The 224,263-nt window shown below is 67.7% G+C and carries 206 protein-coding genes and 1 pseudogene (1 of these 207 running past the window's edge); 126 read left to right on the top strand and 81 right to left on the bottom strand.

The window, feature by feature from the left end; all coding sequences use genetic code 11:
- Positions 1-114 precede the first annotated feature (114 nt).
- On the top strand, positions 115-2,220 hold the full coding sequence (locus tag EJI01_RS13660; protein WP_126837683.1) for a hypothetical protein: 2,106 nt from the start codon (positions 115-117) through the stop codon (positions 2,218-2,220).
- Here EJI01_RS13660 and EJI01_RS13655 read toward each other — a convergent pair.
- Positions 2,198-3,130 (bottom strand): LysR family transcriptional regulator, encoded by a 933-nt coding sequence (locus EJI01_RS13655; protein WP_126837682.1) that lies wholly within the window; start codon positions 3,128-3,130, stop codon positions 2,198-2,200. The two genes, EJI01_RS13660 and EJI01_RS13655, sit on opposite strands and share 23 nt — an antisense overlap.
- A gap of 87 nt (positions 3,131-3,217) precedes the next feature.
- Between EJI01_RS13655 and EJI01_RS13650 the strand changes: the two genes are divergently transcribed.
- The gene (locus EJI01_RS13650; RefSeq protein WP_126837681.1) at positions 3,218-3,604 is read left to right on the top strand and encodes a DoxX family protein; all 387 of its coding nucleotides are present in this window, start codon (positions 3,218-3,220) and stop codon (positions 3,602-3,604) included.
- A complete protein-coding gene (locus EJI01_RS13645) occupies positions 3,601-4,440 on the top strand; it encodes a pirin family protein (protein WP_126837680.1) in 840 nt (279 codons plus the stop codon). Before EJI01_RS13650 ends, EJI01_RS13645 begins: the two co-directional genes overlap by 4 nt.
- A 13-nt stretch (positions 4,441-4,453) precedes the next feature.
- Here the strand turns inward: EJI01_RS13645 and EJI01_RS13640 are convergent, their stop codons facing one another.
- Positions 4,454-5,281, bottom strand: a complete 828-nt coding sequence (locus EJI01_RS13640; RefSeq protein ID WP_126837679.1) for an SDR family NAD(P)-dependent oxidoreductase — start codon at positions 5,279-5,281, stop codon at positions 4,454-4,456.
- Between the two features lie 102 nt (positions 5,282-5,383).
- On the opposite strand from EJI01_RS13640, the gene EJI01_RS13635 reads away from it, so the two are divergent.
- The gene (locus EJI01_RS13635) at positions 5,384-6,328 is read left to right on the top strand and encodes a GlxA family transcriptional regulator (RefSeq protein ID WP_126837678.1); all 945 of its coding nucleotides are present in this window, start codon (positions 5,384-5,386) and stop codon (positions 6,326-6,328) included.
- Between the two features lie 3 nt (positions 6,329-6,331).
- Here EJI01_RS13635 and EJI01_RS13630 read toward each other — a convergent pair whose 3' ends face one another.
- On the bottom strand, positions 6,332-8,026 hold the full coding sequence (locus tag EJI01_RS13630; RefSeq protein ID WP_126837677.1) for a methyl-accepting chemotaxis protein: 1,695 nt from the start codon (positions 8,024-8,026) through the stop codon (positions 6,332-6,334).
- Between the two features lie 222 nt (positions 8,027-8,248).
- On the opposite strand from EJI01_RS13630, the gene EJI01_RS13625 reads away from it, so the two are divergent.
- On the top strand, positions 8,249-10,516 hold the full coding sequence (locus EJI01_RS13625; RefSeq protein ID WP_126837676.1) for a PhoX family protein: 2,268 nt from the start codon (positions 8,249-8,251) through the stop codon (positions 10,514-10,516).
- A 110-nt stretch (positions 10,517-10,626) separates the two neighbouring features.
- Here the strand turns inward: EJI01_RS13625 and arsH are convergent, their stop codons facing one another.
- Positions 10,627-11,364, bottom strand: a complete 738-nt coding sequence (gene arsH, locus EJI01_RS13620) for an arsenical resistance protein ArsH (RefSeq protein ID WP_148112364.1) — start codon at positions 11,362-11,364, stop codon at positions 10,627-10,629.
- The gene (arsC, locus tag EJI01_RS13615; RefSeq protein WP_126837674.1) at positions 11,330-11,776 is read right to left on the bottom strand and encodes an arsenate reductase (glutaredoxin); all 447 of its coding nucleotides are present in this window, start codon (positions 11,774-11,776) and stop codon (positions 11,330-11,332) included. Before arsC ends, arsH begins: the two co-directional genes overlap by 35 nt.
- Positions 11,777-11,805: 29 nt before the next feature.
- On the opposite strand from arsC, the gene EJI01_RS13610 reads away from it, so the two are divergent.
- From EJI01_RS13610 to EJI01_RS13585, 6 genes are read left to right on the top strand one after another with little or no spacing between them, the layout of a single operon-like run.
- Positions 11,806-12,129, top strand: coding sequence for an ArsR/SmtB family transcription factor (locus EJI01_RS13610; protein ID WP_126837673.1), 324 nt, complete (start codon positions 11,806-11,808; stop codon positions 12,127-12,129).
- 10 nt (positions 12,130-12,139) lie between these two features.
- Entirely contained in the window at positions 12,140-12,622 is a 483-nt protein-coding gene (locus EJI01_RS13605; protein WP_126837672.1) for an ArsI/CadI family heavy metal resistance metalloenzyme, read from the top strand.
- Between the two features lie 8 nt (positions 12,623-12,630).
- Positions 12,631-13,143, top strand: a complete 513-nt coding sequence (locus EJI01_RS13600; RefSeq protein ID WP_126837671.1) for an arsenate reductase ArsC — start codon at positions 12,631-12,633, stop codon at positions 13,141-13,143.
- Positions 13,140-13,634 carry an arsenate reductase ArsC gene (locus EJI01_RS13595; RefSeq protein ID WP_126837670.1) on the top strand — a complete coding sequence of 165 codons (495 nt, stop codon included), beginning with the start codon at positions 13,140-13,142 and terminating at the stop codon, positions 13,632-13,634. Before EJI01_RS13600 ends, EJI01_RS13595 begins: the two co-directional genes overlap by 4 nt.
- Before the next feature lie 4 nt (positions 13,635-13,638).
- Positions 13,639-14,340 carry an aquaporin gene (locus tag EJI01_RS13590; RefSeq protein WP_126837669.1) on the top strand — a complete coding sequence of 234 codons (702 nt, stop codon included), beginning with the start codon at positions 13,639-13,641 and terminating at the stop codon, positions 14,338-14,340.
- Between the two features lie 35 nt (positions 14,341-14,375).
- Entirely contained in the window at positions 14,376-15,581 is a 1,206-nt protein-coding gene (locus tag EJI01_RS13585) for an MFS transporter (protein ID WP_126837668.1), read from the top strand.
- On the opposite strand, the gene EJI01_RS13580 is transcribed toward EJI01_RS13585, so the two are convergent.
- The 7 genes from EJI01_RS13580 to glgB all read right to left on the bottom strand — a co-directional run bounded on the left by EJI01_RS13580 (position 15,578) and on the right by glgB (position 32,902).
- On the bottom strand, positions 15,578-20,728 hold the full coding sequence (locus EJI01_RS13580) for a malto-oligosyltrehalose synthase (RefSeq protein WP_260602442.1): 5,151 nt from the start codon (positions 20,726-20,728) through the stop codon (positions 15,578-15,580). The two genes, EJI01_RS13585 and EJI01_RS13580, sit on opposite strands and share 4 nt — an antisense overlap.
- Positions 20,721-22,565 (bottom strand): malto-oligosyltrehalose trehalohydrolase, encoded by a 1,845-nt coding sequence (gene treZ / locus EJI01_RS13575; RefSeq protein WP_126837666.1) that lies wholly within the window; start codon positions 22,563-22,565, stop codon positions 20,721-20,723. The genes EJI01_RS13580 and treZ overlap by 8 nt, the downstream gene beginning before the upstream one ends.
- The gene (glgX, locus tag EJI01_RS13570; protein ID WP_126837665.1) at positions 22,562-24,733 is read right to left on the bottom strand and encodes a glycogen debranching protein GlgX; all 2,172 of its coding nucleotides are present in this window, start codon (positions 24,731-24,733) and stop codon (positions 22,562-22,564) included. Before glgX ends, treZ begins: the two co-directional genes overlap by 4 nt.
- The gene (locus EJI01_RS13565; RefSeq protein WP_126837664.1) at positions 24,730-25,437 is read right to left on the bottom strand and encodes a mechanosensitive ion channel family protein; all 708 of its coding nucleotides are present in this window, start codon (positions 25,435-25,437) and stop codon (positions 24,730-24,732) included. The genes glgX and EJI01_RS13565 overlap by 4 nt, the downstream gene beginning before the upstream one ends.
- A gap of 23 nt (positions 25,438-25,460) precedes the next feature.
- Entirely contained in the window at positions 25,461-28,802 is a 3,342-nt protein-coding gene (gene treS / locus EJI01_RS13560) for a maltose alpha-D-glucosyltransferase (RefSeq protein WP_126837663.1), read from the bottom strand.
- A 12-nt stretch (positions 28,803-28,814) separates the two neighbouring features.
- Positions 28,815-30,845 carry an alpha-1,4-glucan--maltose-1-phosphate maltosyltransferase gene (locus EJI01_RS13555; protein WP_409513948.1) on the bottom strand — a complete coding sequence of 677 codons (2,031 nt, stop codon included), beginning with the start codon at positions 30,843-30,845 and terminating at the stop codon, positions 28,815-28,817.
- Positions 30,846-31,000: 155 nt separating this feature from the next.
- Positions 31,001-32,902 (bottom strand): 1,4-alpha-glucan branching protein GlgB, encoded by a 1,902-nt coding sequence (gene glgB / locus EJI01_RS13550; RefSeq protein WP_126837661.1) that lies wholly within the window; start codon positions 32,900-32,902, stop codon positions 31,001-31,003.
- A gap of 181 nt (positions 32,903-33,083) precedes the next feature.
- Here glgB and EJI01_RS13545 point away from each other — a divergent pair, with 181 nt between their 5' ends.
- Complete coding sequence (locus EJI01_RS13545) at positions 33,084-33,344, top strand: hypothetical protein (protein WP_126837660.1); 261 nt, start codon at positions 33,084-33,086, stop codon at positions 33,342-33,344.
- 19 nt (positions 33,345-33,363) lie between these two features.
- Here the strand turns inward: EJI01_RS13545 and EJI01_RS13540 are convergent, their stop codons facing one another.
- Positions 33,364-34,269 (bottom strand): NmrA family NAD(P)-binding protein, encoded by a 906-nt coding sequence (locus EJI01_RS13540; protein WP_126837659.1) that lies wholly within the window; start codon positions 34,267-34,269, stop codon positions 33,364-33,366.
- 143 nt (positions 34,270-34,412) lie between these two features.
- Here EJI01_RS13540 and EJI01_RS13535 point away from each other — a divergent pair, with 143 nt between their 5' ends.
- Positions 34,413-35,381: an AraC family transcriptional regulator gene (locus EJI01_RS13535; RefSeq protein WP_126837658.1), complete on the top strand. Its 969-nt coding sequence runs from the start codon at positions 34,413-34,415 to the stop codon at positions 35,379-35,381.
- Between the two features lie 9 nt (positions 35,382-35,390).
- On the opposite strand, the gene EJI01_RS13530 is transcribed toward EJI01_RS13535, so the two are convergent.
- Positions 35,391-36,302 carry an SMP-30/gluconolactonase/LRE family protein gene (locus tag EJI01_RS13530; protein ID WP_126837657.1) on the bottom strand — a complete coding sequence of 304 codons (912 nt, stop codon included), beginning with the start codon at positions 36,300-36,302 and terminating at the stop codon, positions 35,391-35,393.
- Between the two features lie 119 nt (positions 36,303-36,421).
- Here EJI01_RS13530 and EJI01_RS13525 point away from each other — a divergent pair, with 119 nt between their 5' ends.
- Positions 36,422-37,198 carry an SDR family NAD(P)-dependent oxidoreductase gene (locus EJI01_RS13525; protein WP_126837656.1) on the top strand — a complete coding sequence of 259 codons (777 nt, stop codon included), beginning with the start codon at positions 36,422-36,424 and terminating at the stop codon, positions 37,196-37,198.
- A gap of 315 nt (positions 37,199-37,513) precedes the next feature.
- Here the strand turns inward: EJI01_RS13525 and EJI01_RS13520 are convergent, their stop codons facing one another.
- A complete protein-coding gene (locus tag EJI01_RS13520) occupies positions 37,514-38,473 on the bottom strand; it encodes a LysR family transcriptional regulator (RefSeq protein WP_126837655.1) in 960 nt (319 codons plus the stop codon).
- A 90-nt stretch (positions 38,474-38,563) separates the two neighbouring features.
- On the opposite strand from EJI01_RS13520, the gene EJI01_RS13515 reads away from it, so the two are divergent.
- The 10 genes from EJI01_RS13515 to EJI01_RS13470 all read left to right on the top strand — a co-directional run bounded on the left by EJI01_RS13515 (position 38,564) and on the right by EJI01_RS13470 (position 51,396).
- Complete coding sequence (locus EJI01_RS13515; RefSeq protein WP_126837654.1) at positions 38,564-40,015, top strand: aldehyde dehydrogenase family protein; 1,452 nt, start codon at positions 38,564-38,566, stop codon at positions 40,013-40,015.
- Positions 40,016-40,073: 58 nt separating this feature from the next.
- Complete coding sequence (locus EJI01_RS13510; RefSeq protein ID WP_126837653.1) at positions 40,074-41,042, top strand: ABC transporter substrate-binding protein; 969 nt, start codon at positions 40,074-40,076, stop codon at positions 41,040-41,042.
- Between the two features lie 132 nt (positions 41,043-41,174).
- Positions 41,175-42,245, top strand: a complete 1,071-nt coding sequence (gene chvE, locus EJI01_RS13505; protein WP_126837652.1) for a multiple monosaccharide ABC transporter substrate-binding protein — start codon at positions 41,175-41,177, stop codon at positions 42,243-42,245.
- Positions 42,246-42,300: 55 nt separating this feature from the next.
- Positions 42,301-43,821, top strand: coding sequence for a multiple monosaccharide ABC transporter ATP-binding protein (mmsA, locus tag EJI01_RS13500; protein ID WP_126837703.1), 1,521 nt, complete (start codon positions 42,301-42,303; stop codon positions 43,819-43,821).
- On the top strand, positions 43,814-45,082 hold the full coding sequence (mmsB, locus tag EJI01_RS13495) for a multiple monosaccharide ABC transporter permease (protein ID WP_126837651.1): 1,269 nt from the start codon (positions 43,814-43,816) through the stop codon (positions 45,080-45,082). The genes mmsA and mmsB (EJI01_RS13495) overlap by 8 nt, the downstream gene beginning before the upstream one ends.
- Positions 45,083-46,609, top strand: a complete 1,527-nt coding sequence (locus tag EJI01_RS13490) for a sugar ABC transporter ATP-binding protein (protein WP_126837650.1) — start codon at positions 45,083-45,085, stop codon at positions 46,607-46,609. It begins immediately after the preceding gene.
- Positions 46,606-47,673, top strand: a complete 1,068-nt coding sequence (locus EJI01_RS13485; RefSeq protein ID WP_126837649.1) for an ABC transporter permease — start codon at positions 46,606-46,608, stop codon at positions 47,671-47,673. Before EJI01_RS13490 ends, EJI01_RS13485 begins: the two co-directional genes overlap by 4 nt.
- Positions 47,670-48,701 carry a galactofuranose ABC transporter, permease protein YjfF gene (yjfF, locus tag EJI01_RS13480; RefSeq protein WP_126837648.1) on the top strand — a complete coding sequence of 344 codons (1,032 nt, stop codon included), beginning with the start codon at positions 47,670-47,672 and terminating at the stop codon, positions 48,699-48,701. Before EJI01_RS13485 ends, yjfF begins: the two co-directional genes overlap by 4 nt.
- Before the next feature lie 13 nt (positions 48,702-48,714).
- Positions 48,715-50,451, top strand: a complete 1,737-nt coding sequence (locus EJI01_RS13475) for an IlvD/Edd family dehydratase (RefSeq protein ID WP_126837647.1) — start codon at positions 48,715-48,717, stop codon at positions 50,449-50,451.
- Positions 50,452-50,466: 15 nt separating this feature from the next.
- Positions 50,467-51,396, top strand: coding sequence for a dihydrodipicolinate synthase family protein (locus EJI01_RS13470; RefSeq protein ID WP_126837646.1), 930 nt, complete (start codon positions 50,467-50,469; stop codon positions 51,394-51,396).
- Positions 51,397-51,406: 10 nt separating this feature from the next.
- Here the strand turns inward: EJI01_RS13470 and EJI01_RS13465 are convergent, their stop codons facing one another.
- The 5 genes from EJI01_RS13465 to cphA (EJI01_RS13445) form a co-directional block, all read right to left on the bottom strand.
- Complete coding sequence (locus tag EJI01_RS13465) at positions 51,407-52,912, bottom strand: CYTH and CHAD domain-containing protein (protein ID WP_260602440.1); 1,506 nt, start codon at positions 52,910-52,912, stop codon at positions 51,407-51,409.
- A gap of 10 nt (positions 52,913-52,922) precedes the next feature.
- On the bottom strand, positions 52,923-53,174 hold the full coding sequence (locus tag EJI01_RS13460; protein WP_126837645.1) for a hypothetical protein: 252 nt from the start codon (positions 53,172-53,174) through the stop codon (positions 52,923-52,925).
- Positions 53,175-53,273: 99 nt separating this feature from the next.
- The gene (locus EJI01_RS13455) at positions 53,274-53,762 is read right to left on the bottom strand and encodes a hypothetical protein (RefSeq protein ID WP_126837644.1); all 489 of its coding nucleotides are present in this window, start codon (positions 53,760-53,762) and stop codon (positions 53,274-53,276) included.
- A gap of 169 nt (positions 53,763-53,931) precedes the next feature.
- The gene (gene cphA / locus EJI01_RS13450) at positions 53,932-56,499 is read right to left on the bottom strand and encodes a cyanophycin synthetase (RefSeq protein WP_126837643.1); all 2,568 of its coding nucleotides are present in this window, start codon (positions 56,497-56,499) and stop codon (positions 53,932-53,934) included.
- Between the two features lie 44 nt (positions 56,500-56,543).
- Positions 56,544-58,784 (bottom strand): cyanophycin synthetase, encoded by a 2,241-nt coding sequence (gene cphA / locus EJI01_RS13445; RefSeq protein ID WP_409513947.1) that lies wholly within the window; start codon positions 58,782-58,784, stop codon positions 56,544-56,546.
- A gap of 127 nt (positions 58,785-58,911) precedes the next feature.
- Here cphA (EJI01_RS13445) and EJI01_RS13440 point away from each other — a divergent pair, with 127 nt between their 5' ends.
- The 4 genes from EJI01_RS13440 (at position 58,912) to queC (ending at position 62,675) form a co-directional block, all read left to right on the top strand.
- Positions 58,912-61,188 (top strand): ABC transporter ATP-binding protein, encoded by a 2,277-nt coding sequence (locus tag EJI01_RS13440; RefSeq protein ID WP_126837641.1) that lies wholly within the window; start codon positions 58,912-58,914, stop codon positions 61,186-61,188.
- A gap of 68 nt (positions 61,189-61,256) precedes the next feature.
- Positions 61,257-61,733 (top strand): DUF1854 domain-containing protein, encoded by a 477-nt coding sequence (locus EJI01_RS13435; protein ID WP_260602439.1) that lies wholly within the window; start codon positions 61,257-61,259, stop codon positions 61,731-61,733.
- Entirely contained in the window at positions 61,730-61,936 is a 207-nt protein-coding gene (locus EJI01_RS13430) for a hypothetical protein (RefSeq protein WP_126837639.1), read from the top strand. The genes EJI01_RS13435 and EJI01_RS13430 overlap by 4 nt, the downstream gene beginning before the upstream one ends.
- A gap of 37 nt (positions 61,937-61,973) precedes the next feature.
- Positions 61,974-62,675, top strand: coding sequence for a 7-cyano-7-deazaguanine synthase QueC (gene queC, locus EJI01_RS13425; RefSeq protein ID WP_126837638.1), 702 nt, complete (start codon positions 61,974-61,976; stop codon positions 62,673-62,675).
- On the opposite strand, the gene EJI01_RS13420 is transcribed toward queC, so the two are convergent.
- The 3 genes from EJI01_RS13420 to gspF all read right to left on the bottom strand — a co-directional run bounded on the left by EJI01_RS13420 (position 62,654) and on the right by gspF (position 66,657).
- A complete protein-coding gene (locus EJI01_RS13420; protein WP_126837637.1) occupies positions 62,654-64,420 on the bottom strand; it encodes an ABC transporter ATP-binding protein/permease in 1,767 nt (588 codons plus the stop codon). The two genes, queC and EJI01_RS13420, sit on opposite strands and share 22 nt — an antisense overlap.
- A 97-nt stretch (positions 64,421-64,517) precedes the next feature.
- Positions 64,518-65,417 (bottom strand): 5'-nucleotidase, encoded by a 900-nt coding sequence (locus EJI01_RS13415; RefSeq protein ID WP_126837636.1) that lies wholly within the window; start codon positions 65,415-65,417, stop codon positions 64,518-64,520.
- A 7-nt stretch (positions 65,418-65,424) separates the two neighbouring features.
- Complete coding sequence (gene gspF / locus EJI01_RS13410) at positions 65,425-66,657, bottom strand: type II secretion system inner membrane protein GspF (protein WP_126837635.1); 1,233 nt, start codon at positions 66,655-66,657, stop codon at positions 65,425-65,427.
- Between the two features lie 95 nt (positions 66,658-66,752).
- On the opposite strand from gspF, the gene EJI01_RS13405 reads away from it, so the two are divergent.
- The gene (locus EJI01_RS13405) at positions 66,753-67,325 is read left to right on the top strand and encodes a hypothetical protein (protein WP_126837634.1); all 573 of its coding nucleotides are present in this window, start codon (positions 66,753-66,755) and stop codon (positions 67,323-67,325) included.
- Between the two features lie 87 nt (positions 67,326-67,412).
- Here EJI01_RS13405 and gspE read toward each other — a convergent pair whose 3' ends face one another.
- From gspE to gspG, 10 genes are all read right to left on the bottom strand, one after another.
- Positions 67,413-68,834: a type II secretion system ATPase GspE gene (gene gspE, locus EJI01_RS13400; protein WP_126837633.1), complete on the bottom strand. Its 1,422-nt coding sequence runs from the start codon at positions 68,832-68,834 to the stop codon at positions 67,413-67,415.
- 10 nt (positions 68,835-68,844) lie between these two features.
- A complete protein-coding gene (gspD, locus tag EJI01_RS13395) occupies positions 68,845-71,163 on the bottom strand; it encodes a type II secretion system secretin GspD (RefSeq protein WP_126837632.1) in 2,319 nt (772 codons plus the stop codon).
- A 2-nt stretch (positions 71,164-71,165) separates the two neighbouring features.
- Positions 71,166-71,963, bottom strand: a complete 798-nt coding sequence (gene gspN, locus EJI01_RS13390) for a type II secretion system protein N (protein ID WP_126837631.1) — start codon at positions 71,961-71,963, stop codon at positions 71,166-71,168.
- Positions 71,964-71,977: 14 nt separating this feature from the next.
- Positions 71,978-72,541 carry a type II secretion system protein GspM gene (gene gspM, locus EJI01_RS13385; protein ID WP_126837630.1) on the bottom strand — a complete coding sequence of 188 codons (564 nt, stop codon included), beginning with the start codon at positions 72,539-72,541 and terminating at the stop codon, positions 71,978-71,980.
- The gene (gspL, locus tag EJI01_RS13380; protein WP_126837629.1) at positions 72,538-73,746 is read right to left on the bottom strand and encodes a type II secretion system protein GspL; all 1,209 of its coding nucleotides are present in this window, start codon (positions 73,744-73,746) and stop codon (positions 72,538-72,540) included. The genes gspM and gspL overlap by 4 nt, the downstream gene beginning before the upstream one ends.
- Before the next feature lie 133 nt (positions 73,747-73,879).
- Entirely contained in the window at positions 73,880-74,962 is a 1,083-nt protein-coding gene (gspK, locus tag EJI01_RS13375; RefSeq protein WP_126837628.1) for a type II secretion system minor pseudopilin GspK, read from the bottom strand.
- On the bottom strand, positions 74,959-75,624 hold the full coding sequence (locus EJI01_RS13370; protein ID WP_126837627.1) for a type II secretion system protein J: 666 nt from the start codon (positions 75,622-75,624) through the stop codon (positions 74,959-74,961). The genes gspK and EJI01_RS13370 overlap by 4 nt, the downstream gene beginning before the upstream one ends.
- Positions 75,624-75,989, bottom strand: coding sequence for a type II secretion system minor pseudopilin GspI (gene gspI, locus EJI01_RS13365; RefSeq protein WP_126837626.1), 366 nt, complete (start codon positions 75,987-75,989; stop codon positions 75,624-75,626). Before gspI ends, EJI01_RS13370 begins: the two co-directional genes overlap by 1 nt.
- On the bottom strand, positions 75,986-76,489 hold the full coding sequence (locus EJI01_RS13360; protein ID WP_126837625.1) for a prepilin-type N-terminal cleavage/methylation domain-containing protein: 504 nt from the start codon (positions 76,487-76,489) through the stop codon (positions 75,986-75,988). The genes gspI and EJI01_RS13360 overlap by 4 nt, the downstream gene beginning before the upstream one ends.
- Entirely contained in the window at positions 76,464-76,904 is a 441-nt protein-coding gene (gspG, locus tag EJI01_RS13355; RefSeq protein WP_126837624.1) for a type II secretion system major pseudopilin GspG, read from the bottom strand. The genes EJI01_RS13360 and gspG overlap by 26 nt, the downstream gene beginning before the upstream one ends.
- An 82-nt stretch (positions 76,905-76,986) precedes the next feature.
- On the opposite strand from gspG, the gene EJI01_RS13350 reads away from it, so the two are divergent.
- Positions 76,987-77,505: a type II secretion system protein N gene (locus EJI01_RS13350; protein ID WP_126837623.1), complete on the top strand. Its 519-nt coding sequence runs from the start codon at positions 76,987-76,989 to the stop codon at positions 77,503-77,505.
- 15 nt (positions 77,506-77,520) lie between these two features.
- Here EJI01_RS13350 and ilvA read toward each other — a convergent pair whose 3' ends face one another.
- A complete protein-coding gene (ilvA, locus tag EJI01_RS13345; protein ID WP_126837622.1) occupies positions 77,521-79,074 on the bottom strand; it encodes a threonine ammonia-lyase, biosynthetic in 1,554 nt (517 codons plus the stop codon).
- A gap of 251 nt (positions 79,075-79,325) precedes the next feature.
- Here ilvA and EJI01_RS13340 point away from each other — a divergent pair, with 251 nt between their 5' ends.
- Positions 79,326-79,775, top strand: coding sequence for an OsmC family protein (locus EJI01_RS13340; protein WP_126837621.1), 450 nt, complete (start codon positions 79,326-79,328; stop codon positions 79,773-79,775).
- A gap of 20 nt (positions 79,776-79,795) precedes the next feature.
- On the opposite strand, the gene coq7 is transcribed toward EJI01_RS13340, so the two are convergent.
- Positions 79,796-80,425 carry a 2-polyprenyl-3-methyl-6-methoxy-1,4-benzoquinone monooxygenase gene (gene coq7, locus EJI01_RS13335; protein WP_126837620.1) on the bottom strand — a complete coding sequence of 210 codons (630 nt, stop codon included), beginning with the start codon at positions 80,423-80,425 and terminating at the stop codon, positions 79,796-79,798.
- A gap of 283 nt (positions 80,426-80,708) precedes the next feature.
- Here coq7 and EJI01_RS13330 point away from each other — a divergent pair, with 283 nt between their 5' ends.
- The 8 genes from EJI01_RS13330 to EJI01_RS13295 all read left to right on the top strand — a co-directional run bounded on the left by EJI01_RS13330 (position 80,709) and on the right by EJI01_RS13295 (position 90,808).
- Entirely contained in the window at positions 80,709-81,953 is a 1,245-nt protein-coding gene (locus EJI01_RS13330; protein WP_126837619.1) for a porin, read from the top strand.
- Between the two features lie 184 nt (positions 81,954-82,137).
- On the top strand, positions 82,138-83,718 hold the full coding sequence (locus EJI01_RS13325; protein WP_126837618.1) for an ABC transporter substrate-binding protein: 1,581 nt from the start codon (positions 82,138-82,140) through the stop codon (positions 83,716-83,718).
- A gap of 136 nt (positions 83,719-83,854) precedes the next feature.
- On the top strand, positions 83,855-84,835 hold the full coding sequence (locus tag EJI01_RS13320; protein WP_126837617.1) for an ABC transporter permease: 981 nt from the start codon (positions 83,855-83,857) through the stop codon (positions 84,833-84,835).
- Positions 84,835-86,088: a M20 aminoacylase family protein gene (locus EJI01_RS13315; protein WP_126837616.1), complete on the top strand. Its 1,254-nt coding sequence runs from the start codon at positions 84,835-84,837 to the stop codon at positions 86,086-86,088. Before EJI01_RS13320 ends, EJI01_RS13315 begins: the two co-directional genes overlap by 1 nt.
- A 26-nt stretch (positions 86,089-86,114) precedes the next feature.
- A complete protein-coding gene (locus tag EJI01_RS13310) occupies positions 86,115-87,698 on the top strand; it encodes an ABC transporter substrate-binding protein (protein ID WP_126837615.1) in 1,584 nt (527 codons plus the stop codon).
- Positions 87,699-87,824: 126 nt separating this feature from the next.
- Positions 87,825-88,736: an ABC transporter permease gene (locus EJI01_RS13305; RefSeq protein ID WP_126837614.1), complete on the top strand. Its 912-nt coding sequence runs from the start codon at positions 87,825-87,827 to the stop codon at positions 88,734-88,736.
- A gap of 19 nt (positions 88,737-88,755) precedes the next feature.
- A complete protein-coding gene (locus tag EJI01_RS13300) occupies positions 88,756-89,748 on the top strand; it encodes an ABC transporter ATP-binding protein (protein WP_126837613.1) in 993 nt (330 codons plus the stop codon).
- A gap of 55 nt (positions 89,749-89,803) precedes the next feature.
- A complete protein-coding gene (locus EJI01_RS13295) occupies positions 89,804-90,808 on the top strand; it encodes an ABC transporter ATP-binding protein (protein ID WP_126837612.1) in 1,005 nt (334 codons plus the stop codon).
- A gap of 109 nt (positions 90,809-90,917) precedes the next feature.
- Here the strand turns inward: EJI01_RS13295 and zwf are convergent, their stop codons facing one another.
- Complete coding sequence (gene zwf / locus EJI01_RS13290; RefSeq protein ID WP_126837611.1) at positions 90,918-92,387, bottom strand: glucose-6-phosphate dehydrogenase; 1,470 nt, start codon at positions 92,385-92,387, stop codon at positions 90,918-90,920.
- 134 nt (positions 92,388-92,521) lie between these two features.
- On the opposite strand from zwf, the gene EJI01_RS13285 reads away from it, so the two are divergent.
- On the top strand, positions 92,522-93,187 hold the full coding sequence (locus EJI01_RS13285; RefSeq protein WP_126837610.1) for an HAD-IA family hydrolase: 666 nt from the start codon (positions 92,522-92,524) through the stop codon (positions 93,185-93,187).
- On the opposite strand, the gene EJI01_RS13280 is transcribed toward EJI01_RS13285, so the two are convergent.
- Complete coding sequence (locus tag EJI01_RS13280) at positions 93,133-93,804, bottom strand: lipocalin family protein (RefSeq protein ID WP_126837609.1); 672 nt, start codon at positions 93,802-93,804, stop codon at positions 93,133-93,135. The genes EJI01_RS13285 and EJI01_RS13280 overlap by 55 nt on opposite strands.
- A gap of 106 nt (positions 93,805-93,910) precedes the next feature.
- On the opposite strand from EJI01_RS13280, the gene tal reads away from it, so the two are divergent.
- From tal to EJI01_RS13265, 3 genes are all read left to right on the top strand, one after another.
- Positions 93,911-94,864, top strand: a complete 954-nt coding sequence (tal, locus tag EJI01_RS13275; RefSeq protein ID WP_126837608.1) for a transaldolase — start codon at positions 93,911-93,913, stop codon at positions 94,862-94,864.
- On the top strand, positions 94,861-96,411 hold the full coding sequence (gene pgi / locus EJI01_RS13270) for a glucose-6-phosphate isomerase (RefSeq protein ID WP_126837607.1): 1,551 nt from the start codon (positions 94,861-94,863) through the stop codon (positions 96,409-96,411). The genes tal and pgi overlap by 4 nt, the downstream gene beginning before the upstream one ends.
- Before the next feature lie 85 nt (positions 96,412-96,496).
- Complete coding sequence (locus tag EJI01_RS13265; RefSeq protein WP_126837606.1) at positions 96,497-96,835, top strand: DUF805 domain-containing protein; 339 nt, start codon at positions 96,497-96,499, stop codon at positions 96,833-96,835.
- 78 nt (positions 96,836-96,913) lie between these two features.
- On the opposite strand, the gene groL is transcribed toward EJI01_RS13265, so the two are convergent.
- From groL to EJI01_RS29290, 4 genes and pseudogenes are all read right to left on the bottom strand, one after another.
- Positions 96,914-98,569, bottom strand: coding sequence for a chaperonin GroEL (gene groL / locus EJI01_RS13260; protein WP_126837605.1), 1,656 nt, complete (start codon positions 98,567-98,569; stop codon positions 96,914-96,916).
- Between the two features lie 25 nt (positions 98,570-98,594).
- A complete protein-coding gene (locus EJI01_RS13255; RefSeq protein ID WP_126837604.1) occupies positions 98,595-98,885 on the bottom strand; it encodes a co-chaperone GroES in 291 nt (96 codons plus the stop codon).
- A gap of 436 nt (positions 98,886-99,321) precedes the next feature.
- A complete protein-coding gene (locus tag EJI01_RS29065) occupies positions 99,322-99,660 on the bottom strand; it encodes a rhodanese-like domain-containing protein (RefSeq protein ID WP_260602438.1) in 339 nt (112 codons plus the stop codon).
- Positions 99,661-99,773: 113 nt separating this feature from the next.
- A pseudogene (locus EJI01_RS29290) lies at positions 99,774-99,821 on the bottom strand (hypothetical protein); the annotation flags it as partial.
- 59 nt (positions 99,822-99,880) lie between these two features.
- On the opposite strand from EJI01_RS29290, the gene EJI01_RS29285 reads away from it, so the two are divergent.
- Complete coding sequence (locus EJI01_RS29285; RefSeq protein ID WP_260602437.1) at positions 99,881-100,036, top strand: hypothetical protein; 156 nt, start codon at positions 99,881-99,883, stop codon at positions 100,034-100,036.
- Between the two features lie 22 nt (positions 100,037-100,058).
- Here the strand turns inward: EJI01_RS29285 and EJI01_RS13245 are convergent, their stop codons facing one another.
- Positions 100,059-101,138, bottom strand: a complete 1,080-nt coding sequence (locus EJI01_RS13245) for an AraC family transcriptional regulator (RefSeq protein WP_126837603.1) — start codon at positions 101,136-101,138, stop codon at positions 100,059-100,061.
- A 155-nt stretch (positions 101,139-101,293) separates the two neighbouring features.
- Here EJI01_RS13245 and EJI01_RS13240 point away from each other — a divergent pair, with 155 nt between their 5' ends.
- The 4 genes from EJI01_RS13240 (at position 101,294) to EJI01_RS13225 (ending at position 103,402) form a co-directional block, all read left to right on the top strand.
- A complete protein-coding gene (locus tag EJI01_RS13240) occupies positions 101,294-102,130 on the top strand; it encodes a sterol desaturase family protein (RefSeq protein ID WP_126837602.1) in 837 nt (278 codons plus the stop codon).
- Positions 102,131-102,240: 110 nt separating this feature from the next.
- Complete coding sequence (locus EJI01_RS29665; RefSeq protein WP_126837701.1) at positions 102,241-102,477, top strand: dihydrofolate reductase family protein; 237 nt, start codon at positions 102,241-102,243, stop codon at positions 102,475-102,477.
- A 142-nt stretch (positions 102,478-102,619) separates the two neighbouring features.
- Complete coding sequence (locus EJI01_RS13230; RefSeq protein ID WP_126837601.1) at positions 102,620-102,952, top strand: hypothetical protein; 333 nt, start codon at positions 102,620-102,622, stop codon at positions 102,950-102,952.
- A gap of 168 nt (positions 102,953-103,120) precedes the next feature.
- The gene (locus EJI01_RS13225) at positions 103,121-103,402 is read left to right on the top strand and encodes a DUF3606 domain-containing protein (protein ID WP_126837600.1); all 282 of its coding nucleotides are present in this window, start codon (positions 103,121-103,123) and stop codon (positions 103,400-103,402) included.
- 70 nt (positions 103,403-103,472) lie between these two features.
- Here EJI01_RS13225 and EJI01_RS13220 read toward each other — a convergent pair whose 3' ends face one another.
- From EJI01_RS13220 to EJI01_RS13210, 3 genes are read right to left on the bottom strand one after another with little or no spacing between them, the layout of a single operon-like run.
- Positions 103,473-105,644 carry a xanthine dehydrogenase family protein molybdopterin-binding subunit gene (locus tag EJI01_RS13220; protein WP_126837599.1) on the bottom strand — a complete coding sequence of 724 codons (2,172 nt, stop codon included), beginning with the start codon at positions 105,642-105,644 and terminating at the stop codon, positions 103,473-103,475.
- Entirely contained in the window at positions 105,641-106,105 is a 465-nt protein-coding gene (locus EJI01_RS13215; RefSeq protein WP_126837598.1) for a (2Fe-2S)-binding protein, read from the bottom strand. The genes EJI01_RS13220 and EJI01_RS13215 overlap by 4 nt, the downstream gene beginning before the upstream one ends.
- A gap of 1 nt (position 106,106) precedes the next feature.
- Positions 106,107-106,487 carry a RidA family protein gene (locus EJI01_RS13210; protein WP_126837597.1) on the bottom strand — a complete coding sequence of 127 codons (381 nt, stop codon included), beginning with the start codon at positions 106,485-106,487 and terminating at the stop codon, positions 106,107-106,109.
- Positions 106,488-106,589: 102 nt separating this feature from the next.
- On the opposite strand from EJI01_RS13210, the gene EJI01_RS13205 reads away from it, so the two are divergent.
- The 25 genes from EJI01_RS13205 to EJI01_RS13085 all read left to right on the top strand — a co-directional run bounded on the left by EJI01_RS13205 (position 106,590) and on the right by EJI01_RS13085 (position 129,349).
- Entirely contained in the window at positions 106,590-107,513 is a 924-nt protein-coding gene (locus EJI01_RS13205; protein ID WP_126837596.1) for a LysR substrate-binding domain-containing protein, read from the top strand.
- A gap of 106 nt (positions 107,514-107,619) precedes the next feature.
- Complete coding sequence (locus tag EJI01_RS13200; RefSeq protein WP_126837595.1) at positions 107,620-107,934, top strand: ArsR/SmtB family transcription factor; 315 nt, start codon at positions 107,620-107,622, stop codon at positions 107,932-107,934.
- Positions 107,935-107,936: 2 nt separating this feature from the next.
- Positions 107,937-108,401: an SRPBCC family protein gene (locus EJI01_RS13195; protein ID WP_126837594.1), complete on the top strand. Its 465-nt coding sequence runs from the start codon at positions 107,937-107,939 to the stop codon at positions 108,399-108,401.
- Positions 108,402-108,428: 27 nt separating this feature from the next.
- On the top strand, positions 108,429-108,860 hold the full coding sequence (locus EJI01_RS13190) for a GFA family protein (protein ID WP_126837593.1): 432 nt from the start codon (positions 108,429-108,431) through the stop codon (positions 108,858-108,860).
- A gap of 146 nt (positions 108,861-109,006) precedes the next feature.
- Positions 109,007-109,486, top strand: coding sequence for a VOC family protein (locus EJI01_RS13185; RefSeq protein WP_126837592.1), 480 nt, complete (start codon positions 109,007-109,009; stop codon positions 109,484-109,486).
- 132 nt (positions 109,487-109,618) lie between these two features.
- Positions 109,619-110,803, top strand: coding sequence for a CaiB/BaiF CoA transferase family protein (locus tag EJI01_RS13180; protein WP_126837591.1), 1,185 nt, complete (start codon positions 109,619-109,621; stop codon positions 110,801-110,803).
- A 46-nt stretch (positions 110,804-110,849) separates the two neighbouring features.
- Positions 110,850-111,863 (top strand): AraC family transcriptional regulator, encoded by a 1,014-nt coding sequence (locus EJI01_RS13175; RefSeq protein WP_126837590.1) that lies wholly within the window; start codon positions 110,850-110,852, stop codon positions 111,861-111,863.
- A 414-nt stretch (positions 111,864-112,277) separates the two neighbouring features.
- The gene (locus tag EJI01_RS13170; RefSeq protein WP_126837589.1) at positions 112,278-113,780 is read left to right on the top strand and encodes a class I adenylate-forming enzyme family protein; all 1,503 of its coding nucleotides are present in this window, start codon (positions 112,278-112,280) and stop codon (positions 113,778-113,780) included.
- Complete coding sequence (locus EJI01_RS13165; protein ID WP_126837588.1) at positions 113,777-114,196, top strand: PaaI family thioesterase; 420 nt, start codon at positions 113,777-113,779, stop codon at positions 114,194-114,196. The genes EJI01_RS13170 and EJI01_RS13165 overlap by 4 nt, the downstream gene beginning before the upstream one ends.
- Positions 114,197-114,223: 27 nt before the next feature.
- Positions 114,224-115,210, top strand: a complete 987-nt coding sequence (locus EJI01_RS13160; protein ID WP_126837587.1) for a tripartite tricarboxylate transporter substrate binding protein — start codon at positions 114,224-114,226, stop codon at positions 115,208-115,210.
- Between the two features lie 5 nt (positions 115,211-115,215).
- Positions 115,216-116,031, top strand: a complete 816-nt coding sequence (locus EJI01_RS13155) for an SDR family oxidoreductase (protein WP_126837586.1) — start codon at positions 115,216-115,218, stop codon at positions 116,029-116,031.
- A complete protein-coding gene (locus EJI01_RS13150) occupies positions 116,028-116,465 on the top strand; it encodes a PaaI family thioesterase (RefSeq protein WP_126837585.1) in 438 nt (145 codons plus the stop codon). Before EJI01_RS13155 ends, EJI01_RS13150 begins: the two co-directional genes overlap by 4 nt.
- Before the next feature lie 96 nt (positions 116,466-116,561).
- Positions 116,562-117,746 (top strand): lipid-transfer protein, encoded by a 1,185-nt coding sequence (locus EJI01_RS13145; RefSeq protein ID WP_185878910.1) that lies wholly within the window; start codon positions 116,562-116,564, stop codon positions 117,744-117,746.
- Between the two features lie 5 nt (positions 117,747-117,751).
- Entirely contained in the window at positions 117,752-118,195 is a 444-nt protein-coding gene (locus EJI01_RS13140) for a MaoC family dehydratase N-terminal domain-containing protein (protein ID WP_126837583.1), read from the top strand.
- A gap of 312 nt (positions 118,196-118,507) precedes the next feature.
- Complete coding sequence (locus EJI01_RS13135; protein ID WP_126837582.1) at positions 118,508-118,936, top strand: MaoC family dehydratase; 429 nt, start codon at positions 118,508-118,510, stop codon at positions 118,934-118,936.
- 24 nt (positions 118,937-118,960) lie between these two features.
- Positions 118,961-119,788 (top strand): SDR family NAD(P)-dependent oxidoreductase, encoded by an 828-nt coding sequence (locus EJI01_RS13130; RefSeq protein WP_126837581.1) that lies wholly within the window; start codon positions 118,961-118,963, stop codon positions 119,786-119,788.
- The gene (locus tag EJI01_RS13125) at positions 119,788-120,945 is read left to right on the top strand and encodes an acyl-CoA dehydrogenase family protein (protein ID WP_126837700.1); all 1,158 of its coding nucleotides are present in this window, start codon (positions 119,788-119,790) and stop codon (positions 120,943-120,945) included. Before EJI01_RS13130 ends, EJI01_RS13125 begins: the two co-directional genes overlap by 1 nt.
- Positions 120,942-122,696: a long-chain-fatty-acid--CoA ligase gene (locus EJI01_RS13120; RefSeq protein ID WP_260602436.1), complete on the top strand. Its 1,755-nt coding sequence runs from the start codon at positions 120,942-120,944 to the stop codon at positions 122,694-122,696. Before EJI01_RS13125 ends, EJI01_RS13120 begins: the two co-directional genes overlap by 4 nt.
- A 256-nt stretch (positions 122,697-122,952) precedes the next feature.
- Positions 122,953-123,753 (top strand): enoyl-CoA hydratase/isomerase family protein, encoded by an 801-nt coding sequence (locus EJI01_RS13115; RefSeq protein WP_126837580.1) that lies wholly within the window; start codon positions 122,953-122,955, stop codon positions 123,751-123,753.
- A 14-nt stretch (positions 123,754-123,767) separates the two neighbouring features.
- Positions 123,768-124,673 carry an SDR family NAD(P)-dependent oxidoreductase gene (locus EJI01_RS13110; protein ID WP_126837698.1) on the top strand — a complete coding sequence of 302 codons (906 nt, stop codon included), beginning with the start codon at positions 123,768-123,770 and terminating at the stop codon, positions 124,671-124,673.
- Positions 124,674-124,681: 8 nt separating this feature from the next.
- The gene (locus EJI01_RS13105; RefSeq protein ID WP_126837579.1) at positions 124,682-125,077 is read left to right on the top strand and encodes a Zn-ribbon domain-containing OB-fold protein; all 396 of its coding nucleotides are present in this window, start codon (positions 124,682-124,684) and stop codon (positions 125,075-125,077) included.
- Positions 125,074-126,252: a thiolase gene (locus tag EJI01_RS13100; RefSeq protein ID WP_126837578.1), complete on the top strand. Its 1,179-nt coding sequence runs from the start codon at positions 125,074-125,076 to the stop codon at positions 126,250-126,252. Before EJI01_RS13105 ends, EJI01_RS13100 begins: the two co-directional genes overlap by 4 nt.
- Positions 126,253-126,262: 10 nt before the next feature.
- On the top strand, positions 126,263-127,417 hold the full coding sequence (locus EJI01_RS13095; RefSeq protein ID WP_126837577.1) for an acyl-CoA dehydrogenase family protein: 1,155 nt from the start codon (positions 126,263-126,265) through the stop codon (positions 127,415-127,417).
- Between the two features lie 31 nt (positions 127,418-127,448).
- Positions 127,449-128,423 (top strand): Bug family tripartite tricarboxylate transporter substrate binding protein, encoded by a 975-nt coding sequence (locus EJI01_RS13090; protein WP_126837576.1) that lies wholly within the window; start codon positions 127,449-127,451, stop codon positions 128,421-128,423.
- 170 nt (positions 128,424-128,593) lie between these two features.
- Positions 128,594-129,349, top strand: coding sequence for an SDR family oxidoreductase (locus tag EJI01_RS13085; RefSeq protein ID WP_126837575.1), 756 nt, complete (start codon positions 128,594-128,596; stop codon positions 129,347-129,349).
- A gap of 39 nt (positions 129,350-129,388) precedes the next feature.
- On the opposite strand, the gene EJI01_RS13080 is transcribed toward EJI01_RS13085, so the two are convergent.
- A complete protein-coding gene (locus EJI01_RS13080) occupies positions 129,389-130,999 on the bottom strand; it encodes a bifunctional 3-(3-hydroxy-phenyl)propionate/3-hydroxycinnamic acid hydroxylase (protein ID WP_185878908.1) in 1,611 nt (536 codons plus the stop codon).
- A 141-nt stretch (positions 131,000-131,140) separates the two neighbouring features.
- Here EJI01_RS13080 and EJI01_RS13075 point away from each other — a divergent pair, with 141 nt between their 5' ends.
- From EJI01_RS13075 to EJI01_RS13005, 15 genes are all read left to right on the top strand, one after another.
- On the top strand, positions 131,141-132,250 hold the full coding sequence (locus EJI01_RS13075; RefSeq protein ID WP_126837573.1) for an alcohol dehydrogenase catalytic domain-containing protein: 1,110 nt from the start codon (positions 131,141-131,143) through the stop codon (positions 132,248-132,250).
- A 13-nt stretch (positions 132,251-132,263) separates the two neighbouring features.
- A complete protein-coding gene (locus EJI01_RS13070; protein ID WP_126837572.1) occupies positions 132,264-133,133 on the top strand; it encodes a fumarylacetoacetate hydrolase family protein in 870 nt (289 codons plus the stop codon).
- A gap of 14 nt (positions 133,134-133,147) precedes the next feature.
- A complete protein-coding gene (locus EJI01_RS13065) occupies positions 133,148-133,693 on the top strand; it encodes a cupin domain-containing protein (protein WP_126837571.1) in 546 nt (181 codons plus the stop codon).
- A gap of 115 nt (positions 133,694-133,808) precedes the next feature.
- Positions 133,809-134,210 (top strand): nuclear transport factor 2 family protein, encoded by a 402-nt coding sequence (locus tag EJI01_RS13060; protein ID WP_126837570.1) that lies wholly within the window; start codon positions 133,809-133,811, stop codon positions 134,208-134,210.
- Positions 134,211-134,278: 68 nt separating this feature from the next.
- Positions 134,279-135,502 carry an amino acid ABC transporter substrate-binding protein gene (locus EJI01_RS13055; RefSeq protein ID WP_126837569.1) on the top strand — a complete coding sequence of 408 codons (1,224 nt, stop codon included), beginning with the start codon at positions 134,279-134,281 and terminating at the stop codon, positions 135,500-135,502.
- An 8-nt stretch (positions 135,503-135,510) separates the two neighbouring features.
- A complete protein-coding gene (locus EJI01_RS13050) occupies positions 135,511-136,386 on the top strand; it encodes a branched-chain amino acid ABC transporter permease (protein WP_126837568.1) in 876 nt (291 codons plus the stop codon).
- Positions 136,383-137,297: a branched-chain amino acid ABC transporter permease gene (locus EJI01_RS13045; RefSeq protein ID WP_126837567.1), complete on the top strand. Its 915-nt coding sequence runs from the start codon at positions 136,383-136,385 to the stop codon at positions 137,295-137,297. Before EJI01_RS13050 ends, EJI01_RS13045 begins: the two co-directional genes overlap by 4 nt.
- Entirely contained in the window at positions 137,294-138,025 is a 732-nt protein-coding gene (locus tag EJI01_RS13040; protein ID WP_126837566.1) for an ABC transporter ATP-binding protein, read from the top strand. The genes EJI01_RS13045 and EJI01_RS13040 overlap by 4 nt, the downstream gene beginning before the upstream one ends.
- Positions 138,018-138,722 (top strand): ABC transporter ATP-binding protein, encoded by a 705-nt coding sequence (locus EJI01_RS13035; RefSeq protein WP_126837565.1) that lies wholly within the window; start codon positions 138,018-138,020, stop codon positions 138,720-138,722. The genes EJI01_RS13040 and EJI01_RS13035 overlap by 8 nt, the downstream gene beginning before the upstream one ends.
- Before the next feature lie 105 nt (positions 138,723-138,827).
- Entirely contained in the window at positions 138,828-139,544 is a 717-nt protein-coding gene (locus tag EJI01_RS13030) for a GntR family transcriptional regulator (RefSeq protein WP_126837564.1), read from the top strand.
- Between the two features lie 49 nt (positions 139,545-139,593).
- Positions 139,594-140,148, top strand: a complete 555-nt coding sequence (locus EJI01_RS13025; protein ID WP_126837563.1) for a VOC family protein — start codon at positions 139,594-139,596, stop codon at positions 140,146-140,148.
- Positions 140,149-140,180: 32 nt separating this feature from the next.
- The gene (locus tag EJI01_RS13020; protein ID WP_126837562.1) at positions 140,181-141,044 is read left to right on the top strand and encodes a fumarylacetoacetate hydrolase family protein; all 864 of its coding nucleotides are present in this window, start codon (positions 140,181-140,183) and stop codon (positions 141,042-141,044) included.
- 59 nt (positions 141,045-141,103) lie between these two features.
- The gene (locus EJI01_RS13015) at positions 141,104-142,072 is read left to right on the top strand and encodes a Bug family tripartite tricarboxylate transporter substrate binding protein (protein WP_126837561.1); all 969 of its coding nucleotides are present in this window, start codon (positions 141,104-141,106) and stop codon (positions 142,070-142,072) included.
- A gap of 7 nt (positions 142,073-142,079) precedes the next feature.
- The gene (locus tag EJI01_RS13010; RefSeq protein WP_126837560.1) at positions 142,080-142,658 is read left to right on the top strand and encodes an amino acid synthesis family protein; all 579 of its coding nucleotides are present in this window, start codon (positions 142,080-142,082) and stop codon (positions 142,656-142,658) included.
- 13 nt (positions 142,659-142,671) lie between these two features.
- Positions 142,672-143,667 carry a zinc-dependent alcohol dehydrogenase family protein gene (locus tag EJI01_RS13005; protein WP_260602434.1) on the top strand — a complete coding sequence of 332 codons (996 nt, stop codon included), beginning with the start codon at positions 142,672-142,674 and terminating at the stop codon, positions 143,665-143,667.
- A gap of 8 nt (positions 143,668-143,675) precedes the next feature.
- Here EJI01_RS13005 and EJI01_RS13000 read toward each other — a convergent pair whose 3' ends face one another.
- Entirely contained in the window at positions 143,676-144,677 is a 1,002-nt protein-coding gene (locus EJI01_RS13000) for a cysteine synthase A (RefSeq protein WP_126837558.1), read from the bottom strand.
- A gap of 228 nt (positions 144,678-144,905) precedes the next feature.
- Here EJI01_RS13000 and EJI01_RS12995 point away from each other — a divergent pair, with 228 nt between their 5' ends.
- Positions 144,906-145,973: an IS630 family transposase gene (locus EJI01_RS12995; protein WP_260602433.1), complete on the top strand. Its 1,068-nt coding sequence runs from the start codon at positions 144,906-144,908 to the stop codon at positions 145,971-145,973.
- 263 nt (positions 145,974-146,236) lie between these two features.
- Here the strand turns inward: EJI01_RS12995 and EJI01_RS12990 are convergent, their stop codons facing one another.
- The 9 genes from EJI01_RS12990 to EJI01_RS12950 form a co-directional block, all read right to left on the bottom strand.
- Positions 146,237-147,715: an NAD-dependent succinate-semialdehyde dehydrogenase gene (locus EJI01_RS12990; RefSeq protein WP_126837557.1), complete on the bottom strand. Its 1,479-nt coding sequence runs from the start codon at positions 147,713-147,715 to the stop codon at positions 146,237-146,239.
- An 8-nt stretch (positions 147,716-147,723) separates the two neighbouring features.
- Positions 147,724-148,812, bottom strand: a complete 1,089-nt coding sequence (locus EJI01_RS12985) for a tartrate dehydrogenase (protein ID WP_126837556.1) — start codon at positions 148,810-148,812, stop codon at positions 147,724-147,726.
- Between the two features lie 11 nt (positions 148,813-148,823).
- Positions 148,824-150,452, bottom strand: coding sequence for an ABC transporter ATP-binding protein (locus EJI01_RS12980; protein ID WP_126837555.1), 1,629 nt, complete (start codon positions 150,450-150,452; stop codon positions 148,824-148,826).
- A gap of 120 nt (positions 150,453-150,572) precedes the next feature.
- Entirely contained in the window at positions 150,573-151,478 is a 906-nt protein-coding gene (locus EJI01_RS12975) for an ABC transporter permease (protein ID WP_126837554.1), read from the bottom strand.
- A gap of 10 nt (positions 151,479-151,488) precedes the next feature.
- Entirely contained in the window at positions 151,489-152,445 is a 957-nt protein-coding gene (locus tag EJI01_RS12970) for an ABC transporter permease (protein WP_126837553.1), read from the bottom strand.
- A 161-nt stretch (positions 152,446-152,606) separates the two neighbouring features.
- The gene (locus EJI01_RS12965) at positions 152,607-154,229 is read right to left on the bottom strand and encodes an ABC transporter substrate-binding protein (protein ID WP_126837552.1); all 1,623 of its coding nucleotides are present in this window, start codon (positions 154,227-154,229) and stop codon (positions 152,607-152,609) included.
- Between the two features lie 68 nt (positions 154,230-154,297).
- Positions 154,298-155,590 carry an NAD(P)/FAD-dependent oxidoreductase gene (locus EJI01_RS12960; protein WP_126837551.1) on the bottom strand — a complete coding sequence of 431 codons (1,293 nt, stop codon included), beginning with the start codon at positions 155,588-155,590 and terminating at the stop codon, positions 154,298-154,300.
- Positions 155,591-155,623: 33 nt separating this feature from the next.
- Complete coding sequence (locus EJI01_RS12955) at positions 155,624-156,289, bottom strand: haloacid dehalogenase type II (RefSeq protein WP_126837550.1); 666 nt, start codon at positions 156,287-156,289, stop codon at positions 155,624-155,626.
- A 303-nt stretch (positions 156,290-156,592) separates the two neighbouring features.
- The gene (locus EJI01_RS12950) at positions 156,593-158,068 is read right to left on the bottom strand and encodes an aldehyde dehydrogenase family protein (RefSeq protein ID WP_126837549.1); all 1,476 of its coding nucleotides are present in this window, start codon (positions 158,066-158,068) and stop codon (positions 156,593-156,595) included.
- Between the two features lie 238 nt (positions 158,069-158,306).
- Here EJI01_RS12950 and EJI01_RS12945 point away from each other — a divergent pair, with 238 nt between their 5' ends.
- From EJI01_RS12945 to EJI01_RS12890, 12 genes are all read left to right on the top strand, one after another.
- Positions 158,307-159,185, top strand: a complete 879-nt coding sequence (locus EJI01_RS12945) for a GNAT family N-acetyltransferase (RefSeq protein ID WP_126837548.1) — start codon at positions 158,307-158,309, stop codon at positions 159,183-159,185.
- Positions 159,186-159,189: 4 nt separating this feature from the next.
- Positions 159,190-160,125 carry a 2-hydroxyacid dehydrogenase gene (locus EJI01_RS12940; RefSeq protein WP_126837547.1) on the top strand — a complete coding sequence of 312 codons (936 nt, stop codon included), beginning with the start codon at positions 159,190-159,192 and terminating at the stop codon, positions 160,123-160,125.
- Between the two features lie 63 nt (positions 160,126-160,188).
- Positions 160,189-160,548 (top strand): DUF2946 family protein, encoded by a 360-nt coding sequence (locus EJI01_RS12935; protein WP_126837546.1) that lies wholly within the window; start codon positions 160,189-160,191, stop codon positions 160,546-160,548.
- A gap of 139 nt (positions 160,549-160,687) precedes the next feature.
- Positions 160,688-162,844 carry a TonB-dependent siderophore receptor gene (locus EJI01_RS12930; RefSeq protein WP_126837545.1) on the top strand — a complete coding sequence of 719 codons (2,157 nt, stop codon included), beginning with the start codon at positions 160,688-160,690 and terminating at the stop codon, positions 162,842-162,844.
- Positions 162,845-162,864: 20 nt separating this feature from the next.
- On the top strand, positions 162,865-163,629 hold the full coding sequence (locus tag EJI01_RS12925; protein ID WP_126837544.1) for an ABC transporter ATP-binding protein: 765 nt from the start codon (positions 162,865-162,867) through the stop codon (positions 163,627-163,629).
- Positions 163,626-165,053, top strand: coding sequence for an ABC transporter permease (locus EJI01_RS12920; RefSeq protein WP_126837543.1), 1,428 nt, complete (start codon positions 163,626-163,628; stop codon positions 165,051-165,053). The genes EJI01_RS12925 and EJI01_RS12920 overlap by 4 nt, the downstream gene beginning before the upstream one ends.
- Positions 165,050-166,408, top strand: a complete 1,359-nt coding sequence (locus tag EJI01_RS12915; RefSeq protein WP_126837542.1) for an ABC transporter permease — start codon at positions 165,050-165,052, stop codon at positions 166,406-166,408. Before EJI01_RS12920 ends, EJI01_RS12915 begins: the two co-directional genes overlap by 4 nt.
- Before the next feature lie 151 nt (positions 166,409-166,559).
- Positions 166,560-167,963, top strand: coding sequence for an aspartate aminotransferase family protein (locus tag EJI01_RS12910; RefSeq protein ID WP_126837541.1), 1,404 nt, complete (start codon positions 166,560-166,562; stop codon positions 167,961-167,963).
- Between the two features lie 78 nt (positions 167,964-168,041).
- Entirely contained in the window at positions 168,042-168,536 is a 495-nt protein-coding gene (locus EJI01_RS12905) for an Lrp/AsnC family transcriptional regulator (RefSeq protein ID WP_126837540.1), read from the top strand.
- A gap of 20 nt (positions 168,537-168,556) precedes the next feature.
- Complete coding sequence (locus EJI01_RS12900) at positions 168,557-168,937, top strand: (2Fe-2S)-binding protein (RefSeq protein ID WP_126837539.1); 381 nt, start codon at positions 168,557-168,559, stop codon at positions 168,935-168,937.
- A complete protein-coding gene (locus EJI01_RS12895; protein WP_126837538.1) occupies positions 168,934-170,337 on the top strand; it encodes an NAD(P)/FAD-dependent oxidoreductase in 1,404 nt (467 codons plus the stop codon). Before EJI01_RS12900 ends, EJI01_RS12895 begins: the two co-directional genes overlap by 4 nt.
- Positions 170,334-171,488, top strand: a complete 1,155-nt coding sequence (locus EJI01_RS12890) for an NAD(P)/FAD-dependent oxidoreductase (protein ID WP_126837537.1) — start codon at positions 170,334-170,336, stop codon at positions 171,486-171,488. Before EJI01_RS12895 ends, EJI01_RS12890 begins: the two co-directional genes overlap by 4 nt.
- A 184-nt stretch (positions 171,489-171,672) precedes the next feature.
- On the opposite strand, the gene EJI01_RS12885 is transcribed toward EJI01_RS12890, so the two are convergent.
- The 7 genes from EJI01_RS12885 to EJI01_RS12855 form a co-directional block, all read right to left on the bottom strand.
- A complete protein-coding gene (locus EJI01_RS12885; RefSeq protein ID WP_221885668.1) occupies positions 171,673-172,338 on the bottom strand; it encodes a haloacid dehalogenase type II in 666 nt (221 codons plus the stop codon).
- 172 nt (positions 172,339-172,510) lie between these two features.
- Complete coding sequence (locus EJI01_RS12880) at positions 172,511-173,437, bottom strand: 2-hydroxyacid dehydrogenase (RefSeq protein ID WP_126837535.1); 927 nt, start codon at positions 173,435-173,437, stop codon at positions 172,511-172,513.
- Between the two features lie 19 nt (positions 173,438-173,456).
- A complete protein-coding gene (locus tag EJI01_RS12875; protein WP_126837534.1) occupies positions 173,457-175,214 on the bottom strand; it encodes a dihydroxy-acid dehydratase in 1,758 nt (585 codons plus the stop codon).
- Positions 175,215-175,288: 74 nt separating this feature from the next.
- Complete coding sequence (locus tag EJI01_RS12870) at positions 175,289-175,642, bottom strand: cupin domain-containing protein (protein WP_126837533.1); 354 nt, start codon at positions 175,640-175,642, stop codon at positions 175,289-175,291.
- Positions 175,639-176,871 (bottom strand): amidohydrolase, encoded by a 1,233-nt coding sequence (locus EJI01_RS12865; protein ID WP_126837532.1) that lies wholly within the window; start codon positions 176,869-176,871, stop codon positions 175,639-175,641. The genes EJI01_RS12870 and EJI01_RS12865 overlap by 4 nt, the downstream gene beginning before the upstream one ends.
- Positions 176,868-177,566, bottom strand: a complete 699-nt coding sequence (locus EJI01_RS12860; RefSeq protein WP_126837531.1) for an HAD-IA family hydrolase — start codon at positions 177,564-177,566, stop codon at positions 176,868-176,870. Before EJI01_RS12860 ends, EJI01_RS12865 begins: the two co-directional genes overlap by 4 nt.
- 169 nt (positions 177,567-177,735) lie before the next feature.
- Complete coding sequence (locus EJI01_RS12855; protein WP_126837530.1) at positions 177,736-178,617, bottom strand: LysR family transcriptional regulator; 882 nt, start codon at positions 178,615-178,617, stop codon at positions 177,736-177,738.
- 118 nt (positions 178,618-178,735) lie between these two features.
- Here EJI01_RS12855 and EJI01_RS12850 point away from each other — a divergent pair, with 118 nt between their 5' ends.
- The 4 genes from EJI01_RS12850 to EJI01_RS12835 are packed head-to-tail and all read left to right on the top strand — an operon-like array spanning position 178,736 to position 183,039.
- Positions 178,736-180,172 (top strand): amidase, encoded by a 1,437-nt coding sequence (locus EJI01_RS12850; protein ID WP_126837529.1) that lies wholly within the window; start codon positions 178,736-178,738, stop codon positions 180,170-180,172.
- A complete protein-coding gene (locus tag EJI01_RS12845) occupies positions 180,172-181,176 on the top strand; it encodes a tripartite tricarboxylate transporter substrate-binding protein (RefSeq protein ID WP_126837528.1) in 1,005 nt (334 codons plus the stop codon). The genes EJI01_RS12850 and EJI01_RS12845 overlap by 1 nt, the downstream gene beginning before the upstream one ends.
- 37 nt (positions 181,177-181,213) lie before the next feature.
- Positions 181,214-182,245, top strand: a complete 1,032-nt coding sequence (locus EJI01_RS12840; protein ID WP_185878907.1) for a tripartite tricarboxylate transporter substrate binding protein — start codon at positions 181,214-181,216, stop codon at positions 182,243-182,245.
- Positions 182,242-183,039 carry a class II aldolase/adducin family protein gene (locus tag EJI01_RS12835; RefSeq protein ID WP_126837526.1) on the top strand — a complete coding sequence of 266 codons (798 nt, stop codon included), beginning with the start codon at positions 182,242-182,244 and terminating at the stop codon, positions 183,037-183,039. Before EJI01_RS12840 ends, EJI01_RS12835 begins: the two co-directional genes overlap by 4 nt.
- Positions 183,040-183,080: 41 nt before the next feature.
- On the opposite strand, the gene EJI01_RS12830 is transcribed toward EJI01_RS12835, so the two are convergent.
- Genes EJI01_RS12830 through betC form a run of 6 tightly spaced genes read right to left on the bottom strand, consistent with a single transcriptional unit; the run spans position 183,081 to position 189,501 of the window.
- Positions 183,081-183,767, bottom strand: a complete 687-nt coding sequence (locus EJI01_RS12830) for a GntR family transcriptional regulator (RefSeq protein ID WP_126837525.1) — start codon at positions 183,765-183,767, stop codon at positions 183,081-183,083.
- Between the two features lie 30 nt (positions 183,768-183,797).
- Complete coding sequence (locus EJI01_RS12825) at positions 183,798-184,544, bottom strand: hypothetical protein (protein WP_126837524.1); 747 nt, start codon at positions 184,542-184,544, stop codon at positions 183,798-183,800.
- Between the two features lie 4 nt (positions 184,545-184,548).
- On the bottom strand, positions 184,549-185,514 hold the full coding sequence (locus EJI01_RS12820; RefSeq protein ID WP_126837523.1) for a Bug family tripartite tricarboxylate transporter substrate binding protein: 966 nt from the start codon (positions 185,512-185,514) through the stop codon (positions 184,549-184,551).
- 24 nt (positions 185,515-185,538) lie between these two features.
- Entirely contained in the window at positions 185,539-186,453 is a 915-nt protein-coding gene (gene mmsB, locus EJI01_RS12815) for a 3-hydroxyisobutyrate dehydrogenase (RefSeq protein WP_260602445.1), read from the bottom strand.
- 11 nt (positions 186,454-186,464) lie between these two features.
- Positions 186,465-187,949, bottom strand: a complete 1,485-nt coding sequence (locus tag EJI01_RS12810) for an aldehyde dehydrogenase family protein (protein WP_260602432.1) — start codon at positions 187,947-187,949, stop codon at positions 186,465-186,467.
- A gap of 28 nt (positions 187,950-187,977) precedes the next feature.
- Positions 187,978-189,501 (bottom strand): choline-sulfatase, encoded by a 1,524-nt coding sequence (gene betC, locus EJI01_RS12805; protein WP_126837520.1) that lies wholly within the window; start codon positions 189,499-189,501, stop codon positions 187,978-187,980.
- A gap of 100 nt (positions 189,502-189,601) precedes the next feature.
- Between betC and EJI01_RS12800 the strand changes: the two genes are divergently transcribed.
- A complete protein-coding gene (locus EJI01_RS12800; RefSeq protein WP_260602431.1) occupies positions 189,602-190,807 on the top strand; it encodes a CaiB/BaiF CoA transferase family protein in 1,206 nt (401 codons plus the stop codon).
- Positions 190,804-191,538 carry an enoyl-CoA hydratase/isomerase family protein gene (locus tag EJI01_RS12795; RefSeq protein WP_126837518.1) on the top strand — a complete coding sequence of 245 codons (735 nt, stop codon included), beginning with the start codon at positions 190,804-190,806 and terminating at the stop codon, positions 191,536-191,538. The genes EJI01_RS12800 and EJI01_RS12795 overlap by 4 nt, the downstream gene beginning before the upstream one ends.
- A gap of 145 nt (positions 191,539-191,683) precedes the next feature.
- On the opposite strand, the gene EJI01_RS12790 is transcribed toward EJI01_RS12795, so the two are convergent.
- Both EJI01_RS12790 and EJI01_RS12785 read right to left on the bottom strand, forming a co-directional pair.
- Positions 191,684-192,007: a hypothetical protein gene (locus EJI01_RS12790; protein ID WP_126837517.1), complete on the bottom strand. Its 324-nt coding sequence runs from the start codon at positions 192,005-192,007 to the stop codon at positions 191,684-191,686.
- 185 nt (positions 192,008-192,192) lie between these two features.
- A complete protein-coding gene (locus EJI01_RS12785; RefSeq protein WP_126837516.1) occupies positions 192,193-193,209 on the bottom strand; it encodes a 1-aminocyclopropane-1-carboxylate deaminase in 1,017 nt (338 codons plus the stop codon).
- Positions 193,210-193,338: 129 nt separating this feature from the next.
- On the opposite strand from EJI01_RS12785, the gene EJI01_RS12780 reads away from it, so the two are divergent.
- Positions 193,339-193,848, top strand: a complete 510-nt coding sequence (locus tag EJI01_RS12780) for an Lrp/AsnC family transcriptional regulator (RefSeq protein WP_126837515.1) — start codon at positions 193,339-193,341, stop codon at positions 193,846-193,848.
- Positions 193,849-193,881: 33 nt separating this feature from the next.
- On the opposite strand, the gene EJI01_RS12775 is transcribed toward EJI01_RS12780, so the two are convergent.
- Positions 193,882-195,465 (bottom strand): phospholipase D-like domain-containing protein, encoded by a 1,584-nt coding sequence (locus tag EJI01_RS12775; RefSeq protein WP_126837514.1) that lies wholly within the window; start codon positions 195,463-195,465, stop codon positions 193,882-193,884.
- A gap of 124 nt (positions 195,466-195,589) precedes the next feature.
- Between EJI01_RS12775 and EJI01_RS12770 the strand changes: the two genes are divergently transcribed.
- From EJI01_RS12770 to EJI01_RS12750, 5 genes are all read left to right on the top strand, one after another.
- Entirely contained in the window at positions 195,590-197,692 is a 2,103-nt protein-coding gene (locus tag EJI01_RS12770) for a TonB-dependent siderophore receptor (protein WP_126837513.1), read from the top strand.
- Between the two features lie 20 nt (positions 197,693-197,712).
- Positions 197,713-198,894 (top strand): PepSY-associated TM helix domain-containing protein, encoded by a 1,182-nt coding sequence (locus EJI01_RS12765; protein WP_126837512.1) that lies wholly within the window; start codon positions 197,713-197,715, stop codon positions 198,892-198,894.
- Positions 198,891-199,091, top strand: a complete 201-nt coding sequence (locus EJI01_RS12760; protein WP_126837511.1) for a hypothetical protein — start codon at positions 198,891-198,893, stop codon at positions 199,089-199,091. The genes EJI01_RS12765 and EJI01_RS12760 overlap by 4 nt, the downstream gene beginning before the upstream one ends.
- A gap of 74 nt (positions 199,092-199,165) precedes the next feature.
- Positions 199,166-201,286, top strand: coding sequence for a TonB-dependent receptor family protein (locus EJI01_RS12755; protein ID WP_126837510.1), 2,121 nt, complete (start codon positions 199,166-199,168; stop codon positions 201,284-201,286).
- Positions 201,287-201,910 (top strand): phosphoribosyltransferase, encoded by a 624-nt coding sequence (locus EJI01_RS12750; RefSeq protein WP_126837509.1) that lies wholly within the window; start codon positions 201,287-201,289, stop codon positions 201,908-201,910. It begins immediately after the preceding gene.
- 86 nt (positions 201,911-201,996) lie between these two features.
- Here EJI01_RS12750 and EJI01_RS12745 read toward each other — a convergent pair whose 3' ends face one another.
- Genes EJI01_RS12745 through EJI01_RS12735 form a run of 3 tightly spaced genes read right to left on the bottom strand, consistent with a single transcriptional unit; the run spans position 201,997 to position 205,108 of the window.
- A complete protein-coding gene (locus EJI01_RS12745; protein ID WP_126837508.1) occupies positions 201,997-202,320 on the bottom strand; it encodes a 2Fe-2S iron-sulfur cluster-binding protein in 324 nt (107 codons plus the stop codon).
- A 12-nt stretch (positions 202,321-202,332) separates the two neighbouring features.
- Complete coding sequence (locus EJI01_RS12740) at positions 202,333-203,772, bottom strand: glutamine synthetase family protein (protein WP_126837507.1); 1,440 nt, start codon at positions 203,770-203,772, stop codon at positions 202,333-202,335.
- A gap of 13 nt (positions 203,773-203,785) precedes the next feature.
- Positions 203,786-205,108, bottom strand: coding sequence for an aromatic ring-hydroxylating dioxygenase subunit alpha (locus EJI01_RS12735; protein ID WP_126837506.1), 1,323 nt, complete (start codon positions 205,106-205,108; stop codon positions 203,786-203,788).
- Between the two features lie 241 nt (positions 205,109-205,349).
- Between EJI01_RS12735 and EJI01_RS12730 the strand changes: the two genes are divergently transcribed.
- A complete protein-coding gene (locus EJI01_RS12730) occupies positions 205,350-206,084 on the top strand; it encodes a GntR family transcriptional regulator (RefSeq protein WP_126837505.1) in 735 nt (244 codons plus the stop codon).
- A gap of 67 nt (positions 206,085-206,151) precedes the next feature.
- On the opposite strand, the gene metK is transcribed toward EJI01_RS12730, so the two are convergent.
- A complete protein-coding gene (metK, locus tag EJI01_RS12725; RefSeq protein WP_126837504.1) occupies positions 206,152-207,333 on the bottom strand; it encodes a methionine adenosyltransferase in 1,182 nt (393 codons plus the stop codon).
- Between the two features lie 183 nt (positions 207,334-207,516).
- Between metK and EJI01_RS12720 the strand changes: the two genes are divergently transcribed.
- On the top strand, positions 207,517-208,407 hold the full coding sequence (locus EJI01_RS12720) for a lysophospholipid acyltransferase family protein (RefSeq protein ID WP_126837503.1): 891 nt from the start codon (positions 207,517-207,519) through the stop codon (positions 208,405-208,407).
- Positions 208,404-209,288, top strand: coding sequence for a lysophospholipid acyltransferase family protein (locus EJI01_RS12715; RefSeq protein ID WP_126837502.1), 885 nt, complete (start codon positions 208,404-208,406; stop codon positions 209,286-209,288). The genes EJI01_RS12720 and EJI01_RS12715 overlap by 4 nt, the downstream gene beginning before the upstream one ends.
- Here EJI01_RS12715 and EJI01_RS12710 read toward each other — a convergent pair.
- Positions 209,282-210,193: an alpha/beta fold hydrolase gene (locus EJI01_RS12710; protein ID WP_126837501.1), complete on the bottom strand. Its 912-nt coding sequence runs from the start codon at positions 210,191-210,193 to the stop codon at positions 209,282-209,284. The genes EJI01_RS12715 and EJI01_RS12710 overlap by 7 nt on opposite strands.
- On the bottom strand, positions 210,190-210,930 hold the full coding sequence (gene yihA / locus EJI01_RS12705; RefSeq protein ID WP_126837500.1) for a ribosome biogenesis GTP-binding protein YihA/YsxC: 741 nt from the start codon (positions 210,928-210,930) through the stop codon (positions 210,190-210,192). Before yihA ends, EJI01_RS12710 begins: the two co-directional genes overlap by 4 nt.
- A gap of 70 nt (positions 210,931-211,000) precedes the next feature.
- On the opposite strand from yihA, the gene EJI01_RS12700 reads away from it, so the two are divergent.
- From EJI01_RS12700 to EJI01_RS12680, 5 genes are all read left to right on the top strand, one after another.
- Positions 211,001-211,675, top strand: a complete 675-nt coding sequence (locus EJI01_RS12700) for a c-type cytochrome (protein ID WP_126837499.1) — start codon at positions 211,001-211,003, stop codon at positions 211,673-211,675.
- 105 nt (positions 211,676-211,780) lie between these two features.
- Complete coding sequence (locus tag EJI01_RS12695; protein WP_126837498.1) at positions 211,781-213,919, top strand: cytochrome c biogenesis protein ResB; 2,139 nt, start codon at positions 211,781-211,783, stop codon at positions 213,917-213,919.
- Positions 213,916-215,232, top strand: a complete 1,317-nt coding sequence (gene ccsB / locus EJI01_RS12690) for a c-type cytochrome biogenesis protein CcsB (RefSeq protein WP_126837497.1) — start codon at positions 213,916-213,918, stop codon at positions 215,230-215,232. Before EJI01_RS12695 ends, ccsB begins: the two co-directional genes overlap by 4 nt.
- Before the next feature lie 89 nt (positions 215,233-215,321).
- On the top strand, positions 215,322-216,320 hold the full coding sequence (gene msrP / locus EJI01_RS12685; RefSeq protein WP_126837496.1) for a protein-methionine-sulfoxide reductase catalytic subunit MsrP: 999 nt from the start codon (positions 215,322-215,324) through the stop codon (positions 216,318-216,320).
- Between the two features lie 11 nt (positions 216,321-216,331).
- Positions 216,332-216,982, top strand: coding sequence for a sulfite oxidase heme-binding subunit YedZ (locus tag EJI01_RS12680; RefSeq protein ID WP_126837495.1), 651 nt, complete (start codon positions 216,332-216,334; stop codon positions 216,980-216,982).
- Here the strand turns inward: EJI01_RS12680 and lysA are convergent, their stop codons facing one another.
- Complete coding sequence (gene lysA / locus EJI01_RS12675; protein ID WP_126837494.1) at positions 216,983-218,263, bottom strand: diaminopimelate decarboxylase; 1,281 nt, start codon at positions 218,261-218,263, stop codon at positions 216,983-216,985. It lies immediately after the preceding gene.
- Entirely contained in the window at positions 218,260-218,478 is a 219-nt protein-coding gene (lptM, locus tag EJI01_RS12670; protein WP_126837493.1) for an LPS translocon maturation chaperone LptM, read from the bottom strand. Before lptM ends, lysA begins: the two co-directional genes overlap by 4 nt.
- Before the next feature lie 12 nt (positions 218,479-218,490).
- Between lptM and cyaY the strand changes: the two genes are divergently transcribed.
- A complete protein-coding gene (gene cyaY, locus EJI01_RS12665) occupies positions 218,491-218,823 on the top strand; it encodes an iron donor protein CyaY (RefSeq protein ID WP_126837492.1) in 333 nt (110 codons plus the stop codon).
- Between the two features lie 3 nt (positions 218,824-218,826).
- On the opposite strand, the gene EJI01_RS12660 is transcribed toward cyaY, so the two are convergent.
- The gene (locus tag EJI01_RS12660; protein ID WP_126837491.1) at positions 218,827-221,235 is read right to left on the bottom strand and encodes a penicillin-binding protein 1A; all 2,409 of its coding nucleotides are present in this window, start codon (positions 221,233-221,235) and stop codon (positions 218,827-218,829) included.
- A gap of 240 nt (positions 221,236-221,475) precedes the next feature.
- On the opposite strand from EJI01_RS12660, the gene EJI01_RS12655 reads away from it, so the two are divergent.
- The 4 genes in view from EJI01_RS12655 to EJI01_RS12640 are tightly spaced (at most 8 nt apart) and all read left to right on the top strand, a layout consistent with a single transcriptional unit that may run on beyond the window.
- Complete coding sequence (locus EJI01_RS12655) at positions 221,476-222,555, top strand: pilus assembly protein PilM (protein ID WP_126837697.1); 1,080 nt, start codon at positions 221,476-221,478, stop codon at positions 222,553-222,555.
- Positions 222,552-223,172, top strand: a complete 621-nt coding sequence (locus EJI01_RS12650; protein WP_126837490.1) for a PilN domain-containing protein — start codon at positions 222,552-222,554, stop codon at positions 223,170-223,172. The genes EJI01_RS12655 and EJI01_RS12650 overlap by 4 nt, the downstream gene beginning before the upstream one ends.
- An 8-nt stretch (positions 223,173-223,180) precedes the next feature.
- On the top strand, positions 223,181-223,855 hold the full coding sequence (locus tag EJI01_RS12645) for a type 4a pilus biogenesis protein PilO (RefSeq protein WP_126837489.1): 675 nt from the start codon (positions 223,181-223,183) through the stop codon (positions 223,853-223,855).
- Positions 223,852-224,263 carry the 5' portion of a pilus assembly protein PilP gene (locus EJI01_RS12640; RefSeq protein WP_126837488.1) on the top strand. The gene runs 128 nt beyond the window's last position, so the window shows 412 of its 540 coding nt (coding positions 1-412); it begins with the start codon at positions 223,852-223,854; the stop codon falls past the right edge of the window. Before EJI01_RS12645 ends, EJI01_RS12640 begins: the two co-directional genes overlap by 4 nt.

The raw sequence follows: 224,263 nt of genomic DNA, 5'->3' as shown, positions 1-224,263 counted from the left end.
GGAGAAATGCCACTGCTCATTTCCTGACCTTGGCAATCTCCGACTGCAGCTCTCTCTGACCGGATTTCAAGCGCAGAGCTTGATCGGTTGGCGAGCTTCTGGACAATGGGCGGTATGAAATTCGCACTTGCCCTGATCGCTTTCCTGGTGCTTCTCGCTGGCAAGAGCGCTGCCGCCGCAACGGTCCAGGCGCAGGAAGGCGAGAACTTCGTCGTCGCCGCTTCGGCGCGGGTTCGCTACGGCGCCGGCGACCGCTGGGTCGAGAAGATCGTTCGCGGTCCGGCAAGCTGCACCAACGAGTTCTTCGGCACCGACCCGGCACCGTACGAGCGCAAGTCGTGCACCGTCATCGGTCCCGTCCCGGCAAGGGCGTCCAGGGCGATGGAGGCTTCGTCGAAGCCTGCGGCGAGCGGCGTCGCCGACGTGGTGGATCGCGCAGGCAAGATCGTTCCCGCGGCCTACCGCGCCATGGCTGCGGCCATGAGCGAGGCGGAGGGCATCGCGTACCGCTACGGCCCGGACGCCGCGCACTACGGCGCCGTCAACGCGAAGCTTCCCACCCTGTACGAGCGGCAGGACCATCTCGCGCGCTGCAACGAAAAGGGCGCTTGCCTCACCTCCTGGCAGGTCGGCGGTCCGCGCAAGGAGGTTGATTTTTCCTACTCGACCAACCAGTCCAGCGTCGTGTTCCTGGCCGACGATCCGGTCCAGCGCGCCGGTGTCGGCGATCTGCAGACATCGGCCTTCGAGACCAACACCTACGCACAGAAGCCGCAACTGCCGTGGCAGCACGGGGGCGGGGGCCTCGACAGCGTGAATGTCGTGAAATACCGCGCCGCAGGCCTGCTGCCGAACGACGGCAGCGCCCGCCCCGTCGCGGCCGGCCGCTGCAGCGGCCCGGCGGGCAATTGCCCGACCTCCGTCATCGCTTTCCAGAACGGCCTGCTCGCCACCACCGGCAGCAACACCGCCCACAACCTCGCCACCGCGCAGCTGGCACCGAACAAGGTGCCGACTGCCGTCGCCATGACGAGCAACAGCGAGTTCGCCTTCGTGACCGTCTGGGACGCGGCCGAACTGAAGGGCCAGGTCGCGGTGGTCGCGCTGGCGGGCTTGTGCGACGGCTGCAAGCTCGAGGGCCCGTACTATGAGTGGTGGAACGAATGGCAGGGCGTCTATCCGGGCTTGCCCAACATGGGCAACATCGCCTTCATGAAGGTGCTGGGCTACGTCGACCTGCCGGCCGACATGAAGGCGCCGACCGAGATCGCCGTCACCACCGGCATGCATCCGTTCAACACGGTGCTGGGCGGCGGCCTCTTCATGGGGCAGGCGCACTCGCCCCTGAGCAGGCACTGGCGATCGTTCACGCGCTCGGGCGACAACTACCAGCGCTACGCCAAGGGCGGCGTGGCGGTGGTGGTGTCCAAGTCCGAGCAGAAGGCGGCCTTCATCGATCTGAAGCCGCTCTTCGGCTACTTCAACGGCGTCTACTTCAGCGAAGCCGTCGGCAGCATCGGCCCGGTCGGCCAGGACGAGCGCCAGTGGCCGCACGGCTTCGGCTTCAAGCCGCAGGCGCGGCCGGTGGTGGTCAAGACCATCGCGCTCGACGCACCGCCCACGGCCGTCAAGACGACCATCGCGCGGACCAAGGATGCCCGCGCCTGGATCGCCACGCAGGAGGGCAGCCTGCGCATCTTCAGCCTGGGCGGCTATGCGCCGGGCGCCGAGCCGCGCTCGGGTTCGCCGCAGGCGATCGCGGCAGAGGGCAAGGTGGCCGTCGGCCGCAATCCGACCTCGCTCGCCAATTCGAAGGGCGAACCCGATGCCGACATGCGGGACGACCCGCTCAATCGCCAGGTGATCGTGACCTCGCGCGGCGACCGCAAGATCCAGTGGGTCCGGTTCTCGGAAGACGGGAAGAGCGGCCGCGTGGTGCGAACGCTGCAGGACAGCCGCATCGTCGACCCGATCGCGAGCGAGGACATCGACAACTTCGCCAATGTCGGCCTGACGCTCAGCGTGGCGGACTATGGCGGGCGTTCGGTGCTCAACTACCGCTACGGGCCGGTGGTGTTCGCCGACCGGGGCGCCCAATGGGCCTGCCAGCCGCCGGGCGGTTGCCCGGTGAAGTCCACGGGCGGCGTTGCCATTGAATTCGGCGGCGGCTTCAAGATGCAGGGCCGGCCCTACCAGATCAATACTTCGAACGTGCCCTAAGCACCTCTGGCAACGCATCGGCCGCGCTCAGCTTTTCCGTCACCAAGCCGATGAACGCCGACACCGCCAGCGGCAGGTGCCGCCGGCTCGGGTACAGCACGCTCAGGCCCTGGCCCGTGCGCTGGTATTGCGGCAGCACCCGCTGGAGCCGGCCGGCCTGCAAATCGGGCGTGGCCATGGCGGGCGGCAGCAGCGCGATGCCGAGCCCGGCGACGGTGGCCTTGCGCAGCGCCTGGGCCGTGTTGCCGCTGAAGCGGCCGGCGACCTGCACCTCTTCCTCCCCGCCATCGGGGCCTGTCAGCCGCCAGGTGCTGCGGCCGCTGGGATGGGCGGTGGTCACGCAGTCGTGGTCGGCCAGGTCTTGCAGCGTTGCGGGCGTGCCGCGCGCGGCGATATAGGCGGGGCTGGCCACCATGCCATCGCTGCGGGCGCCGAGGAGCTGGCGGCCGACATAGCCGGAGTCGGATAGCGGGCCGCCGCGAAACGCGACGTCGATCTGCTCGGCGATCAGATCGGCCTTGGCGTCGCTGAGCGCGAAGTCGAGCCGCACCAGCGGATGCGCAGCCAGAAATTCGGCCACCCACTCCATCGGGAAGAAGTCGAGGAAATCGGCCGGCGCCGCCACGCGCACCAGGCCGCTGGGCTCCTGGCTGCCCGTCATCAATGCCTGTCCGGCCTCGACCAGCCCGTCGACCGCGCCCGCGCAGCGCTCGTGGAAAGCCCGGCCGGCGCTGGTAAGCGTGAGCTTGCGGGTGGAGCGCTGCATCAGCCGCGTGCCGAGCTGCGCCTCGAGCTGCTGGATGCGCCGGCTCAGGGTGTTGGGCGGCAGGCCCAGCCGCCGTCCCGCCTCGGCGAAGCTGCCATGGCGCACCACCTGCACAAACATGGCGATGTCGTTCAGGTCGAGCATGGCCTTGGAATTCCTTCTGTCGATGGACGAGTGCAATCCGATTGTGCCGTCTAGTCGATCAATAGCCGCAGCCCTAATCTTCCGTGGATGACTCTTTCTCCCGTTTCCCCCACGCAGCGCCGCATCGTTTGGGGTGTTCGCATTCTTCTAGCGCTGGCTTTCGGCGCGGCAGGCATCTCCAAGTTGGCCGGCGTGCCGCAAATGGTCCAGGTGTTCGATGCCATCGGCTTCGGCCAGTGGTTTCGCTACCTGACAGGTGCGGTCGAGGTCGTAGGCGCCGTGCTGCTGGTCGTGCCTGCAGGCGGCTTCTTCGGCGGCCTGCTGCTCGCCGCCACCATGGTCTGTGCGGCGGCAACGCACGTGCTGCTGATCGGCGGCAATCCCGCGCCGGCCATGGTGCTCGGTGCGCTCGCGGCCTTCGTGGCCTGGCGGCTGCGGCCCGTCTCGCTCTCGGCGCTGAAGGAAATCGCATGACCGCCGCCACCGACATCAAAACCCGCGCCATCGTTCACCGCACACGCGGCAGCACGCACGGGCCGATCACGCGGCTCGTGAGCCCGGGCGACCTGGGCGAGTTCCTGAAGCCCTTCGTGTTTCTCGACCTCTTCGACTTCAAGCCCACGCCCGGCCACAAGGGCTTCGGCATGCACCCGCACTCGGGCATTGCGACGCTGACTTTCATGATCGAAGGCGACGGCGGCTACGAAGACACGACCGGCAAGAAGGGCGTGCTGCCCGCCGGCGGCATCGAGTGGATGCGCGCCGGCAACGGCGTGTGGCACGACGGCGCGCCGGCCAGCGACTCGCCGGTGCTGGGCTTCCAGCTCTGGGTGGCCTTGCCTGCAGCGGAAGAAAATGCGCCGGCCCAAAGTCTCTACCTCGCGCCCTCGCAAGTGCCGCAAGACGGTCCGGCACGGGTGCTGCTCGGGCGTTACGGCGAGGCGCAAAGCGCCATCCCCGCGCCGGCGTCGATAAATTACCTGGCGGTGCGTCTGAAGGACGGCGAGCGCTGGCGCTACACGCCGCCCGCCGGCCACACCGTGGCCTGGGTCGCGGTCAACGCAGGCCGGCTCGATGCGGGTGGGCCGGTAGATGCCGGAGAGCTCGCGATCTTCGAGGAATCCGGCGCGGCCATCGACTTCGTGGCCCACGGCGACACGGCCTTCGTTCTGGGCTCGGCCGTGAAGCATCCGCACGAACTGGTGATGGGCCGCTACTCGGTGCACACCAGCAAGGCGGCGCTTGACCGAGGCGAGGCCGAGATCCGCCGCATCGGCGCGCGGCTGCGGGAGGAAGGGCGGCTCGCCTGATCGCCGCCGTGCCTTATTCGGCGTGGGCGACGGGAGCCGCCGCCTTCGCGATGTAGCGCTCGGCCGGCTGCGTGCGCGAGAGCTTCGGCGCCATCTCGCGCCGCGCCGCGTCGAAGCGCTGCCAGTCGCCGGCGTCCGGCAGCGAGGGGATGGTCACCAGTTCGCGTGCGTCGAGCCCGGCCAGTGCCGCATCGACCAGGTCCTCCGCCGACATCACGATCTCCTGCGGCAGGTTCGACACCGGCAGGCCCGCCACGTCCCAGAACTCGGTGCGGATCGCGCCGGGCAGCACGGCCTGGACCTGCACGCCCTTGTCTTTCAGCTCGTGGTGCAGGGACTGGCTGAGGTTGAGCACATAGGCCTTGGTCCCGCTGTAGCTGCCATTGAGCAGCTCCGGCGACAGCGCGACGATCGATGCGATGTTGATCACCGTGCCGCGGCCGCGCGCGACGAAGGCCGGCGCAGCGGCGCGCGTCAGGCGGGTGAGGGCGATCACGTTCAACTGGATCATCGTCTCCAGCGCGTCCGGGTCGGAGTCGATCAGCGAGGCGGTGGCGCCGGTGCCGGCGTTGTTGACCAGCGTGGTGATCGAGGGATCGGCGCGCAGGCGTTCTTCGACGCGCCGCTGGTCTGCTGCCGCGCCCAGGTCGGCGACGATGATTTCGACGCGGCGCCCGGTCTCTCGCCCCAGCCTGTCGGCGAGGGCCTCGAGCCGCGCGCGATTGCGCGCCACGAGGATGAGGTCGTGGCCGCGCCGCGCGAGCCTGTCGGCGTAGACCGCGCCGATGCCGGATGACGCGCCGGTGATCAGCGCGGTGCCTTGAGGTTGCTGCTTGCTCATGATGTATGTCCTTCAGGTTCGAAGCGGTGGATTGACAAGACGAACATTAGGCCGCAGACTGATGACTTAAAAGTCATGTTTCCCTCGTTTTAGGACAATGTGATGAAGCGCATCGGCCTGCTGGTTTTTCCCGGCTTCCAGATCCTGGACATGGTGGCGGTCTCGGTCTTCGAGCTCGCCAATGCGGCGGTGCCGAGGCCTGCGTATGCCTTGGAGGTGGTCTCGGAAGACGGCGGGCCGGTGAAGAGCTCGTCCGGCGTGCAGGTCGAGACGCGGTCCTTCGGCGGTGCGAAGTTCGACACGCTGCTGGTCGCCGGCACCATGGACATCGGGCCTTCGTCGCCGGGGCTGCTGGCCTTCCTGCGCGACACATCGGAGAAGTCGCGACGCATCGGCAGCATCTGCACCGGCGCCTTCGTGCTCGCCGAGGCCGGCCTGCTCGACGGCCGGCGCGCCACCACGCACTGGCACTATGCGCGGGAGCTGCAGCGAAGCTTTCCGCGCGTGAAGGTGGAGGAGGACTGCATCTACATCGCCGATGGCACGGTGTGGACATCGGCCGGCATGACGGCCTGCATCGATCTCTCGCTGGCGCTGGTCGAAGGCGACCTGGGTACCGAGGTCTCACGCGCGGTGGCGCGCAAGCTCGTCGTCCACTCGCACCGCACCGGCGGGCAGTCGCAGTTCTCCGCCTTCCTCGAACTCGAGCCGAGGTCGGAACGCATCCACGACGCATTGAACTACGCCAAGAAGAACCTGCATCTCACGCTGTCGGTCGAGCAGCTGGCGGAGGTGGCCCATCTGAGCCCGCGGCAGTTCAGCCGCGCCTTCCTCGCCGAGACCGGCCAGTCGCCGGCCCGCGCGATCGAGAAGCTGCGCGTGGAAACGGCCCGCGCCCTGATCGAGGATGGGCATTCGATCGACCGGGTCGCGGAGAAGGCGGGCTTCGCCGATCCGGAGCGCATGCGCCGCGCATTCCATCGCGCCTTCGGGCAGCCGCCGCAGGCGCTCAAGCGGGCGGCGCGGCTGCAGGCGGCCCAGGCATAAGCCTTAGAACGTTTCCCAGTCTCCATCGCCGGTGGGCGCAGCCGCTGCTGCGAGCTGCTTGCGCTGCGGCGCTGCGATGGCTTGCCGGGCGCGGGCCAGTTGCGCTGCCGTCTTTCGTGCGAGCGGTACCACGGGCCGGATCATCGGTCGCCCGTCGAGCTTGAATACGCTGACGGCCTGCGACAGGCTGCCGGCCTGCTCCTGCAGCGACTGCGCCGCAGCCGCCGCTTCTTCGACCAATGCCGCGTTCTGCTGCGTCACCTGGTCCATCTGCGTGATCGCCTGGTTGATCTGCTCGATGCCCTGCGTCTGCTCTTGGCTCGCCGCCGTGATCTCGCCGATGATGTCGGTCACGCGCTTCACACTGCCGACGATCTCTTCCATGGTCTTTCCGGCTTCGCCCACCAGTGCACTGCCGGCATCGACCTTGCCCACCGAGTCGTCGATCAGGCCCTTGATCTCCTTGGCCGCCGCGGCCGAGCGCTGCGCGAGGTTGCGCACTTCGGCCGCCACGACCGCGAAGCCCCGGCCCTGCTCGCCGGCACGCGCGGCTTCCACCGCTGCGTTCAAGGCCAGGATGTTGGTCTGGAAAGCGATGCCGTCGATCACGCCGATGATGTCGACGATCTTCTTAGAGGACGCATTGATCGAGGCCATGGTGTCGACCACCTGGCTGACCACGTCGCCGCCTTTCACCGCCACCTCGGAAGCCGAGAGCGCCAATTGATTGGCCTGGCGCGCGTTGTCGGCGTTCTGCTTGACGGTAGAAGTCAGCTCTTCCATCGAGGCCGCGGTCTGCTCCAGCGAGCTGGCCTGCTCCTCGGTGCGTGAAGACAGGTCCTGGTTGCCCGAAGCGATCTGCGTGCTGGCCGTCGAGACGTTCACCACCACGCCCTGCACCTGCTGCAGCGACTTCTGCAGGGCCGAGCGCATCAGGTCGATGGCACGCAGAAGGCGGCCGGTTTCGTCGTTGGCATAGCTTGTCTGCGGCGCACCGGTCAGGTCCATGTCGGCGATCGACTGCGCCATGGTCTCCGCTCGGCGCAGCGGATGCGTGATGCTGCGCGCCAGGAACCAGGCCAGCAGGGTGCCGAAGATCAGCGACAGCGTGGAGCAGGCGATCAGCAGCGTCGTGGTTTGCGCGCGCAGATCCTCCGCGCGCTTCGCTGCGGCATCGAGCCCGGCGCGCTGCAGATCGACCATCTGCTTCACGCCCGCTAGGTAGCTGACCGAAGTCGGTTCGAAGCGCGCAGTGAAAACGCGGCCGGCGCCTTCGAGGTCGCCGGCCAGCTTGAGCTTGCTGACCTCTTCGCGTGCGGCGAGGTAATCCTTGCGCAGTTCGCCCACCTTCTGGAATAGCTCGCGTTCCTCGGGCTGGACCATCTGCCCTTCGATGAACTTCTGCAGCTCGTTGGTTTCCTTGATCGACGCCGCCGTGGCGGGCGCGAAATAGGCGATCAGGCTGGCATCGCTGCTCTTGGCGATGGCGGCGGCCCGCTGCACGCCCGAGGTGGTGTGGCGCAGCCAGTCGGCGCCGGCGCGTTCGGTCCGGACGTTGTCCTGGACCATGCCGGTGATCTCGACGCCGAGCTGCCGCAGCTTCAATGCAGCGATCACGCTACTTGTCAGGAATAGGGCGAGGATCACGCCCAGCACGATGGCCAATCGCTTGGCGATCGAGATATTGCTCAGAAACATGGAGGCTCCGGGAGACGAGAAGGTCGAAAAAAAGAGAAAAGACAGACCTATATCGGCAGCCGGTGTCAAAAGTTGAGAGAAGAATCCTTTCTCGGCGGGTTGAGGATCTTGCGGAGGGAAATGCTGTTCAGCGCCTCGAAGGAACGAGAGTCTGCGTGGGTCACAGAAGCGTCATGTAGCGCCAATAGATTCCACGGTTCCACGAATCCAAAGGCTCGATCCATGAAGAACCCTCCCGATCTGACCAAGATCGATTTCAACGACGAAGACTCCAACACCTCCAAGAACCCGACTTTCGACGCGGTGCTCGCAGCCCGCCTCAGCCGGCGTGGTCTCTTGCGCGGCGGCGTTGGATCCGCCGGCACCGCGCTGCTGGGCGGTCTCGCCGTAGTCGGTTGCGGAGGCGGCGGCAATGGCAACGGCTTCCCGGTGTTGCCTCCGGCACCGGCGCCGGCACCGGCCCCAGCTCCAGCGCCCGAAAAGCTTCTCGGCTTCGAAGCCGTTTCAAAGAGCCTGGCGGATGCCGTCGTCATTCCGGCAGGCTACTCGTTCAGCGTGCTCTATGCGCTCGGCGATCCGCTCACCGCCGGGACGCCCGCGTACAGGAACGACGGCACCGACACAGGCTTCGAGAACCGAGCCGGCGATCACCATGACGGCATGGAATGGTTTGGCCTGGACGCGAACGGCAAGGCATCTCTCACGTCGATCGACCGCGGTCTGCTCGCCGTCAATCACGAAGCGACCACGGACCAAACGCTCAGCTCGTTCTTCCTGCACGCCAACGGCGGCACCACCACGTTGCCCCGCCCGGCCGTCGAAGTCGACAAGGAGATCGCAATTCACGGCATCTCCGTCGTCGAGGTCAAGAAGACGGCGGACAAGTGGGCCACCGTTCAGGATTCCGCCTTCAATTTCCGCTTGACGGCCCTGAGCGATATCGAGATCGCAGGCCCGGCGCGCGGCAACGCGCTGTTGGTGACGAAGTACTCGCCCACCGGGCTGAAGACACGCGGGACGCTGAACAACTGCGGTACCGGCAAGACGCCTTGGGGCACGTTCCTCACCGGCGAAGAGAACTGGTTCGGCTATTTCACCCGCAGCGCCACCGACGATACCGCGCGCGGCAACGACAAGACCGTGACGGCACTGAAGCGCTACGGCAGTGCGCAAGGCGGTGCCTCGCGCCACGGCTGGGAGTCCGCAGGCCCGGATGACCAGTACGCGCGCTGGATCATCAGCAAGATCGGCGTCTCTACGGACGGCAGCGATGACTATCGCAACGAGCTCAACGGCATGGGCTACATCGTCGAGGTCGATCCGTTCGACAAGACGAAATCGGCCAAGAAGCGGACTGCCCTCGGTCGCTTCGCGCATGAGAGCGCAGCCTTCGGAACGCCTGTTGCCGGCCAGCCGCTGGTGGTCTACATGGGCGACGACGCCCGCAACGAGTACACCTACAAATTCGTCTCGACGGCGCTGTGGAGCGCTGCTGATGCGAACCCGGCCGACCGCCTCGCGATCGGCGACAAGTACCTGAACGATGGCAAGCTGTACGCTGCGAAGTTCAATGCCGACGGCACCGGCGAGTGGCGCGAACTCTCGTTCACGAATCCCGTGGTGTCCGGCTTCGCAGGCTACGCGTTCGCCGACCAGGCCGATGTTTGCGTGAACGTTCGTCTTGCTGCCGACGCGGTCGGCGCGACCAAGATGGACCGCCCCGAATGGGGTGCGGTGAATCCGGCGAATGGCGAGATCTACCAGACGCTCACCAACAACAGCAATCGGCGTGTCGACCCGTCGGGTTCTTCGCAACTCGCACCCGACGGCGCAAACCCGCGCGTCTATACAGACATGAAGGGCGCTGCCGCGCAGTCGGGGAATCCCAACGGTCATCTGCTGCGCATGCGTGAGGGTGCGGCAGGCGCGGCTGCCACCAGCTTCACATGGGACGTCTATCTGTTCGGAGCCGAGGCCGGCGCGGACAAGGCCATGGTCAACATCTCGAGCCTCACGGCAGACCAGGACTTTTCAAGCCCGGATGGCCTGGTGTTCAGCCCGTCCACAGGCATCTGCTGGATTCAAACTGATGACGGCGCGTACACGGACGTCACGAACTGCATGATGCTCGCCGCATTGCCAGGCCAGGTCGGCGACGGTGCAGCCAAGACGCTCAGCTACACCAAGGCTGACAGCAGCAAGCTGGATGTCACGACGCAGGTGGGCAAGGCGCCCACGGCCGATACGCTGAAGCGTTTTCTGGTGGGTCCTGTCGGTTCCGAGATCACGGGCATGTGCGAAACGCCGGATGGCAAGGCGATCTTCATCAACATCCAGCACCCGGGCGAGACCACGAGTCAAGCCAACCTGGCTGATCCGACGAAATACACCAGCCGCTGGCCAAGCAATGCCGGCTATGGAGCCGGTTCGCGTCCTCGCTCAGCCACCATCGTGATCACCAAGAACGACGGCGGCCGCGTCGGCAGCTGACGAAGCTTTCCGGTTCGCATGCCGACAAGAACGCCCGTCACCTGACGGGCGTTTTTACTTGGGCCGGCCGTGTCCGGCCAGGCGCTGCGGGAGATCATGGGACGATCTCATCAGACTGATCGCTCGTTCACCCGCTTCGACAATTGCTCCGCGCTTTCCCTCCGTTCGCTATAGCGGTCAACGAGGTACGGAGCTGCGTCTCGGGTCAGAAGAGTGAACTTGAAGAGCTCTTCCATGACATCGACCACCCGCTCGTAGTACGAAGAGGGCTTCATTCGACCCGCTTCGTCGAACTCGAGAAATGCCTTCGCCACCGAGGATTGGTTCGGAATCGTGAGCATGCGCATCCACCGGCCCAGCACACGAAGCTGATTGACCGCGTTGAAGGATTGGGAGCCGCCGGACACTTGCATGACAGCCAGCGTTTTACCTTGCGTCGGGCGTACTGCGCCCACGTTCAAAGGGATCCAGTCGATCTGCGTCTTCATGATTCCGGTCATCGACCCATGCCGCTCTGGCGAACACCAGACCATGCCCTCGGCCCACTGCGCGAGCTCCCGCAGCTCACGGACCTTCGGGTGATCGTCAGGCGCGCTGTCCGGCAGCGGAAGGCCCATCGGGTTGAAGATGCGCACCTCGCCACCCATAGCCTCCAGCAGCCGACCAGCCTCTTCGGTCACGAGTCGGCTGTAGGACCGCTCTCGGAGCGAGCCGTAGAGCAACAAAAAGCGCGGTGCGTGCCGAGAAGGCTCACGGCCCGCGAGGTGGTCGAGCGTTGGACGATCGAACAGCGCCGGATCGACGTTGGGGAGGTCAGGCATCGTGACGGACACGTCGACCCTCCGCATCAACGACAGCTTCACCATCTTCTTTCGAGAACGCGCCGCGCTGGGGCGACGCAAGGATGTCCAGCACCAGCTCGGACGGCCTGCACAGCCTGGTGCCCAAGGGCGTCACCACGATCGGGCGATTGATCAGGATCGGGTGCTTCAGCATCAGGTCGATCAGCTGCTCATCCGTCCATTTGGGGTCGTCGAGGCCGAGCTCGTCGTAGGGCGTGCCCTTGCGGCGCAGCAGCTCGCGCGGCGTGATCCCCATGGCCGCGACCAGGCCGATCAGGGTCTCGCGGCTCGGCGGCGTCTGGAGGTATTCGATGACGCGGGGCTCCTCGCCGCTGTTGCGGATCAGCGCCAGCGTGTTGCGCGAGGTGCCGCAAGCGGGGTTGTGAAAGATGGTGATTTCCGGTTTTGGGGATTGCATGCCTGCGATTATGCAAATATTATTGAATCATGGAAGAAAACGATGTCGTTCGGTCTTTGGCTGCCTTGGCGCAGCCGGTTCGCTTGCAGGTTTTTCGCGCGCTCGTCGTCGCCGGGCCCGGCGGCTTGACCCCCGGTTCGCTGGTCGAAAGCCTGAACGTGCCGGCGACGAGCTTGTCGTTTCATCTCAAGGAGCTTGTGCACTCCGGCTTGGTGTCCCAGGAACGCGACGGGCGCCACCTCATCTATCGCGCCACCTTCGACCGGATGGATGCGCTGATTGGCTACCTGACCGAAAACTGCTGCCAGGGTCAAGCCTGTGCTGTCGAATCCGCCCCCGCTTGTTCATGCTGAAGGAGATCTCATGAAGCGTTTCCATGTTCACCTGCACGTCGATGACCTCGCGAAGAGCATCGGCTTCTACTCCAAGCTGTTTGCCGCCGAGCCCGCTCGCGTCGAGCAGGACTATGCGAAATGGATGCTCGACGATCCGCGCGTCAATTTCGCGATCTCCACGCGAGGTGACGGCAAGGGCGTAGATCACCTCGGCATCCAGGCCGATGACGAAGCCGAGTTGGCCGAGCTGAAAACGCGCGCCCAAGCGGCGGACCAGGCGCTCGTCGACGAAGGTGAAGCCTTGTGCTGCTATTCGCGCAGCGAGAAGCACTGGGTCACCGACCCGCAGGGCGTCGCGTGGGAGCACTACCGCACGCTCGAAAGCGCGCAGGTCTATGGCGAATCCCGGCCGGTCAGCTCGGACGCATCGGCAAGCGCCTGCTGCGCCGGCGCGTCTTCCCGAGGCAAACCGATTGCCGTGCCCGTGAAGGCCGCGTCTTCCTGCTGCTGAGGTCTTCCATGACTGAAAAAACCTACAACGTGCTCTTCATCTGCACGGGCAACTCGGCACGTTCCATCATGGCCGAAGCGCTCATGAACCATGCGGGCCATGGCCGCTTCAAGGCTTTCTCTGCCGGCAGCCATCCCACCGGCAAGGTGAACCCGCTGGCGCTGCAGGCGCTCACATGGCTGCACCTGCCCACCGAGGGCTACCGCAGCAAGAGCTGGGACGAGTTCGCCCAGCCCGACTCGCCGCGGCTCGACTTCGTGCTCACCGTCTGCGACAACGCTGCCGGCGAGGTGTGCCCGGTATGGCCGGGCCAGCCGATGAGCGCCCATTGGGGCGTGCCCGATCCGGCTGCGGCCGAGGGCTCGGACGAGGAGCGCATGCGCCACTTCCACGATGCGGCGCTCACGCTCAAGCGGCGCATCGAGCTGATGCTCGCGCTGCCGCTGGCGCGGCTCGATGCGCTGTCGCTCCAGCACGAACTGCGCGAGATCGGCAAGACCGGAAAGACCGCCGCTGTATGACTACCAATGTGCTGATCCTCTGCACGCACAACTCCGCGCGCAGCGTGCTCGCCGAAGGCATGCTGAACCACCTGGCCGCGAAGGCCGGCAAGGACGTGCGCGCCTTCAGCGCCGGCAGCGCGCCCAGCGGTCGGCTCAATCCCTTCGCGCTGGAAGCGCTGACCCAGGCCGGCGTGGATGTGTCGTCCTACCGCAGCAAGAGCTGGGACGAATTCGTCGGCGACGACAAGCCGGTGATGCGCATCGTCATCACCGTGTGCGACAGCGCGGCGCAGGAGACTTGCCCCTATTGGCCCGGCAGTCCGGTCAAGGTGCATTGGGGCTACGCCGATCCCTCGAATGCGCCTGGCGGCGAGGAGGGCAAGCGCGTGGCTTTCGAGCTCACGCGGCAGGCCATCGCCTATCGCATGACCCAGCTGCTGGCCCTGCCGCTGGAATCCATGAGCAACGCAGACCTGCAGCAGGCGCTCACCGCGATCTCGCAGAGCTGAAGGCATGGCGGATCTTCCTCGCAAGCTGCTGGCCGAGATGCTGGGGACGGCGCTGCTGCTCGCCGTCGTGATCGGCTCCGGCATCATGGCCGAGCGCCTGTCCGGCGGAAACACCGCGGTGGCCTTGCTGGCCAATGCCCTGGCCACCGTGGGCGGCCTGTACATCCTGATCGAGGTCTTCGGCCCGATCAGCGGCGCGCACTTCAATCCGGCCGTCAGCGCAGTGATGGCCATGCGCCGCGAGCTGCCCGCCTCGAGCCTGGTGCCCTACGCGGCAGCGCAACTCGTCGGCGCTATGCTCGGCGCCTGGCTGGCTCACGCGATGTTCGACCTGAGCATCGTGCAGTTCTCGGCCAAGCTGCGCACCGGGACGGGGCAATGGATCGCCGAAGCCGTGGCCACGGCCGGCCTGCTGCTGGTCATCCTGCGCGCCCCGGCAGGCCGTGCGCCGGTCATGGTCGCGGCCTACATCGGCGCGGCCTATTGGTTCACCGCATCGACCTCGTTCGCCAATCCGGCAGCGGTGTTCGGCCGCATGTTCAGCGACACCTTTGCCGGCATCGCGCCATCGAGCGCGCCGGGCTTCATGCTTGCGGAGCTGATCGGAGCGCTCATCGGCCTGGCCGTCCACAATGCCTTCGAGCCGCGCCTGCATCCTGCGGGCCATCCCAATGTGATCGAATCCTCGGGCCAGCAGCAGGACTAAGGCCTGTCGACAGGCCCTGGGGTTAGATTCACCGAATGAGCCGATTCGCGACAGTGGCGGCCCTGGGCACGGCGCAGACGCTGGCCTGGGCCTCCTCCTACTATCTGCCGGCCATGCTCGCGGTGCCGATGGCGCGCGATCTGGGCATTGCACCGTCGACGGTCTTCGCGGCCTTCTCGGTGGCGCTCATCGTCTCGGCCGCGCTCGGGCCCTATGCCGGCCGGGCGATCGACCGCTTCGGCGGCCGGCCGGTTCTGATCGCGAGCAACCTCGTGTTCGCGGCCGGCCTGGCTGCGCTGGGATGGGCCAACGGCACGCCTGCGTTGTTCCTGGCCTGGGCCCTCATTGGCGTCGCGATGGGCAGCGGACTCTACGAGGCCGCCTTCGCCACCGTGGTGCGCCTGCACGGCCAGCAGGCGCGCAGCGCCATCACCGGCATCACCTTGTTCGCCGGCTTCGCGAGCACGGTCGGCTGGCCCGTGTCGGCGGCGCTCGAATCGCACTTCGGCTGGCGCGGCGCCTGCATGGCCTGGGCCGGGCTGCACCTGCTGATCGGCTTGCCGCTCAATGCCTGCCTGCCCCGGCTTCCGCACGCAGGCGCGGCGGATGCGGCTGCGTCGGCGCAGCCCGAGACGGCGCCGCTGCTTGCCGGCGCCGACGCGCGGCGCGCCGCTTGGCTGATGGCCTACGTGTTCGCCGTCACCTGGTTCATCAGCACTGCGATGGCCGCGCACCTGCCGCGCGTGCTGCAGGCAACCGGCGTGGGCTTCGCCCTGGCCGTGTCCTTCGCGGCACTGGTCGGGCCGGCGCAGGTGGCGGGGCGGGTGCTGGAGTTCACGGTGCTGCAGCGCTTTCATCCGCTGCTGTCGGCGCGCCTGGCTGCCATGGCGCATCCGCTCGGCGCAGTGGCGATCGGACTCGTGGGCGCGCCGGCTGCGGCCGCCTTCGCGGTGCTGCATGGCGCGGGCAACGGCATCCTCACGATCGCGATCGGCACCTTGCCGCTGCTGTTGTTCGGATCGCAGGGCTACGGCCGGCGGCAGGGGCTGCTCATGGTGCCCGCGCGCCTGGTGCAGGCGGGCGCGCCCTTTCTCTTCGGCTTGGGCCTGGACCGGTGGGGCGTGCAATCTCTGTGGATTTCCGCCCTGCTGGGCGTGACAGCGCTGGGCGCGTTGATGTGCATCGCGGTGCCGAACGGCCTTGCCAAGCGCACAACTGCGCAGCCGACCGGCACGCCCTAAGCCCTCTCGGGACGCTGCCACAGCGCTGCGCCGGGGAAGCTGCCCAGCGCGGCCGAGAGGCGGATGACTCCGCCCTGCACCACGAGCGTCTCGCCGGTCAGCAGGTTCTCGAAGGCGGCGCCGTCGGCCGCCTCCGGCATCCGCACGCTCGTGTCCTGCCAGACGTCGCCGAGCGGCAGCTCGCCCTCGGCGCCGACCAGGCCGGTGAACAGCCGGCCCGCGATCACCACCAGGCGATGCTCCTCGTGCCGGCGTGCGAAGGCGACCACGTGCTCGGCCTTCGCGCCGCCGGCGGCCAGGCGTTCGTAGCTTCCTTCGCGGAACAGCACGGGCTGCGCGCGTCGAAGCGACAGCAGGCGCCAGATGAGCCAGAGCTTGGCCCGGCCGTCATGGGGTGCGCGCGCGAGCGCGTTCACGCGCGCTGCGACATCGGGCCCCTTGGCCAGCGCATCGAGCTCGTCGAGCAGCTGCTCGCGAAGGCGAAAATCCACCGGCCGGCGGTTGTCCGGATCGACCAGGCTCAGGTCCATCAGCTCGTTGCCCTGGTACAGGTCTGGCACGCCGGGCGAGCCGTACTTCAGCAGCGCGAGCGAGAGGCTGTTCAATGCGCCGAACCATGCGAGCCTGGCCGCCAGGACGCCCAGTTCGTCGAGAAGTGGGTTGTCCTTGCCGGGCTTGAGCAGCGCGCGCGCGAAGCCTTCGAGTGCATGCTCGTAGCCTTCGTTGGGATAGGTCCAGCGGGTGTTGAGCTTGGATTCGCGCGCCGCCTTCTGCATGTAGCGCACGATGCGTTCGGCGTAGGGCTCGCGCGCCGCGTCGTCCAGCCCGCCGGGCGGCAGGGTGCCTAGCAGCGTCTGGTAGAGCAGGTACTCGTCCGCCGCCGTTGGCGCGCCGGCCGGTGCGCCACGGGCCTCCAGCCGCCTGCGCACCGGCCGAGTGAAGCCGCGCCAGCGACGCAGCGCCAGGCGCCAGGCCGCCGGCATCTCGGACAGCACGTCGATGCGGCAGCGCACATCCTCGGAGCGCTTGTTGTCGTGCGTGGAGGTGGCCAGCATCGTGTGCGGCCAGCGCCGGCCGCGATCGGCGCTGGCCTCGTGGAACTCGGCGACGGTGCGGCCGAAGCGCGCCGGCTCGCCGCCCACCTCGTTGAGCGAGCAGAGGGGAAAGTAGCGATAGAAGGCGGTGTCCTCCACGCCCTTGGCCGTGACCGGCGAGGTGAACTGCTGGAAACGGATCGCCAGGCGCAGCGCGCGCTGCTGCAGCTCGGCATCGGCGCCGGGCACCGCGCGGCCGAGCAGCGTCTGCTGCACGAAGTCGAAGATCGTGAGATCGGCATCCTGGCTGCCGCGCTCCGCCTCGCGCCGGGCCCAGGCAATCAGGCGCTCGTCCTGCGCTGAGGGCGCCTCGATGATGTAGGTGCGGTACACCGGCAGGCAGGCCGCGATCTCCCCGAGTGCGCGGCGCAGCGCATTGAAGGTGTAGTCGCGCGTGCGCCGGTCGGCGCGCGCGATGCGCAGCAATTCGGTGGCCAGCATGGTGAGCTCCGAGGCCAGGGCGCTCTGCATGATGTCGCGCTTGCCGTCGCGCGCCAGGGCTTCGAAGTCCTTCTCGACGCCGGTGAAGTTACGCCAGATCTTCTCGAACTTCGTGGCCGCGGCAGTGTCGACGAACACGCCGTTGGCCACGTTGGCGAAGCGGTAGCCGGTGGTGCCGTGCACATGCCAGTCTTCGGGCACTTCCTCGCCTTCGGCGACGATCTTCTCCGCCACCACGTAGAGCGGGCGCGCGGGCCGGCCTGCCGCATCCGGCGCTGCGAGCAGCAGGCCCGCGCGCCGCGCATAGCCTTCCTGCAACTGGCGGAAGTAGCGCGCCGGATCGTAGAGGCCGTCCGGATGATCGATGCGCAAACCTTCCACGCGGCCGGACGCGGCCAGGTCGAGCGCGAAGGACTGCGTGGCCTCGAACACCTCGTCGCGTTCCATGCGCAGGCCGGCGAGCGAATTGATGTCGAAGAAGCGGCGGTAGTTGATCTCGTCGGCGGCGACGCGCCAGTAGGCGAGCCGCCAGGCCTGGGCTTCGATCAGCGCATGCAGATCGTCGCGCATGCCCGGCAGGTTGAGCTCGGCCACACGCGCCGCGATCGCGCGTGCCGCGTCCGGATCGCGGGCGGCAAGACCGGACAGGTCGGCCTTGAGCAGTTCCTTGTCGCGGGCGCGCTCGGCGCGGGCGATCGAATCCTCGGCATCGCGGCCCGGCAGCCGGCCGAAGGCGGTCACCGTGCTGGCCAGGCGCGCCGCGAGCTCCGCGTCGTCGACCTGCGTCTCGAGGCCCGCGAGCACGCGCGGATAGGTTTCCGGCGCCAGCGGAAAGCGGTGCTCGAAGTAGTGCAGCGCCAGGCTTCCGGCTTCGTCGTCGAAGCGCAGCACCAGATCGCCGCCCGCAAGCACGTCGCCATAGTGGTCGCCCAGCACCGGCAGCAGCACCTTGCCCGCGAGCTCCGGATTGAGCGGCTGCCAGTCGATGTCGAAATGCTGCGCGAACAGCGAAGCGGGCCCGTTCTCCAGCACGTCCATCCACCATGCGTTGTCGGCACCCATCACGCCCATGTGGTTGGGTACCAGGTCCAGCAGCTGGCCCATGCCGTGTTCGTGCAAGGCCGCGACGAAGCGGTCGAAGCCTTCGCGCCCGCCGAGCTCCGGGTTGACCTCGTCGTGCGCGACGACGTCGTAGCCATGCATGCTGCCCGCGCGCGCGCGCTGGATCGGCGAGCAGTAGATATGGCTCACCCCCAGGCGGGCGAGGTAGGGCAGGACCCGGATGGCGTCGTCGAAGCCGAAGCCCTTGTGGAACTGGAGCCGGTAGGTGGCGCGCGGCACCGATGTGCGGGTGCTGCCGCGGCGCTCGATGCCGGGGGCGCGGCGCGGCCGCGATGCGGCCATGGCGGCGCACAGGCCGGCGACTTCGTCGCTCGCCGCCAGCGCCTGCAGGTCCAGCGGCAGCTTGCGCTGCCAGTTCGGCTGCTCCGCGGTGGTGCCGGGCAGGTTGACCTGGTCCGTGATGCCGAGCGCGTCCTCGAACTGGACCATCATGATCGCCGAGGGCGCGGCGGCGAGGAAGGCGTGGACCGCCTCCACCGTGCGCGGCGCCAGCGTCGGGCGGCCGGTGGCCTCGGCGACTTCCTCTGCCGACAGCAGACCCAGGCGCTCGAGCTGCAGAAGCAGCCCCACGCGTTCCCGCGCGCGGTCGAGGAGCTGCTTCTCGAACAGCGACAGCTCGGGAAACAGGCCCAGCTGCAGCCGCAACCGGAGGTCCTCTCCGCTCCACCATCCGGCCAGGGTCGGCAGGTCGTGGGTGCCGATCGCGGCCAGCGCGTCGGGCGGATAGTCGGCCGCGGGCTTGAAGGCGCCGTCCTCCGTGCGTTCGAAGAACAGCACGCGGTAGGACAGCACGTCCACGCGCGCCAGCGCCTCGCGCACCTCCGGCGCCACCGTGCCTAGGTCTTCGCCGATCACCATGCAGCGGTTGCGCCGGCTCTCCAGCGCGACGATCGCGAGCAGCTCGTCGAGCGGGTAGTGCACATAGGCGCCGTCGCGGGCGCTTTGCCCGGGCGCTATCCAGAACAGGCGCATCAGCCCCATCACGTGGTCGATGCGCAGCGCGCCGGCGCTCTTCATGTTGGCGCGCAGCGTGTCGATGAAGAGCCGGTATCGGTCGGCGCGCAGGCAGTCCGGCCTGAGGGGCGGCAGGCCCCAGCCCTGGCCGCCGGGATTGAACTCGTCCGGCGGCGCGCCCACGCTGGCGCCGGCGGCAAAGCAGGCGCGTTCGCTCCAGACCTCGGAGCCCGCGCGGTCGACCGACACCGCCAGGTCGAGGTACAGCCCGACGCCCAGCCCCAGCGTCTTGCAGCACGCGTTGGCGCGCGCGAGCTGGCAATCGGCCAGCCATTGCAGGTACTGGTGGTACCGCACGCGCTCGGCATGCTGCTGCGCGAAGGCGGCGACCTCGGGGCCGGCGGGATCGCGAAAGGCCTCGGGCCATGCCGGCCAGCCCCAGACGGCCGGATCTGCTGCGTGGAAGTGGGCCTGCAAGGTCTCGAACAGCGCGTGGCGATACAACGCATCGCCGCCTTCGGCCACGAAGGCCAGGAAGGCGCGGCCCGCGTCGTCGCGCGCGGCGCTGCCATCGGCCGACAGATGCTGTTCGCGAAAGTGCGCGTAGAGCAGCTTCAGCACCTCGAACTTCGCCGCGGCCACGCCCGCGTAGTCGACCAGCGGCGCCTCGCGCAGGCGCGCCAGCCGGGTCTGGAACTCGATCGAGTGCACCAGCTGCCGGGCTGCTTCGCAATCGGCGAAGCTGTCGACCGCCTCGACGTCGATGTACAGCACGTTGAGCTGCCGCCGCGAGGAGGGGCTGTAGGGACTCGCATGCGCCGGGTTGTGCGGAAACAGGGCGTGCAGCGGGTTGAGGCCGACGATGTCGGCGCCGCGCGCAGCCATCTGCGCGACCAACTGCGCGAGATCGCCGAAGTCGCCGATGCCCCAGTTGCGCGGAGAACGCAGCGCATACAGCTGCACCGCCGGCCCCCAGATGCGGCCGCCTTCCTGCAATGCCGCCGGGCGCCAGCAGTTCGCGGGGGCGCTCACGATCAGCGTCTCGCTGACCGGGCTGTCCAGGCCCTCGATGCGAAGGCGGTGGTAGCCGGCCGGCAGCGGCAGCGCGAACGAGAGCTCGCGCTCACACCAGCGCACACCGCCATGCTCGGCCTGCGCGAGCTCCGGCAGCGACCGGGCGTCGAACTCGCCGTGGTGCTGCGCGCCGCCTTCTTCGTCCAGCTGCCAATGCAGCCGGCCGGTCGTTGCCGGAAGGCGCAAGTGCAGCAGCCAGCCCGGTGCCCCCGCGCGCACCGCGTGCACCGGCGGCAGCGCTTGGGTCCATGCGGCGCGGCGGGCCGCGGCGAGCGCGTCGTCGGCTGTCGTCGCGGCGTCGATGCGAACGTCGAGTTCCGCCAGCAGGGCGATCAGGCTTTCGCGCGGCACCGCACGGCGCGTGCCCCAGACGTCCTCGTACCCAGTGGCGATGCCGAAGTGCGCACACAGGCGGGCCAGCGCTTCGTCGTCGTCCAGCGTGCCGCGCGCGGCTTCAGGCAAGGCGGGCCTCTTTCTGCACCAGCGTTGCATGCACCGCGCCGGGCGCGAGGTTCAGCGACGCGGCATTCTCGGTCTGCGCCGCACCGATGGACCAGAGCAGGTCGCCGGGCGGCGCCGCGCATGCCATCTCCTCGAGCCCGAAGTTGGCGAGCAGGTGCAGCGCTGCGCCGGATCCGAGCGTCCAGTCGACATGCAGCAGCGCGCCTTCGCAGCGAAATCGGCCGGCGCCGCGCTGGCCCGCCAGCAGCGGGACGAGGCGTTGCCGCCGCAAAGCCAGCAGTTCGCGCACTTCGGCGAGGCGGGCGCTGTGGTGGGGTACGTCACGCTCCTCCCAGCGCAGCTTGGAGACCGTGAAGCTGGTCTCGGCATTGGGATCGGGAATGCGCGCGCGCGCCGCCTCGTCCGCAAAAGCTGCGAAGCGGCCGAACTCCTCGCGCCGGCCGCGCGACACGGCGGCGGCGAGCTCGGGACCGAAATCGCAGAAATACTGGAACGGCGTCGACGCGGCGAACTCCTCCCCCATGAACAGCATCGGCACATGCGGCGACAGCAGCACGCAGGCCGTGGCCGCGCGCAGCATCGCCGCATCGCCCAGCATGTGGATGCGCTCGCCAAAGGCGCGGTTGCCGACCTGGTCGTGGGTTTGCAGGTAGGACACGAAGGCGGCCAGCGGCAGGTGCGTGGAGGGCTCGCCGCGCGGCTCGCCCTCGCGAAAACCCGATGGCTGCCCCTGATAGACGAAGCCCTCGGCCAGCGCGCGACCGAAGCGCGCCACCGGCGCGTCCGCATAGTCGGTGTAGTAGCCGTCGGCCTCGCCGGTGATCAGCACGTGGGCCGCGTGATGGAGGTCGTCGTTCCATTGCGCCGTGCCCGCGAGCGGAACGCCTTGGGCATCGCGCTCGAGCAGCGAGGCTTGGTTCGCATCGTTCTCCAGCACCACGTGCAGCTGCCGCTCGCGGCCCGGCCCCTCGTGCAGCGCCTCGCAGATCTCGCGCACGATGTGCTTGCCGGAGTCGTCGCGTATGGCGTGGATCGCGTCCATCCTCAGGCCGTCGAAGCCGAACTCCTCGACCCAGTAGAGCGCGTTGTGGATGAAGAAGTCGCGCACCGTGCGCGCAGCCTCGCCGTCGTAGTTGATGGCCGCGCCCCACGGCGTCTGGTGCGCGGGGTTGAAGAACTGCGGGCAGTAGGCGTGCAGGTAGTTGCCTTCGGGGCCGAAGTGGTTGTAGACCACGTCGATCAGCACCATCAGGCCAAGCCCGTGCGCGGTGTCGACCAGCGCCTTGAGCTCGTCGGGCGTGCCATAGGCGGCATCGGGCGCGAACTGCAGCACGCCGTCGTAGCCCCAGTTGCGCTGTCCCGGAAAGTCGGCCAGCGGCATCAGCTCGACCGCGGTGATGCCCAGCTCGGCCAGCGCCTGGAGGCGTTGCCGCGCGGCTGCGAAAGTGCCTTCGGCGGTGAAGGTGCCGACGTGCAGCTCGTAGATCACGGCTTCTTCCCAGGGGCGGCCCCGCCAGCCATGGTGCTGCCATGCATAGGCCGCGGGGTCGACGATGCGGCTGGCACCGTGCACATCCTCCGGGCTGAAGCGCGAGGCCGGGTCCGGCACGCGCAGGCCGTCCGGCAAGCGGAAGCGGTAGCTGTCGCCGGGCAGCGCCTCCTCCAGCTCGAGACGGTGCCAGCCTTCGGCGTCGCGCAGCATGCGATGTTCACGCGCGTCGGCGCCGGCCTCGTGCTCCAGCATCACGAGTTCGACGGCCGGCGCCCACAGCGCGAAACGCACGCCGCCGCCAGGCAGCACGCCGGCGCCGAAAGGCATGGCATGCACGCGCTTCATTCGGAATCTTCCGCACCGCGCGATGCGCGGCTCAGCAGCACGAAGGACCGCCCTTGCAGCGGGTAGCTCGGCGAGGGCCAGGCCGGGGCTTCTTCTTCGGGGCTGCTGCTCTTGTCTGGCGGCAATGCCTGTGTCGCGGTGTCGATGAGCAAGTGCCAATTGCCGTGGCCCGCGGCCGGCAGCGTGAACCCGATCTGGTCGTGGTGGGCATTGAAGAGCAGCAGGAAGTCGTCGTCGCGCAGCGCCTCGCCGCGCGGTCCCCGCTCGGTGATGCCGTTGCCCGAGATCAGCATCGCGAAGCATCTCGCATTGGCATCGTTCCAGTCTTCCGGCGTCATTTCGCGGCCGTCCGGCTTGAGCCAGCAAACGTCCTTGACCGAGCTGCCTTCCAGCGGCTTGCCGTGGAAGAAATTGCGGCGGCGAAAGGAGGGGTGCGCGCGCCGCAGCGCGATCACGCGCCGCATGAAGGCGAACAGCGCATCGCCTGTCGGCGTCGGATTCCAGTCCAGCCAGGCCATTTCGTTGTCCTGGCAGTAGACGTTGTTGTTGCCGTTCTGGGTGTGGCCGCGCTCGTCGCCGGCCAGGATCATCGGCACGCCCTGCGACAGCAGCAGCGTGGCGATGAGGTTGCGCTTCTGCCGCTCGCGCAGCGCCAGGATCTCGGGGTCGTCGCTCGGCCCTTCGACGCCGCAGTTCCAGGACAGGTTGTGGTTGTTGCCGTCGCGGTTGTCCTCGCCGTTGGCCTGGTTGTGCTTCTCGTTGTAGGAGACCAGGTCCTGCAGGGTGAAGCCGTCGTGCGCGGTGACGAAGTTGATGCTGGCGTGCGGCCGCCGGCCCGACCAGCCGTACAGGTCCTGCGAGCCCGTGAGGCGTTGCGCCAGCTCGCCCATCACGCCGTCGTCGCCCTTCCAGTAGCCGCGCACGCCGTCGCGGAAGCGGTCGTTCCACTCGGCCCAGCCGTAGGGGAAGTTGCCGACCCGGTAGCCACCGTGGCCGAGGTCCCAGGGTTCGGCGATCAGCTTCACGCGGTTGAGCGTGGGGTCCTGGCGGATCGCATCGAAGAAGCCGCCGAGGTTCTCGACCTTGCCGGATTCGCGCGCCAGCGCCGCGGCGAGGTCGAAGCGGAAGCCGTCCACGTGCATCTCCTCGACCCAGTAGCGCAGCGAGTCCATCACCAGCTGCAGCGCGCGCGGATGCTCGAGATTCACCGTGTTGCCGCAGCCGGTGAAGTCGTCGTAGAAGCGCCGGTTGTCGGCGTTGGTGATGTAATAGGAGGCGTTGTCGACGCCGCGCATGGACAGCGTCGGCCCCAGATGGCTGCCTTCGCAGCTGTGGTTGTAGACCACGTCGAGGATGACCTCGATGCCTGCCGAGTGCAGCGTCTTCACCATGGTCTTGAACTCCTTGACCTTGAGCGAGGCGCAATAGCGCATCTCGGGCGCGAAGTAGCCCAGGGTGTTGTAGCCCCAGTAGTTCTGCAGCCCCTTCTCCGCCAGGTGGTGGTCGTTCAGGAAGCTGTGCACCGGCAGCAGCTCGACCGTGGTCACGCCCAGGCGCTTCAGGTAGTCGACCACCGGTGCGGAACCGAGCGCCGCAAAGGTGCCGCGCAGGTGCGGCGGCACTTCGGGATGGGTCATCGTGAAGCCGCGCACGTGCAGCTCGTAGATCACCATGTCCTGCCACGAGATATGCGGGCGGCGGTCGTCGCCCCAGGTGAATGCGGGCTCGAGCACGCGCCCCTTGGGCATCAGCGGCGCGCTGTCGCGGCGGTCGAAGGAGAGATCCTCGCGCTTGCTCCCCACGGTGTAGCCGTACAGCGCGTCGCCCCAGCGCAGCTGCCCGATCGTGTCCTTGGCATAGGGGTCGAGCACCAGCTTGTGGGGATTGAAGCGATGCCCCTCCTCGGGCTTGTAGGGGCCGTGCACACGGTAGCCGTAGGCCAGCCCCGGGCGCGCCTCCGGCAGGTAGCAGTGCCAGATGTCGTCGGTGCGCTCGCGCATCGCAATGCGCAGCCGCTCGTGGCGGCCCTTCTCGTCGAAGAGGCAGAGCTCGACCTTCTGCGCATGCTGGGAGAAGAGCGCGAAGTTCACGCCCTGGCCGTCCCAGTGGGCGCCGGGCGGGTAGGGGCGGCCGGGCCAGACTGCGGTGATCTGATCGTTGGTCTTCATCTGGGAAGCTTGTCGTCCGGGCCGTCGCCGGGATTCTTGCGCTCGCGCGGCCACCATTGCTCGATGCGCTCGGCGGCCCAGTCCTTGCCGCCGAGGCCGAAGGCCAATGCCAGCGCGAAGACCACGCCGGCCAGGATCACGAGAAAGCTCTCGCGCACGATATCGCCGCCGACCTTGATCTGGTCGAGTGCGATCAGCACCACGAACACCATGATCGCGTACTGCGCCAGCTTGCCGAGGAACACCGCGTCCTGCAGTTTGATGTTGCGGCCGTAGGCGGTGACCGTGTCGCCGACGAAGCGCGCGAAGTACGAGCCGAAGGCAAGCACCAGCAGTGCCACGAAGATGTTGGGAACGAACCAGACCACGCGGCCGAGCAGGTCGGTGATGTAGGTCAGGCCCAGGCCGTTGAAGGCGATCAGCAGCGCGGCGAGGATCACGAGCCAATACACCAGCACGCCGAACAGGCTGGTGGTGTCGCCGGGCATGCCGCCCTGGCGCAGGAAGTTGTCGAGGCCGGCGCGCTCGGTGAGCACGTTGAAGTTGATCGCGCGCAGGCCCTTGATGACGGTGAAGCGCGCCAGCTTGGCGAGCAGCCAGCCGCCGAGCACGACCACCAGCGCGATCAGAAGACGCGGCAGGAACGCGCCGATCTGGAACAGGATGGCCCGCAGGGGCTCCAGGTGGATTCCGAAGCTTTCCATGATGCGTTTCTCCAGTGGCTCGCTCAGCGCGATGAGCCGGCACCGTCCAATGCCAGCAGGCCTTGCAGCGGAACCTGGACCCAGTCGGTGCGATTGTTGAGTTCGTAGCGCAGCTCGTACAGCGCCTTTTCAAGTTCGAACAACTCGAGAAGATTCGCGTCGATCGGCGCAGCCGCTTCGGCGGCGGCCATGGCATTCGTATAGGCCGAGAGGAAGGCCTCCCGCGCTGCGAGTTCCCAGTCGCGCGCCGGCGCGTCGAGCCGCTGGAGCTCGTCGGCGTTCTGCGCCACGCGCCGCAAGGCCGACCAGCGCGCGTAGTTGAACGAGCGCAGCATGCCGGCGACGTCGCGCAGCGGCGAGCCCTTGGCGCGGCGCTCCTCGAAGCTGCGCGTGGGTTCGCCTTCGAAATCGATGATGACGAAGTCGTTGTCGGCCACCAGCACCTGGCCCAGGTGGTAGTCGCCGTGGTAGCGGGTCTTGATGCCGCCGTCGGCGTTTCCGGCAGCCGTGCTGATGCGATGCTGCAGCGCCTCGTGGCGCGAAAGAAGGGCCAGCGCATCTTCCTGCGTGGTCGCGGGCAGCTGCCGCAGGCGATCGCGCAGCAAGGCCATGCTGGCGGCCGCATCGGTCAGCGCGTGCTCGCGCATGGCTTCGATGTCGTCGGGGCCGAGCGGCTCGGGGTCGAAGGCTGCGTCGCCGGTGCGCGCGGCCAGCGCCAGGTGCAGCTCGGCCGTGCGCCGGCCGAGCACCGCCATCAACGCGAGGAAGCCGCCGTGCGCCTGGGCCGGCGCTGCCGCGGCGATGGCATCGGCGCCAGCGGTGCGCAGCTCTTCGAGGAAGCGCTCCAGATAGCCGAGCGTGTAGACCCAGCCGTCGCCCTGGTTGGTCACGTAGGACTGGACCATCGCCAGCGTCACCATGCGGCCGTCCTCGCCGAGGTACTCGAGCGCGCCCAGGACCGGAACGCAATGCGGAAAGCGTGCGACGCTGGTCAGGAACCAGCCCATCTCGAGCTCGGGATTCACGCCGTCGCGCAGGTTGCGATAGCCCTTGAGGAACAGGGTCTCGTCGAAGGTGACGACGGTGTTGCTGCTCATCGCGCTGGGCCGGGCCACGGGCAGCGCGCCGAGGTCCACCGGAAAGTCGCTGAAAGCCTCGGTGGGCGTGAAGCGCAAGCGGCCGGCGCTGGTGGCGATCTCCTTGCCGGCGCGGATCGCCTCGACCACCGCACGGCAGAAGGCCTCGTCGTAGAAGGCATCTGCCATGACGCCCACGTTGGCCTGCTGCCGCACCTTGGCCAGCGCAGCCGGCGTCAGGCGGTTGAAGCGCTCCTCGTCCTGCTCCTCCCATGCCAGCGCGAGCGGCACGAAGTAGGTCGACTGCTCGGCGGGGCCGTCGAGCTGCAGCAGCGGCAGCATCCAGCTGAACTCGCCGGCGTCCCACACCGCATGGTCGACCAGCCGCGCCCGAACGATCGGCGTGCCCTTGGAGGCGTACCAGCGCTGGATCTCCAGGAAGCGCGGCAGCGTGTCGGTCTCGAACTGCGTCAGCATCCGCTCGGCCATGCCGATGCGCCACGGCATCACGCGGTCGCGGAAGAAGCTGGTCCAGCCGTCGAACAGCACCAGCGTCGGCCGGTCCTGCAGCCCGACGCCTTCCTGGTGCCAGCTCGGCATCTCGGCATCGGCCGCGAGGCGGAACCAGTAGAAGCCGTACGAGGGCAGGGTCAGCAGGTAGGGCAGCTCCCCGATGGGCGGGAAGGAGGTGCGGCCCAGCATCTCGACCGGCACCTTGCCCTTGTAGGCCGACAGGTCGAGCTCCACCGGCTGCGCGGCGCGCGAGAGGTTGAAGACCGTGAGGATGGTGTCCTCGCCGTACTCGCTCAGGTAGGCCAGGATCTTGCGGTTGCCGGGCTTCAGGAAGATGCGCTTGCCGCGCCCGAAAGCATGGCTGGTCTTGCGCACGGCCAGCATGCGCCGCGTCCAGTTGAGCAGCGAGCTGGCGTCGCGCGCCTGCGCCTCGACGTTGAGCGCCTCGAAGCCGTACATCGCATCCATGATCGGCTGCAGGTACAAGCGCTGCGGGTCGGCGCGCGAGAAGCCGGCGTTGCGGTCGGGACTCCATTGCATCGGCGTGCGCACGCCGTTGCGGTCGCCGACGAAGAAGTTGTCGCCCATGCCGATCTCGTCGCCGTAGTAGATGATCGGCGAGCCCGGCATCGACAGCAGCATGCCGTTCATCAGCTTGACGCGGTCGATGTCGTTCTCCATCAGCGGCGCGAGCCGGCGCCGGATGCCGACGTTGATGCGGGCGCGCAGGTCGGCGGCATACATGAGGTACATGTAGTCGCGCTCCTTGCTGGTGACCATCTCCAGCGTCAGCTCGTCATGGTTGCGCAGGAAGATGGCCCATTGGCAGCCTTCGGGAATCTCGGGCGTCTGCTGGATGATCTCGACGATCGGATGCCGGTCTTCCTGCGCGATCGCCATGTACATGCGCGGCATCAAGGGGAAGTGGTAGGCCATGTGGCACTCGTTGCCGTCGCCGAAGTATTCGCGCACGTCCTCGGGCCACATGTTGGCCTCGGCCAGCAGGAAGCGGTTCTTGTAGCGCGCGTCGATGGCGGCGCGCAGCTTCTTGATCACCGCGTGCGTCTCCGGCAGGTTCTCGTTGCTGGTGCCGTCGCGCTCGATCAGGTAGGGAATCGCGTCCAGCCGGAAGCCGTCGACGCCCATGTCGAGCCAGAAGCGCATGGTCTTGAACACCGCCTCCAGCACCTGGGGGTTGTCGAAGTTCAGGTCCGGCTGGTGGCTGAAGAAGCGGTGCCAGTAGTAGGCCTTGGCGAGCGGGTCCCAGCTCCAGTTCGAGGTCTCGGTGTCGGTGAAGATGATGCGCGTGCCCTGGTAGAGCTGGTCGCTGTCGCTCCAGACATAGAAGTCGCGCTCGGGCGAGCCGGGCGGCGCGCGGCGAGCGGCCTGGAACCACGGATGGTCGCTCGAGGTGTGGTTGATGACGAGCTCGGTGATCACGCGCAGGCCGCGGCGGTGCGCCGCGTCCAGCATCTCGCGGAAGTCGTCCAGCGTGCCGTATTGCGGATGCACGTTCTCGTATTCGGAGATGTCGTAGCCGTCGTCGCGCAGGGGCGAGGGGTAGAAGGGCATCAGCCAGATGGTGTTGACGCCGAGATCCTTCACGTAGTCGAGCTTGGCGGTGACGCCCTTGAAGTCGCCGACGCCGTCGTCGTTGGAATCGAAGAAGGCCTTGACGTTGAGCTGGTAGATGACCGCATCGCGGTACCACAGCGGATCGTCGCTGCTGTCGATCTCGACGGTCTCGAGAGCCAGGTGGGGTACCGGAGCGTTCATGGCCGCAAGATCTCACTGGAAATAATCGAACTCGCGCTCGTCGCGAACCCGGCGCCGCACCCGGAAGATGTGCGCCGGCACGCTGTGCGGATCGAGCCGGACGAAATGGCGGTCTCCCTGCCACACGAAGCGCTGGTTGCTCAGCAGGTCGTGCATCTGGAACGGATGCCCGGCCTCGCAGTCGATGGACGCGGGATCGAGTTCGAGCCAGCCGGACTGCACGTTGTGCGGGTCGAGGTTCACCACGGTCACGATCACGTTGCTGCCGTCGTCGGAGTGCTTGGCGTAGGCCAGCAGCTGGTCGTTGTCGATCGCGAGGAAGCGCAGGTTGCGGTCGGCATGGAGCGCGGGGTTGTCGCGCCGGATGCCGTTGACGCGCGCGATGAAGGGCGCGAGGCTTCCCGGATCGTCGTGGTTCCAGTTGCGCAGCTGGTATTTCTCGGAATGCAGGTACTCCTCGCTGCCGGGCTCGCGCGGCAGGTGCTCGCGCAGTTCGAAGGCGGGGCCGTAGATGCCGTAGTTGGCGGCCAGCGTCGCGGCGAGGACCAGGCGTGCCATGAAGACAGCGGGCTCGCCGCCCTGCAGGCGCTCGTGCAGGATGTCGGGCGTGTTGGGCCAGACGTTGGGGCGGAAATATTCGCTGCCCGGGCCCACCGAGAGCTCGGTGAAGTACTCGGTCAGTTCCTGCTTGTCGTTGCGCCAGGTGAAGTAGGTGTAGGACTGGGTGAAGCCGAGCTTGGCCAGCCGGTGCATCACCTTCGGCCGCGTGAAGGCTTCGGCCAGGAAGATGACCTCGGGATGCTGGCGCTTGATTTCCGTGATCGCCCATTCCCAGAAGGGAAAAGCCTTGGTGTGCGGGTTGTCGACGCGGAAGATCTTCACGCCCTCGGCGATCCAGTGGTCGAAGACGCTCTTGAGCTCGGCCCACAGCGCCTGCCAGTCCTCGCTCTCGAAGTTGAAGGGGTAGATGTCCTGGTATTTCTTCGGCGGGTTTTCGGCGTACTGCACGCTGCCGTCCGGCCGCCAGCGGAACCAGCTCGGATGCGCCTTCACGTACGGATGGTCCGGCGCGCACTGGAAGGCGATGTCGAGCGCGATCTCGAGCCCGTGGCCGGCCGCCTGCGCGATCAGATGCCGGAAGTCATCGGCCGTGCCGAGTGCGGGCAGGATGGACTTGTGGCCGCCTTCGGCCGCGCCGATCGCCCACGGGCTGCCGACGTCGTCGTCCTTGGCGACCAGCGCATTGTTCTTGCCCTTGCGCTGCACGCGGCCGATCGGATGGATCGGCGGGAAGTACAGCACGTCGAAGCCCATGGCCGCGATCGCGGGCAGGCGCGCTGCCACGTCCTTGAAGCTGCCGTGGCGCCCGGCCTCGGTCGCCGTCGAGCGCGGGAAGAGTTCGTACCAGCTGCTGAAGCGCGCCCGGTCGCGATCGGCCACCAGCGGCAGCTCCAGCGGATACTGCGTCGCCAGGCGGCGGTCCGGATAGCGGGCGGCGAGCGCGGCCAGGGCTTCGTCCAGCGCCAGCGCCTTGAGCATCGTCGCATCGGCCGCGTCGGCGACGGCCGCGCTGTGCAATTCCATGCCCCAGCGGGCCAGCGTCTTGCGGTCCACGCCGTTGGCGCGCTCGGCGGCCGCCGCGATCTCGAGCGCGCCGACCTGCGATGCGATGCGGATGTCGTCGAGCTCGACGCGCCGTGCCATGTCGTGATGCCAGGACTCGAAGGCATCGACCCAGGCCGCGACGGTGTAGCGGTAGCGGCCGATCGCGGGCGGCGTGAACTCGGCCTCCCACACGTCGTTGCCCAGAGGCTTCATCGGCAGCTCGGCGCCGTGGGCGTCGTCCTCGCTGCGCCAGCGCAGCATGACGCGCAGCATGTCGTGGCCCTCGGCGAAGCAGTGGGCCTGCACGCGCAGCGTTTCGCCGGCCACGCGCTTCACGGGAAAGCGCCCGCCGTCCACGATGGGCAGGACGGCGTCGATCACGGCGCGCACGCGGCCGTCCTCGACCATGCGTTCGATCTTCGCCGAGGATGCTGCCATCTCAGTTGCTCCAATGTGCTTCATGCTCGCGGCCGGCGAAGGCAGGCCCGATTGGGGAACACCGCGGAACCGGCTTTGCCGGGCCGCTGGTGTTGCCCCCGGTGAGGGGGTTGGCGGACCACACGAAGTGGGGAAGCCTGGGGGAGAGCGTCATTTCAGCCATGAGGTGCGTGCTCGAGAAACAGAGTGGAGAGTGGCGGCAGCGTGAGGCACACGGAGTGCATGCGGCCATGGGCGCGCACCGGCGCCGACTCGATGCCGCCGAGGTTGCCCCAGCCCGCACCGCCGAACTCGCCGGCGTCGCTGTTGACCAGCTCGCGCCAGAAGCCGGGTGCCGGCACGCCGAGCAGGTAGTTGGTGCGCGGCACCGGCGTCAGGTTGCTGACGACCAGGAGCGGCGCTGCCGCGCCGTCGCGCGGCTTGCGCAGAAAGGCGAGCACGCTGCGGTCGGCGTCGTCGGCGGCGACCCACTCGAATCCGGCGGCCGAGAAGTCGAGCTGGTGCAGCGCGGGCGCGGCGCGGTAGATGCGGTTGAGCTCCTTCACGAAACGCTGCAGGCCCGCATGGCCCTCGAGCGCGGCCACCCACCACTCGAGCTCGTCGTCATGGTTCCATTCGCGCCGCTGCCCGAACTCGCCGCCCATGAACAGCAGCTTCTTCCCCGGATGCCCCCACATGAAGCCGAGCAGCGCGCGCAGGTTGGCGAACTGCTGCCATGCGTCGCCCGGCATCTTGTTGAGCAGCGAGCCCTTGCCATGCACCACCTCGTCGTGCGAAAGCGGCAGCACGAAGTTCTCGTTGAAGGCATAGACCAGCGAGAAGGTCAGCTTGTGATGGTGGTACTTGCGATGGACCGGGTCCTCCTTCATGTAGGCCAGGCTGTCGTGCATCCAGCCCATGTTCCATTTCATGCCGAAGCCCAGGCCGTCCATGTCGGTCGGGCGCGAGACGCGCGGCCAGGCGGTCGATTCCTCGGCGATGGTGAGCGTGTCGGGATGCTCGCGGTACACGGCGCGGTTCAGGGTCTGCAGGAACTCGACGGCTTCCAGGTTCTCGCGGCCGCCGTAGCGGTTGGGAATCCAGCCGCCGTGCTGGCGCGCGTAGTCGAGGTAGAGCATCGAGGCCACCGCGTCGACGCGCAGGCCGTCGAGGTGGTACTTGTCGAGCCAGAACAGGGCCGACGAGATGAGGAAGCTGCGGACCTCGTTGCGCCCGTAGTTGAAGATGCTCGAGTTCCATTCCGGATGGAAGCCCTGCCGCGGGTCGGCATGTTCGTAGAGATGGGTGCCGTCGAAGTAGCCGAGGCCGTGCTCGTCGGTCGGGAAATGCGAGGGCACCCAGTCCAGCAGCACGCCGATGCCGCGCTGGTGCAGATGGTCGACGAAGTACATGAAATCCTGCGGCGTGCCGAAACGCGCGGTGGGCGCGAAGTAGCCGGTGGTCTGGTAGCCCCAGGAGCCGTAGAACGGATGCTCGGTCACGGGCATGAGCTCGACGTGCGTGAAGCCCATCGCGATCACATAGTCGGCCAGCTCGTGCGCGAGCTCGCGGTAGCCGAAGAAGCGGCCCTCCTTGCGCCGCCACGAGCCGAGGTGCACCTCGTAGACGGACATCGGGGCGTCCAGCGCATTCTTCGGCGCGCGTGCGGCCATCCAATCGTGGTCGTTCCAGCTGTAGTCGAGCGCCCAGATGCGCGAGCCCGTGGCCGGCGGCAGCTCGGCGCAGAAGGCGAAGGGATCGGCCTTGTCGACCTGCCAGCCGCCATGGCGCGAGCGGATGCGGTACTTGTAGGCCTGCCCAGGCGCGGCATCGGGCACATGGCCCTGCCAGATGCCGAGCTCGCCGCGCGACTCGAGCCAGTCGGCTTCGCCCGACCAGCCGTTCCAGTCGCCGATCACGCTCACGGATTCGGCGTTCGGCGCCCAGACCGCAAAGTCCGCCCCTCCCGTCGGCTGGAGGTGGCAGCCGAGGCGCTCGTAGAGCCGCGAGTGGGTGCCTTCCGCGAACAGGTAGCCGTCTTGGGGACCGAGGAATTGGTATTGGTGTTGGGTATGCACAGCCCGCCATTGAAGTGCCGGCCGGGCGTCGCGCAAGCGCGGCGCATGCGCTTCAGGCTGTCGGACAGCGACTCGTCCGTCGGTCCCTGTAAGCCTTTTCGGGAACAGGCGCGCGCGCTGCTCCTACGCCGCCCGCTATCGGCCTTCGCGAAGTTCTGGAAAACTTTGCAGGAGACGCGCGATGCCCGTCAGCTCTTCCGAACTCAAGCTTCCCGGCCACCACTTCGTGATCGAGAACTCGCAGGGGAAGGTGACGGTTCGCGTCAACAACGAAGCCTTGATCGCGCTCGGCGCAACGCCCGACGAAGAAAGCCTGGCGACCACGCTCGAGCGCCACATGCCGCGGCTGCGCGCCCTTGCGATGCAACTGGCGGGAGGCAGCCGCTGCAGCGAAATCACGATTCGCAGCGCAGACATCTGGTGGTCTTCCTGGCGGCGTTAGCGCAGCGAAGAAGGGCCGGTCACAGTGCCGCGTAGACCCTTGCGAACTCCTCGGCGAAGTCCTCGAAGCGCGTGGCCGTGGTGTTGGCGGCGTTTCGCCCCGCGCTCGGCCCGATCCGGCCTTCGTTGAAGGCGTGCGTCATCTCGAGATACAGCGCGGCAAAGCTCGGCGACAGGCCGGCCTCGATCATGGCGCCGGTCATCTCGGCCTCGGAGATCTGCACATAGGCGAGCTCGGGCTTGCCGATGCGCTCGCCCAGGATGCGTGCCACCTCGCTGTGGCTCAGGTCGCGCTGGCCTAGCAGCTCGCGCAAGGCGACGCCGGTCCAGTCGCGCGCCAGCAGCGCCCCGGCCGCGACCGCGGCGATGTCGTCGGCCGCGATCATGGGAACGGCGATGTCCGCTTCGACGGTGTCCGCGATCACGCCCGCTTCCTTGATCTGGCCCAGCGCGTCGTAGAAATTCTCGAAGAAGGACACCGGGCGCAGCAGCAGCAGGTGGATGCCGGCGATCCGCTTCAGCCGCTCTTCCTGCGCATGCAGGCCGGCGATCACACCCGTGCCTTCGGCCACGTCTGCGCCCAGGCTGCTGAGCGCGACGACTTGGCGCACGCCGCTCGCGCGCAGGGCTTCGGCGATGGCCTCGCCTTCCTGGTCCTGCCGGGCCCGGTAGTCCGGCGCGCGGCGGTCGGTGGCCAGCAGCGTGTAGACGGCATCGGCGCCCCGGAAGGCCCGAGCGAGAAAAGCCGGATCGCAGGTGTCGCCCGCCAGCACTTCGGCGCCGGCGCGTTCGAGCGCGGCCAGCTTGTCCGGGTTGCGGCCGAGGGCGCGCACCTTGGCGCCTGCGGCCTGCAGGCGCGCGGCGATCTTGCCGCCGGTGTGGCCGGTGGCGCCCATGACGGTGATGGCGGGGTTGGTGTTGCTCATGTCCGTTGCTCCTTGGGTTGGGGTTGACATGGCGTCTACTATCGGCGTCGAAAGCAGGCTTATCAATGCTTGAGAATCGCCCTTTCGTGCTCATTCGTCCAAGCCGCCTGGACGATTGCATGGGAGCTCCGCATACTGCCCGCATGAAGCTCAAAGACATCCTGGTGCCCGTGGATCCGCTCGGCGAGGCGCTGCACTTCCTGCGCATGAGCGGCATCTTCTATTGCCGTTCGGAGTTGACGGCGCCCTGGGGGGTGGCGGTGCCGCCGATGGCCGACAGCCTGATGTTCCATGCCGTGACCACCGGCCCCTGCTGGCTCGAGGTCGAGGGCAGCGAGCCGCAATTGCTGCAGCCCGGCGATTTCGCGCTGGTGCCGCACGGCGCGGGCCACCGGCTGCTGAGCGAGCCCGGGGCCGAGACTCCGGCGCTCTTCGATCTGCCGCGCGCAGAGCAGAGCGACCGCTACGAGGTGCTGCGGCACGGCGGCGGCGGCGCGCCCACCCACCTGGTCTGCGGCGCGGTGCGCTTCGACCACCCGGCCGCGCACCGGCTGGTCAAGCTGCTGCCCGGCGTGATCCGCATCGATGCTTCGGCGTCGCCCGAGGCCGACTGGCTCGGCAGCACGCTGCGCTTCATGGCTGCCGAAGCGCGCGCCATGCAGCCGGGCGGCGAGACCATCATCACGCGGCTGGCCGACATCCTCGTGATCCAGGCGATCCGCTCCTGGATGGCGCGCGATCCCGCGGCCCGCACCGGATGGCTGGGTGCGCTGCAGGACCGGCAGATCGGCCGCGCCATCTCGCTGATCCATCGCGATGCCGCGCGGCCCTGGACGGTGGCCTCGCTGGCGGCCGAGGTCGCGATGTCGCGCTCGGCCTTCGCGGCGCGCTTCACGGGGCTGGTCGGGGAGCCGGCGATGCACTACGTGGCGCGCTGGCGCATGCACGTCGCGCTGACGCTGCTGCAGGAAAAGAACGCGCGGCCGGTGGAGCTGGCAAGCCAGCTCGGCTACCAGTCGGAGGCGGCGTTCAGCCGTTCCTTCAAGCGCTTCATCGGCGTGTCGCCGGGGGCGGCGCGGCGCCAGCGCGACATCGCGCTGCCTGAGTTCTAGGGCCAGGCCTTAGCCGCCGAACAAGGGCGCCGGCAGGCCCGGGCTGTCGATGCGCACCGCGAACAGGCCGCCGGCCTCGGGCTCGGCTTCCCGCTGTGCCGGTGTCAGCCCGCTGGTCGCGCTCGTGATGTAGAGCGTGCGCAGGTCCGCATCGCCGAAGGCGCAGTTCGTGACGTGGCTGGTCGGCAGCTTCACGCGGCAGAGTTCTTCGGCGCTGACCGGATCGTGGCAGCTCACGCAGGCGCCGCCCCAGTGCGCGATCCAGAGCCTGCCGGCGGCATCGGTGGTCATGCCGTCCGGCAGGCCGTCGCCGCGCGCGAAGCGCAGCCACTGGCGCTTGTTGGCGAGCGTGCCTGCGGTCATGTCGAAGTCGTAGGCATGGATGCGGCCGGTGACGGTGTCGTTGAAGTACATCGTCCTGCCGTCGAGCGACCAGGTCGGGCCGTTGGTCACGGCGAAGCCCTGGTCGTGGCGGCTTGCGCGGCCGTCGGCGTCGAAGCGGTACAGCGCGCCGGTCGGCGCCTCGCAGGCGAAGTCCATGGTGCCGCCCCAGAACCGGCCTTCTGCATCGCACTTGCCGTCGTTGAAGCGGTTGGCCGGCAGCTCCGGCTCGGGCTGGTGCAGATAGGTGGGCGGCAGCTCGCTCGCCGCCGGATCGAAGAACGCGAAGCCGCGGCGTAGCGTGACGAGCAGACCCGGGGCTTGCGCCCGCTCGGCCAGCGCCGAGATCTCCTCGTCGAAATCCCAACTCCTGCGCTCGCCGCCGGCGGGGTCGAAGCGATGCAGCCGGCGCTCGAGGATGTCGACCCAGTAGAGCGCCTGTTCGCGCACCGACCACAGCGTGCCTTCGCCGAGCGTCGCGCCGGCCGGCCAGATGCAGCGGGGGGCTTCGAGGACCGTGGGCGGGAATGTCTTGTTCAAGCGTGTCTCCTGCGGTGTCCCTTGACGCGGCGGATCGTATCAAGGCATATTGATATTAGAAATTAATTGTTTGTGTATTGATTGATACGCGAATTGCAATCCCATATTTTGGAGACTTGATGAATCCCGCCTCTGCACTTTCCACCTATCCGAGCCTGAAGGGAAGGCCGGTTTTCATTACCGGCGGCGGCAGCGGCATCGGCGCCGCGATGGTGAGCGCCTTCGCCGAGCAGGGCGCGCGCGTGGCCTTCGTCGACATCGCCGAGGGCGCGAGCGATGCGCTCGCGCGGCAACTGGCCGAGGCGGGCCATGCCGCGCCATGGTGGCGCGTGTGCGATGTGCGCGACGTGGCGGCGCTGCAGTCGTGCATCGCCGAGGCGGCGGCAGAGCTGGGCGATTTCGCGGTGCTGGTCAACAACGTCGCGAGCGACGATCGCCACACGCTCGAATCGGTGACGCCGGCCTACTACGAGGAGCGCATGGCGATCAACGAGCGGCCCGCCTTCTTCGCCATCCAGTCGGTGGTGCCGGGCATGCGGCGCCTGGGCTTCGGCTCGATCGTCAATCTCGGCTCGACCGGCTGGCAGGGCAAGGGCGGCGCCTACCCCTGCTATGCAATCGCGAAATCGTCGGTCAACGGCCTCACGCGCGGGCTCGCCAGGCCGCTGGGCGAGGACCGCATCCGCATCAACACGGTGTCGCCGGGCTGGGTGATGACAGAGCGCCAGATCAAGCTCTGGCTCGACGCCGAGGGCGAGCGCGAGATCAAGCGCAACCAGTGCCTGCCCGACAAGCTGCAGCCGCATGACATCGCGCGCATGGTGCTGTTCCTCGCTTCGGACGACGCGGCGATGTGCACGGCGCAGGAGTTCAAGGTGGATGCGGGCTGGGTGTAGGGCTCTGCTTTCCGCTGGTTTGGACGCTTCGGCGGCGCAGAGGGGATCGCCCGACCCATGCCGCATACCGGGCTTTGTAGGTGTTCGAGTGTCGCGTGCGCTTCGAGGGCCCGGTGCCCCCACCCCAACCCTTCCCCAGAGGGGGAGGGAGGAATACCGGCTGCGCGCGAAAGAGCGGCATCGCATCCCGTCTTGCTCCCTCCCCCTCTGGGGGAGGGTTGGGGGGCGCGCCGAACCTGTCTGGAGGCACGCGGTGCCGTGGGCCGGCACAGGGCACACCGCCCGCCTCCCGCACCCCGAACGACAAGCAGGACCCTAGTCCGCCTCCAGCCGCCGCCCATACACCGCCAAGCATTGCGCCTTCAGCGCCTTCATCATCACCTTGGCCGCGGGCGAGGGCAGCCGGTCGGTGCGCGTGATGAGGCCGAAGGCGTCCATGTGGCAGGGCATGTCGACCGGCAGCACGGCGCCGATGCCGTGCGCGGCGTAGTAGCGGGCCACGTCGGTCGCGAGCACGGCAATCATGTCGCTCTGCTGCAGCATGCGCGTGATGAACAGCAGCGCCGCGGTCTCGATCACGTTGAGCGGCGGCGCGAGGCCTTCCTCCTGGAACATCAGGTCGAAGCGGTGGCGCAGCACGCTGCCTGCCGGCGGCACGATCCAGCCGGCCGAGACCAGGTCGCGCAGGCCCAGGCCGCTCATGCCGAGCAGCGGATGCCCGGGGCGCACCAGCGCGCACACCGGCTCCTCGACCAGCGCCTCGTAGCGCAGGTTCGACTTGTCGTGCTCCGCGAACAGGCGCGCGACCAGGATGTCGAGCTTGCCCTGCTCGAGCCGTTCGAACAGCACCGGGCTGGTCTCGATATCGAGCGAGATGCGCAGGTTCGGCTGCTCGCGCTTCACCGCCACCATCGCCGGCGGCAGCAGCACCAGGCCGGGCGAGGTGACCGCGCCGATGCCGACCTGGCCGAAGCTGCCGGCCTTCAGCGCGACCAGCTCGTCGTGCGCCTGGTTGAGGCTCGCCAGGGCCTCGCGCGCGTGGCGGATCATGGTCTCGCCGTACCAGGTCGGGCGCATGCCGCGCGGCAGGCGCTCGAAGAGCGAGACCTCCAGCACGTCCTCCAGGTCCTTCAGCAGCTTCGAGGCCGCGGGCTGCGTCATGTTGAGCACCTGCGCCGCGCGATGGATGTTGCCTTCCTCGGCCAGGGCCACGAGCAGCAGCAATTGGCGGGTCTTGAGGCGTGCACGGATGAACCAGTGGGTGTAGTTGGTCATTTGGGGTTTACCTGGATGCTGTTTCTGATATCGATTCAATCCAAATATTGATTGGAAAGATATTGGTGTGATTCCTAAACTCGCCGCACTTTGAAGCGCAGCCACCTCCAACAGAACGCCAGGCAGTACATCAACGGCCGCTGGGAGACCGGCGTGACCAGCGGCCTGAGCGAAAACCCGTCCGACACGCGCGAGGTGGTCGCCGAGTACGCGCGCGCCGACCGCAGCCAGACCGAATCGGCGATCCGCGCGGCAGTCGATGCCTTTCCGCACTGGAGCCGGACCACGCCGCAGCGCCGCGCCGACGTGCTCGACCAGATCGGCAGCGAGCTGCTGGCGCGCCGCGAAGAACTCGGCGTGCTGCTGGCGCGCGAGGAAGGCAAGACCCTGGCCGAGGCCATCGCCGAAGCGACGCGCGCAGGCCAGATCTTCAAGTTCTTCGCCGGCGAGGCGCTGCGCGCTGGCGGCGAGACGATGTCGTCGATGCGCCCCGGCGTGCAGGTCGACGTGACGCGCGAGCCCGTCGGAGTGGTCGGCCTGATCGCACCCTGGAATTTTCCGCTCGCGATTCCCGCCTGGAAGATCGCGCCCGCGCTCGCCTACGGCAACAGCGTGGTGTTCAAGCCGGCCGAACTGGTGCCGGCCTGCGGCTGGGCGCTCGCCGAGATCATCAGCCGCGCGGCGCTGCCGGCCGGCACCTTCAACCTGGTGATGGGCAGCGGCCGCGAGGTGGGCCAGGCGATCGTCGACAGCCCGCTGGTCGATGCGATCAGCTTCACCGGCTCGGTCGAGACCGGCGAGCGCATCCTGCGCGCCGCATCGGCGCGCCACGCCAAGGTGCAGCTCGAGATGGGCGGCAAGAATCCGCTCGTGGTGCTGGCCGACGCCGACCTCGAGCTTGCCGTCGACTGCGCGGTGCAGGGCGCGTACTTCTCGACCGGGCAGCGTTGCACCGCATCGAGCCGGCTGATCGTCGAAGCGCCGGTGCACGATGCCTTCGTCGCGCGCCTGCGCCGCCGCATGGCCGCGCTCAAGGTCGGGCATGCGCTGGAGCGCGGCATCGACATCGGCCCGGTGGTCGACCGCCGCCAGCTCGGGCAGAACATGGCCTCGATCGCGGCCGCGATCGAGGAGGGCGCCGAGCACGTGTGGGGCGGCGAGCTGCTCACGCGGCCGACTGCCGGCCACTACATGAGCCCGGCCCTGTTCCTGGCCCGGCCCCATCAGCGCGTGGCGCGCGAAGAGATCTTCGGCCCGGTTGCCTGCGTGCTGCGCGCCGACGACTACGAGCATGCGCTGGTGCTGGCCAACGACACGCCCTTCGGCCTGTGCGCCGGCATCTGCACTGCCTCGCTGCAGCGCGCCATGCACTTCAAGCGCCACGCCAAGGTGGGCATGACCATGGTCAACCTGCCGACTGCCGGCGTCGACTACCACGTGCCCTTCGGCGGCCGCAAGGCATCGAGCTACGGGCCGCGGGAGCAGGGGCGCTACGCGGCCGAGTTCTACACCACGGTCAAGACGGGGTATGTGATGGCCTGATGCAGGCACCCCCGGCGCTTGAGTTTTTTTTCACCACGACAACCACAGGAGACAGACCATGAAACTGAACCGTCGCACGCTCACCACGCTTGCCCTCGCAGCCGCCTCGATGGCTTCGCTGCTGCCGGGCACGGCGCTGGCGCAGAAGAAGATCGTTCTCGGCTTCGCCCAGGTCGGCGCCGAAAGCGAATGGCGCACCGCCAATACGGAGTCGATCAAGTCGGCCGCCAAGGAGGCCGGCATCGAGCTCAAGTTCTCCGACGGGCAGCAGAAGCAGGAGAACCAGATCAAGGCGATCCGCTCCTTCATCGCGCAAAAGGTCGATGTCATCGCGTTCTCGCCGGTGGTCGAGTCGGGCTGGGAAACGGTGCTGCGCGAAGCCAAGGCCGCCAAGATCCCGGTGGTGCTGACCGACCGCGCCGTCAACGCCAAGGACGACTCGCTCTACGTCACCTTCATGGGTTCCGACTTCGTCGAGGAAGGCCGCAAGGCCGGGCGCTGGCTGGTCGAGAAGATGAAGGACCAGAAGGGCGAGGTCAACATCGTCGAGCTGCAGGGCACCGTGGGCTCGGCGCCCGCGATCGACCGCAAGAAGGGCTTCGAGGAAATCATCAAGGCCGATCCGAAGTTCAAGATCATCCGCTCTCAGACCGGCGACTTCACGCGCGCCAAGGGCAAGGAAGTGATGGAAGCCTTCCTTAAGGCCGAGGGCAAGAAGATCAACGTGCTCTACGCGCACAACGACGACATGGCGATCGGCGCGATCCAGGCCATCGAGGAAGCGGGCATGAAGCCGGCGAAGGACATCACGATCATCTCGATCGACGCGGTCAAGGGCGCCTTCGAGGCCATGATGGCCGGCAAGCTCAACGTGTCGGTCGAATGCAGCCCGCTGCTCGGCCCGCAGCTGATGACGGCGGTGAAGGACATCAAGGCCGGCAAGCCGGTTCCGAAGCGCATCGTGACGGAAGAGGGCATCTTCCCGATGGAAGTGGCCGCCAAGGAATTCCCGAAAAGGAAGTATTGACCACCCCCAGGCTTCGCGCACTTCGTGTCGCGCGCGCCTTCCCCCTCGCCGGGGGCAACACCGACGGCCCGGCACAGCCGGTTCCGTGGTGTTCCTGGAAGGGGTCCGGATCAACCTAAGGAGACATTGTTCATGAAACGCATCTTTCTCAAGACCCTGCTCGCCGGCGCCGCCATGGGCCTGATCGGCCTCGCGCCGCTGGCCCAGGCGCAGGACAAGGGCCCGATCGCGATCTCGATGCCGACCAAGTCCTCGGCGCGCTGGATCGCCGACGGCACCAACATGGTCAAGTACTTCAAGGAGAAGGGCTACAAGACCGATCTCCAGTACGCCGACGACGACATCCCGAACCAGCTCGCGCAGATCGAGAACATGGTGACGAAGGGCGCGAAGGTGCTGGTGATCGCCGCGATCGATGGCAGCACCCTGTCGGACGTGCTGCAGAAGGCGGCCGACAGGGGCGTGAAAGTGATCGCCTACGACCGGCTCATCAAGGGCTCGAAGAACGTCGACTACTACGCGACCTTCGACAACTTCCAGGTCGGCGTGCTGCAGGCGGGCTACATCGAGCAGGCGCTGAAGCTGAAGGAAGGCAAGGGCCCGTACAACATCGAGCTCTTCGGCGGCTCGCCGGACGACAACAACGCCTTCTTCTTCTACAACGGCGCGATGTCGGTGCTCAAGCCCTACATCGACAGCGGCAAGCTGGTGGTGCGCAGCAAGCAGCTGGGCATGGACAAGGTTTCCACGCTGCGCTGGGACGGCGCGGTGGCGCAGGCGCGCATGGACAACCTGCTGTCGGCCTACTACACCAAGGACCGCGTCGATGCAGTGCTCTCGCCCTACGACGGCCTCTCGATCGGCATCATCTCCTCGCTGAAGGGCGTGGGCTACGGCTCGGGCCAGCAGCCGATGCCGGTGGTGACGGGGCAGGATGCCGAAGTGCCCTCGGTCAAGTCGATCCTGCGCAAGGAGCAGACGGCCACCGTGTTCAAGGACACGCGCGAACTGGCCAAGGTGACGGTGAACATGGTGGACGCGATGCTTGCCGGCAAGACGCCGGAGGTGAACGACACCAAGACCTACAACAACGGCGTCAAGGTCGTGCCCTCCTACCTGCTCAAGCCGGTCAGCGTCGACGCATCGAACTGGAAGCAGGCACTGGTCGACAGCGGCTACTACAAGGAAAGCCAGATCAAGTAGCCGCGGCGGCAGGCGGAGGTTCGAAGGAGACAGGGTGAACGATGTGATTCTGGAGATGCGCGGCATCACCAAGACCTTTCCGGGGGTGAACGCGCTGGACAACGTCAACCTCGCGGTGCGCGCGGGCGAGATCCACGCGGTGGTGGGCGAGAACGGCGCGGGCAAGTCGACGCTGATGAAGGTGCTCAGTGGGGTCTATCCCTGCGACAGCTATTCCGGCGAGATCCGCTTCGAGGGCGAGCTGCGCCGCTTCCACGACATCGCCGACAGCGAGAAGCTCGGCATCATCATCATCCACCAGGAGCTCGCGCTGGTGCCGCTGTTGTCGATCGCCGAGAACATCTTCCTCGGCAACGAGACGGCGCGTGGCGGCGTGATCGACTGGTTCTCCGCCTATGCGAAGACGCGCGAGCTCTTGGCCAAGGTCGGCCTGAAGGAGCCGCCGACCGCGCTGATCACCGACCTCGGCGTCGGCAAGCAGCAGCTGGTGGAGATCGCGAAGGCGCTCTCGAAGGAGGTCAAGCTCCTGATCCTCGACGAGCCGACGGCGAGCCTCAACGAGAGCGACAGCGATGCGCTGCTGCAGCTCCTGCTCGGCCTCAAGAAGCAAGGCATCTCCTCGATCCTCATCTCGCACAAGCTCAACGAGATCGCCAAGGTGGCTGACTCGATCACCGTGCTGCGCGACGGCGCCACCGTCGAGACCATGGACTGCCGCACCGCGCCGATCAGCGAGGACCGGATCATCCGCGGCATGGTGGGGCGCGACATGGCGCACCGCTATCCCGAGCGCACGCCGCAGATCGGCGAGACCGTGTTCGAGGTGCGCGACTGGCGCGTGCACCACGCGCTGCATGCCGAGCGCGAGCAGATCAAGGGCGTGAACCTGCACGTGCGGCGCGGCGAGATCGTCGGCATCGCCGGCCTCATGGGCGCCGGCCGCACCGAGTTCGCGATGAGCGTGTTCGGGCGCTCCTACGGCCAGCGCATCAGCGGCTCGGTCTTCATGCACGGCAAGGAAGTGGACGTTTCCACCATCGGCCGCGCGATCGACCACGGCATCGCCTACGTCACCGAAGACCGCAAGGGCGCCGGCCTGGTGCTGGAGGAGGACATCCGAAAGAACGTGAGCCTCGCCAATCTGGCGGCCATCTCGGACGGCGGCGTGATCGACGACGCGCGCGAGTTCAAGGTCGCCAACGAGTACCGCCGCGCGCTCGGCATCCGCTGCGCCGGCGTCGACCAGCAGGTGCTCAACCTGTCGGGCGGCAACCAGCAGAAGGTGGTGCTCGCCAAGTGGCTGTTCGTGAAGCCCGAACTGCTGATCCTCGACGAGCCCACGCGCGGCATCGACGTCGGCGCCAAGTACGAGATCTACACCATCATCGACCAGCTCGCGAGCCAGGGCAAAGGCATTCTCATGATTTCTTCCGAACTGCCCGAACTGCTGGGCATGTGCGACCGCATCTATGTGATGAACGAGGGGCGATTCGTCGCCGAACTTCCTGCCGCCGAAGCGTCGCAGGAAAAGATCATGCGGGCCATCGTGGCCTCGGGGAGCAGCGTCCATGAGTGAAAAGGCTCCCCTCCAGCCTGGCCCCCTTCGTGTGACTCAGACACCCCCCCTCCGGGCGCAGCCCCAGCGGCCCGGCGAAGCCGGTTCCGCGGGGGTCCTGGCGGGGGAGGCGCATTCAGGCTTCCTCAAGAACAACCTGCGCGAATACGGCATGCTGATCTCGCTGGTCGCGATCATGGTGCTGTTCCAGGTGCTGACGGACGGCACGCTGATGCGGCCGCTGAACCTCACCAACCTGCTGCTGCAGAACAGCTACATCGTGATCATGGCGCTCGGCATGCTGCTGGTGATCGTGGCCGGGCACATCGACCTGTCGGTCGGCTCGGTCTGCGGCTTCATCGGCGCGCTGGCGGCGGTGCTGATGGTGGAGTACGAGTGGCATTTCGTGCCGACCTTCATCGTCTGCCTGATCGCCGGCGGCCTGATCGGCGCCTCGCAGGGCTGGTTCGTGGCCTTCTTCCGTATCCCCTCCTTCATCGTCACGCTGGCCGGCATGCTGGTCTTCAAGGGGCTGACGCTGGCGCTGCTCGCGGGGCAGTCGGTGGGCCCCTTCCCCGAGACCTTCCAGAAACTGAGCTCGGGCTTCGTGCCCGACCTGGGGGTCAGCGGCGGCCTGCACCTGAGCTCGCTCGCGCTCGGCGCGCTGGCGGCGGTGGCGCTGGTGTTCTTCAAGCTGCGCGGCCGCGCCAAGCTGGCGCAGCACGGCATGGAGCAGGAGCCCTACGCCTTCTTCCTCGTCAAGAACCTGTTCTTCGCCGCGGTCATCCTGCTGCTGAGCTACCTGCTGGCCACCTACAAGGGCCTGCCGAACGTGCTGATCGTGATGGCGGTGCTGATCGTGGCCTACGACTTCGTGACCAGCCGCACCACGGTCGGCCGCCGCATCTACGCGCTGGGCGGCAACGAGAAGGCCGCGCGGCTGTCGGGCATCAAGACGCAGCGGCTCGCCTTCCTGACTTTCGTCAACATGGGCGTGCTGGCGGCGCTGGCCGGACTGGTGTTCGCGGCGCGCCTCAACACGGCCACGCCGAAGGCGGGGCTCGGCTTCGAACTCGACGTGATCGCGGCCTGCTTCATCGGCGGCGCTTCGGCCTCGGGCGGCGTCGGCAAGGTGATGGGTGCGGTCATCGGCGCCTTCGTCATGGGCGTGATGAACAACGGCATGTCGATCCTCGGCATCGGCATCGACTACCAGCAGGTCATCAAGGGCCTGGTGCTGCTGGCCGCGGTGTTCATCGACGTCTACAACAAGAACAAGTAGATGAACGCCGCTTCCTCCGACGCGCCGGTGCTGGAGCTCGCCGGCATCGACAAGCAGTTCAACGGCGTGCCGGCGCTGCGCGGCGTCGCGCTCAAGCTCCGGCCGGGCGAGATCCATGCGCTGATGGGACAGAACGGCGCGGGCAAGTCGACGCTCATCAAGGTGCTGACCGGCGTCCATGCCGCCGACGCCGGCGAGATGCGGCTCGCGGGGCAGCCGATCCGGCCCGGCTCGCCGCTCGAGGCGCAGCGCATGGGCATCAGCACGGTCTACCAGGAAGTCAATCTCTGCCCGAACCTGTCGGTGGCCGAGAACATGTTCTCTGGGCGCTATCCGCGCTGCGGCCCGGCGCAGGGCTTTCGCATCGACTGGGCGAAGGTGAACCGCGATGCGCGCGCGCTGCTGGCGCGGCTGGACGTGGACATCGATGTTTCGCAGCTGCTGTCGAGCTATTCGGTGGCCGTGCAGCAGATGGTGGCGATCGCGCGCGCGCTCGGCCTCTCGTCCCGCGTGCTGATCCTCGACGAGCCGACCTCGAGCCTCGACGACGAAGAGGTGAAGAGCCTGTTCGCGGTGCTGCGGCGGCTGCGCAGCGAGGGCCTGGCGATCCTGTTCATCACGCATTTCCTGAACCAGGTCTATGCCGTGTCGGACCGCATCACGGTGCTGCGCAACGGCAGCTGGGTGGGCGAGTGGCGCGCGAGCGAGCTCGGTCCGCAGGCGCTCATCTCCGCCATGGTGGGGCGCGAGTTCGCGGCGCAGGCCGCCGGCCCTGCGCAGCTGCCGGCCCTCGAGGAGTTCGCGCCCGCGGTGCTGCAAGCCGACGGCCTGGGCCAGCGCGGGCAGCTGCAGCCGGTCGACCTCAGCGTGCGCGCGGGCGAGGTGGTGGGGCTGGCCGGCCTGCTGGGCGCCGGCCGTACCGAGCTGGCGCGGCTGCTGTTCGGCCTGGCGAAGCCGGATTGCGGCCGCCTGCGCGTGGACGGCGTCGCCGTCGAACTCGCCAGCCCGGCCGATGCGGTGAAGCATGGGCTCGCGCTGTGTCCCGAGGAGCGCAAGACCGAGGGCATCGTGGCCGAGCTCTCGCTGCGCGAGAACATCGCGCTGGCCCTGCAGGCGAGCATGGGGCTGCGCCGCACGCTTTCGCGCGCCGAGCAGACGGCGCTGGCGGAGCGCTTCGTCAAGGCGCTGGGCATCAAGACCGCGAGCGTCGAGACGCCGATCGGACTGCTCTCGGGCGGCAACCAGCAGAAGGCGGTGCTCGCGCGCTGGCTGGCGACCCGGCCGCGCCTCTTGATCCTCGACGAGCCGACGCGCGGCATCGATGTCGCGGCCAAGCAGGAAATCATGGACGAGATCCTGCGGCTCGCCGGCGATGGCATGGCGGTGCTGTTCATCTCCTCCGAAATGAACGAGGTGGTGCGCGTCTCGCACCGCATCGCGGTGCTGCGCGAGCGGCGCAAGGTGGGCGAGCTGCCGGCGGGCAGCAGCGAGGACGCGGTCTACGAACTGATCGCGGCGGAATCATGAGCGCATCGTTTTCCGAATCCTTCAGGCGGATGTTCGGTCACCGCCTCGCATGGCCGGTGGTCACGCTGCTTTTGCTGCTGGCCGTCAACGCGGCCTTCAACCCGAGCTTCCTACATCTGGAATGGCGCGACGGCCATCTCTACGGCAGCCTGATCGACATCCTCAACCGCGCGGCGCCGCTGGTGCTGGTGTCGCTCGGCATGACGCTGGTCATCGCCACCCGCGGCATCGACATCTCGGTCGGCGCGGTGGTGGCCATCGCCGCGGCGATCGCGGCCTGGATGATCGGCGGATCGCTGGTGGTCGCCAACGGCGCCGCCGCCGAGGTCAGCCGCTTCCCGATGTGGCTGGCCATCCTCGCGGCGCTCGGTGCGGCGGCGGCCTGCGGGTTGTGGAACGGTCTGCTGGTCGCGCGCGTCGGCATGCAGCCGATCATCGCGACGCTGATCCTCATGGTGGCCGGGCGCGGCATCGCGCAGCTGATCACCGGCGGCCAGATCATCACGATCTACTACTCCCCGTTCTTCTTCATCGGCAGCGGCTACCTGTTCGGGCTGCCCTTCTCGGTGTACATCGCCGCGCTGGTGCTGGCGATCGTCTACTTCGGCATCACGCGCAGCGCGCTGGGACTCTTCATCCAGGCGGTGGGCATCAATCCGGGCGCGGCGCGCGTGGCCGGCGTGCGCGCGCGCCGCGTCATCGTCGGCGCCTACATGTTCTGCGGCTTCTGCGCCGGCGTCGCGGGGCTCCTGATCAGCTCCAACGTGAAGAGCGCCGACGGCAACAACGCGGGCCAGCTGCTGGAGCTAGACGCCATCCTCGCCGTCACGCTCGGCGGCACGGCGCTCACCGGCGGCCGCTTCAGCCTGATCGGCAGCGTGATCGGCGCGCTGATCATCCAGACGCTGACCTATGCCATCTATTCGCTGGGCGTGCCGCCGGAGATCAACCTGGTGGTGAAGGCGGCGGTGGTGTTCGCGGTCATGCTGCTGCAATCGGCGGAGTTCCGCGCCAGCATGCGCACGCTGGTGCAGCGGCCGGTGCGCGGCGAGGTGAAGCCATGAGCGCGGTGGTGTCACGCACGCCCGAAGCTGCGGCGCCGGAGATTGCGGCTGCGCCGAAGCCTCGGCGCATGAACCCCAAGTACCTGCCGCTGAGCGCGACCATCTCGCTCTTCATGCTGATGGCGACGCTGGGCTCGGTGTTCTACGACGGCTTCTTCTCGCCGCAGGTGTTCCTGAACCTGCTGATCGACAACGCCTTCCTGTGCATCGTCGCCGTCGGCCTGACCTTCGTGATCCTGTCGGGCGGCATCGACCTGTCGGTGGGATCGGTGATCGCGCTGACCACCATGGTCTCGGCCTCGCTGGTCGAGAAGCACGGCTGGAGCCCGGCCATCGTGATCCCGCTGGTGCTGGCCATGGGCACGCTGTTCGGGGCGTTCATGGGCGTTCTGATCGAGCGCTTCCGGCTCCAGCCCTTCATCGTCACGCTGGCCGGCATGTTCCTCGCGCGCGGCCTCTGCTATCTGATCAGCATCGACTCGATCAGCATCACCAACGCCTTCTACTCCGAGGTGTCGCAGTGGCGGATGCCGGTCTGGGGCGAGGCCTCGATCTCGGCCAGCGGGCTGATCGCGCTGGCGGTGGTGGCGCTCGCGGTCTTCGTCGCGCACTACACGCCCTTCGGCCGCACCGTCTATGCGATCGGCGGCAACGAACAGTCGGCCTTGCTGATGGGGCTGCCGGTGCGCTCGACGGTGGTCGGCGTCTACACGCTGTCGGGCTTCTGCTCGGCGCTGGCCGGCGTGGTGTTCACCTTCTACATGCTGTCCGGCTACGGGCTGCACGCGGTCGGGCTCGAGCTGGATGCCATTGCGGCGGTGGTGATCGGCGGCACGCTGCTCACCGGCGGCGTCGGCTACGTCGTCGGCACGCTGTTCGGCGTGCTGATGCTGGGCATCATCCAGACCCTCATTTCCTTCGACGGCACGCTGAGCTCCTGGTGGACGCGCATCGTCGTCGGCGCGCTGCTCTTCGTCTTCTGTCTCCTGCAACGCCTGTTCGCCGCGCGCAACCCCGGCCGCGGCTAGAAAGCTTCATCGCATGCCCCCGACCCCCAAGAAACTGCGCTCGACCGAATGGTTCGGATCGGCCGACAAGAACGGCTTCATGTACCGAAGCTGGATGAAGAACCAGGGCATCCCGGACCACGAGTTCGACGGCCGGCCGATCATCGGCATCTGCAATACCTGGTCGGAGCTGACGCCCTGCAACGCGCACTTCCGCAAGATCGCCGAGCACGTGAAGCGCGGCGTGTCGGAGGCGGGCGGCTTCCCGGTCGAGTTTCCGGTGTTCTCCAACGGCGAGTCGAACCTGCGCCCGACCGCGATGCTGACGCGCAACCTCGCGAGCATGGACGTGGAAGAGGCGATCCGCGGCAATCCGATCGACGCGGTGGTGCTGCTCACCGGCTGCGACAAGACCACGCCTGCCCTGCTGATGGGCGCGGCGAGCTGCGACATTCCCGCGATCGTGGTCACGGGCGGGCCGATGCTCAACGGCAAGCTGGAAGGCCGCGACATCGGCTCCGGGACGGCCGTGTGGCGGCTGCACGAGTCGATGAAGGCCGGCGAGATCGACGTGCACCAGTTCCTCTCGGCCGAGGCCGGCATGTCGCGCTCCGCCGGCACCTGCAACACCATGGGCACGGCGTCCACGATGGCCTGCATGGCGGAGGCGCTGGGCACTTCGCTGCCGCACAACGCCGCGATTCCCGCCGTCGACGCGCGCCGCTACGTGCTGGCGCAGATGTCGGGCATGCGGGCCGTCGAGATGGCGCGCGAAGGGCTGACGCTGTCGAAGATCCTCACGCGCGAGGCTTTCGAGAACGCGATCCGCACCAACGCCGCGATCGGCGGCTCGACCAATGCCGTGATCCATCTGAAAGCCATCGCAGGGCGGATGGGGGTCCCGCTGGAGCTCGAGGACTGGACGCGCATCGGCCGCGGTACGCCGACGCTGGTCGACCTGATGCCCTCCGGCCGCTTCCTGATGGAGGAGTTCTACTACGCGGGCGGCCTGCCGGCCGTGCTGCGGCGGCTCGGCGAGAACGGCCTCTTGCCGCATCCCGATGCGCTCACGGTCAACGGCAAGTCGCTGTGGGACAACGTGCGCGATGCGCCGAGCTGCAACGACGAGGTGATCCGCCCGCTGGCCCGGCCGCTGGTCGAGGACGGCGGCATCTGCATCCTGCGCGGCAACCTGTCGCCGCGCGGCGCGGTGCTGAAGCCTTCGGCCGCTTCGCCCGAGCTGCTCAAGCACCGCGGCCGCGCCGTGGTGTTCGAGAACCTGGAGCACTACAAGGAGCGCATCGTCGACGAGTCGCTGGAGGTGGACGCGAGCTCCGTGCTGGTGATGAAGAACTGCGGCCCCAAGGGCTATCCCGGCATGGCCGAGGTCGGCAACATGGGCCTGCCGCCGAAGCTGCTGCGCCAGGGCATCACGGACATGGTGCGTATTTCCGACGCGCGCATGAGCGGTACCGCCTACGGCACCGTGGTGCTGCACGTGGCGCCGGAGGCCGCCGACGGCGGCCCGCTGGCGGCGGTGCGCGACGGCGACTGGATCGAGCTCGACTGCGAGCAGGGCCGCCTGCACCTGGACATCAGCGACGCCGAGCTGGCCGAGCGCCTGCGTGCCGTCGCCGTGCAGGAAGCGCCCGAGACGGGCGGCGGCTACCGGCGCCTCTACGTCGAGCACGTGCTGCAGGCGGACGAGGGCTGCGACTTCGACTTCCTCGTCGGCTGCCGCGGCGCCGCGGTGCCGCGTCATTCCCATTGAATCTGGAGCCTTCGCATGACTTCTTCCCGCCAACGCCGCTACCAGGGCATCTTTCCGGTGGCGCCCACCACCTTCACCGAAACGGGCGAGCTGGACCTCGCGAGCCAGAAGCGCTGCATCGATTTCATGATCGAGTCGGGCTCCGACGGCATCTGCATCCTGGCGAATTTCTCCGAGCAGTTCGTGCTCGCGGACGACGAGCGCGAGCTCCTGACCCGCACCATCCTCGAACACGTGGCCGGGCGCGTGCCGGTGATCGTGACCACCACCCACTTCAGCACCAAGGTCTGCGCCGAGCGCAGCCGCCGCGCGCAGGACATGGGCGCCGCGATGCTGATGGTGATGCCGCCCTATCACGGCGCCACCTTCCGCGTGCCCGAGCCGCAGATCTTCGACTTCTACGCGCGCCTGTCCGACGCGGTGGACATCCCGATCATGGTCCAGGACGCGCCGGCCAGCGGCACCGTGCTTTCGGCGCCCTTTCTCGCCTGCATGGCGACGGAGATCGAGCACGTGGCCTACTTCAAGATCGAGACCGCGGGCGCCGCCTCGAAGCTGCGCGAACTCATCCGCCTGGGCGGCGATGCGGTCGAAGGCCCGTGGGACGGCGAAGAGGCGATCACCTTGATGCCCGACCTCGATGCCGGCGCCACCGGCTCGATGACGGGCGGCGCCTACGCCGACGGCATCCGGCCGATCATCATGGACCACCTGGCCGGCCGACGCGAGGCCGCCTTCGCGCGCTACCAGCAGTGGCTGCCGCTGATCAACTACGAGAACCGGCAGGCTGGCTTGCTCGCCTGCAAGGCGCTGATGAAGGAGGGCGGGGTGATCAACTGCGAAGCCCCGCGCCATCCCCTGCCGGCGATGCATCCCGATACGCGCGCCGGCCTGATCGACACGGCGCGGCGGCTCGATCCGCTGGTGCTGCGCTGGGCCCGGTGAAGGGCGCGGCTCAGCGCTTGGATCGCTTCCAGAACGGCTGCGCGCCGGCGATCTTTTCGAGCGCGTCGCGGCATTTCAGCGCGCTTGCGGGCTGACGCGCCGCGAGCCAGCCGACCGCGAACCATGCCCGCCCGTCGCGCTGGGCCGCGTCGCGGTAGGCGGCGATGGCCATCGCGGCATCGTTGTGCGTGCCGAGCGCGTCCTGCGCCGGGCGCAGTTCCTTCAGATAGCGCTTCGCGCCGTGGCCGAACAAGGGCGCGACGAACTCGCCCAGGTAGCGCAGCCGCTTGAGGCGCTTGCGTACGCGATGCTGTTCCTCGACCGCGAGCGCATCGAAGCGCCGGCCGTCGCGCACCACTTGCCGGTGCAGCTTCGACAGCCGCGCGCGCAGCGGCTTGCGGGCCGGCGGGTCGGGTTCTTCGCCGGTGGGCTCTTCTTCGGGCAGCGAGGCTTCGATCAGGCTCATCAGCACGAGCTGGAAGGGTGCCGAACGGACCACCTCGGCCGGGGCCGGCGACGGATCGTCCGGCGAGCTGTCGTGCAATGTCACCGACGGGCCGCCGGTGGCTTCGATCTGCGGCTGCATGATCTGCTGCAGTTGCTCGCGGTCGCGCTGGCGGCCCAGCGCGCGGAATGCGTCGACCAGGGCGGGCTCCCATGCCGGATCGACGGAAGGCGCGAGCTCGGCCATCTCGCGCAAAGCGGTGCGCAGGCGCCGGATGCCGACGCGCAGCTGGTGCACGTGCTCGGGATCGGTGCTGCCGGCCGCGACCTCGCTGGCATTGGGCAGGATCTGCGCCAGGCAGCTGTTCAGCACCGCGCGAAAGACCTGCGCGCCGCTCGGATCGCCGCCCAGTTTCGGCGCGTCGGCCTTGATCGGCTCGCCGTATTCGGCGCCCTTGGCCAGCCGCTCTCCGCGCGCCGATTTGGACACGGTGTCGAGCCACAGGCCGTAGCGCATGCACCAGCGGCGCGCGAGCTCCAGCATCGACTGCGGGCTGCCGCTCTTGAGCTCGATCTCCAGTTCGCACACCGCGTGCAGCTGCTCACCGGCGCGCACTTCGCCGCGGTCGAAGGCGAGCTCGACCCGCGCATCGCCGGTGCGCATCTCGCGCAGGGTGCGGCGGATATCGGTGAGGTAGAGCGGCACCAGAACGGCGTCGGCCGGCTCGTGTCCGGCCGCGCGCAAGGCCTTCGCGATCAACTCGCCGACCGGCGTGCCTTCATGGCGCTCGATGCGCGGCGGCGGCACCTCGCCGGCACGCTCGGTGCGGAGGTCGGCGTTGTGCTCGTGGCGCTGCAAGGGACCTTCTGCAGGAGCCTTGGCGGTCTGTATCCAGTTCTTGCCTTCCTTGCGCACGCGCAGCACGAGTTTCTGTGCCGCCAAGGCACCGTCGGCGGTGTCGAAATAACGCGCCTGGAGGCGGGTGCGCTGCGAATGGCCGCGCGCGACCGCCGCCTCGACGGCGGCGCGTTGTTGCGCGTCGACCTGGAACTTGAGTTCGAACTCGATCACTGCGGGGGCATCAACCCGGCAGCTCGCTGATCTGCAGCGACAGGTCGAACAGCTTGGACTTGCTGGCGTAGTAGCGGTCGAGCCGCCATTCCTTCAGGATGTCCATGGCCAGCTGGAAGCTCTTGTAGTCGAGGTCGTAGAGCGTGACCAGCTCGAAGCTGCGCTCCGATTCGAGAGCCAGGACGAGCCGGGCCAGGATCTGGGCCGACTCGTTGGCCGGGTCCGTTTCGATGAATCGGCGTGCGACCTTGATGGCGTTCATGGGGTTGGGGCTTCGGAGTTGACGAGCCCACGACTATAGCCAGCACCCCCGCGGCCTTTTATGACAGCCGCGTGACAATGTAGGGCTTTGGTCTTCGTCTCAACGAAGCGGGAGTGGCGCCATCGGTGCCGGCGCTGTCATCGGCGCGGGCGCGGTCATCGGCTCCGGCCTGGTCATCGGCGCTGCCGGCGGCGCGGTCATCGGCGTCGGCGCCACGATCGGCGTCACGGTTTCGCGGATCACGCCGCCACCCAGCACGCTGCCTTCCATGGTGGTCCTGCCGGTGCCGAGCACGCGCTGCTCGCACGCGGTCCGGTCTGCCGGCGGCTGCAGGGTGCAGCGCGCCAATGCGTTCTGTTGGTAGTTGATGGGTGCGGCGCTGGTCAAGCCGCCGCGCCGCGCTTCATGGCGTGCCGCGCCGGCTTCTCGAAGGCAGGCGGTGCGATCCTGCAGAACGCCGTCGCAGACAGCGCGCTCGCGCTGCAGGGTGGCATCGGAACCGGCCGCCTGGGCGATGGCCGACGAGGCACCGATCAGGCCGCCCGCAGCAAGCAGGACGGCAAAGGTCGAACGAATGGGCGTTTTCATGAGAGCACTCCTTGACTGGGGACGGCGCAGCGCGCCGCCGGTCAAGGCAGTCTGGTAGCGGCCAGCGGGGCAGACTGTGGGACAGCGTGGCCGCGATCCTGCCCAGGTGTCGCGGCTTCGTGTGGGAAACGTCCGGCAGGACGGCCGGGCTGCCGCCGGCTCAGAGCGCTCAGCCTGCGGCGATGCGCTTAGCCAGGTGAGCGAGCGCTTCCTCGACCTGGTCGACCAGGATCAGCGAAAGATCGCCTGGCTGAAGCCTGTCGAGGGCCGTGTCGATGGCGATGAATTCGCCGCGGATCTCGTCGATGGCACGGGTGCGCTGCGCGCCTTCGAGCCCTTGCCGCAGCAGCGCCATGACCTCGCCGTCGGCGCGGCCGCGCTGGGCCGCGTCCTGGTAGAGGATCACGTCGTCGAAGGCCTGGCCGAGGATCGCGGTCTGGTCGCGGATGTCGCAGTCGCGGCGGTCGCCGGCGCCGCTGATCACCACCGAGCGCTTCTTCGCCGGCATGGTGTCGACCGCGGCCACCAGCGCGCGCATGGCGTCGGTGTTGTGGCCGTAGTCGGCGATCACGGTGGCGCCGCGGTAGTCCATCACGTTGAAGCGGCCCGGCACGCCGGCGGCATCGTTCTTGAAGCTCGCGAGGCCGCTGCGGATGGTGTCCCAGTCCAGGCCCACGGCCCAGGCCGCTGCGACCGAGGCCATCACGTTGTCGACCTGGAAGCCGATGGTGCCGTTGCGCGTGATCTGCACGTCGCGCAGCGCAATGCGCTCGCGCCACGAGCCTTCGGCGGCGACGAGCGTGTCCTGGTCGACGTAGAGGGTGCGCTTGCCCTGCGCGCGGTGCGTGGCCATCACCGGATGCTGCCGGTCGGCGGCGAAGAAGATCACGCTGCCGGGGCAGGTGGCGGCCATCGCGGCCACGTTGGGGTCGGCCGCATTGAGCACCGCGTAGCCGCCGGGCGCCACGTTGCGCACGATCACGCGCTTGAGCACCGCGAGGTCTTCCACCGTGGTGATGTAGTTGAGTCCGAGGTGGTCGCCGCTGCCGATGTTGGTCACCACTGCCACCTGGCAGCGGTCGAAGCCCAGGCCCTCGCGCAGCACGCCGCCGCGCGCCACTTCGAACACCGCCGCGTCGACGTCCGGATGCAGCAGCACGTTGCGCGCGCTCTTCGGGCCACTGCAGTCGCCGCTGTCGGTCTGGCGGCCGTCGACGTAGACGCCGTCGGTGTTGGTCATGCCGGTGCGCAGGCCGCTGGAGGCGAGCAGGTGGTTGATCAGGCGCGCGGTGGTGGTCTTGCCGTTGGTGCCGGTCACTGCCACCACCGGGATGCGGCCGTCGTCGCCGTGGGCGAACAGCGTGTCCATCACCGCCTCGCCGACCGCGCGGCCGCGGCCGAAGGAGGGCGAGATATGCATGCGCAGCCCCGGCGCAGCATTGACCTCGACCACGCCGCCGTGCTGCTCCTCCAGCGGGCGCAGCACGTTCTCGCAGACCATGTCGACGCCGCAGATGTGCAGCCCGACCATCTGCGCGGCATCGACCGCGCGCGCCGCGACTTCGGGATGCACGGTGTCGGTCACGTCGGTGGCGGTGCCGCCGGTCGAGAGGTTGGCGTTGTTGCGCAGCACCACGCGCTGGCCGAGCGCGGGCACGCTGTCGGGCGCGAGGCCTTGGGCTTCGAGGCGGCCGATCGCGATCTCGTCGAGCCGGATCTTGGTGAGCGAGGTCGCGTGGCCTTCGCCCCGGCGCGGGTCCTGGTTGACCAGGCCGACCAGCTGGCGCACGGTCTGCCTGCCGTCGCCGATCACCTGGGGCGGATCGCGCCGCGCCGCCGCCACCAGCTTGTCGCCCACCACCAGCAGGCGGAAGTCGAAGCCCGGCAGGAATTTCTCGACCATCACTTCGCCGTAGGCCGCGGCCGAGTCGTAGGCGGCGAGCAGCTGCTCGCGCGTCGTGATGTTGACCGTGACGCCCTTGCCCTGGTTGCCGTCCTGCGGCTTCACGACCACCGGCAGGCCGATCTCTCGTGCGGCGGCCCAGCCGTCATCCGCGTCGCGGACCGGGCGGCCCAGCGGCACCGGCACGCCGGCCGCGTTGAGCAGCTGCTTGGTGAGCTCCTTGTCCTGCGCGATCGATTCGGCCACGCCGCTGGTGCTGTCGACCTCGGCGGCCTGGATGCGGCGCTGCTTCGAACCCCAGCCGAACTGCACCAGGCTGCCGCGGGTGAGGCGGCGATAGGGGATGCCGCGCGCCACGGCCGCGTCGACGATCGAGCCCGTGCTCGGCCCCAGGCGCTCGGACTCGTCGAGGTCGCGCAGTTCGGTGATGGCCGCGGCGGCGTCGAAGGCCGTGCCGGCCTGCGCGGCGGCGATCAGCTGCTCGGCCAGCTCGAGGGCGCGCCGGCCGACCGGTTCTTCGCTGTACTGGAAGGCGACCTGGTAGATGCCTTCATCGACGGTCCGCGCGGTGTGGCCGAAGTTCACCGCGCAGCCGGCCTGGGCCTGCAGCGCCACGGCCGCGTTCTCGAGCACATGCGCCAGCGCGAGCGGCTGGCCGAGCACGATCGGGTGCAGCTCGCCGATGGTCGGGAACAGCGCGCGCAGGCGCGTTTCGAAGCCGGGCAGGCGGCGGATCGCGTTCTCGTCGCCGGTGCACCTGACGATCGCTTCGATGCAGGTGTGGCGGCTCCAGAGATTGGGCCCGCGCAGGGCGCGGATGCGGGTGACTTCCATAAGGGTGGGGCAGTAGGGCGCCGGCGAACCTGGGGTTCTGCCGGTCAGGCCAGTTGAAGTTCGGGCGAAAGCAGGGTCTGGGACAGCTGCAGCGAGGCGAGCGCCGACTGCAGGTCGGCTTCGAAAGCTTCGACGCCGGCGCCGATCAGGCCGAGCGGAATGCCCAGCGCCCAGGCCGCGGCAACCGCGGCGAGCAGGCTCTCGAGGCCGACGCCCGCATGCGTGGCGCGCCAGATGGTCAGCCGGCCGAGGCCGGGGAGGAAGGATTCGCTGCTGCCGTTGGCCAGCACCACGCGGTCTTGCCGCACCAGCACGGCCTTGCCGCCGGCGCTCTGGTGCTTGGCCAGTGCCTCGGCTTGCGGGTCGATCGAATAGAGGATCACCTCGCCATCGCACAGCGGCGCAAGGCCGGCGACGCGCATGTCCGCGGCGTTCAGCACGGCGGTGCCTTCGGGCAGCACCACGTCGACCTGGGTGCGCAGCACCCTGACCATCTGGTCGCTCTCGGTAATGTCGAACTCGGCCAGGTCTTCGGCGCCGTCGAGATCGGTCACGATGCCGACCTCGCAGCGGTCGTAGGCCAGGCCGTCGCGCAGGATGGTCTGGGCGCCGTTCTCGATCACCACCGCCTGCACGGCCCGATTCACCAGCAGGCGGCGGCCGGCGTCCCAGGTGGCGCTGTCGCGCGCGTCGACGCGGCGGCGCTCGAGGAACAAGCCGTCGCGGCAGGCCAGGCCGGTATGGCGTCCGCCCAGGCCGATCAGCCACGCGACCAGGCGCGAGAGCACGGCGGTGCCGCGCGAGCCGGCCACGCCGACCACCGGGATGCGGCCCGGCGCGTCGTCGGGAAAGAGGTGGTCGCAGATGGCGCGGCCCACCGGGCGCGGCGAGCCGACGGCCGGCTTCAGGTGCATCAGCAGACCGGGGCCGGCGTTGACTTCGACGATGGCGCCGCCTTGCTGCGCCAGCGGGCGACCGATGTCCTGGGCCACGAGGTCGACACCGGCGATGTCGAGGCCGACCACGCGGACCGCCAGCACGGCGGCATGCGCGACCTCGGGATGCACCTGGTCGGTGCAGTCGATGGCCATGTTGCCGTTGCGCTGGATCGTGACGACCCGGCCGGCGGCGGGCACGGCGGCCGCGTCCAGTTCCTGGCGCTTGAGCTCGAGCTGCAGCTTGGCGTCGGTCGCGACGTCGATCACGTCGAGCGGGAATTCTTCTTCCGCGCCGCGCCGCGGGTCGCTGTTGAGCTGGCTGTCGATCAGCTGGGCCACGGTGGAGGCGCCGTCGCCGGTCACCGTGATGATCTCGCCGCGCGCGGCCGCGACCACCTGGCCGCCGACCACCAGCAGGCGATGCTCGTGGCCGCGGATGAAGCGCTCGACCATCACGTCGCTGCCCTCGGGCTCGGCGACGGCGAAGGCGGCTTCCACTTCCTCGCGGGTATGGAGCTCGAGCGAGACGCCGCGGCCGTGGTTGGCGTCGGAGGGCTTGACGGCCACCGGCAGGCCGATGTCTTCGGCGGCTTCCCAGGCTTCCTGCGCGTTGGCCACCACCTGGCCTTCGGGCACCGGCACGCCGCAGTTGGCCAGCAAGGACTTGGTGAGCTCCTTGTCGCTGGCGATCGATTCGCCGATCGCACTGGTGTAGTCGGTCTCGGCGGTCCAGATGCGCTGCTGGTTGGCGCCGTAGCCGAGCTGAACCAGGTTGCCGCTGTTGAGCCGCATGTGCGGTATGCCGCGGTCGGTGGCGGCGCTGACGATGCAGGCCGTGCTCGGGCCCAGGTAGCAGTCCTCGACCTTGGCCTTGACCGCATCGACCGCGCGCTGCACGTCGGCGGCCTCGAAGGGGTCGTTGTTGATGGCGGCCATCAGCAGGCGGTGGCCCTCGGCCAGGGCGACGCGGGCGACCTGCTCGTCGCGGGCGCGGAACACCATGCGGTAGACGCCGTACTTGGAGGTGCTGCGCGTCTGGCCGAAACCCGTCGGCATGCCGGCCAGGTTGAGCAGCTCGATCACGACGTGCTCCAGCACGTGGCCCGACCAGGTGCCCTCGGTCAGGCGCTGGATGAAGCCGCCGCGTTCGCCGACGCCGCAATGGTGCTCGATCAGGGCCGGCAGCAGCCTGGTCAGGCGCTCGGTGAAGCCGGAGATCTTGTTGGAGGGATAGTCCTCGAGCGCGCCGAGGTCGAGCCAGACTTCCAATACGGGCCGGTAGGTCCAGAGGTTGGGGCCGCGCAAATAGTTGACGCGCAAGAGGCGGATGTCGTCGAAACGGGTCATGAGAACGTTCGTTGTGCTTTGACCGAGCACGGGGCCGACTTCAGGCGCGCCCATGGTCATCGGTCAGAATCGGCGCCCGGCAGGCGCCATGAAGGGCCCCGTCGCGGGCCAGAGACACAGAAACACAATGCAACATCACGATCCAGTCGGCACCCCGGAGGGCGGAGAAGAGGAGGCCTCTGAGGCACTGAAAAGCCGGCTCAGAGCCGCGGAAAACGTTCTGGCGACCGTGCCGGTTGACCTCGATGGCGAACTTCGGTTTGCGTCCGGCCTGTTGGCGCTGACCGATCGGCGCCTGCTGGCCCGCGATTCCGAAGGCGCCTGGGCCGAATGGCCGCTGGCCGCGCCGGGGCTGGATTTGCAACTGGCCGACCACGCCGGCGTCGGCACCCTCGACCTGCTGGATCTGCGCGGGCGGCTGGCGCGCTGGCGCTATACCCTGCGCCACCAGGCGGCCGCGCTGCGGCTGCAGAAGCTGTTCGGCCAGCAGGCGGCTGGTGTCGCGCAGGCGACAGCAGTGGCCGCCGAGGCGGACGAGGCGGCACTTTCCGAGCCCGAGCTCCAGACCCCGCCCTCCACCTGGGTCCTGTTGCGGCTGGGCCGTTTCGCCAAGCCTTACCGCAAGCAGCTGATCGCCGGCTTCCTGCTCACCCTGGCCTCGACCGCCGCCACGCTGGTGCCGCCCTACCTGACCATTCCGCTGATGGACGACATCCTGATCCCGTTCCAGAACGGCCAGCAGATCGCCTTCGGCAAGGTCGCGATGTTCCTCAGTGCGCTGCTGGCCGCCGCGCTGGCCGGCTGGGCGCTGGGCTGGGCCCGCACCTACCTGCTGGCGCTGGTGTCCGAACGCATCGGCGCCGACCTGCGCACCACCACTTACGAACACTTGCTCACCTTGCCGCTCGATTACTTCGGCGGCAAGCGCACCGGCGACCTGATGGCGCGCATCGGTTCGGAGACCGACCGCATCAACGTTTTCCTCTCGCTGCATGCGCTGGACTTCCTGACCGACGTGCTGATGATCGCGATGACCGCGGTGATCCTGGTCTCGATCAATCCGCTCTTGGCCGTGGTCACGCTGGTGCCGCTGCCCTTCATCGCCTGGATGATCCACGTGGTGCGCGACCGGCTGCGCACCGGCTTCGAGAAGATCGACCGCGTCTGGAGCGAGGTCACCAACGTGCTGGCCGACACCATTCCCGGCATCCGCGTGGTCAAGGCCTTCGCGCAGGAAAAGCGTGAGGCGCGCCGCTTCCATGCCGCCAATGCCTACAACCTGCAGGTCAACGACAAGCTCAACAAGACCTGGTCGCTGTTCACGCCCAGCGTGTCGCTGCTCACCGAGATCGGGCTGCTGGTGGTCTGGGGCTTCGGCATCTGGCAGGTAGCGCGCGGCCGCATCACGGTCGGCGTGCTGACGGCATTCATCGCCTACATCGGGCGCTTCTACACGCGGCTCGATTCGATGAGCCGCATCGTCTCGGTCACGCAGAAGGCGGCCGCCGGCGCCAAGCGCATCTTCGACATCCTCGACCACGTGAGCAACGTGCCCGAGCCGGCGAATCCGGTGAAGGTCGAGCGCGTGCAGGGGCGCATCGAGATGGCCGATGTCGGTTTCCGCTACGGCAGCCGCGCCGTGATCCGCGACCTCGACCTGGTGATCGAGCCGGGCGAGATGATCGGCCTGGTCGGCCACAGCGGCTCGGGCAAGAGCACGCTGGTCAACCTGATCTGCCGCTTCTACGACGTGACCGACGGCGCCATCCTGGTCGACGGCACCGACATCCGCCGCTTCGCCGTGGCCGACTACCGGCGCCATGTCGGGCTGGTGCTGCAGGAGCCCTTCCTGTTCTTCGGCACCATCGCGCAGAACATCGCCTACGGCAAGCCCGGTGCCACGCGCGAGGAAATCGTCGCCGCGGCGCGCGCCGCCCATGCGCACGACTTCATCCTGCGCCTCCCGCACGGCTACGACTCGCTGGTCGGCGAGCGCGGGCAGGGCTTGTCGGGCGGCGAGCGGCAGCGCATCAGCATTGCGCGCGCATTGCTGATCGACCCGCGCATCCTGATCCTCGACGAGGCGACCTCGGCGGTCGACACCGAGACCGAGAAGGAAATCCAGAAGGCGCTCGACAACCTGGTGCAGGGCCGCACCACCATCGCCATCGCGCACCGGCTCTCTACCTTGCGCAAGGCCGACCGGCTGGTCGTGATGGACCGCGGCGAGATCGTCGAGGTCGGTCCGCACGATGCGCTGATGGACAAGCAGGGTGCCTACTGGCGGCTCTACCAGGCGCAGCTGCGGCAGGCCGACGACGAAAGCCCGGGTTCCGCGGCCGAGCGCGCTTCGGTCGCGCTGGCGCTCGGCGGCCATGCGGCGCATCCGGCGGGTGAGGCATGAACGCCGCCCGGCCGCCCGAAGGCGCGAACGCCCCCTTTGGGGGCAGCGCAGCACACGAAGTGGCAAGCGTGGGGGCAAAGAACCTCGATTGCCAATTGGAACGCGACGGCTTCGGCCGTCTGGTGCTGGTCGACGCCGAGGGCGTCCGCCATGCCGGCGTGGTGCCGGTGCGCGCCTTCCCGCTCAGCGCGCCGGGCGACGGCCTGTCGCTGGTCGGCAGCGACGGCCGCGAGCTGCTGTGGATCGATCGCGTCGACGACTTGCCCGAGGAAGTGCGTACGCTGCTGGCGCAGGAACTGGCCGCGCGCGACTTCGCCCCCACGCTGCGGAAGCTGCACAAGGTGTCGAGCTTCGGCGTGCCCAGCACCTGGCAGGTGAGCACCGACCGCGGCGAGACCAGCTTCGTGCTCAAGGCCGAGGAAGACATCCGCCGGCTCGAAGGCGGCGCGCTGCTGATCGCGAGCGCGCACGGGGTGCAGTTCCGCATTCCCGATGTGACGGCGCTGGACCGGGGGTCGCGGAAGTTGCTGGAGCGGTTTCTATGAAGTTCGATACCCTTTCTGCAGCAAAAAACCGAACGCGTGTGCGCTCACCGACGCCTCGGGAAACGAATTCAGGAGTGGTCTCTGACGATGAGCGGCGCTTGCTGATGCGAAAGAAGGCGGGTTTTTGGATCTTCGTCTTGCCGTTCCACGTGCCACACGTGACGTCTCGCCAGGTCAAGGACTTGCTGGAAGGCCGGCCCTGACAAACTTGCACCCCCGCCCGACACGTCGACCACCACCATGCACACCACCGCCCTCGTCCTGTTCTCCGGCGGCCAGGACTCCACCACCTGCCTGGCCGAGGCGCTCGCCAAGTACGAGCGCGTCGAGACCATCGGTTTCGACTACGGCCAGCGCCATCGCGTCGAGCTCGAGGCGCGCACCACCGTGCTTGCGCACCTGCGCGAGCGCTTCCCGCATTGGGCGCCGCGGCTGGGCGAAGACCACCTGTTGAACGTCGACGTGCTGGGCCAGGTCAGCAGTTCATCGCTCACGCAGGACATCGCGTTCGAGATGCAGGCCAACGGACTGCCCAACACCTTCGTGCCGGGCCGCAATCTGATGTTCCTCACGCTGGCCGGCGCGCTGGCCTATCGGCGCGGGCTGGAGGTGATCGTCACCGGCGTGTGCGAGACCGACTTCTCGGGCTATCCCGACTGCCGCGACGACACCATGAAGGCGATGCAGCTCGCGCTTTCGCTCGGCATGGATCGGCGTTTCGTGATCGAGACGCCGTTGATGTGGATCGACAAGGCCGCGACCTGGGCGATGGCGCACCGCCTGGGCGGCGAGCCGCTGGTCGAGCTGATCGTCGAGGACACGCACACCTGCTACCTCGGCGACCGCACGCAGCGCCATGCCTGGGGCCATGGCTGCGGCAGCTGCCCGGCTTGCGAGCTGCGCGCGCGCGGCTGGGAGCGCTACGCCGCGTCCAGCCGGTAGCGCGCATCGGCGCCTTCGGGCTGCGGCACCAGGGTCCAGCGCTTGTCATGGAAAGCCCCGGCCGAGGCGCGGTGGGCGATCGACACCATGGCTCCTCCTGCCGCACGCACGCCCTCGGCCAGGCGCCTGTACAGCGTCTCCTCGGCCTGCGCATCGAGCGCGCTGGTGGCCTCGTCGGCGAACAGCCAAGCCGGCTTCTTGAGCAGCACCCGCGCGATCGCCAGGCGCTGCTGCTCGCCGCCGGAAAGCTTCTGGGTCCAGGCGTCGCTGTCGTCCAGGCGCGCTGCAAGGTCGGGCAGCAGGGCATCCTCGAGCGCCTGCTTCAGCTGCGCGTCGCTGTACTCGCTCGCCGGCTGCGGATAGGCCAGCGCATCGCGCAGCCGGCCGTCGGGCACGTAGGGCCGCTGCGGAATGAACATCGCGTTCTCCGGCATCGACACCCGGCCGCGGGCGAAGGGCCAGATGCCCGCGAAGGCACGGAACAAAGTCGATTTGCCGCTGCCCGAGGGGCCTTGCAGGAGCACGCTGTCGCCGGGCTTCACCATGAGCGCGGCGTTCTGGATCAGCGACGCTCCGCCCGGCAGCGCCACGGTGAGGTCGTCGGCGCGCAAGCCTTCGCCGCCGCCGGAGGGCGCGCGCTCCACCGCGCTGGCCGCGCCGGCGTGGGCTCGCATGGCGGCCTCGAAGGAAGTGAGCCGGTCGGCGGTGGCGCGCCAGACGGCGACGCGGTCGTAGTTGTCGACGAACCAGCTGAGCGAATCCTGCACGCGCCCGAAAGCCGAGTTGACCTGCATCAGCTGGCCGAGCTGGATGGCGCCGCTGAAGAAGCGCGGCGCCTGCACGATGAAGGCGAAGATCACCGAGGCTTGCCCGAAGGAAGCCGTGAAGGCGACCAGGTTCTTCTGCTTGCCGATCAGCTTCAGGTAGTTCTTCAGCACGGAGCCGAAGCGCAGCTGGAGCTGGCCATGTTCGACCTGTTCGCCGCGATCGAGCGCGATGGCTTCGCTGTATTCGCGAACCCGCATCAGGTGGTGCCGGAAGTCGGCCTCGTAGCGCTGCTGCTGGAAGTTCAGGCCGATCAGCGGCCGCCCGATGAAGTGCGTGATCACGGTGCCGGCTGCGCAGTAGGCCAGCGCAATCCACACCATCGAGCCCGGCACCGTGTAGCTGCTGCCGAAGAAGGGGACGCTGACCACGCCGCTGAGCGTCCAGAGGATGCCGATGAAGCTCACCAGGGTCACCACGGCATTGAGCAGGCCCATCGACAGCGTCATCGTGTAGTCGGTGAAGAGCTGCATGTCTTCCTGGATGCGCTGGTCGGGGTTGTCGGGCGTCTGGCCGTCCTGCTGCCCGTAGCGCGCGAGTTCGAGGCGGTAGAAGGTGCGGTCGGCCATCCAGCGCGCGAGATAGCTGCGCGTCATCCAGGCGCGCCAGCGCAGCTGCAGGAGCTGCGTCAGATAGAACTTGAGGATCGCGATCACGATGTAGCCGGCCGCGATCCAGCAGAAAAAGACGATTTCCCTCCAGAACACCGCCTGGTCCTTGTTCTGCAGCGCGTCGTAGAAGCGCCCGAACCACTGGTTGTTGAGCACCAGCATGTAGACCGTGCCGAGGTTGAGCGCCACGATCGTGGCGAGCAGCCCGCGCGCCTTCCATTTTTCTTCCGAGCTGAAGTAGGGCGCGGCCAGCGCGCCGATGCGGCGCAGGGTCGAGAGCAAGCTCGTGGAACCGTCGGGAGTAGTCATTGGGATGAGCGTGAGTTGGCCGGCGCGCGAAGCTGCGCCTTGCATTCATCGTATCGCCTGGACGCGCCGCATTCTTAGACGGCGCTGAAGCGCCGGGTCAGCGCAGATTGCTGATGCCGCTTGCGACGTGGCCCGAAGGCACGTGGCGCGCGGCCGCGTCGACATGGCCGGTCTGGTCGTCGAAGAAGAAATCGGGCTCGAACTCGCGCAGGAACTCGCCCTTGGGCAGGCCGCCGAGGAACATGGCCTCGTCGATGCGGATGTTCCAGTTCATCAGGGTCTGGATCGCGCGCCGGTGCGCCGGCGCGCCGCGCGCCGTGACAAGTGCGGTACGGACGCGCATCCCGGTGTTCGACGCGTGCTGCAGCCTGTGCAATGCCACCAGGAAGGGCTTGAAGGGGCCGGCCCCCAGCGGAACGGAGGCCTTGCTTGTCTCGTGTGCCTGAAACGCGTCCAGGCCTTCCAGCTGGTACACCTTCTCGGCTTCGTCGGAAAAAATGACAGCGTCGCCGTCGAAGGCGATCCGGACTTCGTCGGGATGCAGGGCGCTGGCGAGCACGCCGTCAACGCGGACGTGCGCGGCGGGAAAGCCGGCGGCGAGCGCTTCGCGCACATCTGTTGCATTGGCCGACAGGAAGATGTCGGCGTTGAGCGGCCGAAGGTAGCGGTAGGGAGGCCGTCCCTGCGTGAACACGCCGCGCTGAACACGCAGCTCCGCCGCGGCTCCGGAATTGAAGATGCGCATGCCGGAGACGGGATCGTTGCGCGAGAGGATCACCACCTCCACCCGCTGGACGCCGTCGTCGTTGAAGCGCAGCAGCTTGCGGATCATCGAGTAAGCGATACCGGGCGCAGCGGGAACGTCCAGTCGTTCGAGCTGAAGCCTCATGTAGGCATCGGGGTCTCCGGCATCGAACAGGCGATTCTCTTCCTCGAGGTTGAACAGCGCGCGCGAGGAGATCGCGACCACCAGCTTGTCGTCGAGGGTCACGGGCATGGAGCGGCTACCTCACGAACTGGTTGAGCTGGATGATCGGCATCAGCACTGCCAGCACGATCAGCATGACCACACCGCCCATGGCCACGATGAGCAGCGGCTCGAGGATGGTCGCCAGGTGCATCGCGCGGCGCTGGACCTCGGCGCCCAGCTGGGTCGCCGCGCGCTGCAGCATCAGCGGCAGGGTGCCGGTCTGTTCGCCGAGGCGGGCGAACATCGAGACGATGCCGGGGAATCTCTTCTTCTGTGCCAGCGCGGAAGCGAGCGGTGCGCCTTCGCGCACCAGCACCAGCGCGTCGAGCGCGTCGGCGCGCATCGCGCGGTTGCTCAGCGTCTCGGACGCGGCCTGCAGCGCGCGCAGGATCGGCACGCCGGCCGTCGCCAGCATCGCGAGCGTGCTCGCGAAGCGCGCCGCGTTGTAGCCGCGGGCCAGCCGGCCGACCAGCGGCAGCTCGAGCCAGGCGGCGTCGAAGCGCTCGCGCACGGCGGCGCGCGCCAGCGCGATGCGGGCGCCGAGGGTCGCCAGCACGATGGCGCCGAGCATCGCCCAGCCGTAGTTGCGCACGAAGTCGCTCAGGGCCAGCATCGCCACGGTAAGGATGGGCAGCGCCCGTTTCGTGCCCGCGAACACGTTGGCCACCTGCGGCACCACGTAGCTGACGAGGAAGATCACGATCACGATGGCGACCAGGGTCACGATCGCCGGGTACAGGGCCGCGCCGACCAGCTTCTGCTGCAGCGCCTGCCGCTGCTCGAGGTCGTCGGCCAGGCGCTCGAGCACCAGGCCCAGATTGCCGCTTTGCTCGCCGGCGCCGATCACCGCCGTGTAGATGGGCGAGAACTCGCGCGGATGCTGGGCCAGCGCCCGCCCGAAGGGCGAGCCCGCGTTGACCTCGGCACGCAGGGAGGCGATCAGGTTGCGCTGCTGTTCGGTCTCGGCTTCGTCGGTCAGCGCGGTGAGCGCGCGTTCGAGCGGCAGGCCGGAAGAGACCAGGCCGGCGATTTGCCGCGTCCAGACCGAGAGGGTGGTGGAGTTGAAGACGCGCTTGCCGCCCAGCAGGCGGAGCCAGCTCCGGTCGGGCGCGGCGCCGCTCTCGACGCTGCCGACGACGGTCACCGCCAGCGGAATCAGCGCCTGTGCGCGCAGCATCCCGCGGGCGCTGCGAGCGGTGTCGGCTTCGAGCACGCCCTTGCGGGGCTGGCCCTGTTGGTCTATGGCTTCAAAGGAATAGGCGGGCATGGTGACTGGCGACAAAATGCGCGAACCCGCATTGTCGGCGTTTGGCGTTGCCTTTTCGCCGCGCGGCTTCCACAACACCACACTGAGGAGTCTTCATGTCGCTTCGTACCACTGCTGTTGCCGTCGCAGCGCTGCTGGGAGCGCTTTCCCTTCCCGCCGCGGCGCAACCCACTTTCGACGGCTTCCTGTGCTGCAACATGCGCAGTGACGGCAGCTGGATCAGCGACGGCAACTATGCCGAAAGCGGTAAGCGGATCATCCCGGCCGGTACGCCGGCACGCGTCACGGGCTATGGCCGCAACCGCGTGCAGGTCGAACTCAACGGCAGCAAGCAGGCCATCGGCAACGACTACAGCCGCGACCTCGATCTCGGCACCTTCGCCAAGCGCTACGTGGTGAGCGAAGACCCGGCGCGCAAGATCGCGGGCTACCCGCCCAAGATCAGGGACGCGATCAAGTCGGCGCGCGTCACAAAGGGCATGACGCGCGAGCAGGTGGCGATGGCCGTGGGTTATCCGATGAGCAGCGAAAACCCGAACCTCGACGCGCCGGTCTGGCGCATGTGGCTCGGCAGCTTCAGCGAGTTCCAGGTGCTGTTCGACAATGCTGGCCGCGTGCGCCATGTGGAAACGGATCCGCAGACGCGCAATCTGGTCGTCATGGAATGACTCTCTTGGCCCCCCGGCTTTTCACTCCGCTTCGCTGCGTGTAACTCCACCCCCGAGGGGGCGGCTCGGCCGCGGCCGATTGGCCGATCAGTCTCTCGTCACGCGCAGCAGCTCGGCGCGCGAGGTCACGCCGGTCTTGACCAGCCGCTCGCCGTCCTCGCGCATCGAACGCAGGCCGCCGCGTTCGGCCGCCACGAAGAGCTGGCTTTCGGGCGCGCGGTTGTGGATCAGCGATTGCACCGTGTCGTCGGCCACCAGCAGTTCGAAGATGCCGGTGCGGCCCTGGTAGCCGGTCTGGCCGCAGGCGTCGCAGCCCACGGGTTCGGCCTCGTCGCCGGCGGCCGAGGGCACGGCGCAGACCGGGCAGAGCCTGCGCACCAGGCGCTGCGCCAGCACGCCGAGCAGCGAGGAACTCAGCAGGAAGGGCTCCACGCCCATGTCGGTCAGGCGCGTCACCGCGCTGACCGAATCGTTGGTGTGCAGCGTGGCCAGCACCAGGTGTCCGGTGAGCGATGCCTGGATCGCGATCTGCGCGGTTTCGAAATCGCGGATCTCGCCGATCATGATCACGTCCGGGTCTTGCCGCAGGATCGCGCGCAGCGCCTTTGCGAAGGTCAGCTCGATCTTGGCGTTGACCTGGGTCTGGCCGACGCCGGGCAACTCGTATTCGATCGGATCTTCGACCGTCATGATGTTGCTTCGGCCGGCGTCGAGCCGGCTGAGCGCGGCGTAGAGCGTGGTGGTCTTGCCGGAGCCGGTCGGCCCGGTGACCAGGATGATGCCGTGCGGCTGGCCGATTAGGTGCTGGAAGCGTGCCAACGTGTCGCCCTGCATGCCGACGGCTTCGAGGGTGAGCTTGCTTTCGGTCTTGTCGAGCAGGCGCAGCACCGCGCGTTCCCCGTGCGCCGACGGCAGGGTCGAGACCCGCACGTCGACCGCGCGCGTGCCGATGCGCAGGCTGATGCGCCCGTCCTGCGGCAGGCGCTTCTCGGCGATGTCGAGGTCGGCCATGATCTTCAGGCGCGAGATCAGCGCCGCGTGCAGCGCGCGGTTGGGCTGCACCACTTCGCGCAGGGTGCCGTCGATGCGGAAGCGCACGGCGGAAGTCCGCTCGTAGGGTTCGATGTGGATGTCGCTGGCGCCGTCGCGCGCGGCCTGAGTGAGCAGCGCATTGAGCATGCGGATGATGGGCGCATCGCCGGCGCTTTCGAGCAGGTCTTCCACCGCCGGCAGCTCCTGCATCATGCGCGAGAGATCGGCATCGCCCTGGACCTCGCTCACGACCGCGGCGGCGTTCGATTCGCCTTGCGCATAGGCGGCGCTGATGCGCTGCGCCAGCTCGTTGGGCGCCAGCGCCTCGAAGGCCTTGACGGGGTACTTGCGGGCCACCTCGCCGATCGCGCTGCGCGGCGGCACCTGAGGCATCCAGAGGGTGAAGGCGCCTTCTTCCGTTTCTTCGAGCAGCAGTTGCTGGCTGCGTGCGAAAGCGTAGGGCAGGGGATAGCGCACGGCAGGATCCTTAAGGCAGTTCGCGCGCCGTGGACGGGTCGGCCGTCGGCGGCAGCGCACCCTTCATCGGGCTCGGCGGCAGCGGTGCGTGCTGAGGCGGCAGCGGCGGCGGGATGAGGCGCGTGCCCTCGATGCGGCGCGACGGGTCGCCGCGCACGGTGTCGCTCAGCGGTGGCAGCACCGGCGCCCCGCGCACGGAGTTGAGCATCGGGTTGTCGGTCGAAGGCTGGATGTTCTGCTGCATCGCGCGCAACGCGTCGTAGCGGTCGGCCGTGATCGTGTCGCCGGAGAGCTGGTCGCGCACGATGGTCGGCCGCAGGAACACCATCAGGTTGGTCTTGCGGCGGCTGCGGACTTCGCTCTTGAACAGGTTGCCGAGCACCGGGACGTCGCCGAGGCCGGGCACCTTCTCTTCGGAGGTCGAATACTCGTCGGACAGCAGGCCGCCGAGCACGATGATGTTGCCGTCGTCGACCAGCACGTTCGACTCGATCGAGCGCTTGCTGGTGGTGGGCCCGTTCGGGTTGGTCACGGTCGACGCGACGACGCTGGAGACCTCCTGGAAGATCTGCATCTTGACGGTGCCGGTCTCGCTGATCTGGGGGCGCACGCGCAGTGTCAGGCCGACGTCCTTGCGCTCGATGGTCTGGAACGGATTGACCGTGTTGACGCCGCCGCCGGCGCTGGTGTACTGGCCGGTGACGAAGGGCACGTTCTGGCCCACGACGATCTTGGCTTCCTCGTTGTCGAGCGTCAGCAGATTGGGGGTGGACAGCACGTTGCCCTCGCCGTTGCTGGCCAGGAAGCGGGCCAGGAAGCCCAGCACGTACTGCCCGTCGCTGCCGTAGCGATGGCCGATGCCGAAGTTGAAGCCGGTCGAGGGCCGCGTCGCGGCGTTGCCGGTCGCCAGGCCGACCGCGAGATCGATGATGTTGGCGCCGCCAAGGCTCGAGTTGGTGCCGATCACGCCCACGTTGCGGTCGCCGCTGCTGCCGAGGCCGGCCTGCCACTGGATGCCGAACTCGGCCGCCTTGTCGGCATTGACCTCGACGATCAGGCTTTCGATCAGCACCTGCGCGCGGCGGCTATCGAGACGGTCGATCACCGCGCGCAGCTGCCGGTAGAGCGGCTCGGCCGCGCTTATGATCAGCGAGTTGGTCGCCGGGTCGGCCTGGATCTGTCCGCCGGTGGAGGGCTGCGCCGTTCCGGCGATCGGCACCGTGGCGGCGCTCATTCCGCCTTGCGCACCCGCGCCGAGCTGGCTGAACTGCTGTTGCTGCTGCTGGGCGGCGGGCGTGGTTCCGGCGGTGCTGAGGGCGCCGGCCGCGCCGCCCAGCGCTCCGGGGGTGCTCGGCTGCGAGCTCGCGAGCGCTGCCCGCAAGGTGATCGCCATCCGCACCGCGTCGGCGTTCTTGAGGTACACGACGTAGATGTTGCCGGCCGCGCCATTGCCGCTGTCGATCGGTGCGCGGTCGAGCCGGTCGATCAGCGTGCGGACCAGCTGCGACCGTGCGGGGTTGGCCGCGCGCAGGATGACGGCGTTGCTGCGCGGCTCGGCCAGGAGCGTGGTGCGGAACGAGGCGTCGGCGGTGCCGGGCGCGGTGCCCTGCACCTGTCCGGGCCCGGTGGCGGATCCGCCTTCGACCAGGCGCGTGAGCACCGGCACCAGGTCGGTGGCGACCGAGTGCTTCAACGGAATGACCTCGATGTCGGAGGCGTTCGGCACGTCGAGCGCAGCAATGATGCGCGCCAACCGCCGCATGTTCTCGGCATAGTCGGTGATCACCAGCGAGTTGTTGCCCGGGTTCACGTTGATCGTGTTGTTGGGTGCGATCAGCGGGCGCAGCACCGGCAGCAGATTGTTGGCCGACTCGTAATTGAGCTTGAAGACCTGGGTCACGATCTGGTTGCCGCTCAGCGTCGCGGTAGCGGACGTCGAGGTGCTGACCGCGTTGCTCTGCAGCTTGGCATCGGCCTCCGGCACCACCTTGTAGAGCCCTTCGGACTGCACGATCGCAAAGCCCTGCAGGCGCAGCGCCGCGGCAAACTGGTTGAAGGCCGCGGCGGGAGAGATCGCGCGGTCGGTCTGAAGGTTGATCGTGCCCTTCACGCGCGGATCGACCACCACGTCGCGGCCGGTCACGACCGCCATGGTGCGCGCGACGGATTCGATCTCGGCGTTGGTGAAATTCAGCGTGATCGGCTCGCCGCGTCGCGGCGGTGCTGCTGCTTCTTGCGCGAACGCGGCCGGAATGCAGGCGGTGATCAGCATCTGTGCCGCGAGGGCGGCGGTGCCGATGCGTGTCGCGTACGAAGACTGTTGCTTCATGGTCAACCCAGTGTGATGAGCGAGCGCGCGCCTTCGCGTCGCCCGATGATATTCAACAAATTCGAGAGCGCATCTTCGCGCCCCGGCGCGGCGCTGGCTTCGCCGTCGAAGCGCAGCGCGCTCCCGTTCCATCGTCCGCTGCCGCTGAGCTGGAGACTGCCTTCGCGGGTGGTCAGCAGGAGGGTCGGCGTCGGCCCGCCCTCGAGCGTGATGCGGTAGCTGCCCATCGGCTTGAGCGTCGAGAGGCTGGACGAGATGTCGGTGGCGTCGAGGACAGCGCGGCCGGCGAGCCGCAGTTGCGGGCCGTCCCATTGCATCGCGAAGCCCTGCATGGAGATATCGAGCACGCCCTCGGGCTTGAGGGTGTTCCACGGAGCGCCGAAACCGCTGAGCAGTGCGGCGGGCCAGCGGGACTGGCCGTCGCGCCACTCGAGCTGCAATCCGCCGGGGCGCGGACGCGCCTTGAACTCCAGCGGCTTTGGCGCGCAGCAGGGGATGTCGAGCGCTGCGGTCACGCCGTCCCAGCGCGGCCGCAATGTCCAGCCCAGCGTGCCCGGCAGCGAAATCGATTCGGCGCCGCCGGCGCCGCTCGAGAACACGACCCCCGCGCTGCCGTTCCAGACCGTTCCGCGCGCATTGACCAGTTGCAGGTGGCCATCGCTTCGCGCCGCCAGAAAGGCCGCCAGCCATCGTGCCGGCGCGTACACCGAGAGCGCCAGCACCGCGCCGATCAGCGCGCCCAGAATGGCCCAGCGCCGGCCGGTCGATGTACCGAGGACAGGAGAGCGTCGGGTGGCCATGGTGGTGACGGTGCTCAACGGGCCGGCAGGCCCATGACCAGCGTGCCGTTCCAGCGCACGACGGAAGGCTCGGCACCTGCGGCGGCTGCGGCGGCAGGAGGAGTGGCGGCCGGAGCGCCTTGCGCGGTGCGCGTCAGATGCGCCTCGCGCGGCACGGCGCGCGCATTGCTGCGTGCCTGTGCCAGCCATTGGGCGAGCGTGTCGGCAGGGGTGGCGCGCATGGCGATCGTCACGCCTTCGCCGGCGGCGGCCGGCTGCATCTGGGCGTTGGGCCCGAAGCTCTGGCGCACCGAGGTTTCGAGCGCACGCATGGCGTCGTCGCGGCTGGCGCGCGGCTGGGACTGCAGAGCCTTGGCTTGCGTCTGCAGGCTGGTCATCTGCTGCAGTTGGGCATCGAGTCTTGCATGCTCGGCCGGCGCCGACGACAGCGTGCGCAGCGCGGGCGCCAGCATTACCCACCAGAGCAGGGCAAGCACCACCAGCGCGGCGGCGATCGCGATCATGCGCTGCTCGCGCGGCTCGAGTTCGGGCCACCAGGCCTGCCAGCGTGCTTCGAGGGATTCGAGCCAGCTGTTCATCGCGCGGCCTCTGCCTGGACCAGCAGCAGATCGCCTTCGCTGCGCGCGCTGTAGCCGCGCGCGGACAGCGTGGCCGAGAGGCTGTCTGCCTCCGCGGGCTTCAAGCCCAGGCCGCGAAGCCGCAACTGGCCGGCGCTGTAGTCGATGGCATTGGGCACGCGGCCGGGCGGCAGGCTGCTTGCGAGCACGCCCAGCATGGGTTCGAAATCGGCTGCGGCAACACCGCCGGTGGCCTGCTGCAGGGAGGCGACTTCGCGTGCCATCTGCACCGGGGCATCGACCACCAGCTGCACCGACGGGAAAGTCTGCCTGAGGATGCTGTTCACCGCGGCGCGCTTGCCGTCGAGCGCGCTGCGCTCCTTCCAGGCCCAGGCATTGAGGCCGATGAGCTGGGCCAGCACCAGGACCAGCGCGCCCCAGCGCGCCGCACGCCACTCGGGCTCGTGCCATGCGGCTCGCCAGATCCCTGCCAGCTTCTTGCTCGCGCGGGCGCGGCCGGTGGACGCCAGGTCGAATTGCGCAAGGTCCCACGGCGAGCGGCTGGCCTGCAGCCAGCGTGCCGCCGGCTTGACGATCGGCACGCGGCGCCCGAGCAGGCTTTCGGCCTGTTCGGCCACCGCAGGTTCTGCCAGCATCGTCGTGCCTTCGGGGGGCGTGCCGAGCAGCGCAACGCCGGCACCGTCGAGCGGCAGGGCGGTCACCCCCTGGGTATCGCAGATCACGAGCTGCGCGGCGTCCGGCTCGCCGATCGCGAAGACCATCGGGGCTGCGCCGGCCGGCTGCGGCGCGAATTCGGGAACGATGCGCGTGACGCGGCGGCCGGCGGCTTCGAGGGCCTGCACCACGCTGCGCAGCCAGATCCGGTTGCAGGCCGCCACCCATGCGGGCGTGGCGGCTCGTGCGCCGGGCTCCAGCGCGAAATGCAGCAGCTCGGGTTCATCGAGCAGCCGGTCTTCGAGCAGGCCGTTGAGCACCGAGCGCACGCGCACGGCACCGCTCATGCTGCCCTGCGGCAGCGTGACCTGATGCCAGGAGAGGGCGGCCGCAGGCACGCCCAGGATCACTTCGTCCCCGCTCGGCAGCAGGGCCGGCGGCGCGCTTCCCTGAGACCGCAGCTTGCGGCCGTCGCTGGACCAGACCGCCCAGCCGTACTCGCCGCCGGCGGGAGCGGGCGGGGGCGGGACGGTGACGAGCAATAAGGCCATGGCGATCGGTGAGGGGTGGTCATTGTAGGTGGATGGTTCACATCCACCCGCTACATATTTGATAGCGCGTCACGCCCGTGGCGTGGGCGCTCCCGTGCTTTTTATCTTATATGCGTGACTAAAAGTTTCTGCTTCAGGACTTCGGCGGCGCTGACGTGGCGCCCGCACCACGTTCACGCCACACGATGCGAACCTCGATGCCGTCGCGCCGCAACAGCGACTGTTCCTCCACCCAGGTGCGGTCCAGCCGCAGCCGTCCATGCACTTCGAAGTAGCTGCTCCCCACGCTGTGCTGGCCTTCGCTGAACTGCACCGAGCTCTCCTGCAAGAGACGGTTGGCGTCGCTCAGGGTACGGAAGTGGCTGCGCGTGCGCTGCGCCACCAGGCGCTTGGCGCCGGCCAGATCGAGCGCGGGGACACTGGCGAACAAGGCTTCGGCGCTGGCGGTGTTGATGTTGAGCTTGCTGCCCACCGGCAGCACGGTGACGTAGGGCTCCAGCGCGGCCACGGTGTTGGGCGAGAGGCCGAGCCAGACCAGTTGGGAGGTGCGCTGCGGCATCAGCGGGCCGGTGGCCGAGGTGTCGGTAGTCACCGCGGGAGGCGTGGTGCCGGGGCGGGAGCCGCTGCCCGTGCCCGTGCCTGTGCCTGTGCCTGTGCCTGTGCCTGCGCCCGTCGTCGCGGCAACCGGCAGCGCTCGTTGCAGATTGGCTGTCAGCGCCGCCAGTTCCTGCGCGGGCAGGCCCAGCAGTTCGAACAGCTTGGTGAATACGACGACCGATGCGGGCACCGGCTTGCCGCCTACCACCAGGTTCAGCACGTTGAGCTTGGACTGGGCATCGATGATGCGGCCGGAAAGAAAGGCGTCCGGCAGGCCTTCGAGCACATCGCTGGCGATGTTCTTCTCGGCCGAAAGAAAGCTCGTCAGCTTGGCCTCCTCCAGCGGCACGGCCCAGGGCTCGGCCAGATGGTCTGCGCCCCCGCCCGCACCGGCGCCGGCGCGGGCGTCCTCGCGCAAGATCAGGCGCGACCAGTCGAGCGCGCCGATCAGCACCCAGGCCGACTGCACCCGCGCCCGTTCGGCCGCCTCGACCTCGACCGCGCGCCACTGCTGCCAGAGCGCCGCGGCGGCGAAGGTGGCGACCAGCGTGACGGTCAGCATGGCGGCCAGCAGGGCAGCACCGCGCGTGTCTCTGGCGGACTTCGATCGCGGCTTCATGATTTGGGCGCCATGGCGGTGGGCCGCAGCCAGTCGCGGGTCAGCAGCCCGGCAAGCCCCTGGCCGGGAGGCAGGCTCAGGACCAGGCGCACGCCGTCGGGCAGGGGCGTGCCTGTGCCGAGCACCTCGGCGCCGACGGCCGGAGTCCAGCTGTCGTTGCGGAAGTAGTAGAGCTGCCAGGCCTCGACCGGCATCAGTCCGAGCTCTGCACCGCGCAGCTCGCTGCCGGAGCCCGTGCTGCTGCCGCCATCCTGGCCCCATGCGGCGGCGCGGTCCCAGGCTTGCTGCCATTCGACGCGGGTGGTGATGCCGGGCGATTGCCAGCGCTGCCAGCGCGCGCCCACGGCGGCATCGGCGCGCAGGGTCCAGGCGACCACATAGACCACCGATTGGGCGGTGTCGGTGCTGCGCCGCGTGAGGCGCAGCACGCGGCCGTCCCAGTCCATGGGCCGGATCTGCGTCAGCGCCGTCGTGGCATCGAGATCCGCATTCCATTGCGACAGCGCGGCCTGCAGCGTGAGCATGGCGTCGCCTCGTTCGCGGTTCAGGGCCTGCGCGCGCGCCATGCCCTCCAGGCCGCGCCAGCTCACCAGCGCGAGCAGCGCCATCACCGCGATCGCGACCAACAGCTCGATCAGCGTGAAGCCCTTGGATCTGCGCATCAGTAGCGTCCCACGACAGTGGACAGGCGCAGCACCGGCGCGTCAACCGCATCGCGTACCTGGACGTCGACGCGGCGGAAGTTCGGGTTCAGGGTGGGCGTGGTCGAGATGGTGACGGCGAAGCTCACGTTGGCCTGGGTGCAGACCAGGCCGGCATCGCCGACCGCCGGCAACTGGCGCGCGAGCCGGGCCTTGATCAGTTCGTTTTCGGCGCAGAGCTGCGCGAGCAGCAGATCCGACTGGCGCTGCGCGTTGCGCGTGAGCGCCATCGTGGCCTGCGAGCCGGCCATCAGTGCGATCGCAACGATGCCGAGTGCGACCAGCACTTCGATCAGCGTGAAACCTGCCTGCCGGCGCCCGGTCATGGCGCGACCACCGTGAAAGGCCGCAGCCCGTCGGTGCCGATGCGCAGGCTGCGCACCGGCGGACCATCGGCGGTCAGCAGCACCTGCTGCGCCGCGATGATCGGTTCGGGCCCCAGCTGCAGCGCCGGGACCGCGGAACCGTCGGCGGCCAGGGGTTGCGCCGCGATGCCGTCGGCGAGCCAGGCGGTCGGCAGCGTGCCGGGCTGCAGGCCGTCGAAGATGAAGTTGCCGGGGCCTTGGGGCGTCGGACGCCAGCGCACCGCGATGCCGCTGGCACGCGATTGCGCGCGTGCCGATTCGAGCAGCGCCGCGAGGCGCTCGGCTTCGCGATCGAGCGTGGCCTGGCCCGAATCGCGCAGCGCGAGCCCGACGCCGGCCGTGGCGAGCGCGATGATCGCAAGCACCACCAGCAGTTCGAGCAGCGTGAAACCGCCGGTGCGGCGGCGGGCGCTGTCGGAGCGAGGGCCGCAGCGCTTATTGCCAGCTGCCGATGTCGGCATTCTTGCCTTCGCCGCCGGCCTGGCCGTCGGCGCCGAGCGAAAGCACGTCGATCTCGCCCTTGAGGCCCGGGTTCATGTACTGGTAAGGCCGGCCCCAGGGGTCGTTCGGCAGCTTTTCGACATAGGGCTTCCAGTTGGGTGCGGCAGGGCCGCTGGTGGGGCGGGTGAGCAGTGCCTGCAGGCCTTGTTCCGATGTGGGGTAGCGCTGGTTGTCGAGCCGATAGAGCTTGAGCGCCTGCATGAGGTTGTTGACGTCGGTCTTGGCGGCGGTGACGCGTGCATCGTCGGCGCGTTCGATCACGTTCGGCACGATCAAGGCCGCCAGCACGCCGATGATGACCAGCACGACCATCAGCTCGATCAGCGTGAAGCCGCGCTGCAGGGCGCGCGTAATGGGGCGGTGAGAAAGTGGCATGAAAGGTGGGAAGGGGATCAAAAAGAAGCGGGCCTCAAAAGAAGCGGGCCTTGCGGCATTGGCTGAATGATAATCCGGCCCCATGTCAGTTCCCTATGCACCCGCCCGCTGGCCGTCGGCTATCGCGACGACCGGCCTTTGGGCGCTTGCGGCTGCGAGCATCGTGTTCTGGGGGCTGCGGCTGATGGCGCCGTCCGATGCCGTCGCACCTCCTGCGGTGAGCACCGGCGCGTCGTTGACCGTGGACTCCGCGGCGGTGGCGCAAATACTGGGTGCGGTGCCCAGCCAGGCCGTGGTCGCGGCAACGCCCGATGCGGCAAGCCGCTTCGTGCTGCAGGGGGTCGTGGCCGACACCGATCAGCAGGGCGCTGCGCTGATCGCCGTCGACGGCAAGCCGCCGCGGCCATTCCGTGTCGGTGCCAAGGTGGCGGACGGCTATGTGCTGCAGTCCGTGAGCACGCGCGCCGCAGCCCTGGGTGCGAGCGTCGATTCGGCGCCGGCCTTCACATTGCAGCTGCCGGTGAGACCGCTGGCCGCGAATCCGCCGCCTGCGGTGCCTGGCGCTCCGCCGCCTGTGGTGGCGCCAGCTCCGCCGCGCTGAGGCGCCGGCCGGGCCTCAGGCCTGCAGGAACAATCGGTAGACCGGGTTGGCGGTTTCCTCCACGAAGGGATAGCCGAGCGTCCGGAGGAATTCGTCGAACGCGGCATGGTCGGCCGCCGGGACCTGCAGCCCGACCAGGATGCGGCCGTAGTCGGCGCCTTGGTTGCGGTAGTGGAAGAGGCTGATGTTCCAGGTCGGCCGCATGAGGCTCAGGAACTTCAGCAGGGCGCCGGGGCGTTCGGGAAACACGAAGCGCAGGAGCCGCTCGTCGTGCGCCAGGCCGGTGCGGCCGCCGACCATGTGGCGGATGTGCTCCTTCGCGAGTTCGTCGTGCGTGAGGTCGATGGCGCCGAAACCGTGCGCAATGAAGGTGTCGGCGATCGTCTTCGATTCGCCGCGCGCTGTCGTGGTCAACCCCACGAACACGTGCGCTTCCCTGGCATCGCTGATGCGGTAGTTGAACTCGGTCACGCTGCGTGATGCGCCCGGCAGCTGGCCGACCAGTTCGCAGAAGCGGCGAAAGCTGCCGCGTTCCTCCGGGATCGTCACTGCGAACAGCGCCTCGCGCTCCTCGCCCACCTCGGCGCGCTCGGCCACGAAGCGCAGCCGGTCGAAGTTCATGTTGGCGCCGCAGAGGATGGCCGCATAGGTCTCGCCGCGCGTGCCGTGCGCCTCGACATACTGCTTGATCGCGGCCACCGCGAGCGCACCGGCGGGCTCGACGATGCTGCGGGTGTCTATGAACACGTCCTTGATGCCGGCGCAGACGGCATCGGTGTCGACCGTGATGAACTCGTCCACCAGGTCGCTGGCGACACGGAAGGTTTCCTCGCCGACCAGCTTGACCGCGGTGCCGTCGGAAAACAGGCCGACATCGGGGAGCGTCACGCGTTGGCGGGCCGCGACCGATTGCATCATCGCGTCCGAGTCGTTCATCTGGACGCCGATCACCTTGATCTCGGGCCGCACGGCCTTGATGTAGTTGGCGACGCCTGCGATCAAGCCGCCGCCGCCGATGGCGACGAACACCGCATCGAGCGGACCCTGGTGCTGGCGCAGGATCTCCATCGCGATCGTGCCCTGGCCCGCGATCACGTCGGGATCGTCGAAGGGATGCACGAAGGTCAGCCCGTGCATCTTCTGCTGTTCGAGGGCGTACACGTAGGCATCGGAATAGCTGTCGCCATGCAGCTGCACTTCGCCGCCGAGCGCGCGCACCGCGTCGATCTTGAGCTGGGGCGTGGTCACCGGCATCACCACCACGGCCCGCGCGCCCAGTTTGTGGGCGCCGAGCGCCACCCCCTGGGCATGGTTGCCGGCCGACGCGCAGATCACGCCCTTGGCGAGCTGTTCGGCGCTCAACTGTGCCAGCTTGTTGTACGCGCCGCGCAGCTTGAAGCTGAAGACCGGTTGCTGATCCTCGCGCTTGAGCAGTACGGTGTTGCCCAGCCGCGCGCTCAAGGCGCGCGCCGGTTCGAGCGCGGACTCCACCGCGACGTCGTAGACGCGGGCGGTGAGGATCTTCTTCAGGTAATCGGCGGGGGTGAGCGGCGCTGTCGGCTTGGGCATAGGGCCGCGATCATAGGCCTGCGGCACCGAGGCAGGCAGCCCCAAGAAAAAAGCCCCGGGCCTTGCGGCTCGGGGCTAAATCCACCAATTGGGAGGGTGGAGGAGACAACCGGCGCACACGCGTTCGTGTGCGATGAAATAAAGTATATCGTTTGTTTGTTGCGTTGCAACAAGCGGGTGACGCTTTTCCAACACAAATCTACGTCGGCGTGGTTTTTTGCCCCGCCGTGACCCCCTGGAGTCTGCAAAAAATGGAATGCACAGTAAGTTGGAGCGGCAACGCGGGTGCTCGATCGGCGATGGGTTTCGTCGCCGAGACCGGCAGCGGCCACGTCCTGATGATGGACGGAGCGCCGGATGCGGCCAAGCCGGAGAACGGCGGACAGAACCTCGCGCCCCGGCCTATGGAAACCGTGCTCGCCGGCACCGGCGGCTGCACCGCCTACGACGTGGTGCTGATCTTGAAGCGCGGCCGGCACCAGGTCGAGCGCTGCAGCGTCAAGCTGACCAGCGAGAGGGCGGAAAAAGATCCCAAGGTCTTCACCAAGATCCACATGCACTTCACGGTGGCGGGCAAGGGAATACCTGCCGCCGCCGTGGAACGCGCGATCGCGCTGAGTCATGAAACCTACTGCTCGGCCAGCATCATGCTGGCCAAGACCGCCGAGATCACGACCAGCTTCGATCTGATCGAAACCTGAGCGCGGCCGGACTCGCCCGGTCAGATGCGGTGGGCGACCGTCGTCATCACGCGCGAGGCCAGGCGCATCAGGGCCTTGGTCGGTGCCGGCAGTTCCTGGGCGCCGGCGCTCCATGCCTGCGCTGCGTGGCGCGCTTCGTCCAGCTTCATCTGGTTGATCACGGCCCGCGACGCCGTGTCGCCGGCCGGCAGGCGGCCGAGGTGACCGTCCAGGTGCGCCTCCACTTGGCGCTCCGTTTCGGCGACGAAGCCCAGACTCAGCGGATCGCCGAGCCGTCCGGCAACGAGGCCCAGCCCGAACGCGCCCAGATACCAGAGGGGGTTCAGCACCGACGGGTGGGCCCCTAGCTCGTCGAGGCGCTGTCGCGTCCAGGCGAGATGGTCGGTTTCTTCACGCGCCGCCGCGTCGAAATGCGCCCGCAGCACCGGATCCCGCGCAACGGCAGCCTGCGCTGTATACAAGGCCTGGGCGCACACTTCCCCGACATGATTCACCCGCATCAACGCGCCCGCCTCTCGGCGCTCGGCCTCGCTGAGCTCGCCTGCGGGATCCACCGCCCGCGGGGCGGCCCGCGTCGCATGCGGCCTCGCGAACAAGGTGCGCAAGGCCGCATCTGCGACGGCCAGGACGGAGTCGAGCGAAGGATTCATGGGGCGATTGGAACCGATCCGAAATAGAGCTCATGCAGGGCAGGTCTTGTTTTGCATCGTGGTGTCGTGACGACTGCTAAAGCTTTGTTGCACTGCTGCAACGAAACGTCGAGGCTAGCCGCGATTTCGGGCGATTTGCTTTGCCCTGGTGAGACGGCTCTGGTGCAATAGCGACAACTTCCCAAAAGGAGGTTGGCCCGGGGTCCGGTAGGAGCACAAATGTGCCAGTCACGGTGAGCCCTTTCGCACCGGAGCCCTATGTTTAACCTTGGAGAAACTTGCAATGAAAAAATCTCTAGTTGCCCTGGCTGCCTTGGCTGTTGCCGGTGCTGCCTCGGCTCAGTCGTCGGTCACGCTGTTTGGTGTGGTTGACGCTGCTGTCAGCGGCTACTCGAACAAGTCGGAAAACGTCGGCTTCCCGGCTACCCCCTTCTTCACCGATAGCATCAAGGCCAGCCGCACCGAACTGCGGAACTCGGGCTACAACTCCAGCCGTCTGGGCTTCCGTGGTACGGAAGACCTCGGTGGTGGCCTGGCTGCCAGCTTCTGGCTCGAAGCCCCGATCAGCAATGACAACGGCCAAGAAGGCGTTGCGACCTTCGCTCGCCGCTCGACCGTGAGCCTGTCGGGTGGTTTCGGTGAAATCCGCCTGGGTCGTGACTACACCCCGACGTTCTGGAACGACACCGTGTTCGACCCGTTCGGCACCAATGGCGTTGGCACCAACCTGATCAGCACCGCGAACTCCAATTTCGGCGCTTGGCTCGGCGGTGCAACCACGAGCGTGCCCGGCATCACCAACGTGACCGGCAGCAACTACGTTCGCGCCAGCAACACGGTCGGCTACTTCCTGCCCCCGAACCTCGGTGGCTTCTATGGCCAGGTGATGTACGGCTTCCACGAGCGTAATAGCTTCGATCCGGGTACTGTGACGCCGGCCACGCTGAACAGCTCGCGTACCGGTCGTTACGTCGGCGGCCGCTTCGGCTACGCCAACGGCCCACTGGACGTCGCTGCCTCCTATGGCAACAGCACGATCGGCGACGACTTCTTCGCTGGCACCACCACCTCGGTGAAGACCTTCAACCTCGGCGCTTCGTACGACTTCGGCGTCGTGAAGCTCTTCGGTGAGTACTCGCAAGCCAAGAACGAAATCGATGTCGATACGCCGCTCTTCAGCGGTACCTTCAACAACGACATCGATCTCAAGGGCTACCTGCTCGGCGTAACCGTGCCGGTTGGCGCTGGTCTGATTCGCGCGTCGTACTCGCATGTCAAGTACGACCTGAACGTGCCGTTCTCGCTCATCGACGACCCGAAGGCCAACAAGCTTGCAATCGGCTACGTGCACAACCTGTCGAAGCGCACGGCTCTGTACGCAACGGTGGCCCGCATCCGCAACAAGGATGGTGCAAACCTGACCGTCGGCGGCCCGTCGTTCGTGACCACCTCGGCCGTGCTGCCGGGACAAGCCTTCCAGCCGAAGACCTCGACCGGCTACGACATCGGTATCCGTCACGCTTTCTGATTTGACGCTGGCGCAAGCCAGCTTTGATGGGAAGTCTTGAAAGCCGCCCGACGCAAGTCGGGCGGCTTTTTTCTTGCTCGGGCTTTCTCGAACAGGGATATCCCTTGGTCGGAGTTCTCCCGTGTCCGAAGCTGGCCCGGGTGTTGCATAGTCCGCGTTTTGACTTTGTGACGGATGGTTAACCATGGATTCCAAGCGCGTACTGATTCCTGTCGCCCTCGCGGCCTTTGTGCTGGCAGCCCCCACGCTGCATGCAAAGACTTTCAAGTGGACGAGCGCGAGCGACATCCCGACGCTCGATATCCATTCGCAGAACAACGCACTGGGCAATGGCGTGCACGCGGCCATCTACGACTCGTTGGTCTACTACAACAGCAAGACCTTCAAACCGGAGCCCCAACTCGCGTCCAGCTGGAAGCTCGTGACGCCCACCCAGATGCGCTTTACCTTGCGCAGCGGCGTCAAGTTCAGCGACGGCTCGGCGCTGACGGCCGAGGACGTGGTGTATTCGCTGACTCGCGCGATGTCCAAGACCTCGAACTACGCGGTCTACACCCAGGGCATCGACAAGGTAGTCAAGATCGATGCGAATACGGTCGACGTCCTGCTCAAGGGCCCCAATCCCGTGCTGCTGAATCAGCTGACGGAGCTTCGCATCATGAGCAAGGCCTGGGCGGAGAAGAACAAGTCAGTCGAGCCGAAGGACATCAAGACGCCTGAGGAAAGCTACGCCCACCGGAACGCCATGGGCACGGGGCCGTACATGGTCAAAGAATGGCAGCCGGACCAACGCCTCGTGCTCGTGCCGAACCCCAACTACTGGGGCAAGAACGACACCAACGTGACGGAAGTGGTCTACAGCCCGATCAAGTCCGAGGCCACGCGTGTCGCGGCGCTGCTTTCGGGTGAGATCGACTTCGTGCTGGATCCGAGCCCGCAAGATCTGGGGCGCCTGCGCCAGAGCGGCAACCTGAAGGTCATCGATGGCGTTGAAAACCGTACCATCTTCTTCGGCATGGACCAGTTCCGCGACGAGTTGCCCGGCTCCAGCGTGAAGGGCAAGAACCCGCTGAAGGACCAGCGCGTGCGCAAGGCGCTTTACCAGGCGATCGACAGCGCTAGTCTCAATCGCGTGACGATGCGGGGCCTGAGCCAGCCTACCGGTGCGCTGGTGGCGCCGCAGGTCAACGGCTGGACCGAAGGCGTGCACAAGCGCCATCCTTACGATGTGGAGGCCGCCAAGAAGCTGCTGGCCGACGCGGGCTACCCGAATGGCTTCGAGGTGGACTTCGCATGCCCCAATAACCGCTACATCAACGACGAGGAAATCTGTCAGGCCGTGACCGCGATGTGGGCGCGCGTGGGCGTCAAGGCGAAGCTTCGCACGCTGCCGCTCGTGACCTATTTCCCGATGATCCAGCGCTACGAAGCCAGCATCTACATGCTGGGTTGGGGCGTGCCCACCTTTGATGCGCTCTACAGTCTGCAGTCGCTCACGCGTACCGTGGGCAGCGGGGGTGACGGCAACTACAACGTCGGCCGCTACAGCAATCCGAAGATGGACCAGATCATCGATCGCGTGAAGACGGAAACCGATCTCCCGGTGCGCGACCGCCTGCTGACAGAGGCGCTGCAGTTGCAGAACGACGACGTCTCCCACATTCCGCTGCACAACCAGATCATTCCCTGGGCCATGAAGAAGAACATCGACGTGATCCATCGCGCCGACAACCGCCTCGACTGGCGCGTCATCAAGGTGAACTGACGCGCTGCGAAGCGTTTGCTGCAGGCGCCTCGTTGCGCCTCTTTTTGGCTCGGCTTCGAGCAAGGCGCAACCCGGGGAACCACCTCTTGGGCACGCACCTTGCTCTGCTAGCATCGTTGAACACATGCTTTGCTGAATGATTGCTTTCGTACTGCGCCGCCTGATCCAGGCCGTGATTGTCATGATCACGGTCGCCTTCATCGCCTTCCTCCTTTTCCAGTACGTGGGCGACCCCGTGGTGTTCCTGCTCGGCCAGGACGCGACGCCCGAGCAGATTCGCGAACTGCGTGCCGGCCTCGGGCTCGACAAGCCCTTTTTCGTGCAGTTCTGGCATTTCCTCGTCAATGCCGCGCAAGGCGAATTCGGGCTGAGCCTGCGGCAGGGCAGCAAGGTCTCGCGATTGATCGGCGAGCGCTTCCCGGCCACCCTCGAACTGGCGCTGGCTGCGGCCTTCCTGGCCTTGCTGATCGGTATTCCGATGGGGGTTTACACGGCGCTGCGCCGCGGCACATTCATGAGCCAGGTGTTCATGACGATCTCCCTGCTCGGCGTCTCGCTGCCCACCTTCCTGATCGGCATCCTGCTGATCCTCGTCTTTGCGGTGCTGCTCGGCTGGTTCCCGAGCTTCGGTCGCGGAGAAACGGTGCAGATCGGCTGGTGGAGCACTGGCCTCCTGAGAGCCGACGGATGGCACCACATCGTGCTGCCGGCGGTCACACTCGCCATTTTCCAGCTCACGCTGATCATGCGGCTGGTGCGTGCCGAAATGCTCGAGGTGCTGCGCACCGACTACATCAAGTTCGCACGTGCCCGCGGCCTGTCGGATCGGGTCATCCATTTCGGCCACGCGCTCAAGAACACGCTGGTGCCGGTGATGACCATCACGGGCCTTCAACTGGGCGGGCTGATCGCGTTCGCGATCATCACCGAGTCCGTCTTCCAGTGGCCCGGCATGGGCTTGCTGTTCATCCAGGCCGTGACCTTTGCCGACATTCCCGTGATGGCCGCCTACCTGTGCCTGATCGCCCTGATCTTCGTCGTCATCAACCTGGTGGTCGATTTGCTCTACTTCGTGGTCGATCCGCGCCTGCGCATCGGCCGCGCGGGAGGCCACTGATGAGCGAGCTACGTCTGCAGGCGAACGGCAGGGCGTTCGCGCACATCGCGCGCTTCTATCCGGAGATCACCGCCTTCCGGCGCGACCTGCATGCGCATCCCGAACTCGGCTTCGAAGAGGTCTACACGGCCGGCCGCGTCCAGGAGGCGCTTCGGGCCTGCGGCGTCGACGAGATCCACCCCGGCATCGGCAAGACCGGCGTGGTCGGCGTGATTCGCGGCCGGTCTACGGCCAGCCGCCGCATGATCGGCCTGCGGGCCGACATGGATGCCTTGCCCATGCGCGAGGAAAACGACTTCGCCTGGGCGTCGGCCAAGCAGGGCCTGATGCATGGCTGCGGCCACGACGGCCACACGGCCATGCTGGTCGGCGCCGCGCGCTACCTCGCCGAAACCCGCGACTTCGACGGCACCGCGGTCCTGATCTTCCAGCCGGGCGAAGAAGGCTTTGCCGGCGCGCGCGCGATGATCGAAGACGGCCTGTTCGACCGTTTCCCCGTGCAGTCGGTCTATGCGATGCACAACTGGCCCGGCCTGCCCGCCGGCACGGTGGGCATCAACCGCGGCGCGATGATGGCAGCCGCCGATCGCATCACGATCGAAATCGCCGGCAAGGGCGGCCATGGCGCGCACGCCTACCTCACGGTCGATCCGGTGCTGGTATCCGCGCACATCATCACGGCGGTGCAGAGCATCGTGTCGCGCAACGTGCGCCCGATCGACGCGGCCGTGATCAGCATCTGCGCAGTCCAGGCCGGCGATCTCGGCGCCATGAGCGTGGTGCCGGGCAAGGCGATGCTGGTGGGCACCGTGCGGACCTTCAGCGCCAGGGTGCAGGCGCAGGTCGAGCAAAGGCTCGTGGAGCTGTGCGCCGCCGTCGCTTCCGGCTTCGGGGCCACGGCGCAGGTGAAGTTCGAACGCATCTATCCCGCCACCATCAACACGGCGCCCGAAGCCATGTTCGCCGGCGACGTCGCGCAGTCGCTGGTGGGCGCGCACAACGTCGAGCGCAACATGGAGCCCAGCATGGGCGCCGAAGATTTCTCCTTCATGCTGCAGAAGAAGGCGGGCGCCTACATGCGCATCGGGCAGGACGCCCGGGGCGGCGCTTTCTTGCACAACAGCAAGTACGATTTCAACGACGAGATCCTGCCGCTCGGTGCCGCATTGCATGCCGGCCTGATCGAGCAGGGCATGCCACTGGCCGCTGCCGGCAAACCCACCAAGAACAAAGTCGCCTCAACGGCGTACTGACCCTTTCAACCCGAGGAGTGCTTCTCATGAATCTGAAGAAACAACTGGCCGCAGCGGCCGTCCTGTCCGTGCTGAGCGCCCTGAGCCTGGTGGCCAGCGCACAGACCATCCGGATCGCGAACCAGGGCGACGCGCTCTCGCTCGATCCGCATTCGCTCAACGAATCGCTGCAGCTCTCGGTGACTTCCAATGTCTACGAGACCCTGGTCGGACGCAACAAGGACCTGAGCCTGGCGCCATTGCTCGCGACGTCGTGGAAGCAGAGCTCGCCGACCGTGTGGCGCTTCGAGTTGCGCAAGGGCGTGCAGTTCCACGACGGCACGCCGTTCACTGCCGACGACGTGGTGTTCAGCTTCCGTCGCGCTGCGGGCGAAGGCTCCGACATGAAGGCCCACGTGAGCGAGATCAAGGAAGTCCGCAAGGTCGGCGATTCGGCGATCGAGATCGAGACCATCGGTGCCTTTCCGATCCTGCCGGACGTGATCACGCAGATCATGATCATGAGCAAGAAGTGGTGCGAGACCAACCAGGCGGTCAACCCGGTCGATCGTCGCAAGGGCATCGAGAACACGGCCTCGTTCAAGGCCAACGGCACGGGCCCGTTCCGCGTGCGAGAGCGCCAGCCGAACGTGCGCAGCGTGTTCGTTCGCAACGGCACCTACTGGGGCAAGATCGAAGGCAACGCGCAGGAAATCATCTTCACGCCTATCGCCAACCCGGCGACGCGCGTCGCAGCGCTGGTCTCGGGCGAGGTCGACGTGATGGAGCCGGTGCCGGTCCAGGACGTGGCGCGCATCAACAGCAGCCCCAACGCCCGCGTGATCGCAGGACCCGAACTGCGCACCATCTTCCTGGGCATGGACCAGAAGCGCGACGAGTTGCAGTACTCCAGCGTGAAGGGCAAGAACCCGTTCAAGGACAAGCGCGTGCGCCAGGCCTTCTACCAGGCCATCGACATCAACGGCATCCAGCGCACGGTGATGCGCGGCGCCTCGCGCCCCACCGCGCTGATGGTCGGTCCCGGCGTCAACGGCTGGAACGCCGAGCAGGACAAGCGCCTGCCCTACGACACCGAGGCAGCCAAGAAGCTGTTGGCCGAGGCCGGTTACCCGAACGGCTTCGAGGTCACGATGAACTGTCCGAACGACCGTTACGTGAACGACGGCCAGATCTGCCAGAGCGTGGCCGCGAGCCTGGCGCGCATCGGCGTCAAGATCAATCTCGCCACCGAGACCAAGGGCACCTACTTCCCGAAGATCCTGCGCCGCGATACCAGCTTCTATCTGCTGGGATGGACGCCGACCACCTACGATGCGCACAACGCGCTGAGTTCGCTCACGGCCTGCCCCGACGAGAAGGGCACGGGGCAGTTCAACCTCGGCGCCTACTGCAATCCCAAGCTCGACGAGGTCACGAAGAAGATCCAGTCCGAAACCGACAAGGCCAAGCGCAACGAGCTGATCAAGGAGGCCTTCAAGATCCACGCCGACGACATCGGCCACCTTCCGCTGCACCAGCAGTCGCTCGCCTGGGGCGTGAGCAAGAAGGTCGAGCTCACGCAGCTGGCCGACAACTTCATGTTCTTCAAGTGGATGAGCATCAAGCCATAAAAAAATGACGGCCCCCCGGCTTGCCACTTCGTGTGCTTCGCCACCCCCGAGGGGGAGGCTCGGCCGCCGTGGGGCGGCCCGGCGGCGGCCTAGTCCGCGCCCCGCGGATTTCGCTTCCACCACCTGATGAAAAAAACCTTAGCCCTCTGGCTGGACAGTGATGTCGGCCACAGCTTCCGCAGCTCGCCGGTCGCGATGCTGGCCGCCGCAATCGCCTTCGTCTGCATCTTCTGCTCGGTGTTCGCCGGTTGGGTGTCGCCGCACAACCCCTTCGACCTGGCCGCGCTCGAGCTCGGGGATGCGCGCCTGCCGCCCGCCTGGGAGGCCGAAGGCACGCGCAAGTACCTGCTCGGCACCGACGACCAAGGCCGAGACATTCTCTCGGCGCTGATCTACGGCGCGCGCATCTCGCTGGTCGTCGGTCTCGTGTCCGTGATGCTCTCCGTCATCGTCGGCGTGCTGTTCGGGTTGCTCGCGGGCTTCTGGGGCGGCTGGCTGGATGCCTTCCTGATGCGGGTGTGCGACGTGATGTTGTCCTTCCCGCCGATCCTGGTCGCCTTGCTGATCGCCGGCGTCGGCCGTGCCATGTTTCCGAACGCGCACGATTCGGTGGCCTTCGGTGTTCTGATCATCTCGATCTCGCTCACCGGCTGGGTGCAGTATGCGCGCACCGTGCGCGGCTCCACGCTGGTCGAGCGCAACAAGGAGTACGTGCAGGCGGCTCGCGTGACCGGCGTGTCGCCCTGGCGCATCATGGTGCGCCACGTGCTGCCGAACGTGATGGGCCCGGTGCTGGTGCTGGCGACCATCCAGGTGGCCACGGCCATCATCACCGAAGCTACGCTGTCCTTCCTGGGCGTCGGCGTGCCGCCGACCTCGCCCTCGCTGGGCACGCTGATCCGCGTCGGCAACGACTACCTGTTCTCGGGCGAATGGTGGATCACGGTCTTCCCCGGCGCGATGCTGGTGCTCATCGCGCTCAGCGTGAACCTGCTGGGCGACTGGCTGCGCGATGCGCTCAACCCGCGCTTGCGCTGAAGAAGGTAGAGCACCGCACATGAGCCTGCTTCAAGTCAACCATCTGGTCGTCGAATTCCCGCACCGGCGCGGCACCCTGCGTGCGCTGGACGACATCTCCTTCGAGATCGCGCCCGGCGAGATCCTCGGCGTGGTCGGCGAATCCGGCGCCGGCAAGTCGCTCACCGGCGCGGCCATCATCGGCCTGCTCGAGCCCCCGGGGCGCATCGCCAGCGGCGAGATCCGGCTCGAAGGGCAGCGCATCGACAACCTCGACCACGAGGCCATGCGCCACATCCGCGGCCGCAAGATCGGCGCCATCTTCCAGGATCCGCTGACCTCGCTGAACCCGCTCTACACCATCGGGCGGCAGCTGATGGAGACCATCCGCACGCACCTGCCCGTGGGCGAGGACGAAGCGCGCCGGCGCGCCATCGGCCTCCTGCAGGACACCGGAATCCCGGGTGCCGCGCAGCGCATCGACCACTATCCGCACCAGTTCTCCGGCGGCATGCGCCAGCGCGTGGTGATCGCGCTCGCGCTGGCGGCGGAGCCGAAGCTGATCGTCGCCGACGAGCCCACCACCGCGCTGGACGTGTCGATCCAGGCACAGATCATTCAGCTGCTCAAGAAGATCTGCAAGGACCGCGGCGCGGCGGTGATGCTCATCACGCACGACATGGGCGTGATCGCCGAGACCTGCGACCGCGTTGCCGTGATGTATGCCGGGCGGATCGCTGAGGTCGGCCCGGTGCAGGAGGTGATCCACCAGCCCGCGCACCCCTATACCTCGGGCCTCATGGCCGCTATCCCCGACATGACGATGGACCGCGCGCGCCTCAACCAGATCGACGGCGCAATGCCCCGCCTCAATGCCATTCCGCGCGGATGCGCCTACAACCCGCGTTGCCCGCGCGTCTTCGACCGCTGCTTGGAGGAGCGGCCCGACCTGCTCAACGCTGGCGCGACCCGCGCTGCCTGCTGGCTGCACGCTGCGCACAGCGCGGCGCCGATCGACGGGATTGCCGCATGAGCCGCCGGGCCGTTCCCAAGGCGAATACCGCAGCGCGCAGCGCGGAGGTTACCCAATGAGCGCCACGATGAGCTCACTGGTCCAGGCGAACGATCTCGCCAAGAGTTTCGACGTCTCCCCGCCCTGGCTCAACCGCGTGCTCGAACGCAAGCCGCGGGTGCTGCTCAATGCCGTCGACGGCGTGAGCTTCTCCATCGAGCGCGGCAAGACGCTCGCGCTGGTCGGCGAATCGGGCTGCGGCAAGAGCACCGTCGCGCGCCTGCTGGTGGGCCTGTACGAGCCCACCCGCGGCGGCATGCACTTCGACGGCCAGGACGCGCATGCCGCCTTCAAGACCGCCGAGGGGCGCAAGCTGCGCCGGCGCATCCAGATGATTTTCCAGGACCCCTACGCGAGCCTGAACCCGCGCTGGATCGTCGAAGACATCGTCGGCGAGCCGCTGCGCGAGCACGAGATCCTCAAGGAAGGCCCGGCGCTCAAGGCGCGCGTGGGCGAGCTGCTGCAATCCGTCGGCCTGAGCCCGCTGGACATGGTCAAGTACCCGCACCAGTTCTCCGGCGGCCAGCGCCAGCGTATCTCGATCGCGCGCGCGCTCGCCACCCAGCCCGAATTCCTGGTGTGCGACGAGCCCACCTCGGCGCTGGACGTGAGCGTGCAGGCGCAGGTGCTCAACATCATGAAGGACCTGCAGCGCGAGCGCGGCCTGACCTACCTCTTCATCTCGCACAACCTGGCGGTGGTGCGCCACGTGGCCGACCAGGTCGGCGTGATGTACCTGGGCCGGCTGGTCGAAGTGGCGGACAAGAGCAAGCTCTTCAGCGAACCGCAGCACCCCTACACGCGCATGCTGCTGGAGGCGATCCCGAAGATGAAGCACGCGGGCGAGCGACGCACGCCGGTGCAGGGCGAGGTGCCCAATCCGCTCAATCCGCCCACGGGCTGCACCTTCCATCCGCGCTGTCCGCATGCCAACGCGCGCTGCAAGGCCGAGCGGCCGCCACTGCAGATGCTGCGCGGCGTGCAGGTGGCCTGCCACGCCGTAGAGGAAGGCCGGATCTAGCACCCCATTCCAGGAACACCGCGGATCCGGCTCCGCCGGGCCGCAGGTGTTGCCCCCTGCAAGGGGGTTGGCGAAGCGACACGAAGTGCGCGCAGCCTGGGGGTGGGCACTACTGTTCTTCGCTCCAGGCGAAGCCGTCGCGCGCGATCATCGCGCTCGATGCGCTCGGCCCCCAGGTACCCGCTGCGTAAGGGCGCGGCACGCCGTCCGAGGCCCAGCTGTCGATCAGCGGCTCGACCCAGCGCCATGCCTCTTCCTGCTCGTCGCTGCGCACGAACAGGTTGAGCCGGCCGTCGATCACGTCGAGCAGCAGCCGTTCGTAGGCACCCACGCGCTCGGCGCCAAAACGCTTGTCGAAATCCAGGTCCAGCTGCACCGGCGCGAGCTGCGGGCCGGCACGCCGGTTGCCGTTGCGCTGGCGGTTGTCCTGCGCCTGCGCAAGCATGTGCAGCTCCAGGCCGTCCTTGGGCTGCAGGTTGATCACCAGCTTGTTGACCGCGCTGGGCGGGGCGCGAAAAATCGCATGCGGCGTCGGCCTGAAGTTGACCTCGATGCGCGCGTCGCGCGACGCCAGCCGCTTGCCGGTGCGGATGTAGAGCGGCACGCCGGCCCACCGCCAGTTGGCGATCTCGGTGCGCAGCGCGACGAAGGTCTCGGTACGGCTTTCCGGATCGACGCCCGGCTCGTCCCGGTAGCCCGGCACGCGCTCGCCGTAGGCCGTGCCCGAGGTGTACTGCCCGCGGATCGCGTGCAGGCTGATCGACTCCGCAGTCCACGGCTTCAGCGCGCGCAGCACCTTCAGCTTCTCGTCGCGGATCGCGTCGGCATGGGCATTGATCGGCGGCTCCATGCCGATCGCGCAGACCAGTTGCAGCGCGTGGTTCTGCACCATGTCGCGCAGTGCGCCTGTCTGGTCGTAGAAGGCGCCACGCTTCTCGACGCCGAGGTCTTCGGCGATCGTGATCTGGATGTTTGCGATGTGCTCGCGGCGCCAGATCGGCTCGAACAGCGCGTTGCCGAAGCGCATCGCGAACAGGTTCTGCACCGAGGGCTTGCCCAGGTAGTGGTCGATGCGGAACACCTGGTGCTCGTCCAGCACCTTGCACACGGCCTTGTTGATGGCCCGGTTCGACGCCAGGTCGTGGCCCAGCGGCTTTTCGAGCACGACGCGCGTCTGCGGGCCGTTGAGTCCGGCCGCGGCGATCTGTTGCACCACCTGCGTGAAAAGCGCCGGCGCCGTCGCGAGATACATCACGACGGTGCCGGCGTCGCGGGTCTTCAGCAGGTCGGCGAGCTTGGCGTAGTCCTCGGCCTTCGACAGGTCCATGCGCAGGAAGTACAGCATCGAGGCGAACTTCTTGAACTCCTCGGGCGTCGGCCGCTTGGCGCCCTCGACTGCCTCGAAGCGCGACTGGATCAGCTCGCGGTACCCGTCGTCGGAAAGATCGTCGCGCGCCACGCCGATGATGCGGCCGTCTTCGGGCAGGCTGCCGTGCCGGAAGGCCTGGAACAACGCCGGCATCAGCTTGCGCCATGCAAGGTCGCCGGTACCGCCGAAGAGGACAAGATCGAAACTCATGGATTCATCCGTGTTGTCATGAAATGCCGAGCAGGAACGCCTGCCTGTGAATGGTAATGGACCGCTCGGGCCCCGAGGGCTTCGCGTAAGCTTCGAGCCGGCCCGCGGAGGTCTTTTTTCTTGGACTCGACGGTATGAAGAATGTGGTGTTCGATCTCGGCGCGGTGCTGCTGAGCTGGGAACCGGTGTCGCTGGTGCATGCGGAGTTCGTGCACCTGGCGCCCACGGCCGAGGCCGCGCATGCGCTTGCGCGCGAGATGTTCCATCACGAAGACTGGCTGGGTTTCGATCGCGGCACGCACAGCCTCGACGATGCCATCGGTCGGATGGCGCTGCGCCTTTCGCTGCCGCTCGACCGCCTCAACCAAGCGCTGGCGCCCATGGGCGAGCGCCTGGAGCCGATCGCCGTCACCGTCGATTTGCTCGATGGGCTGCGCGCGCGCCGCGATGCGGGCGAGAAGCTGCGGCTCTACTACCTCTCCAACATGCCGGCGCCCTATGCGCGCGTGCTCGAAGAGCGCCACGCCTTTTTCCGCTGGTTCGACGGCGGCATTTTTTCCGGCGACGTGCGCATCATCAAGCCCCAGCGCGAGATCTACGAACTGCTGGCCGCGCGCTACCGGCTCGCGGCTGCCGACACGGTCTTCATCGACGACTCGCTGCCCAACGTGCTGGCGGCGCGCGAACTCGGCTGGCAGGCCATCCATTGCGAAAGGCCCAGCGCCTTGCCGGCGCAGCTCGGGGCCTACCTGCCGATCAGCTCGACCTTGTCGACGTCGAAGCCCAGCGAGCGCGCGTAGTCGAGCTCGGCGTCGAGCGCGACGTCGTCCAGCCGCGGCGCGCGCGACAGCACCCAGAGGTACCTGCGGTCCGGCGTGCCGACCAGCGCGACCTGGTAGTCGCGGTCGAGCCTCAGGATCCAGTAGTCGCCCCAGACGGCGGGCAGCCAGGCGAGCCATTCGGGCGCGAAGCGGACCTCGAGCCGGCCGGCGCCCGGCTGGCCGGCCACCGGCGCCACGCGCGCCACGCCGATCGCTTCGTCGAAGCTGCCGTCTTCCAGGATGCAGCGGTTGCGAACCTCCATCTGGCCATCGCCCAGCAGCGTGTACTCGGCCGTCGCCGGGCCCGCGCACTGCTTCTGGAAGCGATTGGGCAGGCGAGCCTGTTCGTGCCACAGGCCGGCATAGCGCTGCAGGTCGACCGGCGCAACCACCTGGAGCGGCGCGCGCATCAGCGGCGCGCCGTCGGCGGGGCCCGCCACGCGTTCGGTGCGCGTCGCCCTGGCGGTCTGGAGCGCGAGCAGGGTCAGCACGCCGCCCACGCAAAAGGCCGTGGCCAAGGTACCGATCGACGCGCTGTGCGTGCGATCGTCGAATGCGGCGGGCGGTGGCGGTGCGTGGCGTCTGCGAAAAAGCATGGGAATTCCTCCGGCGGGCGATCAGCGAACGCTAGTCGCTGGCCTTGCCGGGGCCCGTCAGCCGAAGACCACACGGACTGTAGTTTTGCGGCGGGATAATGGCCGCATGAACCAACTCGATGCCCTCCGTCAATGGACCACCGTGGTGGCCGATACCGGCGATTTCCGCCAGCTGGCCCAGTTCAAGCCCCGGGACGCCACCACCAATCCCTCGCTGATCCTCAAGGCCGTGCAGAAGGCCGAGTACCGGCCGCTGCTCGATGAAGCGGTCAAGAAGCACGCCGGCCTGGCCGTCGACGAGGTGATCGACCGGCTGCTGGTTCGCTTCGGCACCGAAATCCTTTCGCTCATCCCGGGCCGCGTCTCGACCGAGGTCGATGCGCGCTTGAGCTTCGATACCGCCGCCACCGTCGAACGCGCCGAGCGCATCGTGGCGCTCTACCGGGCCGAGGACATCGAAGTCGAGAAGCGCGTGCTGATCAAGATCGCCGCCACCTGGGAAGGCATCGAGGCCGCGCGCCGGCTCGAGGCGAAGGGCATCCACACCAACCTGACCTTGCTGTTCTCGTTCGCCCAGGCGGTGGCTTGCGGCGCGGCGGGCGTGAAGCTGATCTCGCCCTTCGTCGGGCGCATCTACGACTGGCACAAGAAAACGGCCGGCGGCAGCTGGGACGAGGCGGCGCGTTCGGGCGCCAACGATCCGGGCGTGCAGTCGGTGCGCCAGATCTTCGACTACTACAAGAAGCACGGCATCGCGACCGAGGTAATGGGCGCGAGCTTCCGCAATGTGGGGCAGATCGCCGCGCTGGCAGGCTGCGATCTGCTGACCATCAGCCCCGAGCTGTTGGCCGAACTCGCCGCCAGCGAAGCGCCGCTCGCGCATGCGCTCGACGCCGAGGCCGCAAAGGCGCTCGACATTCCGCAGCTCAGGCTCGACGAGCCGGCCTTCCGCTTCGCCCTCAACGAGGACGCTATGGCCACCGAGAAGCTTGCCGAGGGCATTCGCGCCTTTGCGGCCGATGCGGTGAAGCTGGAGAAACTCATGGAGGAGGTTGCATGACGATGAAGACGCGCTGCGATCGCACGGCGGCCTGGGGCCGGCTGCAGGCGCACTACGATGCTGCCGGCCGCGGCTTCGACCTGCGGCAGGCTTTCGCCACCGATCCGCAGCGGTTCGGCACGTTCAGCCAGTCGGCGCCCCATCTTTTTGCCGACCTATCGAAGAACCTCATCGACACGGAGACCGAAGAACTGCTGCAGGCGCTCGCACAAGAGGCAGGCCTGGAAGCGCACCGCGATGCGATGTTCGCCGGCGAGCACATCAATGCCACCGAAGACCGCGCCGTGCTTCACACGCTGCTAAGAAGCCCGGCATCCGTGCCGGTGCCCGAGCGGCTCACGAGCGCGCTGGCCGATGTCCACGCCACGCTGGCCGCGATGCTGGCCTATGCCGATGACGTGCGGGCCGATCACACGATCACCGACGTGGTCAACATCGGCATCGGCGGCTCCGATCTCGGTCCGCAAATGGCGGTGCGCGCCCTCGACCAGTTCGTGGCGCCTGGCAAGCGCTTCCATTTCGTCTCCAACGTCGATGGCCACGAACTCGCGCGCGTGCTGCGCGACCTGGCACCCGAGCACACGCTGTTCCTGGTCGCCTCGAAAACCTTCACCACGGCCGAGACCATGGCCAATGCGCAATCGGCCAAACGCTGGTTCGAGCAGTCGGGCAGCGTCGACATCGCGCGCCATTTCGCGGCACTCACCACCAACGTCGAGGCCGCACGCGCCTTCGGCATCGAGACGAGCTTCGGCTTCTGGGACTGGGTGGGCGGCCGCTATTCGCTCTGGTCGGCCATCGGGCTGCCGATCGCGCTGGCCATCGGCGCCGACGGCTTCCGCCGCCTGCTCGCCGGCGCCCACGCGATGGACGAGCATTTCCGCACCGCCCCGCTGGCGCAGAACCTGCCGGTGCGCCTGGGCCTCCTCGATGTCTGGTACCGCAACTTCCATCGCTTCGCGAGCCGCAGCATCGCGCCGTACCACAGCGCGCTGCAACGGCTGCCGGCCTACCTGCAGCAACTCGAAATGGAGAGCAACGGCAAGCGTGTCGATGCCGGCGGCCAGGCGCTGCCTTTCGGCACCTCGCCCGTGCTGTGGGGCGAGCCCGGCACCAACGGGCAGCACGCGTATTTCCAGATGCTGCACCAGGGCACGGACGTGATCCCGCTGGAATTCATCGCCGTGCGCGATGCGGCACACGATCTCGAGGGACACCATCCCAAGCTGCTGGCCAACGCGCTCGCGCAAGCGCAGGCACTCATGGTCGGGCAGCGCGACGAGGGCGGGCACCGCAATTTCCCGGGCAACCGGCCGAGCAGCTTCTTCGTCTTCGAGCAGCTCACGCCCGAGTCGCTCGGCGCATTCCTCGCGCTCTACGAGCACCGGGTCTTCACCAGCGGCGCGCTCTGGGGCATCAATAGCTTCGATCAATGGGGCGTCGAGCTGGGCAAGGTGCTGGCGCGGGACATCGAACCGCGCCTGGCCTCGGGCGACACCCGCGGCCTCGACCCCTCCACGGCCGGCCTGCTCGCCCGCCTGCGCTAGCGAGAAGGTGTCACCAAAGCCGGTGAACCGCCCTTTATGATGGCCGCGGGAGTTTTCCCGGGGAACTATCGAGAGGAGTTGTTCGATGAATTTTCAACAAGCCATTCAGACTTGCTTCAGCAAGTACCTGGACTTTTCGGGGCGTGGATCGCGCTCTGAGTACTGGTGGTTCGTACTCGCCTACGTTATCGTGGCCGTCGTGGCGGGCCTCATCCACGAGATCGTCTATCTCGTGGTCATCCTCGCCTTCCTGCTGCCGCTGCTGTCGGCTGGCGCGCGCCGCCTGCACGACATCGGCAAGAGCGGCTGGTGGCTGCTGATCGGTCTGATTCCGCTGGTGGGCCTGGTGCTGTTGTACTTCATGGTCCAGCCCAGCCAGTCCGAGAGCAACGAGTACGGAGCGCCGCCGCTCGCCGCTGCCTGAGCCTGGCTTCGCAAACGTAAAAAAACCCCGCGGCTTGCGCTGCGGGGTTTTTCTATTTGGCCGGAGGCCGGGCAGGCATTACATGCCCATGCCGCCCATGCCACCCATGCCGCCCATGTCGGGCATGCCGCCGCCGCCGGCGCCGGACTCGTCCTTCGGTGCGTCGGCGACCATCGCTTCGGTCGTCAGCAGCAGGGAAGCGACCGATGCGGCGTTCTGCAGCGCGGTACGGGTCACCTTGGTCGGGTCCAGGATGCCCAGCTCGAGCATGTCGCCGTAGGTGTCGTTCTGGGCATTGAAGCCGTAGTTGCCCTTGCCGGCGTACACGGCATTGACCACCACGCTGGCTTCGCCGCCGGCATTGTTGACAATCTCGCGCAGCGGCGCTTCGATGGCCTTCAGCACCAGCTTGATGCCGGCGTCCTGGTCGGCGTTGTCGCCCTTGAGCTTGTCGCCCACGGCTTGCTTGGCGCGCAGCAGCGCCACGCCGCCGCCGGCCACCACGCCTTCTTCCACTGCAGCGCGGGTGGCGTGCAGGGCGTCTTCGACGCGGGCCTTCTTTTCCTTCATTTCGACTTCGGTGGCAGCGCCGACCTTGATCACGGCCACGCCGCCGGCCAGCTTGGCCACGCGCTCTTGCAGCTTCTCGCGGTCGTAGTCGGACGTGGCTTCCTCGATCTGCACGCGCACTTGCTTCACGCGGGCTTCGATGTCGCCTGCAGCGCCGGCGCCGTCGATGATGATGGTGTTTTCCTTGCCCACTTCGATGCGCTTGGCCTGGCCCAGGTCGGCCAGCGTCACCTTCTCGAGCGTCAGGCCCACTTCTTCAGCGATGACCTTGCCGCCCGTCAGGATGGCGATGTCTTCCAGCATGGCCTTGCGGCGGTCGCCGAAGCCCGGTGCCTTGACGGCCACGACCTTCAGGATGCCGCGGATGGTGTTGACCACCAGCGTCGCCAGGGCTTCGCCCTCGACTTCTTCGGCAATGATCAAGAGCGGACGGCCGGCCTTGGCGACTTGCTCCAGCGTGGGCAGCAGGTCGCGGATGTTGCTGATCTTCTTGTCGAACAGCAGCACGAAGGGGTTTTCCAGCAACGCCGACTGCTTCTCGGGGTTGTTGATGAAGTAGGGCGACAGGTAGCCGCGGTCGAATTGCATGCCTTCGACGACGTCGAGTTCGCTGTCAAGCGACTTGCCGTCTTCGACAGTGATCACGCCTTCCTTGCCGACCTTGTCCATCGCGTCGGCGATGAGCTTGCCGATGGTTTCGTCGCTGTTGGCCGAGATCGAGCCGACTTGCGCGATTTCCTTCGAGGTGGTGGTGGCCTTGGAAGCCTTCTTCAGCTCCTCGACCAGGGCGGTGACCGCCTTGTCGATGCCGCGCTTCAGGTCCATCGGGTTGATGCCGGCGGCTACGTACTTGAAGCCTTCGCGAACGATGGCTTGGGCCAGCACGGTCGCGGTGGTGGTGCCGTCGCCGGCATTGTCCGAAGTCTTGGAAGCCACTTCCTTCACGAGCTGGGCGCCCATGTTCTGGAGCTTGTCCTTGAGTTCGATTTCCTTCGCCACGGACACGCCGTCCTTGGTCACGGTCGGGGCGCCGAACGAGCGCTCGAGCACCACGTTGCGGCCCTTGGGGCCCAGGGTCACCTTGACGGCATTGGCCAGGATGTTGACACCCTCGACCATGCGTGCGCGGGCTTCACCGCCGAAGACTACGTCTTTTGCTGCCATTTTGATTACTCCAGATTCGGTTGAATTACTTCTCGACGACCGCGAACAGGTCGTCTTCCTTCATGACCAGCAGTTCGTCGCCATCGACCTTGACGGTCTGGCCGCTGTACTTGCCGAACAGGACGCGGTCGCCGATCTTGACGCTCATCGCGCCGAGTTCGCCCTTATCGTTCTTCTTGCCAGGGCCGACGGCCAGCACTTCGCCCTGGTCGGGCTTCTCGGCGGCGTTGTCGGGGATCACGATGCCCGAGGCGGTCTTGGTTTCGCTTTCAATGCGCTTGACGATCACGCGATCGTGCAAAGGACGAAGTTTCATTGCATCTCCTGGATAGAAACGGGGTTTGGTTCGGGCGCTGGCATGGTTGCCGGCTACCCAGTCACTGGAGGCGGGGGCTTGTTAGCACTCCTCTTCAGCGAGTGCTAATCATAAGGGCATTTGGCGGGGTTTCAAGGGCCCCCTCTGCGGAACGCTGTCGGTTGTCGGTTTTCAACTTACCTTGAATTTTTTGCACTTAGTTTGAACTTTCCCTACCCCGCCGCGCCGGCCCGGCGGGCGAAGCTGCCCGACACAGAAGAGGGGCGGCAGCAGCGGCAACTGCAGCCTAATTTGAGCGGGCGCTCACGCCCGCCGCCATTGGGAAGCAGGTGGGGGCGTACGGCGGACTGAGCGCCGACACCGACATTCAAGCGGCAGCTTCGACTTTGAGGCCTGCCGTCTTCCATTCAGGGAATCCGTCTTCCAAGCGACGGATTCAGTAGCCCTTCTTCCGCAGAGCCGCCACCGCTTCGAAAGACATGACGCGGTAGTGTCCGCGGCAATACGCGACGATCTCGCGACCGATGGGGAGCTCCGCTAGCCTGCGCTCGAGTTGTTCAATCGGGACATTGATCGCACCCGGCACGTGACCCAGCGCAAACTCACTTTCCGGGCGAACATCGAGCACGGTGACCGCGCCCTCCTTGAGCCTTTCCACCAATTCAGCTCTGGACACGGCTTCCAGCGAATCTCTCTGAAAGAAGTCGCGCATGACAGCCTGAACTTCGGCCACGTTGCGCTCGGCAACGCACCCCAGGGCCTTGAGCAAAGACACGATCTCCGCGTCGCCGGCCAGGCTGAGAAGACGCGCTTGCCCTGCCGATTCGCCTCAACCAAATGCACACGCCGCAACAACTGAAGGTGGCGCGACGCATTTGCGAGGGTCAGGTGCGTGGCCTCCGCGAGATCCTCGACGCTCCTGGCGCCTTGCGCCATCGCTTCAACCAGATCAAGCCGATGTGGGTGCCCAGTGGGCCACGCTGCCAATTGCGACCATGTTCCTTGGCACGGCCATGATGACGTTCCCCGCGTCGATGCGGATGGCGCGCGTGGGGCGACGCTTTGGCTTCCTCGTGGCGCTGCTGTGGCTGGCGGCCAAGCGCCGCACCGAGCAGCTGCACCGCCTTCGCAATCAAATTTCAAAAGCATGAATGAGCACCGCCGCGCCGTCGTTCAGCCGGCCGCTTGCTGGGGGGCACTCCGACCCCCGCGGTAAGCGGTTGGCGTCACGCCGTAGCGCTCCTTGAACGCGCGGTTGAACGGGCCGATGGAGCCAAAGCCTGCCTCCAGCGCGAGTGTCAGCACCGGCAGGCGGTCGCAGGAAGGATCGGCGAGCCGGGCTTCGACTTCACGTAACCGGTACTCGTTGACGAAGGATGGAAAGTTCCGGTAGCCGAGCCGACGATTGATGAGGTCGCGCAGTCGGTACTCCGGCAGTCGCAGCTGCGTGGCCACGTTCGCGAGCGACAGGTCCGGGTCCCGATACAACCGCTCATCGCTCATGAATCGCTGCAACTGGGCAACATGCCCGGCGTCAGGATCAAGGGCAGGCTGCGGCGCGCGATCCGCCACGACAGCGAAGGAGGCGGAGGGTGAACCGAATAAGGTCTCTAGCGCGTGAACATCCAGGCGGAGCATCGCAGCAAGCGTGACGGCAAGCGCAACTGAAATGACACCGACGTTCAAGCCATCGAGCCAGGGAGGCGGCGACATGTCGCGCCGCAGCAACTCGACACCCAGCACAGCCAACCCGTGCAGGCCGATGTAGGCCAGCAGCCATGGGCGCAGCCGACGTCGGCCAGCCACCAAGTCGTCGACCCGAGTGCTCCACAGCTGCCATAGCGCGTGCAGCACAAAACTGCCCGCAATGGCCTTCTGCGCAGTTCGCGCAGTGCTATCCATGCTGAACGTCCAACTCCAGTCGCGACCCGCCGAGGACAGACCAACAAGCAACAAGGCAAGGGCGGCCAGTCCGGCTGGCCACGGCAGGTCAGCACGGTCCTCGAAGGCGCTACGCACGAGCCACCAAAACGCCACCGGGAAGAGTAGCGCGCCCGCCGTCAGGACCGGCAACAGCGCGGGCGGCAGCATCAGCGCCTGCGGCGCCGATCGCATGAGATAGGCGGCCATGCAAACAAGCAATGGCAGCAGCGCGGCACGTGCGCGCCCCCGCGCGCCCAACGTCGCCATCGCCAACACCAGCGTCAGGGACAGCGCGAAGGTGCGCAGGACGAAGGGGGCATCGATCGGCATGGTCTGCAGTGTGATACCGCGAAGGCCTCTTTTCTAGCCGAATCCTGCAGAAGCTATGCGATTCGAACAAACGGCGAGACCTGACAAAGAACCAGTGAGACGCCCGTCGCTGCCGGACCTACGGTGTCTGCGTTCGTGACCAACCGAGGGCCCCCATGTCAGCTGTCTGTTTCAACCCCTTCATCATGCTTGATGCGTGGCCGGCCATCTTTGTGGCCGACCTGTTGCGCTACGTGATCCCAACTTCATTCGTGGCGCTGGTCATTTCGCTGTTGCCACCCGACTGGGCGGTGTTGCGCCGCGTGCGATTGCGCCAGCCCGAAGCCGGCCAGCAAGGGCGGGAACTCTCTTTCTCCTTGTTGACCGTTCTGATCTTTTCTATGAATGGTGTCGTCATCTTCGCCGGCGCCAAACTCGGTTGGCTGCAGATTTACACCGCGGTGAACGACAGGGGATGGATGTACCTTTTGGCCAGCCTGGCTGGGCTGGTCGTACTGCACGACGCCTGGTTCTACTGGACGCACCGCCTCATGCACCGGCCAAGGTGGTTCCGCTGGATCCATGGCGTGCACCATCGCTCGGTGGCGCCCACACCTTGGGCCGCCTACAGCTTTGCGCCTGCTGAAGCTGTCATACATGCGGTATTTCTCACCCTGGTCCTCGCCGTGTTGCCGCTGCATCCCCTGGCCATCTTTGTCTTTTTGGTGCACATGATCGCGCGTAACGTCCTCGGACATGCCGGAATCGAGTTGGTGCCGGGGCGCTGGCTGGCCGGGTGGTGGGGGCGCTGGATGACGACAACGCTGCACCACGACCTCCATCACGCACACGGCCGATACAACTTTGGCCTTTACTTCACTTGGTGGGATCGCATTGGCGGCACAGAGCATCCCGACTACCGAGGGCGGCTGCGCGAAGTAGTTCATCAAATAGCGCAAGCGTCCTTCACAACGGCCGCCGGCCAGCCGCGAGGGAGGGAAAATTCAAAGTAAGTTGAACAACTTGGCGGGAAATTCAAAGTAGCGTGAACAAGCAGTCCAACGTGTCGTGATGTCGTCGACGAGGTCCGCCGGCTGAAGGTTTCGGATGGGTCGGCGTTGCAATCTGGGGCAGCAGCGAATTGCCGCGGACGCTGATCGCCGCCGAACTCGTCGACGAATATCGCATCTGGGTCTTTCCGTTGGTGCTCGGCGAAGGAAAGCAGCTGTTTGAAAACGGCGTCCCGCCACGTGGTCTCTCTCTGGTTGCAACGCGGAACACGCCAAGGGGCGTCCTCCTCAACACCTGCCGGCCTGGCGGTCCCCTACCAAAGGTGCGACTCGGGGTCGACCTCTGGTAGCTGCCGCGAGTAAGCGGTCCCGCAGCTTCGAAAAGACGCCGTCGCCCGTCAGGCCCGGATTACAGCGCCTCCACGTCATGTCGGACGCTCGTGCCAATGCACCGGGGTACGATCTGGTAAGAAATCACATTCCGGATCCACCATGAAGCACCTGCTACGCCCCTTTGCCCTGGCTGCTCTGCTCGCTACAGGCTTGGTTGTTCCCGCAATGGCAGACCCGCACAAAGACGAGAGCGGCCACGGCCGCGGCAAGGGTCGGCACGGAGACCGCGAATACAAGGAAGAGTACTGGGACGGTCGATGCAAGGTTGAGCGCAAATGGGAAAAGGGCGGCGAGTACAAGGAGGAGCGAAAGTGCAAGGGACGCTCAGCGCGCGCTCGCCAATACGATGCGCCTTACTACGCTCCGCAGCCTGGAGTGATCGTCGAACCGCCAGCAGTAGTCATTCAGCCGCACATCGTCGTTCGGCCCTAGAACTGCGGTCGAGTTTGCGCGCGGTCTCTCGCGATCTCAAAGCGAACGACTGGCGCCGCAGTGTGTCGAGACTCATGTAGGTAACTGACGGTCAGAAGAACGCGGGGGTGGTCTACCTTGGCGCGCATGGTTCGCTCGAAAAGTGTTTGAACAACAGGGAGCCATCCAATGGCAGACGACGCCGACAAGCTCTTCTCTCTCCACCAAGACGATGAGATTCGCCGACGGGCAAGCAGCCTAGGCTGCACCGAAGCGGAACTGCGCGAGGCGGTGACGGCCGTCGCCAATCTCATTTCGCTCGAGCACAACGATGAAATCCGCGATTGGGCAATGAGTCTGTGCTGCACCGAAGCCGAGTTGCGAGCCGCCGTGAAGGCGGTCGGTTACCCGGGCGAGGCGCTTGCGGCCGGTGACCCGCTTTTTCGCCCTGGAGAATTCAATGATGTGTGAAAAACCCCTTTCTCGCGAGCCCTGTGCCTGGAAGTCCACGTAAGAACTTTTGGAGGGAAGGCACGCCATCTCAAGCCGAGTTGGGGCGCAGAGGCAGGCTACGCACCCGTTGACCGGTGGCGTCCGACACGGCATTCGCAATGGCGGCCAGCACAACGGAGGTACCCGGTTCGCCAATACCCCCAGGCGCTTCCCGGCTGGGCAGGATGTGAACCTCTACCTCGGGCGCCTCTGACAGCCGCAGGAGCCGATAGTCATGGAAGTTGCTTTGCTCGACGCGGCCGGCCTTGATGGTGATCTCGCCCCATAGGGCCGCGGAGACGCCGAACTGGATGCCACCGTCCACCTGAGCCTTTACCGTGTCGGGGTTGATGACCATGCCGCAGTCCACAGCGCACACGACACGGTCGACGGCGATGTCGCCAGAAGGGTCGACCGTGACCTCGGCCACCTGGGCCAGATAGCTGCCGAACGCGGCCAGCACCGCGACACCGCGGCCTCGCTTGGCCCCCTTGGCCGCCGCGGGGCGCAAGGGAGCGTCCCAACCCGCCTTTTGCACCGCCAGTTCCAAGACCGAACGAGCGCGTGAACGCTCGGGCAGCAACGCCGTGCGGTAGGACACGGGATCCCCGCCGGCCATCAAAGCCAATTCGTCCACGAAGCTCTCCACCACGAAGCAGTTGTGCGTCGGCCCCACGCCGCGCCACCAACCCGTGACCAGGCCCGCCGGCGGCTCCTCGCGCACATAGTCGAGCCTGGACGTCGGCCATTCATAGGGGCCCAACCCAGCCTCGACCGCATCATGATCCAAGCCATTGCGAAACAGGCCCGGTGCGACACGAGCCACGATGGACGAGCCGACCACCCGGTGAGCGATGGCGGTCGGGCGACCTTGCGCATCGATGGCCGCACTGAGCTGGTCGACATAGGCCGGCCGCAGGATGTCGTGCTGAATGTCTTCCTCTCGCGACCAGATGAACTGAACTGGACCTTGCACCTTCCGCGACAGGGCCACCGATTGCTCGACGTAGTCGGCTTCCAGCCTGCGTCCGAACCCGCCGCCGATCAGGTGATTGTGGATACGGACCTTGTCGGCCGCCAGTCCCGATGCGCGCGCCGCGGCGTCGCGAGCGCGCGTCGGCGCCTGCGTGCCCACCCAGACGTCGCAGCCATCCGCACGGAGGTCCACGGTGCAGTTGATGGGCTCCATTGCCGCGTGAGCGAGAAACGGCGAATGGTAGGTGGCCGTGAGTCGCTTGGCGGCATCGCGCAGCGCCGCATCTGCGTCGCCCTGCGCACGCGCCACAGCGGCATCTTGCCGCGCGAGACCGCCCTCCAGGCCCTTGCGGATGCTGGCAGTCGAGACGCTCGCCGCCGGCCCGTCGTCCCAGACGATCTTCAACGCTGCGAGCCCCTGCTTCGCGGCCCAGGAGTGATCTCCGATCACCGCCACAGCGTTGTCGATGCGTACCACCTGGCGCACGCCTGGCGAGGCCAGTGCCGCCCGATCGTCCACGCTCACCAGCTTGCCGCCGAGAGCGGGGCTTGCCGCAACAGCGGCATAGCGCATCTTCGGCAGCCTCGCATCGATGCCGTACCGCGCACGACCACTGACCTTGTCGGCCGCATCGAGGCGCTTGAGCGGACGCCCGATGAGCTTGAAGGCTTCCGGTGACTTGAGCGTGACTTGCTGCGGCAACCGCAAGCCGGCTGCGCGCTGGGTGAGTTGCCCGTAGCTGAGCTGCCGACCGCTGGACGCGTGGATCACGATGCCGTCCTGCACGCGGCACTCGGCTGCCGCGACACGCCATTCCTGCGCCGCCGCCTCTACGAGCATGACGCGCGCCATCGCGCCTGCCGTTCGGAGCGGCTCCCAGGCACCCTGAACAGAGTTGGAGCCCCCGGTGATCTGTGCGCCGCCGGCTCGGGGATTGCCATAGCGGGCAGCGTCGGGCGGCGCATGGGCGAGCTTGACGCGAGCGAGCGGGATTTCGAGTTCCTCGGCGACCAACATCGACAAGGCCGTGTAGGTTCCCTGGCCCATCTCCACGCGCGGCATGGTCAGCGTGATGGTGTTGTCGGGATCGATTCGGATGAACGCGTTCGGTTCGAAGGGAGAGGGCTTCTCAGTGGCGGCTCGTGCGTCCGCTCCCAGCGCACTGTTGAATGCAACGCCAAGTGCGAGCGATCCGCCAGCGGCCAGGAAGACCCGTCGCGAAATGTCGTGCGAAGAAGCGTTCATGCCTTGCCCCCTGCATCAGCCGCGCGATGGATGGCCACGCGGATGCGCGAGTAGGTGCCGCAGCGGCAGATGTTGCCGGACATCGCCGAGTCGATCTCGGCGTCGTTGGGCTTGGGCGTTTGGCTGAGCAGCGCGCAGGCCGACATGATCTGGCCCGACTGGCAGTACCCGCACTGCACCACCTCCTCTTCGAGCCAGGCTTTCTGCACGCGGCGGCCCAGCGCCGTCTGTCCGATCGCCTCGATGGTGGTGACGCGCTTGCCGCTGACCGCCGAAAGCGGTGTCTGACAGGAGCGGATGGCCGCGCCGTCGAGATGCACGGTGCATGCCCCACACAACGCCATGCCGCAGCCGAACTTGGTACCAGTCAGGCCGACCACGTCGCGCAGCGCCCAAAGGAGCGGCATGTCGCCCGGCAGGTCGAGTTCAGTCCGCTGGCCGTTCAGTTCGAAGTTCAGCATCTCAAGCCACCGCGATCGCTTCTACTTCGATCAGCCAGTTCGGATCGACCAGACCGACCTCGACCACCGACATCGCCACCTTGTGGTCACCGAGATAGCGCTGGCGAATTGCCGCCCCCAGACGCCAGTCCTCCCGGTTCGCCAGCCAGATGGTGAGCTTCGCGAGGTTCGAGCGCTCCATTTCGGCTGCCTTCAGCGTTGCGTCGATGTTGGACCAGACGCGGGTGGCTTGAGCCTCGAAGTCGCCGGCCAGGCTGCCGTCGGGCTCCAGTCCCATCGTGCCGCTGATGAAAAGCAGCCGATTCACTGAGGTGGCCTCGACGGCTTGGGCGTAGGGGCCGATGGGCGTGAAGATGTCCGGTGGCGTATGCACTTTCAACATGGGAGCTCCTGCGGCTTTATCAGAGAATGGCATTAGGCATGCGAAAGGCGTCTCGGATGATGCGCTTTGCTCATCTCATGCCATCCAACTTTGGCATGACACATGAATGAAATTTCGATCACCGCTCTGCGAGTGTTTCGCGCGGTCGCGCGCTGCGGCAGCTTCACCGCCGCCGCTCGCGATCTCGGCTGCGCTCAATCGGCGATAAGCCGGTACATGGCCTCTCTGGAAGGAGGCTTGCGGCAAACGCTGGTATTGCGCGGCCATCGCAGCGTGCAACTCACTGCGGCAGGCGAGCTGTACCTCGAGACAGTCAATCGCGCGCTCGATGAGCTGGATCATGGCGCGATGCGAGTCGCCAGTGCCGGCGAGCGACCGACGGTCAAGGTGCTGGCCATGCCATCGTTCGCTTCACGCTGGCTCATTCCCCGGCTGACGCGGCTGCAACACGCGCGCATCGAGGTCGAGATCGAGCTGGCCACGTCGATCTGGGATGCCGACTTTCGGAAGGAGCGCTTCGACCTCGCGATCCACTACGGGGACGGTTCCTGGCCCGGTGCACAGCTTCTGATGCATGACAGTCTCGTTCCTGTGGCTTCACCCCGGCTGCTGGAAGGCCAACGGCTCGCGCGCATCGGCGACATGGATCGGTTCCCGTGGCTGCATGACTCTCTGCGAAGCAGCAAGTGGCCTCAATGGCTCGCGGCCTGCGATGCGGGAAACTTGGCGAGTGCCCGGAACATGAAGTTGCAGGACACCGAGGCAACGCTCACTGCCGCCGTCGCCGGCCTCGGCATCGCCATCGGCCATGTCGTACTGGCCGACAACGATATTCGCGAGGGCCGCCTGCTGGAAGTTTGGCCGCGGCATACGCCGCTGGCCGCCGGCTATCACTTGATCCTGGCCAAGCGAGCTGCGCGAAACCAGGCCGCGCGTACGCTGGCGGACTGGTTGATGAACGAGGCCATGGCGTTTCGCAAGACGTCGGAAGCGCACGCGCCTGAGCGCCGGTCCGATGCAAGCTGATTCCCGCTCCTTTTTGATGTCCGCAGAAGAGTCAAGCAATCGCCGAAGCGCTGCTTGACATGCAGGTATTTGCCTGCACATAATTCCCTCACGCACAAACACAACGATGGACGCTGACAAGGTATTCAAGGCGCTGGGCGACCCGACGCGCAGAAAGCTGCTCGACCTGCTGTACGAGCGGAACGGGCAGACGCTGGGAGAGCTCTGCGAGCACCTGGACATGGCGCGCCAATCGGCCACCCAGCACATCGGGATCCTCGAGGCGGCCAATTTGGTGAGCACCGTCTGGCGTGGCCGGGAGAAGCTGCATTTCATCAACCCGGTGCCGCTGCACGAGGTCTACGAGCGGTGGGTGCGCAAATTCGAACGCCAGCGGCTCAGCCTGCTGCACGACATGAAGAAACAACTCGAAGGAGAGTAACGATGAGCAAAGAGAAGACCAGCTTCGTCTATGTGACCTACATCCGCTCGACGCCGGAAAAGGTGTTCGAGGCCATCACGAAACCGGAGATCGCGCGGCGCTACTGGGGCCACGAGAACGTCTCCGACTGGAAGCCCGGGTCGACCTGGGAGCACGTGCGCGCCAACGAGCAGCGCACGGTCGAGCTGGTCGGCAAGGTCGTCGAGGTCGCGCCGCCGACGCGCCTGGTCATCACGTGGGCGAACGCCTCGCAGGCCGCCGATCCGGCCAGCTACAGCCGCGTGAGCTTCGACGTCGTGCCGTACGAGGAGATGGTGCGGCTGACAGTCACCCACGACGAACTCGAGGCCGGCAGCGGAATGGCCAAGGGCATCCAGCAGGGCTGGCCGGCGGTTCTTTCCAGCCTGAAGTCCCTGCTGGAAACGGGGCAGGGCATCGATGTGTTCGCCAAGCCCAAAGTGGCCTGATACGTCGGCCTGAATCGGGAGTTGTTCATGACCCAGCCCTACACCGGCGGATGCGCGTGCGGCGCGATCCGCTACGCGACGAAGCACGCGCCCGTCTTCCAGAACCACTGCCAGTGCCGCGACTGCCGGCAACGCAGCGGCACCGGGCACGGCTCCTACCTGACCTTTCCCGCGCGCGCCGAGATGACGATCACCGGCGAGGCGACGCACTGGCGGGTCGCGGCCGACAACGGCAACGTGAAGGTCCACGCCTTCTGCCCGGTCTGCGGAACGCCGGTCTACCTGAGCTTCGTCGCGACGCCGGACCTGATCGCGGTCCACGCGGGCAGCCTGGACGAGCCGGACCGCTTCGTGCCGCAGGCCCTCACCTACAGCGTCCGCGGGTTGGCGTGGGACCCCATCGATCCTTCGTTGCAGGCATTCGAGCGGATGCCGTCCGGCGACTCCGCCACCGCTTGACCTCCTTCGCGGATACGGTTCCACTCGATCGGCGCCGTGGCGGACGATCGCGCATGCGCGCTACCCCGTGGTACGCAATTGCCGAAGCAGTCCGGCTGCCTGCGCGGCTCGAGTGCACGTATCCATCCCAACTTAGGAGAACCAAGATGGTCAGCAAGAACACGATTTGTCTCTGGTACGACGGCACCGCGTTGGACGCCGCGAAGTTCTACGCCGAGACGTTCCCGGACAGCGCGGTGGGCGCTGTTTTTCGCGCGCCTGGCGACTACCCAGCGGGCAAGCAGAGCGATGTCTTGACGGTCGAGTTCACGGTGATGGGCATCCCTTGTCTCGGATTGAACGGCGGCCCGGCGTTCAAGCACAACGAGGCTTTCTCATTCCAGGTTGCGACCGACGACCAGGCCGAAACGGACCGCTTGTGGAACGCGATTGTCGGAAACGGCGGCCAGGAAAGCGCATGCGGGTGGTGCAAGGACAAGTGGGGACTGTCGTGGCAGATCACGCCACGCGCCCTGACGGCCGCGATCGTCGATCCTGATCCAGCGGCGGCCAAGCGCGCGTTCGACGCGATGATGGATATGAAAAAGATCGACATCGCTGCGATCGAAGCGGCTCGGCGCGGCTGACGCATCCCGATGCCGGACATGAGGGCCCGGCTCCCGCTTCGGCGCAAACGCCGGGCGTGACGCTTTCTGCCAATCGACGGGACCGCTGCCGCCATTGCCGCGGCGGCGCACGCCGCCTAGATTGCAGGCCTCATGAGCTCTTCCCCTCCTGAATCCCAGGCGAGCGCGTCCGCCGGCGCACCGCTGGCAGGCGTGCGCGTGCTCGACCTGACCCGGCTGCTGCCTGGGCCGCTCGGCACGATGCACCTCGCCGACCTCGGCGCCGACGTCGTCAAGATCGAGGACACCGGTGCCGGCGACTACGCGAGCCCCGCCGTGCGCGCGCTCGTCAACCGCAACAAGCGTGCGATCCGCATCGACCTCAAGCACGCCGATGGCGTAGCCACGTTGATGCGCCTGTGCCGCCAGGCCGACGTGCTGGTGGAAGGCTTCCGGCCCGGCGTGATGCAGCGGCTGGGTGTGGGCTACGAGGCGGTGGCGGCGGTCAACCCGCGCATCGTCTACTGCAGCATCAGCGGCTTCGGCCAGACCGGGCCGCTGCGCGACATGCCGGGGCACGACCTGAACTACGCGGCGCTCGCCGGCGTGGCCGACCAGATCGGCAACGCCGCGGGCCCGGCCTTGTCGAACCTGCCCGTGGCCGATCTGCTGGGAGGCACCATGACGGCGGTGGCAGGCATCCTGGCCGCGCTGTTCGATGCCGCACGCAGCGGCCGCGGGCGGCATGTGGACATCGCCATGGCCGACGGTGTGCTCGCCCATGCGGTGCTGCCGCTGGCCGGCCTGCACCAGCACGGCCAGGCGCCGCGGACCGGCCACAGCGCGTTGACAGGCGCGCTCGCCTGCTACGGCTTCTATCGAACCGCCGACGGCCGGCAGCTCGCTGTCGGGGCGTTGGAGGCGAAGTTCTGGCACGAGCTGTGCCGCACGCTGGAGCGCCCAGACCTCGCGCCGCTGCACCGCAGTGGCGACCCCGCGACCGAGGAGCGCCTGCGTACGGAGCTGGCCGCCATCTTCGGCGCGCGGCCGCTCGCGCACTGGCGCAGCCTGTTCCACGATGGCGTCGGCTGCGTGACGCCGGTGCTGCGCATCGACGAGACGCTCGCGCATCCGCACTTTCGCGCGCGCCGCATGCGCGTGGCAGCCGACGATGCGGCGCCGCCGCAGCTCGGCTGCCCCATCAAGATGACCGGCTTCGAGCCTTCCGCCCCGCGGCCGGCCCCGCGCGCCGGTGAGCACACCGAGGAGATCCTGCGCCAGGCCGGGCTCGACGCGCCGGCCGTGGCCGCCCTGAGGGCAGCGGGCGTCGTCGACTGAGTTGCGCTGCCTACAATCATCGGCCGAGCCGCGGCGGCCGCCATCGATGACGCTCTCCCACCACACCGTTGCCATCCAGCAGGTGCACAGCATCCTGATGGGCGCGCGCCATCGCGGGCTCGACACCGCACCCATGCTGGCACGGGCGGGCATCGCGCCCTCGCTGCTGGAGTCGCCGCTGGCGCGCATCTCGCAGCGCCAGTACGCGCTGCTGATCCGCGCCCTGCGGCGCGAACTGCGCGACGAGATCTGGGGCCTGCTGAGCCGCCCGCTGCCGCCCGGAAGCTTCGGCCAGTGCATGCGTCAGCTGGTGCGCTGCGCCACGCTGGGCGAAGCCATGCGCGACGGCTTCGCCATGTATCACCTGCTCCTGCATGACTTCGTGCCGCGCCTCACGGTCCGCGAAGGCAGCGCGCATGTGCAGTTCGTGCTGCGGCGCGCCTCCGATGCGCGGCTGGACTATGCGGTGAAGGCTTTCATGCTGCTCGCCTTCAACGCCTTCTCCTGGCTGGTCGCGCGCCGCATCCCGGTGCTGGAAGTGGACTACACGGCGGAGCAGACGAGCACCGACACATCGCGCGTCTACCAGGTGCCGATCCGCTACGGCCAGCCCCACGTCGGCCTGTGGTTCGATGCGCGCTGGCTGGCGCTGCCGGTCGTGCAGTCGCCGCAAAGCCTGCGCGAATTCCTCGCCGGCTCGCCCGCCAACCTGATCGTGAAGTACCGCGACACCAGCAGCCTCACCGAGCGGATTCGCCGGCTGCTGCGCAAGCGCCTCGGCGACGACCTGCCGTCGCTGGAGCAGGTAGGCGAGGCGCTCGCCGTGACGCCGCAGACGCTGCGCCGCCGGCTGCGCGAGGAGGGCCGCGGCTTCCAGCAGATCAAGGACGAGCTGCGGCGCGATGCCGCCATCGAATACCTGCTGCACACACCGCTGCCCTTGCTGGATATTGCCAACCGCGTGGGCTTCTCGGAAGCCAGCACCTTCCATCGCGCCTTCAAGCAGTGGACCGGGGTGGCGCCGGGCGAGTACCGGCTGTCGCACGGGCCGTTGGCTTGACGGCCTGCTTGGGCGCTGGGGCGGGATCAGGCCGGCAGGGCGCGCTGCTCCGCTCATGTCCTCCGGCGCCGGCCTTCGGCCGGCGCCTCCTCCTTTGCTTCGCTCCGCAGCGCGCCCCGCCGGCCTGATCCTTCTAGCGCCGCGGGTTCGCGGACAGAGAACGCACGGCGCGTCAGGACGAGGGTGGTGGGTGCCCGATGGAGCGAAGTAAAGGAGGAGGAGCGGACGCAGGCCGCTCCGGGGGACATGAGCGGACTCGGGCACCCGGCGCCCTCGTCCCGCCCCGAGTGTCTCGAGAACATGGCCAAGACATGAGCGCTTTCGCCAAGCCCTTTGGCGCTTCCCGCCATGGGTGCGGGCCACGGCCCGTCCTAAGCTTTGCCGCATCTTCGACAACCAGCCGGCGGCTCCACCGTGTATCTCACCCAAGGCCTGCATCGCGCGCTCCAGCGCTGCCCCGACAAGACCGCGCTCACTCATGTCGCTGCGACCGGCACGCGCCGCCATACGCATGCGCAGTTGATGAAGGGCGTGGCCCTGCATGCGGCCGCGCTGGCGAGGCGCGGCATCGGGCGCGGCGACCGCGTGGCCTTGCTCGCGCCCAACAGCGATGCGCTGGTGCGCGCCATCCTCGCCTGCTGGTGGCTGGGCGCCGTCGCCTGCCCGTTGAACATCCGCTGGAGCACACCCGAGCTGGCGCACGCGTTGCAAGACAGCGAAGCCGCGCTGCTGCTCGTCGACGAAGCGCTGGCAGCGCTCGCGCCCGGCAGCGGGCCCGCCCTGGTGCGCCTGAGCGCTCTGGAAGAAGAGGGCGCCAGGCTGGAGCCGCTGGCCGACACCCGCACCGGCGGCGACGCGCTCGCCGCCATCCTCTATACCGGCGGGACGACCGGCCGGTCCAAGGGCGTGATGCTGAGCCACGCGAACTTCTGGAGCGCATCGATGACCCGGGCCGCCGAGTTGAACAACGCGCCCGACTCGGTCTCGCTGCTGGTGGCGCCGCTGTTCCACGTCGCCGGCCTCGGCCGCCTGGTGGGCCAGCTGATCGCCGGCGGCCACTGCGTGACGATGGCGCAGTTCCGCCCCGCTGCGGTGATCGAGGCGATCGCGGAGTACCGCATCGGCGACATCATCGTCGTGCCGAGCATGCTGCAGTCGCTGCTCGACGATCCCGCCTTCGCGCCCGAGCGTGTGCAGAGCATTGCGCGCATCGCCTTCGGCGCGGCACCGATGCCGCCGGACCTGCTGGATCGCGCCCTGGCCGCCTGGCCGGATGCCGAGTTCTTCCAGGCCTATGGCCTCACCGAGACCGCGGGTGCCGTGTGCATCAACCTGCCGGCGAACCACCGGCCCGAGGCGCGCGCGCTCGGATTGCTGAACTCCGTCGGCCGCGCCGGCCTGGGCGCCGAAATCATCATCGCGGACGAGAGCGGACACGAGCTGCCGCGCGGCGAAGTGGGCGAGGTGCTGGCGCGCGGTCCGATGGTCATGCAGGGCTACTGGCGCAACCCCGAGGCGACAGCCTCTGCGCTGCGCGACGGTTGGCTGCACACCGGCGATGCAGGCCGCATGCTGAGCGACGGCCATCTCTTCATCGTCGACCGATTGAAGGACATGATCATCAGCGGCGGCGAGAACGTGTACTGCGCCGAGGTGGAAGCCGCGCTGCGCAGCCATCCGCAGGTCGCGCAGGCGGCGGTCATCGGCGTGCCGGACACGCGCTGGGGCGAGGCGGTGCATGCAGTGGTGGTGATGGCCGACGGGGCTGCTGCCACCGCAGATGAACTGCGCGCCTGGTGCCGCGAGCGCCTCGCCGGCTACAAGTGTCCGCGCGGCATCAGCTTCCTGCGCGAGCTTCCGATGTCGGCCGCCGGCAAGGTGCTGAAGAACGTGCTGCGCGAGCAGCTGCGCACATGAAGCCGGTCGGGGGCGGGGACCGGCGTAACCTGTTCGGCCGCGTGCCCTTCATGCGGCTGCTGGATGCGCAGCGCGAGTTCGCCGAAGCCGGCCGCGCGCGCGTCGTCATCGACGAGCGGGCGGAGCTCGGCAACGTCGTCGGCGCGGTGCACGGCGGGGTGCTGGTCACGCTGCTCGACGTGGTCATGGCCAGCGCCGCGGTGTCGGTGTTCGACTTCGCCCGCACGGCGGTCACGCTCAATCTCAACACCAGCTTTCTCGGGCCGGGCCGCGGCCGGCTCACCGCCGACGGCGAAGTCGTGCAGCACGACGCCAGCGTCGCCTGGTGCCGCGCCGCCGTCACCGATGCCGGCGGGCGCATCGTCGCGCAGGCCCAGGGCTCCTTCCGATACCTGCCGCTGCCGCAGGCTTCTTGAATCGCCAACCCAAAACCAGGAGACACCATGAACATGCTCAACCGCTCCCTGCACCGGCGCTCGGCGCTCGGCGCCTTGTTTGCGCTCGGCGCCGCGGCCGCTGCCGGTCCGGCCTTTGCCGCCGAACCCTTCCCCAGCAAGCCGATCACGCTGGTGATGCCTTTCCCGCCCGGCGGCTCCTTCGATCCGATCTTCCGCCCGTTGGCCGAGGCGGCCTCGCGCGAGCTCGGCCAGCCGATCGTGCTGATGCACCGGCCGGGCGCGGGCGGCATCAACGGCCCGGGCTCGGTGGCGGTGATGAATGAATCCGACGGCCACACGCTGGCCGTGATCCACAACTCCGTGATCCGCGCGCCGCTGCTGCACAAGATCAACTGGCATCCGCTGCGCGACTTCAGCTACATCGCCGGCCTGTTCGGCATGGTCACCGGCGTCGTCGTGGCCAACGATGCGCCTTGGAAGACGCTGGACGAGTTGCTCGCCGATGCGAAGAAGCGCCCCGGCGCGATCAGCTGGGGCACGGTGGGCGCCACCAGCATCAACCGCATCTACGGCGAGCGGCTCGCGCGCATGAACGGCACCACATTCAACATGGTGCCCTTCAAGGGCGGCGGCGAAGCCTTCAACGCCGTGATCGGCCGCCACCTCGACGTCTACGGCGACCCCGGCTTCGGTGCGCAGGTGCAGGGCGGCAAGGTGCGGCTTCTCGCCACCTTCACCGCCGAGCGGCTGGTGCGCTATCCCGGCGTGCCGACGGTGAAGGAGCTCGGCCACGACCTCGTCATCGACTCGCCGGTCGGACTGGCGGCGCCGAAGAACCTCGATCCGAAGATCGCCGCGCGGCTGGCCGCCGCCTTCCGCAAGGCCTCGGCCGATCCGGTGTACCTGAGCCAGCTGGAGCAGTTCGACATGCAACCCAAGTGGATGGACGCCGAGGTCTACGCCGCCTACGCCAAGGCCCAGTTCGAGCGCGACACCAAGATGCTGGCCGAGCTCGGCTTCAAGCCGGAGTGAGCGCCATGGACTTTTCCGCCTTCGACTTCCAGGGCCGCCACGTGTTCGTGGCCGGCGGCTCCAGCGGCATCAACTTCGGCATCGCGCAGGCTTTTGCGCGCGCCGGCGCGCGCATCACGGTGGCGAGCCGCTCGGCAGACAAGGTGGCGACGGCGGCGCAGCAGTTGGAGGCCCTCGGCACGCAGGCGCTCGGCATCCCGGCGGACGTGCGCCAGCCCGAGGCGCTGGAACGCGCCTTCGCGCAGGCCGCGGAGCGCTTCGGCCCCATCGACGTGCTGGTCTCGGGCGCTGCCGGCAACTTCCTCGCCAGCGCGCTCGACATGTCGCCCAACGCCTTCAAGACGGTGGTCGACATCGACCTGCTGGGCAGCTTCAACGTCGCCCGGCTGGCGCACCGGCACCTGCGCCAGCCCGGCGCCTGCGTGATCCAGATCTCCGCCGGGCAGGCCTTCATTCCCACGCCCTTCCAGGCCCACGTGTGCGCGGCCAAGGCGGGCGTGGACATGCTGACGCAGGTGCTGGCGCTGGAGTGGGGTCCGCAGGGCATCCGCATCAACTCCATCGTGCCGGGGCCGATCGCCGACACCGAGGGCCTGAAGCGCCTCGCGCCCACCGACGAGACGATGGCCGCGATGGCGCAGCGCGTGCCGCTGAAGCGCCTGGGCCGCATCGAGGACATCAGCCGGATGGCCATGCTGCTGGCAAGCGACTGGGGCTCCTACATCACCGGCGCGGTCATTCCGGTGGATGGCGGGCTCGCGCTGACCGGCCCGCGCGACTTCACTGCGGCGGCCGCCGCCTCGAAGCGGGAGAAGGCATGAGCCTGCACCTGGCAAGCGCCCCGCCGCAGGAGGAGGGTGGCAAGCCGCGCAGCGGCCCGCAGCGCTACGTCCCCTTCTCCGAGCACCTCGGCCTGCGGGTCGAACGCGCCGACGGCGGCGAAGCCGTGGTGTCGGTGGAACTGCGTCCCGAACTGCTGAACAACCACGCCAGCGGCCACGGCGGCGTGCTGATGACCCTGCTCGACAGCGCGATGGCGCATGCCGCGCTCTCGCGCATCGCCTATGCGCGCGAGGTCGTCACCGTCGACATGCACATCGCCTTTATGCGGCCCACAAGCGGGCGGCTGCAGGCGGAGGGACGCGCCACCGGCGGCGGCCGCTCGGTGTGCTTCTGCGAAGCCACCGTCACCGATGCGAGCGGCGAGGTGGCGGCGCGCGCCATGGGCACCTTCCGCTACCGCGACGCGGCATGAGCGTTTCGGCCAATCGTTTTGGCCCGATCCGCGATTGTTGAAACGGCTGCGGCGGCCGAGACTTCTCCCATCCACTCAGGAGCTTCCATGACACGTATGCAGCGCCCCGTCCACGTGGTCGGCGTGGGCATGATCCCCTTCACCAAGCCCGGTGCCAGCGACCCCTACACCGTGATGGGCGCGCGCGCCGCGAAGCTGGCGCTCGACGATGCGGGCGTAGCCTACGCCCTCGTGCAGCAGGCCTACGTCGGCTATGTCTACGGCGATTCCACCGCCGGCCAGGCGGCCATCTACGGCGTCGGCCTCACGGGCATCCCGGTCTTCAATCTCAACAACAACTGCTCGACCGGCTCGAGCGCGCTGTTCCTCGCGCGCCAGGCGGTCGAGAGCGGCGCGGTCGAATGCGCGATCGCGCTCGGCTTCGAGCAGATGCAGCCCGGCGCGCTCAAGGGTGCGTACGACGACCGTCCTTCGCCGATGGCGCGCTTCGCCGAGGTGATGACGCAGAAGCAGGGCTTCATCCCCGAAGCGCCGCGCGCGGCGCAATTCTTCGGCGGCGCCGGCCGCGACTACATGGCGCAGCATGGCATCCGCCGCGACACCTTCGGCCGCATCTCGGTGAAGGCGCGCCAGCATGCGGCGCGCAATCCGCTGGCGGTGTTCCGCCAGACGCTGACGCTGGACGAGGTGATGGCCTCGCCGCTGGTCTTCGACCCGCTCACCCGCTTCCAGTGCTGCCCGCCCACCTGCGGCGCGGCCGCGGCGATCGTCTGCTCGGGCGAGTTCGCGAAGAAGCACGGCCTGGACATGCGCGTCGTGATCGCGGCGCAGGCGATGACCACCGACACGCCATCCACCTTCGAGAGCCAGGACATGCGCAAGCTGGTGGGCTACGACATGACGGCCGCGGCGGCCAGGCAGGTGTACGAAGACGCCGGCATCGGGCCGGAGGAGCTGGACGTGGTGGAGCTGCACGACTGCTTCACCGCCAACGAGCTGATCACCTACGAGGCGCTGGGACTCACGCCCGAGGGCACGGCGGAGCGCTTCATCGTCGAGGGCGAGAACACCTACGGCGGCCGCGTGGTGACCAACCCGTCCGGCGGCCTGCTGTCCAAGGGCCATCCGCTCGGCGCCACCGGCCTTGCGCAATGCGCGGAGCTGGTGTGGCAGCTGCGCGGCCGGGCCGAGCAGCGCCAGGTGGAAGGCGCGCGCCTCGCGCTGCAGCACAACCTGGGACTGGGCGGCGCTTGCGTCGTCACGCTCTACCAGCGCAGCTGAAAACAATGATCGATCGCCGCCACATCGGCCACACGCTGCCGCCTTTTCAGGTGGAGGTGGAGAAGGGGCGCTTGCGCTTCTTCGCCAAGGCTACCGGCCAGACCGACCCGGTCTACATCGATGAAGCTGCTGCACGCGACGCCGGGCATCCGGGCCTGCCGGTGCCGCCCACCTTCCTTTTCTGCCTGGAGATGGAATCGCCCAACCCGGCCGCGATTCGCGACCTGCTGGGGATGGACTACCGCAGCCTGCTGCACGGCGAGCAGGGCTTCAGCTACCACGCGATGGCCTATGCGGGCGACACGCTGCGCTTCCAGCAGCGCATCGATGACATCTACGACAAGAAGGGCGGGGCGCTGGAGTTCGTGGTGCGCAAGACGCGTGTGAGCAATCAGCGCGACGAACTGGTGGCCGAGCTGCATTGCGTGACGGTGGTGCGCAATGGATGAATTCGGAACTGCGTTGTTGTCGCGGCGGGATCAGGCCGCCGGGGCATGCTGCTCCGTTCGTGTCCCCCGTCGGCCTGCGGCCGCCTCCTCCTTTACCTCACTGCGCAGCACGCCCCACCGGCCCGATCCTTCGAGCGTCGCGGGTGTTCGACGGCTGAGAACGCGCGGCGCGTCCAAGCCGAGGGCGGCGGGTGCCCGATGGAGCGAAGTAAAGGAGGAGGAGCGGGCGCAGCCCGCTCCGGGGGACATGAGCGGAATCGGGCACCCGGTGCCCTCGGCTCGCCCCAACCGTCAAGGCGAGAGGCCAACCCAATGACCACCACCACCCTCCCGGACTGGAACACGCTGCAGCCCGGCGACACGCTCCCTCCGCTGGAACTGCCGCCGATCAGCCGCCTCACGCTCGCGCTGTACTGCGGCGCCTCCGGCGACCACAACCCGATTCACGTCGACACCGACTTCGCCCAGTCCGCAGGCATGCCGGACGTGTTCGCGCACGGCATGCTGTCGGCCGCCTGGCTCGCGCGGCTGCTGACCGACTGGGTGCCGCAGTCGGCCATCCGCTCGCTCGATGTGCGCTTCGCCGCGATCACCCACGTGGGCGAGCGCATCACCTGCACCGGCCGGGTCCACGAGAAGTTCGAACACGAGGGCCGGCGCTGCGTGCGGCTGCACATCGCGACGGCCAACCAGGACGGCATCACCAAGCTGAGCGGCGAGGCGCTGGTCGCCTGGTCCTGACCCAGGAAGAAGGAGAGACAACACATGAACCGCAAACTCGAAGGCAAGGTTGCCATCGTCTCCGGCTCCGGCCGCGGCATCGGGCGCGAGATCGCGCTCAAGCTGGCGAGCGAAGGGGCCAGCGTCGTCATCAACGACCTCGACGCCGAACCGGCCGCGCAAACCGTCGCCGACATCGTGGCCGCCGGCGGCCGCGCCATCGCCTGCGCCGGCAGCGTGACCGACAGCGGCTTCGCCGATCGCTTCGTGCGCACCGCCGTCGACAGCTACGGCGGCCTGGACATCATCGTCAACAACGCCGGCTACACCTGGGACAACGTGGTGCAGAAGATGACCGACGAGCAATGGGAAGCCATGCTCGCGGTGCACCTGACCGCGCCCTTCCGCATCCTGCGCGCCGCCTCCAACTTCATCCGCGATGCCGCCAAGCGCGAGGCCGACGAAGGCCGCGAGGTGTTCCGCAAGGTGGTCAATATCTCGTCCACTTCCGGCGTGTACGGCAACGCGGGCCAGGCCAACTACGCAGCGGCCAAGGCCGGCATCAACGGCCTGACCAAGGCCATGGCCAAGGAATGGGGCCGCTACAAGGTCACCGTCAACAGCGTCGCCTTCGGCCTGATCAAGACCCGCCTGACCGAGGCCGATGCCAGCGCCGGCGCCAGCATCGACATCGAAGGCCGGCAGATCAAGGTCGGCGTCAACCCGCAGATCCTGAAGAACGCCGAAGCCCTGATCCCGCTCGGCCGCGGCGGCACGCCGCAGGAAGCGGCCGGCGCGGTCTACATGTTCTGCATTCCGGAATCCAACTACGTGAGCGGCCAGGTGCTGGTCTGCGGAGGCGGGCGGCCGTGATGAACCCCAGCCGGCCGTGGATGACGGACGAACTGGAGATGCTGCGCGACAGCGCGCGCCGCTTCTTCGAACGCGAGTGCGTCCCCAACGAAGCACGCTGGCGCGCGCAACACCATGCCGACCGCAGCATCTGGACCCAGGCCGGAGCAGCCGGCCTGCTGTGCGCCAGCATCCCCGAGGAATACGGCGGCGGCGGCGGCAGCTTCCTGCACGAGGCGGTGATCTGCGAGGAGCAGATGCGCGCCATGGCGCAGGGCTTCAGCAACAACGTGCACAGCGGCATCGTCGCCCACTACCTGCTGGCCTACGGCACCGAGGAACAGAAGCGCCGCTGGCTGCCCCGGATGGCCAGCGGCGAGCTGGTGGCGGCCATCGCGATGACCGAGCCCGGCGCCGGCACCGACCTGCAGCGCATCAAGACGCAGGCGCGGCGCGATGGCGGCGATTGGCGCATCAGCGGCAGCAAGACCTTCATCACCAACGGCATGCACGCCGGCCTGGTGTGCGTCGCGGCGAAGACGGATGCCGCCGCGGGCGGCGCCAAGGGGATCTCGCTGCTGATGGTGGAAACCGAAGGCACGGCCGGCTTTCGCCGCGGGCCGCTCCTGGACAAAATGGGCCAGAAGACGCTGGACACCACCGAGCTCTTCTTCGACGACGTGCGCGTGCCGGCCGAGAACCTGCTGGGCGCCGAGGAGGGCTGCGGCTTCCCGCAGCTCATGGCGCAGCTGCCGCGCGAGCGCATGCTGATTGCCGTCGGCGCGGTGGCGACCATGCAGCGCGCGATCGGCGACACGCTCGAGTACGTGCGCGACCGCCAGGTGTTCGGCGAGCCCTTGCTGAAGATGCAGAACACCCGCTTCAAGCTCGCCGAGTGCGAAACGCAGGCGCAAGTCGCGCGCGCCTTCGTCGACGACTGCATCGCGCGCCTGATGCGCAACGAGCTCGACGTACCGACCGCGGCCATGGCCAAGTGGTGGACCACCGACGCCTGCTGCCGCATCGTCGACGAGTGCCTGCAGCTGCACGGCGGCTACGGCTTCATGAACGAGTATCCGATCGCGCGGCTCTATGCCGATGTGCGCGTCGGCCGCATCTACGGCGGCGCCAACGAGGTGATGAAGGAAATCATCGCCCGCGCCATGGAGAAGCAATGATGGTGAGCGCCGCACGGCCGCCCGAAGGCGCGAAGGCCCCCTTGGGGGGCAGCGACCCACACGCAGTGGGGGAGCGTGGGGGAACTGTTTCCGAGCGTGCGCATTTCCGCTTCTGGCCAAAGGGCGTCGCGCGCGAGCTGGTCGTGCCGCAGGCGACGCTGCCGGAGTGCCTCGAGCTCGCCGCGCGGCGCTATCCGCGGAAGGCTGCGATCGTCTACTGCGGCAGCGTCATCCGCTATGCCGAGCTCCAGCAGCGCGTGGCTGCGATGGCAGCCTGGCTGCGCGACTCGCTCCAGCTGCAGCGCGGCGACCGCGTGCTGGTGGCCAGCCAGAACTGCCCGCAGTTCGTCGTCGCCTGCTACGCGATCCTGCGCGCGGGCGGCGTCGTGGTGCCGGTCAATCCCATGAGCAAGGCCCTGGAGGTGCGCTACTACGCCGAGGACAGCGGCGCGCGCATCGCGTTCGTGGCGCAGGAGCTGCTCGATCACTTCGAGCCGGGCTTGTTCGACCGGATCGTCGTGCACGCCTATGCGGAGGCCGTGGGGGACAGCGCCGACGACATTCCGGATTGGGTGCTCGAGCCGCTGCGCCCGATCTCCCGGCCCGATTGCGCAGGATGGGCCAGCGTGCCGGCCGCCGGCGATGGCGCCGACTCCGGCATCCGCCCCTCGGACCTCGCCATCCTGCCCTACACCTCGGGCACCACCGGCCACCCCAAGGGCTGCATGCACACCCACCAGACGGTGATCGCGTCCCTGGCCGCCTCGCATGTCTGGAAGGGCCTGCATTGCGAGACCGTGATGCTCGCGGTCGCACCGCTGTTCCACATGCTCGGCCTGCAGAACGGCATGAACATGCCGATCTTCCTGGGCGGCACGTCGGTGATGCTCCCGCGCTGGAATCCGGCCCTGGCCGCGCGGCTGATCGAGCGCCATCGCGTCAGCGCGTGGACCGCCCCGCCGGCGATGATCCTGGACTTCTTCTCGCATCCCGAGGCAGCGCAGCGCGACATCTCCAGCCTGACCCTGCTCTCGGGCGGCGCTGCGGCGATGCCGGAAGCGGTGGCAGCGATGATGCAGCAGCGCTACGGCATCACCTACAACGAGGGCTACGGCCTGACGGAGACGGCCTCCTTCCTGCAGGCCAACCCGCTCGCGCGCGGCAAGCGTCAATGCCTCGGCATCCCGGCGCAGGGCGTCGACACCCGCATCGTGGACCCCGAGACGCTGAAGGAACTGCCGCAGGGCGCGGTCGGCGAGCTGGTCACCCATGCGCCGCAGAACACCATCGGCTACTGGCGCAACCCGCAGGCCGACCGCGAAGCCTTCTTCGAGCTGGAGGGCAAGCGCTTCTTCCGTACCGGCGACCTGGCGTACGTCGACGAGGAAGGCTACTTCTTCATGCGCGACCGCCTCAAGCGGATGATCAACAGCTCGGGCTACAAGGTCTGGCCGGCCGAGGTGGAGAACATGATGTACGAGCACCCCGCGATCCACGAGGCCTGCATCATCGGCGTGCCCGACGCCAGGCAGGGTGAGGCGGTGAAGGCGATCGTCTCGCTCAAGCCCGGCTTCCGCGGCGACGTGACCGAGCAGGACATCGTCGATTGGGCACGCGGCCGCATGGCGGTCTACAAGGCGCCCCGTGTCGTGGAATTCATGGACGAGTTGCCCAAGTCGGGCACCGGCAAGATTCTCTGGCGCGAGCTGCAGGAGCAGCACCGCGCCGGGGCGGACAAGGAATCCGAATGAGACATCCGGCTTCGACCTTGTCGATGGATGCGGTCTTACTCCCTCCCTCTCTGGGGGAGGGTGGGGGTGGGGGCACTGGGCCTTTGGATCGTTGCTGTTCTTTGCTGAGGCCGGAGCCGGGAGTTCGCCCCGGCGGGCGAGTTCCCGGCTCCAGCCTCCAGATCAAGCGCAACGTACGAAATCAAAGGCCCAGTGCCCTCACCCCAACCCTCTCCCGGAGGGAGAGGGAGAAAGTCACCAGCACGGAACTTGCCCTATGACCGACAACCCCGTTCGCTTCGAACGCCGCGGCACCACGGCCGTCGTGACCCTCGACAACCCCGCCACCCGCAACTCGCTCACCCCCGAGCTGAAGGAGGGCCTGGCCGCCGCGATCGCGCAGGTCAGGGCCGACAGCGGCATCCGTGCCGTGGTGATCACCGGCGCCAACGGCGCCTTCTGCGCGGGCGGCGACCTGCGCGGCATCGCCGCCGCCGGCACGCTGGAAAGCGACGGCCTGCGTGCGCGCATGCAGGGCACGCACGCGATCTTCCGCGAGCTGCTGTCGCTGGACCGCCCCGTCATCGCCGCGGTGGACGGCGCGGCCTACGGCGCCGGCTTCAGCCTGGCGCTGGCGGCGGACTTCGTGCTGGTCACGCGGCGCGCCCGCTTCTGCATGGTCTTCATGCGCATCGGGCTCGTCCCGGACTGCGGCGCTACCTACACGCTGCCGCGCATCGTCGGCGCGCAGCGCGCGCGCGAGCTGTTCCTCTCGGCCAGGGAAGTGGACGCGTGCGAGGCGCTGGCGCTCGGCATCGCCATGGAGCAGCACGAGCAGGCCGCGCTGCTGCCGCGGGCCCTGGCCCTGGCGGACAGCTTTGCCGGCGCCTCGCCGCTGGCCGTGGGCCTGGTCAAGCGCATCGCGCTCGACGCGGGCGCCATGGAAGCCGCCTTCGAGGCCGAGGCCAACGGCCAGGCGCTGTGCTTCCAGACCACGCCGCACCGCGAGGCGGTGCAGCGGTTTTTCGACAAGGAACCGCCGGCCTTCCAGTGGCCGGCGCGCACGGACAAGGAGTGAAACGCATGAACAGGATGGTGGAGAACAAGGTCGTCGTCGTCACCGGCGCCGGCGGCGGCATCGGCCGCGACATCGCGCTGGCGATGGCGCGCGAAGGCGCCCGGGTCGTGGTCAACGACATCGGCGCCTCGGTCGGCGGCGAGGGCCAGGACGCAGGTCCCGCGCAGGCCGTGGTCGACGAGATCAAGGCCTTCGGTGGGCAGGCCGTAGCCAACACCGACAGCGTGTCGGAGCCGGCCGCTGCGGCGCGCATCGTCGGCACGGCGGTGGAGGCCTTCGGCCGCATCGACGTGGTGGTCAACAACGCCGGCATCCTGCGCGACCGTTTCTTCCACAAGATGAGCGCGGAAGAGTGGGATGCGGTCATCAAGGTGCACCTGTACGGCAGCTTCTACGTGAGCCGCGCCGCGGCCACGCACTTCAAGGAGCAGGAAAGCGGCTGCTTCGTGCACATGACCTCCACCTCCGGACTGGTCGGCAACTTCGGCCAGGCCAACTACAGCGCGGCCAAGCTCGGCATCGCGGCGCTGTCGAAGTCCATCGCGCTCGACATGCAGAAGTTCCATGTGCGCTCCAACTGCATCTCGCCCTTTGCCTGGAGCCGGATGATCGGCTCGATCCCGACCGAGACGCCCGAGGAGCAGGCGCGCGTCGATCGCCTGAAGCAGATGACGCCCGCCAAGATCGCGCCGCTCGCCGTCTGCCTGGCCAGCGATGCGGCGAAAGAGGTCAACGGCCAGATCTTCGCCGTGCGCAACAACGAGATCTTCCTCATGAGCCAGCCGCGGCCGGTGCGCTCGGTGCACCGCAGCGAGGGCTGGAGCCCGCAGACCGTGGCCAGCCATGCGCTGCCTGCATTGAAGGCGAGCTTCCACGACCTGGAGCGTTCGGCCGACGTGTTCAGCTGGGACCCGGTCTGAGGACGCGCATGACGACGCAGACGATTCACGAAGGCGTGCAGGCCTTCCATCAGCGCGAACTGGATGCCGGCCGCTTTCTCCTCCAGTGCTGCGGCGGTTGCGGCCGCCACGTGTACTACCCGCGCGAAGGCTGCCCGCACTGCGGCAGCACCGCGCTGGAATGGAAGCGCTTCAGCGGCCTCGGCACCGTGCATGCCGTGACGACCGTGCGGCGCAGGCCCGTGGATGGCGGCGACCTCAACGTCAGCCTGATCGAGCTCGACGAAGGCGTGCGGCTCATGAGCCGCGTGGACAACCTTGTGCCAGATGCGGTTCGCATCGGCCAGCGCGTCAGGGCACGGGTGCAGGTGAAGGACGGCCGCGGCCTGGTGCTGTTCGATGCCATCGAAGGAGCCAACTCATGAACGCCGGATTGAAGGCGCTGCGCGGCAGCGCCGCGATCGCCGGCGTCGCCACCTTCGGCTGCGGCGAGACGCCCGGCTTCACCGACATGGAACTGCTGGTGCGCTCGGCCCATGCGGCCGTCGCCGACGCCGGCTTGACGATGCGCGATATCGATGGCCTCTGCACCGCCAGTGCCTCGGCCGCGATGTGGACCCTGCCGGTGGTCGAGTACCTCGGCCTCAACCCGCGCTATATCGACGGCACGATGCTGGGCGGCAGCAGCTTCATCGCGCACCTGCTGCCCGCGATGCAGGCGATCCGCGCCGGCCAGTGCAGCGCGGTGCTGGTCTGCTACGGCAGCGCGCAGCGCAGCGCCGCCTTCGGCCGGCGCGAGATCGTGGCGGCGCGCCGCTTCCTCGACCCGCAGCCCTACGAGCATCCCTACGAGCCGATGCTGCCGGTGTCGGCCTATGCACTGGCCGCCTCGCGCCACATGCATGAATTCGGTACCACGCGCGAGCAGCTTGCCGACGTGGCCGTGGCCGCGCGCGCGTGGGCGCGGCTGAATCCCGAGGCCTTCATGCGCGAGCCGCTCACGCGCGAGGAGGTGCTGGGCGCGCGCATGGTGTCGGACCCGCTCACCGTGCGCGACTGCTGCCTGGTCACCGACGGCGGCGGCGCCTGCGTGCTGGTGAGCGCCGAGCGCGCGCGGGATCTTCCGAAGAGGCCGGTCTACGTACTCGGCAATGCGACCGCGGTGTGGAACCGGCAGATCTCCTCGATGGCGGACCTTACCGTCACGGCCGCGAGCCAGTCGGGCCGCGAGGCCTTCGCGATGGCGGGACTCGCACCCAGGGACATCGACGTGGTGCAGCTCTACGACGCCTTCACCATCAACACGCTGCTGTTCCTCGAAGACCTGGGCTTCTGCCCGAAGGGGGAGGGCGGCCGCTTCGCCGCCGACGGCGCCATCGCGCCCGGCGGCCGGCTGCCGGTCAACACCAATGGCGGCGGGCTTTCGTGCGTGCACCCCGGCATGTACGGCATCTTCGCGTTGATCGAAGCCGTTCGGCAGCTGCGCGGCGAATGCGGCGAGCGGCAGGTGAAGAACGCGCACACCGCCATCGCCCATGGCAATGGCGGCATGCTGTCCAGCCAGGCGACAGCCGTTCTCGGCACCGCCGAAGCACTTTGAGGAAGCAAGCATGATCCGCGACCCGCAAACCCTGCAGGCCCTGCTCGACGCCGTCGAGCGCTTCGTGCGCGAACGGCTGGTGCCGGCCGAAGCGCAGGTGGCCGAGACCGACGACATCCCCGACGACATCGTGCGCGAGATGAAGGCGCTCGGCCTGTTCGGCCTGACCGTGCCCGAGGAATACGGCGGCCTCGGCGTGACCATGGAAGAGGAGGTGATGGTGATGCTGGCCATGGGCCAGACCTCGCCCTGCTTCCGCTCGCTCTTCGGCACCACGGTGGGCATCGGCTCGCAAGGCATCCTCATCGACGGCACCGAGGCGCAGAAGAAGAAGTACCTGCCGCTTCTTGCCACCGGCGAGCTGATCGCCTCCTTCGCGCTGACCGAGCCCGACGCCGGCTCCGACGCGGCCTCGCTGCGCACCACCGCCATCCGCGAGGGCGACCACTACATCGTCAACGGCACCAAGCGCTTCATCACCAACGCGCCGCATGCCGGCATCTTCACGCTGATGGCGCGCACGAATCCGGAAGACAAGGGCGCCGGCGGCGTCTCGGCCTTCATCGTGGAGGCGAACACGCCGGGCATCACCGTCGGCGTCAAGGACCGCAAGATGGGCCAGCGCGGCGCCCACACGGCCGACGTCATCTTCGAAGACTGCAAGGTACCTGCCGCACAGCTGATCGGCGGCCGCGAGGGCCAGGGCTTCAAGACCGCGATGAAGGTGCTGGAGAAGGGCCGCATCCACATCGCCGCCATCTGCGTCGGCGTGGCCGAGCGCATGCAGCGCGACGCGCTGAACTACGCCATCGAGCGCAAGCAGTTCGGCCAGCCCATCGCCGAGTTCCAGCTGGTGCAGGCGATGCTGGCCGACAGCCAAGCCGAGATCTACGCCGCGCGCAGCATGGTGATCGATGCGGCGCGCCGGCGCGACGAGGGCCGCAACGTCTCGACCGAGGCCTCCTGCTGCAAGCTCTTCGCCTCCGAGATGTGCGGCCGCGTGGCGGACCGCGCGGTGCAGATCTTCGGCGGCGCCGGCTACATCGCCGACTACGGCATCGAACGCTTCTACCGCGACGTGCGCCTGTTCCGGCTCTACGAAGGCACGACGCAGATCCAGCAGATCGTCATCGCCCGCAACCTGGTGCGCGAAGCGATGCGCTGAGTTTTTCCCACCCACCCGAGGAGACAGGACCATGAAGACATCGAAGATGCGAAGACTCTGCATTGCGGCCGGCCTGGCCGCGCTGCTGGCCGCGCCGGCCTTGGCGCAGACGGCCTATCCGAGCCAGCAGCTCAAGCTGATCGTGCCCTACCCCGCCGGCGGCGCCACCGATACCCTGGCGCGCACCATCGGACAGAAGCTGCAGGAAGCATGGAACCAGCCCGCGGTGGTGGAGAACCGGCCCGGCGCCGGCGGCACCATCGGCAACAGCTTCGTCGCCAAGGCGCCGGCCGACGGCCACACCATGCTGATCGCCATCACCGCGCTGATCCAGCAGCCGTCGCTCATGGAGAAGCTGCCCTACGACCCGCTGAAGGACTTCGCGCCCGTCACGATGATCGCGCGCAGTCCGAGCATGCTGGCGGTGCCGCTGGACTCGCCCGCGAAGGACCTGAAGAGCTTCATCGCGATGGTGAAGGCCAGCCCCGGCAAGCACAACTTCGGCAGCTACGGCGCCGGCACCTCCTCGCACATCCAGGGCGCGTTGCTGAACATGCAGGCCGGCATCGACCTGGTGCACGTGCCCTTCCAGGGCGCCGCACCGCTGGTGACCAACCTGGTCGGCGGCCAGCTGGCCTCGGCCTTCATCGACAGCGCCAGCGCGCGGCCGCATCTCAAGTCGATGCGCCCGCTTGCGGTGACCGGCACGCAGCGCATGCCCGGGCTGCCGGATGTGCCCACCTTCGCCGAGCTGGGCTACCACTCCTTCGACCCTTACGGCTGGTTCGGCGTGTTCGTGCCGGCGGCGACGCCGGCGCCGGTGGTGCAGAAGCTGTCGGACGAGATCGACCGCATCCTGCGCCTGCCGGAGGTCACGGCCAAGATCGAGGCGCTGGGCCTGCAGGTGGGCGGCGGCAAGCCGGAGGAGTTCCAGAAGATGGTGCGTGGCGACGCCGCCATCTACGCCAAGATCATCAAGGACGCCAACATCCGGCTCGCGCCCTGAGCCTGCGCGCGCGGCGCCGAGGCGCCCGCGATGCGCCCGCATGAAGAACGCACGACTGCGAGACTGCGTGTGTCACAAACCCGCTCTGCGAGACGTCTTATAACCATGGACGGCCGCATCGGGCGGCCGTCCAGTGGGTTGACAGACAAGCTGAACGAAAAGGACTCATCATGAAAATCGTAGTCATCGGCGGCAGCGGGCTCATCGGAACCAAGCTGGTGAAGAAGCTGCGCGAGCGCGGCCACGAGGTCGTCGCCGCGTCGCCCTCGCAGGGCGTCGATGCGCTGACCGGGGAGGGCCTGGCCCAGGCCCTGGCGGGTGCGCAGGTCGTCGTGGATGTGGCGAACTCGCCCTCGTTCGAAGACGCCGCGGCGATGGATTTCTTCGAGACCTCGGGCCGCAACCTGCTTGCAGCGGAGCAGGCGGCCGGCGTCGGCCACCACGTTGCGCTGTCGGTGGTGGGCACCGAACGGCTCCTCGAAAGCGGCTACTTCCGCGCCAAGATGGCGCAGGAAAACCTGATCGAGGCGTCGCCCGTCCCCTACACCATCGTGCGTGCGACGCAGTTCTTCGAGTTCGCCGGAGGCATCGCCCACACGAGCACCGAAGGAGAGACGGTCCGGCTGCCGCCGGCCCTGGTGCAGCCCATGGCGGCGGAGGACGTCGCAGAGGCGCTGTCGGAGATCGCGCTCGAAGCGCCGCGCAACGGCATGGTCGAGATCGCCGGGCCTGCGCCGCTGGGTCTCGACAAGTTCGTCGGGCAGTTCCTGAGCGCCACCGGAGACGCTCGCAAGGTGGTCACCGATCCCGCCGCGCTCTACTTCGGCTTGGCGCTCGACGACCGGTCGCTCACCCCGAGCAGGAGCCCGCGCCTCGGCAAGACCACCTTCGCGGACTGGCTCGGCCGGTCCAAGCAAGCACGATAGGGCGGTTGACCGAGGGCGCGAGAGGGTGCTCGGCCGTGGTCAATCCAGCATCAGGGCGGGAGTGCCGGTCGAAGCGACGCCAAGCGCTGTGCGGGCGCGTTCGAGCAACGCCTGCGCACCATCCAGATCGGCGGCGATGCCATAGACGATGTGGTCCGGACGCACCAGCGCCGCGCTGCAGTCCTGCGTTTCGAACCAGCGCGCGATGACGCCATCGGCCTCCAAGAATCCGATCAGGCCCTCCGCGTCTTCGACGTCGCACAGGCAGACTGCTGTCGCATGCAGCGACCGAAGATCGGCGGCCAGGCGGGCGAACTGTTCGCCCGAAGGCGCGTCGCGCAGGAACAGCAGGAAGCCGCGGGGCAGCAGGTCGTCCATCATCTGCGCGGCGCCTTCGGCGCCGAGCCGTCCCACCGCCTGAGGGAAAGGCGTCCCTGCGGCGCCGTGTCCGCCCTCGATCAGGCCGTGGCGCACGCCGGGCAGAAGGCTCTGGCGCAACTGCATCCTGACCTCGCCGCCTTGCTGCTCGCGCAGGGCGCGATCGCGCGCGGCAGCGCGTTCGGCGTCGCGCTCGCAGATGATCTGGCCCAGGCGCTTCACGGTGCGGGTGGTTTCCTCGACCTGCGGACCGCGCTCCGTGCCGTAGCTGTCCAGCAGCGCGTCGGGCGCCTCGCCCTGCAGCACCCGGTCGAGCTTCCAGGCCAGGTTGAGGGCGTCGCGCAAGCCCTGGCACATGCCCTGCGCCAGGAAGGGCGGCATCTGGTGCGCCGCGTCGCCGGCCAGCAGCACGCGCCCCCGGCGCCACTGCTCGAGCACGACCGCGTGGAAGCGGTAGGTCGCGGCCCGCCAGATGCGCGCCTCATGCGGCGCGAGCCAAGGCGAGAGCAGGGACCAGATCGCGTCGTGCGGCATCTCGCGCTGGCCCGCCTCGTGCGGCAGCAGCAGGAATTCCCAGCGCCGGTGAGTACCGGGCCCCACCACGTAGGTGCAGGGGCGCGCCGGGTCGCAGTACTGGATGTTGGTGGCCGGCAGGCGGGGGAGCGTGTCCTCGTTCACGTGCATGTCGACCACGATCCAGGGCTCGTCGAACTCCAGGCTTTTCAGGCCGAGGCCGAGTTGCTTGCGCACGGGGCTGGTGCCGCCGTCGCAGGCGACCACGTAGCGCGCCCGCAGCTGGCCCTGCGTGCCGTCCGGCGCCCGCGCTGAAAGCACCGCGTACCCGCCTTCCTCCTGGACCGACGTGACTTCATGGCCCAGATGGACCGATACCGAGGGCATCTCGCCCACCGCGCGGCGCAATGCGGCTTCGAGCGCCGGCTGGTTGAAGGTGTACGAAGGCGCCCAGGCCAGTGGGTAGGGCGAGGGGCCCATGTCGAAATGCTGGATCGGCTTGCCGTCGGCGCCCCGGTAGATCGTGGGGCGATAGGGCGTCATGTGGGGCGCCAGCGCGCCCGCGATGCCGATCTCCTGGAAGGTGCGCAGCGCCTCGTGATCCAGCGCGAAAGCGCGCGGCAGCGGATAGACCTGGTCGGACTTGTCGAACACGGCCACGCGCCGGCCGCGCCGGCCGAGCAGCGCGGCCAGCGATGCGCCGACCGGGCCGAAGCCGATGACGGCGACATCGACCGGCTCGCCGAAGGATTGATTCACTCGTTGTCTCCAAATGCAGGAAGACAAAATTGTGCATAAAAATACTTGTTATGCACCAAGGGTTCTCCCGGATGGAATTCGTCATCGCGCCGCAGAAAAATGCACAAAACCAGATTTGTGCACACAACCAAGGAGACACCAATGTCGATGATGAAAGCCGCCCGACTTCACAAGGTCGGCGCCCCGATGGAGATCGAGCAACTGCCTATTCCCAAGCCCGCCGCCAACGACGTGCAGGTGCGGGTGCATGCCTGCGGCATCGTGCCGAACCTGGGCAACATCCTGGCGAACTGGACCACCTGGTTCCCCGAACTGCCGCTGCCGCCGCTGCCCGCCGTCTTCGGGCTGGACCCGGCCGGCGAGGTGACGGCCGTCGGCTCCCACGTCCACACCTGGAAGCCGGGCGACCGCGTGTACGTGAACCCGAGCCTGTACTGCGGCGGCTGCCGCGCCTGCCGCAACGGCGACCTGATCAACTGCACGCACTACGCCTTCAGCGGCTACTTCGGCTTCTCGCAGAACTCGCTCAAGCTCTACAAGAACTATCCCTACGGCGGCCTGTGCGAATACATGATCGCGCCCCAGTACGCGCTGGTGAAGCTGCCCGACAACGTGAGCTTCAACCAGGCCGCGCGCTTCGGCTACCTGGGCACCATGTACTCGGCGATGCGCAAGGCCAAGGTGGGGCCCGGCCGCAGCGTGCTGATCAACGGCATCAGCGGCACGCTGGGCATCGGCGGCGCGCTGTTCGGCCTGGCGATGGGCGCCACGCGCATTCTCGGCACCGGCCGCAACAAGGAACTGCTCGAGCGCGTGAAGGCGCTGGCGCCGGACCGCATCGAGGTGTTCTCGAACGCGAACGGCGAGGCCATCGACGCGTGGGCGAAGGCACGCACCGACGGCCTGGGCGTGGACACCTTCATCGACGCACTGGGCCCGGGTGCGCCGCACGAGACCATGCAGCAGGGCGTTCGCGCGCTCAAGCGCGGCGGGCGCGCCTTCAACATCGGCGCCATCGCCGGCATGGTGGGCATGGACCTGCACACCATGATGGACGAGCAGCAGAGCATCGAGGGCTCGGCCTGGTTCACGGCCGGCGAAGGCCAGGACATGGCCGACATGGCCGAGGCCGGAACGCTCGACCTCTCGGTGTTCGAGCATGTCTGCTATCCGCTGGACCGCATCAACGAGGCGATCTCGGGCATCGCGACGCGCAACGGCGGCTTCAGCAACTTCGTCATCAACCCCTGAGCGGCGGAGTCCCATGAAACTTCTTTCGTTCATTCATCAGGGCCGCGAAACCTGGGGCGCCGTCGTCGGCGACGGCGTCGTCGACCTGGGCCTGGCGATGCCGCAGCATGCGAGCCTCGCCGACTACATCGCCTCGGGCGAGTACGCGCAGGCCGCGCAGCACGTGGAGGGCCTGGCCCCGGCCGCGAAGCTGGCGGAGATCCGCTTCCTGCCGGTGATCCCGCGCTCCGAGAAGATCATCTGCGCCGTGCGCAACTACATGGACCACCACCAGGAGGTGCTGGCCGCGGGCATGCAGCGCGAGCTCTCCGAAGAGCCGCCGATCTTCCTGCGCGTGTGGCGATCGCAGTGCGCGCACAACGAGCCCATCGTGCGGCCACGCGTGTCGGAGTCGCTCGACTGGGAAGGCGAGCTCGCGGTCATCATCGGCAAGGGCGGGCGCGACATTGCCGAAGCGCACGCCTACGACCACGTGGCCGGCTATGCCTGCTACAACGACGGCAGCGTGCGCGAGTGGCAGTTCCACGCCAAGCAGATCGCCTCGGGCAAGAACTTCGAATCGACCGGCGGCTTCGGCCCCTGGATGGTGACCGCGGACGAGATCGCGCCCGGGCGCGAGCTCAAGCTCGAGACCCGGCTCAACGGCGAGGTGGTGCAGTCCAGCCACACCGGGCACATGATCTTCAGCATCCCGAAGCTGATCAACTACGCCTCGACCATCTTCACGCTCACGCCCGGCGACGTGATCGCGACCGGCACGCCGGCCGGCGTCGGCTGGAGCAAGAAGCCGCCGCGCTTCATGAAGGCCGGCGACGTCTGCGAGGTCGAGATCGAGGGCATCGGCGTGCTGCGCAATCCGATCGTCGACCAGCCATCACAGTAAACAGGAGACCGATCATGAAAGTCAGGCGTGTCGTTTTGGGCGTGGGGGCGAACGGAAAGTCGGGCGTGCTGTCGGATGAGGTGGCACGACGCAACGTGGTGTTCAAGAGCGTGCCGGGGTTCGAGGCCACGTTGCTCTGGTCGACGACCGCGTCCAGCGAGGCGGGCAGCAAGGCGACGTTCAGCGATCCGGCCATGGAAGCAAACTTTCTTCCAGGTGTCGGCGAGTCGCGCCTCATGTTCGTGACCTTCCCTCCCGACTCCGTGATGATGAAGGAAGACTTCGATGGCGCTGCGTTCGGGGCCGAGTTCGGCCAGTTGCTGCCGGGGTTGGCGGAAACGTTCGAGCCCGATGCACCCGGCATGCACACCACCGACAGCATTGACTACGACGTGGTGCTGGAGGGCGAGATCAGTCTCGAACTCGATGACGGCCAAGAGGTCCTTCTGACGAAGCACGACGTCGCGGTGCAGCAAGGCAACCGGCATGCCTGGCGCAACAAGGGCGACAAGCCCGCCACGATGCTCTTTGTGCTGATGGGCAAAAAGCGCGCGGGCTGACGCCTGCTTGCCCGACGGCGCCGCGTCGCGCCGCCATTGCTGCGAATCGAATCTTCTCTAGCCCACGCTGGCGCGCCAGCCTGCGTGCCCCTGCTCTTCAAACTTTCAATCTCCCATGAGCACTTCCAAACAGGCAGACGACGCGAAGACCTTGATCGACCTCGAGCAGCAGCGCTGCAGCGCAATGATGAATGGCGATACCGAACGCCTTCGCGAACTGCTGCACCGCGATCTGATCCACGTCCACGCCAAAGGCCAGGTCGACGGCTTCGACAGCTACTTCAGCACGGGCGGGTTCAACGTTCGCTACCAGCGCGTCGAACGGTCGGAGCTCGTCGTGCGCGTCACGGGCAACAGTGCGCTGATGACAGGCCGCCAGATGCTGGTGGGTGTGCGCAAGAACGGCACCGGCACCGTGACCATCGACTCCCGTGTCATGCAGGTCTGGGTGAAGGAAGGAGAGCGCTGGCAGCAGCTCGCGTTCCAGACCACGCCCACCGAGATGAGTGTCGCCTGACTTCGGCATGCGCCGCGGCGGCTTCAGCAATCACGTCATTCACCCTTGAGTCAACTTCGGAGATATCCATGACTGCAAAGCCACAACGCCGCGACTTCGTCCGTGCTCTGGGAGGCGCCGCGCTGGCGGCTTCGGTACCCGGCGCCTTCGTGAGGGCGCAGGGCGCCGATGCCAAGATCAAGTTCGGCTGGGCGATCTCGAAGACAGGCCCGTTCGCCGGCGGCGCCGCGTCCGCGCAGCTTCCCAACTACCGCTTGTGGGTCGATGACGTCAACAAGGCGGGCGGCATCGCGGTCGGCGGCGCGAAGCGCCTCGTCGACGTCGTCGAGTACGACGACCGCAGCCAGCCGGAAGAAGCGGTGAGGGCTATCGAGCGCATGGTCAACCAGGACAAGGTCGACTTTCTCTTGCCGCCGTGGGGCACCGGAATGAACCTGGCCGTTGCGCCGGCGTTCCACAAGGGCAGCTTCCCGATGATCACGCCCACCTGCATCACCGATCAGCTGCCTCAACTCGTCAAGCGGTGGAACAACATGTTCTCGCTGCTCGGTACCCCGTCCAATTACTCGGATGCCATCGTCGGGCTGCTCGCGCAGATGCGTACCGACGGCAGGATCGGCAGCAAGGTGGCCATGGTGAACGTGACCGACCAGGGCGGCCTGGAACTCGCCGGCGCCGCGCGCAAATCGCTGAAGGCCGCGAAGTTCGAGATCGTGGTCGACAGCAGCTATCCGATCTCCACCCAGGACATGACGCCCCTGATTGCCGACGCGCAGCGCGCGAACCCGGATGTCTTCCTGGCCTTCAGCTACCCCCCGGATACCTTGGGCTTGACCGAGGCCGCGCGCGTGCGCGGCTTTAATCCGAAGGTGTTCTACGCCGGGATTGGAACAGCGTTGCCCCTGTACGTGGGAAAGTTCGGCGCCAACGCCGAAGGCGTCATGGGCCCGGGAGGCTGGAATCCGACTTCGGATGCCATCCGGGCCTACATCACCAGGCACACCGCGTTGATCGGGCAGCCGCCCGAGCAATGGGTCAGCGTTCTCTGCTACTCGGGCCTGCAGGCGCTCGCTCAATCGATCGAGAAGGTGGGCAGACTCGACCGGCCGGCCATCATCAAGACGCTGGGGTCGACGACCTTCGACACGGTCGCGGGGCCGTTGAAGTTCGATAACCATTTCATGGCGGGCGGCTGGACGGTCGGGCAATGGCAAGGCGGGACGTTCTCGGGAATTGCGCCGAGGAGATCGGGCGCGAAAGATCCCATCGCCAAGCCGGCCTGGAAGGCCTGAAGCCTCCCATGAGGCTGATCGACGCATTGATCTTCGGGCTGACACTGGGTGGGACCTATGCGCTCATTGCGCTGGGTCTCAACCTTCAGTACGGCGTCGCGCGCATTCTCAACCTCGCCTATGGCGAGATGTTGATTGCCGCGGCGCTGGGCGGCCTGGTGCTCTTCACGCGGGCAGGCGTTTCGCCGCTCGTCGCGCTCTTGCTGCTCGTTCCGGCCGCTGCAGCTGCGGGGGCGCTTCTCTACAAGGTGGCGTTCGTGCCGCTGGTCAGGCGTGCGCGCAGCCGTGACGCCCTCGAGGGCGACAGCATCCTGTCGACTTTCGGCCTGCTGTTCGTGATCCAGGGCCTCATGCTCGCCGCGTTCGGAGGCAACTACCTGAGCTATTCGTTCCTCTCGATTCCGATCGAAGTCCTGGGAACGACGGTAGCCGCCAACCGGTTGCTCGCCCTCGTGGTTGCGCTGGTCCTGGGCGCCGCGCTGTTCGCGATCCTGACCCGAACGCGCGTCGGGACCGCCCTGCGCGCGGTGGCGGTCGACCCCGGGTCCGCGCCGCTGGTGGCGATCGATGTCACGAAGATCGCGATGCTGGCCTTCGCCATGGGCACGGCGCTGGTCGCCATCGCCGGCGTGCTGGTCAGCATGTTCTCGACCTTCAGCGCCACCATGGGCGTGCTCTTCACCATGAAGGCGTTGATCGTCGTGATCATGGGCGGCGTCGGCAACTTCGTCGGCTGCGTACTGGCTGCCCTGCTGCTCGGGCTGAGCGAGAGCCTCGTTTCGACGTACGTGGACCCAGGCCTCACGCTGGCTGCCAACTACGCCATCTTCCTGCTGGTGCTCGTGTTTCGGCCGTCCGGCCTGTTCGGGAGGGCTGGCCGGTGACATCGAGATCCAAACTGTTTCTTGCGCTGTCGCTGGCTGCTTTCATCGCGCTGGCCTTCGCGCCGCAAACCGGGAACGACTACACGACGTCCCTGCTGATCAATGTGCTTCTCTACGCGAACCTTGCCACGGCGTGGGGCATCTTCTGCGGAACGACACGCTTCATCTCTCTTGCGACCGTCGCCTTCTTCGGCGTCGGGTGCTACAGCGTCGCGGTTCTCTCGGAGTTCCTGCCCTGGCCGGCGGTGCTCGTGGTGGCGGCCTTGGCGGGAGGCGCGTTGGCTCTTGCGATCGGTATCTGCACGCTGCGGCTTTCCGGCATGTACTTCGTGGTCTTCAGCTTCGGTATCGCCGAACTGATCCGGCAGCTCGTAACCTGGTACGAGTCCAAGCTCGTAGGCTCGGTCGGACGCTATGTGTTTCTGGAGATCACTTCGGCGCAGATCTACTGGCAGCTCCTCGTGCTGCTCGGGTTGCTCTGGATCCTGGGAGCCTGGCTTTCGAAGTCTCGACTGGGATTTGCCCTTCGCCTGATTGGCGAGGACGAAACCGCGGCCCGCAGTTGCGGCATCAACACCGTTGGCGTTCGTCTCGCTGTGCTGACGGGGACCGCCATGTTCATGTCGGTCGCCGGGGCCATCGTGGCGCCGCGCTGGACCTACATCGAGCCATCCATCGCGTTCAACTCGCTCGTGTCTTTTCAGGTCGTGGTGATGGCGCTTCTCGGTGGCGTGGCGGCGTTCTACGGACCGATCCTGGGTGTGGTCCCGCTGGTGCTCGCGTTCGAGGTCCTCACCAAGTACTTCCCGGACCACTTCAGCATCGTGCTGGGCGCCATCTTTCTGGTGATCGTGTATCTGCTGCCGCGAGGCCTGCTGGGCGCCAGCGAGAAGTTCCGGAGGCGCCCGTGAGCGCGTCGCTTCTGGATGTCAACGACCTGTCCAGACGCTTCGGCGGGCTGAAGGCGGTGGAAGGGCTGTCGCTCCACGTCGGCAAGGGCGAGATCGTCGGCCTGCTCGGGCCGAACGGCTCGGGCAAGACGACGGCGCTCAATCTGATCAGTGGCGCGCTGCAACCCGACCGGGGCTCGGTGAAGCTCGATGGAGAGGAAACCGCCGGCGCGTCGAACTTCAAGGTTGCACGCCTGGGTATCGCGCGCACCTACCAGCTCGTGCGGCTCTTCAAGACGATGAGCGTGCTGGAGAATGTGGTGGCGGGAATGTCGTTCACGCATGAGCGACGTTTCGGGACCGAGGCCAATGCCGACGCGTTGGAACTTCTGGAGCGGGTCGGATTGGCGGCGAGGGCGTCTCGGCGCGCCGAAGATCTCACCTACATCGACCAGAAGCGACTCGAGCTCGCACGCTGCCTCGCGAGCCGTCCTCGCGTGCTCTTGCTGGACGAGTGGCTGGCAGGCTTGAATCCCACGGAACTGCTTCAGGCAATCGAACTGGTGCGTTCGCTGAAGCACGATGGCGTTTCCATCCTGATGGTCGAGCACGTGCTGGAAGCCGTCAGGTCGCTGTGCGACCACTGCGTGGTCATGAACGCCGGCCAGCGAATCGCGGTGGGCCCGGCGGCTTCGGTTCTGGCCGATCCTGAAGTCGTGCGCGCTTATCTCGGAGACGATCATGCTTGAGCTCAAAAAGCTGTGCGCGCACTACGGAATGCATCAGGCGCTGGCCGATGTGGAGATACACGTGGGCGCTGGCGAGGTCGTCAGCGTGCTGGGTGCAAACGGTGCCGGTAAATCCACCTTGCTCAGATGCATCGCCGGGCTGATGCCGGTCAAGGGGGCGGAAATGACCCTGGGCGGCAAGGCGCTCACGGGCCTCAAGGCGGACCAGCGCGTGGAGGCGGGAATCGCCCTGGTGCCCGAAGGACGCGGTGTCTTCGGCGACCTCACGGTGAAGGAGAACCTCTTCCTGGGCGCGTACCCGCGGCGAGCCCGCGCGAACGAGCATCGCAACCTGGAGCGCGTGCTCGAACTCTTTCCGAGATTGCGTGAAAGGCTGCCTCAGAGCGTGCGAACCATGAGCGGGGGCGAGCAGCAGATGGTCGCGATCGGGCGGGCGCTCATGTCCAGCCCGGATGTGCTGCTGCTGGACGAGCCTTCGCTGGGCCTGTCGCCGCTGATGGTGTCGGAACTCTTCAAGTCCCTCGAACGCGTGCGCGACGACAAGGTGTCGATCCTGCTCGTGGAGCAGAACGCCAAGCGCAGCCTGGCACTCTCGAATCGCGGTTACCTGCTGGAACAGGGCCGCGTGGTCGGTGCCGACAGCGCAGGCGCCTTGCTCGCAAGCGAGGCCGTGCAACGCGCCTACCTCGGCGGATGAGCGAGGCGGCATCAGTGGTTGTGCACAAAATGCATGTGCTGCAGAAAAAGTCACTTCATACCTAGTGTTTCCCCGAGGCTTATCGTTTGCATGTAACTCGACTTTATGCATAAAATTTGCGCCATGAAGAATCCAAACATCAGCGCGGCCGACATCTCGACTCCTCTGTCGGAACAGGCCTTTCGCAGTCTCCGGCATGACGTCCTGGTCGGCACCTTCGAAGCGGGCAGCAAGCTCAAGCTCGATGAGTTGCAGGGCCACTACGGCTTTTCGAGCAGTCCCTTGCGCGAAGCCCTCAGCCGTCTTACGCAAGAAGGTCTCGTGCGAGCCGACGAGCGTCGAGGATTCCGCGTCGCGCCGATCTCTTCGGAGGACCTGAACGACATCACGCACATGCGGCTCATGCTGGATGTTCAGGCGCTGCGCAGCGCGATCGAATTGGGCGACGATGCGTGGGAAGGGGCGATCGTTTCCGCTTTTCATCGACTCGAAAAGGTCGAATCGCGCTTGAGCGATGGCCCGGTGATCCTGGACGAAGAGTGGAGCGAAGTTCATCGCAACTTTCATGCGTCACTGATCGCGGCCTGTGCATCGGAGCGTCAACGCATGTGGAGTGCCAGCTTGTTCGACCAGGCTGAGCGCTACCGGCGGTTTTCAGCGCGCCACCGGCAGACGGGGCGCCGCAAGTCCAACGAGCATCGAAAGATCATGGATGCGACCTTGCGTCGCGATGCCGATACGGCTTGCGCGCTGCTCGGCGAGCACATCCTGAGCACGCAACGCAATGTGGAGGCCGCCATGCGGCGTGCCGCCGACGCTTGAAACCGGCGCGCTGCACCGGCGCCTGAGACACCCAAACCAGGAGACCCTCATGTTGAAGGTCAGCAGACCTACGCCTTCGCACTTTGGAATCTACGTGACCGACCTCGACAGGATGGTCGCGTTCTATACCGAGGTGTTCGATCTGACCATCACCGATACAGGTGTCGGCAAGACGTTCAAGAACAAGCTGGTGTTCACCAGCGCCAGCCCTGACCAGCACCACCAGCTGGTCATCGCGTCAGGTCGCCCGGCCGACGTCAAGTTCAGCACGGTCATGCAGCTGTCCTTCGCCGTGCCCGGCATCCAGTCGATGCGCGACATCTGGGCCAAGGCGGAGGCTCGCGGGGCAACCGACATACGTGGGCTCAATCACGGCAACGCGTTGTCCGTCTACATGCTCGATCCCGAAGGCAACATGGTCGAGATCTATGTCGACACGCCTTTCTATGTCGAACAGCCGCATGGCGATCCGCTGGATCTTTCCAAGTCGGATGAAGAGATCCTGCGGGAGACCGAAGCGATTTGCCGCCGGGATCCGACCTTCAAGACCCTGGCCGACTGGCAAGCCGATTTCTTGAGCCGCGCACCGGCGCCGGGCGCGTGAGCGACAACCTTCTTTCTTCGAAACGGAATCACATGAAACTCCTTTCATTCATTCATCAGGGCCGCGAAACCTGGGGCGCCGTCGTCGGCGACGGCGTCGTCGACCTGGGCCTGGCGATGCCGCAGCATGCGAGCCTCGCCGACTACATCGCCTCGGGCGAGTACGCGCAGGCCGCGCAGCACGTGGAGGGCCTGGCCCCGGCCGCGAAGCTGGCGGACATCCGCTTCCTGCCGGTGATCCCGCGCTCCGAGAAGATCATCTGCGCCGTGCGCAACTACATGGACCACCACCAGGAGGTGCTGGCCGCGGGCATGCAGCGCGAGCTCTCCGAACAGCCGCCGATCTTCCTGCGCGTGTGGCGATCGCAGTGCGCGCACAACGAGCCCATCGTGCGGCCACGCGTGTCGGAGTCGCTCGACTGGGAAGGCGAGCTCGCGGTCATCATCGGCAAGGGCGGGCGCGACATCGCCGAAGCGCACGCCTACGACCACGTGGCCGGCTATGCCTGCTACAACGACGGCAGCGTGCGCGAGTGGCAGTTCCACGCCAAGCAGATCGCCTCGGGCAAGAACTTCGAATCGACCGGCGGCTTCGGCCCCTGGATGGTGACCGCGGACGAGATCGCGCCCGGGCGCGAGCTCAAGCTCGAGACCCGGCTCAACGGCGAGGTGGTGCAGTCCAGCCACACCGGGCACATGATCTTCAGCATCCCGAAGTTGATCAACTACGCCTCGACCATCTTCACGCTCACGCCCGGCGACGTGATCGCGACCGGCACGCCGGCCGGCGTCGGCTGGAGCAAGAAGCCGCCGCGCTTCATGAAGGCCGGCGACGTCTGCGAGGTCGAGATCGAGGGCATCGGCGTGCTGCGCAATCCGATCGTCGACCAGGACTGATTCGACGCCCAGCGGCCGCAAGAGCCGCGAGCGATTCCACAACGAAACGGAGACAAATCATGCGGCGTAGACAGCTTGTCGGCGCGGGCCTTGCCTTGGCCTGCGCGTCACCCTTCACGGTTCATTCGCAAGACTTCCCGGATCGCCCGATCAAGATCGTGCAGGGCTTCGCGGCCGGCGGCAACGCCGACACCATCGCCCGCGTGGTCAGCACCGAGATGAGCAAGGGCTTGGGCCAGCCCTTCGTCGTGGAGGCGCAGACGGGGGCCGGCGGCACCATCGCTTCCGCCGCCGTCGCGCGCGCCAAGCCGGACGGCTACACGCTGCTGCTGGCCACCGGCGGGCATGCGGTGGCGGGAGCGCTCTACGGCAAGCTGGGCTACCAGACGGTGTCCGACTTCCAGATGATCTCCACCATCACCTACTTTCCCTTCCTGCTGGTGGTGCGCGCCGATTCGCCCCATCGCAGCCTGGCCGAGCTGCTCGCCGCCGCGCGTGCCGACGCACGCAGCCTGTCGTACGGCACCGCCGGCATCGGCTCCACGCATCACCTGGCGGGCGAGCTGCTGGTGAAGAGCGCGAAGGCCGAGCTGCTGCACGTGCCCTACCGCGGCGACGCTGCCTCGGTGACCGCGCTGCTCGGCGGCGAGGTCCCGCTGATCGTCGCGCCGCCGACGGCCGTGATGCCCAACATCAAGGCCGGCAAGCTCAGAGCGCTGGCGACCACCGGCGCGCAGCGCTGGGCTGCGATGCCGGAGCTGCCCACGGTGGCGGAGCAGGGCGTCGCCGGCTACGACGTGCGCTCGTGGGCCGGTTTCATGGCGCCCGCGGGCACGCCGCGACCCGTGGTCGAGCGGCTGCGCGCCGAGACGCTCAAGGCCCTGCAGGTGCCGGGCGTTCGCGCGCGCCTGGAAGACATGGGCGGCGAGGCGCGCGGCAGCACGCCGGAAGAAATGACGGCGATGGTGAGTTCGGAGCTCAAGAAGTGGACCGCCGTCGTCAACGAAGCGCAGATTCCCAAGCAGTGAGGTTCGCATGTCCTTGATCGAAATCCGCAAGCGCAGTCTCACCATCGAGACCATCCATCACGAGGGCGGCCCGCCGGTGGCCGAGCCGCTGAAGCTGGCCGCGGCCTGCGCAGTGATCCGCAACCCCTATGCCGGGCGCTACGAGCCCGACCTGATGCCCTTCATGGCCGAGCTCCGCACGCTGGGGACTTCGCTGGCGACGGAGCTGGTCGAGGTGCTGGGCCGCGACAAGGTGGAGGTCTACAGCAAGGCCGCCATCGTGGGCGTCAACGGCGAGCTCGAGCATGGCGCCGTGTGGCACGAAGCGGGCGGCTGGGCCATGCGCTCGGTGCTCGGCGAGCCGAAGGCGATCGTGCCCTCGGCCAAGGCAGTGGCCGCTACCGGCTATCGGTTGATGGTGCCGCTGCACTACGTTCACGCCGCCTACGTGCGCAGCCACTACAACAGCATGGAAGTCGGCATCCAGGATGCGCCGCGGCCCGACGAGATCCTGTTCGCGCTGGCGATGGGCACGGGCGGCCGGGTGCATGCGCGGCTGGGCGGCCTCGCCAAGGACGCCGTCACCGTGCACGACGGGCAGCGATGACATGCAGAGCCTGATGCGCGCAGTGCAAGTGAGAACCCCCGGCGGCCCCGAGGCGCTGGAACTGGTCGAGCTGCCGATGCCGGTGTGCAAGCCCGGCGAGGTGAGGGTGCGCGCCGAGGCGATCGGCGCCGGCGGACCCGACGTGCTGATCCGCAACGGCACCTACAAATGGATGCCGCCGCTGCCTGCCATTCCCGGCAACGAGATGGCCGGCACGGTGGAAGCGCTGGGGCCGGGCGTGACCGGTCTTCAGCTCGGCCAGCGCGTGCTGGTCAGTTCGCGTGAACTGCCGCAGCGCGGCGGGTGCTATGCGGAGTTCATCTGCGTGCCCGAAGATGCGCCCTTCGTCCTGCCCGACGGCATCGCGTTCCAGGATGCCGTGAGCCTTGGCAACGTGCAATTGGCGCAGGCGATGCTGCTGGCCGGCAACGGCGGCCTGCCGGTGCGATCCATTCTCGTGCCGGGCGCGGCCGGCGGCGTCGCCACCATGCTCGTTCAACTCGCGGCCCACCACGGCATGACCGTGATCGGCACCGCCTCCACGCCCGAGAAGCGGGCGCATGCACTGGCGCACGGCGCCAGCGCCATCGTCGACGGCGAACCGGCGGGCCTGCCCGATCGCGTCTTCGAGCTGACCGAGGGACGCGGCGTGGACCTGGCTTTCGATCACATCGGCGGCGAACTGCTGATCGCCTGCATTCGCTCGCTGGCGCCGCTGGGTACCGCGATCTCCTACAACATCGCGGGCGGGCCGCCGGCGCGGGACGTGTTCATGGAGCTGCGCTCGCTGCTGAGCAAGAGCCTGGCGGTGCGGACCTTCTCCATCCATACCTTCGACGCCGACCGGCAGCAGCGCCGCGCGCTGATGGACAAGGCCATCGGCCTCATGAGCCAGGGCGCGGTGCGGGCGCCGCCGACGCGCGTGTTCCCGATGCGCGAGGTGCAGGAGGTGCATCGCATGCTCGATGCCGGCGAGTCGCTGGGCAAGCTGGTGCTCGCGCCGCGATAACCCCTGGCTCATTCGAGCCAGGCCGGAACCGGAAGATTCTTCTCGCGCAGGAAGGCTGGGTTGTAGAGCTTGGATTGGTAGCGCGAACCGGAGTCGGCCAGGATCGTCACGATCGTGTGGCCCGGCCCGAGCTCGCGCGCCAGGCGGATCGCGCCGGCCACGTTGATGCCGCTCGAGCCGCCCAGGCAGAGACCTTCCTCGCGCAGCAGGTCGAACAGCACGGGCAGCGCCTCCTGGTCTTCGACCTGGTAGGCGTCGTCGAAGGAGGCGCCTTCCAGGTTGCCCGTGATGCGGTTCTGGCCGATGCCCTCGGTGATCGAGCTGCCGGCGCTGCGCAATTCGCCATGCTTGATGTAGTGGTACATCGCCGCGCCCATCGGGTCGGCGGCGGCGATCACCACACCCGGCTTGCGCTCTTTCAGGTACTGGCCCACGCCGGCCAGCGTGCCGCCGGTGCCGATCGAGCAGATGAAGCCGTCGACGCGGCCGTCCGTCTGCTGCCAGATCTCGGGGCCGGTCGAGCGGAGGTGGCCGTCGCGGTTGGACAGGTTGTCCCACTGGTTCGCATACAGCACGCCATGAGGCTCGCTGCGCGCGAGCTCCGCGGCGAGGCGTTCGGCCACGTGCACGTAATTGTTCGGATCGCTGTAGGGGACCGCGGGCACCTCGCGCAGCTCGGCGCCGTAGAGGCGAAGCGCGTCCTTCTTCTCCTGGCTCTGCGTCTGCGGGATCACGATGACGGTGCGGTAGCCGCGGGCATTGCCCACCAGCGCCAGGCCAATGCCGGTGTTGCCGGCCGTGCCCTCGACGATCACGCCGCCCGGCTGCAGGTCGCCGCGCGCCTCGGCATCGAGCACGATATAGAGCGCCGCGCGATCCTTGACCGATCCGCCGGGATTCATGAACTCGGCCTTGCCGAGGATCTCGCAGCCGGTCAGCTCGGAAGCCTTGCGCAACCGGATGAGCGGTGTATGGCCCACCGCCTGGGTGAAGCTTTCACGCACGTCCATGACGAACGAGGATAGTCCGCGCTTGCGGCCTGCCCGGCCTGCGAGGCCCGTATCGGACTACCTGCAGAAAGGTCTTTGATCAGCCGGGACCAACGCGTGATCGATCCATTTGCGAGTCGACGTCGGAGTCAACACGGTCCGGCTCGGTAGCGCTCGTCCGCTGTTCGTTTGCCCTAGGGCCTGTTATTGATCAGTAAACCAAATATCTAACACATGCGTTGTCTTGGCATGGCAAAACGCGACGCACGATTTCTGAGTCCCGAGGCGCAGGCGGAAGTCCGACTGCGCGTGCTCAATGCGCTGCAGGACGGGATGAACCAAGCGCAGGCTGCGCAGACTTTTGGGGTCAGCCGCTGGTCGGTGGTGCATTGGGCCAAGGCGCATCGGCAAGCGGGCGAGCAAGCGTTGGCGCCCAAGCGACGCGGACGCAGAACCGGCGAAGCCGGCAAGCTGAGCACGAAGCAGTGCGAACGCATGCGCGCACTGGTGGTGGGCAAGATGCCCGACCAATTGAAGCTGCCGTTTTACTTGTGGACGCGCGCGGCGGTGCGCGAGCTGATCAAGCGCGAATGCGCGGTGAGCCTGTCGCTGACCGCGGTGGGCGGCTATCTGAAGCGTTGGGGGCTGAGCGTGCAGCGCCCGGTCAGGCGAGCTTATGAGCGCAACGATGAAGCCGTCGCGCAGTGGCTGGCCGAGGTCTATCCGCAGATTGCCGCGCGTGCCAAGCGCGAGCGAGCGAGCATCTACTGGGGCGACGAGACCGGCCTGCGCTCCGATGACGTGCGCGGACGCAGCTTTGCGCTGAAAGGCCAGCCCGCTGTCGTGCGGGTGCCGGGCCGGCGCTTTGGCTGCAATGTGATCTCGGCGCTGACCAACAAGGGGGAGATGAGCTTCATGGTGTTCGAAGGGCGCTTTCAGGCCGAGCAATTCATCGGCTTTTGCGAACGGCTGATCAAGCAGTCGCCCTCCAAGGTGTTTCTCATCGTCGATGGGCACTCGGTGCACCGCTGCACGAAGGTGCGGGACTGGCTCGAACCGCGAGTGCAGCAAATCGAGCTGTTCTTCCTGCCCGGCTACGCCCCCGAGCTCAATCCGGACGAGTTGCTCAACGGCGATATCAAGCGCGCCGTCGGCCAAGCGCGCCCTCGCGACCGCCAGGCGATGAAGGCCGCCACGCGCAAATGGCTGCACCGGCGACAAAAGCAGCCCACCGTGCTGGCTAACTTGTTTCATGCCCTCATGTTCGCTATGCCGCAGCCTGAGGACCTGTTAGATGTTTACCCGCCTGATCAATAACGCTATTTGCGGGGATCGCGTTGCCCAGCCAAGGGGCTGGATGCAAGGCGCCCGCGCGCAGCAAGGCTCACGCCTTGCAAGCGCGGGCAACGCCGCAGACGGCCCCTTGGCTGGGCAACCCGAAGGGAAGGCCTGCCAGGGCGCGCTACTCGGCGTTGCGCTCCTTGTGCGTGCCGACGCACGCACGGCGTCGCGCGCCTTGATTGGCCCGCCCTGGCAGGCCTTCGCGACCCCGCAAATAGCGTTAGCAGGCCCTAGACCGGTTACAGCTGCCCCTGGCACAGGTACTTGATGTGCATGTAGTCGTCCAGGCCGTGCACCGAGCCCTCGCGGCCGTAGCCGGATTCCTTCACGCCGCCGAAGGGCGCGGCCTCAGCCGCCAGCGCGCCTTCGTTGATGCCGACGATGCCCGACTCCAGCGCCTCGGCCACGCGCCAGATGCGGCGCACGTCGGTCGAGTAGAAGTAGGCGGCGAGCCCGAAGGGCGTGTCGTTGGCGGCGGCGATCACCTCGGCTTCGCTGTCGAAGCGCGTGACCGGCACCACCGGTCCGAAGGTTTCCTCGCAGCTGCATTCCATCGTCGCGTCGGCGTTGACCAGCACGGTCGGCGCGAAGTAGTTGGGGCCGTCGCAGCGCGCGGAGCGCAGCCGCTCGCCGCCGACGACGATGCGCGCGCCCCGGGCGACGGCATCGCGCACATGGCGTTCGATCTTGTCGACCGCACGCGCATTGATCATCGGGCCGATCTGCGAGTCGGGCTCGGTGGCCGGGCCGACCTTCAGCGCGCCGACGCGCGCGGCGAGCTTGTCGACGAAGGCGTCGTGCACCTTGGCTTGCACGAACACGCGGTTCGGGCAGACGCAGGTCTGCCCGCCGTTGCGGAACTTGGCGGCCATCAGGCCTTCGACCGCGGCATCGATGTCGGCATCTTCGAAGACGATGAAGGGCGCGTTGCCGCCGAGTTCGAGCGACAGCTTCTTCAGCGTGTCGGCCGAGGCGCGCGCGAGATGCTTGCCCACCGGCGTGGAGCCGGTGAAGCTGATCTTGCGCACGCGCGCATCGGCCAGCCACACGTCCACCACCTCGGGCGTGCGTTCGCGCGAGGCGGTGACGATGTTGAGCACGCCCGCCGGCACGCCGGCCTCTTGCGCCAGCCTGACGAGCGCGAGCGAGGTGAGCGGCGTGTCCTCGGCCGGCTTGCAGACCACGGTGCAGCCAGCCGCGAGCGCCGGGGCGATCTTGCGCGCGATCATCGCGGCCGGGAAGTTCCACGGCGTGATCGCGGCGACCACGCCGACCGGCTCCTTCAGCGCGAGCATGCGGCGGCCCGTCACCGGTGCGGGTATTACCTCGCCGTTGGCGCGCGTGGCCTCCTCGGCGAACCACTCGATGTAGCTGGCGGCATAGGCCACCTCGCCGCGCCCCTCGGCCAGCGGCTTGCCCTGCTCGCGCGAGATCAGCCGGCCGAGATCCTCCTGGTGCGCCATCACCAGGTCGTTCCAGCGCTTGAGGATCCGGGCGCGCTCCTTGGCAGCCACGGCGCGCCAAGCGGGGAAGGCAGCGTGCGCGGCATCGACCGCAGCGCGCGCGTCGGCGGCGGTGCCGTCGGGAACGTTGGCGAAGACGGCGTCGGTGGCGGGGTCCGTCACGTCGAGTCGGCGGGCATCGCTCGCCGCGCGCCATTCGGCGCCGATGAGGTGGGTGCCGGGCATGAGGTCCTGGCGTTCGAGGGTCAGTGTCATGGTCATGATCAGGAAGCTGAAACACGCTCGGCGATGGCCATGCCGAGCTCGGTGGTGGATGCCGTGCCGCCGAGGTCGCGCGTGCGCGGGCCTTCGCGCAACACTGCCTCGATGGCGCCGAGGATCGCATCGTGCGCGGCGCGGCCCGCGCCCTGGCCTTGGGTGAGGAAGTCCAGCATCAGCGCCCCCGACCAGATCATCGCGATCGGGTTGGCGATGTTCTGGCCGTAGATGTCGGGCGCCGAGCCGTGCACCGGCTCGAAGAGCGACGGGAACTTGCGATCCGGGTTGAGGTTGGCCGAGGGCGCGAGGCCGATGGTGCCGGTGGTCGCGGGACCGAGGTCGGAGAGGATGTCGCCGAACAGATTGCTCGCCACCACCACGTCGAAGCGCGCGGGCTGCAACACGAAGCGCGCGGACAGGATGTCGATGTGCTGCTTGTCGACCTGTACCTCGGGGTAGTCGCGGCCGATCGCATCGGCGCGCCCGTCCCACCAGGGCATGCTGATCGCGATGCCGTTGCTCTTGGTGGCCACCGTCAGGTGCTTGCGCTTGCGCGCCCGGGCGAGCTCGTAAGCGTACTTCAGCACGCGGTCGGTGCCGTGGCGCGAGAAGACCGACTCCTGGATCACGATCTCGCGTTCGGTGCCTTCGTACATCACGCCGCCGAGCGAGGTGTACTCGCCCTCGGTGTTCTCGCGCACCACGAGGTAGTCGATGTCGCCGGGCTGGCGGCCGGCCAGCGGGCAGGGCACGCCTTCGAACAGGCGCACCGGCCGCAGGTTGATGTACTGGTCGAACTCGCGGCGGAACTTCAGGAGCGAGCCCCACAGCGACACGTGGTCGGGCACGGTGGCGGGCCAGCCGGCGGCGCCGAAGTACAGCGCGTCGACGCCCTGGAGCTGCTCCTTCCAGTCGTCCGGCATCATCTGGCCGTGCGCGGCGTAGTAGTCGCAGCTGGCCCAGTCGATGGTGCGGCAGTCGAGCTCGAAGCCGAAGCGCTCCGCCGCGGCCTGCACTACGCGCAGGCCCTCGGGCATCACTTCCTTGCCGATGCCGTCGCCGGCGATCAGCGCGATGCGGAAGGTGGGTGTCATTTCAGTTTTTTTCATGATGCTGTCGCAGCCTTGCGGTCCATGTCGTCGAGCCAGCCCTGGCGCAGCTCGGGTACCGAGCGGGCGAGCAGTTCGTAGTAGGGGTGGTGCGGCCCGCGCTCGTAGTCGCAGCGCGCCACCTGCGCCAGCTTGCGGCCGTGCTGCATGACGACGATCTCGTCGCATACCGCGCGCACCGTGTGCAGGTCGTGGCTGATGAACAGATAGGAGACGCCGAGCTCGCGCCGGAGCTCCGCCATCAGGTCCAGCACCGCCGCGGCGACGACGGTGTCGAGCGCGGAGGTCACCTCGTCGCAGAGGATCAGGTCCGGCTCGGCCGCGAGCGCGCGCGCGAGGTTCACGCGCTGCTTCTGCCCGCCCGAGAGGCCGCCCGGCAGGCGCCCGGCCACCGAGTGCGGCAGCTGCACGAGATCCAGCAGTTCGCGGATGCGGCGCTTGAGCGGCTCGCCGCGCAGGCCCTTGTAGAACTCGAGCGGGCGCGCCAGGATGCGCTCGATGGTCTGCGAGGGATTGAGCGCGGTGTCGGCCATCTGGAACACGATCTGGATGCGGCGCAGATCGTCGCGCTCGCGCTCCTGCAGCGTCGGCTTGAGCTCGCGGCCGCGGAACAGCACGCTGCCGTGGCTGGGCTTGAGCAGGCCGGCCACCGCCCGCGCCAGCGTGGTCTTGCCCGAGCCCGACTCGCCGATCACGCCGATCGCCTGGCCGCGGTGGAGCTTGAGGTCGATGTCCTGCAGGATCGGCATGGCCGGACGCCCCTGCGCATCCACCGGGCCGTAGCCGGCCGAGAGCTGCTGCACATGGAGCAGCAGCTCGGGGTCGTCGTTCGCCGCCTTGCCCGATTCGCGCGTCACCGGCCGCGCCGCGGCCAGCAGGCACTTCGTGTACTCATCGGCCGGTGCGGCGAGGATCTGTCCGGTGGCGTTCAGCTCGCGCATCCGGCCGTCGCGCAGCACCAGGATGTGGTCCGCCATCTGCGCGACCACGGCGAGATCGTGGCTCACGTACACCGCGGTGGCGCGGCGCTCGCGCACCACGCGGCGGAAGGCGCGCAGCACCTCGATCTGCGTCGTCACGTCGAGCGCGGTGGTCGGCTCGTCGAGGATCACGAGCTCGGGGTCGCCGATCAGCGCCATCGCCGCCATCAGCCGCTGCAGCTGGCCGCCGGAGACCTGGTGCGGATAGCGCGCGCCGATAGTTTCCGGATCGGGCAGCGCCAGCTCGCGAAACAGCTGCACCGCCTTCGCCTCCGCCTCGGCCCGCTTGCACAGGCCGTGGATGACGGTCGGCTCGACCACCTGGTCCATGATCGTGCGCGAGGGATTGAAGGAGGCGGCCGCGCTCTGCGCGATGTAGGAAACCGTGCGGCCGCGCAGCGCGCGCTGCTGCGCCGCATCGAGCGCCAGCACGTCGGTGTCGCCGATCTGCACCCGGCCGGTCGAGATGCGGCAGCCGTGGCGCGCATAGCCCATCAGCGCCAGTGCGGTGGTGGTTTTGCCGGAGCCCGACTCGCCGATCAGCGCCAGCACTTCGCCGGGCTGCACGGAGAAGCTCAGGTTGTCGACCAGCGTACTGGCGCCGGCGCAGATGCTCAAGTTATTGACGATCAGGGGTGCGCCCATATCAGTGGCTCCTGTTTGCGCCGGGAACACCGCGGAACCGGCTTTGCCGGGCCGCTGGTGTTGCCCCCGGCGAGGGGGGTGGCGTAGCGACACGAAGTGCGCGCAGCCTGGGGGAGAGCTTCATCGTGCTCCTCGTTCGCGGGCGGTGCGGCCCGGCAGGTTGTCGATGACGAGATTGACCGCGATGGTCAGGCTCGCGATGGCCAGCGCCGGCACGATCACCGAGGCACCGCCCATGGCCAGCGCGCCGATGTTCTCGCGCACCAGCGAGCCCCAGTCGGCCACCGGCGGCTGGATGCCCAGGCCGAGGAAGCTCAGGCTCGCCAGCAGCAGCACGACGTAGACGAAGCGCAGGCCGAGGTCGGCCAGCATCGGCCCGACGATGTTGGGCAGGATCTCGCGCAGCATGATGTAGAGCGTGCCTTCGCCGCGCGTGCGCGCCACGGTCACGTAGTCGAGCGCGTTGATGTTGACCGCCAGCGAGCGCGCCATGCGGTAGGCGCCCGGCACGTAGATGATGGCCGCCGTGACCACCAGCATCGGCACCGAGGAGCCGAAGCCCGCCACCATGATGAGCGCGAACATCTTGCTCGGGATCGCGGTCAGCGTGTCGAGGCCGCGGCTCAGCACCGCATCGATCCAGCGGCCGCTGGCCGCGGCCAGCAGCGCCAGCGTGATGCCGGTGCCGCTCGCCAGCAGCGTGGCCAGCAGCGCGACGCCGATCGTGTAGCGCGCGCCCTGGATGATGAGCGCCAGCATGTCGCGGCCGAGGTAGTCGGTGCCCAGCCAGTGCGTCGCGCTGATCGGCGCGAAGACGTTCGATCCGCCCATGGCCGCCGGGCTGTGCGACAGCAGCCAGGGCCCGAGCAGCGCCGCGAGCAGCCAGAACAGCAGCACCGCGAGGCCGAGCAGGCCGGAGGCGCCGAAGCCGGTGAGCCGGCGCAGCGGACCGCCCCGGCGCTCTTGCGGCGGCGGCGCCAGGGAAGCCGTGGCGCTCACGACCGTTGGAGAGGTGGAGGTTTCCATGGTGCTTTCCTCAACGGTGCCGCAGCCGCGGGTTGGCGAGGATGCCGCAGATGTCGGCCGTCGTCACCAGGATCAGGTAGGCGCAGCAGAAGATCATGGCGCAGGTCTGCACCAGCGGCATGTCGCGCTGCGAGACGCCGTCGACCATCAGCTTGGCAATGCCCGGATAGTTGAAGATGGTCTCGACGATGATCACGCCGCCGAGCAAGTACGACAGGCTCAGCGCCACGGCGTTGGCGATCGGCCCCACCGCGTTGGGCAACGCATGCGCCAGCACCATGCGCATCGGCGAGGCGCCCTTGAGCCGCACCATCTCGATGTAGGGCGCCTCGAGCTGGTCGATCACCGCGGCGCGCGTCATGCGCATCATCTGCGCCACGATCACGCAGCACAGCACCAGCACCGGCATGGCGAAGGCACGCAGCATCTGGCCGACCGACTCGATGTCGTTGACGAAGGAGAGCGCCGGCAGCCAGCGCAGCTTGACCGCGAACACCAGCACCGCCAGCGTCGCGACCAGGAACTCCGGCACCGACACCACGCCCACCGCCGTCGTCGAGGCGGCGCGGTCGAACCAGGAGCCGCGCCACACCGCCGAGGCGATGCCGAGCGCCAGCGCGATCGGCACCGAGAACAGCGCGGTGACGGCGGCCAGCAGCAGCGAGTTGGGCAGCCGGCTGGCGACCAGCTCGGCCACCGGCATCTGCGTGGTCGCCGAACGGCCGGGGTCGCCCTGCACCATGCCGAGCAGCCACTTCGCGTAGCGCTCGGGTGCCGGCACGTCCAGGCCCATCTGGGCGCGCAGCGCGGCCACCGCCTCGGGCGTGGCGTCCTGGCCGAGCTGTTCCTGCGCGGCATCGCCGGGCAGCACCGCGGTGATCGAGAAGACGATCACCGACACCGCGAGCAGCGAAACCAGCGCCAGCGCGATGCGCTGCGCCAGAAGCTTCAGGATCACTCCATTCATATCAATGACTCCATCGCCCTACGGGCAAAGCGACCCATGCTCTCGAGCCCGGCGAAGCCGGGGCCGTTCGGGAAACACCGCGGAACCGGCTTTGCCGGGCTGCTGGTGTTGCCCCCGGTGAGGTTGACGGCTACACGAAGTGAGCAAGCCTGGGGGAGAGCTCATGCCTCCAGCCATACGTTCTCGGCGAAGTTGTAGCCCATCAGGCCGCCCAGGGGGATGGGCGACAGGCCCTTGAGCTTGGAGGTGTGGCCGTCGATGCTCGCAAGGAACAGCGGGATGCCGATGCCGGCGTCCTGGTGGATCATGGTCTGCATGTCGGCATACATCTGCTTGCGCTTGGCGAGGTCGGTCTCTGCGCGCGAAGCCAAGAGCAGCTGATCGAACTTCTCGCTCTTCCAGCGCGACTCGTTCCAGGCCGCACCCGACTGGAAGAACTGCGTGAGCAGCACATCGGCGCTCGGACGCGGATTGACGTTGCCGAAGCCCACGTGGCTATTGAGCCAGTGGTTCGACCAGTAGCCGTCGGCCGGCATACGCTTGATGTCGATCTCCAGTCCGGCGCGCTGCGCCGTCTGCTGCAGCATCAGCGCCATCTCTACCGAGTAAAGCGCCGCCGGCGAAGCCACCATCGGCACCTTGCCCGTAACGCCCGACTTCTGCAGGTGGAACTTGGCCTTGTCCAGGTCGAAAGGGCGCTGCGGCAGGCCGGCGAAGTGGAAGCGGTTGGTCGGGTCGATCGGCTGGTCGTTGGCGACCACCGCGTAGTCGAGCGCGATGGTCTTCTTCATCTGCTCGCGGTCGAACAGGTGCTTCATGCCGAGCACGAAGTCCGGGTTGGCGCCGGGGCCCACGTCCTTGCGCATCACGAGGTCGGAGTACTGGCCGGACTGGGTGACGAAGATCCCGAAGCCGGGCGTCGCCTTCACGCGCTCGACCGAGCGCGGGTTGACCGAGCCCACCAGGTCCATGCCGCCGGAGAGCAGCGCATTGACGCGCGCGCTCTCGTCGCCGATGCCCACGAATTCGATCTCGTCGAGGTAGGGCTTGCCCGGCTTCCAGTAGGCGTCGTTGCGCACCATCAGCGAACGCACGCCGGGCTTGAATTCCTTGAGCTTGTAGGGGCCGGTGCCGATGCCGGCGTTGAAGTCGGTGGTGCCTTCCTTGACGATGTGGAAGTGGAAGGTGCCCAGGATCACCGGCAGGTCGGCGTTCGGCGCGCTCAGCACCACCGTCACCTCGTTGGGGCCGCTGGCCTTGACGCTTTCGATCTGGTCGGCAAGCACCTTGGCCTTCGACGCCGTGGCCGGGTCCTTGTGGCGCATCACCGAGAACACGACGTCGGCCGGCGAGAGCGCCTTGCCGTCGTGGAAGGTCACACCCTTGCGGAGCGTGAAGACCCAGGTCTTGGCGTCCTTGGTCGTGAACGATTCGGCCAGCGCGGGCTGCGGCGTCAGGCTGCCGTCCAGCGAGGTCAGGCCGTTGTAGATCATGTTGCCGCGCGAGTAGTCGGTTTGGTTCGACTGCTTGGCGGGGTCGAGCGTGTCGGTCGCGGCGGCGGTTGCGCCGGCCACGCGGATGCGGCCGCCCTTTCTCGGCGTCTGCGCATGGGCGGACATCGCTGCGCCCGCGATGCCGCCGGCCAGCGTGGCCTGCATGCCGCCGGCCATCAGCATCGCGAGGATGTCGCGCCGCGTGGCGCCACGCCGGAGCGATTCCATCACGCGAAGGCTTTCGCCGGGGCCGACGAGGTTTTCGAAGCTCTTGTGGCTGCTGTCGTTCATGGTGGGTGCTCCTGGTGAAGCTTGTGGTTGAAGAAAACGGGACAAAAAACGCAGGGGCTCGCGGGGCGTCAGGCCATCCGGTCCTTGAGCCTGTAGTAGAGGCCCACCGCCGGCAGGAACCACGGCGGGCCGAAGTGACCAGGGATGGCGGGCCAGTCGTGGTCGCGCCAGGGGTTGGCGTTCGCGTCGCCGTCCATCACGGCGGCCATGCGCTCGCCCATGTGGACCGACATCTGCGTGCCGTGGCCGCTGTAGCCCATCGCGTAATAGAGGCCGTCGCGCTCGCCGGCATGCGGCAAGCGGTCCTGCGTGATGTCGACCAGCCCGCCCCAGCAGTAGTCCAGCCGCACGGAGGCCAGTTGGGGGAAAGTGCGAGCCAGGCCCGCGCGCAGGATTTCGCCGCTCGCGGCATCCGATTGCGGGCTGGAGATCGCGAAGCGCGCACGTCCGCCGAAGACCAGCCGGTGGTCGGCGGTGAGCCGGAAGTAATGGTGGATGTTCGCCACCGTCACGTAGGTTCGCCGGGCCGCGAGCAGCGCCTGCGCACGCTCGGCGCCCAGCGGCTCGGTGACCACGATGAAGCTGCCGATCGGCACGATGCGGCGGCGCAGCCAGCCGAAGCTGCCATAGCCGCCGTGGCGCGTGGCGCCGGTGGCCAGCAGCACCTGCTGCGCGCTGACGGTGCCGCGCCCGGTGTGCAGCTTGTGTGCATGGCCGTGGCCGAGGCGCTCGAGGCGCTGCACGCCGGTTGCAGTGTGGATCTGTGCGCCGTTGCGCTGTGCGGCTGCGGCCAGGCCGTGCGCGAAGCGGCCCATGTGCATCTGGCCGCTGCGCTTGTAGAGCAAGCCGCCATGGAACTGCTCGCTCTGCACTTCGGCGCGCACGCGCCCCGCGTCGAGGATCTCGACATCGGTGTCGACGCCGTCGCCGATCAGCCGTTCGGCGCTGCGCTCCAGTGCAGCCATCTGGTTCGTCCGCGTGGCGAGCTTGAGCTTGCCGTGGCGCAGGAAGTCGCAGGCGATCGCTTCCTCGCGCACCAGCCGCTCCACCGTGTCCACCGCGTCGTCATAAGCGCGGTACCAGGCGCGGGCGCGTTCGACACCGAACTTCGCGGCCACCTCGGCATAGTCCACCGCCAGCCCGTTGTTGACATGGCCGCCGTTGCGCCCAGAGGCCTCGGCCGCCACGCGCTCGCCGGCCTCCAGCACCACCACCTTGGCGCCGCGCTTCGCCAGCGCCAGCGCCGCCGACAGGCCCGTGAAGCCGCCGCCCACGATCGCGACATCGACCTGCGCCGGCAGCTCGCACGAGCGCGGGACGAAGGCGGGCGCCGAATCGGTCCAGTAGGAGTCGAGCTTCATGGCGTGCGGCAGGTGGAGGAAATCAGAGGGAAATCAGAGGCCGACGACGCCCGGCAGGCCGCCGATGTCCTTGATCTCGACGTAGCGGTAGGCCGGGTTGCCCGGGCCGTGGCCGCGGTTGACGAACACCTTGTTGACGATGCCCAGGTCGTCCGCCGACATCAGGTCGTAGCGCAGGCTGGAGGACACGTGCAGCACGTCCTCGGGGTTGCAGTCCAGCGAGTCGAGCATGTACTCGAAGGCCTGCAGCCGCGGCTTGTAGGCCTGGGCCTGCTGCGCGGTGTAGACGCGGTGGAAAGGCGCGCCGAGCATCGCCACGTTCTTCTGGATCTGGTTGTCCGACGCGTTCGACAGGATCACCAGCGGGATCTCCTTCGCGATCTTGGCCAGGCCGGCGGGCACGTCCTCGTGCGGACCCCAGGTGGGCACCGCGTCGTAGTACTTCTGCGCCTCTTGGTCGAGGTACTGGATCTTCCACTTACGACACAGGCGCCGCAGCGCGTTCTTCAGCACCACCTCGTAAGGCTGCCAGTCGCCCAGCACCTCGTCGAAGCGGTAGGCGGTGAAGTCGGCGATGAACTGCTCCATGCGCTCGGCCGGGATGCGGTCGGCGAACATGTCGCGCGCCATGTCGCCCATGCGAAAGCGCGTGAGGGTGCCGTAGCAGTCGAAGGTGATGTACTTGGGACGGAAGGTCATGATGGTCTCGGGTCCTTAGGTGGCAAATGCGACAAGTTCATTACGAAGCGATTGCAGCACGCACAAGCGCTGGGGATGTAGGGAAATGGGGTGCCTGGCGCACGAAAGCTGCGGTTTCGAGGGGGTGCGGCGGCATGCCATGCCATGCGCCCTCTATGCGTGCAGCGATGCACCTTCATGGCCAGATGCACGCACGAACGGACTGATTCAGGAGCACCGCGGAACCGGCTTTGCCGGTCCGCTGGTGTTGCCTCCGGCGAGGGGTTGGCGGCCACGCGAAGTGGGCAAGCCTGGGGGAGAGCTTCATACTGAGAAGTCGATAAGCACGCTTTTGAAGCGCAGGTTGGCCTCGACCGCCTGGCGGCCCAGGTCCTTGCCGATGCCCGACTGGTGGTAGCCGCCGGTCGGGATGACGAAGTCGGCGCTGCGCCCGTAGCGGTTGATCCAGACGGTGCCGGCGGAGATGCCGCGCATCGCGCGCAGGGCCCGGCCGATGTCGGCGGTGTGCACCCCGGAGGCCAGGCCGTAGTGTTCGTGGGCGGCCAGCGCCAGGCCTTCCTCCTCGTCGGCGAAGGTCTGCACCGTGAGCACCGGTCCGAAGATCTCTTCCTGCACCGCCGGGTTGGCCGCGTCCACGCCCTCGATCAGCGTGGGCCGGAAGTAGGCGCCGCCGGCGCCGCCTTCGAACAGGCCACCGCCGCAGCGCATGCCGCCGCCGGCCTCGCGCGAGCGATCGACGATCTCCTGGATGCGCCCGGCCTGCAGCGCCGAGATGATCGGCGGCAGCGTGGCCGCGTCGTCCCAGGTCGGGCCGGGGCGCAGCGCTTCGAAGCGCGCGGCGATGCGCTCGACCAGCGCATCGGCGATGCCCCGCTGCACGATCAGCCGCGAACCGGCCACGCACACCTGCCCCGCGTTGCCGGTGATGGCGCCGGCGACCATGCCGGCCAGGCGCTCCACGTCGGGCGCATCGTCGAACACCAGCTGCGGGCTCTTGCCGCCCAGCTCCAGCGTCACCGGCTTGGGGCCCGTCAGGGCGCAGGCCGCCATGATGGCGGCGCCCGTGCGGGTGGAGCCGGTGAAGGTCATCTTCGAGATCAGCGGGTGCCGCGAGAGCGCATCGCCCGTGGTGCGGCCATCGCCCTGCACGACGTTGAAGAAGCCGGGCGGCACCCCGGCCTCGACGGCCAGCTCGGCCAGCCTGAGCGCGGAGAAGGGCGTCAGTTCGGAGGGCTTGAGTACCACCGCGTTGCCGGCAGCCAGCGCGGCGCCGACCTTCCACGACATCATGACGAGCGGGAAGTTCCACGGCGTGATCGCGCCGACCACGCCGTAGGGCTCGGCCACCACCATGCCCAGATGGTCGTGGCGCGTGGCCGCGACCTCGCCGCCGAGCTTGTCCGCGTACTCGGCGAAGAAGCGCAGGCCTTCGGCCGTGAACGGAACGTCCCAGGCGATCGCGTCGCGCACCGGGCGCGTGGAGCACACGGCTTCCAGCGGGCCGAGCCGCGCCGCGTCGGCCTCGATCAGGTCGGCCCAGCGGCGCAGCACCCGCGCGCGTTCGCGCGGCGCGCGGCGCGCCCAGTCGCTCGCGCGCCAGGCGCTCCAGGCATCGCGCACGGCAGCGTCGACCGTGTCTGCATCGGCCAGCGGAAGCTCGGCATGCACTTGGCCGTCGGAGGGCCGCTGCACGACCATGCGGCCGGCATCGGGGACGAGGCGTCCGCCGATGAAGTGGCCCGAGGGCACGTGGATCTGTCGCGGGTCGAAGACTTGCATGATGGACTTTCGATGGAAATCTGTCGCCGAAACGGGAGCTCGCGAAACGGCGCTCGATGCTAGGCAGGTTGGCGCGGCATTTGTGTGCGTAAGCGCGCGCGCTGCCGCATCGAATTGCGAAACCCGGGGCCTGGACAGGCGAAGCTTGCAAGTTGCGGCGAAGCGCGAATTGGGTCTGGCGAAAGGCGCGGATGTCGTCCAAGATGACCTGCCTTTTCGCTGCACAAAGACCTTCCCGATGCCTGCTCAGACACCGAATGCACCTGCTCTCGACGGCGTGGTGCTGCGACCGATGACCGCCGCGGACCTGCCGCTCGCTCATGCGCTGACGGCCGAGCTGCGCTGGCCGCACCGCCCCGCCGACTGGGAGCAGGTGTTCGCGCATGCCGAGGGTATCGTCGCCGAGCGCGACGGCGAGCTCGTCGCCACCGCGCTGCGCTGGCGCTGGGGCGAGCGTCACGCCACCATCGGCCTGGTGATCGTGGCGCCGGCCTGCCAGGGTCGCCGCCTCGGCCACCGGCTCATGAGCGCGCTGCTCGAAGGCCTGGACGCGCACACGGTGCTGCTGCATGCGACCGCCGACGGGCGCGGCCTGTACGAACGGCTGGGCTTCGTGCGTACCGGCGAGCTGCGCCAGCACCAGGGCACGGCGCAGCCGGCGCCGCTGATCGCGCTGCCGTCCGGCTGGCGGCTGCGGCCGGCCGGCCAGCACGAGGCGCCGGCGCTGCAGGCCCTCGATGCGGCGGCGCGCGGCATGCCGCGCGGGGCGCTGATCGATGATCTGCTGGCCAGCGCCGACGCCTGCGTGGTGCTCGACCATGACAACGAGCCGCGCGGCTTCGCGATGCTGCGCCGCTTCGGGCGCGGGCATGCGATCGGCCCCGTGGTCGCGCCGGACGTCGAAGGCGCGAAGGCGCTGATCGCGCATCTCTCCGGATTGAACGCCGGCCATTTCACGCGCATCGACATCGACTTCGCGAGCGGGCTGGCCGAATGGCTGGAGAGCATCGGCCTCTTGCGCGTGGACGCGCCGACGACGATGGTGCGCGGCGCGCCGCTTGCCGTGCCGCCGGGCGGGCCGGCGCTGTTCGCGATCGTGACCCAGGCCCTCGGTTGACGGCATGGGCGCGACCACCTTCCTCTACAAGTCCGACCCGGTGCGCGGCCGCCAATGGGCCGAGGTGTTCCGGCGCCGCGCGCCCGAGATCGACTTCCGCATCTGGCCCGACATCGGCGATGCCGCGCAGGTGCGATTTATTGCGGCCTGGGATCCGCCGGAGGATCTGGCCGAGCGCTTTCCGAATCTCGAGCTGCTGTTCTCCTCCGGCGCAGGCGTGGACCAGTTCGACTTCGAGGCGTTGCCGCCTGCATTGCCCGTGGTGCGCATGGTGGAGCCCGGCATCGTGCGCGGCATGGTGGAGTACGTGACGCATGCCGTGCTCGGCCTGCATCGCGACATGCCGCGCTACCGTCGCCAGCAGCAGCAGGGCCAGTGGCGCCCGCTGCCGGTGCGGCCCGCGGGCGAGCGGCGCATCGGTGTGCTCGGGCTCGGCTCGCTCGGCCAGGCCGTGCTGGCGCAACTCGTCGGCCTGGGCTTCGATTGCGCGGGATGGAGCCGCTCGCGGCACGCAGTCGACGGCGTGCAATGCCATGCGGGCGCGGACGAGCTGCAGTCCTTCCTCGCGCGTACCGAGATCCTCGTGTGCCTGCTGCCGCTCACCGATTCCACGCGCGGCTTTCTCGATGCACGGCTGTTCTCGATGCTGCCCGAAGGCGCGAGCCTGGTGCATGTCGGCCGCGGCCCGCAGCTGGTCGAGGCCGATCTGCTGACCGCGCTCGAAGGCGGCCAGATCGGCGATGCCGTGCTCGACGTGACCGACCCCGAGCCGCTGCCGCAGCAGCATGCCTTCTGGCGTCATCCGAACATCCAGCTCACGCCGCACATCGCGAGCATGACGCAGCCGCTGAGTGCGGCAGAAGCGGTGCTGGACAACCTGCGCCGCTTCGAGGCCGGCGAACCGATGATCGGGCTGGTCGATCGCGCGCGGGGGTATTGAAGCGCCCGCGCTGCCCGCAACGGCACGCGATCCGGACAGTATGATTCCGGCCCCAAGCCTGCCATGCTTCTGCGCCGCCTACTGATCCGACTTCTGTTGCTGGCCGTGTTCTTCAACACGGTCGTCGGCATGCCTGCGCACGAAGCAGGGCATCTGCAGGAGCCCGCGGCTGCGGTGACGGCACTGTCGGCCCCGCTGGCGGACGAAGACGCCGATGCCTCGGAGCATGGCAGCGAGGCTCACGGCGCGTGCGCGTGGTGTCTCGCCTTTGCGCATCTGGGCATCGCGCCCGCATCGTTGCCGGCCGTGCATGCATTGGCCGCGCAAGCCGGCCTTCCGCGGCCGCATGCACCGGGGACCTTCGTCCCCAGCCCCGGCCGTTGGCCCTTCGCCTCGCGCGACCCGCCTCACGCCGTCTCCTGAAGCCCGCCGCTGCGGCGGCGCCTTCGCTCGCTCAGCAGTCCCGCCGCCCGGCGTGAAGTCACGCGCCACGGGCGGCGCGTGTCCGGCCCTTGCCGGGCTCGCCGCTGCGCCCCTCTTTTTTGCCTTGCCGAGTCTCCTCATGATTTCCATTCAACGCCCGGGGCCCAGCGCGCCCCTTCCCCTGGCCCTCGCGGCCGCAGCGCTGTTCGCCGGCCCTGCGATCGCCCAGTCTTCCGCAGCCGGCTCCGAGGCCGCCCAGCTGTCCACGGTCGAAGTGGTCGGCCGCACCGAGTCCGGCGCCTATCACGCCGACGAAGCCGCCGGCGCCAAGACCGACCTGCCGCTGCGCGAGCTGCCCCAGTCGGTGCGCATCGTCACGCGCCAGGCCATCGACGACCTCGGCGCGACCAAGCTCGACGACGTGCTCGACTACGTCGGCGGCGTCTCGCGCCAGAACAGTTTCGGCGGCCTCTGGGACAACATCGCCATCCGCGGGCTGCCGGGCAACGAGAGCACCGGCATGGCGACGCTGCTGAACGGCTTCTCCTCGAACCGGGGCTTCAACGCCCCGCGCGATCTGGCAGGTGTCGAACGCATCGAGTTTCTCAAGGGGACGGCGGCTGCGCTCTACGGCAGCAGCGAGCCCGGCGGCACGCTCAACATCGTGTCCAAGCGGCCGCTCTGGAAGGCGGCCCATTCCGTCGAAGGCTATGTCGGCAGCTACGGCCAGAAGCGCGGCGCGTTCGACAGCACCGGGCCGATCGGCGAGAACTTCGCCTACCGCCTCAACGTCGCGGTGGAAGACCGCGACAGCTTCCGCGACCACGTGAGCGCGGAGCGCGGCGTGATCGCGCCGGCTTTCACGTGGAAGCTCGGCCGCGACACCGTGCTGGAGTACTCGGGAGAGCTCCTGCGGCACGCCACGCCGCTCGACCGTGGCGTGGTCGCAGTCAACAACCGCCTCGGCGCGATCCCGCGCAGCCGCTTCCTGGGCGAGCCCGCCGACGGCAAGGTGACGGTGGAGAACCAGACCCACCAGTTCATCCTGTCGCACGAATGGAACCCCACGTGGCGCAGTCGGCTGGGCCTGTCCTACCGCGAAACGTCGGTGAACGGGTTCTCGACCGAGGCGGCGGCCCTGCGCGCCGACAACGCAACGCTCACGCGCCAGCGGCGCTTCCGCGACTTCGACTCGGACGACATCGCCTTGCAGGCCGAGCTGCAAGGCAACGTGAAGACCGGCGCCATCGAGCACGAGTTGCTATTCGGCCTCGAGACCTTCCGCTTCAGCATGGACTCGCTCATGCTGCGGGCCAATCCGACGACGGCACGGCCGTATGCGATCAATATCTACAACCCGGTCTACGGCCAGGCCCAGCCGGTGCCTGGGCGCAACACCGACAGGCTGGAGCACCAGCGCAACACCGCGCTCTACGTGCAGGACGCAATCAAGCTCGCGCCCGAATGGCGCCTGGTCGCCGGCGTGCGCGCGGACAACTACCGCCAGTCGCTCGAGGACCGCATCGCCGGCACCACCGCCCGCCAGCAACCGTCGTCGAGCTCGCCGCGCATCGGCCTCGCCTGGCTGCCGACGCCGCAATGGACTTTCTATGCGAACGCCGGCCGCTCGTTCCGACCCAACGTCGGCGCGGACTTCGCGGCGCAGGGCTTCGAACCGGAAACCGGCCGCGCCCTCGAGCTCGGCACCAAGTGGGAGAGCGCGGACCGGCGCATGGGTGCGACCGCCGCGCTGTTCGACATCCGCAAGCGCAACGTGCTGACAGCCGACCCGGTCAACAGCGGCTACCAGGTCGCCGCCGGCGAGATCCGCAGCCGCGGCCTCGAGTTCGACTTCGCCGGCCAGCTGACGACCAACTGGCGCCTCAATGCCAGCCTGGTGCTCAACGACGTGGAGATCACGAAGGACAACATGTTCGAAGTGGGCGGGCGCCTGCTCAACGTCCCCCGTGTCAATGGCAGCGTGCTCGCGGTCTACGAGAACGCGTTCGCCAACGGGCAGCGCTATGGCATCGGCGGCGGCGTCACGCACGTGGGCAAGCGGCTGGGCGAGGCCCGCACGCAGGCCGAAGCCGTTGCCGCGACGCCCGCCTTCGATTTGCCGAGCTACACCACCGCGAAGCTGGTCGCCTACTGGCGCATCAACCCAAGCCTGCGCGCGACGCTGGATGTCGACAACCTGTTCGACACCACCTACTACACCAGTTCCTACAGCCGCCTCTGGGTGGCGCCGGGCACGGCGCGCACCATCACCGTCGGCCTGCAAGCCAAGTTCTGAACGCGAGCGGAATGCAAGCCATGCCCTTGACCGACCTCTCGCCGCCGCGCGCCACGGCCGCGCCCCATCCCGCCCTCGAAGCCGCCGGCGTGGTCGCCGGCTACGGCGGGCGCACCATCCTGCACGGCTTGGACCTCACGGTCGGAGCCGGTGAGATCTACGCGCTGCTGGGTGCCAACGGCGCCGGCAAGACCACCACGCTGAGCCTGTTCCTGGGCTTCGTGCAGCACCGGCGGGGTCGCGTGCGCGTGAACGGCGCCGACCCGGTGGGCGACCCGACGGCCGCGCGGCGCCAGCTCGCATACATCCCCGAGAACGTGGCGCTCTACGAGCATCTGAGCGCGCGCGAGAACGTGGCCTACCTGCTCGACCTCGCGGGCCAGCCCGCCACCGCGCAGGCCGTCGACGAGGCGCTGGCGGCCGCCGGCCTGGACGCCGCGGCGCACGGACGGCGCGTGTCGGGGTTTTCCAAAGGCATGCGCCAGAAGGTGTCGATTGCGCTGGCGCTGGCGCGCAAGGTGCCGGCGCTGCTGCTCGACGAGCCCACCTCCGGCCTCGACCCGCAGGCCACGGCCGAATTCAACCGCCTGCTGGGGCTGCTGCGTGCGCAGGGGGTGGCCATCCTCATGGTCACGCACGATCTGCTCAGCGCCGCCGACGTGGCCGATCGCATCGGCTTCATCGATGGCGGACGGCTGGTCGAAGAAGTCGCAGCGAGCGGCTCGGAGCGCTTCGACGTGCGGGCGCTGCATCGGCGCTACGCCGGCCAGGAGGCGCAGCGATGAGCGCCGTACTGAGCATCGCGCGCGAGGAATGGCGCCTGCTGCGGCGCGACCGCGTGGCCGTGCTCGGATTGAGCTTGCTGCTGCTGTTGACGGCCGTGGCCGCATTCACGGCCTGGGAACAGCGCCGCAGCACGGACGCCGAGCGCGCGCGCCACCAGGCGCAGGTGGACCACGAGTTCGAGGCCCAGCCCGACCGGCATCCGCACCGCATGGTGCACTACGGGCACTTCGTGTTCCGGCCGCTGAACCCGCTGGCGGCTTTCGATTCCGGAGTGGAGGCCTACACCGGCCACACGCTCTTCCTCGAGGGACATCGGCAGAACAGCGCCAACTTCGGCGATGTGCGGCAGTCTTCGCTGCTGCTGCGCTTCGGCCAGCTCACGCCGGCCTTCGTGCTGCAGGTGCTGGCACCGCTGCTGCTCATCTTCGCGGGCCATGCGGTCCTGGCGCGCGAGCGCGAGTCGGGCACGCTGCGCATTCTGCTGGCCCAGGGCGTTCGACCGCGGCACATCGTGGCGGGCAAGCTGCTGGCCCTCTGCGGGGTGGCCGCGCTGGTGCTGCTGCCGGCGCTGCTGGCGCTGACCTGGATCGGCGCCGCAACACGAGCCCCCGCCAGCCTGGCGGCCGTGCTGGCGGCGGGCTACGGGCTGTGGCTGCTGATCTGGGCCGTCGGCATCGTCGGCCTGTCGGCGTGGTTCGCGCGCGGGCGCGACGCGCTCGTGGCATTGCTGGCAGTGTGGGCGGTCAGCGTCGTGCTCGTGCCGCGCCTGGCGCCCGAACTCGTGGCCTCGTCGCTGGCACTGCCCACGCGCTTCGAGACCGACATCGCGGTGGCGCGCGACCTGGCGGCGCTGGGCGACAGCCACGACCCCGACGACCCCTATTTCGCCGGCTTCAAGAAGAAGGTGCTCGCCCAGTACGGCGTCTCCCGCGTGGAAGACCTTCCGGTCAACTACAAGGGCCTGCTCGGCATGGAGGGCGAGCGGCTGACCAGCGCGCTCTTCGAGCGCTACGCCGACGCCGGCTTCGAGCGCCAGGACGCACAGTTGCGCCGCGTCGACGGCTTCGCATTGCTGAGCCCCGTGATCGCGCTGCGCCGCCTGTCGATGGCCGCCGCAGGCACCGACCTGCAGAACTACCGCCGCTTCGTCGAGCAGGCCGAGCACCATCGCTATCGACTGGTGCAGGAACTCAACCGGCTGCAGGCCGAGAAGCTCAGCTTCGCGGACGACCGTTCCAGCCGCGACAGCCGCATCAGCCACGCGCACTGGCACGACTTCGCCGGCTTTCGCTTCGAAGGCGCATCGCCCGGCGAGGCGTTGCGCCGTGCGGCGCCTGCCGCAGGTGTGCTGCTGCTCTGGCTGGCGGCGCTGGCGGGCCTGTTGCGGCTGGCGACGCACCGTCTGGGAAGGGTCACGCGATGAGCTGGCTCGCCCACGAATGGCGCCTGCTGGTGCGATCGCGACTGGTTCTGACTGCGCTGGCTTTGCTGTTGGTGCTGACGGGACTGGCTGTGCTGTCGGGCACGCGCGAGGTCGCGCGCCAGCAGCAGACGATTGCGCGCCTGGCCGGGCTGCAGCAGCAGGATCTGGCGTCGCAGGCGCGCAAGTACGCCGCCGGCGGCGATGCCGGCTCCGCCGCCTACTACACCTTCCACGGCACCTGGGATGCGCCATCTGCCACGGCCTTCCTCGCCCTCGGGCTGCGCGACGCCGCACCCTATGTGCTGCGCGTGCGCGCGCTGGCGCTGCAGGCTCAACTGCACGAAGGCGAGAGTTTCAATCCCGAACTGGCACTGGCCGGACGCTTCGACTTCGCTTTCGTGCTGGTGTACCTGGCGCCGCTGTTCCTGATCGCCTTGTTGTACGACCTGGTGTCGGGCGAGCGCCGGTCTGGCCGGCTGGGGACGCTGCTGGCCATGCCCGGCGCCGGCCGACGCCTGTGGCTGCGCCGTGCAGGCCTGCGCGCGGCGCTGGTTTTCGGCTGCCTCGTGCTGCCTGTGCTGGCCGGCGCGCTGGCGAACGGCACCGCGTTGACGGCCCTGGCCATGGCAGTGCTGGTCACAGCCGCCTACCTGGCGTTCTGGAGCGGCCTGGCGCTGATCGTGGCGACACGAAGTGGAAGCTCCGCCGCCAACGCAACGGCACTCATGGGCTGCTGGGCGGTGCTGACCCTCGTCCTGCCCACCATCGCCAACGCCGCGCTTGCGCGCGCCGTGCCGGTGCACCAGGGCGTGGAGTTGATGCTGGCGCAGCGCCAGGCCGTGCATGGCGCGTGGGACCTGCCGCCGGAGGCCACGATGGAGAAGTTCTTCCGCACGCATCCCGAATGGAAGCACACCGCGGCGCTGCCTTCCGGCTTTCACTGGAAGTGGTACTACGCCTTTCAGCAGCTCGGCGACGAGAGCGTGGCGCCGCAGGTGGCGGCTTACCGCGAAGGCTTGCTCGCGCGCCAACGCTGGACCGCACGCCTGGGTTGGCTGCTGCCGGGCGTCGGCGTGCAGGCCGCGCTGCATCGCCATGCCGATACCGACTTGCAGGCGCAGCTCGCGTATCAGGAGCGCATTGCAGATTTCCACGCGCAGTTGCGGGCCTACTACTACCCGTACTTGTTCAACGAAGTGCGCTTCGGTCCCCGCGACTTCGCCGCCCAGCCGCGCTTCAGCCCGCCGGTCCGTTCGGCGCAGACACCTGTGGGCCAATTGCTGGGACTGGTGCTGATGGGCGCATTGGCCTTGGTGCTGGGCGCGGCCGCAACCGGTCGCGTGCGCCCGATGTGAAGGCGCCCATGACGCATGCACGACGGCAGGATCTGCTGTAGCGGCTCGCACAACCGCAGCCTGCTTTGTGCAAGGGCCTCAAAGCAGCACCCGCGCGAAGGGCGCGCGGCCTAAGCTTTTGGACATCCAAAGGCCAGACCTCCGCCCCTCCATGACACACCCCACCGCATTGCCCCACCAAGCCGCGCTCGACGCCATCGACCGCGCGCACCTGATCCATCCCGTCTCGCCCTGGCGCGTGCACGAAGAGCGCGGCCCGACCGTGCTCGCCTCGGGCCGCGGTGCGTGGCTCACTGATGCGAGCGGCCACGAGCTGCTCGATGCGTTCGCCGGCCTCTGGTGCGTGAACGTGGGCTACGGGCAGGAGAGCGTGGTGCAGGCCGCGGCCGAGCAGATGCGCCGCCTTCCCTATGCCACGGGCTACTTCCACTTCAGCAGCGAGCCGGCCATTCGCCTGGCCGAGAAGCTGGTGCAGATCACGCCCGCGTCGCTGACCCGCGTGTACCTGACGCTCGGCGGCTCCGAGGCGATCGACGCCGCGGTGCGCTTCATCGTGCAGTACTACAACGCGATCGGCCAACCGTCGAAGAAGCAGTTCATCGCGCTGGAGCGCGGCTACCACGGCTCCTCGTCCACCGGTGCCGGCCTGACCGCATTGCCCGCCTTCCACCGCGGCTTCGATCTGCCGCTGCCCACGCAGCACTACATCCCTTCGCCCTACGCCTACCGCCGTGCGGACGGCGGCGATCCGCAGGCGCTGATCGCCGCCTCGGTGGCGGCGCTGCGCGCCAAGGTGGCCGAGCTGGGCGCGGACAACGTGGCCGCCTTCTTCTGCGAGCCGATCCAGGGCTCGGGCGGCGTCATCGTGCCGCCCAAGGGCTGGCTGAAGGCGATGCGCGAGGCCGCGCGCGAGCTCGGCATCCTCTTCGTCGTCGACGAGGTCATCACCGGCTTCGGCCGCACCGGCCCGATGTTCGCGTGCGAGGCCGAGGGCGTGGAGCCCGACCTGATGACCATGGCCAAGGGCCTGACCGCCGGCTACGTGCCGATGGGCGCGACGATGATGTCGGAGCAGGTCTATGCCGGCATCGCCGACGGCGCGCCGGCCGGCGCATCGGTCGGCCATGGCGCAACGTATTCGGCGCATCCGGTCGGCGCCGCGGTCGCGCTCGAGGTGCTGCGCCTGTACGGAGAAGGCGGAGTGCTCGCCAACGGCCAGCGCGGCGCGGCCCACTTCTCGGCCGGGCTGGACGCGCTGCGCACTCACCCGCTGGTGGGCGACGCGCGCCATCGCGGCCTGCTGGGCGCCCTGGAGCTGGTGAGCGACAAGGCGAGCAAGCGCGGCTTCGATCCGGCGCTGGGCTTGTCCGAGCGCATCTTCGCTGCGGGCTATCGCAACGGCCTGGTGTTCCGCTCCTTCGGCGACCACATCCTCGGCTTCGCGCCGGCGCTCACCTTCACCGAGGATGAGTTCGCGCAGATGTTCGCGCGCTTGAAGAAGACGCTCGACGAGGTGCTCGACGCGTCCGATGTCCGCGCCGCACTGGCGGCCTGAGCGAAGCCCGCGCACCGCCGTCGCAACTCCATCGAGACAGACGCAGAATCGGGCTCTCTTCGTTTTTTTGTCGCCGCCATGTCAGAAGCCTTCAAGATCGACCGACTCGACCTGCGCATCCTGGCGCAACTGCAAAAGAACGGACGCATGACCAACGTGGACCTCGCGGACGCGGTGGGCCTGTCGCCCAGCCCCTGCCTGATCCGCGTGAAGCGGCTGGAGCAGGCCGGCTACATCGCCGGCTACGGCGCCCACCTGCGGCTCGAGAAGCTCGGCGACACGCTGACCGTGTTCACCGAGGTCACGCTGCAGGATCACCATCGCGAGGATTTCGTGCGCTTCGAGGCCGCCATCCGCGAGGTCGACGAAGTACTCGAGTGCCACCTGGTGAGCGGCGGCTACGACTACCTGCTGCGCTTCCTGACGCGGGGCGTGAACCACTACCAGGAAGTGATCGAGGAACTGCTCGAACGCAACATCGGCATTGCGAAGTACTTCAGCTACATCGTCATCAAGTCGCCCTTCATCAAGACGCACTGTCCGATCGAGCGGCTGTTTCCCAACCAGCGCTGACTGGCGCATTCGTTCCGTCCATGCCCGACATCCCGCCTCGCTCCCAGCCGCCTGCCCGCTTCGTGCGGCTGGCCGAAACCGACCGACCCGCGATCGCGCTGCAGATCGACGGCCAAGCGGCCAGCGCACTGGCCGGCGATACCTTGCTCGTCGCGCTGCTCAGCAACGGCCGGCGTGTGCGCGACAGCGAGTTCGGCGACGGGCCGCGCGCCGGCTTCTGCCTGATGGGCGCCTGCCAGGACTGCTGGGTGTGGACGCCGGCTGGCGAGCGGCTGCGCGCCTGCTCGACGGCTGTCGAGGCGGGCATGTCGGTGCTCACCCGGCCGCCCGCGGCCCACTGGCCCGTGACGCCCGACCTGCAGCAATTGCTGGCGCGCACTGCCGCGGAAGCCGTGCGATGAGCGCGGCGCTTGCGTCTTCGCCGCGCGTCGTCGTGGTCGGCACCGGTCCAGCGGGCGTGCGCGCCGCGCAGGCGCTCGTGCGCGCTGGCGTGCGGCCCGTGGTGGTGGACGAAGGGCGCCGCGACGGCGGACAGATCTACCGCCGCCAGCCCGAGGGCTTCAAGCGCCCCTACGCCAAGCTCTACGGCAGCGAGGCCGCGAAGGCGCAGGCGCTGCACCAGGACTTCGATGCGCTGCGCGACCACATCGACTACCGCGGCGAGACGCTGGCCTGGAACCTGACCGAGGGCGCGCTGCATGTCGTCCATGCCGGCGAGCCGCAGATACTGCCCTTCGACGCCCTGCTGGTATGCAGCGGCGCGACCGACCGGCTGATGCCCGTGGCGGGCTGGCACCGCGCCGGCTGCTACAGCCTGGGCGCTTCGCAGATCGCGCTCAAGGCGCAAGCCTGCGCAATCGGCTCGCGCGTGGTCTTCCTGGGCAGCGGCCCGTTGCTGTACCTCGTGGCGTCGCAGTACGTGCAGGCCGGCGCGCAGGTGGCGGCGGTGCTCGACACCGCGCCGGCCGCCAAGCCCTGGGGCGCCGTGCGCGGACTGCTCGCGCGCCCGCGGCTCGCGCTGCGCGGGCTCGGGCTGATCCGCGGGCTGCGCCGCGCGGGCGTCCCGGTGCTGCAGGGCGTGGCACCGCTCGCCATCGACGGCGACGACAACCAGGGCGTGCAGGCCGTGGCCGTGCGCGATGCCCGCGGGCGCGAGCAGCGCTTCGCATGCGATGCCGTCGGCCTCGGCTGGCACCTGCGCGCCGAGACGCAGCTGGCCGATCTTGCGCGCTGCGAGTTCGACTTCGAACCCGTGAGCCGACAGTGGTTGCCGCGCATCGATGCCGATGGCCGCAGCAGCACGCGCGGCGTGTACCTCGCGGGCGACGGCGCGCGCATCCTCGGCGCCGACGGTGCCGAGGCCGCAGGCCGGCTCGCGGCGCTCGCGGCACTGGCCGATCTCGGCCATGCGCCGGGCCGTGCGCTCTACGACGCCGAGTTCACCGCGCTGCGCCGCACGCTGGCGCAAATGGACCGGTTCCGCGAAGGCCTGGCGCTGGCCTTTCCCTGGCCGCATGCGCAGGCCGCCCAATTGCCCGACGAGGCGGTCGTGTGCCGCTGCGAGGCCGTCACGGCCGGAGAGCTGCGCCGCTGCGTGACCGAGATGGACAGCCAGGAGGTCAATCGCGCCAAGGCCTTCAGCCGCGTCGGCATGGGGCGCTGCCAGGGTCGCTTCTGCGGCCATGCATCGGCGGAGATCGTGGCGCAGGCGAGCGGCGTGCCGGTGCAGCGGGTGGGACGCCTGCGTTCGCAGGCACCGGTCAAGCCATTGATGATGAGTACGCGCGAGGTGAGCCCATGAGCGAAGCCACCCATAGCGACGTGCTGGTGCTCGGAGGCGGCCTGATGGGCGCCACTGCCGCCTTCTTCCTGCGTCGGCAGCACGGCCTGACGGTCACGCTGCTCGAGCGCGAGCTCGTGGGCCGGCAGGCCAGCGGCACCAACTTCGGCAACGTGCGCCGCCAGGGCCGCGTGCTGGAGCAGATCCCGCTGGCCAACCGGGCGGTCGGCGTCTGGGGCCGGGTGAAGGAACTGCTCGGCGAAGACCTCGAGTTCGTGCGCCACGGCCACCTGCGCGTCTGCTACACCGAGAAACAGGCCGCAGTGCTCGAGCAGCACGTCAAGGACGTGAAGCCGCTGGGCCTCGACCTGGAAATTTTCAGCGCCGCGCAGCTGCGCAAGCGCTGGGGCATCTTCGCGCCCGAGGTGGTGAGCGGCTCGTTGTCGCCGAACGACGGCCATGCCAACCCGCGCCTGGCCGGACCGGCCTTCGCGCGCGCGGCGCGGCGCGCGGGCGCGAACATCGTCGAGCATGCCGAGGTGATGCAGGTGGAGCGGGACGGCGCGGGCTTCGTCGCGCACACTGCGGACGGCCGGCGCTTTCGCGCGCCGCAGCTGCTCGTGGCCTGCGGCGCCTGGTCGAACCGCATGGCCAAGCAATTCGGCGAACCCGTGCCGATGGAGGCACGCGGTCCGCAGATGGGCGTGACGGAGCCGCTGCCTTATGCGATCGGCCCGTCGATCGGGGTTTCCTCGCCGATCGAGCTGGAGGGGCTGTACTTCCGCCAGATCTCGCGCGGCAACATCGTCTTCGGCGGCGGCTTCAAGGGCCCGGCCGACATCGACCGGATCCGCGCCTACGTCAAGCCCGACAACATACTGCGCCAGATGCGCGAGCTGCGCCGCCTGGTGCCGGCCTTCGCCCATGTGCAGCTGATCCGCGTATGGAGCGGCATCGAGGGCTATATCGCCGATTGGCAGCCGGTGATGGGGCCGAGCGCCCGCGTGCCGGGCCTGCACTACGCCTTCGGCTTCTGCGGCGAGGGCTTCGCGATCAGCCCCGGCGTGGGAGAGACCATGGCCGAGCTGATCGCCACCGGCCACACGTCGATACCGATCGAGAGCTTCTCGATCGCGCGCTTTGCAGCGGCTTCGGAGAGAAGGGCGGCTTGAAGGGGAGGGTCCGGCAGATTCGCCGGGCCCCGGGCGCGAGGGAGGCCTGCGTGCTTGACCTGGTGAGAGACCTGCCGGGAAGTCATTTCATCACCGGCCGCTGCCCCCTGCGCAGGCGCGCGGCAGTGCCGCACACCCGATGAGAACCGCGAAGCGACCGCCGGATGAAGGCGATCGCGTCAGCTCAGAGGCCCACCAGCGCCGGCAGGCCGCCGATGTCGGAGATCTCGGTCGTGCCGTAGGCCGGGACGCCGGGTTCGTGGTTGCGATTGACGAAGGCCTTGTCCTTGATGCCGACGTCGCGGGCGGACATGTGGTCATAGCGCATCGATGACGACACATGCAGGAAGTCTTCGGGCTTGGCGTTCAAGCAGCCGATCATGTATTCGAAGGCGCGCAGGCGGGGCTTGTAGGCCTTGGCCTGCTGCGCCGTATAGACCCGGTGGAAAGGCACGCCGAGCAGCTTCACGTTGTGCACGAGCTGCGCGTCCATGGCGTTCGAGATGATGACCAGCGGGATCTTGTCCGCGATCTTGGTGAGGCCCGCGGTCACGTCCGGGTGCGGACCCCAGGTGGGAACGGCGTTGTAGATCTCCGAGACGTCGGCCTCGCGGAACGGCACACCCCAGCGGTTGCAGGTGCGCAGCACCGATTTGTAGACGACGTCGTAGTAGGGCTGCCAGTCGCCCAGCACCTCGTCGAGCCGGTAGGCGGCGAAGTCCTTGCAGAACTGTTCCATGTCTTCCGGCTTGACCCGCTCGGCGAAGAGCTTGCGCGCCATCGGCGCCATCTGGAAGTTGGTGAGCGTGCCGTAGCAATCGAAGCTGATGTACTTGGGCCGGAAGGTGATGGTCATGGAAGCTCCTTTGGAATATTCGAATCACGACATTGGGATGGAACTATCGTAGGCAGTGCGCTCCCGGGTCCGGTACCGAATTGGCCTTCCGAATCGGGAGGCTGAACCTTTTTTCGCCAGGGTTTCGGCATAAATCTGCAAGCAGATCGCGACGCGCCGCTCGGCATCAATAGCCTCGCTTGCGATCCACCACATCCCGCAGCCCGTCGCCGCGCATATGGCTGCGCAGGTTCGCGAGCATGATGGGCGCAGCCGTGTCGGGCTGGGTCATGCTGGCGACGTGCGGCGTGACGAACACGCGCGGATGCGTCCAGAAGCGATGGTCCGGCGGCAAGGGCTCGGGGTCCGTGACGTCGACGATGGCGCGCGACAGGTGGCCGCTGTCGAGCGCTGCCAGCAGCGCCGCCTGATCGAGATGCCCACCCCGGCCGACGTTGATGACGCTTGCGCCGCGGGGCAGCGCGGCGAAGAGCCGTGCGTTCAGTATTCCCTTTGTGGCATCGGTGAGCGGCAGAAGGCAGATAAGGATGTCGCACCGGCCGAGAAATTGATCGAGGGTGTGCGCGCCCGCATGGCAGGCGACGCCCGCGATATTCCTTGGCGAGCGGTTCCATCCGGACAAGCGAAAGCCGAAGGTCGAGAGCCGCTGCAGGACGGCCTGCCCCAGAACACCGAGTCCCATGACGCCGACGGTGCGGCTCGAAGCGGGCGGCACCTCGAGCGGATTCCATGCGCCCGAAGGCTGCATCGCGACGTAGTCGAAGAAGTCGCGGTGCAGGGCGAGGACCGAGAGCGTCACGTACTCGACCATGCCGTTGATGATGCCCGGCTCGACCATGCGGACGATCTGCACATGGTCGGGAACGGCCGAAAGATCGATATGGTCGATGCCGGCGCCCGACGAGAACAGCACCTTCAGATTCGGCAGCGATGCAATGAACGCGGCGGGTGCGGCCCAGGAAACCAGGTATTCGATCTCTTCGAGTTCACCGGCATCCGGCCATGTACGGAAATCGATATCGGGCGCGTTGTCCTTGAAGAACCGGGCCCAGGCCGCTGCGCGCGGCGCGCCGGACCGATAGAGCACGCTCATGGCTTCATCCCTCCGTGCCTCACCAGCCGCCGACCCAGCCGTCGAACAGGCCTTCGGGCAGGTTGCCGGGGTTGGCGCCTCGCAGGAAGTCGAAGTCGCAGCCTTTGTGGGCCTGCTCGACATGGCTGTTGTAGAGCTTGCGATAGCCGCGCACATGCACTTCGTCGCGCGCGGCCCATGCGGCGCGCCGCCTTTGCATTTCTTCTTCGTCGACCAGCAGGTCGAGGCGGCGCCCGGCGACGTCGAGCTCGATCATGTCGCCCGTCCGGACCAAGGCCAGGGGGCCGCCGGCCGCCGCTTCGGGCGAGACATGCAGCACTGCCGTGCCGTATGCCGTACCGCTCATGCGCGCATCGGATATCCGGACCATGTCGCGGATGCCGCGCGCCATCAGGCGGCGGGGAATGGGCAGCATGCCCCACTCGGGCATGGCCGCCCCCCTGGGCCCGACATTGCGAAGCACGAGGATGCTGTTCTCGTCGATCCCGAGCGCCGGGTCGTCGATTCGGTCCGCCAGGGACTGCACATCCTCGAACACGACGGCGCGCCCCTTGTGCTGGAACAGTGCGGGGTCGGCCGCGGCCGCCTTGATGACCGCGCCGTCGGGCGCCAAGCTGCCCTTGACGACGATCAGGCTCTCGCCGGGCCGCACGGGCCTGTGGCGCGGCCGGATGATTTCGTCGTCGGTGATCTCGGCGGCGTCCGCGATTTCGCCGATCGTGCGGCCTTCGACCGTGCGCGCATCGAGATGAAGCAGCGGCGACAGTTCCTTGAAGAGGGCGGGCACGCCGCCGGCCATCATCAGCCGCTCGGTCAGGTGCTCGCCGGCGGGTTGCACATTGGCGATCAACGGAACCCTGCGCGCGATCTCGTCGAAGCGGCCGAGCTGCAACGGCACGCCCACGCGCCCGGCCAGCGCCAGCAGATGGATGATGACGTTGGTCGAGCCGCCGATCGCGCACAGCAGGCTGATGGCGTTGTCGAACGCGTGGTCGTCCAGGATGTCCTTCGGCGTCGGCCCGCCCGCCAGCGCCAGCTCGACGGCGCGTTGGCCCACCTGCCTGGCGAGCTGGCCGCGGCGCGCATCCGTGGATGGCACCAGGCTCGACCTGGAGAGGGCGAGCCCCAGAGCCTCGGTGACGATCGACATGGACGAGGCGGTGCCCATCTCGGCGCAGTGGCCCGGCGAGCCCATGACATTGCGCTCGAAGGTCTCGAAGGCCTTGTCGGGCAAGGCGCCCGCGCGCATCTGGTCGACGAATTTCCAGACCCCGTTCGCGGTCGCGAGCTCGCCGCCGGACATCGATCGCGGCGTGGCCGGGCCGCTGTTGAGAACGATCACGGGCACGTTGGCGCTCGCAGCGCCCATCAGAAGCGCCGGCTGGGTCTTGTCGCAGCCGCTCAGCAGCACGACGGCGTCCAGCGGATAGCTGCGGATGGTTTCCTCGGCCTCCATGGCCAACAGGTTGCGGAAGGGGAAGGAGGTCGGCTTGATCAGGTTCTCGCTGATCGACATCAGCGGGACCTCGAGCGGAATGCCGCCCGCCGCCAATACTCCTTCGCGCACCTTCACGGCAAGCGTGCGCAGGCTGAGGTTGCAGGGGTTGAGATCGGACCAAGTGTTCAGGATGCCGACCACCGGCCGCTGCATGAGATCGTCCCGCGTCCAGCCGTCCATCGCGAGGGTCGATCGATGGATGAAACCGGGAAGGTCATTCTTGCGAAACCACCGGGCGCTGCGCAGGCTCGCGCCGCTTTCTGCGCTGTTCTGGGTCATGGCTGGATCGGTTTGGGTCGTATGGGCTCGGGGATGCCTGAGCGAGCAGGGAGGCGCTGTCGGGAAGGCGGCCCTTAGGCGGCCATCACGACGAAGACCTTGCGCAGCGTCTGGTGCACATGCCACTGTCCGCGCGTGTGCGCGGGAAAGAACAGCGTGTCGCCCGCGCGGATGTCCAGCGCGGCGCCGCCTTCTGGCGTGAAGGTGCAGGCGCCCGAGAGGATGTGCATGACCTCGGCGTTGGCGAGCTGGCGCTCGAAGCGACCGGGCTCGCATTCCCAGATGCCGCAGTCGTTGCCGCCCGCGCCTGCGAGTTCGACGTCGATGCCGCGCAGCCGGCAGGCAGGCTCGCTCAGCGGGCGCGCGGGCGTGCCCTGGTCTTGCAGGCCGCCGATCGTGGCCGATTGATGAAGAACGGTGATGGTCATGTGGAAGATGAAGAGGAATGAGAGGGAGCAGGGGATGCGGGATCGGCCGGCGGCGCGAGTGCGCGCTCGGCCACCTCGCAGAACCAGCGCACGCCCAGGGGCAGCGCGTCGTCGTTGAAGTCGTAGCACGGGTGGTGCAGCGCGCGCTCGCCGTCCGGCCCCGGATCGACGCGGCCCTGGCCGAGCCACAGGTAGGCGCCCGGACGGCGCTGCAGCATGAAGGCGAAGTCTTCCGAGGTGAAGGCGGCGCGCGGCGCGGTCTCGGCCTGCAGGCCGACGGCCCTCGCCGCGGCGAGCGCGAGCGCCGCTTCTTCCGGTGTGTTGAGGGTGGCGGGGTAATAGCGCACGTAGCGCACCTCGGCCTGGACGCCGCTCGCCAGCGCCACCCCGTCGACGATGGCGCGCAGCGCGGCCTCGATGCGGTCCTGCGAAGCGGCGTCGAAGCTGCGCACGGTGCCGGTGATCGACACCTCCGCCGGCAGCACGTTGTGGCTGTGGCCGCCTTCGATGCGCGTGACCGACAGCACCGCCGATTCTCCCGGGTCGATGCGGCGCGAGACGATGGTGTGCAACTGGGCGACGAGCTGGCTCGCGGCCAGGATGGCGTCGGGCGTGTGATGCGGCTGGGCCGCATGGCCGCCGCGGCCGCGCAGCACGATGTCGAAGCGGTCGGCCGCCGCCATGATCGGGCCGGCACGCGTCTGCGCTTGGCCGAGCGGCAGGTCGGGCCAGTTGTGCAGCGCATAGACGCTGTCGCAGGGGAAGCGCTCGAACAGGCGGTCTTCGATCATCGCGCGCGCACCGCCTTTGCCTTCCTCGGCCGGCTGGAAGATGAAGTGCACCGTGCCGTCGAAGCGCCGCGTGCGCGCCAGCTGGCGCGCGGCGCCGATCAGCATGCTGGTGTGGCCGTCGTGCCCGCAACCGTGGTGCACACCCGGCGTGCGGCTGGCATGGGCGGAGCGCCCGAGCTCGACCATCGGCAGTGCGTCCATGTCGGCGCGCAGGCCGACGCTGCGCGCGCCGCTGCCGGCGCTGAGCGTGCCGACCACGCCGGTGCCGCCGATCCCTTCATGCACCTCGAGGCCGAGGAGCCGCAAGGCCGCAGCCGCCACGCCGGCCGTTCGCCGTTCCGCGAAGGCGAGCTCCGGATGCGCATGCAGGTCGCGGCGCAACGCGACCAGGCCGGGCAGCAGGTCCGCGACCGGCGCGGCGATCGCGCCCAGTGTCAACGCCCGGCCTCGACCGCATCGGCCAGCTCGGCCAGCGTGTGGAAGTGGTAGTCGGGCTCGGTGTGGCTGGACTCGAGCGTGCCGCCGGAACCCTTCTGCCCGTGGCGCCGTTCGATCCAGCAGGTGCTGATGCCCAGCTGCTTGGAGATGCCGATGTCGTGGTACTGGCTTTGCGCGACGTGCAGGTTGTGGGCCTGCTTGTAGCCCCAGGCGCCTTCGTAGCGGCCGCGGGCGTAGGCGAAGTAGCGCGCATCGGGCTTCTCGCACAGCGCGTCGTCGCAGGAGAGCAGCATGTCGAAAGGGGAACCCAGCGTCTTGTCGAAATGGGCCAGTGCCCACTGCTGCGCGTTGGTCATCGTCACCAGCTTGAAGCGCTTGCGAAGCCGCTTCAGCGCTTCCACCGAATCGGGGAACGCCGGCCACTGCGCCACCGAATCGCGCAGCCCCTGCGCGAGCGCATCGGTGTCGGGCAGGCCCAGCTTCGGGGCGATGGCGTGCCAGCAGCGCTCCAGATCGTCGGGGTACCAGCCGGCCTTGCCGTCGGCGCGCGCATAGCGGTAGGCGGCGAGGAAGTCCTCGTCCGCCACGCGGGCCTCGGGCACCGCGGAGCGCAGGTAGGCGAGCATGCCGCCCTCGAAATCGATCAGCGTGCCGACGACGTCGAAGGTGAGCACCTTGAAATCTTGCAGGGACATGGGGAAGCTCCAGGGATGACGGCAATGCCGGTTGTCCTGAGCATAGGTGCCGCTTTCTGCACGGCCGAACCGAACTGGGTCTGCGCTGCGGCACAGGATTTCGTTGTCCGCGCCTTGCCGGCATCTTCTTCTGTCGGGCATCGCGCCCGAGCGATGCCTGGAGGCAGCCTCATCGCAACGCCTGCCTCGCAGCAGCGATGAAGGGTTCGACGAAAGGGCTGTCCAGATCGTGGCGCCGGCAGACAGCCACGTCGAAGCCTTCGCTGACGCCCTTCAGCTTCCGGAAAGCGATACCCGGAGGACGGCCAACGGCAGCGCACGCCGGAACCAGGGCATACCCCTCGCCGGCGAGCACGAGAGCCAGCGCGGCATGCACGGTCTCCACACGTTCGACCACCTGCATCGTCACCTGGTGCCGGCGAAGCAGTGCGGCCACCAGCGACGTGTCCGCGTTCTCCTTGAGCTTGGGCAGGGCGACCAGCTTCTGGCCCTGGAGCCGTTCGATGGGGACCGAAGCGAGACGCGCGAGCGGCGCCCGTGCAGGCATGGCGAGCCGCAGCGGCTGCATGCCGACGATGGTGTTGGCCACTTCCACGCGCTGCATCGGCGGCATGCACAAGCCGATGGATACCTTGTGATCGATGATCTGGGCCTCGCAAGTGGCGGCGCTCATCTCGACGAATTGGAGTTCCACTTCAGGCAGCGTGCGACGCAGGAGCGGCACGAGCTTGGGCAGGACGGCGTAGCCCAGCGAAAACATGTAGCCCACCGCCAGCAGGCCGCGCCGTCCGGAGCCGATCGCGCGCGCCGCCTCGTAGCCGTCGTGCGCCAAAGCCAGGGCTTCACGAGCGCGCGCGAACAGGGCGCTGCCCGCGTCGGTGAGCCGCATCCCCGTCGATTCGCGCAGGAACAGCGCAGTCCCTACCTGTGCCTCCAGGTTGCGGATCTGGACGGACAACGGTGGCTGCGCCATGTGCAGCCGCAGGGCTGCCTTGCCCACGCTGCGAGCTTCCGCCACGGCCACGAAGTAACGCAGGCTCTTGAGGTCCATGCCCATACGATTCCGATATGTGCGGATTGTGAAGGAGTATTGGACCGGCAAGCACGTCGTTGGCACTCTTTGTCCTGTCGCCGGCTGAATTGGCCGGCATCTGACAGAGGGATGCTGGATGGCCGAGGAACTTTGCTTTTGGACTGCCGTGCGGCTTCGCGAAGCGATCGCGCGCCGTGAAGTCTCGCCGGTGGAGCTGACCCGGGCGGTCCTGGACCGCGCCGCGCGGCTGCAGCCGAAGCTCAATTGCTTCATCACGCTCTGCGCGGACGAGGCCATGCGCGACGCCAAGGCCGCGGAGCAGGCCGTGATGCGAGGAGCGCCCACGGGACTGCTGCACGGCATTCCCTATGCCTGCAAGGACCTGGTCAACACCAAGGGCGTGAAGACCACCTTCGGTTCGCTGCTGTTCGCCGACAACGTTCCGGCCGAGGATGCGGCGGCCACCGCTCGCCTGCGGCAACAGGGCGCCATCCTCATCGGTAAGACGACGACCTCGGAGTTCGGGGCGAAATGCCTGACGGATGCGCCCTTGTTCGGACGTACGGGCAATGCATGGCACGCTGAGCGCACGAGCGGCGGATCGAGCGGCGGCGCAGCCGTTGCGGTGGCGACAGGCCTCGCACCGATCGGCGTCGCCACGGATGGCGGCGGCTCCACCCGGATCCCGGCGGCCTGCAATGGGGTCGTAGGCCTGAAGCAGTCGATCGGCCTGGTCCCTCATTCGCAGGCGGAGGACGTCATCGGCAATCTCACCTACGTCACGCCCATCTCGCGCACGGTCGCCGACACCGCTCTCATGCTCCAGGCGATGGCGGGCGAGGACGCCTGCGACCCCTGGTCTGCCGGCGCCCAGGCTGAGGACTACCTGCAAGCCGTGCAATCGGCGAGGAACTTGCGCGGCAAGCGCATCCTCTTCGCGGACGTGCTGCCCGGAAGGGCGATCGCTGCCGACGTTGCGTCCTGCTTCGAGTCAGCCCTGGGCCTGTTGCGGGACTTGGGCGCGGAGCTGGCCGAGATGCCGCCAGCGTCTGAGTTCGACATCGAGCCGCTCTGGCGCACCATCAATCACACGGTGTGGAAGGCACGCTTCGGCAAGATGGCCGAGGAGCAGCCGGATCGAATGAGCCCCTCTCTGCTGCAGCAGCTCGCGCTCGCGAACGACTACACCGCCGTGGACTACCAGCGAGCGAACTTCGCCCGCACCCGGCTCTTCCGGCACGTGCAGGCGCTGCTGCAGGAGCACGATTTCATCGTGGTCCCGACGCTCGCGCGCACCGCCCTGCCGATCGACCAGGACCTGTTCGGCAAGCTCGAGATCGACGGGCGGCTCTTCGACGAGGTGCGCTCCAACTGGTTCCCCTGGACCATGCCCTTCAATCTGACGGGCCACCCCGCGATCACTATCCCTTGCGGCTTCGGGCGCGACGGACTCCCCATCGGGCTGCAGCTGGTGGGGCGCCTGCGCCGGGAGTCGGATCTTCTTGCCGCGGCGGCGGTGTTCGAGGTGACCAGCAATCTTTTGGCCCGTTGGCCGGACATGGAGGTGCAGTGATGAATGTGTTCCAGTCTTTCCGTTCCACCTTGTGGATCGCAGGCTTCGCGGCGCTTGTAGTCGCCTCGGCGCCGGCGCAGGCGCAGGCGCAAGCGCCGGCCGCAGGCGCCCATCCGCTGCGTCTCGTCGTCGGGTTTCCGCCCGGCGGCGCGCTGGACACGCTGGCGCGGGCGCTGGCCGAGCAACTGCGCATCGGTGGCGAGGAACAGGTGGTCGTGGACAACAGGCCCGGCGCCGCCTCGCGGATCTCCATCGAGTATGTGAAGCGCGCCGCGCCCGACGGCAGGACCGTGCTTCTGTCTTCCAACGCCCCGATGGTCATCTTCCCGATGACCTACAGGCAGCTTGCCTATGACGTCGATCGCGACTTCATCCCCGTGGCCCATCTCGTCGAGGTTCCAACGGTGATTTCCGCCGGTGCGGACCGGCCCTACAAGACCTTGCAGGACTACGTGAGCTGGGTGCGCGCCAATCCGTCACAGGCGAGCGTGGGGCTCACCAACCTCGGCGGGACGCTTCATTTCGCCGTCCTCGGCATGGCCAAGACCTTGGGCGTTGCGCTGACGCCCGTGGCCTACAAGGGTGGTGCGCCGCTCGTGACGGACCTGGTCGGCGGGCACGTTCCCCTGAGCACGGATGCCCTGGCCAGCCAGCTGGAACTCCATCGCGCCGGCAAGGTGCGCATCCTGGCGGTCTCCGGTACGCGCCGCAACGCGTCTCTGCCCGATGTTCCGACCGCGCGCGAGGCCGGTATCGATTCCTTCGACCATGCAAACGCCTCCTACAGCGCCTTCGTTCCTGCAGGGACGCCTGCGACGGTCGTGCAGCGCCTGGAGCGGGCCTTCGTGGCGGCCATGCAGCAAGCGCAGGTCAAGAGCGCAATGGCCCGCGCAGGCATGGAGGCAACGGGCCTGCCCGGCGCCGCGGTGAAACGCGCGCTGAGTGCGGAGCGTGACTTCTGGCGCCCTCTGGTGCAAGCCTCGGGATTCCGCAGCGACGAGTGACGGCGTCTCGCGCGCCGCGCAACCGAAGGAGATGACCATGCACAGAGCGATCAGGAGGTTTTCCGCATGCACGCACCGTCGTGCAGCCGTTCGGGCAGTGGCCCTGCTTCTGGCGGCGTGCGTGCTGCCGCCGGGACAGGCGGCCGCCGCCGGCTATCCGGAGCGCCCGGTGACGATCGTCTCTGCGTTCCCCGCCGGCGGCATCGTGGACGTCATTGCGCGCCGGCTCGCGCAGCATTTTTCCGAGCGCTTCAAGCAGAGCTTCGTCGTCGACAACCGCTCGGGTGCGGCAGGCAGCATCGGCTATTCGGCCGTGGCGCGTGCGGCTCCCGACGGGTACACGCTGGTCGTGGCCAGCGGCCCCACCACCATGGCGCCCCCCGGCTCGGCGATGCCCTCCTGGCAGCCACAAACTGCGTTCAGCGCGATCGGGATGATCGGCACCATTCCCCAGGCGGTCATCGCGAGCAGCGGCCTGCCGGTCCGCACATTGCCCGATCTTGTGGAATTCGCCAGGGCACGACCGGGCCAGGTGAACTATGGGTCCGCAGGCGCCGGCACGACGCCGTTCTTCACGATGGAGCTGCTCAAGCGCCAGCAGAAGATCGACCTCACGCATGTAGCCTATCGAGGACAGCCGGAGGTCATGACAGACCTGGTCCGGGGCGACATCGGTGTCACCGCGATGACCGTGCCCCTGGTGATCCAGCACGTGCAGTCCGGCAGGATCAAGGCGCTCGCGGTCACTTCGCCTGCGCGGCTCCCGTCGCTGCCGGAGGTGCCCACGGTCGCCGAACAGGGCATGTCCGGGCTGGCAATCTCCAACTGGTTCGCGCTGATGGGGCCAGCCAAACTGCCGTCGGACGTCGTCGCCTCTCTCGCAAGCGCCCTGTCGGAGGCGCTCGCGGCTCCCGATGTCCGGGCCAGCTTCGCAGATCTCGGCTTGATCGTTCAACCCGCCCCGCCCTCCGAGACGCTGGCGTTCGTACAGGCGGATCTCGCACGCTGGATAGCCATGTCGCGATCGCTGGACAGCAACCCCACCCATCCCAAGGAAGCAGCGAAATGAACAGAGACTCCGCGCAACTTTCCGCGCATTCGACTCCCGAAGGCATGACTGTCGATGAATGGCAGCTGCGCTGCGATCTCGCGGCATGCTTTCAGCTGACCGATCTTTATGGAATGTCGGACGTGGCTTCCACCCACATCTCCGTGATGTTGCCGGGGCCCGAGCACCACTTCCTCGTGAATCCGCTGGGCACCCTGTTCGACGAGATGACGGCGTCGGCCCTGCTGAAGGTCGACCTCGAAGGGCGGGTCGTGCAAGGAGACCCGTCGCTGCTCAACCCGGCCGGCTTCATCATCCACAGCGCCATCCACATGGCTCAGACTCAGCTCGTGTGCGTCATGCACAGCCACACCCGTGCGAACAATGCCATTGCGATGCAGGCGATGGGATTGCGGCCCCTGAGCCAGAAGGCCTGCGTCATGCTGGACTTCCTTGGCTACCATGACTACGAGGGTGCGGCGCTCGACGAAGACGAGCGCGAGCGCCTCGTGCGCGACCTCGGCGCCGATGGCCGTGTCCTGATCCTGCGCAACCACGGCGCCCTGACGGTCGGCCGCAGCGTCGGAGAGGCTTTCTGCTGGATGCTGCGCCTGGAGACGGCTTGCCAGTTCCAGATCGATGGGCAGGCCGGCGGTGTCCCGCTTCACGAACTGTCCGAGGCCACCATCGCGCATACCCGCGCCCAAGGCCGCAAGTTGCTGGGACCGAATGGCGTCATCGAAGTCGGCAAGCTGGAGTGGCCAGGACTCCTGCGCAAGCTGGAGCGCGAGCGCGGCACCTCTTATCGGACTTGAGCAGCGGCAGCGGCGCTAGGGCCTGTTATTAGTAACAGGCCCTAGATGATGGAGAAGGACATCGACTTCGCGACCGCGTCGCGGATGTGCCGGATGCGCTCGCGGTTGAGCCGTTCTGCGCCTTTGGCGTCGCCGCGCACGATCGCGTCCAGCAACTTCTCGTGCTCCTCGATGGCAGCTTCCATGCGCCCCGGCAACAGCGCGGTGCGGCTGCCCGTCAGACGCAGGCGGTTCTCGATCGCCATGACATGCTCCGACAAGGTGGCACTGCCGCAGCACTCCACGAGCGCACGCCGGAACGCCAGCGCCTGATCGAGGTACGCGCCGACGTCGCTCTTCCTGGCGCTCGCGGCCAGCTGCTGCAGCGACTTCTTCAGCCGCTGCAGATGGAAACTGTCCATGTTCTCCGTTGCAAGCCGGGCCACCAGGCCTTCGAGGACTTCGCGGATGTCCAGCAGCTCGATCACCTCTTCCGGGCTGAGCTGGGCGACCGTGACGCCGACGAAAGGCGTCCGGCTGACCAGGCGCTCCACCTCCAGCTGCCGGATCGCTTCCCGGACCGGCGTGCGGCTCACTTCGAGTTCGGCCGCGAGATCCTGTTCGGTGAGCTTCGATCCGGGCTTCAGCTCACCGCTCAGGATCGCCGAGCGAATCCGCTCGCAAACCTGTTCGGCCGAGAGCGGCTGGGGACTGCGTTTTCGAAGTGTGTTGGACTTCCCTGATGTCATGCAATCCTTATACAGGAGACTCCGGGCGCTTCACCCGTTGAACCCTTTGGCATATTCGGGCGCGTTCGCGGGCATCTGCAGCACCAGCAGGTGCAGTCCGCTTTCTCCGGCTGTGCAGCCGGCCGCATCTTCACCCGACGACAGGTAGCGGCTTTCCCATGCCCGCAGTCGACCCTGCGGGGTTTCGAGCCTTCCGGCCAGGACAAGCTGGAACTGGCCCGAGCCGCCGGGCTCGCTGGTCTCGACCGGCGCAAAAGGCGGCAGCTGCAGCGCGTAGGCTTCGAGATCGTCCTGCGGTGCAATCAGCTGCACCCTGCGTGCCGATGCCAGGCCGCGCAGCGCATCCATCGACAGTGGTTCATGCAACGGCCCTTGCGCATGCCGTTTCGGTCCCCGCTGCAGCCTGTCGCGTGCCGCCGGCAGGAAATTCGCGCCGGTTTCGTACACCGCGCGGATCGTGAAATAGCTCAAGCCCGCGGGCCCCGCGACCACCGGCCCGTAACCGGTGAAAGCGCCGGCGTAGTGCACGGATCCGGGACCCACCGCGCGCGGGCCCAGCGTGCCGGAGCCGTCCTTGATGACCTGGAACTGGTTCTGCATGTGGAAGTGCGGCATGAGCACGGACGCGGGCGGCTGCTCCACGAGGAAGACGGTTGGAGACAGGCCCGGGCCTGGACCGCTTTGCATCCACTCGCTTCGATGAAAGCTGAAGCCGTTGTCGAGGGCTCGGTGGTGCCGGGTCTCGCCCGCGAGTGCTGCGGATCCGAGTGCAATCATCGCATCACTCCAGCCTGGCCCCGGAGCCCTTGACGATCGCGGCCCAGCGGTCGACTTCGGCGCGCACGAAGCTCTTGAATTCTGCCGCGGCGACGGATCGGGGCCGGCCCCCCAGGGCGACGATTCGTTGCGAGAAGTCCGGCGAGCGCACGATCCTGGCGAGCTCCTCGCTGACCTTGTCGACCACGGCCTTCGGCGTGCCGGCGGGTGCCAGCAGGCCGACCCAGGGCACGAGATCGAAGTTGGCCAGGCCGCTCTCCGCGACCGTCGGCACCGAGGGCAGCACGGAAATGCGTTCGAGCGAACTGACTGCGATCGCGCGCACCTTTCCTCCCGAGAGGAAGGGTTGGGCGGCGCCGTACGCGTCGAACGAGACCTGAACCTGGCCGGACGCAAGGTCGGTGAGCGACTTGGCTGCGCCCTGGTAGGGAACGTGCGTCATCTCGATGCCGGCCCGCCGCATGAGCTCCGACATGGCGAGGTGCGATACGGAGCCGTTGCCCGGAGATGAGTAGTTCACCTTGCCCGGGTTCGCCTTCGCGTGCGCGACCAGCTCCTTCAAAGACTGGATCGGCAAGGTGCTGTTCACCATCAGCACGAGCGGCGCGTCATAGATCAGCCCGATCGGCTCGAAGTCCTTCAGGCTGTCGTACTGCACGTTCTTGTACAGGAATGGATTTCCGGCGATGGCCGCGGATGCCGACAGCGTCATGACGCTTCCATCGGCGGGCATGCGCGAGACGGCCGCGAGCGCGACACTGCCGGCGAGGCCAGGCATGTTTTCCACGATCAGGGTCCGGCCGATCGCCGGTCCCAGGCGCTCGGCGAGGACGCGGGCGACGACATCCACGGACTGGCCTGGCGGATAGCCGACGATCAGCTTGCCGGTGTCCTTTTGCGCGAAAGCGGTCGTGCCTGTGAGCAGCAGCGCGATGATCCCGCTGTTGAAGATGCGGCGGCTGATTGTCATGCTCGTCTCCTTGTCCGGTTCGCTTCAGATGCGCGCGGGCTGCGCAGCGCCGAGCATCTGGATGATGGAAGAAAAGTCGAGTCGCCCCTTCCCTGCGGCGCAATGCATCGCATAGACAGAGGCGGCCGCCGCGCCGAGAAGGGCAGGGGAGTGGCTCGCGACCGCGGCCTGCTCGGCCAGCCGCAAGTCCTTCAGCATCAGTTCGGATGCGAAGCCGCCCTCGTAGCCGCGATTGGCAGGCGCAGCCGGCACGAGGCCGGGCTCGGGTGCATAGCTCGTGAGCGCCCAGCATTGTCCCGACGAGGTCGAAGCGATCTCGAAGAACTTCTTCGGATCGAGGCCCAGGCGCTTGGCGAGGTGCAGCGCCTCGGATACCGCGAGCATGGAAATGCCTGCCAGCATGTTGTTGCAGATCTTCGCGGCTTGTCCTGCGCCGGGCGCTCCGGCGTGGATGATGTTCTTGCCCATCACCCGCAGGAGCTCGAGGGCGCGCGCGAAGGCGGCCTCCGTGCCGCCCACCATGAAGGTGAGCGTCCCCGCAGCAGCACCGCCGACGCCGCCGGAGACCGGCGCGTCGAGGGTGACGAGACCCCTCTCGCCCAAAGTCGCGTGGAAGGCAGCGCATGACTCGACATCGATCGTCGAGCAGTCGATGACGAATGCGCCAGGGGCGAACGGCAGCGCCTCGGCCCCGAGCACTTCCAGCACGTGGCGCCCGCTGGGCAGCATCGTGATCACGACTTCGGCTCCGGCGACCGCTTCTTGGACCGATGCGCGCGGCTGCAGGCCCGCGTCGTGCGCCCGCTCCATGGAGCCCGTGTTCACGTCGAAGCAGCGCACCTCGTGGCCCGCTTCCTTCAAACGGCATGCCATGGGAAAGCCCATGTTGCCCAGCCCGATGAATCCGATTGCAGTCATGCTTGTCTCCTTATTCGAAATCAGGACCAGGCTCAGGTCATGTTGATGAGCACGGTCTTCTTGTGCGTAAAGTGGTCCAGCATGGCTTCCAGCGACGCCTCGCGTCCCAGCCCCGATTGCTTGACGCCGCCGTAGGACAGGCCAGGCTGGACGACGATGTTCTGGTTCACCTGCACGAAACCGGCGTGCAACCGCCGGGTGGCGTCCATTGCCGTTCTGAGGTCCCGGGTCCAGATCGTCGCTGCCAGGCCGTAGTCGCTGTCGTTCGCCAGGGTCACGGCCTCTTCGTAGCTGGAGAAGCGGATCACGCAGGTCACCGGCCCGAAGATCTCCTCGCGTGCGAGGCGGGAGGCGTTGTCCAGACCGGTGAAGATCACCGGCCTCACGAACAGGCCCGCTCGAAGCGCGTCGCCGGTGGGCAGCTCGGAACATTCGTGAGCCGTCGCCCCTGCTTCGGATCGACCGTCTTCGATGTAGCCCAGCACCTTGTCGAGCTGGGAGCGCGAGATGATCGTGCCGATGTCGGTCGCCTCATCCAGCGGGTCGCCCATCTTCATCGCATCGACGCGCGCCTTGAGCATGGCGACGAACTCGTCGTGGATCTTCTCCTGCACGAGGATGCGGCTGGCCGCGGTGCAGCTCTGCCCCTGGCGGGTGAAGCGCATGCCGCTGACCGCTCCAGCGACTGCCCTCGGGAGATCCGCGTCGTCCATCACGATCATCGGGCTCTTGCCGCCCAGTTCGAGGGTGATGGGAATCAGCTTCTCTCCGGCGGCGCGCGCGACGATGCGGCCGGTCTCGACGGAGCCGGTGAAGGTCACCTTCCCGACCTCCGGATGCGCGACCAGGGGCGCGCCGCAATCGGGGCCGTAGCCGGAGACGATGTTCAGGACACCCGGAGGAAGCTGCTGATTGAGGATCTGGCACACCCGCAGGACTGACAGCGGAGCCTCCTCGGCAGATTTCACGACGACCGTGTTGCCCGCCACCAGCGCCGGCGCGATCTTCAGCGCCATCAGCATCATGGGTGCGTTCCACGGAATGATGACGCCCACCACGCCGATCGGCTCGCGCTGGGTGAAGGTCAGCATGTCGGGGCTGAACGGGACCGTCTCGCCCTTGAGCTCCGAGCCCAGGCCGCCGTAGAACTGCAGCGCGTCGGCGACGACCGAGGCCTCCACGCGGCTCTCGGTGCGCAGGGCCTTGCCGGTTTCAAGCGCGACCAGGCGCCCCAGTTCCTCCACGTGCTCGGCGAGCAGGCGAGAGCACTCGGCCAGGAGGGTGCCGCGTTTGCGCGCGGCCATGGCAGCCCACGCAGGCTGGGCCCGGGCAGCGGCGGCCACGGCCTGCTCGACGTCGCTCGCGCCGCTATGGGCGGTGTGGCCGATCTCGCGTCCGGTGGCGGGATTGATGACCGGGAACGTGCGCCCTGATCGTGCGCCGACAAGCTCTCCGCCGATCAGGTTGTAGCCGCTGATGGCGCGAGCGAGGCGGTGCGGATCCGTATCCGCCGTCAAGTTGTGTTGGGCCATGCTGCGTCTCCTTTCAGTTCGTCGTGCCGGCCAGCGGCGGCCAACGCTTCTTGACCTTGATCACCCGGGCGCTGCCGCGGCGCACGAAGCGGCGCGTGTCGTCGGTGCTGGCCTGGTAGTCCCAGACGGGCTGCTTCGCGTCGGGCAGCGAGTTGATGAACTTGCGCCTCGCCTGGCTGGCGAACACCTGCCGCGTGATCGCCTCGGGATCCCAATGGGAGAGCACGCGCTCCTTGAGTTCGGCGAGGACCTGCGGCTGCCGCTGCGCGATGTCGACGAGTTCGTTCGGATCGGCCTCCATGTCGAATAGCAGGTCGGGGTGGCCGTGCGTATAGACGTACTTGTACTTGCCGCGCCGCAGCATGCAGCAGGGGCCGGTCACCCCTTCGGCCGTGTATTCGACGAAGGCTTCCGCCTCGCCGCTGCGATCGCCCGTGGCGATCAGCGGCACCAGGCTGTGGCCGTCGATCGGTTCGACCCAGGTCGGAGTGGTCCCCTCGGTGGCGTACTGAACGAGTGTCGGGAGCAGGTCCACGTGCGAGACCGGCTCTGCGATCCGGCGCGGCTTGCGCGCCCGGGGATCGAACACGAGCAGGGGCACCTTGGCCGACCAGTCGAAGAAGACGCGCTTGAACCACATGCCGCGTTCGCCCAGCATGTCCCCGTGGTCCGAGGTGAACACCACGATCGTGTTGTCCTCGAAGCCCGCGCGCTTCAGCGTTTCCAGAAGGCGCCCGACCTTGTCGTCGATGTAGCTGACCATCGCGTAGTACGCATGCCGCGCGCGCCTGACTTGCTCGTCGGTCGCTCCTTCCTTGTCGAGCCCGTGGGAGTACTGCACCCACTGGCTCAGCTTGTCGCGCTCGTGCATCGGCAGGTCGCCGACATTGGGCAGGTTGATCTCTTCAGGCTTGTACCGATCGAGGTATTCCGGCGGGACGTGATACGGCGGATGGGGATGCGTGAACGAGACGCACATGAAGAAGGGCTGCTCGTCATCGCGTGCGAGGTCGTACAGGCGCTGGATCGACTTGGCCTCCACTTCCTCGTCGTAGTCGAGCTGCAGGCTGCGAAAGCACGGTCCGGCTTCGTCCACCGTGCTCAGGTTGTGGCCCGGCGAGTAGAAGCTGAACTCGCCATCGGCCCAGTCGGCCGCCCAGCCGAAGTCCGCGGGATAGATGTCGGTAGTGAGCCGCTCATCGAAGCCGTGCTTCTGGTCGGGCCCCACGAAGTGCATCTTGCCGCTGAGGATGGTCTTGTAGCCCTGCTGGGCCAGGTAGTAAGGCAGCGTCGGCGTGTCCGCCTGGAATTCGCAGGCGTTGTCGAAGGCGCCGATGCGCGTCGCGAACTGGCCCGCGAGGAGCGAGAAGCGCGCCGGCGCGCAGAGCGGGAAGTTGCAATAGGCGTTGTCGAAGACGGCAGACCGCTCGGCGAGCGCCTGCAGGTGCGGCGCCTTCAATGCATGGTTGCCGTGGAAGGGCAGGGCGGGGGCCGACAGTTGGTCCGCCATGACGAAGAGGATGTTGGGTTTGCGCATGGGACTCCTTAATTGCACAACGGTTGCATTACGGTTGTATGCAATATAGACTGGCCTCCGCGATGTGACAAGTGGAGAAAACGTGACCGACCCAACTTCCTTGCCCCTGACCGGCGTGCGCGTCCTGGATCTCACCCGCGCGCTGGCCGGGCCTTTCTGCACGATGATCCTCGGTGACCTCGGAGCCGATGTGATCAAGGTCGAGCCGGTCGGCGGCGACATGATCCGCGAGTGGGGGCCATTCGACCGCGGCACCAGTGCCTACTACCTGAGCGGAAACCGCAACAAGCGCGGCATCGCCGTCAACTTTCGCGACCCTGCGGCGCTTGACCTGTTGCGAGAGCTGGCGGGAAGCTGCGATGTCGTCGTGGAGAACTTCCGGGCCGGCGCCATGGAAGCGATGGGCCTCGCTTGCGAAACGCTCACGGCCGCGAATCCGCGCCTCATCTACGCGAGCGTGACCGGCTTCGGCCGCACGGGACCGGCCAGCGGCCGTCCGGGCTTCGACCAGATCGCCCAGGGCTATTCAGGCCTGATGAGCGTCACCGGCAGCGCCGAGTCCGGTCCTGTGCGGGTTGGAGTGGCCATCGGCGACCAGACCGCCGGCATGTGGTGCGCGATCGGCGTGCTCGCCGCCATCGCGCAACGGCACACGACCGGTCGCGGCCGGCGCGTGGAAACTTCGCTGCTTGCCGGCCTGGTCGGGCTGATGAGCGTCCAGGCGCAGCGCTACCTGAGCCTCGGCGAGGTGCCGGCGCTCGCGGGGAACACGCACCCGGTCATCGCCCCGTATGGCGTTTTCGAAACAGGCGACGGCCCCTTGAACATCGCGCCGGCGACAGCGGAGATGTGGAAGCGGCTCTGCGACGTGCTCGAACTGCAGCAACTGGTAGCCGATCCCCGCTTCGCCAGCAACGCCGCGCGCATGGAGCGCCGCGTCGAACTCAAGGCCATCATCGAGGCGAAGTTGAAGGAGCGCAGCCGCCGCGAATGGAGCGAGCTGCTCCTCGCGGCGGACATCCCGGCCGGGCCCATCAACAACCTGGCCGACGTCTTCGCTGACGAACAGGTGGTCCATTCGCGGCTCGTGGAGGAAGTGCAGCACCCGCAGCTCGGCGCGATGCGGCAAGTGGGCAGCCCGGTCACGTTCGACGGCCGCCTGGGCGGATCGATCCGCCGCGCGCCGCCCGTCCTGGGGGAACATACGTTCGAGGTGCTTCGCGAGCACGGATATGCGCAGCGAGACCTGGAAGCGCTCGCCCGCCAAGGCGTCATCGTGCAGCATGCACAGGGAGCGAGCGCATGAACATCGGCTCGGCACCCACGCTGCAGATCGTGGACTCGATGGCGGCCATCACGCTGCGCCGTCCCGCGCAGCACAACCGCATCGATCCGGACGACCCCGCAGTCCTGCTGCGCCACCTCGATGAAATCCGGGCCGATCCCTCCGTGCGGCTGCTCGTTCTCACCGGCGAAGGCGAGAAGACCTTCTGCTCGGGATATACGCTCGGGCAGATCGGCGCGCGCCTGGATCGATCCTTCGAAGACATGCTCGATGCGCTGGAGTCGCTGGACATTCCGACGCTGTGCGCGCTGAACGGTAGCGCCTATGGCGGGGGGACCGACCTGGCGCTCGCGTGCGACTTCCGCATCGGTGTTCGCGGTTGCAGGCTGTTCATGCCCGCCGCGAGGTTCGGATTGCACTACTACCCTGGCGGGCTGCGACGCTTCGCCGCGCGGCTTGGCTCTTCAGCCGCCAAGAAGATCTTCCTCACCGGGATGACCATGGAGAGCGAGGAGCTGCTTCGAATCGGGTTCCTGACGGAACTGGTGGAACGTAGTGAGCTCCAGTCGCGCATCGACATCTACCAGGACCACATCGCGCGCTGCGATGCGCAGGCGGTCCGCTCGATGAAGCACCACATCAACGCCATTTGCGCCGGCGAATGGGATGAGGCGTCAGGCCGGACTGCTTACGAGGCGTCGCTGAGGTCAGAGGAAGCCGGAAGACGGCTGGCGGAGCTGGAGGGTAAGTAATGCCGAGCGCCGACGAGCGCAGGATTCGAGCTTTTGCATGCTTCGGCTGGTCGGAATTCTCGATTGAGTATTCATGCGCATGGGCTCGCTCGGAACTGCGTCTGGCCGGTACCGGTACCGGTGCGGTCGTGCGTCTGCATCGCCTTCATCGAGGAGCGGCGAGAAGATCGCCACCCAGAGCTGCGGCGGCCGAAACGGGATAGGGGCCCTTGCGCCGCACCGCCCGTACGAACTCGATGGCCTGCACCTGCTGTGCGCTGTAAGCGGCAGCAGGGCCGGCCGGGAAATGCTTGGGGTCCTTGTCCATGGCGATCAGCAGCAGATCGTCGGTCGTCAATGGCTCCGAGCCGTGGGCGCGATCCCCCAGCCCGACCTCGAGCGCGAAGGCCCATTCCGCTGGCGCCGCCGGATCCTTGCGCAGCATGCGCGCCGCGAGCTTCGCGGCATGGGGACTCAGGCGGGCGATCATTGCAAAACATTCATCCAGATCCACGCTGACCTCCAAGTTGGCCGGGGGATGCTGCCAGCCCCGGCGAAATCGGCTGTAGGCGGCTTCCGTTTTCCGGTGTCGGCGCTGCGCGCGCTACGGCTGCGCGGGCCGAAAGGCTGATTTCCACTCGCGTCCTTGCACCGACATCCGCCCCGAATGAGCGCTCAGCCGTTGCGGAACAGGAAGCTGTAGGCATTGAGCGCCGGCACGCCGCCCAGGTGGGCATAGAGCACCTTCGAGCCCGGTGCGAACTCGCCGCGGCGCACCTTGTCGATCATTCCGTGCATCGACTTGCCCTCGTACACCGGGTCGGTCAGCATGCCTTCCTGGCGTGCGCAGAGGCGGATGGCTTCCAGCGTGCCTTCGTTGGGAAGCCCGTATTCGGGGCCGCCATAGCGCGTGTCGAGCAACACGTCCTCTTCGGCGATGTCGCGGCCCAGGCCGACGAGCTCGGCGGTGCCGCGCGCGATGCGCAGGATCTGCGCCCGCGTCTGCTCGGGCTTGGCCGACGCGTCGATGCCGATGACGCGGTCGGCACGGCCGTCGGCCGCGAAGCCGACCACCATGCCGGCCTGCGTGCTGCCGGTGACCGAGCAGACCACGATGTAGTCGAACTTGAAGCCCAGCTCGGCCTCCTGCGCGCGCACCTCTTCGGCGAAGCCGACGAAGCCCAGCCCGCCGTAAGGATGCTCCGAGCAGCCGGCCGGAATCGGGAAGGGCTTGCCGCCGGCCTTGCGCACATCGTCCATGGCCTGCTCCCAGCTCGGGCGGATGCCGATGTCGAAACCGGCGGCGTCCAGGCGCACATCGGCGCCGAGGATGCGTGACATCTCGATGTTGCCCACGCGGTCGTAGACGGCATCCGAATAGTTGACCCAGTTCTCCTGCACCAGCACGCACTTCATACCCAGGTGCGCGGCGACGGCGGCGACCTGGCGCGTCTGGTTGGACTGAATGCCGCCGATGGACACCAGCGTGTCGCAGCCCTGGGCCAGCGCCTCGGGGATCAGGTACTCGAGCTTGCGCGTCTTGTTGCCTCCGAAGGCCAAGCCGCTGTTGCAGTCCTCGCGCTTGGCATAGAGATCGACCTTGCCGCCCAGGTGCGCGCTCAGGCGCTTGAGCGGCTGGATCGGCGTGGGGCCGAAGGTCAGCGGATAACGGGGATAACGGCTCAGGTTCATGGCGATGCTCCTTGGGGTGCGGCGATAGAGCCATCGTAGGAAGAAGAGTGGTTAACAGGGTTGTGAAAACACGTCTTTCAACGCACCATGAGCGTTCTGCTGATCAATCTCACAGCGTTTCATTCCACGATGGCCAGAGTTCAAGCAACAAAAGTGCGCAGCGCGCCGGAGGCGCCGCCTGCGCTCGATCGCACCGACAAATCGATTCTTCGGGCCCTGCAGCGCGATGCGTCGATCTCCAACGTGGCGCTGGCCGCCAAGGTCCATCTAAGCCCGCCGGCCTGCCTGCGACGCGTCGATCGGCTGAAGCGCGCGGGACTGATCGGCGCGACGGTCGCGCTCCTGAACCCGAAGGCGCTGGGCGCCGGCATGCTGGTGATGATCGGCGTGGTGCTCGACCGCTCGACGCCCGAATCCTTCAGCGCCTTCGAGAAGGCGGCGGTCAAGATCTCCGGCTGCATGGAGTGCCACGTCGTGACCGGCGAGTTCGACTACTTCATGCTGGTGCGCACCGCCGACAGCGAGAGCTTCAACCGGCTGCACGCCGAGCAGCTGCTCTACCTGCCGGGCGTGCGGCAGATCCGATCCTTCATGGTGCTCAAGCAGGTGCTGTCGACGACGCAGATTCCGTTGCCGTGATTCAGATCGACTGTGCGGGAGAGCGTGCTTTGTCTAGAGCTGGTCGGTCGGCACGAACCACGAAAACAGCAGCAGCTGCAGCCGCGTCAGCAGACTCGAGTCGGGCTCGTCGTCGAGCACCTCGTTGTCTTCGTCGCCGGTGCCCACCCATTGCACGCTCTGGCCGTCTGGCTTGAGGACCACGCGATAGACGCCCTCGATGTCGTCCAGCAGGTAGGCATAGAGCAGCGCCTGCGTGAGCTCGAAGCTGTGCACGCGTACGCCGAACTCGGTATTGAGCCGCTCGGAGCGCGGATCGAGGTTCATCGAGCCGAGCAGCACCCATTCGCGATCGACCAGGGCCAGCTTGGCGTGCAGGCGGCCGCGGGCCTGGCGCAGCAGGCTGCGGATCTGCGTGTTGCGCTTCAGCTGCTGCGTGCTCACCTCGAACAGCTCCACGCCCTCTTTCAGCAGGGCGACGCGAAAGCGGTTGTAGTTGACGTTGACCAGCGGCTCGTCGCTGTCGGCGAGCGAATTGGTGATGATGGTGACGCGCAGGCCGCGCGCGCGGGCGGCGCTGATCCGCTCCATGCCCTCGTCGCCGGGGATGAAGTAGGGCGAGACCACCAGCACCTGCGACTTGGCCGCCGCCATCGTGGTGTACCAGCGGTGCGCGAGCGTCTCCATGCCCGGCGGCCGGGTGCCGAGCGCCTTCTTCGGGCTGTCGGCCAGCGCCTGGGCCTCGGCGCGCATCCAGCGCAGCTCGCCGCGCGCGAGCTGTTCGCGAAGGGGCGGCTCGCTGAGGATGTCGTTCTCCAGCGGCGCATCGGGCCAGGGCGCGTGCTGCTCCGAGGTGGCGAGCTCGAACTCGGCCGCCAGCTTTTCGCTCGGATCGGCCGCGCGCACGATGCGCTGCAGCGGATAGACCACATCGCTGTTCCAGTAGCCGTCGAAGATGCGCGCGGACTGCGGCACCACCGGGCCCGCCATCAGCAGCTCGAAGTCGATGAAGTTCGCGCCTTCGCTGCGTAGGAAGTACTCGTCCGCGAGGTTGCGCCCGCCCGCGATCGCGATGGCGCCATCCGCGATGAAGAGCTTGTTGTGCATGCGGTGGTTGAGCCGCTTGAAGTCGGTGAAGAAATCCAGCCAGCGCGTGGCCGTGTGCTCGCGCCCGTTCACGAAGGGATTGAACAGGCGCACCTCGGCCTTCGGCTCGGCAGCCAGCGCCAGCAGCAGGCGGTCGAGCCCGCCGGTATAGAAGTCGTCGAGCAGGAGGCGCACCCGCACGCCGCGCCGGGCGGCGTCGCGCAGCTCGCGCAGGATCAGGAGGCCGGTCTTGTCCTTGGCGAGCTGGAAGGACTGCATGTCCAGCGACGCTTGCGCGCGGCGGATCAGTTCGAGCCTGGCGTCGAGCGCGAAGCTGGCCTGGGGCAGGGGCCGCACGGCCGACAAGCCATCGGGCTTGGCGTTGAAGGGGGCGACGATGCGGCCGAGCTCGGTCTGCGCGGAGACAGGTATCGCCAGCTCGGGCGCCTGGGGCCCGCGCGCCGGCAGGCCGGCGCAGCCGGCCGCAAGACATGCCAGGCCCAAGGCGGCGCATCGCAGCAGCGGCTGAAGATGGGCGAAAAGGGCTGGCATGGCGCGGCACGGATGGTAGCCGCGCGACCGCGCCTCAAGGAGCGCCGTCTGAGGGATTGTTGAGTTTTCATTTAATTCACCAATAGAATGCGAATCACTCTTAACAAGATTTCGGGATGAGGTTTTGAACTCCAGTTTTTCCGCGCGGCGCCAGGCCGCATCGCTCCTGGCCGGTTGCCTGGCCGTGTCTGGGTCCTCGCAGGTCTTCGCACAGGCGGCGAGTGAGGCTGTCCTGCCCACTGTGCGGGTCGACGCCAGCGCCGAAGCCGAAACCGCGACCACGCCGGTGATCGGCTACCGCGCGAAGAACGCCGCCACCGCGACCAAGACCGACACACCGCTTTCCGAAACGCCGCAGGCGGTGACGGTGATCACGCGCGACCAGATCGTGGATCAGGGGGCGACCAATCTGCAGGATGCGCTGGGCTACGCAGCCGGCGTGCGTTCCGACGCCTACGGCCTCGACGCACGCACCGATTCTTTCCGCGTGCGCGGCGCTTATCCCGACGTCTATCTCGACGGCCTGCGCCAGGCCTACGGCTACTACACCAGCACCACGCGCACCGAGCCCTACATGCTCGAGCGTCTCGAGGTGCTGCGCGGGCCCTCGGGCATGCTGTTCGGGTCGGGCACGGCGGCCGGCATCGTCAACATGGTGAGCAAGCGACCCTTGCTCGAGACCCAGCGTGAAGTGGGTATCCAGTACGGCAGCTGGAACCGCCGGCAGATCCAGGCCGACCTGACCGGCCCGCTGACCGAGGACGGCCGGTGGTCCTACCGGCTGATCGCGGTGGAGCGGAAGGCGGACACGCAGGTCGACTTCGTGCGCGACGACCGCAGCCTGGTCGCGCCCTCGCTGACCTGGCGTCCGAGCGCGGCCACCTCGCTCACGCTGCAGGGCCTCTACCAGAAGGACAAGAGCGGATCGAGCTCGCAGTTCCTGCCGTGGGAAGGCACGATCCTGCCGAACCCGAACGGGCGCCTGCCGACCAGCCGCTTCATCGGCGAGCCCGGCGACTACTACGACAGTGAGCGCAAGACCTTCGGCTGGCTGTTCGAGCACAAGTTCAACGAGAACTTGACGTTCCGCCAGAACTTCCGCCACGCGCAGAACGAGAACGACAACAGCTATCACTGGGGCGACTTCTTCACCGTCACGGGCGGCTGGGGCGCCGACCCGGTGGGCAAGCGCATCCTGTCGCGCTCGCTCGACAGCGGGCTCACGCGCAACCGCATCGACACGCTGGACAACCATCTCGAGAGCCACTTCGAGACCGGCGCGCTCAAGCACACGCTGCTGGTCGGCGCCGACTACCAGCGCCATCGCGAGAACGTGTGGGTCGGAATGTCCACCAGCGAGATCGACGCCTATGCGCCGATCTACGGCAACCGGATCGAGCCCGAACGCTTCGCGCGGCCACGCACCACGCAGCGCGCCACCGGCATCTACCTGCAGGACCAGATCAAGCTGGGCAACTGGAACTTCATCGCCGGCCTGCGGCATGACCGCGCGGTCGCCGGCGCCGAAGGCAGCGAGGACGCCAGGGACAGCGCGACCAGCAAGCGCTTCGGCGTGCTGTATGCCTTCCCGTCGGGCTGGTCGCCGTACGTGAGCTACGCGGAGTCCTTCACGCCGCAGTCGCCACGCGATGGCCGGGTGTTCACGCCGCTGCGCGGCGAGCAGTGGGAAGCGGGCGTCAAGTACGAGCCTGCGGGCCGCGGCCTGGCCTTCAACGCCGCGGTCTACGACCTGCGCGAGAAGAACCAGATCGCGCAGCCGATTCCCAACGTCTACACGCAGATCGGCGAGACCAAGACGCGCGGCCTCGAGCTCGAGGCCAAGGGCTCGATCACGCCGAACCTGGATGTCACGGCGCACTACAACTACACCGACCTCGATCCGGAGCTGGAAGGGCTGCCGCGCCACCAGGCGGCCGTCTGGGCCAAGTACCGCTTCGCCATCGCCGGCACGCCGGGCTTCTCGGCCGGCGCGGGCGTGCGCTACATGGGCGCCTTCCGCGACGTCTCCTTCGGCGGCTACGGTCCGCGCATCCCCAGCGTCGCGCTGCTGGACCTCGTGTTCGCCTACGAGACCGCGAAGTGGCGCTATGCGCTGAACATCAACAACGCGACCGACAAGGAATACTTCAGCACCTGCCTCGCGCGCGGCGACTGCTGGTGGGGCAAGCGTCGCGAAGTCGTGGCCAGCGCGACGTATCGCTTCTGAACGCTCCCAAGAGGACGACGATGAACAGCCGACGAATCAAGACCTGGGCCTGGGTGCACAAGTGGAGCAGCCTGGTCTGCACCGTGTTCATGCTGCTCCTGTGCATCACCGGGCTGCCGTTGATCTTCCATCACGAGATCGGCCACCTGCTGGGCACCGAGGTCGATTCGCCGAAGATGCCGGCCGGTACGCCGCGCGCCAGCCTGGACCGCGTGATCGAGGTCGCACATGCGCTGCATCCGGAGCGCGTGGTGCAGTTCGTCTCGCAGCCCGAGGACGACGACGGCCTGTGGTTCGTCACGCTCACGCCGACGCCGGCGCCGACCGAGGACTTCAAGTCGGTCGCGGTCGACGCGCGCACGGCCCAGGTGCTGGCGCAGCCCAAGTTCGACGAAGGCTTCATGTACGTGATGCTCAAGCTGCACGTCGACCTGTTCGCGGGGTTGCCCGGCAAGCTCTTCCTCGGCTTCATGGGCCTGCTGCTGCTGGTGGCGATCGTCTCCGGCGTGGTGCTCTATTCGCCCTTCATGCGCAAGCTGGACTTCGGCACCGTGCGGCGCGAGCGCCGGCCGCGCCTGAAGTGGCTGGACCTTCATAACCTGCTCGGCATCGTGACCCTGGTGTGGGCCTTCACCGTCGGCGCCACCGGCATGATCAACACCTGGGCCGACCTGATCATCAAGTACTGGCAGCACGACCAGCTGAGCACGCTGCTCGCGCCCTACCAGGGGCAGCCCGAAGTGCCCAAGGCCGAGCGCGGCTCGGTGCAGCGCTCGCTGGAACTGGCGCTGCAACGCGCGCCGGACACCAAGGTGTCCTTCATCGCCTTCCCGGGCACGGCCTTCTCGAGCCCGCACCACAACACCGTCTTCCTGCGTGGCAACGAGCCCTTCACCTCGCGCCTGCTGCAGCCAGTGCTGGTCGACGCCAAGACCAACGAGGTCACGGCCAGTCCCGAGCTCCCGTGGTACCTCACGGCGCTGCTGGTCTCGCAGCCGCTGCACTTCGGCGACTACGGCGGCATGCCGATGCAGATCATCTGGGCGCTGCTCGACATCGCGACCATCATCGTGCTGGGCAGCGGGCTCTATCTGTGGCTCAAGCGCGGCAGCGCGGTGCCGGCCGCGGTGCGCGCCGGCGAGCCGGAGCACCAGGCCGCCCCGCTGGCACAGCCTGTCGCGACGGCGAAGGCGGGCTCATGACGAAGCACCACCATCGCCCCCGTTTCTGGCACATGTGGGGCTGGCCGATCGTGCTGGGCGTGCTGACCTGCATCGGCCTGGTGTCGGCGCTCTTCAGCGACGGCGGCGCCGGCGATGCACTGGCATGGGTCGCGCTCGGCATTCCATGCGCGGTGTGCGCCTGGTACGGCTGGCGCCGGCCGGCGCGGCGTACGTAGAACCCGCTCGCGATCCAGCGCCATAGGGTCTTGCCTGTCGTGGCGGCGCCGCGGCCGGCCGCAGAATCGCCGCGATGAAATCCTCCGTCGCCAAGGCCTGCCTGCTGCTTCTTTCCGCCTCCGCCGCCCAGGCGCAGGACGCCGAGTCCGCGCCCACGCTGCGCGAGATCACGGTGTCCACGCCGCGCGGCGCGGCGCGGCCTTTCGACGTGCCCGGCTCGGTCGACCGCGTGGAAGGCAGCGAGATGCGCGATGCGCGCCTGCAGGTGAACCTCTCTGAAAGCTTGGGCGCGGTGCCGGGGCTGCAGATCCAGAATCGCCAGAACTACGCGCAGGACCTGCAGCTATCGATACGCGGCTTCGGCGCGCGCTCCACCTTCGGTGTGCGCGGCGTGCGGCTCTATGTCGATGGCATCCCGGCCACGCTTCCCGACGGCCAGGGCCAGACCTCCAACATCGACATCGCCTCGGCCGATCGCGTCGAAATCCTGCGCGGGCCTTTCTCGGCGCTCTACGGAAACTCCTCGGGCGGCGTGGTGCAGGTCTTCACCGAGGAGGGGCAAGGGCCGCCGGCGCTTGGCTTCTCTGCCGCCGGCGGCAGCTTCGGCACCGCGCGCATCGGCAGCAAGCTCAGCGGTTCCTCGGGCGCTGTCGACTACCTGCTGAGCGCCAGCCGCTTCCACACCGACGGCTGGCGCGAGCACAGCGCGGCCGATCGCGAGATCCAGAACGGCAAGCTGGGTTTCCGGCTGGACGACGGCAGCAAGCTCACGCTGGTCTTCAACAGCGTGCATCTCCATGCGCAGGATCCGTTGGGGCTCTCGGCCAGCCAGTACGCGCTGAACCCGCGCGGCGTCGATCCGGTCGCCACGCAATTCGATACGCGCAAGACCGTGGGTCAGCAGCAGCTCGGCCTGACCTACGAGCGCCGCATCGATGCCGTGAACACGCTGCGCCTGATGGTGTACGGCGGCCAGCGCAGCACCGTCCAGTTCCAGGCGATCCCGACCTTCGTGCAGCAGAACCCGCTGCATGCCGGCGGCGTGATCGACCTGGCGCGCGACTATGGCGGCGTAGACCTGCGCTTGAGCTCGAGGCTGCAGCTGGCCGATCGGCCCTTCGACCTGGTCGCGGGCCTGGCCTACGACGACCTGCGCGAGCGCCGCCGCGGCTGGGAGAACTTCGTCGGCCCGCCCAGCGCGCCGCTGGCCCGGGGCGTGCAAGGCCGGCTGCGCCGCAACGAGCGCAACGAGGTGCGCAATCTCGATCCCTATGTGCAGGGCAACTGGCGCTTCGCAGATCGCTGGTCGCTCGAAGCCGGCGTGCGACGCAGCACCGTGCGCTTTTCCTCGAACGATCTCTACATCGTCGGCCCGAATCGCGACGACAGCGGCAGCGCGCGCTATCGCAAGACCCTGCCCGTGGCCTCGCTGCGCTACGAGGCCGCCCCCGATCTGGCGCTCTATGCGTCCGCCGGCCGCGGTTTCGAGACGCCGACGTTCAACGAGCTCTCCTACCGCGCCGACGGCATCGGCGGCCTCAACTTCGCGCTGCAGCCTTCGGTCAACACCAGCGTCGAGGTCGGCGCCAAGGCGCGGCTCGCGGGCGGCCTGCTCACCACGGCCTTGTTTCAGACCCGCACGCGCGACGAGATCGTGACCAACACCAACTTCGGCGGCCGCGCCACCTTCCAGAACGCCGGCCGCACCCGGCGCGACGGCTTCGAGCTCTCCTGGCTGCACGAAACGGCGAACCACTGGCGCACGCAGCTGGCCTACACCTGGCTGGACGCGCGCTACCGCGATGGCTTCTGCTCGCCCGCGCCGTGCAGCGCGATCAGCACGGTGCCCGCGGGCAACCGCATCCCCGGGATCGCGGAGCACGCGCTCTTCGCCTCCTTCGGCTGGGTACCGCCCGAGGGCTGGCGCGCCGGCGCAGAGCTGCGCGCGCTCGGCCACATCCAGGCCAACGATCGAAACGACGCTGCAGCGTCCGGCTACTCGGTGGTGGCGTTGTATGCGGGCTACGTTAAGCGCTGGGAGCGCTGGGAGTTCAACGCCTTCGCGCGCGTGGACAACCTCTTCGACCGCCGCTACATCGGCTCGGTGATCGTCAACGAGGCGAATGCGCGCTATTTCGAGCCTGCGCCCGGCCGCAACTGGACGATCGGCATGGGAGCGGCGTATCGTTTCTGAATGGACTTCAGGGATCGACGCGATGCGGGCCGCAAGCTCGCCAAGACGCTGGACGCATGGCGCGGGCGGCCCGACGTCGTCGTGCTCGCGTTGCCGCGCGGCGGCGTGCCGGTGGCCTCGGAAGTCGCGCACTTCCTGGGCGCACCGCTCGACGTGCTGGTGGTGCGCAAGCTCGGCTTTCCGGGCCAGGAAGAATTCGCGATGGGCGCCATCGCATCGGGCGGCGTGCGCGTGATGTCGGAGCTGCCTGGCGTCTGGCCGGTATCGCAAGAGGCCATCGAGGCGGTGGTCGCGCGCGAGACGCAAGAGCTGGCGCGGCGCGAGCAGCTCTACCGCGGCCAGCGCGCGCCGCTCGCGCTGGCGGGGCGCGTCGTGATACTGGTCGACGATGGCCTCGCCACCGGCGCCACCATGCACGCGGCGGTGCTCGCGGCCCGGGCGGCGCAGCCGCAGCGCATCATCGTAGCGGTGCCGGTGGCTTCGCGCGAGGCGGTCCGGTTGCTCGGCACCGTGGCCGACGAGGTGGTGAGCGTCTTCACGCCCGAGCACTTCCGGGCGGTCGGCCTCTGGTATGCGGACTTCGGGCAGACCAGCGACGACGAAGTCCGCGAGCTTCTGCGCTAGTCCACATAGCATCTGAATCATTGAAATGGGCGGGGAGGGACGGGTGGACAGCACCGACCGATTTCAGTGATTCAGTGGACCAGGCATCAGATCTGCGTTTGCGGCAGGCGCACCGTGAGGCCGTCGAGCGCCGCGCTCATCGCGATCTGGCAGGAGAGGCGGCTGGTGGGCCGGCGCTCGGCGGCGACGACTTCGAGCAGTCCGCTCTCCAGATCGTCGGGCGGCGGCAGGCGGTCGAAGAAGGCCTCGTCGACGTAGACATGGCAGGTCGCGCAGGAGCAGCAGCCGCCGCATTCGGCGTCGATGCCGCGCACGTTGTGGCGGATGGCGTTCTCCATCACGCTGGAGCCGGCCTTGGCCTCGACCTCGCGCGTGCTGCCGTCCTTGAGGATGTAGTGAATCGTGGGCATTTCGAGAAGAACTCAGAACATGTCGAAGTATTCGCGGTGTTCCCACTCGCTCACTTCGAGGTTGAAGCGCGCAATCTCCGCTTCCTTGATGTGGCACAGGTAGTCGACGAAGACCTTGCCCAGCTGCTCGACGAGCATCGCATCCTTGCGCAGGCAGGCGAGTGCATCGCCGAGCGAGCGCGGAAGCAGCTCGGCCGGCGTTTCATAGGGCGCGTCGGCCGAGGGGCCGGGATCGATGCCGTTGCGGATACCGTCTAGGCCCGAGAAGAGCTGCGACGCGAGGTAGAGATAGGGGTTGGCGGTCGGCTCGCCCACGCGGTTCTCGATGCGCGTCGCGCTCTGGCCCGGCCCACCGAGCACGCGGAGCATCGCGCCGCGGTTGTCGCGCGCCCAGATGGCGCGGTCGGGCGCCAGCGAGAAGGGGCGGTAGCGGCGATAGCCGTTGATGGTCGGGCTCGCGAGTGCGGCAGCGCCGCAGGCGTGGGTCTTGAGGCCGCCGAGGTAATGCAAACCGAGCTCGCTCAGGTCCTGTCCTTCGGCCTCGGGCATGAAGGCGTTGACGCCGCTGCTCTTGCGCCGGAGCGACTGGTGCAGGTGCCAGCCGCTGGACATCACGTTCGGAATGCGCGGGCGGCACATGAAGGTGGCGTGCAAGCCGTGGCGCTGGCAGATCTGCTTGATCGCGCTGCGCAGGAGCACCATGGTGTCGGCCGGCAGCACGCCGGCGGTGGGGCCGAAGGTGAGTTCGAATTGGCTCGGACCGAACTCGATCTCGAGCGAACGCAGCGGCAGGCCGAGTGCGACGAGCTGCGAGCGCAGCAGCTCCATCAATGCGTCGACACGGTCGTAGCGCAGCTCGGTCAGATACTGGTGGCCGTGCGAGAGCAGCGAGACGCGCGGCGGCTCGCCGGGTTGCCCGGAGTCGGCCAGCTGCATGCGTGCGTCCTCGAGCCTGAAGACGTGGAACTCGACCTCGAGGCCGGCCACGAAATCCAGGCCCAGTGCATCGAGCTGCCGCACCGCGCGTTGAAGGATCTGGCGCGTCGCGAAGAGGCACGGCCGGCCGTCGGCCATGTAGGCATCGCACAGCACCCAGCCGGTGCGCGGCGCCCAGGGCAGCAGCTTGTAGGTGGAAGGGTCGGCGACGATGGTGAAGTCGGCGCCGCCCTGCAGGCCCTCGATGGCGAAGCCGCCGCCGGTCGTGAAGACGGGGAACACGGTCTTGTGCGAGGTGTCCTTGGCCAGCAGCGTGGAAGTGAGGTTCACGCCCTCGGACAAGGCCGATGCGGCTTCGCTCGCCACCAGCGTCTTGCCGCGCAGGAGTCCGTGCTGGTCCGGCCAGGCGAAGCGCACTGTGTCGACTTCGCCGCTCGAAAGTCGTTCGGCCAGTTCCTTGGCTTGAAGCCGCTGGTCGTCGGACCAGAGGCCGAAGCGCTCGACGAATCGGGTCATGTGCAAGTCGTCCTCAGGCGCCGAGCCGGGCCGAGGCCCAGTCGGACTTGAGGCGCCGCTCGCGGTCGGCGGCCTGCCAGTAGGCGCCGGTGTCGCTGCCTTCGCCGATGCCGTCGATCGAGGGCGGGCCGGTCAGCGCGCCGGCCTGGGCAGCGTCGATCAGCATCGGCGCGCTCTCGCCGGCCTGCGTGCTCTCGATCGCGCGCATCAGCATGCGGCGGTAGGCGACGATGCCCTTGTCGGTCGAGCCCAGGTGCTCGCGCGTGCGGTCCTGGATCGGGCCCTGCGACTCCACCGCCCACTGGTCGTGCACGTTGATGTCGCTGCCCATGCCGGTGTAGGTCTCGGCGAGCTGCTCTTCGACGCTGAAGCCGTAGTTGTTGCGCTTGTTCTTGCGCGAGGTGTAGTCGGGCAGTTCGTAGAGCTCGAGGCGCTGGTCGCGCATCTGCTGCTTGTCTACCGGGCCGGCGAAGCTGGTGAAGATCGCATACCAGTAGCAGTGGGTGTCGTCGACGGGCACATGCCATTGCGAGATGGTCATCTCGGCGCTCATCGGGATTACGAAGGCCTGCGGGAACACCACGTTGGTCACACGCACGTGCGTGCGCGATTCGCTGAGCTTGCGCAGGGTCGTGAGGCGCATGCCGTAGTCGGTCGGTTCGACGCTGATGTCGGGGCGGTCGTATTCGCGCAGCACTTTGGTGATCGGCATGTCTGAATCGGCCGAGGCGCCGCGGAACTGCTTGCCATAGCTCTCGGAGGTGTCCTCGTCCTCGAAGAAGCGGTGCAAGTAGGAGGCATGGGCCGGATCGATACCGACCTCCAGCGCCTGCAGCCAGTTGCATTCGATGAGGCCCTTGAATGCGAAGGTATGGGTCTGGGGCGCGACGAAACAGTCGAAGTCCGCAAAGGCGGGCGGCTCGCCTTCGCCGATATAGGCGAAGACCACGCCGCTTTTCTCCACCACCGGGTAAGCCGCCTGCTTGATGCGCGTGCAGAGCTTGCTGCCGGCGGGCTCGGCCGGCGTCTCGAGGCAGTTGCCCTTGGCGTCGAACAGCCAGCCGTGGAAGGCGCAGCGCAAGCCGCCGTGCTCGAGGCGGCCGAAAGCCAGATCGGCGCCGCGGTGCGGGCAGTCGCGGTCGAGCATGCCCAGCTGGCCGCTTTCATCGCGGAAAAGCACGAAGTGCTGGCCCATCAGCCGCACCGGCTTGACCGGGCGCGGGCCCGCAAGTTCGTCGGCCAGCGCCACCGGCTGCCAGTAGCGGCGCAGCAGCTTGCCGGCCGGCGCGCCGGGGCACACGCGGGTGATGAAATCGTTTTGTTCGGCGCTGATCATGGGACTGGTTCCGCATTGCATGCAATGGAATGCATTGTCTGAGAGGAATCAGAAAAAGGTCAACTTGAATCCGCCTGAACTCGACTAAAACTAAGGGTTTGCACTTATAAAAAGTCGGTGTGAAAGCAGTGATGCAACGATCCTGTGCTTACATTGCATACAATGGCAGGGCTATTCTTTGATGCTGCGTGCACGACTCGTGCCCTCCTAGAATCGATTCGACGACTCCAAGACTCTCGCCATGGACTCCCAACAATCCCGCGTACTGGTGCAGCTGCGCGACATGATCCTAAAAGGGGAATTCGTTCCCGGCGAACGGCTGGCCGAGATTCCGCTGGCAGAAAGGCTCGGCGCCTCGCGCACCCCGGTGCGGCTCGCCCTTGCGAGCCTCGAACATGAGGGCTTGATCGAGCCCTCGCCCGGCGGCGGCTACCAGATGCGGCGCTTCACCCCGCAGGAGATAGCCGACGCGATCCGCGTGCGCGGCGTGATCGAGGGCTTCGCGGCGCGCCTGCTGGCTGAGGACGGCGCCTCGCGCCAACTGCTTCGCGAATTGCGCGAATGCCTGGACGACGGCGACAAGGCCGTCAACAAGCCGAGCATGGCGCTCGACGACTACGCGGCCTATGTCGAGATGAACGACCGCTTCCACCGCCTGATCCTCGAAGGCTGCGGCAACCTGGCCCTGAGGCGCGTGATGGACATGCTGGGCGGCCAGCCCTTCGCCTCGCCGAGCGCGATGCTGCCGATGCAGTCCTCTATGGAGGAGGGCCATCAATGGATGAAGCAGGCGCATCGCACGCACCACGCGATGGTGCAGGCGATCGAGCGCGGCCAGGGCTCGCGCGCGCAGGCGCTCGGCGAGGAGCACGTGGAGATCGCGCGCATGAATCTCGACTACGCGCTGGAGCGCCCCGAACTCGCGGCCGAGCTGATGCCCGGCATGCGGCTGGTGGCGCGCAAGGCGCGCGGCTAGTTCTTCTTTGCGCGCGGCGCGCCTCGCGCTTCGTGAAGCCTCGGGCGCGAAGCCCGATTGAAGAACGTCAGAGCCCTGCGGCCGCGCGCAGCGCCGTCGCCTGGCTCGTGCTCTCCCAGGTGAACTCGGGCTCTTCGCGGCCGAAATGGCCGTAGGCGGCGGTCTTGCCGTAGATCGGGCGCAGCAGGTCGAGCATCTGGATGATGCCCTTGGGACGCAGGTCGAAGTGCTCCTGCACCAGCGCGGCGATCTTCTCGTCGGAGATCACGCCCGTGCCTTCTGTGTAGACCGTCACGTTCATCGGCTTGGCCACGCCGATCGCATAGGCGACCTGGATCTGGCACTGGCGCGCGAGGCCCGCGGCCACGATGTTCTTGGCCACGTAGCGCGCCGCATAGGCGGCCGAGCGGTCGACCTTGCTCGGGTCCTTGCCGGAGAACGCGCCGCCGCCGTGCGGACAGGCGCCGCCGTAGGTGTCGACGATGATCTTGCGGCCGGTGAGACCGCAGTCGCCCTGCGGGCCGCCGATGACGAAGCGGCCGGTCGGATTGATCAGGTACTTGGTCTCCTTCAGCCATTCTTTGGGGAGCACCGGCTTGATGATCTCCTCGATCACGGCCTCGATGAAGCTGCCCTTCATCTTGGTCGGCGTCTCGCTCTGGTCGGGATGGTGCTGGGTGGAGAGCACGACGGTGTCGATGCTGTGCGGCTTGCCGTCCACGTAGCGCATCGTGACCTGGCTCTTCGCGTCGGGGCGCAGGAAGGGCAGGCGGCCGTCCTTGCGCAGCTGCGCCTGGCGCTCCACCAGGCGGTGGGCGTAGTAGATCGGCGCGGGCATCAGCTCGGGCGTTTCGTCGCAGGCATAGCCGAACATCAGGCCCTGGTCGCCGGCACCGGTGTTGAGGTGGTCGTCGCTCGCGTGGTCCACGCCCTGCGCGATGTCGTTGGACTGCTTGTCGTAGCAGACCATCACGGCGCAACCCTTGTAGTCGATGCCGTAGTCGGTGTTGTCGTAGCCGATGCGCTTGATGGTGTCGCGCGCCACCTGGATGTAGTCGACGTGCGCGTTGGTCGTGATCTCGCCGGCGAGCACCACGAGGCCGGTGTTGGTCAGCGTCTCGGCGGCCACGCGGCTGCGCGGGTCCTGCGCGAAGATCGCATCCAGAATTGCGTCCGAGATCTGGTCCGCCACCTTGTCGGGGTGGCCTTCGGAAACCGATTCGGAAGTGAAGAGAAAGTCGTTCGCCATTTCGATGAAACTCCATGCAAGTGAATTGGCGCGTTGCCAACCCATCAGGAGTTTTTGGCGAACGCTTTAGCAGTGATGTTTAACGTCGCCCTGCAAGTAGTTCCATAACTCAGCGACAATTTGCATTCTATTCGAGCCGCGCTACCCTGCGCGCGCGTCCTGGTTTTCACCCCCTCCGTGTTGATGATTGCTTTGTTTCGATTGCTCGCCCGTGTGCCGCTGCCCTTGATGCACGCGGTCGGCGGCTTGATGGGCTGGCTGGTCTGGTGGCTGGCGCCGACCTACCGGAAGCGCTTCAGGGACAACGCCGAGAGCGCCGGCTTCACCCCCGCGCAATACCGGCCGGCCATTGCCGCGGCAGGCGCCATGGCGGCCGAGTTGCCGTGGCTATGGGCGCGGCCGCAGGGCGAGAGCGTGCTGCCGCGCATCGTCCGGTGGGAGGGGGTCGCCGAATTGGAATCCGCATTGGCCGCGCGCAAGGGCGTGATCATCGTCTCGCCGCATATCGGCAGCTGGGAAACCCTTGGGCAGGCGATCGGCGAGCGCTTCGTCGATGCCTACGGCCCGATCACTGCCTTGTTCAGGCCGGCCCGCAAGAAATGGATGGCCGAACTGATCGCCGGTTCGCGCGACCGGCGCGGTCTGCATACGCTGCCGACCACTGTGAGCGGGGTGCGCGGGTTGATGCGCACGCTGCGCGCCGGCGGCTACACCGGCATCCTGCCGGACCAGGTGCCGCCGCTGGGGCAGGGCGTGTGGGCCCCTTTCTTCGGCCGGCCCGCCTACACGATGACCTTGCTGCCGCGTCTCGCGCAGCAGACCGGTTCGCGCGTGTTCCTTGCCGTCTGCGAGCGGCTGCCGCGCGGCGCGGGCTATGTCATCCGCATCGAAGCCTTCGACGGCACCGCGCTGAACGATCCGAAGGCCACGCCCGAAGCTGCTGCCACCGCCATGAACGAAGGCATCGAACGGCTCATCCGCCGGCTGCCGGGCCAGTACGTCTGGGACTATGCGCGCTACAAGCAGCCGCGCGGCGAGGCGGCGCCCGCAGCGACGGCGGAGGCGGCACCATGAGCCTGTCGTCCCAAATGGGTATCGGCTTCATGCGCACCCTGGCCCATGTGCCGCTGCCGCTGGTACGCGGCTTCGGCGCGTTTCTGGGCCGCGTTCTGCATGTCGTCGCGGCGCGGCGCCGGCGCGTGGTCGATACCAATCTCGCGCTGTGCTTCCCGCACAAGTCGCCCGAGGAGCGGCGCCGCATCGCGCGCGAAACCTTCGTCTATGTGGCGCAGTCCTGGCTCGACCGCAGCTGGCTCTGGCATGCACCGGAAGAAACGGTCGCCGCCCGCCTCAAGGTGAAAGGATCGGCGCGGGAGATCGACGAGATCGCCAACGGCAGCGAGCCCATGATCCTGTTCGCGCCGCACTTCTACGGCCTCGACGCGGCGGCCACCGCGCTGACCATGCACACGGCGCGGCCCTCGACCACCATCTACACGACGCAGCGCGACCCGCTGGTGGACGAGTGGATTCGAGAGGGCCGCAAGCGCTTCGGCAACGTGATCGCACTGAACCGGGTCGACGGCATCAAGCCGATCGTCGCCGGGCTGCGCAAGGGCGGCTTGCTGTACCTGCTGCCCGACATGGACTTCGGCCGCGACCAGACGGTCTTCGTGCCCTTCTACGGCGTACCGGCCTCGACCGTGCCCTCGCTGTCGCGCTTCGCCCGACTGGGCCGGGCCAAGGTCGTGCCCGTTGTCTCGAAGCTCACCCGCGACGGCTACGAGATCGAGGTGCTGCCGGCGTGGCGGGACTTCCCGAGCGAGGACGTGGTGGCCGACACCGCCCTGATGAACGTGCGCCTGCAGGGCTACATCGACACCATGCCCTCGCAGTACTACTGGGTGCACCGGCGCTTCAAGACGCGGCCGGATGGCGCTGCGCCTGTCTACTGATTGCGCTGCAGGAAGGCCTCGATCTCGCTCGCAACGTACTGCGGCTGCTCATGCACGATCCAGTGCGTGGCACCCGGCACCTTCTTGATCTCGAGCTTCGGCACGTATTCTTCGAGTCCTTCGAGCAGCCCCGGCAGCAATGCGGCGTCGTCGAGTGCCCAGAAAACGAAGGTGGGCACATTCACCACCAGCCGCTCGCGCGGCAGCGTCGGAATCTCCGACGGCTTGCCGGGCAGGACCGGCTTCATCGGCGTGACGCGGTAGAGGTTGCAGGCGCCCGTCAGGCCTGCGTCCCACACCTCGCGGTACTGGTTCTTGACATCCTCGGTCAGCCAGCCGAAGCCGTCCGCGCCCGCCTTCATCAAGGTGAAAAAGGGCCACATGCGCTTGTAGTCGTCGGCCGAAAGCAGCGCTTCGGCATCGGGCCGCGCGAGGAAGTTCATGTAGGCGCTCGCGGCCTGCTGCGCGGGGTTGTTCTGCAGCTCGCGCGTGAAAGTGCCCGGATGCGGCGAGTTGATGATGATCAGCTTGCCGAGCTTGTCCGGGTGCTGGTTGGCATAGCCCCAGCCGAAGGCGCCGCCCCAGTCGTGCGCCACCAGCGCCTCGATGCGGCCGTCCGCGTTCTCGCTTAGGGCGAGCTGCTCGATATCCTGCACCAGCAGGTGCGCGCGGTAGGCCGAGACCTCGGAGGGCGAGCTCGATTTCTCGAAGCCGCGCAGGTTCGGCGCCACGCAGCGGTAGCCGCCGTGCTCGGGGCTGGTGAAGTATTCGAGCAGTTCGTCCCAGATGAATGCGGCCTCGGGAAAGCCGTGCAGGAACACCATCAGCGGCCGGCCGGACGCGCCCGCGGCGCGGCAGCTGAGCGTGGTGCCGTTGGGCAGCGCACGCGCAAAGGTTTCGATCATGTCTCGTTGTCTCCTTCTTCCTTCGGTTCCGCGGGCTGCTCGCCCTGTGGGTGGGCCCAGCGCCACAGCAGTTCGGCCGCCTCGTCGACTCCGTGTTGCTTCAAGGCCGAGAACAGTTTGACCTCGCCGCCGCCGGCTTGCAGTCGCGCAATCGACAGGGCCTTGGCGCCTTCAGAGCGCGTGAGCTTGTCGGCCTTGGTCAGGAGCACCAGGAACTTGAGGCCCTGCTCGACCCGCGGACGGATGACTTCCAGCAGGATGTCGTCGAGTTCGGTGAGGCCGTGGCGCGGGTCGCACATCAGCACCACGCCGCGCAGGTTCTCGCGCGTCATCAGGTAGTTGCCCATAACGCGCTGCCAGCGCAGCTTGGCCTCACGCGGAACGGCCGCGTAGCCGTAGCCTGGCAGATCGGCCAGTACGGCGTCGTCGACCTTCTGCTTGCCGACGCCGAACAGGTTGATGTGCTGCGTGCGCCCGGGCGTCTTGGAGGCAAAAGCCAGGCGCGTCTGCTGGGTGAGCGTATTGATGGCGGTCGACTTGCCGGCGTTCGAGCGCCCGACGAAGGCGATCTCCGGCAGGTCGAAGGCGGGCAGGTGTTCCAGCTGCGGCGCGCTGGTGAGGAAGTGCGCGGTGTGCAGCCAGCCGCGCGCGACGCGGATGCATTCGGCGGCCGCGGGGTCGACGACAGGGGCCTTGCGGGAAGGGGGAGTGGCCGGCAGGCGCCGCGGGGTGGTCATCGATGAGCTTTCGGAACGGGGCGCCATTGTAGAATCGCGCGGTTTTGCGCCATAAATCCAAGCCCCCGCTATGAAGTTGTTCGCTCATTTTCTGCTCGCAGCCCTCATGGGCGCAGCCGCCGGTTCCAGCTTCGCGGCCGACGACGCCGGGGCCAGCCCGGCTGCCGCGGCCCCTGCCAAGGCCTCCAAGCCCGACCCCGCCAAGGGCGACACCCTCTTCAATGCCGCGCCGGCCAACAGCCAAAGCTGCGCCTCGTGCCACAACGCGGACGGCAACTCGGCCATCCCGGCCAATCCCAAGCTGGCGCAGCAGCACCCCGAATACATCCTCAAGCAGCTGCAGGACTTCAAGTCCGGCAAGCGCAAGAGCCCGATCATGCAGCCGCTGGCCGCGAAGCTGTCGGACGAGGACATGCGCAACATCGCCTGGTTCGTCGGCTCCAAGAAGGTCAAGACCGGCTTCTCGAAAGAGAAGGACCTGGTCTCGCTCGGCGAGAAGATCTACCGCGGCGGCATTTCGGACCGCCAGATCCCGGCCTGCGCCGGCTGCCACAGCCCCAACGGCGCCGGCATTCCGGCCCAGTACCCGCGCCTGGGCGGCCAGCATGCCGACTACACCTCGGCGCAGCTGGTTCAGTTCCGCGACGGCAAGCGCCAGAACAGCCCGCAGATGAACGGCGTGGCCGCCAAGCTCAATGACCGCGAGATCAAGGCCGTGGCCGACTACATTGCCGGGCTGCGCTGATTTCGCGCGGCACAGCGTGAACTAACCGCCGAGAACAAACCCCAAACAGGGCGGGCCGATCCAGAGAGGATCGCCCGCCTTTTTGCTTTCAACGCATCGCTCTTCATGTCAGTTTCCACCCACGGCCTCCGCGTCCGTCGCGGCCCCCAGGTGCTTCGCGCGGCGGTGGAGCTCATGTCGTCGATGCGCTTCGCGATCGCGCTGCTCACGGTCATCTGCATCGCATCGATCATCGGCACGGTTCTCAAGCAGCATGAGCCGATCAACAACTACGTCAACCAGTTCGGACCTTTCTGGGCCGAGGTGTTCCGCGCGGCCAGGCTCGATTCGATCTACAGCGCCTGGTGGTTCCTGCTGATCCTGGCTTTCCTGGTGATCAGCACATCGCTGTGCATCGCGCGCAACACGCCGCACATCTTCAAGGACCTGAGGACGCTCAAGGAAGGCATCCGCGCGCAAAGCCTCAAGGCTTTCGGCCAGCGGGCCGAAACGGTTCTCGGCGAAAGTCCGGACGCGGCGGCCAACCGCATCGGCCAGCTGCTGGCGGGCGGCGGCTGGAAGGTCAAGCTGCAGCACCGCGACGGCGACGGCTGGATGGTGGCCGCGCGCGCCGGCGGCGCCCACAAGCTCGGTTACATCGCGGCGCACAGCGCGATCGTGCTGGTGTGCCTCGGCGGCCTGCTCGACGGCGACCTGATCGTGCGCGCCCAGACCTGGTTCAACGGCAAGAGCGTCTACACCGGCGGCGGCCTGATCTCGGACGTGGCGCCGAGGCACCGCCTGTCGCCCAGCAACCCGACCTTCCGCGGCAACATCCTCGTGCCCGAAGGGGGGCAGGGCAGCGTGGCGATCCTGAACCAGGCCGACGGGGTGCTGCTGCAGGAGCTTCCGTTCTCGATCGAGCTCAAGAAATTCATCGTCGACTACTACTCCACCGGCATGCCCAAGCTGTTCGCGAGCGAGGTGGTGCTGCACGACCGCGAGACCGGCGCCCAGATGCCGGCGCGCATCGAGGTGAACCATCCGGCCAGCTACAAGGGCATCGAGATCTACCAGTCGAGCTTCGACGACGGCGGCTCGAGCGTGAAACTCAAGGCGGTGCCGATGGCGGCCGCAGCCAAGCCTTTCGAAGTGGAAGGCATCATCGGCAAGAGCTCGGAGATCACCAATGGCACCGATCGGATGACGCTCGAGTACACGGCGCTGCGCGTGATCAACGTCGAGAACTTCGGCGAGGGCACCGGTGGCGCGATGACCAGCGGCGCCGACGTGCGCAAGGTCGACCTGACGAGCGGCATCGAGTCGCGCCTGGGCGCGGCCAACAAGACCAACAAGCCCAAGGTGCTGCGCAACATCGGCCCGAGCATCGGCTACAAGCTGCGCGACGCTGCGGGCCAGGCGCGCGAGTACCAGAACTACATGGTGCCGGTCGATACCGGGGACGGCCAGCCGGTCTTCCTGCTCGGCATGCGCGAGCGGCCGGAGGAGCCCTTCCGCTACCTGCGCGTACCCGCCGACGACCAGGGCTCGATGGACAGCTTCGTGCGCATGCGCGGCGCGCTGGCCGATGCCGACACGCGCACGCGCGCCATCGAGCGCTATATCGTGCGCGCGACCGATCCGAAGCGGCCCGAACTGGCCGAGCAGCTGCGCATCTCCGCCGGCCGCGCGCTGGCGCTGTTCGCCGGCACCGAGCGCGCCAAGGCCGATGCCGTCAGCGCCGGCGGCTGGCAGGCGATCGCCGAATTCATGGAGGCGAACGTGCCCGAGGCCGACCGGGAGCGCGCCGGCGCGGTGCTGGTGCGCATCCTCAACGACGTGCTGTTCGAGGTGCTCAACCTGAGCCGCGAGAGCGCGGGGTTGGCGGCCCTGCCGGCCGACGAGAAGTCGCAGGCCTTCCTGACGCAGGCGGTGCTTGCCATCAGCGACGCGTACTTCTATCCCGCGCCGGTGGCGATGCTGATGACCGACTTCAAGCAGGTGCAAGCCAGCGTATTCCAGGTCGCCCGCGCGCCGGGCAAGAACGTGGTCTATCTGGGTTGCCTGTTGCTGATCGTGGGCATTTTTGCGATGCTGTACGTGCGCGAGCGCCGGCTCTGGGTGTGGCTCGCCAAGGATGCGAGCGCCAATGGCACATCGGCCACCATGGCTTTTTCGGTCAACCGCAAGACCATCGACAGCGATCGCGAATTCGAGCGTCTCAAAGACAAGCTGCTCGCCATCAGGAAAGACACCGCGCCATGAACACCACCACCCTCACGCTGAACGACGGCTGGCTTTCGCGCCGCAATGCCTACGACTGGGTGTTCGCTGCCCTGGTGCTGGCCGGCGGGCTGTTCGCGTTCTCGCGCTATGCCGGCGCGATGGACATCTACGAAAAAGCCATCCTGCTGGCGACGGTGCCGGCCGCGATCTGGCTTGGCTGGTTCTGGCGGCCGCTGCGCGTGCTGGCAGTCGTGGTCGCGGCTGCCGCGCTGCTGGGCATCGTCTCCTACCAGGGCGACCTGGCACGTGCCGACACGGTGTTCTGGCTCAAGTACTTCCTGTCCAGCCAATCGGCCATCCTGTGGATGAGCGTGCTTTTCTTCATGAGCACGCTGTTCTACTGGATCGGCTTCTTTGCGGCCAAGCAGGCCGACACCATGGACCTCATCGGCTCGCGCCTCGCGTGGGCGGCCGTCACGATGGCGCTGATCGGCAGCATGGTGCGCTGGTACGAAAGCCACCTCCTCGGGCCGGACATCGGCCACATCCCCGTCAGCAACCTCTACGAAGTGTTCGTCCTGTTCTGCTGGCTGACGGCGACCTTTTATCTCTACTTCGAATCGCGCTACGGCACGCGGGCTCTGGGCGCGTTCGTGATGCTGGTGGTCAGCGCCGCAGTCGGCTTCCTGCTCTGGTACACGCTGGTGCGCGAAGCTCACGAGATCCAGCCGCTGGTGCCGGCGCTGCAGAGCTGGTGGATGAAGCTGCATGTGCCGGCCAATTTCATCGGCTATGGCACCTTTGCGCTCGCGGCGATGGTGGCCTTCGCCTACCTCATCAAGGAGCAGGCGCAGGAAACCCGCTGGTACAAGCTCACGCCGATGTGGCTTCTGGGCGTGGCGCTGTGCTTCGTGCCGGTCGCGTTCCGCCAGCGCGTGCAGGAAGCCGGCGGCAGCTACTGGTTCGTCTATGCGGCCATCTCGGCGCTGATCGCCGCCGGCATCCTGCTGGGCCGCAAGCGCATCGCGGCACGGCTGCCGGCCAACGAAGTGCTGGACGACGTGATGTACAAGTCGATCACGGTCGGTTTCGCCTTCTTCACCATCGCCACAGTGCTCGGCGCTCTCTGGGCGGCCGATGCCTGGGGCGGCTACTGGAGCTGGGACCCGAAAGAAACCTGGGCGCTGATCGTCTGGCTCAACTACGCGGCTTGGCTGCACATGCGGCTGGTCAAGGGCTTGCGGGGCACGGTGGCGGCCTGGTGGGCGCTGGGCGGGCTGGCGGTGACGACCTTCGCCTTCCTGGGGGTCAACATGTTCCTGAGCGGGCTGCACAGCTACGGCACCTTGTAAAAGTGAAATCGGGTGAACGCCTGGCGCGTAACCGAATCAGCAATGGAAACGAACTCCTCCCTGCACACCATCAAGGCGAAAGGCGATCCATGTTGATTCACTCCCGCGACAAGGGCTTCATCCACCCGCATTCCAGCGAGATCACGCCGCGCAGCGTCTACGAAGGGCGGCGCGACATGCTCAAGCTGCTGGCGAGCGGCGTGGCCGGCGCGGCCATGGCCTCATGGGCCGCGCGCGATGCGCTGGCACAGGCCGCTGCGCCGGGCAAGCTGCCGGCGCTGAAGGGCGCGAAGTCGGCGGTGCCGGGCGCGCAGACCATGGAAAAGCTCACCGACTACAAGGACGCCACCAGCTACAACAACTTCTACGAATTCGGCACCGACAAGGCTGACCCGGCCAGGAACGCCGGCACCCTGAAGACGCGGCCCTGGACCGTCGAGGTCGAAGGCCTGGTCAAGAAGCCGGGCAAGTACGACATCGAGGACCTGATCAAGCTCAGCGCGCAGGAAGAACGCATCTATCGCTTGCGCTGCGTCGAAGGCTGGTCGATGGTGATTCCTTGGGTCGGCTACTCGCTGGCCGAACTCATCAAGAGGGTCGAGCCACAGGGCAATGCCAAGTACGTGGAGTTCGTCACGCTGGCCGACCCCAAGACCATGCCCTTCGTCGGCTCGCGCGTGCTCGACTGGCCCTATACCGAGGGCCTGCGCATGGACGAGGCGATGCATCCGCTCACGCTGCTGACCTTCGGCATGTACGGCGAGGTGCTGCCCAACCAGAACGGCGCGCCGGTGCGCGTCGTGGTGCCCTGGAAATACGGCTTCAAGAGCGGCAAGTCGATCGTCAAGATCCGCTTCGTCGAGAAAGAGCCCGGCACGGCCTGGAACAAGGCCGCGGCGCAGGAGTACGGTTTCTATTCGAACGTGAACCCGAACGTGGATCATCCGCGCTGGAGCCAGGCGACCGAGCGGCGCATCGGCGACGGCGGGGGCTTGTTCGCCAAGCGCCACAAGACGCAGATGTTCAACGGCTACGAGCCCCAGGTCGGCCAGCTCTATGCCGGCATGGACCTGAAGAAGTTCTACTAGCCGAGCCGATCGTGAACAAGCTTCTGATGCACCCGGCTGCCAAGCCGCTGGTCTTCGTGCTTTGTTTGGTTCCCTTTGCCTGGCTGGTCTACGGCGCCTTCACCGACGGCCTGGGCGCCAATCCGGCCGAATACCTGATCCGCTCGACGGGCGACTGGACCTTGCGCTTCATCTGCATCGTGCTCGCCGTCACGCCGCTGCGGGTCATCGCCAAGACCAATGCGCTGGCGCGCTTTCGCCGCATGCTGGGCTTGTTCGCCTATTTCTATGTCGTGCTCCATCTGCTGAGCTACAGCTGGTTCGACATGGGCTTCGACATCCCGGAAATCGCCAAGGACATCGCGAAGCGTCCCTTCATCCTCGTGGGCTTCACGGCCTTCGTGCTGCTCACGCCGCTGGCCGCCACCTCGTTCAACCGGGCCATCAAGGCGCTGGGTGCGAAGCGTTGGCAGGCCTTGCACAAGCTGGTCTATGTGATCGCCGGTCTGGGCCTGCTGCATTTCTTCTGGATGCGCGCGGGCAAGAACGACTTCGCGGAAGTGTTCGTCTATGCGGCGATCATCGCCGTGCTGCTGAGCTGGCGCGTCTGGAACTTCGTGAGCAAGAAGAGAGTGCCGCAGCGCTCCTCGCCGGCAACGCGGGTGCAGCAGCGCAGCGCTTGATCAGCTGTCGAAGCGTTCGCTGCGCAGCTGGTCTTCGATGGTCTCGCGCCGGCGGATTAAGGTGGCGCGCTCGCCGCTGACCAGCACTTCGGCGGCACGGCCGCGCGTGTTGTAGTTGCTCGCCATGGCCATGGAGTAGGCGCCGGCCGAAAGCACGGCCAGCAGGTCGCCGGCCTCCACCGTGAGCGCGCGGTCGCGACCGATCCAGTCGCCGCTTTCGCAGACCGGGCCCACGACGTCGTAGCTGACGACCTCGCCCTGGCGCTCGGCCACCGGAACGATTCGGTGGAAGGCTTGGTACATCGCCGGCCGCGGCAGATCGTTCATCGCCGCGTCGACGATGCAGAAGTTTTTTTCCGCGCCGGGCTTGGTGTAGAGCACCTCGGTCACGCAAACGCCGGCGTTGCCGACCAGCGAACGTCCGGGTTCGACGATGAGCCGGCGCCGCCCGAAGCCGCGCGCATCGAGGCGCGCGAGCAGCTGCTGCCACAGCGCATCGGCCGCGGGCGGCGTGTCGCCGTTGTAGTCGATGCCCAGCCCGCCGCCGAAGTCGAGGTGATGCAGCGCAATGCCGGTCTTCTCGATCGCCTCGACCAGGTCGAGCACCCGTTCGAGCGCTTCGAGGTAGGGCGAGGCGTCGGTGATCTGCGAACCGATATGGCAGTCGATGCCGACCACCCGCAGGCCTTGGAGCGATGCAGCATGCTGGTAGATCGCGACGGCGCGATCGTGCGCGATGCCGAACTTGTTGCCCTTGAGGCCGGTCGAGATGTAGGGATGCGTCTTCGGGTCGACGTTGGGATTGATGCGCACGCTGATCGACGCGCACCGGCCTTCTTCGAGCGCAACGGCGTTGAGCACGTCGATCTCGGCCTCGCTTTCCACGTTGAAGCAGCCGATGCCGGCCGCGAGTGCCTGCCGCATTTCGCTCTTGGTCTTGCCGACGCCGGAGAAGATCACCTTGGCAGGGTCCGCGCCCGCGGCGAGTACGCGCGCGAGTTCGCCGCCGGAAACGATGTCGAAGCCGCAGCCCGCCTCGGCAAACACGCGCAGCACGCCCAGCGCGGAGTTGGCCTTGATGGCGTAGCAGACCAGTGCGTCGCGGCCTTCGAAGCCTCGCTGGTACGCGCCCAGCGCATCGAGCATCCATTGCTTCGAATAGACGAACAGCGGCGTGCCATGCTCGCGCGCCAGGGCCGCGAGCGATGCGCCTTCGACCTGCAGCGTGCCGTTCTTGCGCGCGATGTGGGGATGGCCGGGAAGGCGCTGATCGCTGCTCACTTGGTTCCTTCGCTCGTTGCCGGCGCCTGTGCAGGCGGATTGGCGGGCTCGTTGCGCGGCGATTCGGGGATCAACAAGCCCGGCAGCGTGGCGCGATCCTTTGCGGCCGGATCGGTCGGAAGATAGAGCGCGCCCTTCTGGCCGCAGCCGGTCAACGCGACCCCAACGATCGAGAGGCCAATAGCGCTCACTAGAATTTGACGAACATTCAACATGGCGAAATTGTAATGACCGACCCCGAGTACATGGACCGCGCGGAAGCGGCGCTGGCTGCCATCGAGCGCAGCTGCGATCGCATCAACGACGCGACCGACGCCGATATCGACAATCAGCGCGTGGGCGGCATGATCACGATCACCTTTCGCAATCGCAGCCAGTTGATCGTCAATCTGCAGCCGCCGTTGCATGAAATCTGGCTGGCGGCCAAGTCCGGTGGCTACCACTACCGGTACGACGGCGGTTCGTGGGTCGACACCAAGACCGGGGAAGAACTGTTCGGCAACCTGTCGCGCGAAGCGACTGCGCAAGCCGGCCAGCCTTTGCAGTTCGCGGCCGGCTGACGATCAGTTGCGGAAGAGATCGAGGATTCGGTTGCGCTCTTCCGGCGGCGGCGCCGGGCTGACGGGCACGCCCGAGATCGCTTCAACCGGCGGCGTCGGCCCGGCCTCGACGCCCAGGGTCGCGACGCCTCGGCCCGGTGCATAGTCGTCGTAGTACCACTCGCCGCCGACGTTGACTACGCCGGACGGCGGCGTGGCGGTCAGGTCGGTCACCGGCACACCCTTGATCGCGGTCTCCATGTAGCTGATCCAGATGGGCAGGCTCAAGCCACCGCCGGTCTCGCGATCGCCGAGCTTGCGCGGCGTGTCGTAGCCCATCCAGGCCACCGCGGCCATCGTGGGCTGGAAGCCGGCGAACCATGCGTCCAGCGAATCGTTGGTGGTGCCGGTCTTGCCGTAGAGGTCGGGTCGCTTCAGCGTAGCTTGCGCCTTGGCAGCGGTGCCGCTGCGGGCCACTTCCTGCAGCAAGCTGTCCATGATGAAGGCGTTGCGCTGGGGGATTGCGCGCATGGTCTCGTTGAGCAGCGGGGGCTGCGTCTCCACCAGGACCTTGTCCTTGTGATCGGTGATTCGCGTCACGAGGTAGGGATTGACGCGGTAGCCGCCATTGGCGAACACCGAATAGGCGGTCGCCATCTGCATCGGCGTGACCGACCCGGCGCCCAGCGCCATCGGCAGGTAGGCGGGGTGCTTCTCGCGCTCGAAGCCGAAGTTGCTGATCCAGTCTTGCGCGTAGCGCGTGCCGATCGACTGGAGCACGCGGATCGACACCATGTTCTTGGAGCGGGCGAGCGCGCGGCGCAGCGACATCGGTCCTTCGAACGTGCCGTCGTAGTTCTTGGGCTCCCACGGTTGTCCGCCGGTGGTGCCGGCATCGAAGAAGAGCGGCGCATCGTTGACGACCGTGCCGGGCGTGAAGCCCTTTTCGAGCGCGGCCGAGTAGATGAAGGGCTTGAAGCTCGATCCCGGCTGGCGCCAGGCCTGTGTGACGTGGTTGAACTTGTTCTTGTCGAAGTCGAAGCCGCCGACCATGGCCTTGACTGCGCCGTCGCGCGGATCGAGTGCGATGAAAGCACCCTCGACCTCGGGCAACTGGGTGATCTCCCAGGTGTTCTTCGGCGTCTTTACGACACGGATCACCGCGCCGCGGCGAATCTTGATGTTGGGCGGCGCCTTGTCCGAGAGCCCGGACTGCGCGGGTCGCAGGCCCTCGCCCACGATCTGCAGCGTGTCGCCGTTGCCGCGCACGGCGTTGATTTCCTTGGCGCTGGCCCTGAGCACCACGGCTGACATCACATCGCCATTGTCAGGATGATCGGCCAGGGCGTCGTCGACGGCTTCGTCGAGCTCCTTGGGATCGGCCGGGAGGTCGACGAACTTCTCGGGGCCACGATAGAACTGGCGGCGCTCGTAGTCCATGATGCCCTTGCGCAGGGCGCGGTAGGCGGCAGCCTGGTCGGCGGCCACCAGGGTGGTGTACACCTTGAGGCCGCGCGTGTAGGTGCTGTCGCCGTACTGCGCGTACATCAGTTGGCGCACGGTTTCGGCTACGTACTCAGCATGCAGCCGGGTTGGATCCACGGCATCGCGCAGGTGCAGTTCTTCCTTCTTGGCTTCCGCTGCCTGTTCAGCCGTGATGAAGCCGGCTTCCTGCATGCGGTCGATCACATAGAGCTGGCGCCCCCGCGCACGAGCCGGATTGTTGACCGGATTGTTGGCGCCGGGCGCCTTCGGCAGCCCGGCCAGCATCGCCGCCTGGGCGATCGTGATGTCCCTGAGAGGCTTGCCGAAATAGGCTTCGGATGCCGCCGCGAAGCCATAGGCCCGGTTGCCGAGATAGATCTGGTTCAGATAGATCTCGAAAATCTGGTCTTTGGAGAGCAGGTGCTCGAGCTTGAAAGTCAGCAGTACCTCGTAGATCTTGCGGGTCAGCGTTTTTTCGGAGCTCAGGTAGACATTGCGCGCAACCTGCATGGTGATGGTGGAGGCGCCCTGGCTCTTCATGCGATTCATGTTGGCCAGGCCGGCGCGGACCAGGCCTTTGTAGTCGACGCCGCCGTGGTCGTAGAAGCGCGCATCCTCCGCCGCCAGCACGGCGTCCTTCATCACTTTCGGGATGGTTGCGATCGGAGTGAGGTTGCGGCGCTCCTCGCCGAATTCGCCGATCAGAATGCCTTCCGAAGAGAAAACCCGCAGCGGAAGCTTGGGCCGGTAGTCGGCGAGATCGGAAATGTCCGGCAGGTTCGGATAGGCGACGGCCAGCGCGACGGCAATCACACAGACCAGGGATACTGCCCCGGCCGCAGCGATGCCCAACCCCCACAGCACGATGCGCGTGAGCCATGAAAGCAGGGCCGGGCGCTTGGGAGGAGGGGTTCTGGCGGGCCCGTTGGGGCGAGTTTTTTCGGGCATGAAGGGTGGGGAAGTCAGCGCTCATTATAAAAAGACGACCCCTTCGGACGGTTCCTGGGCCGGGCATAAAACCCAAGTACTCGCATTTGTGACCAAAGTTGCAGAACCGTACCGTTACGTCCCCTTTTGACAACGCTTGCAGGTGGAGTGAGGATTCGCCGCTTGGTTGCCCGTGCACCTCCTGCTAGCATGCAACCACTCGCAAATATTTCCAATCGTTACAAACGGATGGGATCGAACTTGACTGCTTTGGGATCGTTGTTTCGCCGTCAGCCCGCGCCACTGCTCGGGTTGGACGTTAGTTCGTCCAGCGTCAAGCTGGTCGAACTCGGCCGCGATGCCAGCGGCAAGCTGGTATTGGAGCGCTGTGCGATCGAGCCGCTGGAACGGGGCTGGATCACCGACGGCAATGTCGAAAAATTCGACGAGGTCGCCGAAGCGGTGCGGCGCGTGGTCCGCAAGAGCGGCACCCGCACCAAAAATGCAGCTTTGGCGTTGCCGCCTTCGGCCGTCATCACCAAGAAGATCGTACTGCCGGGCGGCATGAGCGAGCAGGAACTCGAGATCCAGGTCGAGTCCGAGGCCAATCAATACATCCCTTTCTCGCTGGATGAAGTGAGCCTGGACTTTTGCGTCATCGGGCAAAGCGCGAATTCGGTTGGCGATGTCGAGGTCCTGATCGCCGCGTCGCGCAAGGAAAAAGTGCAGGACCGCCAAGGCCTGGCCGAGGCAGCGGGCCTGAAGGCCATGATTCTCGATGTCGAGTCCTATGCGTCGCGTTTGGCGACGGCGCGGCTCATCGAGCAGCTGCCCGGACAAGGCCGGGATGCCGTGGTCGCGTTGTTCGAGGTGGGCGCGTTCACTACGAGCATGCAGGTCCTGCGCAACCAGGAAGTGCTTTACGACCGCGACCAGGCTTTTGGCGGCGCCCAGCTCACTCAGCTGATCGTTCGCCAGTACGGCTTTTCTGCGGAAGAGGCGGAAGCCAAGAAGCGCAGCGGCGATCTGCCCGACGACTATGGCTCGGGCGTGCTGAAGCCCTTCGTGGCGAGCATTGCCCAGGAAATCGCCAGGGCGCTGCAGTTCTTCTTTACCAGCACGCCGCACAACCGCGTCGACTATGTGCTGTTGGCGGGCGGTTCGGCGTCGCTTCCGGGGCTGACCAGCGCCGTGACGCGGCAGACTTCATTCGCCTGCTCGCTCGTCAATCCCTTCGACGGGATGGAAATTGGCAGCGGAATCCGTGAGAAGAAGGTGCGCCGCGAGGCGCCGTCTTATCTGACATCGTGCGGCCTGGCGATGCGGAGGTTTTTGCAGTGATTCTGATCAATCTGCTTCCGCACAGGGAAGCCTCGCGCAAGCGCAGGCGAGAGGCCTTCTATGCGACCTTGGGCGCTTCGGCGGTCCTCGGCTGCCTGATCGCTGGTGCGGGGTTCCTCTGGTACCAGGCCCAGATTTCCAGCCAGCAAGAGAAGAACAGCTTTTTGCAGTCCGAGATCAAGAAGCTCGAGTCCGAAATCAAGGAGATCTCGACCTTGCAGGCCGAAATTGCAGCGCTGCGCGCACGGCAACAGGCGGTCGAAGACCTGCAGGGCGATCGGAATCTGCCGGTGCATCTGCTCAACGAGCTCGTTCGCCAGCTGCCGGACGGTGTCTATCTGACGAGCATGAAACAGGACAACCAGACGGTCACGCTTCAGGGCATGGCGCAGTCCAACGAACGGGTATCGGAACTGCTGCGCAATCTTGGCAACAACAGCCCCTGGCTGGTCAAGCCGGAACTGGTCGAAATCACGTCCGCGAATATCAATCTGAGTCCGCGTGACCAGCGGCGGGTTGCGAATTTCACCATGCGCATCGGCCTCAAGCGGCCCACGGATGCTCAAAAGGCCGCGGCCGGCGCGGCCACGGCGGCATCGGCTGCAGTCAAGGGATAGGCGTCATCATGGCAACAACGCGCGCTTCCCAAAAGATCGACATCGCTGCCGCCGTGCAGCGCTTCGGCGATCAGTTCCGGGGACTCAATCCGAACGATCCGTCCGTCTGGCCGCCGGTGCCTCGCTACGCCTTGTGCGTCGCCGTCACGGCCCTGGTGCTGGTGGGGCTGTGGTTCGTATGGCTCACCAATTCGAATGACGAACTCGAAGCCGAGCGTGCCAAGGAAGTCACGCTGAAGGCTGACTACCAGAAGAAGGTTGCGCAGGCCGCCAATCTCGAACTGCTGAAGAAGCAGCGCGAGCAGGTGCAGCAATACGTGACCCTGCTCGAAAAGCAACTGCCGAGCAAAGCCGAAATGGACGCGTTGCTCTCCGACATCAACCAGGCCGGGCTGGGCCGCAGCCTCCAGTTCGAACTGTTCCGTCCGGGGCAGGTGTCGGTGAAAGACTACTACGCCGAGTTGCCGATCGCCGTGCGGGTGACGGGGCGCTATCACGACATGGGCGCCTTTGCTGCAGACGTGGCCAACCTTTCCCGCATCGTGACCTTGAACAACTTGTCGGTGACGCCGCAAAAGGATGGCGCCCTGACCTTGGATGCCACGGCGCGGACCTTCCGCTATCTGGACGAAGAAGAGCAGCAGGCGCAGAAACGCGCTGCGGCGGGGGCGAAGAAGAAATGAGAACGCTCGGTATTCTGTGGCTCGGCGTTGCTGCTGCGGGCCTGAGCGGTTGCATGGGATCGGAGCAGGAGGATCTTCGGCGCTGGATGGCGGAGCAGAGGGCGCAAGTGCGGCCCACGGTGCCTCCCATCACGGAGCCGAAGAAGTTCACGCCCCAGGCGTACACCGAGGCCAGCGCCTTCGAGCCCTTCAACATGCAGAAGCTGACGCAGGCGCTGCGGCGCGACTCGAATCAGCCGAGCACGTCGGGCCTCATCGCGCCCGAATTGGCGCGCCGCAAGGAGGCGCTCGAAGCGTTCCCGCTCGATTCGATGGCCATGGTCGGCAGCATGAACCGCAAGGGCGAGCCGGTGGCGCTGGTCACGGTCGACAAGCTGCTGTACCAAGTGCGCGTCGGCAACTATCTGG

The sequence above is a fragment of the Variovorax sp. MHTC-1 genome (genome assembly GCF_003984645.1).
GTDB lineage: Bacteria > Pseudomonadota > Gammaproteobacteria > Burkholderiales > Burkholderiaceae_C > Variovorax.
This window is presented reverse-complemented; position numbering and strand designations above follow the sequence as displayed.

What these genes read in the sequence shown, in the direction of transcription:
- EJI01_RS13540 (WP_126837659.1), bottom strand. Translation starts at nt 34,269, where the DNA reads ATGAGCAACACCAACCCCGCCATCACCGTCATGGGCGCCACCGGCCAC.
- EJI01_RS12755 (WP_126837510.1), top strand. Translation starts at nt 199,166, where the DNA reads ATGAAATCCTCCGTCGCCAAGGCCTGCCTGCTGCTTCTTTCCGCCTCC.
- EJI01_RS13340 (WP_126837621.1), top strand. Translation starts at nt 79,326, where the DNA reads ATGGAATGCACAGTAAGTTGGAGCGGCAACGCGGGTGCTCGATCGGCG.
- EJI01_RS13285 (WP_126837610.1), top strand. Translation starts at nt 92,522, where the DNA reads ATGAAGAATGTGGTGTTCGATCTCGGCGCGGTGCTGCTGAGCTGGGAA.
- EJI01_RS12895 (WP_126837538.1), top strand. Translation starts at nt 168,934, where the DNA reads ATGAGCGCGGCGCTTGCGTCTTCGCCGCGCGTCGTCGTGGTCGGCACC.
- EJI01_RS13565 (WP_126837664.1), bottom strand. Translation starts at nt 25,437, where the DNA reads ATGGAAAGCTTCGGAATCCACCTGGAGCCCCTGCGGGCCATCCTGTTC.
- gspN (WP_126837631.1), bottom strand. Translation starts at nt 71,963, where the DNA reads ATGGCCACCCGACGCTCTCCTGTCCTCGGTACATCGACCGGCCGGCGC.
- EJI01_RS13420 (WP_126837637.1), bottom strand. Translation starts at nt 64,420, where the DNA reads ATGACTACTCCCGACGGTTCCACGAGCTTGCTCTCGACCCTGCGCCGC.
- EJI01_RS12970 (WP_126837553.1), bottom strand. Translation starts at nt 152,445, where the DNA reads ATGAATGGAGTGATCCTGAAGCTTCTGGCGCAGCGCATCGCGCTGGCG.
- EJI01_RS12830 (WP_126837525.1), bottom strand. Translation starts at nt 183,767, where the DNA reads ATGACATCAGGGAAGTCCAACACACTTCGAAAACGCAGTCCCCAGCCG.
- EJI01_RS13085 (WP_126837575.1), top strand. Translation starts at nt 128,594, where the DNA reads ATGAAAATCGTAGTCATCGGCGGCAGCGGGCTCATCGGAACCAAGCTG.
- EJI01_RS12735 (WP_126837506.1), bottom strand. Translation starts at nt 205,108, where the DNA reads ATGATCAGCGCCGAACAAAACGATTTCATCACCCGCGTGTGCCCCGGC.
- EJI01_RS29285 (WP_260602437.1), top strand. Translation starts at nt 99,881, where the DNA reads ATGTTCCTTGGCACGGCCATGATGACGTTCCCCGCGTCGATGCGGATG.
- EJI01_RS13200 (WP_126837595.1), top strand. Translation starts at nt 107,620, where the DNA reads ATGGACGCTGACAAGGTATTCAAGGCGCTGGGCGACCCGACGCGCAGA.
- EJI01_RS13405 (WP_126837634.1), top strand. Translation starts at nt 66,753, where the DNA reads ATGTCGCTTCGTACCACTGCTGTTGCCGTCGCAGCGCTGCTGGGAGCG.
- EJI01_RS13255 (WP_126837604.1), bottom strand. Translation starts at nt 98,885, where the DNA reads ATGAAACTTCGTCCTTTGCACGATCGCGTGATCGTCAAGCGCATTGAA.
- EJI01_RS12775 (WP_126837514.1), bottom strand. Translation starts at nt 195,465, where the DNA reads ATGCCAGCCCTTTTCGCCCATCTTCAGCCGCTGCTGCGATGCGCCGCC.
- pgi (WP_126837607.1), top strand. Translation starts at nt 94,861, where the DNA reads ATGACGATGAAGACGCGCTGCGATCGCACGGCGGCCTGGGGCCGGCTG.
- EJI01_RS13555 (WP_409513948.1), bottom strand. Translation starts at nt 30,845, where the DNA reads ATGGCAGCATCCTCGGCGAAGATCGAACGCATGGTCGAGGACGGCCGC.
- EJI01_RS13155 (WP_126837586.1), top strand. Translation starts at nt 115,216, where the DNA reads ATGGACTTTTCCGCCTTCGACTTCCAGGGCCGCCACGTGTTCGTGGCC.
- EJI01_RS12795 (WP_126837518.1), top strand. Translation starts at nt 190,804, where the DNA reads ATGAACATCGGCTCGGCACCCACGCTGCAGATCGTGGACTCGATGGCG.
- yihA (WP_126837500.1), bottom strand. Translation starts at nt 210,930, where the DNA reads ATGACCACCCCGCGGCGCCTGCCGGCCACTCCCCCTTCCCGCAAGGCC.
- EJI01_RS13015 (WP_126837561.1), top strand. Translation starts at nt 141,104, where the DNA reads ATGCGGCGTAGACAGCTTGTCGGCGCGGGCCTTGCCTTGGCCTGCGCG.
- EJI01_RS13120 (WP_260602436.1), top strand. Translation starts at nt 120,942, where the DNA reads ATGATGGTGAGCGCCGCACGGCCGCCCGAAGGCGCGAAGGCCCCCTTG.
- EJI01_RS13370 (WP_126837627.1), bottom strand. Translation starts at nt 75,624, where the DNA reads ATGCGCAGATCCAAGGGCTTCACGCTGATCGAGCTGTTGGTCGCGATC.
- EJI01_RS12710 (WP_126837501.1), bottom strand. Translation starts at nt 210,193, where the DNA reads ATGATCGAAACCTTTGCGCGTGCGCTGCCCAACGGCACCACGCTCAGC.
- EJI01_RS12995 (WP_260602433.1), top strand. Translation starts at nt 144,906, where the DNA reads ATGGCAAAACGCGACGCACGATTTCTGAGTCCCGAGGCGCAGGCGGAA.
- EJI01_RS12760 (WP_126837511.1), top strand. Translation starts at nt 198,891, where the DNA reads ATGACGAAGCACCACCATCGCCCCCGTTTCTGGCACATGTGGGGCTGG.
- EJI01_RS13305 (WP_126837614.1), top strand. Translation starts at nt 87,825, where the DNA reads ATGAAAAAAACCTTAGCCCTCTGGCTGGACAGTGATGTCGGCCACAGC.
- EJI01_RS13300 (WP_126837613.1), top strand. Translation starts at nt 88,756, where the DNA reads ATGAGCCTGCTTCAAGTCAACCATCTGGTCGTCGAATTCCCGCACCGG.
- EJI01_RS13625 (WP_126837676.1), top strand. Translation starts at nt 8,249, where the DNA reads ATGAAGAACCCTCCCGATCTGACCAAGATCGATTTCAACGACGAAGAC.
- EJI01_RS12950 (WP_126837549.1), bottom strand. Translation starts at nt 158,068, where the DNA reads ATGCAAGTCTTCGACCCGCGACAGATCCACGTGCCCTCGGGCCACTTC.
- EJI01_RS13635 (WP_126837678.1), top strand. Translation starts at nt 5,384, where the DNA reads ATGAAGCGCATCGGCCTGCTGGTTTTTCCCGGCTTCCAGATCCTGGAC.
- EJI01_RS13310 (WP_126837615.1), top strand. Translation starts at nt 86,115, where the DNA reads ATGAATCTGAAGAAACAACTGGCCGCAGCGGCCGTCCTGTCCGTGCTG.
- EJI01_RS13430 (WP_126837639.1), top strand. Translation starts at nt 61,730, where the DNA reads ATGAAGTTCGATACCCTTTCTGCAGCAAAAAACCGAACGCGTGTGCGC.
- EJI01_RS13010 (WP_126837560.1), top strand. Translation starts at nt 142,080, where the DNA reads ATGTCCTTGATCGAAATCCGCAAGCGCAGTCTCACCATCGAGACCATC.
- ilvA (WP_126837622.1), bottom strand. Translation starts at nt 79,074, where the DNA reads ATGCCCAAGCCGACAGCGCCGCTCACCCCCGCCGATTACCTGAAGAAG.
- EJI01_RS13630 (WP_126837677.1), bottom strand. Translation starts at nt 8,026, where the DNA reads ATGTTTCTGAGCAATATCTCGATCGCCAAGCGATTGGCCATCGTGCTG.
- EJI01_RS13075 (WP_126837573.1), top strand. Translation starts at nt 131,141, where the DNA reads ATGTCGATGATGAAAGCCGCCCGACTTCACAAGGTCGGCGCCCCGATG.
- EJI01_RS13240 (WP_126837602.1), top strand. Translation starts at nt 101,294, where the DNA reads ATGTCAGCTGTCTGTTTCAACCCCTTCATCATGCTTGATGCGTGGCCG.
- EJI01_RS13440 (WP_126837641.1), top strand. Translation starts at nt 58,912, where the DNA reads ATGCAACATCACGATCCAGTCGGCACCCCGGAGGGCGGAGAAGAGGAG.
- EJI01_RS12955 (WP_126837550.1), bottom strand. Translation starts at nt 156,289, where the DNA reads ATGACCTTCCGTCCCAAGTACATCACCTTCGACTGCTACGGCACCCTC.
- zwf (WP_126837611.1), bottom strand. Translation starts at nt 92,387, where the DNA reads ATGAGTTTCGATCTTGTCCTCTTCGGCGGTACCGGCGACCTTGCATGG.
- EJI01_RS12925 (WP_126837544.1), top strand. Translation starts at nt 162,865, where the DNA reads ATGCCCTTGACCGACCTCTCGCCGCCGCGCGCCACGGCCGCGCCCCAT.
- EJI01_RS12900 (WP_126837539.1), top strand. Translation starts at nt 168,557, where the DNA reads ATGCCCGACATCCCGCCTCGCTCCCAGCCGCCTGCCCGCTTCGTGCGG.
- EJI01_RS13225 (WP_126837600.1), top strand. Translation starts at nt 103,121, where the DNA reads ATGGCAGACGACGCCGACAAGCTCTTCTCTCTCCACCAAGACGATGAG.
- EJI01_RS13485 (WP_126837649.1), top strand. Translation starts at nt 46,606, where the DNA reads ATGAGCGCATCGTTTTCCGAATCCTTCAGGCGGATGTTCGGTCACCGC.
- EJI01_RS13360 (WP_126837625.1), bottom strand. Translation starts at nt 76,489, where the DNA reads ATGCCGACATCGGCAGCTGGCAATAAGCGCTGCGGCCCTCGCTCCGAC.
- EJI01_RS13415 (WP_126837636.1), bottom strand. Translation starts at nt 65,417, where the DNA reads ATGCCCGTGACCCTCGACGACAAGCTGGTGGTCGCGATCTCCTCGCGC.
- EJI01_RS13160 (WP_126837587.1), top strand. Translation starts at nt 114,224, where the DNA reads ATGAACATGCTCAACCGCTCCCTGCACCGGCGCTCGGCGCTCGGCGCC.
- EJI01_RS12730 (WP_126837505.1), top strand. Translation starts at nt 205,350, where the DNA reads ATGGACTCCCAACAATCCCGCGTACTGGTGCAGCTGCGCGACATGATC.
- EJI01_RS13070 (WP_126837572.1), top strand. Translation starts at nt 132,264, where the DNA reads ATGAAACTTCTTTCGTTCATTCATCAGGGCCGCGAAACCTGGGGCGCC.
- EJI01_RS12890 (WP_126837537.1), top strand. Translation starts at nt 170,334, where the DNA reads ATGAGCGAAGCCACCCATAGCGACGTGCTGGTGCTCGGAGGCGGCCTG.
- mmsA (WP_126837703.1), top strand. Translation starts at nt 42,301, where the DNA reads ATGCGCGGCATCACCAAGACCTTTCCGGGGGTGAACGCGCTGGACAAC.
- EJI01_RS13325 (WP_126837618.1), top strand. Translation starts at nt 82,138, where the DNA reads ATGGATTCCAAGCGCGTACTGATTCCTGTCGCCCTCGCGGCCTTTGTG.
- cphA (WP_409513947.1), bottom strand. Translation starts at nt 58,784, where the DNA reads ATGACCCGTTTCGACGACATCCGCCTCTTGCGCGTCAACTATTTGCGC.
- EJI01_RS13060 (WP_126837570.1), top strand. Translation starts at nt 133,809, where the DNA reads ATGAGCACTTCCAAACAGGCAGACGACGCGAAGACCTTGATCGACCTC.
- EJI01_RS13140 (WP_126837583.1), top strand. Translation starts at nt 117,752, where the DNA reads ATGATCGATCGCCGCCACATCGGCCACACGCTGCCGCCTTTTCAGGTG.
- EJI01_RS13090 (WP_126837576.1), top strand. Translation starts at nt 127,449, where the DNA reads ATGAAGACATCGAAGATGCGAAGACTCTGCATTGCGGCCGGCCTGGCC.
- EJI01_RS12910 (WP_126837541.1), top strand. Translation starts at nt 166,560, where the DNA reads ATGACACACCCCACCGCATTGCCCCACCAAGCCGCGCTCGACGCCATC.
- EJI01_RS13055 (WP_126837569.1), top strand. Translation starts at nt 134,279, where the DNA reads ATGACTGCAAAGCCACAACGCCGCGACTTCGTCCGTGCTCTGGGAGGC.
- EJI01_RS13350 (WP_126837623.1), top strand. Translation starts at nt 76,987, where the DNA reads ATGTCAGTTCCCTATGCACCCGCCCGCTGGCCGTCGGCTATCGCGACG.
- EJI01_RS12660 (WP_126837491.1), bottom strand. Translation starts at nt 221,235, where the DNA reads ATGCCCGAAAAAACTCGCCCCAACGGGCCCGCCAGAACCCCTCCTCCC.
- EJI01_RS13600 (WP_126837671.1), top strand. Translation starts at nt 12,631, where the DNA reads ATGACTGAAAAAACCTACAACGTGCTCTTCATCTGCACGGGCAACTCG.
- yjfF (WP_126837648.1), top strand. Translation starts at nt 47,670, where the DNA reads ATGAGCGCGGTGGTGTCACGCACGCCCGAAGCTGCGGCGCCGGAGATT.
- msrP (WP_126837496.1), top strand. Translation starts at nt 215,322, where the DNA reads ATGTTGATTCACTCCCGCGACAAGGGCTTCATCCACCCGCATTCCAGC.
- EJI01_RS12740 (WP_126837507.1), bottom strand. Translation starts at nt 203,772, where the DNA reads ATGACCCGATTCGTCGAGCGCTTCGGCCTCTGGTCCGACGACCAGCGG.
- arsC (WP_126837674.1), bottom strand. Translation starts at nt 11,776, where the DNA reads ATGCAATCCCCAAAACCGGAAATCACCATCTTTCACAACCCCGCTTGC.
- EJI01_RS13645 (WP_126837680.1), top strand. Translation starts at nt 3,601, where the DNA reads ATGACCGCCGCCACCGACATCAAAACCCGCGCCATCGTTCACCGCACA.
- EJI01_RS12790 (WP_126837517.1), bottom strand. Translation starts at nt 192,007, where the DNA reads ATGATCGCCCGCCTGAGTCCCCATGCCGCGAAGCTCGCGGCGCGCATG.
- EJI01_RS13520 (WP_126837655.1), bottom strand. Translation starts at nt 38,473, where the DNA reads ATGACCAACTACACCCACTGGTTCATCCGTGCACGCCTCAAGACCCGC.
- EJI01_RS12860 (WP_126837531.1), bottom strand. Translation starts at nt 177,566, where the DNA reads ATGTCCCTGCAAGATTTCAAGGTGCTCACCTTCGACGTCGTCGGCACG.
- gspF (WP_126837635.1), bottom strand. Translation starts at nt 66,657, where the DNA reads ATGCCCGCCTATTCCTTTGAAGCCATAGACCAACAGGGCCAGCCCCGC.
- lptM (WP_126837493.1), bottom strand. Translation starts at nt 218,478, where the DNA reads ATGTTGAATGTTCGTCAAATTCTAGTGAGCGCTATTGGCCTCTCGATC.
- metK (WP_126837504.1), bottom strand. Translation starts at nt 207,333, where the DNA reads ATGGCGAACGACTTTCTCTTCACTTCCGAATCGGTTTCCGAAGGCCAC.
- EJI01_RS12785 (WP_126837516.1), bottom strand. Translation starts at nt 193,209, where the DNA reads ATGAACCTGAGCCGTTATCCCCGTTATCCGCTGACCTTCGGCCCCACG.
- coq7 (WP_126837620.1), bottom strand. Translation starts at nt 80,425, where the DNA reads ATGAATCCTTCGCTCGACTCCGTCCTGGCCGTCGCAGATGCGGCCTTG.
- EJI01_RS12935 (WP_126837546.1), top strand. Translation starts at nt 160,189, where the DNA reads ATGCTTCTGCGCCGCCTACTGATCCGACTTCTGTTGCTGGCCGTGTTC.
- EJI01_RS13590 (WP_126837669.1), top strand. Translation starts at nt 13,639, where the DNA reads ATGGCGGATCTTCCTCGCAAGCTGCTGGCCGAGATGCTGGGGACGGCG.
- EJI01_RS13025 (WP_126837563.1), top strand. Translation starts at nt 139,594, where the DNA reads ATGTTGAAGGTCAGCAGACCTACGCCTTCGCACTTTGGAATCTACGTG.
- EJI01_RS12715 (WP_126837502.1), top strand. Translation starts at nt 208,404, where the DNA reads ATGAGCCTGTCGTCCCAAATGGGTATCGGCTTCATGCGCACCCTGGCC.
- EJI01_RS13020 (WP_126837562.1), top strand. Translation starts at nt 140,181, where the DNA reads ATGAAACTCCTTTCATTCATTCATCAGGGCCGCGAAACCTGGGGCGCC.
- arsH (WP_148112364.1), bottom strand. Translation starts at nt 11,364, where the DNA reads ATGCGGAGGGTCGACGTGTCCGTCACGATGCCTGACCTCCCCAACGTC.
- EJI01_RS12990 (WP_126837557.1), bottom strand. Translation starts at nt 147,715, where the DNA reads ATGACACTGACCCTCGAACGCCAGGACCTCATGCCCGGCACCCACCTC.
- treS (WP_126837663.1), bottom strand. Translation starts at nt 28,802, where the DNA reads ATGAACGCTCCGGTACCCCACCTGGCTCTCGAGACCGTCGAGATCGAC.
- EJI01_RS13535 (WP_126837658.1), top strand. Translation starts at nt 34,413, where the DNA reads ATGAAGCTCAAAGACATCCTGGTGCCCGTGGATCCGCTCGGCGAGGCG.
- EJI01_RS13490 (WP_126837650.1), top strand. Translation starts at nt 45,083, where the DNA reads ATGAACGCCGCTTCCTCCGACGCGCCGGTGCTGGAGCTCGCCGGCATC.
- EJI01_RS13265 (WP_126837606.1), top strand. Translation starts at nt 96,497, where the DNA reads ATGAATTTTCAACAAGCCATTCAGACTTGCTTCAGCAAGTACCTGGAC.
- EJI01_RS13295 (WP_126837612.1), top strand. Translation starts at nt 89,804, where the DNA reads ATGAGCGCCACGATGAGCTCACTGGTCCAGGCGAACGATCTCGCCAAG.
- EJI01_RS13180 (WP_126837591.1), top strand. Translation starts at nt 109,619, where the DNA reads ATGAGCTCTTCCCCTCCTGAATCCCAGGCGAGCGCGTCCGCCGGCGCA.
- EJI01_RS12645 (WP_126837489.1), top strand. Translation starts at nt 223,181, where the DNA reads ATGGCAACAACGCGCGCTTCCCAAAAGATCGACATCGCTGCCGCCGTG.
- EJI01_RS12940 (WP_126837547.1), top strand. Translation starts at nt 159,190, where the DNA reads ATGGGCGCGACCACCTTCCTCTACAAGTCCGACCCGGTGCGCGGCCGC.
- tal (WP_126837608.1), top strand. Translation starts at nt 93,911, where the DNA reads ATGAACCAACTCGATGCCCTCCGTCAATGGACCACCGTGGTGGCCGAT.
- EJI01_RS13115 (WP_126837580.1), top strand. Translation starts at nt 122,953, where the DNA reads ATGACCGACAACCCCGTTCGCTTCGAACGCCGCGGCACCACGGCCGTC.
- gspM (WP_126837630.1), bottom strand. Translation starts at nt 72,541, where the DNA reads ATGAACAGCTGGCTCGAATCCCTCGAAGCACGCTGGCAGGCCTGGTGG.
- EJI01_RS13195 (WP_126837594.1), top strand. Translation starts at nt 107,937, where the DNA reads ATGAGCAAAGAGAAGACCAGCTTCGTCTATGTGACCTACATCCGCTCG.
- EJI01_RS13210 (WP_126837597.1), bottom strand. Translation starts at nt 106,487, where the DNA reads ATGTTGAAAGTGCATACGCCACCGGACATCTTCACGCCCATCGGCCCC.
- EJI01_RS12905 (WP_126837540.1), top strand. Translation starts at nt 168,042, where the DNA reads ATGTCAGAAGCCTTCAAGATCGACCGACTCGACCTGCGCATCCTGGCG.
- EJI01_RS13095 (WP_126837577.1), top strand. Translation starts at nt 126,263, where the DNA reads ATGATCCGCGACCCGCAAACCCTGCAGGCCCTGCTCGACGCCGTCGAG.
- chvE (WP_126837652.1), top strand. Translation starts at nt 41,175, where the DNA reads ATGAAACGCATCTTTCTCAAGACCCTGCTCGCCGGCGCCGCCATGGGC.
- betC (WP_126837520.1), bottom strand. Translation starts at nt 189,501, where the DNA reads ATGCGCAAACCCAACATCCTCTTCGTCATGGCGGACCAACTGTCGGCC.
- EJI01_RS12975 (WP_126837554.1), bottom strand. Translation starts at nt 151,478, where the DNA reads ATGGAAACCTCCACCTCTCCAACGGTCGTGAGCGCCACGGCTTCCCTG.
- cyaY (WP_126837492.1), top strand. Translation starts at nt 218,491, where the DNA reads ATGACCGACCCCGAGTACATGGACCGCGCGGAAGCGGCGCTGGCTGCC.
- gspD (WP_126837632.1), bottom strand. Translation starts at nt 71,163, where the DNA reads ATGAAGCAACAGTCTTCGTACGCGACACGCATCGGCACCGCCGCCCTC.
- EJI01_RS13460 (WP_126837645.1), bottom strand. Translation starts at nt 53,174, where the DNA reads ATGAACGCCATCAAGGTCGCACGCCGATTCATCGAAACGGACCCGGCC.
- EJI01_RS13215 (WP_126837598.1), bottom strand. Translation starts at nt 106,105, where the DNA reads ATGCTGAACTTCGAACTGAACGGCCAGCGGACTGAACTCGACCTGCCG.
- EJI01_RS13605 (WP_126837672.1), top strand. Translation starts at nt 12,140, where the DNA reads ATGAAGCGTTTCCATGTTCACCTGCACGTCGATGACCTCGCGAAGAGC.
- EJI01_RS12695 (WP_126837498.1), top strand. Translation starts at nt 211,781, where the DNA reads ATGTCAGTTTCCACCCACGGCCTCCGCGTCCGTCGCGGCCCCCAGGTG.
- EJI01_RS12720 (WP_126837503.1), top strand. Translation starts at nt 207,517, where the DNA reads ATGATTGCTTTGTTTCGATTGCTCGCCCGTGTGCCGCTGCCCTTGATG.
- EJI01_RS13185 (WP_126837592.1), top strand. Translation starts at nt 109,007, where the DNA reads ATGGTCAGCAAGAACACGATTTGTCTCTGGTACGACGGCACCGCGTTG.
- EJI01_RS12835 (WP_126837526.1), top strand. Translation starts at nt 182,242, where the DNA reads ATGAACAGAGACTCCGCGCAACTTTCCGCGCATTCGACTCCCGAAGGC.
- EJI01_RS12850 (WP_126837529.1), top strand. Translation starts at nt 178,736, where the DNA reads ATGGCCGAGGAACTTTGCTTTTGGACTGCCGTGCGGCTTCGCGAAGCG.
- EJI01_RS12855 (WP_126837530.1), bottom strand. Translation starts at nt 178,617, where the DNA reads ATGGACCTCAAGAGCCTGCGTTACTTCGTGGCCGTGGCGGAAGCTCGC.
- EJI01_RS13315 (WP_126837616.1), top strand. Translation starts at nt 84,835, where the DNA reads ATGAGCGAGCTACGTCTGCAGGCGAACGGCAGGGCGTTCGCGCACATC.
- EJI01_RS13475 (WP_126837647.1), top strand. Translation starts at nt 48,715, where the DNA reads ATGCCCCCGACCCCCAAGAAACTGCGCTCGACCGAATGGTTCGGATCG.
- EJI01_RS12750 (WP_126837509.1), top strand. Translation starts at nt 201,287, where the DNA reads ATGGACTTCAGGGATCGACGCGATGCGGGCCGCAAGCTCGCCAAGACG.
- EJI01_RS13205 (WP_126837596.1), top strand. Translation starts at nt 106,590, where the DNA reads ATGAATGAAATTTCGATCACCGCTCTGCGAGTGTTTCGCGCGGTCGCG.
- EJI01_RS13145 (WP_185878910.1), top strand. Translation starts at nt 116,562, where the DNA reads ATGCAGCGCCCCGTCCACGTGGTCGGCGTGGGCATGATCCCCTTCACC.
- EJI01_RS12745 (WP_126837508.1), bottom strand. Translation starts at nt 202,320, where the DNA reads ATGCCCACGATTCACTACATCCTCAAGGACGGCAGCACGCGCGAGGTC.
- EJI01_RS13005 (WP_260602434.1), top strand. Translation starts at nt 142,672, where the DNA reads ATGCGCGCAGTGCAAGTGAGAACCCCCGGCGGCCCCGAGGCGCTGGAA.
- EJI01_RS13050 (WP_126837568.1), top strand. Translation starts at nt 135,511, where the DNA reads ATGAGGCTGATCGACGCATTGATCTTCGGGCTGACACTGGGTGGGACC.
- EJI01_RS13595 (WP_126837670.1), top strand. Translation starts at nt 13,140, where the DNA reads ATGACTACCAATGTGCTGATCCTCTGCACGCACAACTCCGCGCGCAGC.
- cphA (WP_126837643.1), bottom strand. Translation starts at nt 56,499, where the DNA reads ATGGAAGTCACCCGCATCCGCGCCCTGCGCGGGCCCAATCTCTGGAGC.
- EJI01_RS13150 (WP_126837585.1), top strand. Translation starts at nt 116,028, where the DNA reads ATGAGCCTGCACCTGGCAAGCGCCCCGCCGCAGGAGGAGGGTGGCAAG.
- gspG (WP_126837624.1), bottom strand. Translation starts at nt 76,904, where the DNA reads ATGCCACTTTCTCACCGCCCCATTACGCGCGCCCTGCAGCGCGGCTTC.
- EJI01_RS13130 (WP_126837581.1), top strand. Translation starts at nt 118,961, where the DNA reads ATGAACCGCAAACTCGAAGGCAAGGTTGCCATCGTCTCCGGCTCCGGC.
- EJI01_RS12930 (WP_126837545.1), top strand. Translation starts at nt 160,688, where the DNA reads ATGATTTCCATTCAACGCCCGGGGCCCAGCGCGCCCCTTCCCCTGGCC.
- EJI01_RS12825 (WP_126837524.1), bottom strand. Translation starts at nt 184,544, where the DNA reads ATGATTGCACTCGGATCCGCAGCACTCGCGGGCGAGACCCGGCACCAC.
- EJI01_RS13660 (WP_126837683.1), top strand. Translation starts at nt 115, where the DNA reads ATGAAATTCGCACTTGCCCTGATCGCTTTCCTGGTGCTTCTCGCTGGC.
- gspI (WP_126837626.1), bottom strand. Translation starts at nt 75,989, where the DNA reads ATGACCGGGCGCCGGCAGGCAGGTTTCACGCTGATCGAAGTGCTGGTC.
- groL (WP_126837605.1), bottom strand. Translation starts at nt 98,569, where the DNA reads ATGGCAGCAAAAGACGTAGTCTTCGGCGGTGAAGCCCGCGCACGCATG.
- EJI01_RS13100 (WP_126837578.1), top strand. Translation starts at nt 125,074, where the DNA reads ATGAACGCCGGATTGAAGGCGCTGCGCGGCAGCGCCGCGATCGCCGGC.
- EJI01_RS13545 (WP_126837660.1), top strand. Translation starts at nt 33,084, where the DNA reads ATGCCCGTCAGCTCTTCCGAACTCAAGCTTCCCGGCCACCACTTCGTG.
- treZ (WP_126837666.1), bottom strand. Translation starts at nt 22,565, where the DNA reads ATGAAGCGCGTGCATGCCATGCCTTTCGGCGCCGGCGTGCTGCCTGGC.
- EJI01_RS12880 (WP_126837535.1), bottom strand. Translation starts at nt 173,437, where the DNA reads ATGAGCGTGCTCTATCGGTCCGGCGCGCCGCGCGCAGCGGCCTGGGCC.
- ccsB (WP_126837497.1), top strand. Translation starts at nt 213,916, where the DNA reads ATGAACACCACCACCCTCACGCTGAACGACGGCTGGCTTTCGCGCCGC.
- EJI01_RS12820 (WP_126837523.1), bottom strand. Translation starts at nt 185,514, where the DNA reads ATGACAATCAGCCGCCGCATCTTCAACAGCGGGATCATCGCGCTGCTG.
- EJI01_RS12765 (WP_126837512.1), top strand. Translation starts at nt 197,713, where the DNA reads ATGAACAGCCGACGAATCAAGACCTGGGCCTGGGTGCACAAGTGGAGC.
- EJI01_RS13640 (WP_126837679.1), bottom strand. Translation starts at nt 5,281, where the DNA reads ATGAGCAAGCAGCAACCTCAAGGCACCGCGCTGATCACCGGCGCGTCA.
- EJI01_RS13230 (WP_126837601.1), top strand. Translation starts at nt 102,620, where the DNA reads ATGAAGCACCTGCTACGCCCCTTTGCCCTGGCTGCTCTGCTCGCTACA.
- EJI01_RS13220 (WP_126837599.1), bottom strand. Translation starts at nt 105,644, where the DNA reads ATGAACGCTTCTTCGCACGACATTTCGCGACGGGTCTTCCTGGCCGCT.
- EJI01_RS13110 (WP_126837698.1), top strand. Translation starts at nt 123,768, where the DNA reads ATGGTGGAGAACAAGGTCGTCGTCGTCACCGGCGCCGGCGGCGGCATC.
- EJI01_RS12960 (WP_126837551.1), bottom strand. Translation starts at nt 155,590, where the DNA reads ATGAAGCTCGACTCCTACTGGACCGATTCGGCGCCCGCCTTCGTCCCG.
- EJI01_RS13165 (WP_126837588.1), top strand. Translation starts at nt 113,777, where the DNA reads ATGAAGCCGGTCGGGGGCGGGGACCGGCGTAACCTGTTCGGCCGCGTG.
- EJI01_RS13650 (WP_126837681.1), top strand. Translation starts at nt 3,218, where the DNA reads ATGACTCTTTCTCCCGTTTCCCCCACGCAGCGCCGCATCGTTTGGGGT.
- EJI01_RS12780 (WP_126837515.1), top strand. Translation starts at nt 193,339, where the DNA reads ATGGCCAGAGTTCAAGCAACAAAAGTGCGCAGCGCGCCGGAGGCGCCG.
- EJI01_RS13245 (WP_126837603.1), bottom strand. Translation starts at nt 101,138, where the DNA reads ATGCCGATCGATGCCCCCTTCGTCCTGCGCACCTTCGCGCTGTCCCTG.
- EJI01_RS12920 (WP_126837543.1), top strand. Translation starts at nt 163,626, where the DNA reads ATGAGCGCCGTACTGAGCATCGCGCGCGAGGAATGGCGCCTGCTGCGG.
- EJI01_RS13470 (WP_126837646.1), top strand. Translation starts at nt 50,467, where the DNA reads ATGACTTCTTCCCGCCAACGCCGCTACCAGGGCATCTTTCCGGTGGCG.
- EJI01_RS13035 (WP_126837565.1), top strand. Translation starts at nt 138,018, where the DNA reads ATGCTTGAGCTCAAAAAGCTGTGCGCGCACTACGGAATGCATCAGGCG.
- EJI01_RS13655 (WP_126837682.1), bottom strand. Translation starts at nt 3,130, where the DNA reads ATGCTCGACCTGAACGACATCGCCATGTTTGTGCAGGTGGTGCGCCAT.
- EJI01_RS12980 (WP_126837555.1), bottom strand. Translation starts at nt 150,452, where the DNA reads ATGGGCGCACCCCTGATCGTCAATAACTTGAGCATCTGCGCCGGCGCC.
- EJI01_RS12915 (WP_126837542.1), top strand. Translation starts at nt 165,050, where the DNA reads ATGAGCTGGCTCGCCCACGAATGGCGCCTGCTGGTGCGATCGCGACTG.
- EJI01_RS13000 (WP_126837558.1), bottom strand. Translation starts at nt 144,677, where the DNA reads ATGGACGTGCGTGAAAGCTTCACCCAGGCGGTGGGCCATACACCGCTC.
- EJI01_RS13585 (WP_126837668.1), top strand. Translation starts at nt 14,376, where the DNA reads ATGAGCCGATTCGCGACAGTGGCGGCCCTGGGCACGGCGCAGACGCTG.
- mmsB (WP_126837651.1), top strand. Translation starts at nt 43,814, where the DNA reads ATGAGTGAAAAGGCTCCCCTCCAGCCTGGCCCCCTTCGTGTGACTCAG.
- EJI01_RS13030 (WP_126837564.1), top strand. Translation starts at nt 138,828, where the DNA reads ATGCATAAAATTTGCGCCATGAAGAATCCAAACATCAGCGCGGCCGAC.
- EJI01_RS13190 (WP_126837593.1), top strand. Translation starts at nt 108,429, where the DNA reads ATGACCCAGCCCTACACCGGCGGATGCGCGTGCGGCGCGATCCGCTAC.
- EJI01_RS12875 (WP_126837534.1), bottom strand. Translation starts at nt 175,214, where the DNA reads ATGACCCAGAACAGCGCAGAAAGCGGCGCGAGCCTGCGCAGCGCCCGG.
- EJI01_RS13510 (WP_126837653.1), top strand. Translation starts at nt 40,074, where the DNA reads ATGAAACTGAACCGTCGCACGCTCACCACGCTTGCCCTCGCAGCCGCC.
- EJI01_RS12945 (WP_126837548.1), top strand. Translation starts at nt 158,307, where the DNA reads ATGCCTGCTCAGACACCGAATGCACCTGCTCTCGACGGCGTGGTGCTG.
- EJI01_RS12985 (WP_126837556.1), bottom strand. Translation starts at nt 148,812, where the DNA reads ATGACACCCACCTTCCGCATCGCGCTGATCGCCGGCGACGGCATCGGC.
- EJI01_RS12840 (WP_185878907.1), top strand. Translation starts at nt 181,214, where the DNA reads ATGCACAGAGCGATCAGGAGGTTTTCCGCATGCACGCACCGTCGTGCA.
- EJI01_RS13610 (WP_126837673.1), top strand. Translation starts at nt 11,806, where the DNA reads ATGGAAGAAAACGATGTCGTTCGGTCTTTGGCTGCCTTGGCGCAGCCG.
- EJI01_RS12870 (WP_126837533.1), bottom strand. Translation starts at nt 175,642, where the DNA reads ATGACCATCACCGTTCTTCATCAATCGGCCACGATCGGCGGCCTGCAA.
- EJI01_RS13065 (WP_126837571.1), top strand. Translation starts at nt 133,148, where the DNA reads ATGAAAGTCAGGCGTGTCGTTTTGGGCGTGGGGGCGAACGGAAAGTCG.
- EJI01_RS13525 (WP_126837656.1), top strand. Translation starts at nt 36,422, where the DNA reads ATGAATCCCGCCTCTGCACTTTCCACCTATCCGAGCCTGAAGGGAAGG.
- EJI01_RS12845 (WP_126837528.1), top strand. Translation starts at nt 180,172, where the DNA reads ATGAATGTGTTCCAGTCTTTCCGTTCCACCTTGTGGATCGCAGGCTTC.
- EJI01_RS13455 (WP_126837644.1), bottom strand. Translation starts at nt 53,762, where the DNA reads ATGAAAACGCCCATTCGTTCGACCTTTGCCGTCCTGCTTGCTGCGGGC.
- gspK (WP_126837628.1), bottom strand. Translation starts at nt 74,962, where the DNA reads ATGAAGCCGCGATCGAAGTCCGCCAGAGACACGCGCGGTGCTGCCCTG.
- EJI01_RS12700 (WP_126837499.1), top strand. Translation starts at nt 211,001, where the DNA reads ATGAAGTTGTTCGCTCATTTTCTGCTCGCAGCCCTCATGGGCGCAGCC.
- EJI01_RS13330 (WP_126837619.1), top strand. Translation starts at nt 80,709, where the DNA reads ATGAAAAAATCTCTAGTTGCCCTGGCTGCCTTGGCTGTTGCCGGTGCT.
- EJI01_RS13280 (WP_126837609.1), bottom strand. Translation starts at nt 93,804, where the DNA reads ATGCTTTTTCGCAGACGCCACGCACCGCCACCGCCCGCCGCATTCGAC.
- glgX (WP_126837665.1), bottom strand. Translation starts at nt 24,733, where the DNA reads ATGAAGACCAACGATCAGATCACCGCAGTCTGGCCCGGCCGCCCCTAC.
- gspL (WP_126837629.1), bottom strand. Translation starts at nt 73,746, where the DNA reads ATGGCCTTATTGCTCGTCACCGTCCCGCCCCCGCCCGCTCCCGCCGGC.
- EJI01_RS13135 (WP_126837582.1), top strand. Translation starts at nt 118,508, where the DNA reads ATGACCACCACCACCCTCCCGGACTGGAACACGCTGCAGCCCGGCGAC.
- queC (WP_126837638.1), top strand. Translation starts at nt 61,974, where the DNA reads ATGCACACCACCGCCCTCGTCCTGTTCTCCGGCGGCCAGGACTCCACC.
- EJI01_RS12965 (WP_126837552.1), bottom strand. Translation starts at nt 154,229, where the DNA reads ATGAACGACAGCAGCCACAAGAGCTTCGAAAACCTCGTCGGCCCCGGC.
- EJI01_RS13320 (WP_126837617.1), top strand. Translation starts at nt 83,855, where the DNA reads ATGATTGCTTTCGTACTGCGCCGCCTGATCCAGGCCGTGATTGTCATG.
- EJI01_RS13125 (WP_126837700.1), top strand. Translation starts at nt 119,788, where the DNA reads ATGAACCCCAGCCGGCCGTGGATGACGGACGAACTGGAGATGCTGCGC.
- EJI01_RS13175 (WP_126837590.1), top strand. Translation starts at nt 110,850, where the DNA reads ATGACGCTCTCCCACCACACCGTTGCCATCCAGCAGGTGCACAGCATC.
- EJI01_RS13105 (WP_126837579.1), top strand. Translation starts at nt 124,682, where the DNA reads ATGACGACGCAGACGATTCACGAAGGCGTGCAGGCCTTCCATCAGCGC.